Source organism: Streptomyces sp. IBSNAI002, assembly GCF_052244475.1.
GTDB lineage: Bacteria > Actinomycetota > Actinomycetes > Streptomycetales > Streptomycetaceae > Streptomyces.
In genome coordinates this window covers 4,998,504-5,222,685 of sequence record NZ_JBQPXG010000002.1, presented here as the reverse complement: position 1 = coordinate 5,222,685, position 224,182 = coordinate 4,998,504, and the positions used below count along the sequence as shown (strand labels likewise).

225 protein-coding genes, 4 tRNA genes and 4 pseudogenes (2 of these 233 only partly in view) are annotated in these 224,182 nt (G+C 71.0%); 77 read left to right on the top strand and 156 right to left on the bottom strand.

Features of this window, described 5'->3' with window-relative positions; genetic code table 11:
• On the top strand, positions 1–194 hold the final stretch of the coding sequence (locus ACTVZO_RS25385; protein WP_443300550.1) for an SDR family NAD(P)-dependent oxidoreductase. 580 nt of this gene lie to the left of the window's left edge; the window shows 194 of its 774 coding nt (coding positions 581–774); the start codon falls outside the window, past its left edge; the stop codon is at positions 192–194.
• Between the two features lie 101 nt (positions 195–295).
• The gene (locus tag ACTVZO_RS25380) at positions 296–985 is read left to right on the top strand and encodes an ester cyclase (protein WP_443300549.1); all 690 of its coding nucleotides are present in this window, start codon (positions 296–298) and stop codon (positions 983–985) included.
• Positions 986–1,050: 65 nt separating this feature from the next.
• Here ACTVZO_RS25380 and groL read toward each other — a convergent pair whose 3' ends face one another.
• The gene (gene groL / locus ACTVZO_RS25375) at positions 1,051–2,679 is read right to left on the bottom strand and encodes a chaperonin GroEL (RefSeq protein WP_443300548.1); all 1,629 of its coding nucleotides are present in this window, start codon (positions 2,677–2,679) and stop codon (positions 1,051–1,053) included.
• Between the two features lie 133 nt (positions 2,680–2,812).
• Positions 2,813–3,121 carry a co-chaperone GroES gene (gene groES / locus ACTVZO_RS25370; RefSeq protein WP_007265952.1) on the bottom strand — a complete coding sequence of 103 codons (309 nt, stop codon included), beginning with the start codon at positions 3,119–3,121 and terminating at the stop codon, positions 2,813–2,815.
• Positions 3,122–3,377: 256 nt separating this feature from the next.
• On the opposite strand from groES, the gene ACTVZO_RS25365 reads away from it, so the two are divergent.
• The 6 genes from ACTVZO_RS25365 to ACTVZO_RS25340 are packed head-to-tail and all read left to right on the top strand — an operon-like array spanning position 3,378 to position 9,261.
• Positions 3,378–3,977, top strand: coding sequence for a hypothetical protein (locus ACTVZO_RS25365; RefSeq protein WP_443300547.1), 600 nt, complete (start codon positions 3,378–3,380; stop codon positions 3,975–3,977).
• Positions 3,978–4,026: 49 nt separating this feature from the next.
• Entirely contained in the window at positions 4,027–4,464 is a 438-nt protein-coding gene (locus ACTVZO_RS25360; RefSeq protein ID WP_443300546.1) for a hypothetical protein, read from the top strand.
• A gap of 23 nt (positions 4,465–4,487) precedes the next feature.
• Positions 4,488–5,168 (top strand): response regulator transcription factor, encoded by a 681-nt coding sequence (locus ACTVZO_RS25355; protein ID WP_443300545.1) that lies wholly within the window; start codon positions 4,488–4,490, stop codon positions 5,166–5,168.
• The gene (locus ACTVZO_RS25350) at positions 5,161–6,558 is read left to right on the top strand and encodes a sensor histidine kinase (RefSeq protein WP_443300544.1); all 1,398 of its coding nucleotides are present in this window, start codon (positions 5,161–5,163) and stop codon (positions 6,556–6,558) included. The genes ACTVZO_RS25355 and ACTVZO_RS25350 overlap by 8 nt, the downstream gene beginning before the upstream one ends.
• Before the next feature lie 58 nt (positions 6,559–6,616).
• Entirely contained in the window at positions 6,617–7,855 is a 1,239-nt protein-coding gene (locus tag ACTVZO_RS25345; RefSeq protein ID WP_443300543.1) for an LCP family protein, read from the top strand.
• Positions 7,843–9,261, top strand: a complete 1,419-nt coding sequence (locus ACTVZO_RS25340; protein WP_443300542.1) for an FtsW/RodA/SpoVE family cell cycle protein — start codon at positions 7,843–7,845, stop codon at positions 9,259–9,261. Before ACTVZO_RS25345 ends, ACTVZO_RS25340 begins: the two co-directional genes overlap by 13 nt.
• 10 nt (positions 9,262–9,271) lie before the next feature.
• Here ACTVZO_RS25340 and ACTVZO_RS25335 read toward each other — a convergent pair whose 3' ends face one another.
• Entirely contained in the window at positions 9,272–10,030 is a 759-nt protein-coding gene (locus ACTVZO_RS25335) for a GntR family transcriptional regulator (RefSeq protein WP_443300541.1), read from the bottom strand.
• Between the two features lie 46 nt (positions 10,031–10,076).
• On the opposite strand from ACTVZO_RS25335, the gene ACTVZO_RS25330 reads away from it, so the two are divergent.
• Positions 10,077–10,205: a hypothetical protein gene (locus ACTVZO_RS25330; RefSeq protein ID WP_443300540.1), complete on the top strand. Its 129-nt coding sequence runs from the start codon at positions 10,077–10,079 to the stop codon at positions 10,203–10,205.
• On the opposite strand, the gene ACTVZO_RS25325 is transcribed toward ACTVZO_RS25330, so the two are convergent.
• Together ACTVZO_RS25325 and ACTVZO_RS25320 are read right to left on the bottom strand one after the other, a co-directional pair.
• The gene (locus tag ACTVZO_RS25325; protein ID WP_443300539.1) at positions 10,196–11,068 is read right to left on the bottom strand and encodes a polysaccharide deacetylase family protein; all 873 of its coding nucleotides are present in this window, start codon (positions 11,066–11,068) and stop codon (positions 10,196–10,198) included. The two genes, ACTVZO_RS25330 and ACTVZO_RS25325, sit on opposite strands and share 10 nt — an antisense overlap.
• A complete protein-coding gene (locus ACTVZO_RS25320; RefSeq protein WP_443300538.1) occupies positions 11,065–11,937 on the bottom strand; it encodes a polysaccharide deacetylase family protein in 873 nt (290 codons plus the stop codon). Before ACTVZO_RS25320 ends, ACTVZO_RS25325 begins: the two co-directional genes overlap by 4 nt.
• 218 nt (positions 11,938–12,155) lie before the next feature.
• On the opposite strand from ACTVZO_RS25320, the gene ACTVZO_RS25315 reads away from it, so the two are divergent.
• Positions 12,156–13,334 (top strand): class I SAM-dependent methyltransferase, encoded by a 1,179-nt coding sequence (locus ACTVZO_RS25315; RefSeq protein ID WP_443300537.1) that lies wholly within the window; start codon positions 12,156–12,158, stop codon positions 13,332–13,334.
• On the opposite strand, the gene ACTVZO_RS25310 is transcribed toward ACTVZO_RS25315, so the two are convergent.
• The 5 genes from ACTVZO_RS25310 to tsaB form a co-directional block, all read right to left on the bottom strand.
• Positions 13,329–13,949 carry a hypothetical protein gene (locus ACTVZO_RS25310; protein WP_443300536.1) on the bottom strand — a complete coding sequence of 207 codons (621 nt, stop codon included), beginning with the start codon at positions 13,947–13,949 and terminating at the stop codon, positions 13,329–13,331. The two genes, ACTVZO_RS25315 and ACTVZO_RS25310, sit on opposite strands and share 6 nt — an antisense overlap.
• Before the next feature lie 65 nt (positions 13,950–14,014).
• Complete coding sequence (locus ACTVZO_RS25305; protein WP_443300535.1) at positions 14,015–14,281, bottom strand: hypothetical protein; 267 nt, start codon at positions 14,279–14,281, stop codon at positions 14,015–14,017.
• The gene (tsaD, locus tag ACTVZO_RS25300) at positions 14,278–15,414 is read right to left on the bottom strand and encodes a tRNA (adenosine(37)-N6)-threonylcarbamoyltransferase complex transferase subunit TsaD (RefSeq protein ID WP_443300534.1); all 1,137 of its coding nucleotides are present in this window, start codon (positions 15,412–15,414) and stop codon (positions 14,278–14,280) included. Before tsaD ends, ACTVZO_RS25305 begins: the two co-directional genes overlap by 4 nt.
• Positions 15,407–15,886, bottom strand: a complete 480-nt coding sequence (rimI, locus tag ACTVZO_RS25295) for a ribosomal protein S18-alanine N-acetyltransferase (protein WP_443303261.1) — start codon at positions 15,884–15,886, stop codon at positions 15,407–15,409. The genes tsaD and rimI overlap by 8 nt, the downstream gene beginning before the upstream one ends.
• A 29-nt stretch (positions 15,887–15,915) precedes the next feature.
• A complete protein-coding gene (gene tsaB / locus ACTVZO_RS25290) occupies positions 15,916–16,593 on the bottom strand; it encodes a tRNA (adenosine(37)-N6)-threonylcarbamoyltransferase complex dimerization subunit type 1 TsaB (RefSeq protein WP_443300533.1) in 678 nt (225 codons plus the stop codon).
• A gap of 120 nt (positions 16,594–16,713) precedes the next feature.
• Here tsaB and ACTVZO_RS25285 point away from each other — a divergent pair, with 120 nt between their 5' ends.
• Positions 16,714–17,274, top strand: a complete 561-nt coding sequence (locus ACTVZO_RS25285; protein ID WP_443300532.1) for a hypothetical protein — start codon at positions 16,714–16,716, stop codon at positions 17,272–17,274.
• Positions 17,275–17,359: 85 nt separating this feature from the next.
• Here ACTVZO_RS25285 and ACTVZO_RS25280 read toward each other — a convergent pair whose 3' ends face one another.
• From ACTVZO_RS25280 to ACTVZO_RS25245, 8 genes are all read right to left on the bottom strand, one after another.
• On the bottom strand, positions 17,360–17,545 hold the full coding sequence (locus ACTVZO_RS25280) for a hypothetical protein (RefSeq protein ID WP_443300531.1): 186 nt from the start codon (positions 17,543–17,545) through the stop codon (positions 17,360–17,362).
• A 160-nt stretch (positions 17,546–17,705) separates the two neighbouring features.
• Positions 17,706–18,272 carry a tRNA (adenosine(37)-N6)-threonylcarbamoyltransferase complex ATPase subunit type 1 TsaE gene (tsaE, locus tag ACTVZO_RS25275; RefSeq protein ID WP_443300530.1) on the bottom strand — a complete coding sequence of 189 codons (567 nt, stop codon included), beginning with the start codon at positions 18,270–18,272 and terminating at the stop codon, positions 17,706–17,708.
• Positions 18,223–19,413, bottom strand: a complete 1,191-nt coding sequence (locus ACTVZO_RS25270) for an alpha/beta fold hydrolase (protein ID WP_443300529.1) — start codon at positions 19,411–19,413, stop codon at positions 18,223–18,225. Before ACTVZO_RS25270 ends, tsaE begins: the two co-directional genes overlap by 50 nt.
• 26 nt (positions 19,414–19,439) lie before the next feature.
• Positions 19,440–20,576, bottom strand: coding sequence for an alanine racemase (alr, locus tag ACTVZO_RS25265; RefSeq protein WP_443300528.1), 1,137 nt, complete (start codon positions 20,574–20,576; stop codon positions 19,440–19,442).
• Between the two features lie 58 nt (positions 20,577–20,634).
• Positions 20,635–22,026 (bottom strand): NAD(P)H-hydrate dehydratase, encoded by a 1,392-nt coding sequence (locus tag ACTVZO_RS25260; protein WP_443300527.1) that lies wholly within the window; start codon positions 22,024–22,026, stop codon positions 20,635–20,637.
• A 43-nt stretch (positions 22,027–22,069) separates the two neighbouring features.
• Positions 22,070–22,438: a holo-ACP synthase gene (locus tag ACTVZO_RS25255; protein ID WP_443300526.1), complete on the bottom strand. Its 369-nt coding sequence runs from the start codon at positions 22,436–22,438 to the stop codon at positions 22,070–22,072.
• A 22-nt stretch (positions 22,439–22,460) separates the two neighbouring features.
• Positions 22,461–24,308 carry a glutamine--fructose-6-phosphate transaminase (isomerizing) gene (glmS, locus tag ACTVZO_RS25250; RefSeq protein ID WP_443300525.1) on the bottom strand — a complete coding sequence of 616 codons (1,848 nt, stop codon included), beginning with the start codon at positions 24,306–24,308 and terminating at the stop codon, positions 22,461–22,463.
• Between the two features lie 110 nt (positions 24,309–24,418).
• Positions 24,419–25,192 (bottom strand): hypothetical protein, encoded by a 774-nt coding sequence (locus ACTVZO_RS25245; RefSeq protein WP_443300524.1) that lies wholly within the window; start codon positions 25,190–25,192, stop codon positions 24,419–24,421.
• Positions 25,193–25,418: 226 nt separating this feature from the next.
• Between ACTVZO_RS25245 and coaA the strand changes: the two genes are divergently transcribed.
• Together coaA and ACTVZO_RS25235 are read left to right on the top strand one after the other, a co-directional pair.
• On the top strand, positions 25,419–26,468 hold the full coding sequence (coaA, locus tag ACTVZO_RS25240; RefSeq protein WP_443300523.1) for a type I pantothenate kinase: 1,050 nt from the start codon (positions 25,419–25,421) through the stop codon (positions 26,466–26,468).
• Between the two features lie 15 nt (positions 26,469–26,483).
• Entirely contained in the window at positions 26,484–27,455 is a 972-nt protein-coding gene (locus tag ACTVZO_RS25235; protein ID WP_443300522.1) for a DUF389 domain-containing protein, read from the top strand.
• Here ACTVZO_RS25235 and glmM read toward each other — a convergent pair.
• From glmM to rfbB, 45 genes are all read right to left on the bottom strand, one after another.
• Positions 27,452–28,810, bottom strand: a complete 1,359-nt coding sequence (glmM, locus tag ACTVZO_RS25230) for a phosphoglucosamine mutase (protein WP_443300521.1) — start codon at positions 28,808–28,810, stop codon at positions 27,452–27,454. The genes ACTVZO_RS25235 and glmM overlap by 4 nt on opposite strands.
• Positions 28,811–28,946: 136 nt before the next feature.
• Positions 28,947–29,468, bottom strand: a complete 522-nt coding sequence (rpsI, locus tag ACTVZO_RS25225) for a 30S ribosomal protein S9 (protein WP_443300520.1) — start codon at positions 29,466–29,468, stop codon at positions 28,947–28,949.
• 42 nt (positions 29,469–29,510) lie between these two features.
• Complete coding sequence (gene rplM / locus ACTVZO_RS25220) at positions 29,511–29,954, bottom strand: 50S ribosomal protein L13 (RefSeq protein WP_136213237.1); 444 nt, start codon at positions 29,952–29,954, stop codon at positions 29,511–29,513.
• Positions 29,955–30,195: 241 nt separating this feature from the next.
• A complete protein-coding gene (locus tag ACTVZO_RS25215; RefSeq protein WP_443300519.1) occupies positions 30,196–31,452 on the bottom strand; it encodes a glycosyltransferase family 87 protein in 1,257 nt (418 codons plus the stop codon).
• A gap of 67 nt (positions 31,453–31,519) precedes the next feature.
• Positions 31,520–33,148: an ATP-binding cassette domain-containing protein gene (locus tag ACTVZO_RS25210; RefSeq protein WP_443300518.1), complete on the bottom strand. Its 1,629-nt coding sequence runs from the start codon at positions 33,146–33,148 to the stop codon at positions 31,520–31,522.
• Positions 33,149–33,181: 33 nt separating this feature from the next.
• Positions 33,182–34,033, bottom strand: a complete 852-nt coding sequence (truA, locus tag ACTVZO_RS25205; RefSeq protein ID WP_443300517.1) for a tRNA pseudouridine(38-40) synthase TruA — start codon at positions 34,031–34,033, stop codon at positions 33,182–33,184.
• 86 nt (positions 34,034–34,119) lie between these two features.
• The gene (gene rplQ / locus ACTVZO_RS25200) at positions 34,120–34,584 is read right to left on the bottom strand and encodes a 50S ribosomal protein L17 (RefSeq protein WP_215023458.1); all 465 of its coding nucleotides are present in this window, start codon (positions 34,582–34,584) and stop codon (positions 34,120–34,122) included.
• Between the two features lie 103 nt (positions 34,585–34,687).
• Positions 34,688–35,710, bottom strand: coding sequence for a DNA-directed RNA polymerase subunit alpha (locus ACTVZO_RS25195; RefSeq protein WP_008739666.1), 1,023 nt, complete (start codon positions 35,708–35,710; stop codon positions 34,688–34,690).
• Between the two features lie 151 nt (positions 35,711–35,861).
• The gene (gene rpsK, locus ACTVZO_RS25190; protein ID WP_003956432.1) at positions 35,862–36,266 is read right to left on the bottom strand and encodes a 30S ribosomal protein S11; all 405 of its coding nucleotides are present in this window, start codon (positions 36,264–36,266) and stop codon (positions 35,862–35,864) included.
• 54 nt (positions 36,267–36,320) lie between these two features.
• Positions 36,321–36,701 (bottom strand): 30S ribosomal protein S13, encoded by a 381-nt coding sequence (gene rpsM, locus ACTVZO_RS25185; RefSeq protein ID WP_007265919.1) that lies wholly within the window; start codon positions 36,699–36,701, stop codon positions 36,321–36,323.
• A gap of 198 nt (positions 36,702–36,899) precedes the next feature.
• Entirely contained in the window at positions 36,900–37,013 is a 114-nt protein-coding gene (rpmJ, locus tag ACTVZO_RS25180) for a 50S ribosomal protein L36 (RefSeq protein ID WP_003956441.1), read from the bottom strand.
• Positions 37,014–37,086: 73 nt separating this feature from the next.
• Positions 37,087–37,308: a translation initiation factor IF-1 gene (infA, locus tag ACTVZO_RS25175; protein WP_003956442.1), complete on the bottom strand. Its 222-nt coding sequence runs from the start codon at positions 37,306–37,308 to the stop codon at positions 37,087–37,089.
• A gap of 138 nt (positions 37,309–37,446) precedes the next feature.
• On the bottom strand, positions 37,447–38,298 hold the full coding sequence (gene map, locus ACTVZO_RS25170; protein ID WP_443300516.1) for a type I methionyl aminopeptidase: 852 nt from the start codon (positions 38,296–38,298) through the stop codon (positions 37,447–37,449).
• Positions 38,299–38,392: 94 nt separating this feature from the next.
• Positions 38,393–39,040 carry an adenylate kinase gene (locus ACTVZO_RS25165; protein WP_443300515.1) on the bottom strand — a complete coding sequence of 216 codons (648 nt, stop codon included), beginning with the start codon at positions 39,038–39,040 and terminating at the stop codon, positions 38,393–38,395.
• Positions 39,040–40,353: a preprotein translocase subunit SecY gene (gene secY / locus ACTVZO_RS25160; RefSeq protein ID WP_384224725.1), complete on the bottom strand. Its 1,314-nt coding sequence runs from the start codon at positions 40,351–40,353 to the stop codon at positions 39,040–39,042. Before secY ends, ACTVZO_RS25165 begins: the two co-directional genes overlap by 1 nt.
• Before the next feature lie 187 nt (positions 40,354–40,540).
• Entirely contained in the window at positions 40,541–40,996 is a 456-nt protein-coding gene (gene rplO / locus ACTVZO_RS25155) for a 50S ribosomal protein L15 (protein ID WP_069921525.1), read from the bottom strand.
• Positions 40,997–40,998: 2 nt separating this feature from the next.
• Positions 40,999–41,181: a 50S ribosomal protein L30 gene (gene rpmD / locus ACTVZO_RS25150; RefSeq protein WP_005313525.1), complete on the bottom strand. Its 183-nt coding sequence runs from the start codon at positions 41,179–41,181 to the stop codon at positions 40,999–41,001.
• Entirely contained in the window at positions 41,181–41,783 is a 603-nt protein-coding gene (gene rpsE, locus ACTVZO_RS25145; protein ID WP_030864431.1) for a 30S ribosomal protein S5, read from the bottom strand. Before rpsE ends, rpmD begins: the two co-directional genes overlap by 1 nt.
• 45 nt (positions 41,784–41,828) lie before the next feature.
• The gene (gene rplR, locus ACTVZO_RS25140) at positions 41,829–42,212 is read right to left on the bottom strand and encodes a 50S ribosomal protein L18 (protein WP_030008471.1); all 384 of its coding nucleotides are present in this window, start codon (positions 42,210–42,212) and stop codon (positions 41,829–41,831) included.
• Between the two features lie 2 nt (positions 42,213–42,214).
• Positions 42,215–42,754 (bottom strand): 50S ribosomal protein L6, encoded by a 540-nt coding sequence (gene rplF / locus ACTVZO_RS25135; protein WP_443300514.1) that lies wholly within the window; start codon positions 42,752–42,754, stop codon positions 42,215–42,217.
• Between the two features lie 20 nt (positions 42,755–42,774).
• A complete protein-coding gene (gene rpsH / locus ACTVZO_RS25130) occupies positions 42,775–43,173 on the bottom strand; it encodes a 30S ribosomal protein S8 (protein ID WP_007265911.1) in 399 nt (132 codons plus the stop codon).
• A gap of 220 nt (positions 43,174–43,393) precedes the next feature.
• Complete coding sequence (locus tag ACTVZO_RS25125) at positions 43,394–43,579, bottom strand: type Z 30S ribosomal protein S14 (protein ID WP_003956452.1); 186 nt, start codon at positions 43,577–43,579, stop codon at positions 43,394–43,396.
• 5 nt (positions 43,580–43,584) lie between these two features.
• Positions 43,585–44,136: a 50S ribosomal protein L5 gene (rplE, locus tag ACTVZO_RS25120; RefSeq protein ID WP_030154702.1), complete on the bottom strand. Its 552-nt coding sequence runs from the start codon at positions 44,134–44,136 to the stop codon at positions 43,585–43,587.
• Positions 44,136–44,447, bottom strand: a complete 312-nt coding sequence (rplX, locus tag ACTVZO_RS25115; protein ID WP_030008468.1) for a 50S ribosomal protein L24 — start codon at positions 44,445–44,447, stop codon at positions 44,136–44,138. Before rplX ends, rplE begins: the two co-directional genes overlap by 1 nt.
• A 2-nt stretch (positions 44,448–44,449) precedes the next feature.
• Positions 44,450–44,818: a 50S ribosomal protein L14 gene (gene rplN, locus ACTVZO_RS25110; protein ID WP_008739701.1), complete on the bottom strand. Its 369-nt coding sequence runs from the start codon at positions 44,816–44,818 to the stop codon at positions 44,450–44,452.
• A gap of 105 nt (positions 44,819–44,923) precedes the next feature.
• Positions 44,924–45,205, bottom strand: a complete 282-nt coding sequence (gene rpsQ, locus ACTVZO_RS25105) for a 30S ribosomal protein S17 (RefSeq protein WP_030008467.1) — start codon at positions 45,203–45,205, stop codon at positions 44,924–44,926.
• Positions 45,205–45,429 carry a 50S ribosomal protein L29 gene (gene rpmC / locus ACTVZO_RS25100; protein WP_008739703.1) on the bottom strand — a complete coding sequence of 75 codons (225 nt, stop codon included), beginning with the start codon at positions 45,427–45,429 and terminating at the stop codon, positions 45,205–45,207. Before rpmC ends, rpsQ begins: the two co-directional genes overlap by 1 nt.
• Positions 45,429–45,848, bottom strand: a complete 420-nt coding sequence (gene rplP, locus ACTVZO_RS25095) for a 50S ribosomal protein L16 (protein WP_008739704.1) — start codon at positions 45,846–45,848, stop codon at positions 45,429–45,431. The genes rpmC and rplP overlap by 1 nt, the downstream gene beginning before the upstream one ends.
• A gap of 5 nt (positions 45,849–45,853) precedes the next feature.
• The gene (gene rpsC, locus ACTVZO_RS25090; protein WP_030230639.1) at positions 45,854–46,696 is read right to left on the bottom strand and encodes a 30S ribosomal protein S3; all 843 of its coding nucleotides are present in this window, start codon (positions 46,694–46,696) and stop codon (positions 45,854–45,856) included.
• On the bottom strand, positions 46,696–47,043 hold the full coding sequence (rplV, locus tag ACTVZO_RS25085; RefSeq protein ID WP_007265904.1) for a 50S ribosomal protein L22: 348 nt from the start codon (positions 47,041–47,043) through the stop codon (positions 46,696–46,698). Before rplV ends, rpsC begins: the two co-directional genes overlap by 1 nt.
• Before the next feature lie 43 nt (positions 47,044–47,086).
• Positions 47,087–47,368: a 30S ribosomal protein S19 gene (rpsS, locus tag ACTVZO_RS25080; protein ID WP_008739713.1), complete on the bottom strand. Its 282-nt coding sequence runs from the start codon at positions 47,366–47,368 to the stop codon at positions 47,087–47,089.
• 12 nt (positions 47,369–47,380) lie between these two features.
• Positions 47,381–48,217, bottom strand: coding sequence for a 50S ribosomal protein L2 (gene rplB / locus ACTVZO_RS25075; protein WP_008739715.1), 837 nt, complete (start codon positions 48,215–48,217; stop codon positions 47,381–47,383).
• A gap of 39 nt (positions 48,218–48,256) precedes the next feature.
• Positions 48,257–48,580: a 50S ribosomal protein L23 gene (rplW, locus tag ACTVZO_RS25070; protein ID WP_030154694.1), complete on the bottom strand. Its 324-nt coding sequence runs from the start codon at positions 48,578–48,580 to the stop codon at positions 48,257–48,259.
• A complete protein-coding gene (rplD, locus tag ACTVZO_RS25065) occupies positions 48,580–49,230 on the bottom strand; it encodes a 50S ribosomal protein L4 (protein WP_030725940.1) in 651 nt (216 codons plus the stop codon). Before rplD ends, rplW begins: the two co-directional genes overlap by 1 nt.
• A gap of 4 nt (positions 49,231–49,234) precedes the next feature.
• Positions 49,235–49,879 (bottom strand): 50S ribosomal protein L3, encoded by a 645-nt coding sequence (gene rplC, locus ACTVZO_RS25060; protein ID WP_007265899.1) that lies wholly within the window; start codon positions 49,877–49,879, stop codon positions 49,235–49,237.
• A gap of 14 nt (positions 49,880–49,893) precedes the next feature.
• Positions 49,894–50,202, bottom strand: coding sequence for a 30S ribosomal protein S10 (gene rpsJ / locus ACTVZO_RS25055; protein WP_003948644.1), 309 nt, complete (start codon positions 50,200–50,202; stop codon positions 49,894–49,896).
• A 469-nt stretch (positions 50,203–50,671) separates the two neighbouring features.
• The gene (locus tag ACTVZO_RS25050) at positions 50,672–51,799 is read right to left on the bottom strand and encodes a hypothetical protein (protein ID WP_443300513.1); all 1,128 of its coding nucleotides are present in this window, start codon (positions 51,797–51,799) and stop codon (positions 50,672–50,674) included.
• Between the two features lie 95 nt (positions 51,800–51,894).
• Positions 51,895–54,489, bottom strand: a complete 2,595-nt coding sequence (locus tag ACTVZO_RS25045) for an N-acetylmuramoyl-L-alanine amidase (protein ID WP_443300512.1) — start codon at positions 54,487–54,489, stop codon at positions 51,895–51,897.
• A gap of 194 nt (positions 54,490–54,683) precedes the next feature.
• Entirely contained in the window at positions 54,684–56,432 is a 1,749-nt protein-coding gene (locus tag ACTVZO_RS25040) for a hypothetical protein (RefSeq protein ID WP_443300511.1), read from the bottom strand.
• 162 nt (positions 56,433–56,594) lie between these two features.
• Positions 56,595–57,497 (bottom strand): glycosyltransferase family 2 protein, encoded by a 903-nt coding sequence (locus ACTVZO_RS25035; protein WP_443300510.1) that lies wholly within the window; start codon positions 57,495–57,497, stop codon positions 56,595–56,597.
• Positions 57,498–57,503: 6 nt separating this feature from the next.
• Positions 57,504–57,932, bottom strand: a complete 429-nt coding sequence (locus tag ACTVZO_RS25030; protein WP_443300509.1) for a DUF2304 domain-containing protein — start codon at positions 57,930–57,932, stop codon at positions 57,504–57,506.
• Positions 57,929–58,618, bottom strand: a complete 690-nt coding sequence (locus ACTVZO_RS25025; RefSeq protein ID WP_443300508.1) for a glycosyltransferase family 2 protein — start codon at positions 58,616–58,618, stop codon at positions 57,929–57,931. The genes ACTVZO_RS25030 and ACTVZO_RS25025 overlap by 4 nt, the downstream gene beginning before the upstream one ends.
• Before the next feature lie 68 nt (positions 58,619–58,686).
• A complete protein-coding gene (locus ACTVZO_RS25020) occupies positions 58,687–60,018 on the bottom strand; it encodes a lipopolysaccharide biosynthesis protein (protein WP_443300507.1) in 1,332 nt (443 codons plus the stop codon).
• Entirely contained in the window at positions 60,015–60,884 is an 870-nt protein-coding gene (rfbD, locus tag ACTVZO_RS25015; RefSeq protein WP_443303260.1) for a dTDP-4-dehydrorhamnose reductase, read from the bottom strand. The genes ACTVZO_RS25020 and rfbD overlap by 4 nt, the downstream gene beginning before the upstream one ends.
• Before the next feature lie 47 nt (positions 60,885–60,931).
• Positions 60,932–61,909, bottom strand: coding sequence for a dTDP-glucose 4,6-dehydratase (rfbB, locus tag ACTVZO_RS25010; protein WP_443300506.1), 978 nt, complete (start codon positions 61,907–61,909; stop codon positions 60,932–60,934).
• 82 nt (positions 61,910–61,991) lie between these two features.
• Between rfbB and rfbA the strand changes: the two genes are divergently transcribed.
• Both rfbA and rfbC read left to right on the top strand, forming a co-directional pair.
• A complete protein-coding gene (gene rfbA / locus ACTVZO_RS25005; protein ID WP_443300505.1) occupies positions 61,992–62,867 on the top strand; it encodes a glucose-1-phosphate thymidylyltransferase RfbA in 876 nt (291 codons plus the stop codon).
• On the top strand, positions 62,864–63,463 hold the full coding sequence (gene rfbC / locus ACTVZO_RS25000) for a dTDP-4-dehydrorhamnose 3,5-epimerase (RefSeq protein WP_443300504.1): 600 nt from the start codon (positions 62,864–62,866) through the stop codon (positions 63,461–63,463). The genes rfbA and rfbC overlap by 4 nt, the downstream gene beginning before the upstream one ends.
• A 186-nt stretch (positions 63,464–63,649) precedes the next feature.
• On the opposite strand, the gene tuf is transcribed toward rfbC, so the two are convergent.
• The 4 genes from tuf to rpsL form a co-directional block, all read right to left on the bottom strand.
• Positions 63,650–64,843 (bottom strand): elongation factor Tu, encoded by a 1,194-nt coding sequence (tuf, locus tag ACTVZO_RS24995; protein ID WP_384224765.1) that lies wholly within the window; start codon positions 64,841–64,843, stop codon positions 63,650–63,652.
• A 149-nt stretch (positions 64,844–64,992) separates the two neighbouring features.
• Positions 64,993–67,125: an elongation factor G gene (gene fusA / locus ACTVZO_RS24990; RefSeq protein WP_443300503.1), complete on the bottom strand. Its 2,133-nt coding sequence runs from the start codon at positions 67,123–67,125 to the stop codon at positions 64,993–64,995.
• Between the two features lie 39 nt (positions 67,126–67,164).
• A complete protein-coding gene (gene rpsG / locus ACTVZO_RS24985) occupies positions 67,165–67,635 on the bottom strand; it encodes a 30S ribosomal protein S7 (RefSeq protein WP_007265894.1) in 471 nt (156 codons plus the stop codon).
• A 2-nt stretch (positions 67,636–67,637) separates the two neighbouring features.
• Positions 67,638–68,009: a 30S ribosomal protein S12 gene (rpsL, locus tag ACTVZO_RS24980; RefSeq protein WP_007265893.1), complete on the bottom strand. Its 372-nt coding sequence runs from the start codon at positions 68,007–68,009 to the stop codon at positions 67,638–67,640.
• A 477-nt stretch (positions 68,010–68,486) separates the two neighbouring features.
• Here rpsL and ACTVZO_RS24975 point away from each other — a divergent pair, with 477 nt between their 5' ends.
• The 7 genes from ACTVZO_RS24975 to ACTVZO_RS24945 all read left to right on the top strand — a co-directional run bounded on the left by ACTVZO_RS24975 (position 68,487) and on the right by ACTVZO_RS24945 (position 77,434).
• Positions 68,487–70,979 carry a YfhO family protein gene (locus ACTVZO_RS24975; RefSeq protein ID WP_443300502.1) on the top strand — a complete coding sequence of 831 codons (2,493 nt, stop codon included), beginning with the start codon at positions 68,487–68,489 and terminating at the stop codon, positions 70,977–70,979.
• Positions 70,980–71,078: 99 nt separating this feature from the next.
• Positions 71,079–71,801: a Crp/Fnr family transcriptional regulator gene (locus tag ACTVZO_RS24970; protein WP_443300501.1), complete on the top strand. Its 723-nt coding sequence runs from the start codon at positions 71,079–71,081 to the stop codon at positions 71,799–71,801.
• A gap of 113 nt (positions 71,802–71,914) precedes the next feature.
• A complete protein-coding gene (locus ACTVZO_RS24965; RefSeq protein ID WP_443300500.1) occupies positions 71,915–72,682 on the top strand; it encodes a hypothetical protein in 768 nt (255 codons plus the stop codon).
• Positions 72,679–74,814: a hypothetical protein gene (locus tag ACTVZO_RS24960; RefSeq protein WP_443300499.1), complete on the top strand. Its 2,136-nt coding sequence runs from the start codon at positions 72,679–72,681 to the stop codon at positions 74,812–74,814. The genes ACTVZO_RS24965 and ACTVZO_RS24960 overlap by 4 nt, the downstream gene beginning before the upstream one ends.
• A gap of 31 nt (positions 74,815–74,845) precedes the next feature.
• A complete protein-coding gene (locus tag ACTVZO_RS24955) occupies positions 74,846–75,874 on the top strand; it encodes a hypothetical protein (protein WP_443300498.1) in 1,029 nt (342 codons plus the stop codon).
• A complete protein-coding gene (locus tag ACTVZO_RS24950; protein WP_443300497.1) occupies positions 75,871–76,371 on the top strand; it encodes a Pycsar system effector family protein in 501 nt (166 codons plus the stop codon). Before ACTVZO_RS24955 ends, ACTVZO_RS24950 begins: the two co-directional genes overlap by 4 nt.
• A 22-nt stretch (positions 76,372–76,393) precedes the next feature.
• Entirely contained in the window at positions 76,394–77,434 is a 1,041-nt protein-coding gene (locus tag ACTVZO_RS24945) for a M48 family metalloprotease (RefSeq protein WP_443300496.1), read from the top strand.
• Between the two features lie 59 nt (positions 77,435–77,493).
• Here the strand turns inward: ACTVZO_RS24945 and ACTVZO_RS24940 are convergent, their stop codons facing one another.
• The 11 genes from ACTVZO_RS24940 to ACTVZO_RS24890 form a co-directional block, all read right to left on the bottom strand.
• Positions 77,494–81,393 (bottom strand): DNA-directed RNA polymerase subunit beta', encoded by a 3,900-nt coding sequence (locus tag ACTVZO_RS24940; RefSeq protein ID WP_443300495.1) that lies wholly within the window; start codon positions 81,391–81,393, stop codon positions 77,494–77,496.
• Positions 81,394–81,490: 97 nt separating this feature from the next.
• Positions 81,491–84,973, bottom strand: coding sequence for a DNA-directed RNA polymerase subunit beta (gene rpoB / locus ACTVZO_RS24935; protein WP_443300494.1), 3,483 nt, complete (start codon positions 84,971–84,973; stop codon positions 81,491–81,493).
• A gap of 597 nt (positions 84,974–85,570) precedes the next feature.
• Positions 85,571–85,954: a 50S ribosomal protein L7/L12 gene (gene rplL / locus ACTVZO_RS24930; protein ID WP_443300493.1), complete on the bottom strand. Its 384-nt coding sequence runs from the start codon at positions 85,952–85,954 to the stop codon at positions 85,571–85,573.
• 110 nt (positions 85,955–86,064) lie between these two features.
• Positions 86,065–86,595: a 50S ribosomal protein L10 gene (rplJ, locus tag ACTVZO_RS24925; protein ID WP_215144029.1), complete on the bottom strand. Its 531-nt coding sequence runs from the start codon at positions 86,593–86,595 to the stop codon at positions 86,065–86,067.
• Positions 86,596–86,891: 296 nt separating this feature from the next.
• A complete protein-coding gene (locus tag ACTVZO_RS24920) occupies positions 86,892–87,779 on the bottom strand; it encodes a hypothetical protein (protein WP_443300492.1) in 888 nt (295 codons plus the stop codon).
• Positions 87,780–87,828: 49 nt separating this feature from the next.
• Positions 87,829–88,680, bottom strand: coding sequence for an LppX_LprAFG lipoprotein (locus ACTVZO_RS24915; protein WP_443300491.1), 852 nt, complete (start codon positions 88,678–88,680; stop codon positions 87,829–87,831).
• A gap of 164 nt (positions 88,681–88,844) precedes the next feature.
• The gene (gene rplA, locus ACTVZO_RS24910) at positions 88,845–89,573 is read right to left on the bottom strand and encodes a 50S ribosomal protein L1 (RefSeq protein WP_030388881.1); all 729 of its coding nucleotides are present in this window, start codon (positions 89,571–89,573) and stop codon (positions 88,845–88,847) included.
• An 88-nt stretch (positions 89,574–89,661) separates the two neighbouring features.
• Positions 89,662–90,096, bottom strand: coding sequence for a 50S ribosomal protein L11 (gene rplK / locus ACTVZO_RS24905; protein WP_069921505.1), 435 nt, complete (start codon positions 90,094–90,096; stop codon positions 89,662–89,664).
• Positions 90,097–90,261: 165 nt separating this feature from the next.
• Complete coding sequence (gene nusG / locus ACTVZO_RS24900) at positions 90,262–91,173, bottom strand: transcription termination/antitermination protein NusG (protein WP_443300490.1); 912 nt, start codon at positions 91,171–91,173, stop codon at positions 90,262–90,264.
• 84 nt (positions 91,174–91,257) lie between these two features.
• Positions 91,258–91,539, bottom strand: a complete 282-nt coding sequence (gene secE / locus ACTVZO_RS24895) for a preprotein translocase subunit SecE (protein WP_030825982.1) — start codon at positions 91,537–91,539, stop codon at positions 91,258–91,260.
• Positions 91,540–91,645: 106 nt separating this feature from the next.
• Positions 91,646–91,718, bottom strand: a tRNA-Trp gene (locus ACTVZO_RS24890).
• A 216-nt stretch (positions 91,719–91,934) separates the two neighbouring features.
• Between ACTVZO_RS24890 and ACTVZO_RS24885 the strand changes: the two genes are divergently transcribed.
• Both ACTVZO_RS24885 and ACTVZO_RS24880 read left to right on the top strand, forming a co-directional pair.
• A complete protein-coding gene (locus tag ACTVZO_RS24885) occupies positions 91,935–93,161 on the top strand; it encodes a pyridoxal phosphate-dependent aminotransferase (protein WP_443300489.1) in 1,227 nt (408 codons plus the stop codon).
• Positions 93,162–93,327: 166 nt separating this feature from the next.
• Entirely contained in the window at positions 93,328–94,347 is a 1,020-nt protein-coding gene (locus tag ACTVZO_RS24880) for an adenosine deaminase (protein WP_443300488.1), read from the top strand.
• Here ACTVZO_RS24880 and ACTVZO_RS24875 read toward each other — a convergent pair.
• The 10 genes from ACTVZO_RS24875 to ACTVZO_RS24830 all read right to left on the bottom strand — a co-directional run bounded on the left by ACTVZO_RS24875 (position 94,337) and on the right by ACTVZO_RS24830 (position 100,042).
• Positions 94,337–94,753, bottom strand: coding sequence for a hypothetical protein (locus ACTVZO_RS24875; RefSeq protein WP_443300487.1), 417 nt, complete (start codon positions 94,751–94,753; stop codon positions 94,337–94,339). The two genes, ACTVZO_RS24880 and ACTVZO_RS24875, sit on opposite strands and share 11 nt — an antisense overlap.
• Positions 94,754–94,769: 16 nt before the next feature.
• Complete coding sequence (locus ACTVZO_RS24870; protein WP_443303259.1) at positions 94,770–95,885, bottom strand: UDP-N-acetylmuramate dehydrogenase; 1,116 nt, start codon at positions 95,883–95,885, stop codon at positions 94,770–94,772.
• The gene (locus tag ACTVZO_RS24865) at positions 95,882–96,280 is read right to left on the bottom strand and encodes a DUF3291 domain-containing protein (RefSeq protein WP_443300486.1); all 399 of its coding nucleotides are present in this window, start codon (positions 96,278–96,280) and stop codon (positions 95,882–95,884) included. The genes ACTVZO_RS24870 and ACTVZO_RS24865 overlap by 4 nt, the downstream gene beginning before the upstream one ends.
• A 41-nt stretch (positions 96,281–96,321) precedes the next feature.
• Positions 96,322–97,773: an MFS transporter gene (locus ACTVZO_RS24860; RefSeq protein ID WP_443300485.1), complete on the bottom strand. Its 1,452-nt coding sequence runs from the start codon at positions 97,771–97,773 to the stop codon at positions 96,322–96,324.
• Positions 97,774–97,851: 78 nt separating this feature from the next.
• Positions 97,852–98,421, bottom strand: a complete 570-nt coding sequence (locus ACTVZO_RS24855) for a TetR/AcrR family transcriptional regulator (RefSeq protein ID WP_443300484.1) — start codon at positions 98,419–98,421, stop codon at positions 97,852–97,854.
• A 138-nt stretch (positions 98,422–98,559) separates the two neighbouring features.
• Entirely contained in the window at positions 98,560–98,988 is a 429-nt protein-coding gene (locus tag ACTVZO_RS24850) for a MaoC family dehydratase (RefSeq protein WP_443300483.1), read from the bottom strand.
• Between the two features lies 1 nt (position 98,989).
• A complete protein-coding gene (locus ACTVZO_RS24845; RefSeq protein ID WP_385063933.1) occupies positions 98,990–99,442 on the bottom strand; it encodes an FAS1-like dehydratase domain-containing protein in 453 nt (150 codons plus the stop codon).
• Between the two features lie 153 nt (positions 99,443–99,595).
• The gene (gene rpmG / locus ACTVZO_RS24840; RefSeq protein WP_007265873.1) at positions 99,596–99,760 is read right to left on the bottom strand and encodes a 50S ribosomal protein L33; all 165 of its coding nucleotides are present in this window, start codon (positions 99,758–99,760) and stop codon (positions 99,596–99,598) included.
• Between the two features lie 88 nt (positions 99,761–99,848).
• Positions 99,849–99,921: transfer RNA gene (locus ACTVZO_RS24835), tRNA-Met, on the bottom strand.
• A 48-nt stretch (positions 99,922–99,969) separates the two neighbouring features.
• Positions 99,970–100,042, bottom strand: a tRNA-Thr gene (locus ACTVZO_RS24830).
• Positions 100,043–100,401: 359 nt separating this feature from the next.
• Here ACTVZO_RS24830 and ACTVZO_RS24825 point away from each other — a divergent pair.
• Positions 100,402–101,895: an amidohydrolase family protein gene (locus ACTVZO_RS24825; protein WP_443300482.1), complete on the top strand. Its 1,494-nt coding sequence runs from the start codon at positions 100,402–100,404 to the stop codon at positions 101,893–101,895.
• Between the two features lie 53 nt (positions 101,896–101,948).
• The gene (locus ACTVZO_RS24820; protein WP_443300481.1) at positions 101,949–102,605 is read left to right on the top strand and encodes an SDR family oxidoreductase; all 657 of its coding nucleotides are present in this window, start codon (positions 101,949–101,951) and stop codon (positions 102,603–102,605) included.
• A gap of 42 nt (positions 102,606–102,647) precedes the next feature.
• Here the strand turns inward: ACTVZO_RS24820 and ACTVZO_RS24815 are convergent, their stop codons facing one another.
• Both ACTVZO_RS24815 and ACTVZO_RS24810 read right to left on the bottom strand, forming a co-directional pair.
• Entirely contained in the window at positions 102,648–103,070 is a 423-nt protein-coding gene (locus ACTVZO_RS24815) for a DUF3574 domain-containing protein (RefSeq protein WP_443300480.1), read from the bottom strand.
• Between the two features lie 165 nt (positions 103,071–103,235).
• A tRNA-Tyr gene (locus ACTVZO_RS24810) sits at positions 103,236–103,317 on the bottom strand.
• Between the two features lie 198 nt (positions 103,318–103,515).
• On the opposite strand from ACTVZO_RS24810, the gene ACTVZO_RS24805 reads away from it, so the two are divergent.
• The 3 genes from ACTVZO_RS24805 to ACTVZO_RS24795 all read left to right on the top strand — a co-directional run bounded on the left by ACTVZO_RS24805 (position 103,516) and on the right by ACTVZO_RS24795 (position 106,886).
• Positions 103,516–104,004, top strand: coding sequence for a YajQ family cyclic di-GMP-binding protein (locus ACTVZO_RS24805; RefSeq protein ID WP_030009008.1), 489 nt, complete (start codon positions 103,516–103,518; stop codon positions 104,002–104,004).
• 200 nt (positions 104,005–104,204) lie between these two features.
• Positions 104,205–105,632, top strand: a complete 1,428-nt coding sequence (locus ACTVZO_RS24800; protein ID WP_443300479.1) for a SulP family inorganic anion transporter — start codon at positions 104,205–104,207, stop codon at positions 105,630–105,632.
• Between the two features lie 18 nt (positions 105,633–105,650).
• Positions 105,651–106,886: an APC family permease gene (locus tag ACTVZO_RS24795; RefSeq protein WP_443300478.1), complete on the top strand. Its 1,236-nt coding sequence runs from the start codon at positions 105,651–105,653 to the stop codon at positions 106,884–106,886.
• Here ACTVZO_RS24795 and ACTVZO_RS24790 read toward each other — a convergent pair.
• The 13 genes from ACTVZO_RS24790 to ACTVZO_RS24730 all read right to left on the bottom strand — a co-directional run bounded on the left by ACTVZO_RS24790 (position 106,870) and on the right by ACTVZO_RS24730 (position 119,094).
• Positions 106,870–107,394: an SMI1/KNR4 family protein gene (locus ACTVZO_RS24790; RefSeq protein WP_443300477.1), complete on the bottom strand. Its 525-nt coding sequence runs from the start codon at positions 107,392–107,394 to the stop codon at positions 106,870–106,872. The genes ACTVZO_RS24795 and ACTVZO_RS24790 overlap by 17 nt on opposite strands.
• 66 nt (positions 107,395–107,460) lie before the next feature.
• Complete coding sequence (locus ACTVZO_RS24785) at positions 107,461–107,853, bottom strand: YccF domain-containing protein (protein WP_443300476.1); 393 nt, start codon at positions 107,851–107,853, stop codon at positions 107,461–107,463.
• The gene (htpX, locus tag ACTVZO_RS24780) at positions 107,850–108,713 is read right to left on the bottom strand and encodes a zinc metalloprotease HtpX (protein ID WP_361754098.1); all 864 of its coding nucleotides are present in this window, start codon (positions 108,711–108,713) and stop codon (positions 107,850–107,852) included. The genes ACTVZO_RS24785 and htpX overlap by 4 nt, the downstream gene beginning before the upstream one ends.
• Positions 108,714–108,918: 205 nt before the next feature.
• On the bottom strand, positions 108,919–110,475 hold the full coding sequence (locus ACTVZO_RS24775) for an NADH-quinone oxidoreductase subunit N (RefSeq protein WP_443300475.1): 1,557 nt from the start codon (positions 110,473–110,475) through the stop codon (positions 108,919–108,921).
• Positions 110,472–112,025 (bottom strand): complex I subunit 4 family protein, encoded by a 1,554-nt coding sequence (locus ACTVZO_RS24770; RefSeq protein ID WP_443300474.1) that lies wholly within the window; start codon positions 112,023–112,025, stop codon positions 110,472–110,474. The genes ACTVZO_RS24775 and ACTVZO_RS24770 overlap by 4 nt, the downstream gene beginning before the upstream one ends.
• Before the next feature lie 38 nt (positions 112,026–112,063).
• Positions 112,064–114,064 carry an NADH-quinone oxidoreductase subunit 5 family protein gene (locus ACTVZO_RS24765; RefSeq protein WP_443300473.1) on the bottom strand — a complete coding sequence of 667 codons (2,001 nt, stop codon included), beginning with the start codon at positions 114,062–114,064 and terminating at the stop codon, positions 112,064–112,066.
• The gene (gene nuoK / locus ACTVZO_RS24760) at positions 114,061–114,417 is read right to left on the bottom strand and encodes an NADH-quinone oxidoreductase subunit NuoK (RefSeq protein ID WP_443300472.1); all 357 of its coding nucleotides are present in this window, start codon (positions 114,415–114,417) and stop codon (positions 114,061–114,063) included. Before nuoK (ACTVZO_RS24760) ends, ACTVZO_RS24765 begins: the two co-directional genes overlap by 4 nt.
• Positions 114,417–115,007, bottom strand: a complete 591-nt coding sequence (locus ACTVZO_RS24755) for an NADH-quinone oxidoreductase subunit J family protein (protein ID WP_443300471.1) — start codon at positions 115,005–115,007, stop codon at positions 114,417–114,419. The genes nuoK (ACTVZO_RS24760) and ACTVZO_RS24755 overlap by 1 nt, the downstream gene beginning before the upstream one ends.
• Positions 115,004–115,591 (bottom strand): NuoI/complex I 23 kDa subunit family protein, encoded by a 588-nt coding sequence (locus tag ACTVZO_RS24750; RefSeq protein ID WP_443300470.1) that lies wholly within the window; start codon positions 115,589–115,591, stop codon positions 115,004–115,006. The genes ACTVZO_RS24755 and ACTVZO_RS24750 overlap by 4 nt, the downstream gene beginning before the upstream one ends.
• Positions 115,591–116,559, bottom strand: a complete 969-nt coding sequence (locus ACTVZO_RS24745; RefSeq protein ID WP_443300469.1) for a complex I subunit 1/NuoH family protein — start codon at positions 116,557–116,559, stop codon at positions 115,591–115,593. Before ACTVZO_RS24745 ends, ACTVZO_RS24750 begins: the two co-directional genes overlap by 1 nt.
• Positions 116,556–118,112: an NADH-quinone oxidoreductase subunit C gene (locus ACTVZO_RS24740; RefSeq protein ID WP_443300468.1), complete on the bottom strand. Its 1,557-nt coding sequence runs from the start codon at positions 118,110–118,112 to the stop codon at positions 116,556–116,558. The genes ACTVZO_RS24745 and ACTVZO_RS24740 overlap by 4 nt, the downstream gene beginning before the upstream one ends.
• Positions 118,109–118,696: an NADH-quinone oxidoreductase subunit B gene (locus ACTVZO_RS24735; protein WP_443300467.1), complete on the bottom strand. Its 588-nt coding sequence runs from the start codon at positions 118,694–118,696 to the stop codon at positions 118,109–118,111. The genes ACTVZO_RS24740 and ACTVZO_RS24735 overlap by 4 nt, the downstream gene beginning before the upstream one ends.
• On the bottom strand, positions 118,687–119,094 hold the full coding sequence (locus ACTVZO_RS24730) for an NADH-quinone oxidoreductase subunit A (RefSeq protein ID WP_443300466.1): 408 nt from the start codon (positions 119,092–119,094) through the stop codon (positions 118,687–118,689). Before ACTVZO_RS24730 ends, ACTVZO_RS24735 begins: the two co-directional genes overlap by 10 nt.
• A gap of 147 nt (positions 119,095–119,241) precedes the next feature.
• Between ACTVZO_RS24730 and ACTVZO_RS24725 the strand changes: the two genes are divergently transcribed.
• The 7 genes and pseudogenes from ACTVZO_RS24725 to ACTVZO_RS24695 all read left to right on the top strand — a co-directional run bounded on the left by ACTVZO_RS24725 (position 119,242) and on the right by ACTVZO_RS24695 (position 128,889).
• Positions 119,242–120,417, top strand: coding sequence for a sensor histidine kinase (locus ACTVZO_RS24725; protein ID WP_443300465.1), 1,176 nt, complete (start codon positions 119,242–119,244; stop codon positions 120,415–120,417).
• A 354-nt stretch (positions 120,418–120,771) separates the two neighbouring features.
• Positions 120,772–122,109 (top strand): sensor histidine kinase, encoded by a 1,338-nt coding sequence (locus ACTVZO_RS24720; protein ID WP_443300464.1) that lies wholly within the window; start codon positions 120,772–120,774, stop codon positions 122,107–122,109.
• A 282-nt stretch (positions 122,110–122,391) separates the two neighbouring features.
• Positions 122,392–123,050, top strand: a pseudogene (locus tag ACTVZO_RS24715) (response regulator transcription factor).
• A 145-nt stretch (positions 123,051–123,195) separates the two neighbouring features.
• Entirely contained in the window at positions 123,196–125,139 is a 1,944-nt protein-coding gene (locus ACTVZO_RS24710; RefSeq protein ID WP_443300463.1) for a 2-oxoacid:acceptor oxidoreductase subunit alpha, read from the top strand.
• The gene (locus tag ACTVZO_RS24705) at positions 125,132–126,199 is read left to right on the top strand and encodes a 2-oxoacid:ferredoxin oxidoreductase subunit beta (RefSeq protein ID WP_443300462.1); all 1,068 of its coding nucleotides are present in this window, start codon (positions 125,132–125,134) and stop codon (positions 126,197–126,199) included. The genes ACTVZO_RS24710 and ACTVZO_RS24705 overlap by 8 nt, the downstream gene beginning before the upstream one ends.
• A gap of 228 nt (positions 126,200–126,427) precedes the next feature.
• On the top strand, positions 126,428–127,315 hold the full coding sequence (rarD, locus tag ACTVZO_RS24700; protein ID WP_443303258.1) for an EamA family transporter RarD: 888 nt from the start codon (positions 126,428–126,430) through the stop codon (positions 127,313–127,315).
• Between the two features lie 257 nt (positions 127,316–127,572).
• Positions 127,573–128,889, top strand: coding sequence for a M28 family metallopeptidase (locus tag ACTVZO_RS24695; RefSeq protein WP_443300461.1), 1,317 nt, complete (start codon positions 127,573–127,575; stop codon positions 128,887–128,889).
• Here ACTVZO_RS24695 and ACTVZO_RS24690 read toward each other — a convergent pair.
• The 4 genes from ACTVZO_RS24690 to ACTVZO_RS24675 all read right to left on the bottom strand — a co-directional run bounded on the left by ACTVZO_RS24690 (position 128,886) and on the right by ACTVZO_RS24675 (position 132,126).
• On the bottom strand, positions 128,886–129,296 hold the full coding sequence (locus ACTVZO_RS24690; protein WP_384223814.1) for a hypothetical protein: 411 nt from the start codon (positions 129,294–129,296) through the stop codon (positions 128,886–128,888). The two genes, ACTVZO_RS24695 and ACTVZO_RS24690, sit on opposite strands and share 4 nt — an antisense overlap.
• Positions 129,293–129,496: a hypothetical protein gene (locus ACTVZO_RS24685; protein ID WP_326588561.1), complete on the bottom strand. Its 204-nt coding sequence runs from the start codon at positions 129,494–129,496 to the stop codon at positions 129,293–129,295. The genes ACTVZO_RS24690 and ACTVZO_RS24685 overlap by 4 nt, the downstream gene beginning before the upstream one ends.
• Positions 129,497–129,615: 119 nt before the next feature.
• Positions 129,616–130,818 carry a LolA family protein gene (locus ACTVZO_RS24680; RefSeq protein WP_443300460.1) on the bottom strand — a complete coding sequence of 401 codons (1,203 nt, stop codon included), beginning with the start codon at positions 130,816–130,818 and terminating at the stop codon, positions 129,616–129,618.
• Between the two features lie 297 nt (positions 130,819–131,115).
• Positions 131,116–132,126: a polyprenyl synthetase family protein gene (locus ACTVZO_RS24675; RefSeq protein WP_443300459.1), complete on the bottom strand. Its 1,011-nt coding sequence runs from the start codon at positions 132,124–132,126 to the stop codon at positions 131,116–131,118.
• 202 nt (positions 132,127–132,328) lie between these two features.
• On the opposite strand from ACTVZO_RS24675, the gene ACTVZO_RS24670 reads away from it, so the two are divergent.
• Positions 132,329–133,834: a peptide MFS transporter gene (locus ACTVZO_RS24670; RefSeq protein ID WP_443300458.1), complete on the top strand. Its 1,506-nt coding sequence runs from the start codon at positions 132,329–132,331 to the stop codon at positions 133,832–133,834.
• A gap of 12 nt (positions 133,835–133,846) precedes the next feature.
• Complete coding sequence (locus ACTVZO_RS24665; RefSeq protein ID WP_443300457.1) at positions 133,847–135,865, top strand: CocE/NonD family hydrolase; 2,019 nt, start codon at positions 133,847–133,849, stop codon at positions 135,863–135,865.
• A gap of 102 nt (positions 135,866–135,967) precedes the next feature.
• Here the strand turns inward: ACTVZO_RS24665 and ACTVZO_RS24660 are convergent, their stop codons facing one another.
• A complete protein-coding gene (locus tag ACTVZO_RS24660; protein WP_443300456.1) occupies positions 135,968–136,774 on the bottom strand; it encodes a Cof-type HAD-IIB family hydrolase in 807 nt (268 codons plus the stop codon).
• 141 nt (positions 136,775–136,915) lie between these two features.
• Here ACTVZO_RS24660 and fahA point away from each other — a divergent pair, with 141 nt between their 5' ends.
• The 10 genes and pseudogenes from fahA to ACTVZO_RS24610 all read left to right on the top strand — a co-directional run bounded on the left by fahA (position 136,916) and on the right by ACTVZO_RS24610 (position 147,135).
• Positions 136,916–138,139 carry a fumarylacetoacetase gene (gene fahA, locus ACTVZO_RS24655; protein WP_443300455.1) on the top strand — a complete coding sequence of 408 codons (1,224 nt, stop codon included), beginning with the start codon at positions 136,916–136,918 and terminating at the stop codon, positions 138,137–138,139.
• Between the two features lie 139 nt (positions 138,140–138,278).
• Positions 138,279–139,048: pseudogene (locus tag ACTVZO_RS24650) on the top strand (GntR family transcriptional regulator).
• A 41-nt stretch (positions 139,049–139,089) separates the two neighbouring features.
• On the top strand, positions 139,090–139,317 hold the full coding sequence (locus ACTVZO_RS24645) for a 4Fe-4S dicluster domain-containing protein (protein ID WP_030011381.1): 228 nt from the start codon (positions 139,090–139,092) through the stop codon (positions 139,315–139,317).
• A 14-nt stretch (positions 139,318–139,331) separates the two neighbouring features.
• Entirely contained in the window at positions 139,332–140,675 is a 1,344-nt protein-coding gene (locus ACTVZO_RS24640; RefSeq protein ID WP_443300454.1) for an ABC transporter substrate-binding protein, read from the top strand.
• Entirely contained in the window at positions 140,672–141,505 is an 834-nt protein-coding gene (locus tag ACTVZO_RS24635) for an ABC transporter permease (RefSeq protein ID WP_443300453.1), read from the top strand. Before ACTVZO_RS24640 ends, ACTVZO_RS24635 begins: the two co-directional genes overlap by 4 nt.
• Complete coding sequence (locus tag ACTVZO_RS24630; RefSeq protein WP_443300452.1) at positions 141,502–142,308, top strand: ABC transporter ATP-binding protein; 807 nt, start codon at positions 141,502–141,504, stop codon at positions 142,306–142,308. The genes ACTVZO_RS24635 and ACTVZO_RS24630 overlap by 4 nt, the downstream gene beginning before the upstream one ends.
• Positions 142,309–142,334: 26 nt before the next feature.
• Positions 142,335–145,118, top strand: coding sequence for a fumarate reductase/succinate dehydrogenase flavoprotein subunit (locus tag ACTVZO_RS24625; protein ID WP_443303257.1), 2,784 nt, complete (start codon positions 142,335–142,337; stop codon positions 145,116–145,118).
• 87 nt (positions 145,119–145,205) lie between these two features.
• On the top strand, positions 145,206–145,814 hold the full coding sequence (locus ACTVZO_RS24620) for a hypothetical protein (RefSeq protein WP_443300451.1): 609 nt from the start codon (positions 145,206–145,208) through the stop codon (positions 145,812–145,814).
• Positions 145,815–145,897: 83 nt separating this feature from the next.
• Entirely contained in the window at positions 145,898–146,476 is a 579-nt protein-coding gene (locus ACTVZO_RS24615) for a hypothetical protein (protein WP_443300450.1), read from the top strand.
• Between the two features lie 59 nt (positions 146,477–146,535).
• Complete coding sequence (locus ACTVZO_RS24610) at positions 146,536–147,135, top strand: Uma2 family endonuclease (RefSeq protein WP_443300449.1); 600 nt, start codon at positions 146,536–146,538, stop codon at positions 147,133–147,135.
• A 70-nt stretch (positions 147,136–147,205) separates the two neighbouring features.
• On the opposite strand, the gene nuoN is transcribed toward ACTVZO_RS24610, so the two are convergent.
• The 14 genes from nuoN to ACTVZO_RS24540 are packed head-to-tail and all read right to left on the bottom strand — an operon-like array spanning position 147,206 to position 163,038.
• Complete coding sequence (nuoN, locus tag ACTVZO_RS24605) at positions 147,206–148,852, bottom strand: NADH-quinone oxidoreductase subunit NuoN (protein WP_443303256.1); 1,647 nt, start codon at positions 148,850–148,852, stop codon at positions 147,206–147,208.
• Positions 148,853–148,857: 5 nt separating this feature from the next.
• Positions 148,858–150,438 (bottom strand): NADH-quinone oxidoreductase subunit M, encoded by a 1,581-nt coding sequence (locus tag ACTVZO_RS24600; RefSeq protein ID WP_443300448.1) that lies wholly within the window; start codon positions 150,436–150,438, stop codon positions 148,858–148,860.
• Position 150,439: 1 nt separating this feature from the next.
• On the bottom strand, positions 150,440–152,335 hold the full coding sequence (gene nuoL / locus ACTVZO_RS24595; protein WP_443300447.1) for an NADH-quinone oxidoreductase subunit L: 1,896 nt from the start codon (positions 152,333–152,335) through the stop codon (positions 150,440–150,442).
• Positions 152,336–152,347: 12 nt separating this feature from the next.
• Positions 152,348–152,647 carry an NADH-quinone oxidoreductase subunit NuoK gene (gene nuoK, locus ACTVZO_RS24590; RefSeq protein ID WP_030864698.1) on the bottom strand — a complete coding sequence of 100 codons (300 nt, stop codon included), beginning with the start codon at positions 152,645–152,647 and terminating at the stop codon, positions 152,348–152,350.
• The gene (locus ACTVZO_RS24585) at positions 152,644–153,450 is read right to left on the bottom strand and encodes an NADH-quinone oxidoreductase subunit J (protein WP_443300446.1); all 807 of its coding nucleotides are present in this window, start codon (positions 153,448–153,450) and stop codon (positions 152,644–152,646) included. Before ACTVZO_RS24585 ends, nuoK (ACTVZO_RS24590) begins: the two co-directional genes overlap by 4 nt.
• The gene (gene nuoI, locus ACTVZO_RS24580; RefSeq protein ID WP_443300445.1) at positions 153,447–154,046 is read right to left on the bottom strand and encodes an NADH-quinone oxidoreductase subunit NuoI; all 600 of its coding nucleotides are present in this window, start codon (positions 154,044–154,046) and stop codon (positions 153,447–153,449) included. Before nuoI ends, ACTVZO_RS24585 begins: the two co-directional genes overlap by 4 nt.
• Positions 154,039–155,409, bottom strand: a complete 1,371-nt coding sequence (gene nuoH, locus ACTVZO_RS24575; RefSeq protein ID WP_443300444.1) for an NADH-quinone oxidoreductase subunit NuoH — start codon at positions 155,407–155,409, stop codon at positions 154,039–154,041. Before nuoH ends, nuoI begins: the two co-directional genes overlap by 8 nt.
• Entirely contained in the window at positions 155,406–157,925 is a 2,520-nt protein-coding gene (locus tag ACTVZO_RS24570) for an NADH-quinone oxidoreductase subunit G (RefSeq protein ID WP_443300443.1), read from the bottom strand. Before ACTVZO_RS24570 ends, nuoH begins: the two co-directional genes overlap by 4 nt.
• Positions 157,922–159,298 (bottom strand): NADH-quinone oxidoreductase subunit NuoF, encoded by a 1,377-nt coding sequence (gene nuoF / locus ACTVZO_RS24565; protein WP_443300442.1) that lies wholly within the window; start codon positions 159,296–159,298, stop codon positions 157,922–157,924. Before nuoF ends, ACTVZO_RS24570 begins: the two co-directional genes overlap by 4 nt.
• Complete coding sequence (gene nuoE / locus ACTVZO_RS24560) at positions 159,298–160,035, bottom strand: NADH-quinone oxidoreductase subunit NuoE (protein ID WP_443300441.1); 738 nt, start codon at positions 160,033–160,035, stop codon at positions 159,298–159,300. Before nuoE ends, nuoF begins: the two co-directional genes overlap by 1 nt.
• Positions 160,032–161,372: an NADH-quinone oxidoreductase subunit D gene (locus ACTVZO_RS24555; RefSeq protein ID WP_443300440.1), complete on the bottom strand. Its 1,341-nt coding sequence runs from the start codon at positions 161,370–161,372 to the stop codon at positions 160,032–160,034. The genes nuoE and ACTVZO_RS24555 overlap by 4 nt, the downstream gene beginning before the upstream one ends.
• Entirely contained in the window at positions 161,372–162,112 is a 741-nt protein-coding gene (locus ACTVZO_RS24550; protein WP_443300439.1) for an NADH-quinone oxidoreductase subunit C, read from the bottom strand. The genes ACTVZO_RS24555 and ACTVZO_RS24550 overlap by 1 nt, the downstream gene beginning before the upstream one ends.
• Entirely contained in the window at positions 162,109–162,663 is a 555-nt protein-coding gene (locus ACTVZO_RS24545) for a NuoB/complex I 20 kDa subunit family protein (RefSeq protein ID WP_007265818.1), read from the bottom strand. Before ACTVZO_RS24545 ends, ACTVZO_RS24550 begins: the two co-directional genes overlap by 4 nt.
• Positions 162,664–162,678: 15 nt before the next feature.
• Positions 162,679–163,038 carry an NADH-quinone oxidoreductase subunit A gene (locus ACTVZO_RS24540; RefSeq protein WP_008738438.1) on the bottom strand — a complete coding sequence of 120 codons (360 nt, stop codon included), beginning with the start codon at positions 163,036–163,038 and terminating at the stop codon, positions 162,679–162,681.
• An 804-nt stretch (positions 163,039–163,842) separates the two neighbouring features.
• Between ACTVZO_RS24540 and ACTVZO_RS24535 the strand changes: the two genes are divergently transcribed.
• Positions 163,843–164,688, top strand: coding sequence for a C40 family peptidase (locus ACTVZO_RS24535; RefSeq protein ID WP_443300438.1), 846 nt, complete (start codon positions 163,843–163,845; stop codon positions 164,686–164,688).
• 107 nt (positions 164,689–164,795) lie between these two features.
• On the top strand, positions 164,796–165,113 hold the full coding sequence (locus ACTVZO_RS24530; RefSeq protein WP_443300437.1) for a hypothetical protein: 318 nt from the start codon (positions 164,796–164,798) through the stop codon (positions 165,111–165,113).
• Here the strand turns inward: ACTVZO_RS24530 and ACTVZO_RS24525 are convergent.
• Positions 165,079–166,362, bottom strand: coding sequence for a geranylgeranyl reductase family protein (locus ACTVZO_RS24525; RefSeq protein WP_443300436.1), 1,284 nt, complete (start codon positions 166,360–166,362; stop codon positions 165,079–165,081). The genes ACTVZO_RS24530 and ACTVZO_RS24525 overlap by 35 nt on opposite strands.
• Before the next feature lie 98 nt (positions 166,363–166,460).
• Here ACTVZO_RS24525 and ACTVZO_RS24520 point away from each other — a divergent pair, with 98 nt between their 5' ends.
• Positions 166,461–166,991: a GNAT family N-acetyltransferase gene (locus ACTVZO_RS24520; protein ID WP_443300435.1), complete on the top strand. Its 531-nt coding sequence runs from the start codon at positions 166,461–166,463 to the stop codon at positions 166,989–166,991.
• 25 nt (positions 166,992–167,016) lie between these two features.
• Here the strand turns inward: ACTVZO_RS24520 and ACTVZO_RS24515 are convergent, their stop codons facing one another.
• Positions 167,017–167,922, bottom strand: a complete 906-nt coding sequence (locus tag ACTVZO_RS24515; protein WP_443300434.1) for a glutaminase — start codon at positions 167,920–167,922, stop codon at positions 167,017–167,019.
• Between the two features lie 6 nt (positions 167,923–167,928).
• Positions 167,929–168,621, bottom strand: coding sequence for a demethylmenaquinone methyltransferase (locus ACTVZO_RS24510; RefSeq protein ID WP_443300433.1), 693 nt, complete (start codon positions 168,619–168,621; stop codon positions 167,929–167,931).
• A 246-nt stretch (positions 168,622–168,867) separates the two neighbouring features.
• On the opposite strand from ACTVZO_RS24510, the gene ACTVZO_RS24505 reads away from it, so the two are divergent.
• Both ACTVZO_RS24505 and ACTVZO_RS24500 read left to right on the top strand, forming a co-directional pair.
• Complete coding sequence (locus ACTVZO_RS24505) at positions 168,868–169,776, top strand: DUF3152 domain-containing protein (RefSeq protein ID WP_443300432.1); 909 nt, start codon at positions 168,868–168,870, stop codon at positions 169,774–169,776.
• A gap of 49 nt (positions 169,777–169,825) precedes the next feature.
• Complete coding sequence (locus ACTVZO_RS24500) at positions 169,826–170,152, top strand: helix-turn-helix domain-containing protein (protein ID WP_443300431.1); 327 nt, start codon at positions 169,826–169,828, stop codon at positions 170,150–170,152.
• Here ACTVZO_RS24500 and ACTVZO_RS24495 read toward each other — a convergent pair.
• The 3 genes from ACTVZO_RS24495 to ACTVZO_RS24485 all read right to left on the bottom strand — a co-directional run bounded on the left by ACTVZO_RS24495 (position 170,118) and on the right by ACTVZO_RS24485 (position 172,672).
• Positions 170,118–170,762, bottom strand: a complete 645-nt coding sequence (locus ACTVZO_RS24495; RefSeq protein ID WP_443300430.1) for an imidazolonepropionase-like domain-containing protein — start codon at positions 170,760–170,762, stop codon at positions 170,118–170,120. The two genes, ACTVZO_RS24500 and ACTVZO_RS24495, sit on opposite strands and share 35 nt — an antisense overlap.
• A complete protein-coding gene (gene mqnC / locus ACTVZO_RS24490; protein ID WP_443300429.1) occupies positions 170,762–171,961 on the bottom strand; it encodes a cyclic dehypoxanthinyl futalosine synthase in 1,200 nt (399 codons plus the stop codon). The genes ACTVZO_RS24495 and mqnC overlap by 1 nt, the downstream gene beginning before the upstream one ends.
• A gap of 72 nt (positions 171,962–172,033) precedes the next feature.
• Positions 172,034–172,672, bottom strand: a complete 639-nt coding sequence (locus ACTVZO_RS24485) for a hypothetical protein (protein ID WP_443303435.1) — start codon at positions 172,670–172,672, stop codon at positions 172,034–172,036.
• A 192-nt stretch (positions 172,673–172,864) separates the two neighbouring features.
• Here ACTVZO_RS24485 and ACTVZO_RS24480 point away from each other — a divergent pair, with 192 nt between their 5' ends.
• A complete protein-coding gene (locus tag ACTVZO_RS24480) occupies positions 172,865–173,185 on the top strand; it encodes a hypothetical protein (RefSeq protein WP_443303434.1) in 321 nt (106 codons plus the stop codon).
• Here the strand turns inward: ACTVZO_RS24480 and ACTVZO_RS24475 are convergent.
• Positions 173,119–173,802 (bottom strand): annotated as a pseudogene (locus tag ACTVZO_RS24475) (serine/threonine-protein kinase); the annotation flags it as partial. The gene ACTVZO_RS24480 and the pseudogene ACTVZO_RS24475 overlap by 67 nt on opposite strands.
• Before the next feature lie 250 nt (positions 173,803–174,052).
• Positions 174,053–174,916, bottom strand: a complete 864-nt coding sequence (locus tag ACTVZO_RS24470; protein ID WP_384224295.1) for a menaquinone biosynthetic enzyme MqnA/MqnD family protein — start codon at positions 174,914–174,916, stop codon at positions 174,053–174,055.
• A gap of 237 nt (positions 174,917–175,153) precedes the next feature.
• On the opposite strand from ACTVZO_RS24470, the gene ACTVZO_RS24465 reads away from it, so the two are divergent.
• Positions 175,154–175,357, top strand: coding sequence for a cold-shock protein (locus ACTVZO_RS24465; protein ID WP_030012116.1), 204 nt, complete (start codon positions 175,154–175,156; stop codon positions 175,355–175,357).
• A 693-nt stretch (positions 175,358–176,050) separates the two neighbouring features.
• Here ACTVZO_RS24465 and ACTVZO_RS24460 read toward each other — a convergent pair.
• Positions 176,051–177,733 (bottom strand): lytic transglycosylase domain-containing protein, encoded by a 1,683-nt coding sequence (locus tag ACTVZO_RS24460; RefSeq protein WP_443300428.1) that lies wholly within the window; start codon positions 177,731–177,733, stop codon positions 176,051–176,053.
• A 234-nt stretch (positions 177,734–177,967) separates the two neighbouring features.
• Between ACTVZO_RS24460 and ACTVZO_RS24455 the strand changes: the two genes are divergently transcribed.
• Positions 177,968–178,780, top strand: coding sequence for a thioredoxin domain-containing protein (locus ACTVZO_RS24455; protein WP_443300427.1), 813 nt, complete (start codon positions 177,968–177,970; stop codon positions 178,778–178,780).
• 128 nt (positions 178,781–178,908) lie between these two features.
• Positions 178,909–180,135 carry a Kelch repeat-containing protein gene (locus tag ACTVZO_RS24450; RefSeq protein ID WP_443300426.1) on the top strand — a complete coding sequence of 409 codons (1,227 nt, stop codon included), beginning with the start codon at positions 178,909–178,911 and terminating at the stop codon, positions 180,133–180,135.
• Positions 180,136–180,200: 65 nt separating this feature from the next.
• On the opposite strand, the pseudogene ACTVZO_RS24445 reads toward ACTVZO_RS24450, so the two are convergent.
• Positions 180,201–180,578 (bottom strand): annotated as a pseudogene (locus ACTVZO_RS24445) (ATP-binding protein); the annotation flags it as partial.
• Positions 180,579–180,717: 139 nt separating this feature from the next.
• Between ACTVZO_RS24445 and ACTVZO_RS24440 the strand changes: the two are divergent.
• The 3 genes from ACTVZO_RS24440 to ACTVZO_RS24430 are packed head-to-tail and all read left to right on the top strand — an operon-like array spanning position 180,718 to position 183,084.
• Entirely contained in the window at positions 180,718–181,590 is an 873-nt protein-coding gene (locus ACTVZO_RS24440) for a helix-turn-helix domain-containing protein (protein WP_443300425.1), read from the top strand.
• Positions 181,587–181,835, top strand: coding sequence for a DUF397 domain-containing protein (locus tag ACTVZO_RS24435; RefSeq protein WP_443300424.1), 249 nt, complete (start codon positions 181,587–181,589; stop codon positions 181,833–181,835). Before ACTVZO_RS24440 ends, ACTVZO_RS24435 begins: the two co-directional genes overlap by 4 nt.
• Positions 181,836–181,881: 46 nt before the next feature.
• On the top strand, positions 181,882–183,084 hold the full coding sequence (locus ACTVZO_RS24430) for a serine hydrolase domain-containing protein (RefSeq protein WP_443300423.1): 1,203 nt from the start codon (positions 181,882–181,884) through the stop codon (positions 183,082–183,084).
• A gap of 18 nt (positions 183,085–183,102) precedes the next feature.
• On the opposite strand, the gene ACTVZO_RS24425 is transcribed toward ACTVZO_RS24430, so the two are convergent.
• Entirely contained in the window at positions 183,103–184,329 is a 1,227-nt protein-coding gene (locus tag ACTVZO_RS24425) for an amidohydrolase family protein (protein WP_443300422.1), read from the bottom strand.
• A gap of 175 nt (positions 184,330–184,504) precedes the next feature.
• Between ACTVZO_RS24425 and ACTVZO_RS24420 the strand changes: the two genes are divergently transcribed.
• From ACTVZO_RS24420 to ACTVZO_RS24405, 4 genes are all read left to right on the top strand, one after another.
• Positions 184,505–187,582: a BTAD domain-containing putative transcriptional regulator gene (locus ACTVZO_RS24420; protein ID WP_443300421.1), complete on the top strand. Its 3,078-nt coding sequence runs from the start codon at positions 184,505–184,507 to the stop codon at positions 187,580–187,582.
• A gap of 181 nt (positions 187,583–187,763) precedes the next feature.
• Entirely contained in the window at positions 187,764–187,952 is a 189-nt protein-coding gene (locus tag ACTVZO_RS24415; protein WP_215143141.1) for a hypothetical protein, read from the top strand.
• Between the two features lie 175 nt (positions 187,953–188,127).
• A complete protein-coding gene (locus ACTVZO_RS24410; protein ID WP_443300420.1) occupies positions 188,128–188,895 on the top strand; it encodes a class I SAM-dependent methyltransferase in 768 nt (255 codons plus the stop codon).
• Between the two features lie 27 nt (positions 188,896–188,922).
• The gene (locus ACTVZO_RS24405) at positions 188,923–189,495 is read left to right on the top strand and encodes a Uma2 family endonuclease (protein WP_443300419.1); all 573 of its coding nucleotides are present in this window, start codon (positions 188,923–188,925) and stop codon (positions 189,493–189,495) included.
• Between the two features lie 18 nt (positions 189,496–189,513).
• Here ACTVZO_RS24405 and ACTVZO_RS24400 read toward each other — a convergent pair whose 3' ends face one another.
• Positions 189,514–191,196: a FadD3 family acyl-CoA ligase gene (locus tag ACTVZO_RS24400; RefSeq protein WP_443300418.1), complete on the bottom strand. Its 1,683-nt coding sequence runs from the start codon at positions 191,194–191,196 to the stop codon at positions 189,514–189,516.
• Positions 191,197–191,291: 95 nt separating this feature from the next.
• Between ACTVZO_RS24400 and ACTVZO_RS24395 the strand changes: the two genes are divergently transcribed.
• The 3 genes from ACTVZO_RS24395 to ACTVZO_RS24385 are packed head-to-tail and all read left to right on the top strand — an operon-like array spanning position 191,292 to position 193,683.
• Positions 191,292–192,443, top strand: coding sequence for a lipid-transfer protein (locus tag ACTVZO_RS24395; RefSeq protein ID WP_443300417.1), 1,152 nt, complete (start codon positions 191,292–191,294; stop codon positions 192,441–192,443).
• Between the two features lie 20 nt (positions 192,444–192,463).
• Positions 192,464–192,910: a Zn-ribbon domain-containing OB-fold protein gene (locus tag ACTVZO_RS24390; RefSeq protein ID WP_443300416.1), complete on the top strand. Its 447-nt coding sequence runs from the start codon at positions 192,464–192,466 to the stop codon at positions 192,908–192,910.
• On the top strand, positions 192,907–193,683 hold the full coding sequence (locus ACTVZO_RS24385; protein WP_443300415.1) for an enoyl-CoA hydratase/isomerase family protein: 777 nt from the start codon (positions 192,907–192,909) through the stop codon (positions 193,681–193,683). Before ACTVZO_RS24390 ends, ACTVZO_RS24385 begins: the two co-directional genes overlap by 4 nt.
• A 9-nt stretch (positions 193,684–193,692) precedes the next feature.
• Here the strand turns inward: ACTVZO_RS24385 and ACTVZO_RS24380 are convergent, their stop codons facing one another.
• The 4 genes from ACTVZO_RS24380 to ACTVZO_RS24365 all read right to left on the bottom strand — a co-directional run bounded on the left by ACTVZO_RS24380 (position 193,693) and on the right by ACTVZO_RS24365 (position 198,062).
• A complete protein-coding gene (locus ACTVZO_RS24380; protein WP_443300414.1) occupies positions 193,693–193,989 on the bottom strand; it encodes a hypothetical protein in 297 nt (98 codons plus the stop codon).
• Positions 193,990–194,108: 119 nt separating this feature from the next.
• A complete protein-coding gene (locus ACTVZO_RS24375; RefSeq protein ID WP_443300413.1) occupies positions 194,109–194,609 on the bottom strand; it encodes a peptidylprolyl isomerase in 501 nt (166 codons plus the stop codon).
• Between the two features lie 56 nt (positions 194,610–194,665).
• The gene (locus ACTVZO_RS24370) at positions 194,666–197,074 is read right to left on the bottom strand and encodes an outer membrane protein assembly factor BamB family protein (protein WP_443300412.1); all 2,409 of its coding nucleotides are present in this window, start codon (positions 197,072–197,074) and stop codon (positions 194,666–194,668) included.
• A gap of 193 nt (positions 197,075–197,267) precedes the next feature.
• Positions 197,268–198,062, bottom strand: a complete 795-nt coding sequence (locus tag ACTVZO_RS24365; RefSeq protein ID WP_443300411.1) for a VOC family protein — start codon at positions 198,060–198,062, stop codon at positions 197,268–197,270.
• A gap of 293 nt (positions 198,063–198,355) precedes the next feature.
• Here ACTVZO_RS24365 and ACTVZO_RS24360 point away from each other — a divergent pair, with 293 nt between their 5' ends.
• A complete protein-coding gene (locus ACTVZO_RS24360; protein ID WP_384224238.1) occupies positions 198,356–199,003 on the top strand; it encodes a TetR family transcriptional regulator in 648 nt (215 codons plus the stop codon).
• A gap of 84 nt (positions 199,004–199,087) precedes the next feature.
• On the opposite strand, the gene ACTVZO_RS24355 is transcribed toward ACTVZO_RS24360, so the two are convergent.
• A complete protein-coding gene (locus tag ACTVZO_RS24355; protein WP_443300410.1) occupies positions 199,088–199,570 on the bottom strand; it encodes a nitroreductase family deazaflavin-dependent oxidoreductase in 483 nt (160 codons plus the stop codon).
• On the bottom strand, positions 199,570–200,763 hold the full coding sequence (locus ACTVZO_RS24350; protein WP_443300409.1) for an acyl-CoA dehydrogenase family protein: 1,194 nt from the start codon (positions 200,761–200,763) through the stop codon (positions 199,570–199,572). Before ACTVZO_RS24350 ends, ACTVZO_RS24355 begins: the two co-directional genes overlap by 1 nt.
• Positions 200,764–200,882: 119 nt before the next feature.
• Between ACTVZO_RS24350 and ACTVZO_RS24345 the strand changes: the two genes are divergently transcribed.
• Positions 200,883–202,079, top strand: a complete 1,197-nt coding sequence (locus tag ACTVZO_RS24345; protein WP_443300408.1) for an acetyl-CoA acetyltransferase — start codon at positions 200,883–200,885, stop codon at positions 202,077–202,079.
• Positions 202,080–202,123: 44 nt separating this feature from the next.
• Here the strand turns inward: ACTVZO_RS24345 and ACTVZO_RS24340 are convergent, their stop codons facing one another.
• Both ACTVZO_RS24340 and ACTVZO_RS24335 read right to left on the bottom strand, forming a co-directional pair.
• Entirely contained in the window at positions 202,124–202,423 is a 300-nt protein-coding gene (locus tag ACTVZO_RS24340) for a hypothetical protein (RefSeq protein ID WP_443300407.1), read from the bottom strand.
• Positions 202,420–202,668: a hypothetical protein gene (locus tag ACTVZO_RS24335; protein WP_443300406.1), complete on the bottom strand. Its 249-nt coding sequence runs from the start codon at positions 202,666–202,668 to the stop codon at positions 202,420–202,422. The genes ACTVZO_RS24340 and ACTVZO_RS24335 overlap by 4 nt, the downstream gene beginning before the upstream one ends.
• Positions 202,669–202,842: 174 nt before the next feature.
• Between ACTVZO_RS24335 and ACTVZO_RS24330 the strand changes: the two genes are divergently transcribed.
• A complete protein-coding gene (locus ACTVZO_RS24330; RefSeq protein ID WP_443300405.1) occupies positions 202,843–203,529 on the top strand; it encodes a pyridoxine/pyridoxamine 5'-phosphate oxidase in 687 nt (228 codons plus the stop codon).
• A gap of 109 nt (positions 203,530–203,638) precedes the next feature.
• On the opposite strand, the gene ACTVZO_RS24325 is transcribed toward ACTVZO_RS24330, so the two are convergent.
• Entirely contained in the window at positions 203,639–204,058 is a 420-nt protein-coding gene (locus ACTVZO_RS24325) for a Zn-ribbon domain-containing OB-fold protein (protein ID WP_443300404.1), read from the bottom strand.
• On the bottom strand, positions 204,055–204,507 hold the full coding sequence (locus ACTVZO_RS24320) for a DoxX family protein (protein WP_443300403.1): 453 nt from the start codon (positions 204,505–204,507) through the stop codon (positions 204,055–204,057). The genes ACTVZO_RS24325 and ACTVZO_RS24320 overlap by 4 nt, the downstream gene beginning before the upstream one ends.
• 246 nt (positions 204,508–204,753) lie before the next feature.
• Between ACTVZO_RS24320 and ACTVZO_RS24315 the strand changes: the two genes are divergently transcribed.
• The 3 genes from ACTVZO_RS24315 to ACTVZO_RS24305 all read left to right on the top strand — a co-directional run bounded on the left by ACTVZO_RS24315 (position 204,754) and on the right by ACTVZO_RS24305 (position 209,245).
• A complete protein-coding gene (locus tag ACTVZO_RS24315) occupies positions 204,754–205,935 on the top strand; it encodes a flavin-containing monooxygenase (RefSeq protein WP_443300402.1) in 1,182 nt (393 codons plus the stop codon).
• A gap of 183 nt (positions 205,936–206,118) precedes the next feature.
• On the top strand, positions 206,119–208,353 hold the full coding sequence (locus tag ACTVZO_RS24310; protein WP_443300401.1) for an acetate--CoA ligase family protein: 2,235 nt from the start codon (positions 206,119–206,121) through the stop codon (positions 208,351–208,353).
• 85 nt (positions 208,354–208,438) lie between these two features.
• On the top strand, positions 208,439–209,245 hold the full coding sequence (locus tag ACTVZO_RS24305; RefSeq protein ID WP_443300400.1) for an enoyl-CoA hydratase/isomerase family protein: 807 nt from the start codon (positions 208,439–208,441) through the stop codon (positions 209,243–209,245).
• A gap of 24 nt (positions 209,246–209,269) precedes the next feature.
• On the opposite strand, the gene ACTVZO_RS24300 is transcribed toward ACTVZO_RS24305, so the two are convergent.
• From ACTVZO_RS24300 to ACTVZO_RS24290, 3 genes are all read right to left on the bottom strand, one after another.
• On the bottom strand, positions 209,270–210,064 hold the full coding sequence (locus ACTVZO_RS24300; protein ID WP_443300399.1) for a VOC family protein: 795 nt from the start codon (positions 210,062–210,064) through the stop codon (positions 209,270–209,272).
• Positions 210,065–210,224: 160 nt separating this feature from the next.
• The gene (locus ACTVZO_RS24295) at positions 210,225–210,974 is read right to left on the bottom strand and encodes a hypothetical protein (RefSeq protein WP_443300398.1); all 750 of its coding nucleotides are present in this window, start codon (positions 210,972–210,974) and stop codon (positions 210,225–210,227) included.
• Between the two features lie 11 nt (positions 210,975–210,985).
• Entirely contained in the window at positions 210,986–211,807 is an 822-nt protein-coding gene (locus ACTVZO_RS24290; protein WP_443300397.1) for a hypothetical protein, read from the bottom strand.
• 191 nt (positions 211,808–211,998) lie between these two features.
• Between ACTVZO_RS24290 and ACTVZO_RS24285 the strand changes: the two genes are divergently transcribed.
• Entirely contained in the window at positions 211,999–212,616 is a 618-nt protein-coding gene (locus ACTVZO_RS24285) for a flavin reductase family protein (RefSeq protein ID WP_443303255.1), read from the top strand.
• Between the two features lie 95 nt (positions 212,617–212,711).
• Here ACTVZO_RS24285 and ACTVZO_RS24280 read toward each other — a convergent pair whose 3' ends face one another.
• The 3 genes from ACTVZO_RS24280 to ACTVZO_RS24270 are packed head-to-tail and all read right to left on the bottom strand — an operon-like array spanning position 212,712 to position 215,901.
• The gene (locus ACTVZO_RS24280) at positions 212,712–213,779 is read right to left on the bottom strand and encodes a Zn-dependent alcohol dehydrogenase (protein WP_443300396.1); all 1,068 of its coding nucleotides are present in this window, start codon (positions 213,777–213,779) and stop codon (positions 212,712–212,714) included.
• Positions 213,776–214,972 carry an acyl-CoA dehydrogenase family protein gene (locus ACTVZO_RS24275; RefSeq protein WP_443300395.1) on the bottom strand — a complete coding sequence of 399 codons (1,197 nt, stop codon included), beginning with the start codon at positions 214,970–214,972 and terminating at the stop codon, positions 213,776–213,778. The genes ACTVZO_RS24280 and ACTVZO_RS24275 overlap by 4 nt, the downstream gene beginning before the upstream one ends.
• Positions 214,973–214,989: 17 nt before the next feature.
• Entirely contained in the window at positions 214,990–215,901 is a 912-nt protein-coding gene (locus tag ACTVZO_RS24270) for an SDR family NAD(P)-dependent oxidoreductase (RefSeq protein ID WP_443300394.1), read from the bottom strand.
• 108 nt (positions 215,902–216,009) lie between these two features.
• Here ACTVZO_RS24270 and ACTVZO_RS24265 point away from each other — a divergent pair, with 108 nt between their 5' ends.
• Positions 216,010–216,936, top strand: a complete 927-nt coding sequence (locus ACTVZO_RS24265; protein ID WP_443300393.1) for a cyclase family protein — start codon at positions 216,010–216,012, stop codon at positions 216,934–216,936.
• 13 nt (positions 216,937–216,949) lie between these two features.
• Here the strand turns inward: ACTVZO_RS24265 and ACTVZO_RS24260 are convergent, their stop codons facing one another.
• Both ACTVZO_RS24260 and ACTVZO_RS24255 read right to left on the bottom strand, forming a co-directional pair.
• On the bottom strand, positions 216,950–217,933 hold the full coding sequence (locus ACTVZO_RS24260) for a hypothetical protein (protein ID WP_443300392.1): 984 nt from the start codon (positions 217,931–217,933) through the stop codon (positions 216,950–216,952).
• Between the two features lie 47 nt (positions 217,934–217,980).
• Positions 217,981–218,574, bottom strand: a complete 594-nt coding sequence (locus ACTVZO_RS24255) for an MBL fold metallo-hydrolase (protein ID WP_443300391.1) — start codon at positions 218,572–218,574, stop codon at positions 217,981–217,983.
• 323 nt (positions 218,575–218,897) lie between these two features.
• Between ACTVZO_RS24255 and ACTVZO_RS24250 the strand changes: the two genes are divergently transcribed.
• Positions 218,898–219,614, top strand: coding sequence for a hypothetical protein (locus tag ACTVZO_RS24250; protein ID WP_443300390.1), 717 nt, complete (start codon positions 218,898–218,900; stop codon positions 219,612–219,614).
• Positions 219,615–219,792: 178 nt separating this feature from the next.
• Here the strand turns inward: ACTVZO_RS24250 and ACTVZO_RS24245 are convergent, their stop codons facing one another.
• The 4 genes from ACTVZO_RS24245 to ACTVZO_RS24230 form a co-directional block, all read right to left on the bottom strand.
• Positions 219,793–220,257 (bottom strand): ATP-binding protein, encoded by a 465-nt coding sequence (locus ACTVZO_RS24245; RefSeq protein WP_443300389.1) that lies wholly within the window; start codon positions 220,255–220,257, stop codon positions 219,793–219,795.
• 311 nt (positions 220,258–220,568) lie between these two features.
• A complete protein-coding gene (locus ACTVZO_RS24240) occupies positions 220,569–221,486 on the bottom strand; it encodes an acyl-CoA dehydrogenase family protein (protein ID WP_443300388.1) in 918 nt (305 codons plus the stop codon).
• A gap of 5 nt (positions 221,487–221,491) precedes the next feature.
• Positions 221,492–222,649, bottom strand: coding sequence for an acyl-CoA dehydrogenase family protein (locus ACTVZO_RS24235; protein ID WP_443300387.1), 1,158 nt, complete (start codon positions 222,647–222,649; stop codon positions 221,492–221,494).
• A complete protein-coding gene (locus ACTVZO_RS24230) occupies positions 222,649–223,863 on the bottom strand; it encodes an amidohydrolase family protein (protein ID WP_443300386.1) in 1,215 nt (404 codons plus the stop codon). Before ACTVZO_RS24230 ends, ACTVZO_RS24235 begins: the two co-directional genes overlap by 1 nt.
• Before the next feature lie 148 nt (positions 223,864–224,011).
• Between ACTVZO_RS24230 and ACTVZO_RS24225 the strand changes: the two genes are divergently transcribed.
• On the top strand, positions 224,012–224,182 hold the start of the coding sequence (locus ACTVZO_RS24225; protein WP_443300385.1) for a class I adenylate-forming enzyme family protein. It continues 1,419 nt past the right edge of the window; only the first 171 of its 1,590 coding nucleotides appear in the window; its start codon is at positions 224,012–224,014; its stop codon lies beyond the right edge, outside the window.

Sequence of the window (224,182 nt, the reverse complement as noted above, 5' to 3'; positions counted from 1 at the left end):
ACAACATCCCCGGCTGGATGTGGCTCGACGCCGACAAGCTGGTGGCCGCGGCCCTGGCGGACCTGGCGCGCGGCAAGACGGTGTCGATCCCCGACCCGCGGTACAAGGCGCTGATGGGCGTGGTGAAGCTGACGCCGCGCGGGCTGCTGGGCGGGGTGTCGTCCCGGACGGGCCGCAAGTACGGACCCCAGTGAGCGGCGACCCGCGACCCGCAGACCGGTAACTCGCCGGTAAACCCGCCAAATGGGTGAAATCTACTTAAAATGGACGTGTCCCATCCAGCCCGGGAGACGCCATGACATTCATACAGATAATCGATTACAAGACCAGTCGGCAGGACGACCTCAACCAGCTGCTCGACCGGTACGTCTCGCAGAGCCAGGGCAAGCGCACCGTCACCCACAGCATCGTGGGCAAGGACCGCGAGAACGAGAACCACTACGTGGACGTGGTCGAATTCCCCTCGTACGAAGAGGCCATGAGGAACTCTCAGCTCCCGGAGACGGACACGATGTTCCAGGAGATGGTGGCCCTGTGCGAGGGGATGCCGACCTTCACCAACCTCGACGTGGTCCGCGACGAGAGCATCAACAAGCACATGGTGAACCGGATGTTCGACGAGTGCATCACGAAGGGGAACCTCGACGTCCTCGACGAGATGGTCGCGGCCCGGTACATCGACCACGACACCATGAAGGACGTCTCCGTCGCAGGCCGCGACGCCGTGCGCGAGGACATCACGGCCTGGCGCGACGCGTTCGACTTCCGCTTCACCACGGACGCGCAGCTGGCCGAGGGCGACTACGTCACCACGGTGTGGAGCTGGGCCGGGACCCACAAGGGCGAGTTCCGGGGCATCGCACCGACCGGCAAGAAGTGCACCATGACCGGCACCACGACGTTCCGCTGCGAGGACGGGATGATCGCGGAGGGCTGGTGGCACGTGGACGCCATGGGCCTGATGCGCCAGCTGGGCGCCATCTAGCCCGCACACACGGGAAGGCCCCGCCCCGCGGATGCGGGACGGGGCCTTCCGAGCGCGGTGCTCGATCAGTGGCTGTGGCCGTGACCGTGGCCGTGGCCCGCGTCGGCCTCTTCCTCGGCCGGCCTCTCGACGACCAGGGTCTCGGTCGTGAGCAGCAGGGAGGCGATGGAAGCGGCGTTCTCCAGCGCGGAGCGGGTGACCTTCACCGGGTCGATGACGCCGGCCTTGACCAGGTCGCCGTACTCGCCGGTGGCGGCGTTGAAGCCCTGGCCCTTCTCGAGCTCGGCGACCTTCGAGGTGATGACGTAACCCTCGAGGCCGGCGTTCTCGGCGATCCAGCGCAGCGGCTCGACGGCGGCGCGGCGCACGACCGCGACACCGGTGGCCTCGTCGCCGGTCAGGCCGAGGTTGCCCTCGAGGACCTTTACGGCGTGGACGAGCGCGGAGCCACCGCCGGAGACGATGCCCTCCTCGACCGCGGCGCGGGTCGCCGAGATGGCGTCCTCGAGACGGTGCTTCTTCTCCTTGAGCTCCACCTCGGTGGCGGCGCCGACCTTGATGACGCAGACGCCGCCGGCGAGCTTCGCCAGGCGCTCCTGCAGCTTCTCGCGGTCCCAGTCGGAGTCCGTGGACTCGATCTCGGCCTTGATCTGGTTGACACGGCCGACGACTTCCTCGTGGCTGCCGCCACCGTCGACGATGGTCGTGTCGTCCTTGGAGATCGTGACGCGGCGGGCGGAGCCCAGTACGTCCAGACCGGCCTGGTCGAGCTTGAGGCCGACCTCCTCGGCGATGACGGTGGCACCGGTGAGGGTGGCCATGTCCTGCAGCATCGCCTTGCGGCGGTCACCGAAGCCCGGGGCCTTGACGGCCACCGCGTTGAAGGTGCCGCGGATCTTGTTGACGACCAGGGTCGACAGGGCCTCGCCCTCGACGTCCTCGGCGATGATCAGCAGCGGCTTCGAGGCGCCGGCCTGGATGACCTTCTCGAGCAGCGGCAGGAGGTCCTGGATGGAGGAGATCTTGCCCTGGTTGATCAGGATGTACGGGTCGTCGAGGACGGCCTCCATACGCTCCTGGTCGGAGACCATGTACGGCGAGAGGTAGCCCTTGTCGAAGGCCATGCCCTCGGTGAACTCCAGCTCCAGGCCGAAGGCGTTGGACTCCTCGACGGTGATGACACCGTCCTTGCCGACCTTGTCCATCGCCTCGGCGATGAGCTCGCCGACCTGCTGGTCCTGCGCGGAGAGCGCGGCCACGGCGGCGATGTCGGACTTGTCCTCGATCGGGCGGGCGGTCGCGAGGAGGTCCTCGGACACGGCCTTGACCGCGGCGTCGATGCCCTTCTTCAGGGCGGCCGGGGACGCGCCCGCGGCGACGTTGCGCAGACCCTCGCGGACCAGCGCCTGGGCCAGCACGGTGGCGGTGGTGGTGCCGTCGCCCGCGATGTCGTTGGTCTTGGTCGCCACCTCCTTCACGAGCTGCGCGCCCAGGTTCTCGTACGGGTCGTCCAGCTCGACCTCGCGCGCGATGGTGACGCCGTCGTTGGTGATGGTGGGGGCGCCGAACTTCTTGTCGATGACGACGTTGCGGCCCTTGGGGCCGATCGTCACCTTGACCGTGTCGGCAAGCTTGTTGACGCCGCGCTCGAGGGCGCGACGGGCGTCCTCGTCGAACTTCAGAATCTTCGGCATGGGAGCGGTTCAGTCCTCTCGTTGCGATCGGCCGCTCACCGCGACCGCCACCGCCTGGAACGAACTACGCCCCTCGCCGCCCGGCATCAGCAGGGTGACCAGGGGCGCAGCTCAAACAAAAACTTGAAGCGAATTACTTCTCGACGATCGCGAGCACGTCGCGAGCCGAGAGGACGAGGTACTCCTCGCCGCTGTACTTCACTTCGGTGCCGCCGTACTTGCTGTACAGCACGATGTCGCCGACGTTGACGTCCAGCGGGAGACGCTGGCCGTCCTCGAAACGGCCCGGGCCCACGGCGAGGACGACGCCCTCCTGGGGCTTCTCCTTCGCGGTGTCCGGGATGACCAGGCCGGAGGCCGTGGTCTGCTCGGCGTCGAGCGGCTGGACCACAATGCGGTCCTCGAGCGGCTTGATGGCAACCTTGGAGCTGGCGGTCGTCACGATCCGACCTCCCCCTTCGGAGATCCGGGGTTAACTGTCTGAGGTGGCGACCAGGTCGATCCGTCGTCGCGGGTGCCGGACCTGCCTGTCGCTGTGTTGGCACTCACCGGTGGCGAGTGCCAGGTGCGACACTATTCCGGCGATTAGCACTCGGTCAAGCGGAGTGCCAATTCTCGACGGTGCGCGTTGCGCGGCGGGGCCCCCGGAACCGGCGAAAACCCGGCGCACGGGCGTTCGATCTCATTACTCTCCCGCCATGACCAGGACAAACTCCGGCGTGCGTCCGCGCCACCTCGTACCGATCGCCGTCGGCCTGGCGGCCGGGATCTACATGCTGTCGGGCTCCGTACCGCGGCTGGCGGCCCAGGCGGCCGGGGTGGAGGGCACCTTCCTCGCCTCGCGGTGCGTGGCGGAACAGGACTCGGACGGGGACGAACACTGGATGTGCGAGGGGTCGTTCGCGGCCGGCGACGGATCGTTCACGATCCCGCGGGTCGAGGTCGACACCAGTTTCGACTCCCGGCCGGACGGGCCGCGGACCGCCTTCGTCCTCGGGCCGTCCGCCGGCACGGCCGTGCAGCCCGGCGTCCTGGTCTGGCTGGGGCCGGGGGCGGTGGGGGTGCTCTCCCTCGTGTTCCCGGTGTGGGCCGTGGGCGCGGCCTCCCGGGACGCGCTGGCGCGGAGGCGGGAGCGGGCGCCCGGGGCGGAGGGGGCATCGGGGGCGGAGGAGGTGCCCGGGGCGGAGGGGGCATCGGGGGCGGAGGAGGTGCCCGGGGCGGAGGGGGTGCCCGGGGCGGAGGGGGTGCCCGGGGCCGCGGCCGGCGCCTCGGCCGGGCAGGCGCGGAGCGCGCGGTGAGTACCCGTACTCAGGCGCCCGGCCCCGTCCCGGCGCGATACTGCGCGCCATGACGACACAGTCGCGGCGGCCCCTCCACTGGACGGCGGACATCGTGCTGGCCATCTTCACCGGCACACTGGTGGCCTCGGTGCTGGTCGCGGGGGTCCTGTGGGCCTCCCTCGCGGCGTTCGGCCTGATCATGCCCTTCGCGCCCGAGGGCTCCCACTGGCAGGGGATTCCGCTCACCGTCGAGGCGTACGTGTTCCTCGGCGCCATGTGCTTCGTGTGCGCCGGGACCGCCTTCGGTTTCGCCTGGCGGCGCGCGTGGTTCTCGGCTGCCGTGCACAGTGCGATCTTCGCCCTGGTCATCGGGACGCTGCTGATGATGGTGATCACCTCGTACCGGGCGGCGTCCCCGCAGGAGACCGGCCCGGACCCCGCGTCCACGGGCTCGGGCCACGTGTGCCGCAGCGGCGGCGACAGCAGCGAGTGCCCGGGCGGCTGAGCCCGATATGTAACGCTTGGGCCGTGCGCATCCTCGTGGTCGAAGACGAAGAGGGCCTCGCCGAATCCCTGCGGCGCGGCCTGTCCGCCGACGGCCACCTGGTCGAGGTCGCGCACGACGGCCACCGCGGCCTGGACCTCGCCCTCGCGGGCGGCCCGTACGACGTGGTCCTCCTCGACCTGATGCTCCCGGGCATGAGCGGCTACGAGATCTGCACCCGCATGCGCGCCCACGGCGACACCACCCCGGTGCTGATGCTGACCGCCCGGGACGGCGAGTACGACGAGGCCGAGGGCCTGGACTCGGGGGCCGACGACTACCTCACCAAGCCGTTCTCCTTCGTCGTCCTCGCCGCCCGGATCCGGGCACTGGCCCGCCGCGCGGGCGGCCCGGACCGCAGCACCCTCCAGGCCGGCGACCTCTTCCTCGACCCGCAGGGCCGCCGCTGCCGCCGCGGCTCCCACGACATCGAGCTCACCGCCCGCGAACTGGGCGTACTGGCCTGTCTGATGGAGCAGCCCGGGCGGGCCGTCGCCAAGCAGGACATCCTCGACGAGGTCTGGGACACCCCGCACGGCATCGACCCGAACATCGTCGAGGTGTACGTCTCCTCGCTGCGCAGGAAGATCGACGCGCCGTTCGGCCGCCGCTCGATCCTCACCGTGCACGGGACCGGCTACCGGATGGCCCCGGACGGTGGCTAGCACCGTCCGCGCGCGTACGGCGATGGCCGCGGCCCTCGCGATGGCCGCCGTGCTGGCCACCGGCGGGCTGTGGCTGTACGCCCTGCTGCGGGCCAACCTGCTCGACAACACCACCGGGCGGACCGAGCTCGCCGCCCGCAAGGTCGCCGCCCAGGTCGACAGCCGGACCCTGCCGCCCGGCGGGCGGCTGCCCGCGCCCGAACGCGGCGTGGACCTGGTCCTCGTACGGGACGCCCAGGGGCGCACGGTGGCGACCAGCGGCGATCCGGCGGACGTCCCGGACCTCGGCGGGCTGGGGCCCGGGGGCGGTTCGGGCGGGGGTTCGGGCGGCGGGTCGGGGGAGGACTCCCGGTCGGCCGTGCTGCCGCCCGCGCGCCCCGGCGGGGAGCGGCGCGTGGCGGTCGCGGTGGAGGCGGCCGGTCCGCCGGGCGCGCACGACCCGCACACCGTGTACGCCGTGACCGTGCTGGGCGACGTCGACGACGCGACCGGGGCCGTCGCCGTCGGGCTGCTGGCGGGCGCGCCCCCGCTGATCGCCTTCGCCGCGGGCCTGGCCTGGTGGGTGACCGGGCTCGCGCTGCGCCCGGTGACCGCCATCCGCAACGAGCTGGAAGCGGTCACCGCGAGCGAGCTGGACCGGCGGGTGCCGGACCCGGGCGGGGCGGACGAGATCGCGCAGCTGGCCCGGACCGTCAACGGCACCCTGGACCGGCTGGAGCGCGCCGACGCCCGGCAGCGGCAGTTCACCGCGGACGCCTCGCACGAGCTGCGCAATCCACTGGCCGCCGTCCGCTCCCGGCTGGAGGTGGCACTGGCCATGGACCGCCCCGACCGGGAGTCGGTGGCGGCCGCGCTGGCCGACACCGAGCGGCTCCAGCGGATCGCGGCGGACCTGCTGCTGCTGGCCCGCCTCGACGGCGGGCCCGGGCCGCGGAGCGAGCCGGTCGACCTGGCGCTGCTGGCCGCGGAGGACGTGGCGCGCCGGGGCGGCCCCCGGGTGGCGCTGCGGCTGGACGCGCGGGCGCCCGTACCGGCCGCCGGCGACCCGGCGCGGCTGGAGCGGGCGCTGGCCAACCTCGTGGACAACGCCCTGCGGTACGCCCGCGCCGAGGTGGTGGTGCGGGCGGCGGCGGACACGGCGGGCGGACGCACCTGGGCGGTGCTGGAGGTCACGGACGACGGTCCGGGGATCCCGGAGGCGGACCGGGACCGGGTGTTCGAGCGGTTCGTACGCCTGGACGCGGACCGCGGCCGGGCCAGCGGCGGGACGGGGCTCGGCCTGGCCATCGCCCGGGAGATCGCGCGGGCGCACGGGGGCGACGTACGGGCGCTGCCGGCACCCGGGCCCGGCGGGGGCGCGCGGCTGGTGCTGCGCATCCCGTGCCGTTAGCGGCGGCGCCCGCGGCTCTCAGGATTCTTTCAGCGTCCTTCCCCCACCATCGACAGGCATGAGCGCGCACCGGAGGAAGACGACTGCCACAGGCCACCGCCTCTCCCGCCGGCGGCGGCTCGGCCGCACCCTGCTGATCACCGGCTGCGCGCTGGCGGTCATGGCGGGCGGCGGCGCCTGGTACCTCTACCGGGACCTGGCCTCCAGCATCGGCAGCTCCAAGGCCCTGGAGGGCGCGGAGAAGTCGAAGTACGGCGATGTGAACGTCCTGCTCATGGGCCTGGACAGCCGCAAGGACCAGAACGGCGAGGACCTGCCGGACGACGTGCTGGACAAACTGCACGCCGGCAGTTCGGACATCGGCGGCTACAACGCGAACACCCTGATCCTGCTCCACGTACCCGGCGACGGCAGCCCGGCGAAGGCCTTCTCGATACCGCGCGACGACTTCGTCGACATACCCGGCCACGGCAAGGACAAGATCAAGAAGGCCTACGGGTTCGCGAAGGAGAAGCGGCAGGAGCAGCTCGTCGCGCAGGGGGTCGGTGATCGCCGGCAGCTGGAGCGCGAGGGCCGGGAGGCGGGGCGCAAGGCGGAGATCGAGACGGTGCGGAACTTCCTGGGGGTCCCGATCGATCACTTCGCCGAGCTGAATCTGGCCGGTTTCTACCACCTCGCGGACGCGCTGGGCGGGGTACCGGTGTGCCTGAACAAGCCGGTGAAGGACCGGTACTCCGGCGCCGACTTCCCGGCGGGCCCGCAGACCCTGAACGGACAGCAGTCGCTCGCCTTCGTACGCCAGCGGCACGGCCTGGCCAGGGGTGACCTGGACCGGACGAAGAGGCAGCAGGCCTTCCTCGCGGGCGCGACGAAGAAGCTGAACTCGGCCGGGACCTTCACCGACCCGGTCAAGCTGATGAAGCTGATCGACGCCGCGAAGCAGGACGTGGTGACGGACGAGGGGTGGGATCTGCTGTCGTTCGTGAAGCAGGCGAAGAACCTGTCCGGCGGGAAGGTGCAATTCACGACACTCCCCATCGAGGGGTTCGGAAGGAACCATGGGGAGGACATCAACGTCGTAGATGATATGAAGATAAAGCGCCTCATTGCCGAGCAGATCGGGCCGAAGGCCTCGCCGAGCCCGAGCCCGAGCGACGCACCGGGCGCCGCTTCAGCCCCGGCCGCCCCGTCTGCTCCGTCCGGACGCCCCAGCTCGCCCCCGGCCTCATCCGAGTCGCCCGCCCCCACGTCCGCGTCCGGCTCCACGGACGGTGGCGGCATCCCGTGCGTGGACTGAAACCCCTGACGTCGGCGGGCGCGCGCCGCCGTACCGAGGCGCTGCTGCTGGTCTTCGTCGTCGTGATCGCCGTTTTCGGCCATGCCAACGCCGGCCTCGCCATGAACGGCGCGCTGCCGCCGAACCTGACCGGCTTCACGATCAGCATGACGCTGCTGTCGCTGGTCGGGCACCTGGGCATCCGCCGGTTCGCGGCGTACGCGGACCCGCTGATCTTCCCGCTGGCCATGCTGCTGACCGGGTTGGGGCTGGTGCTGATCCACCGCCTCGATCAGGGGTACATCGAGCGCTACAAATCGGCGGCGAACGCCCCGGACCAGCTGATGTGGACGGTGATCGGCGTCGCCGCCTGCATCCTGGTGGTCGCTCTGCTGCGCGACCACCGGCTGCTCCAGCGGTTCATCTACATCACGATGGCCGTCGCGCTGGTGCTGCTGATCGCGCCCGCCTTCTTCGGTGCGGACACGTACGGCGCGAAGCGGTGGATCGTCCTCTTCGGCTTCTCCCTTCAGCCGGGCGAGTTCGTGAAGATCATGATCGCGATCTTCTTCGCGGGCTATCTGGTCATCCACCGGGACTCGCTGGCCCTGACGGGCCGCAAGTTCCTCGGCGTGCGGCTGCCCCCGATGCGGCAGCTGGGACCGATCATCACGGTGTGGATCGTCTCGATGCTGGTGCTGGTCTTCGAACGCGACCTCGGCACCTCGCTGATCTTCTTCGGCGTCTTCGTGGTGATGCTGTACGTGGCCACCGAGCGCACCAGCTGGATCGTGTGCGGCCTGCTCATGGCGGCGGTGGGCGCTTTCGCGGTGGGCTCGACGGAACCGCACGTCAAGGCGCGCGTGGCGGCGTGGCTCAACCCGCTGTCGTACTACTGGGAGCACCCGCCGCCGGGGGTCACCTCGGACCAGTCCGCGCAGGCGCTGTTCAGCTTCGGCACCGGCGGGATCTCCGGGACGGGTCTCGGCATGGGGCACCCGGAGCTGATCAAGTTCGCGGGCCGGAGCGACTTCATCCTCACCACGGTCGGCGAGGAACTCGGGCTGGCCGGGGTGATGGCGGTCCTGATCCTGTACGCGCTCCTCGTGCAGCGCGGGCTGCGGATGGCGCTCGGCGCCCGCGACCCCTTCGGCAAGCTGCTGGCGGTGGGCCTCGCCTCGGCGCTGGCCCTCCAGGTCTTCGTGGTCGCGGGCGGCGTGACGGGCCTGATCCCCCTGACGGGCAAGGCCCTGCCGTTCCTGGCGAAGGGCGGCTCGTCCCTCCTGGCCAACTGGATCATGATCGCCCTGCTCCTGCGCATCAGCGACAGCGCGGAACGCCAACGCGAGGCGGACGCCCGCGGCCCGGCGGAAACGACGATCACCCCGGTGGTGACGGCGGCTTTCACCCGCGCGGGAGCCGACTGACCACGAGGGGTCAGGCGTCGAAGTCGTACTCCAGGACGTAGGACGCGGAGTCGAGGGTCATCTCGTTGACTTCCACGGCCCGCCCGCCTTCGGTGAACGCGGTGCGGATGATCTGGATGACGGGGGTGCCCAGCGCAAGCGAGAGGCGTTCGGCCTCGGCCGCCGACGGCATCCGGGAGCGGATCTCCTCCCGGAAGTGGACCGGCTCGTGGCCCAGTTCGGCCAGGCGGGCGTACGTCCCGCCGGGGCCGGAGTCGAGCTGGGTGATCGCGGACGCGGCGACGACGTCGGAGGGGAGGTGCGAGGTCGCGAACAGCACCGGCTTGCCGTCGAGCACGAAACGGCGGGTGCGCACCCAGACCGGCGCGCCGGGCGGCACTCCGAGGGCGTCGGCGACGCGATCGCCCGCCGTCTCCTCGCGTACCTCGATCTGGTCGACGACGAGTTCGCGGCCTTCGGTATCGGCGGACCAGATGGACCGGCCCGAGCCCCACTGCTCCTGCGCCAGCCGCTGGATGCCACGCCGCCGCAGGGGCCTGAAGGTCCGGACGAAGACGCCGGCACCCTTCCGCGCCTCCGCGAGGCCTTCGTTCTGGAGCACGGCGAGGGCCTGGCGTGCGGTCATCCGTGCGACCTCGTAGGTGGCCATGAGGTCGTTCTCACCGGGCAGACGGTCACCGGGACCGTACTCGCCCGCCTGGATGGCCGACTTCAGCGCGTCCGCGATCCGCTGGTACTTCGGCTGACGGGCGCCGCCCTGGCTGGTCATGAACCGATCACTCCTTCGCCCCTCCGGACACCCTAGGGCCAGGGGCATGCCCCCGCACGCACCGGCTGCGGCCGTCCGCGGTGCCTGCGGGCGGGAGTTCACCACCGCGGTCGGCAACATCGAGGCCGCCGAAGGCCGGGACCCCGGGCCCGCGCGCGGGGGTGGTTACAGGTAGTCCTCCAGGCGGCCTATCCGGTAGCCCTGTTCCTGGATGCGCTGGAGCATGCGCGTGGTCATCTGGGTTTCCGTCGAGCCCTTGAGTTCGGCCGGGCCGCGGAAGTGGGCCAGGATGATGTCGCCCGGTTTGAGGGCGGAGCCCTCGGCGTACTGGAAATTGTTGATCTGCATCGAGACCCGCCACAGCACCAGGGACGAGACCCCGCACTCCGAGGCGGCCCGGAGGGTGTCGTCGTTGTAGTTGCCGAAAGGCGGCCGGAAGAGCGGCGGGCGCTGGCCGAAGCGTTTCTCCAGGCGGTCCTGCTGGCCGCATATCTGCTGCTTCTGCGCCTCGTAGGAGAGGGTCCGCAGGTTCGGGTGCGTCAGGGTGTGGTTGTTCACCGTGCTGCCGGAGCCGTTGTCGCGGAGCTTCTCGAAGTGCCCGTAGTCCGACGAGGCCACGCTGTCCGTCAGGAACATGCTGATCGGCAGCTTCAGGTCGGCCGCCATCTTCAGGAACTCGGGGTCCTTCTCCGCGCCGTCGTCGAAGGTCAGGAAGACGACCTTGTCGTCCGGCGCGACGGGTATTCGGTCTATCACCGGCACCTTGCCGGGCCCCGCCTTCGGGACCTGCGGCTTCTGGGCGGGCTTGGGCGCGTACTCGAGGGGGCCCGTCAGGCCCCACTTGCGGTACGCCTCGTCCGCCGCGGGGGCCGAGGCCGACGCGGACGGCGACGCGGGAGCGTCCGAGGCCCCCTGCGTCGCCTTCGCCCTGGGCCCCAGCCGCTCGGTGGGGGCCGCACCGTCCCCGCACCCCGTGAGGGACAGCGCCAGCGCGCCGGCCGCCAGCGATCCGGCTACCAACCGGCGCGCGTACTTCACAGATAGTCCTCCAGGCGAGCCACGGCGTACCCCTTGTCCGTGACGGTCTTCATGACGTGACGGATCATGTCAGGCATGGTGCCCTTCCAGTCTTCCTTGCCCCGGAAGTGGGTCAGGATGATGTCGCCGGGGTGCAGGTCGCGGTCCCACTCGCGGTACTCCATCCGGTTCGGGAAGGCCTCCGCATTCCATAGTGGCACCGCCTTGATCCCGCAGCTCTTCGCCGCCCGCAGCGTGTCCTGGTTGTAGTTGCCGTACGGCGGGCGGAAGAGGGTGGGGCGCTTGCCGAACTGCTTCTGGATCGTGTCCTGCTGGCCGCAGATCTCCTCGCGCTGCTGCTCGTACGAGAGGCCGGGCATGTACCGGTGGTTGAGCGTGTGGTTGTTCAGGGTGACGCCGGCGCTCTGCATCGCCTTGAAGTACGGGTAGTCGTCCTTGACGATGTAGTCGCTGAGGAAGGCCGTGTACGGGATCTTCAGCTCCTGCATCATCTTCAGGAACTCGGGGTCCTTCTCCGCGCCGTCGTCGACCGTCAGGAAGACGACCTTCTCCTCCGTGTCGACGGTGGTGAAGACCGGCGGGTACTCCTCCTGGTCCTCCACCTCGAAGCCGTCGCGCGTGGTGATCTCGGGCTTCTCCTTCGGCGCCGGCGGGGCGGTGAGCGGGGGCTTGGCCAGCCGCCACTTCTTGGCCGCCACGATGCGCGCCTGCTGGGCCGCCTTGGCCTTCTCGGCGGCGCTGAGCGCGCCCGCCGCGCCCGCCTCCGCACCCTTGGCCGCCTTCGCCTTCTCGGCCCTGTCCGGCGCCTCGGACTCCCCGGAGCCGCACGCCGTGCCGAGGGCGGCTACCAGCAGGGCGGCCACGGCCACCCCGAACCGGCCGTGCGGACCCGCCGCGTACCGGTGACCCTGTTGCGTCTTATCTTCCTTTTGTCCGACTAGCTGCATAGCTGCGCATCCTGGCACCCGACACGCGGGCTCCCGGGAAGACACCGCGAGCGGAGCCCCACCTTCCACCGACTGGCCCACACCCCCGCCCGCCCCAGCCCGCCCCCGTGCGCCGCCCTTCCGTCGCCGACAATGGACACGTGACCCCCGAAGACTTCGCCGCCCTCCTCACCCCCGAGGGGCGCGCCCTCCTCGACTCGCTCCGCGACCACGACCCCGCCCAGGAGCTGGCCCTCGCCACCCGGCTGCGCCGCGAGCACCCCGCCGGACTGGTCTCCGCCGCGCTCGGGCAGGCCCGGCTGCGCCAGCGCGCGGTGGTGAAGTTCGGCGCCGAGGACGCGTTCCGGATGTACTTCACGCCGGGCGGCGGCGAGATGGCGACCCGCGCCTCCGTGGCCTCGTACCGCGCCGAACGGCTGGCCCGCCTCGGCGTGCGCAGCCTCGCCGACCTGTGCTGCGGCATCGGCGGGGACGCCCTCGCCCTGGCGCGGCTCGGCATCCGGGTGCTCGCCGTCGATCACGACCCGCTGACCGTCGCCGTGGCCCGGGCCAACGCCGAGGCGCTGGGGCTGGCGGACCTGATCGAGGTCCGCGAGGCGGACGTGACGGAGGTGGACACGGCCGGCTACGACGCCGTCTTCGTCGACCCGGCCCGGCGCGGCGGGCGCGGCCGGATCTTCGACCCGGAGTCCTACTCGCCGCCGCTGTCCTGGGCCGTGCAGACGGCCCGTGGCGCGAAGTGCGCCGCGATCAAGATCGCCCCCGGGATCCCGCACGAGGCGGTCCCGGCGGAGGCCGAGGCCGAGTGGATCTCCGACCAGGGGGACGTCAAGGAGGCCGTGCTCTGGTTCGGGACCTCGCCGGGGACCGTGCGCGCCACCCTGCTGCCCGGGCCGCGCGCCCTGCACACCGCCGATCCGCTGCCCGACCCGGAGGCGGGCCCGGTCGGCCGCTGGCTCTACGAGCCCGACGGCGCCGTGATCCGCGCGCACCTCGTGGCCGAGGTCGCCGAACAGCTGGGCGGCCGGCTGATCGACCCGACGATCGCGTACATCACCGCCGACGAGCTGCGCGCGACCCCGTACGCGACGGCGTACGAGATCACCGACGTCCTGCCCTTCGGGCTGAAGAAGCTGAAGGCGCTGCTGCGGGAGCGCGGTGTGGGCGTCCTGACCGTGAAGAAGCGCGGCTCGGCCGTCGAGCCAGAGGAGCTCCGCAAGAAGGTGAAGCCGCAGGGCCCGAACTCGGCGACGGTGTTCCTGACCCGCGTCGCGGGCGCCCCGTCCATGCTGATCGGGTCGCCGGTCCGCGAGCTATGACGCGGGTGCGCGCAAGGCCCGGACCGCCCAGCGCTGGTGGGCGGCCGCCTTGGCGAGGCCCAGCAGGCCGGTGACCCACAGGATCTGGCCGATGCCCATGAGGTACGCGGTCTCGCCGTAGGTCGTACGGACCGGGTCGGCCGGGGCCGCGGCGGCGAAGGCCACCCACAGCCCGAACGCGCCCAGGGCGACCGAGGCCACCAGCCAGGTCAGGCTCCGCCCGGGCGCCCGTACGCGGGCGTCGGCCACCGGGTCCCGGCCCGACTCCGCCCAGGCCTGGAGCAGCCGGCGCACCTGCCGCTCGCGCCGGGCGCCCCGGACGCACCAGAACCCGGCCGGGACCAGCACGCCCGCTCCGAGGGCGGCGAGGACGAGGCCGTGGACGTAGCCGAAGGGGTCGTGCTGCTCGAAGGCCATCCAGGCCATGCCGACGAAGCACCAGCCGAGCACGCACACCGCCGCGACGGCCCACAGGCGCAGCAGCCGCCCCACGCCCAGGCTGCGCCGCCCCAGATCGCTCAGGAACCGTGCGCGGTCGGCCCGTACGGCGGCCTCGTCCAGCCAGTCGCGCAGGTGCGCGGGCGGCGGCGGGGGCGGCAGGTCACGGCGAGACATGCGCAAGACCATAACGGCGCCGGCCGGCCCGGACCGGCCGGCCGGAGCGATCCGGCAGACGGGCCCTAGCCGGCCTCGACCGACTCGAAACGCCAGCGGTGCACGGCCCGCGTGATCAAGTCGGCGGCGGGCTCCGGCAGTTCGGGCAGCTCCGCGGAGATCCCCTCGGCCGCCTCCCACCAGGTGATCACCAGCACCCGGTCCTGCGGGGCCCGGAACACCTCGCGGCGCACCGGCTCCCGGGCCAGGACCTGGGCGCGGGCCCACTCCAGCAGTTCGTTGCCCCGGCCGTCGGCGGCCCGGGCCTCCCACATCAGCGCGACGGTGCTCATGAGTAGAGGTTGTCCTTGCTCAGCTCGTGCACGTGGTCGTGATCGTGCGCGTGGCCGTGACCGTGGGTGTGTCCGTGCGCGTGCCCCTGGACCCCGGGCACGTGCGGGTCCGTCACCGGCAGCGAGGAGTCCGCCGACAGGTCCCAGTCCGAGGCGGCCCGGTTCCGCTTGACCATCTCGGCGCCCAGCGCCGCCACCATCGCACCGTTGTCGGTGCACAGCTTCGGCCGCGGCACGCGCAGGACGATCCCCGCCGCGTCGCACCGCTCCTGCGCCAGCGAGCGCAGCCGCGAGTTGGCCGCCACCCCGCCGCCGATCATCAGGTGGTCGACGCCCTCGTCCTTGCACGCCCGGATCGCCTTGCGCGTCAGCACGTCCACCACGGCCTCCTGGAAGGACGCCGCGACATCGCGCACCGGCACCTCCTCGCCCGCGTGCCGCTTCGCCTCGATCCAGCGGGCGACGGCCGTCTTCAGCCCGGAGAAGGAGAAGTCGTACGGGGCGTCGCGCGGCCCGGTCAGCCCGCGCGGGAAGTTGATCGCCTTCGGGTCGCCCTCCCGTGCGAGCCGGTCGATGACCGGACCGCCGGGGAAGCCCAGCTGGAGCACGCGGGCGATCTTGTCGAAGGCCTCGCCGGCCGCGTCGTCGATGGTCGCGCCGAGCGGCCGTACGTCGGAGGTGATGTCGGGGGCCAGCAGCAGCGAGGAGTGCCCGCCCGACACCAGCAGCGCCATGGTCGGCTCCGGCAGCGGGCCGTGCTCCAGCTGGTCCACGCAGATGTGCGAGGCCAGGTGGTTCACGCCGTAGAGCGGCTTGCCCAGGGCGTAGGCGTACGCCTTGGCCGCCGAGGTGCCCACCAGCAGCGCACCCGCGAGGCCCGGTCCGGCGGTGACCGCGACGCCGTCGAGGTCGCGGGCGCTGACCCCGGCCTCCTTCAGGGCGCGTTCGATGGTGGGGACCATCGCCTCCAGGTGGGCGCGCGAGGCCACCTCGGGCACGACGCCGCCGAAGCGCGCGTGCTCGTCGACGCTCGAAGCGATCGCGTCCGCGAGCAGGGTGGTCCCGCGGACGATGCCGACGCCGGTCTCGTCGCAGGAGGTCTCGATGCCGAGGACGAGAGGTTCGTCAGCCATTGCTCTCACTGCTCTCAGTTCGTGCTTGTGCGGGGTCGGTCAGTCGCATGACGAGCGCGTCGACGTTGCCGGGCTGGTAGTAGCCGCGGCGGAATCCGATGGGCTCGAATCCGAAGCGCTCGTAGAGCTTCTGGGCGCGGGCGTTGTCCACACGCACCTCCAGCAGCACCTCGGCGCACTCGAACGCGGTCGCGGCGCGCAGCAGGTCGGTCAGGAGCCGGGCGCCGAGTCCGGTCCCCCACTGGTCGCGGGCGGCCGCGATGGTCTGTACGTCGGCCAGGTCTCCGGCGGCGGCCAGTCCGGCGTAGCCCACCAGCCGGCCCGAACCGTCCTCGGCGACCACGTACCTGCGGGTGGCCTGCGGGCCGCGCGCGTGGGCCAGTTCGGACCAGAACATCGCCGCGGACCAGGCGTCGTCGGGGAACAGCTCGTGCTCGAGCTCCAGCACCGGCTCGATGTCCCACCAGCGCATCTCGCGGAGCACGGCGTCAGGGGCGGCCGTCACTTCGGGGTGACCACCTTGTAGTTCTTGGGCACCTGCGCGTCGGGCCGGCGCAGGTAGAGCGGGGCCGGCGGGGTGCCCTCGGCGTTCTCGAAGGCCGCCCCGGCCGCCAGGCGCTCCGCGGCCAGCGAGACGAGCGCGGCGGCCGACTGGTGCTCGGGCCCGCGGGCGTCGGGGAAGACCTCGGGGTAGAGCAGCGCGCCCTGGCCCACCGCCGGAAGGCCGGCGACCTGCCCGGCGATGTCGGCCGGGCGGTCCACGGCGGGCTCGCCGGCCCGCGTGCGGGGGTCCTCGTAGCGCGCCCAGTAGACCTCCTTGCGCCGTGCGTCGGTGGCGACGACGAAGGGGCCCTCGATCCCGGCGGTCCCGGCGGCGTAGGCGAGCCCGTCGAGGGTGCACAGGCCGTACACGGGCACGCCCAGCACGGAAGCGAAGGTGGAGGCCGTGACGAGGCCGACGCGCAGCCCGGTGTAGGGGCCGGGGCCGACCCCGACGACGATGCCGGTGACGGCGTCGAGCTTCAGCCCGGCCCCGGCGAGCACCTTGTCCACGGAGGGCAGCAGCAGCTCCCCGTGGCGGCGGGCGTCGACCTGGTTCGACTCGGCGAGGACGGACTCGCCGTCGTGCAGGGCGACGGTGACGGCGGGCGTGGCGGTATCTACAGCGAGCAAGAGCACGCGAACAGCCTACGACTCCGAAGCCCCCGGCCTTCGCGGCCGGTTGCGGAGCGGGCCTGCTGCTACCTTTTCGATCAGACATCGGCCAAGGCAACAGGCAGCGCGGAGAGGCGGAGCACAGTGGCACGCAGCAGCTCGGGAATCGTGGCCGGGCTCACCGCCGCGGCACTCGCCGCGATCGGGTTCCTCGGCTACCAGGCGTCCGCGACGGCCCCCGAGCGTCCTGCGCAGGCCGCCGGTCCGCAGGAGCCGGCGCAGGCTCCCAGCCAGGCCACGGGCAAGGTGGACCCGGCGAAGCCGGTCCCGGTGCCCGAGGGCTCGGGCGCCGGGGTGCGGGTCGTGTACTCGGTGGGCCAGAAGCGCGTGTGGCTGGTGGGCGAGGCGGGCCAGGAGCCCAAGTCGTTCGTGGTGATGCCGAGCACGGTGCACCCGAAGGCGGGCAGCTACCTGGTGGGCTCGCGCTCGGGCGCGGTCACCGGCTCGGACGGGGTGCCGGTCGAGCACGTCGTGCGGTTCGCCAACGCGGAGGGCGTCGTGATCGGCTTCAGCGCCCGCGTGGACGGCGCGACGCCGGAGCCCGACCCGAACCGCAAGACCGGCGGCATCCGCATGGCGAAGGCCGACGGCGCCACGATGTGGGCCTTCGCCACGATCAACTCGAAGGTCGTCGTCGTTCCCTGACCCCGGACCGCCGCGGGCACACCACCCATATGTGCGAAGGGTGAGGTGAACGCGGGCCGCCCCCGCACCCCCTGGCCCGCACCCCCTAGGCCGCTTCGGATTCCGGAGCGGCCCGTTCGCGTACGACGTCCTCGGGATCCCCCTCGTCCGTCACCCGCACGAGGGCCGGCGGTGTCGAGACGGCGCTGGCGGCCGCGCCCGCGGCCAGCAGCACCCCCATGGACACCCCGGACGGCCGGGGCTCGCGGTGCGCTCCTGCTGGTGCCGGCATGGCTGCCTCCTGGATCCGGGACACCGAACTTAGGCATACCTAAGAAACTCTCGGTACCATGTCACCACGGCCGCCACCGCGGGCGCAATATCTTGCCGACGAGTTGTCGGTACGTTATGGCGCAGGTTCCCCCGGAACGGTCTCCGCAGGGCTCCCGGCGCTACTCGGAGAGGGCTCCGGCCAGGGCGTCCAGCCCGGCCCCCGCGGCCCAGCGCGCCCCGATCCCGCGCACGGACACCTCCCGTACGTCGTCCAGGACCTCCTCGTGGCCGACCGCCCGGGCGATCACCACGTGCAGCCGGTCGTCGGAGAGCTCCTCCACCTTGCCGTCGCCCCATTCCACGACGACCACGGACTCGGGCAGCGAGACGTCGAGGTCCAGGTCCTCCATCTCGTCCAGCCCGCCGCCCAGCCGGTACGCGTCCACGTGCACCAGCGCGGGCCCGCCGGTCAGCGAGGGGTGTACGCGGGCGATCACGAAGGTCGGCGAGGTCACGGCCCCGCGTACGCCCAGTCCCTCGCCGAGCCCGCGGGTCAGCGTGGTCTTGCCCGCGCCGAGCTCGCCGGTCAGCAGGACGAGGTCGCCCGGGCGCAGCAGGCCGGCGAGCCTGCGGCCCAGCTCCTGCATGGCGTCCGGGGAGCCGACGGTGATCCGGGCCTCGGATCCGGCGCCGGCCTCAGGTGCCGGTGCCTGGCTGCGCTGTGCTTCCAGCGGTACTTCTTCCATGCCCGCCAACGTTAGTCGCTGCGAGGGCGGGCACCGCCCCGGTCCGCGCCAGCAGCTCGGTCAGCAGCAGGTTCACCGTCTCCGGGCGCTCCAGCATCATCAGGTGCCCGGTGGACTCCAGGACCACCAGCTCGGCGCCCGGCAGCGCCTCCTTGACGGCCAGGCTGTGCCCGGCCGGGGTGATCATGTCCTTGTCCCCGGCGACGACGGTCACGGGGATGTCCGCGAAGCGCTGGAGGGCCGCGGTCTTGTCGTGCGTCTGGAAGGCCGGATAGAACTCGGCGACCACGTCGATCGGGGTGGCCTCGATGAGCCGCTCCGCGAACCGCGCGACGCCCGGGTCCACGTCACGGGACCCGAACGAGTACAGCTTGATCATGCCGGCGAAGAGGTCGGCGGTGGCCCTGCGGCCCTTCTCGACCAGTTCCACCTGCGAGCCGAGCGCCTTGAGCACACCCGGCAGGAGCCTGCGTACGGCGCCCAGTCCGACGGCCGGCAGCCCGTAGGTGACCTCGTCGAGGCGGCCGCTGGAGGTGCCCACCAGGGCGACGCCGACGACGCGGTCGCGCACCAGCTCGGGGAACTGCTCCGCGAACGCCATGATGGTCATTCCGCCCATCGAGTGACCCACGAGGATCAGCGGGCCCTCGGGGGCGGCCGCGTCGAGGACGGTCTTCAGGTCCCGGCCGAGCTGCTCGATGGTGACCGGCTCGCCGTCCGCCTGGGCCAGCCCGCGGGCACTGCGGCCGTGGCTGCGCTGGTCCCAGTAGACGGTGCGGACCACGCCGCGCAGGGCGGCGCGCTGGAAGTGCCAGGAGTCCTGGGCGAGGCAGTAGCCGTGGCAGAAGACGACGGTCGCCCCCGGCGCCGGCTTGCGGCGCAGGCGGGACCGCGGCCGCTTGCCCTCCTCGGGGAGCTCGTCGACCTCGTAGTAGAGCTCGGTGGCGTCCTCGGCCCGGCAGGTCCCCTGCGCCCCGCGCAGCGAGCCGTAGTCACCGGCGGCGTCCAGGGCCAGGCGCGCCTTCCGGCGCATGCCGCGCCCCACGGTGATCCGCTCGACCGCGACACCGGCCGCCGCGCCCGCCGCTATCACGCCGATGGCAGCGCCGGCCCAGCCGGCCTTGCGCCAGTTCTCGCTCACGCCGCCGCCCTCACCCTCACTCCGCCTCAGGCGCCCAGGTACACCCGGGGCACGCGCCCTCCGATACGGGTGACGATCTCATACGCGATGGTGTCCGCAGCCGCCGCCCAGTCCTCGGCGGTGGGCTCGCCGCGCTCCGCGTCCCCGAAGATGACGGCCTCGTCGCCGGCCTCCGCGCGGTCGCCGCCGAGGTCGACCACGAACTGGTCCATCGCGACGCGCCCGGCGACGTGCCGGACCTTGCCGCCGACGAGCACCGGGCCGCGCCCGGAGGCGTTCCGCGGGATGCCGTCGGCGTAACCGGCCGGGACCAGCGCGAGGGTGGTCTCCGTCTCGGTGAGGTAGTGGTGCCCGTAGCTCACGCCGTGCCCGGCCGGGACGGTCTTGACCAGCGCGAGGGAGGCCTTGAGGGCCATCGCGGGCCGCAGGCCGAGCTGGGCGGGGGTGCCGAGTTCGGGCGCGGGCGAGACCCCGTAGACGGCCAGGCCGCAGCGCACCAGGTCGAAGTGGGACTCGGGCAGGGTGAGGGTGGCGGGCGAGTTGGCGATGTGCCGGACCTCGGGCTCCACGCCCTCCTTCTCCGCGTACGCGAGCATGTCGCGGAAGGCGGTGAGCTGGAGCTGGATGGACGGGTGCCCGGGCTCGTCGGCGCAGGCGAAGTGCGACCAGAGGCCGGTGACCTCGACGGTTCCCTCGGCCTGGGCGGCGACGGCGGCCCCGACCAGTTCCGCCCAGTCGGCGGGCTGGCAGCCGTTGCGGCCGAGTCCGGTGTCGGCCTTGAGCTGGACGCGCGCGGTGCGGCCGGCGGCGCGGGCGGCCTCGCGCACCGCGTCCAGGGCCCACATCCCGCTGACGGACACGTCGATGCCGGCCTCCACGGCCTGCCGCCAGGGCCCGCCGGGGGTCCAGAGCCAGCACATCATCGGGCCTTCGACCCCGGCGGCGCGCAGCGCGAGCGCCTCCTCGGGGGTGGCGGTCCCGATCCAGGCGGCACCGGCCTCCTGGGCCGCCTTGGCGCAGGCGAGGGCGCCGTGGCCGTAGGCGTCGGCCTTGACGACGGCCATCAGCACGGACCGGGGCGCCCGCTCGCGCAACGCGCGCACGTTGGCCCGTACGGCGTCCAGGTCGATCTCGGCGTACACGCGCGTCGCTGTCTCGTTCATCCCGCACAGTCTCTCAGACCGCACCGGTCGGCCCCTTGCGGCCGGGCGGTGGCTACCGCTACGGGCGGGTGGTCTCGCGCCAGGCCCGGGGCAGGGCCGCCGCCACGTCGTGGGCCAGGAGGGGCCCGCCCGCGAGCCTGGCCGCCAGGCCGTGGAGGTACGCCGCCACCGACCCGGCGTCCGAGCCGGACAGCCCGGCCGCCAGCAGGGACCCGGCCAGTCCCGACAGCACGTCCCCGCTCCCCGCGGTGGCCAGCCACGGCGTCCCCGTCGGGTTCACCCGCACCGGCCCCCCGCCGGAGGCGACCAGCGTGGTCGAGCCCTTCAGCAGGACCGCCGACCCGTACCGCCGCGCGAGCTCCCGTACGGCCCCCAGCCGTCCCGCCTCCACCGACTCCCGCGACACGCCCAGCAGCGCCGCCGCCTCCCCCGCGTGCGGGGTCAGCAGGGCCGGGGCCGTCCGGGCCCGCAGCGCCTCCGGGTCCAGGCCCCGCAGCCCGTCCGCGTCGACCAGCACGGGCACGTCCTGCGCCAGCAGCTCCGCGACCTCGCCGCCGCGCCCCTCCCCCAGCCCCGGCCCGACCACCCACGCCTGCACCCGGCCCCGCCCGATCAGCGTCTCGGGATACCGCGCGAGCACCGCGTCCGCCGCCGGCCCCACGTACCGCACCGCGCCCGCACCGCCCCGCAGTGCCCCCGCCACGGCCAGTACGGCCGCGCCCGGGTACTGCGGGGACCCGGCGGCGATGCCCACCACGCCGCGCCGGTACTTGTCGCTCGACGCCGTCGGCGCCGGCAGCAGCCCCGCCACGTCGGCGTGCTGCAGGGCCTGCGCCGCGGCGGGCTCCGGCAGCTCCAGGCCGATGTCCACCAGGTGCACCACGCCCGCCCGTGAGGCCCCCGGGTCGATGAGCAGCCCCGGCTTGTACGCCCCGAAGGTCACCGTCACCTCGGCCGTCACGGCCGGCCCCGCCACCTCCCCGGTGTCCGCGTCCACCCCGCTCGGCAGGTCCACGGCGACCACCGGGACCCCCGGCGGGATCCGTTCCGCGAGCGCCGCCGCGGCCGGCCGCAGCCCACCGCTGCCGCCGATCCCCAGCAGCCCGTCCACGACGAGGTCGGCCCGCCGCGGAACGGCTCCCCCGACCCGCCCTCCGGCGGCCCGCAGCGCGGCGAGCCCGCCCGCGTGCATCCGCCCGGGGTCCATCGGCACCGCCGTCACCCCGGCCCCGCGCCGGGCGAGCCGCGCGCCGGCGTAGAGCGCGTCGCCCCCGTTGTCGCCGGGCCCGACCAGCAGCACGATCCGCGACCCGTACACCCGTCCCAGCAGCCCCGCGCAGACGGCGGCCAGCCCGGCCGCCGCCCGCTGCATCAGGGCGCCCTCGGGCAGCCTGGCCATCAGCTCCCGCTCGGCGGCCCGTACGGTCTCCACGCTGTAAGCAGTACGCATGGCACCACACTGCCCCACGGGCGGGAGCCGCCGCAGGGCGGCGCTACCCCTCGGCGATCACCACGGCCGAGGCCACTCCGGCGTCGTGGCTCAGCGAGATGTGCCAGGACTTCACGCCCAGCTCCCGCGCCCGGGCCTCGACCGTCCCGGACACCCGCAGGCGGGGCTGCCCGGATTCCTCCACGTACACCTCGGCGTCGGTCCACAGCAGCCCGCCGGGCGCGCCGAGCGCCTTGGCCAGGGCTTCCTTGGCCGCGAACCGGGCGGCGAGCGAGGCGGTGCCGCGCCGCTCCCCGCTCGGCAGCGTCAACTCGGAGTCGAGGAAGAGCCGCCCCGCCATGTTCGGCGTCCGCTCCAGCGCCGCGCCGAACCGCTCGATCTCCGCGACGTCGATCCCCACACCGATGATCACAACAACAGCCCCATTTGCCTGCTCACTCCACCGTCACGGACTTCGCGAGGTTACGCGGCTGGTCCACCTCGTTCCCGCGCGCCGTCGCCAGCTCGCACGCGAACACCTGCAACGGCACGGTGGCCACCAGCGGCTGGAGCAGCGTCGGCGTGGCCGGGATCCGGATCAGGTGGTCGGCGTACGGCACGACCGCCTCGTCCCCCTCCTCCGCGATGACGATGGTCCGCGCCCCGCGCGCCCGGATCTCCTGGATGTTCGACACGATCTTGTCGTGGAGCACCGACCGCCCGCGCGGCGACGGGACGACCACCACCACCGGCAGGTCCTTCTCGATCAGCGCGATCGGCCCGTGCTTGAGCTCGCCCGCCGCGAAGCCCTCGGCGTGCATGTACGCCAGCTCCTTGAGCTTGAGCGCGCCCTCCAGCGCCACCGGGTAGCCCACGTGCCGGCCCAGGAACAGCACGGTGTTCTTCTCGGCGAGAGACCGCGCGAGCTCCCGTACCGGCTCCATCGTCTCCAGTACGGTGTCCACCGCCGCGGCGATGTCCGACAGCTCCCGGATCACCGCCTGGATCTCGTCGCCCCACTTGGTGCCGCGCACCTGCCCGAGGTACAGCGCGACGAGGTAGCAGGCGACGAGCTGCGTCAGGAACGCCTTCGTCGAGGCGACCGCCACCTCCGGGCCCGCGTGCGTGTAGAGGACCGCGTCCGACTCCCGGGGAATGGTCGACCCGTTCGTGTTGCAGACGGCCAGCACCTTGGCCCCCTGTTCGCGCGCGTGCCGCAGCGCCATCAGGGTGTCCATCGTCTCGCCCGACTGCGAGATCGCGATCACCAGCGTCCGCTGGTCCAGGATCGGGTCGCGGTAGCGGAACTCGCTCGCCAGCTCCGTCTCGCACGGGATGCGGGTCCAGTGCTCGATGGCCAGCTTCGCGATCATGCCCGCGTGGTACGCCGTACCGCACGCCACGATCACGACCTTGTCGACCTCCCGGAGCACCGAGGCGGGGATGCGCACCTCGTCCAGGGTCAGCGAACCGCTCGCGTCGATCCTGCCCAGGAGGGTGTCGGCGACGGCCTTCGGCTGCTCCGCGATCTCCTTGAGCATGAAGTAGTCGTAGCCCCCCTTCTCGGCGGCCGAGGCGTCCCAGTCCACGTGGTACGCGCGCACGGTCGCGGCCGAACCGTCGAAGTTGGTCACCGTGACCCCGTCGCGGCGGAGCTCGACGACCTGGTCCTGCCCCAGCTCGATCGCGGACCGGGTGTGGGCGATGAACGCGGCCACGTCCGAGGCGAGGAAGTTCTCGCCCTCTCCGACGCCCACCACCAGGGGCGAGTTCCGGCGCGCGCCGACGACCACGTCCGGCGCGTCGGCGTGCACCGCGACGAGCGTGAAGGCGCCCTCCAGCCGCCGGCACACCTGCCGCATCGCGGCCGCCAGGTCCCCGCCCGCCGCGTACTCCTCGGCGAGCAGGTGCGCCACCACCTCGGTGTCCGTCTCGGACTCCAGCCGGTGCCCGCGCTCGGCGAGTTCGGCGCGCAGCAGGGCGAAGTTCTCGATGATGCCGTTGTGCACGACGGCCACCCGCCCGGAGTTGTCCAGGTGGGGATGGGCGTTGACGTCGGTCGGGCCGCCGTGGGTGGCCCACCGGGTGTGCCCGAGGCCCGTGGACCCGGGCGGCAGCGGGTTGCCGACCAGTTCCTTCTCCAGGTTGACGAGCTTCCCGGCCTTCTTGACGGCGGACAGCTCCCCGTCGGAGAGCACCGCGACCCCCGCCGAGTCGTAGCCGCGGTACTCCAGTCGCTTGAGTCCGGCGATGACCACATCGAGCGCCGACTGCGCTCCCACGTAACCCACAATTCCGCACATAGGCCGCAGCGTACGCCGAAGTTGAGCTCCTGCCCCGTACCTGAACAAGACGAAACCCCGCCCCGGCGAACGTGCCGGAGCGGGGTTGACGCCCGTCGACCGGGCAGAAGTCAGCCGAGCTTCTTGACCTGCGCGTCCACGACGGCCTTCGGCTGCTCGGCGGCGCCGGCCAGGCTCCACGCGGAGAAGGTCGCCACGGTGTTGCCCTTGCGCACGGCCACGAGCTCCATCGTGAACTTCTCGCCGTCCGCCTCGCCCACGACCGTGTAGGCGAGCGCCTCGTCGCCGGCGGTGACGGCGGCACCGGGGGCCACCTTCTCGACCTTGATCCCCTCGCCGCCCTGGCTGCCGCTGTAGCCGCCGGCGCAGGCCGTGCCGGCGCCCTTCAGGGTCGCGACGGCCTCCTCGGCGCCCTTGGCGTCGTACGAGGCCAGGGTGATGAAGGTGGCGGTGCCGCCCAGGGCGTCCATCGCGGCCTTCAGCTTCTCCTCGGCGCTGGCGTTCGCCGCCGGCTCCTTGGGCTTGGCGGCGGCCTTGACGCGGGCGGTGCCCACGGCGCTGCCGACCGGAGCCATGGACTGCGCCTTGACCAGCGGCAGGCACTCGGGCTTGTCGCTGGCGGCACCGGCCGCCGCCGCGGTCTCCTCCGGGGAGGCCGGCTTGACCACGTGCTCGGGCAGGTCGGCCTGGGCCACGAGCAGGCCGGTCAGCTCGGCGTCCGTCTTCGCCTTCGCGGCGGGAGCGGCGGAGCTCGCCGGAGCGCCGGTGGACGGCTTGGCGTCCCCCTTGGTGTCGGACGTGTCCGACCCGCAGGCGGTGGCCAGCAGGGCCAGGGACACCACGGACGCGGTCAGGACGGTACGACGGACGAGTGCGGTACGCACGAAGGATCTCCCCCGGAAAACAAGCAAGAAACAAGAAAACACCAGCAATGTACTGGTAAGTACGATCACCGGACCGCGGTTCCGTGCCCCGCCCGCCGATCGTGACCACCACGAGACCGCAGAACACTCGAATCGGTATCCGGGCCCGGTACAAGAACGGCGAAAGGGACCACCACGTGACCGACCACACCACCCATAACCGAGCCGGAGCCCCGACAATGGCGGTGTGATCACTTCGCCGCCACGAAGCAGCACGCCGGACAGCGCGACGGAGCGCACCGGCCCGGACGGGCACCCCGCGCGTCCCGCCCACCGCCGGGGCCCCGACGCCTCGCCGTACCTCGACCTCACCCGCGCCGAGTGGAGCGCCCTGCGCGAGCGGACCCCGCTGCCGCTCACCGCCGAGGAGGTCGAGCGGCTGCGCGGTCTGGGCGACGTCATCGACCTCGACGAGGTCCGCGACGTCTACCTGCCGCTGTCCCGCCTCCTGAACCTGTACGTGGGCGCCACCAGCAACCTGCGGGGCACCCTCAACACCTTCCTCGGCGACGCGGGCAACGGACACGGCGCCCAGCAGGGCACCCCCTTCGTCATAGGGGTCGCCGGTTCGGTCGCCGTCGGCAAGTCCACCGTGGCCCGTCTGCTCCAGGCCCTGCTCGCGCGCTGGCCCGAGCACCCGCGCGTGGAGCTGGTCACCACCGACGGCTTCCTCTACCCGATGAAGGAGCTCCAGCGGCGCGGGCTCACCTCCCGCAAGGGTTTCCCCGAGTCCTACGACCGCCGCGCGCTCACCCGGTTCGTGGCCGACATCAAGGCAGGCAAGGACGAGGTCCGCGCCCCGGTCTACTCGCACCTGATCTACGACATCGTGCCGGGCGAGGAGCTCGTCGTACGCCGCCCGGACATCCTCATCGTCGAGGGCCTCAACGTGCTCCAGCCGGCCCTCCCCGGCACGGACGGCCGCACCCGGGTCGGACTCGCCGACTACTTCGACTTCAGCGTGTACGTGGACGCGCGCCCCGAGGACATCGAGCGCTGGTACCTCAACCGGTTCCGGAAGCTGCGCGAGACCGCCTTCCAGAACCCCTTCTCCTACTTCCGCAAGTACACCCAGGTCTCCGAGGAGGAGGCCATGGAGTACGCGCAGACCACCTGGCGGACCATCAACAGGCCCAACCTGCTGGAGAACGTGGCCCCCACCCGCGGCCGGGCCACGCTGGTCGTCCGCAAGGGCCCGGACCACAAGGTGCAGAAGCTGAGCCTGCGCAAGCTCTGAAGCTACTCTGCGGGCATGCTGCATCTGCGGATGATCACCCCGCACCACCTCACGGAGCAGGTCGTGGAGCTGATCGACCAAACGGTCGGCACCACGCACCTGGTCGTGCTGGCCGGCGCCGCCCGCGACCCCGAAGGCGATCTCGTGCTCTGCGACGTCGCCCGCGAGGCGGCCGACGAGCTCCTCCAGGAGATGCGCGGTCTCGGCCTCGACCAGAGCGGCTCCATCGCCGTGGAGAACATCGACCTGTCCATCTCCCGGCGCGCCGACGCCGCGGAGGAGGAGGCGCCGGGCGAGGCCGCGGACGCCGTGATCTGGGAGCAGCTGGCCGAGGCGACCCACGAGGAGTCCACCCTCACGATCACCTACGCCGCCTTCATGATCGTCGCGACGATGATCGCGGCGTGCGGTGTGGTGCTGGACAACGCGATCCTGATCGTCGGCGCCATGGCCGTCGGCCCGGAGTTCGGACCGCTCGCCGGCGTCTGTACGGGCCTGGTGCAGCGCCGGCCACGGCTCGCCTGGCGCTCCCTCTCCGCCCTGCTGATCGGCTTCGCGGCGGCTATCGCGGCGACGACCGTCTTCAGTCTGGGGATGGACGCGCTCGGCCTGTTCCACGAGGGAATGCTCGACGCCCCCCGGCCGAACACCAGCTTCATCTGGCAGCCCGACCCGTTCTCCTTCGTCGTCGCGCTCCTCGCCGGAGTGGCCGGGATGCTGTCGCTGACCTCGGCGAAGGCCGGCGCCCTGGTCGGCGTGGCGATCTCCGTCACCACCGTCCCGGCCGCCGCCAACTCGGCGGTGGCCCTCAGCTACGGCGGATTCGCCCAGATGTGGGGCTCGGCGGAGCAGCTGCTGCTGAACCTGCTCGGCATCATCCTGTCCGGCACCCTCACGCTCATCGCCTGGAAACTGCTGTGGCGCACCCAGCAGAACCGGATGATCCGGAAGCCGGGTGCGCCACGACGCGGACGGGGCGGGCTCTAGCCGAGCGCCGACTTCACGACGTCCGCGAGCCGGCCGGCCACCGAGCGGGCCTGCTCGATGTCGGCGGCTTCCACCATCACCCGTACGAGCGGCTCCGTACCCGACGGACGGAGCAGTACCCGTCCGGTGGCGCCCAGCTCGCGCTCGGCGTCGGCCACGGCCGCGGCCAGCTCGCCGGAGGTCGCGACGCGGGACTTGTCCACGTCGGGAACGTTGATCAGCACCTGCGGCAGCCGCTGCATGACACCGGCCAGGTCGGCCAGGGAGGTGCCGGTGGCCGCGATCCGCGCCGCCAGCAGCAGACCGGTCAGCGTGCCGTCGCCGGTCGTCGCGTGGTCGAGGATGATCACGTGGCCGGACTGCTCGCCGCCCAGCGCGTAGCCGTGCTCCTTCATCGACTCCAGGACGTACCGGTCGCCGACGCCGGTCTGCACGACCTGGATGCCCTCGGCCTCCATGGCCAGCTTGAAGCCCAGGTTGGACATGACGGTGCCGACCACGGTGTTCCCGCGCAGCTGACCGGCCTCGCGCATGGCCAGCGCCAGCACCGCGAGGATCTGGTCGCCGTCGACCTCCGCGCCGGTGCCGTCCACGGCCAGGCAGCGGTCGGCGTCACCGTCGTGCGCGATGCCGAAGTCGGCGCCGTGCTCGACGACGGCCGCCTTGAGCAGACCCAGGTGGGTGGAGCCGCAGCCGTCGTTGATGTTCAGGCCGTCGGGCTCGGCGCCGATCGTGACGATCTCCGCGCCGGCCCGGGCGAAGGCCTCGGGCGATACGTACGCGGCCGCGCCGTGCGCCTCGTCCAGGACGATCTTCAGGCCGTCGAGGCGGTTGGGGAGCGCCCCGATGAGGTGGGCGACGTACTTCTCGAAGCCCTCGGTGTAGTCCGAGATCCGGCCGACGCCGGAGCCGGTGGGCCGGTCCCAGGGGGCGCCCGTGCGGTGCTCCTCGTAGACGGACTCGATGCGGTCCTCCAGCTCGTCGGCGAGCTTGTGGCCGCCGCGCGCGAAGAACTTGATGCCGTTGTCCGGCATGGCGTTGTGGCTGGCGGAGAGCATCACGCCGAGGTCGGCACCCAGCGCACCGGTGAGATACGCCACCGCCGGGGTGGGCAGCACACCGACGCGCAGGACGTCCACGCCCGCGCTCGCGAGGCCGGCCACGACGGCCGCCTCGAGGAATTCGCCCGAGGCCCGGGGATCCCGGCCGACCACGGCCGTCGGCCGGTGGCCCGCGAAGGTACCCGCCTCACCCAGTACGTGGGCAGCCGCCACGGAGAGGCCGAGCGCGAGCTCCGCCGTCAGATCCGCGTTGGCAACGCCGCGTACACCGTCCGTCCCGAAGAGTCGTCCCACTGTTGTCCTCCCGAGTTTCTGCATCGCTTTGTGACCGCATGTGCCAGGTATTTGCCGCTTGTGGCGGTAAACGAACCGCCCCGGCAGCACGGAGAGTGCTGCCGGGGCGGTTTCGTTGCAGAACAGCAGGCGCAGATTAACGCTTGCTGTACTGCGGAGCCTTACGGGCCTTCTTGAGACCGGCCTTCTTGCGCTCGACCGCACGGTCGTCGCGGGAGAGGAAGCCGGCCTTCTTCAGAGCCGGGCGGTTGTTGTCCACGTCCGCCTCGTTCAGCGCACGGGCCACGCCGAGGCGCAGGGCGCCGGCCTGGCCGGAGACGCCGCCACCCGCGATGCGGGCGATGATGTCGTAACGGTTGTCCAGCTCGAGGAGCTTGAACGGCTCGTTGACTTCCTGCTGGTGCACCTTGTTGGGGAAGTAGTCCTCAAGGGTGCGACCGTTGATCTTCCACTTGCCGGTGCCCGGAACGATCCGGACGCGGGCGATGGCGTTCTTGCGACGGCCCAGGCCGGCGGCCGGCTGGGGGTCGCCGAAGCGGCCGGCAAGGGACTCGGAGGTGTAGTCGCCCTCGACGGCGTCCACAGACTCGGTGGTGTACTCCTCGACGTTGCCCTCGAACTCGTCGACGGGGGTCGTCTCGGCGGTGGTCTCGGCCACGATGCTCCTCAGAATTTTCTTGCGTCTAGGGGGTGGCCGGAACTACTGCGCGACCTGGGTGATCTCGAACGGCACCGGCTGCTGGGCAGCGTGGGGGTGCTGGTCGCCCGAGTAGACCTTCAGCTTCGAGAGCATCTGACGGCCCAGGGTGTTCTTGGGGAGCATGCCCTTGACGGCCTTCTCGACGGCCTTCTCCGGGTTGTTCGCCAGGAGGTCGTCGTAACGCACCGAACGCAGACCACCCGGGAAGCCGGAGTGGCGGTACGCCATCTTCTGGGACGCCTTGTTGCCGGACAGGTGAACCTTGTCGGCGTTGACGATGATGACGAAGTCGCCCATGTCCATGTGGGGGGCGTAGGTCGGCTTGTGCTTGCCCCGCAGGAGGGCAGCGGCCTGGGTCGCCAGACGGCCGAGGACAACGTCCTGGGCGTCGATGACGAGCCACTGGCGCGAGATGTCGCCGGGCTTGGGGCTGAACGTACGCACGCGTATGCCTTCGCTTCTTCAGTGGTGGTATCCCAAGGGCGCAAAGCCCCCACGGGAAGGTCCTGACAGGGTCACCACGGACGATCACGACAGCCCTCGTCCACAGCGGGAACGCACCCGCGTGAACTGCGTGAACTGCTGGTCATCGGTCCGGTGGACCGGCGCAAGGCCCTTTCACGTGAGAATGAGAAAGCCAATACGCATAACAAACCAGCAGGATACCCAAGCAGACCCGTACGGGTCAAAACGCGGTCCGCGATGCCGATTCTGCTGGCGTCGCGGCGCACTCCGGTTCGGTCCTGGGTGGGGACCCCGCAGTTGTTACAGGCTCTACAGTAACCCGCCCGGAGCGCAGCGCACGACGCGCCAGCAGAATCGCGAGCCCGCACAGGGTGGCGCAGTCCTTGAACGCGCGCCGCTTCTGTGCCAGTTCCGAGGGCCACGGGAGGAGCGCCACCTGGGGCGTCAACGCCAGCCAGAACCAGGGCGAGCGGGGCATCGAGCCCGGCCGCACCGCCGTCGCCAGCAGCAGCGGGAGCACCACCAGCAGGTAGTGGTCGAAGGACGGCCGCGACACCAGGAATGCGGCGAGCATCACCATGCAGGCCGTCTCCACGAGACGCAGCTCACCCCCGTCCGCCTCGTCCGCCGTGCGCCGCCACCGGGTCCAGGCGGCCCACAGCCCCGCACCGGCCCCCGCGAAGGCCACCAGCACCGCCACCGGCTCCGGCACCCCCAGCCGGGGCAGCACCGCGATCGGCGAGGCGTCCCACGGCAGGGCGTACGCGTCCTGCCCCTGGAGCAGGAACGGCAGGGTCTTGGTGAAGAACAGCGACGGGCTCGGCATCAGCAGCGCGCCCGCCAGCGAGAGCCCCAGCGGCACCAGCACGGCCACCGCCAGCCCCCGCCACCGCCGCGCGATCACGAACAGCAGCCCGACCGGCACCAGCATCGGCTTGCAGGCGATCGCCAGCCCGACCACCAGCCCGGCCGCCCCCCAGTGCCGCCGGTGCGCGAGCAGCAGCGCCACCGGCAGCGCGGCCGCCGAGATCGCCGTCCAGTTGCCGATCAGCACGAGGTTCACGTACGGCTTGTAGGCCAGGGCCAGCGCCGGGAAGCCGACCACCGCGAAGCGCGAGCGCAGCGGCACCGAGAACAGCCGCAGCGCGGCCAGCCAGCCGATGCCCAGCAGCCCGGACATCGCGACCGGCAGGCTCCACCGCAGCACCGTCGTCGGCAGCAGCGCCTCCGGAACGGCCATGAGGACCGCGCTCGGCAGGTACAGGAAGCGCTTGTCCTCGTACGGGGACCCGCCGGCCAGCAGCGTCTGCGCCGCCTTGACCACGAAGGCGTTGTCCGAGCCCCAGTTCTCCCGCAGGCTCGTGGAGACGCACACCCCCAGGACCACCGCGAGGGACAGGAGCTGCCAGGGCCGGGAGGCGGGCCGCAGCAGCCAGTCGAGCAGCCGGTTCCCGGAGCTGTGGTTCTCCCACTTCATGAGCCAGATGCTAGGCCGCAGGCCCACAACGCCTCCCCCTCACTCCGACCGAGGGGGCGGTCTCCCCCTAGCGCTTGCGTTCGACTCTACGTTCGTCCCAGACGGGCTCCTGAGTCTCCCGCACCACACCGTCCGAACCGAACACCAGGTACCGGTCGAATGTGCGGGCGAACCAGCGGTCGTGCGTGACGCAGAGCACAGTGCCGTCGTAGGACTCCAGGCCGTCCTGGAGCGCCTCCGCGGACTCCAGGTCCAGGTTGTCCGTGGGCTCGTCCAGCAGCAGCGCCGTGGTGCCCGCCAGCTCCAGCAGCAGGATCTGGAAGCGCGCCTGCTGGCCGCCGGAGAGCTTCTCGAAGGGCTGCTCGCCCTGGCGCTCCAGCTCGTAGCGGCGCAATGCCCCCATCGCCTGGCCCAGCGGCTTGGCCGCCTCCGTCCACAGGATGTCGACGAGGGTGCGGCCGAAGAGCTCCGGGTGCGCGTGCGTCTGCGCGAAGTGGCCGGGAACCACCCGTGCGCCCAGCTTCCAGGCGCCCGTGTGCTTGACGTCCTCGCCCGCCAGCAGCCGCAGGAAGTGCGACTTGCCGGAGCCGTTCGAGCCGAGCACCGCGACCCGCTCCCCGTAGAAGACCTCCAGGGAGAACGGCTTCATCAGCCCCGTGAGCTCCAGGTTCTCCACGGTCAGCGCCCGCACACCGGTCCGGCCGCCCTTGAGCCGCATCTTGATGTCCTGCTCGCGCGGCGGCTCCGGCGGCGGGCCGGCCTCCTCGAACTTCTGGAAGCGGGTCTGCATCGCCCGGTAGCGCGAGGCCATGTCGGGGCTGGAGGCGGCCTGGTTGCGCAGCCGCAGCACCAGGGCCCGCAGCCGGGCGTGCTCCTCGTCCCAGCGCCGCTTGAGCTCCTCGAAGCGCGCGAAGCGCTCCTTGCGGGCCTCGTGGTACGTCGCGAAGCCCGAGCCGTGCACCCACACGTCGCTGCCCGTCGGGCTGGCCTCCAGGCTGATGATCCGCTCCGCGGCCTGGGTGAGCAGCTCCCGGTCGTGGCTGACGAACAGCACGGTCTTGCGGGTGGCCCTCAGCTGCTCCTCCAGCCAGCGCTTGCCCGGGACGTCGAGGTAGTTGTCCGGCTCGTCGAGCAGCAGCACCTCGTCCGGCCCGCGCAGCAGCGCCTCCAGCACCAGCCGCTTCTGCTCACCGCCCGACAGCGTGCGCACCTCGCGGAACTGCGCGGAGTCGTACGGGATGGCCAGCGCGGCCATGGTGCAGACGTCCCACAGGGTCTCCGCCTCGTAGCCCTGGACGTCGGCCCAGTCGCTGAGCGCCTGGGCGTACGCCATCTGCGCCGCCTCGTCGTCGACCGTGAGGATCAGCTGCTCGGCCCGGTCCACGGCCTTCGCGGCCTCCCGGATCCGCGGCTGGGCCACGGAGACCAGCAGGTCCCGCACGGTGGTCTCGTCCCGTACGGAGCCCACGAACTGCGACATCACGCCCAGCCCGCCGCTGATGGTGACCCCGCCGCCGTGCGGCTGGAGCTCTCCGGAGATCAGCTTGAGCAGGGTGGTCTTGCCGGCGCCGTTCGCTCCCACCAGAGCCGCCACCGACCCCTCCCCGACCCGGAAGGAGACGTCGGGGAGCAGGACCCGCCCGTCGGGAAGGTAGTACTCCAGGTGGCTGGCTTCGAGATGTCCCATGCCGCGCATTGTCCCGGTCCGGCCGCGATCCGCCCAAACGGATTAGCAGCAGCCGGCGCCCGGCAGGGTCCGCATGTTCCGGGCTTCCTTGCTGCGGGCGGCCAGCAGTTCGTCGGCCGGGTAGCCGACCTCCTCCAGGGTGAGCCCGTGCGGCTTGACCACGTGCACCGAGGAGTCCCGTACGGCCGCGGCCAGCACCTTGCCCGGCCAGTCGGTGGGCCGGTGCCCGTCGCCGACGTGCAGCAGGGCGCCGACCAGCGAGCGGACCATGTTGTGGCAGAAGGCGTCGGCGCGCACGGTGGCGGTGACGATGCCGTCCTCGCCGCGCTCCCAGCTGAGCCGCTGGAGCGTGCGGATGGTCGTCGCGCCCTCGCGCTTCTTGCAGTACGCGGCGAAGTCGTGCTCGCCGAGCAGCGGGGCGGCGGCTTCGTTCATGGCGTCGACGTCGAGCGGCCACTGGTGCCACAGGACGTGCCCGCGGCGCAGCGGGTCGACGCCGCCCTGGTGGTCGCCCACCCGGTAGGCGTAGCGGCGCCAGATGGCCGAGAAGCGCGCGTTGAAGCCCTCGGGGGCCTCGGCGGCCTTCCACACCCGTACGTCGTGCGGCAGCCGCCCGGCGAGGCGGCGCAGCAGCTTGTCGTGGTGCTCGGCCCACACCTCTTCGGCCAGGTCGAACTGCGCGACCTGCCCCCGGGCGTGCACGCCGGCGTCGGTGCGCCCGGCGACGGTGAGCTCGACGGGCTCCTTCAGCCGCATCACGGTCTGCAGTGCGCTCTCCAGCTCGCCCTGCACGGTCCGCAGCACGCGCTGCTTCGCCCAGCCGGAGAAGTCCTTGCCGTCGTACGACAGGTCCAGCCGCACCCGGACGTGTCCGGGCTCCACCTCGTCACTCACGTGACCGATCCTCTCAGAAAGCAGAACGGGCCCGCCCCGGAGGGGGCGGGCCCGTTCAGAGCCGTTCAGCGTGATCCCGGAGGGGATCAGGCCTCCTTGGTCTCCTCGGCGGCGGGAGCCTCGGCGGCCTCCGCCTCCTTCACCGCGCGCTTGGTGGCGGCCTCGGCCTCACCAGTGGCCTGCTGGGCGACCGTCAGGGCCTCGACCAGCTCGATGACCGCCATCGGGGCGTTGTCGCCACGACGGTTGCCGATCTTGGTGATGCGCGTGTAACCACCGGGGCGGTTCTCGTAGCGCGGGGCGATCTCGGTGAACAGCGTGTGCACGATGCTCTTGTCCGTGATCGTCTGCAGCACCAGGCGACGGTTGTGGATGTCGCCCTTCTTGGCCTTGGTGACCAGACGCTCGGCGTAGGGACGCAGGCGACGGGCCTTGGCCTCGGTGGTGGTGATGCGGCCGTGCTCGAAGAGCGCCTTCGCGAGGTTCGCGAGGAGGTGCTTCTCGTGCGCGGCGGAGCCGCCCAGGCGGGCACCCTTTGCGGGACGCGGCATTGTTACTCCTTCATATCTGCACCGGCCGTGTCAGGTACCGGTGTCAGTTCCCTCAAGCGGTTGCGGGAGGGGGTGCGGGGGGCGTGAGCCCCCCGCAAGCTTTCTAGTACTGCTCGGTCTCGACGAAACCGGCGTCCGCGTCGTCGTCGGCGCCGAAGGCGTCGGCGGCGGCGGTCGGGTCGAATCCGGGCGGGCTGTCCTTGAGGGCCAGGCCCATGCCGGCCAGCTTCGCCTTGACCTCGTCGATCGACTTCGCACCGAAGTTGCGGATGTCGAGCAGGTCGGCCTCGGAGCGGGCGACGAGCTCACCCACGGAGTGGATGCCCTCGCGCTTGAGGCAGTTGTACGACCGGACGGTGAGCTCGAGCTCCTCGATCGGCAGCGCCAGGTCGGCGGCCAGGGCGGCGTCCGTCGGGGACGGGCCCATGTCGATGCCCTCGGCGTCGATGTTGAGCTCGCGCGCCAGACCGAACAGCTCGACCAGGGTCTTGCCGGCGGACGCCATGGCGTCGCGCGGGCGCATGGCCTGCTTGGTCTCGACGTCGACGATCAGCTTGTCGAAGTCGGTGCGCTGCTCGACACGGGTCGCCTCGACCTTGTAGGTGACCTTGAGGACCGGGCTGTAGATGGAGTCGATCGGGATGCGGCCGATCTCCTGGCCCAGCTGCTTGTTCTGGACGGCGGAGACGTAGCCGCGACCGCGCTCGACGGTCAGCTCCATCTCCAGCTTGCCCTTGCCGTTGAGCGTGGCGAGGACGAGGTCCGGGTTGTGCACCTCGACACCGGCCGGGGGCGCGATGTCAGCGGCGGTGACCAGGCCGGGACCCTGCTTGCGCAGGTACATCACGACCGGCTCGTCGTGCTCCGAGGAGACGACCAGCTGCTTGATGTTGAGGATGATGTCGGTGACGTCTTCCTTGACACCCGGCACGGTGGTGAACTCGTGCAGGACGCCGTCCACGCGGATGCTGGTGACAGCGGCACCCGGGATCGAGGACAGGAGCGTACGGCGCAGGGAGTTGCCGAGGGTGTAGCCGAAGCCCGGCTCCAGCGGCTCGATCACGAACCGCGAGCGGTACTCGTCGACGACCTCTTCGGTCAGCGAAGGACGCTGAGCGATAAGCATGTCTGTGTTCCTTCATTCGTGGACGCCCACTATTTGACGCCCGACGGGACGCCGTACCAGGGGTACGGCTACTGCAAGGGTACGGGCGGCACGGCCCCCGAAAGGGTCGTACCGCCCGGACACTCAAGAACGCACAAGTGCGTCCGCTGCGTCAGACGCGGCGGCGCTTCGGCGGGCGGCAGCCGTTGTGCGGGGTGGGGGTGACGTCCTGGATCGAACCGACCTCGAGGCCGGTGGCCTGGAGGGAGCGGATCGCGGTCTCGCGGCCGGAGCCCGGACCCTTGACGAAGACGTCGACCTTGCGCATGCCGTGCTCCTGCGCGCGGCGGGCGGCCGACTCGGCGGCCATCTGCGCGGCGAAGGGGGTGGACTTGCGCGAGCCCTTGAAGCCGACGTGGCCGGCGGAGGCCCAGGAGATCACGTTGCCCGAGGGGTCCGTGATCGAGACGATGGTGTTGTTGAACGTGCTCTTGATGTGGGCGTGCCCGTGAGCGACGTTCTTCTTTTCCTTGCGGCGCACCTTCTTGGCAGCGCCCTGACGACCCTTGGGGGGCATCTAAATCTCCTACGGGAGGTGGTCGGTCCTACAGCGCAAGACCGCTGAACAGGACTACTTCTTGCCCGGCTTCTTCTTACCGGCGATCGCGCGACGCGGGCCCTTGCGGGTACGCGCGTTCGTGCTGGTGCGCTGACCGTGCACCGGCAGGCCACGACGGTGGCGGATGCCCTGGTAGCACTGGATCTCGATCTTGCGGCGAATGTCGCCCTGGATCTCGCGGCGGAGGTCACCCTCGGTGCGGAGGTTGGCGTCCACGTACTCGCGGATCTTGACGAGGTCCTCTTCGGCCAGGTCACGAACGCGGGTGTTCGGGTTCACGCCGGTGGAGGCGAGGATCTCCTTGGACCGGGTGCGCCCGATACCGAAGACGTAGGTGAGTGCGATCTCCACACGCTTTTCGCGCGGGATGTCAACACCGGAAACGCGTGCCACAAATGGCTCCTGTGTGTTCGGGGGTCTTCCGCAGAACCACTCCCGACCGCCGACCACCCGAAATGGGTGATGGTACGTCCGGGTCCCCGGCCCCCGCCGGAGGTACCGCCGGCCCCTCTCAGGGCTGGGCGGGTTCTGCGTATGTACGTTTTCTTACGTCGCGCGAAGAACTGCGGAAGGCAGGTCGGTCGGCGTGCGTCAGCCCTGGCGCTGCTTGTGGCGCAGGTTGTCGCAGATGACCATGACCCGACCGTGACGGCGGATCACCTTGCACTTGTCGCAGATCTTCTTGACGCTCGGCTTGACCTTCATGTTGGTGAGGTTCTCCGGGTCAGTGCCACCACCCGCACCGGGACGGATGCCCAGGCAGGAGTGAGGACAAGATCTACTTGTATCGGTAGACGATCCGGCCACGCGTCAGGTCGTACGGAGACAGCTCCACGACGACCCGGTCATCCGGGAGGATGCGGATGTAGTGCATGCGCATCTTGCCGCTGATGTGCGCGAGGACCTTGTGACCGTTCTGCAGTTCCACCTTGAACATCGCGTTCGGGAGGGACTCGATCACGGTGCCCTCGATTTCGATGGCACCTTGCTTCTTGGCCACGCTTCGCCCTTCGAATCGGCTACCTTGATCGGCTCAGTGCGCCATGCAGGCATGGATATGCACGAGAGCCGACGAGTCAGTCTACGTCAGGGCACCCAGAAAGACGAATCCGGAAAGTTTGCCCCAGAGTGTAGATCATTACGCCAGGGGGTCCGGAGCCGTGGTGACCCCGTACTCCGCCAGCTTGGCCTTGCCGCAGTCCGGGCTGGTCAGGACGATGGGGCCGGCCTCGGTCAGCGCGATGGAGTGCTCCCAGTGGGAGGACCAGGTGCCGTCCGTGGTGATGACCGTCCAGTCGTCCGCCAGGACCTCGGTCTGGGCGGTGCCCAGGGAGACCATGGGCTCGATGGCCAGGCAGACGCCCGGTACGAGCTTGATCCCCTTGCCCCGCTTGCGCGAGACGTAGTTCAGCAGGTGGGGGTCCATGTGCATCTCGGACCCGATGCCGTGGCCGCCGTAGTCCTCGATGATCCCGAACTTGCCGAGGCTGTGCTCACCGGTGGTCGGACGCGGCTGGCGCTTGATGTACGTCTCGATCGCCTTCGAGATGTCCACGAGCCTGTTGCCGAGCTTCATGGCGGCGATGCCGGCCCACATGGACTCCTCGGTCACCCGCGAGAGCTCCACGAGCTCAGGGGCGTGCCCGGTGCCCACGAAGGCGGTGTACGCCGCGTCCCCGTGCCAGCCGTCGACGATCGCGCCGGCGTCGATCGAGATGATGTCCCCGTTCTTGAGGACCGTCTTGTCGTCCGGGATGCCGTGGACCACGACCTCGTTCACCGAGGTGCAGATGGTCGCGGGGAAGCCGCCGTAGCCGAGGAAGTTCGACTTGGCACCGGCGTCCGCGATCACCTTGCGGGCCACCATGTCCAGATCCCGCGTCGTGGCGCCCGGCACGGCCGCCTCACGGGTCGCCGCATGGATCGCGGCGACGACCAGCCCTGCCTCGCGCATCTTCGCGATCTGCTCGGGGGTCTTGATCTGGACCATGAAAAAAGCCTTCCAGCCTCGGTACGAGTCTTCTCAACAGTACGGCCGCGATGCCCAGGGGACACCGCGGCCGTACCCGCACGACAAAGGGTGACTACTTGTTCAGCGCATCCATCGCGCGCTTCGTCACGTCCGCGACCTCACCGAGGGCGGGGATGGTGACGAGCAGGCCCTGGGCCTTGTAGTAGTCGATGATCGGCTCGGTCTGCGTGTGGTAGACCTCCAGCCGGTTGCGGACCGTGGCCTCGGAGTCGTCCCCGCGCTGGTACAGCTCGCCGCCGCACTTGTCGCAGACGCCCTCGGTCTTCGGCTGGGCGTACGCCACGTGGAAGACGTGCGACGAGTCGTTGCGGCAGATCCGGCGGCCGGCGATCCGCTTGACCACCTCGTCCTCCTCGACCTCCAGGTCGAGGACGGCGTCCAGCTTCATCCCCGCGGCCTTGAGCATCGTGTCGAGGGCCTCGGCCTGCGACACGTTGCGCGGGAACCCGTCGAGCAGGAAGCCGCTCACCGCGTCCGGCTGCTCCATGCGGTCCTTGGCCATGGCGATGGTGACCTCGTCGGGAACCAGGTCGCCGGCGTCCATGAACGCCTTCGCCTGCTTGCCCAGCGCGGTGCCCTGGCTGATGTTGGCCCGGAACAGGTCGCCCGTGGAGATGTGCGGGATCGACAGGTTCTTGGCAAGGAACGCGGCCTGCGTTCCCTTGCCCGCACCGGGCGGTCCGACGAGGACGATACGCATCAGCGGAGGAACCCTTCGTAATTACGCTGCTGGAGCTGGCTCTCGATCTGCTTCACGGTTTCCAGACCCACACCCACGATGATCAGGATGCTCGTCCCGCCGAACGGGAAGTTCTGGTTCGCTCCGAAGCCCGCCAACGCCATCGTCGGCACAAGAGCGATGAGTCCCAGGTACAGCGACCCCGGCCAAGTGATCCGGTTGAGCACGTAGCTCAGGTACTCGGCGGTGGGTCGACCGGCACGGATACCCGGGATGAACCCACCATACTTCTTCATGTTGTCTGCAACTTCCTCGGGGTTGAACGAGATCGCCACGTAGAAGAACGCGAAGAAGACGATCAGGAGGAAGTAGACGGCGATGTAGTACGGGTGGTCGCCCTTGACGAAGTGCTTCTGGATCCACGTCGCCCAGCCCGCGGTGGAACCGCTGAACTGAACGACCAGTGCCGGGATGTACAGCAGCGACGAGGCGAAGATGACGGGGATGATGCCCGCCTGGTTCACCTTGAGCGGGATGTAGGTCGAGGTACCGCCGTAGGCACGGCGGCCGATCATGCGCTTCGCGTACTGGACGGGGATCCGGCGCTGCGCCTGCTCGACGAAGACCACCAGACCGACCATCGCGAGACCGACCAGCATGACCACGCCGAACTCGACCCAGCCGTCGGCGATCTTGCCCTGGAGCTTGATCTGCCAGAGGGCGCCGATGAAGCCGGCGGCGATGGAGATGAACATCAGGATCGACATGCCGTTGCCGATGCCGCGGTCCGTGATGAGCTCACCGAGCCACATGACGACACAGGTACCGGCCGTCATGGTGACGACCATGACGACGGTGGTGAAGATCGAACGGTTGGGGACGATCTGGCTGGCGACCTGGCAGCCCTGGAAGAGGGCACCGGTGCGGGCGGTGGCGACGAGGCCCGTGCCCTGCAGGATCGCGAGCGCGACCGTCAGATAGCGCGTGTACTGAGTGATCTTCGCCGTGCCGGACTGGCCCTCTTTTTTGAGGGTCTCCAGCTTCGGGATGACCACGGTCAGCAGCTGCAGAATGATGCTCGCCGTGATGTACGGCATGATGCCGAGCGCAAAGATCGTGATCTGCAGCAGCGCACCGCCGCTGAACATGTTGACGAGACCGAACAGCCCGTTGCTGCTGCCCGCCTGGTCGACACAGATCTGAACGTTCTTGTAGCTCACGCCGGGTACCGGGATGTGGGACCCGAGCCGGAACAGCACGATGATGCCGAGCGTGAAGAGCAGCTTCTTGCGCAGGTCGGGCGTCTTGAACGCCCGGGCGAACGCGGTGAGCACGGTGCCTCCTGCGACCCCCGCGCTACTGCGTCAGAGGTGACGGTCTGAGGGATCGACGTATACGACAAAGCAAAGGTGCACGCCACCTTACCGGCGAGTGCGCCTCCCGTGGAACGACCAACCGGGGATGCCCCATATGTGAGGCATCCCCGGTCGGGTTTCGAGCTATTTAGCCACTGAATTCGTCTTAGACGAGCTCGGTGACAGTGCCACCGGCGGCGGCGATCTTCTCCTTGGCGGAGCCGGAGACGGCGTCAACCGAAACCTGCAGCGCCACGGAGATCTCGCCCTGGCCCAGGACCTTGACGAGGCTGTTCTTGCGAACCGCGCCCTTGGCGACCAGGTCGGCCACCGTGACCTCTCCACCCTCGGGGTAGAGGGCGCCGAGCTTGTCCAGGTTCACGACCTGGTACTCGGTGCGGAACGGGTTCTTGAAGCCCTTGAGCTTCGGGAGACGCATGTGGAGGGGCATCTGCCCACCCTCGAAGCGCTCCGGGATCTGGTAACGGGCCTTCTGGCCCTTCGTACCACGACCGGCCGTCTTACCCTTCGACGCCTCACCACGACCGACACGGGTCTTCGCGGTCTTGGCGCCGGGGGCGGGACGGAGGTTGTGGGCCTTCAGCGGGCTGTTCTCAGCCATGATTAGTCAACCTCCTCAACCGTCACGAGGTGGCGGACGGTGTGAACCATTCCGCGGAACTCGGGGCGGTCCTCCTTGACGACCACGTCGTTCAGGCGCTTGAGCCCGAGCGAACGCAGAGTGTCGCGGTGGTTCTGCTTGCTGCCGATGTACGACTTCGTCTGCGTGATCTTGAGGCGGGCCATTAGACACCCGCCCCAGCACGCGCACGAAGGAGAGCCGCGGGGGCGACGTCCTCGAGGGGCAGACCACGGCGAGCCGCGATCTCCTCGGGACGCTGCAGGCCCTTGAGGGCCGCCACGGTCGCGTGCACGATGTTGATCGCGTTGTCGGAGCCGAGCGACTTCGACAGGATGTCGTGAACGCCGGCGCACTCCAGAACGGCGCGCACCGGGCCACCCGCGATAACACCGGTACCGGGGGAAGCAGGCTTCAGCAGGACGACGCCCGCGGCCTTCTCGCCCTGGATCGGGTGAGGGATGGTGCCCTGGATGCGCGGAACCTTGAAGAAGTTCTTCTTGGCTTCCTCGACACCCTTGGCGATGGCCGCGGGAACTTCCTTGGCCTTGCCGTAACCGACACCTACAGTGCCGTCACCGTCGCCCACCACGACCAGCGCGGTGAAGCTGAAGCGGCGACCACCCTTGACAACCTTGGCGACGCGGTTGATCGCGACAACGCGCTCAACGTAAGCGGTCTTCTCGGCGGCAGGGCCACCGTCGCGACCCTTCCGGTCCCGCCGCTCGCCGCCACCGGCACCGCTTCCGCGGCGCTGGGGTCCAGCCATTGGATTACCTCTCTCTGTTACGTCCGTGAGTCCCGGAACCGGGGCTTAGAACTTCAGCCCGGCTTCGCGGGCGGCGTCAGCCAGAGCGGCAATGCGCCCGGCGTATCGGTTGCCACCGCGGTCGAACACGACGGTCTCGACACCCGCGGCCTTGGCACGCTCGGCGACGAGCGCGCCGACAGCCTGGGCCTGCGAGCTCTTGTCGCCTTCGCCACCGCGGATCGAAGCGTCCAGGGTCGACGCCGACGCCAGGGTGTGACCCTGGAGGTCGTCGATGACCTGAGCAACGATGTTGCGGTTGGAACGCGTCACGACGAGGCGCGGACGCTCCGCCGTACCCGAGACGTTCTTGCGGATGCGGATGTGGCGGCGAGCCTTGGCAGCGCGCTTGTACGCGTCGCCCTTGGCGATCTTCACACCGTATGCCATGGCTACTTACCAGCCTTTCCGACCTTGCGGCGGATGACTTCGCCGGCGTACTTGACACCCTTGGCCTTGTACGGGTCGGGCTTCCGCAGCTTGCGGATGTTGGCGGCGACCTCGCCGACCTTCTGCTTGTCGATGCCCTCGACCGAGAACTTGGTCGGCGACTCGACCTTGAAGGAGATGCCCTCGGGCGCCTCCACCAGGATCGGGTGGCTGTAGCCGAGCTGGAACTCCAGGTTGGAGCCCTTCGCGGCCACGCGGTAACCGACACCGCTGATCTCGAGAGCCTTGACGTACCCCGTGGTCACACCGGTGATCATGTTCGCCACCAGCGTGCGGGACAGGCCGTGCAGGGCCTTGTTCTGACGCTCGTCGTTCGGGCGGGTGACGTTCAGAACGCCTTCCTCACCCTTGACGATCTCGATCGGCGCCTTGACGGTGTGCGTGAGGGAACCCTTGGGGCCCTTCACGGCGACCGTCTGGCCGTCGATGGTGACGTCCACACCGGCGGGAACCTGGATGGGGAGCTTGCCGATTCGCGACATTGCTTTTCCTCCGTTCCCGACTACCAGACGTAGGCGAGGACTTCCCCACCTACGCCCTTCTTGCCTGCCTGCTGGCCGGTCAGGAGACCGTGGGACGTGGAGATGATCGCCACGCCCAGGCCGCCGAGGACCTTCGGCAGGTTGGTGGACTTCGCGTACACGCGCAGACCGGGCTTCGAGATCCGCTTGATGCCCGCGATGGAGCGCTCACGGTTCGGCCCGAACTTCAGCTCGAGGACGAGGTTCTTGCCGACCTCGGCGTCCTCGACCTTCCAGCCGGTGATGAAACCCTCCTGCTTGAGGATCTCTGCGATGTGCGACTTGATCTTGCTGTGCGGCATCACGACGGTGTCGTGGTACGCCGAGTTAGCGTTACGCAGACGCGTGAGCATGTCTGCGATCGGGTCAGTCATGGTCATGAAGTGGCCTTCGGCCTCTCTCGCCGGGGTTTCCTGTATGCGCCATCCCTCTCCCCACTCAGTGGCGGGACGGGTGCGGTGCGGGGACCTACGGCGTAGTAAGTCGATAGGGCGGCGGACGCCCAACCCCACAAGCCTACGGCATGCGGGCAGGGCGGTCCGCCGACCTGATGCTTACCGAGAGCGTCTGGAAAACCTCAACACCCAAAGGGTGGGAGGGTTACCAGGAGCTCTTGGTCACGCCCGGCAGCTCGCCACGGTGAGCCATCTCACGAAGGCACACGCGGCACAGGCCGAACTTGCGGTACACGGAGTGGGGACGACCGCAGCGCTGGCAGCGGGTGTACGCACGCACACCGAACTTGGGCTTGCGGGCAGCCTTCGCGATGAGAGCCTTCTTCGCCATCTCGCTTACGCCTCCTTGAAGGGGAAGCCGAGGTGACGAAGGAGCGCGCGGCCCTCAGCGTCGTTGGTCGCCGTGGTGACCACGGTGATGTCCATACCCCGGGTACGGTCGATCTTGTCCTGGTCGATCTCGTGGAACATGACCTGCTCCGTGAGACCGAAGGTGTAGTTGCCACGGCCGTCGAACTGCTTCGGCGACAGACCACGGAAGTCACGGATACGCGGCAGCGCGAGCGACAGCGTACGGTCCAGGAACTCCCACATGCGGTCACCACGGAGGGTGACGTGGCAGCCGATCGGCTGACCCTCACGCAGCTTGAACTGCGCGATGGACTTGCGAGCCTTCGTGACGGCCGGCTTCTGACCGGTGATCGTCGTCAGGTCGCGGATGGCACCGTCGATCAGCTTCGAGTCACGGGCGGCGTCGCCGACACCCATGTTCACGACGATCTTGACGAGGCCGGGGATCTGCATGACGTTCTCGTAGGAGAACTCCTCACGCAGCTTGCCCGCGATGTCCTCGCGGTACTTCGTCTTCAGACGCGGAGTGGTAGCCATCAGATGTCCTCACCCGTCCGCTTGGCAACGCGGATCTTGTTGCCCTCGTCGTCGAAGCGGTAGCCGACGCGGGTGACGACCTTCTTGCCGTCCTTCTCCACAACCAGCTGAACGTTGCTCACGTGGACCGGGGCCTCGGTGATCACGATGCCACCGGCCTGGTTCTGCGCGGCCTTGGTGTGCTTCTTGACCCGGTTGACACCCTCGACGAGGACACGGTTGTCGGCGGGGAAGGCGACGATGACCTTGCCCTGCTTGCCCTTGTCCTTACCGGTGATGACCTGAACCAGGTCGCCCTTCTTGATCTTCATGCTTACAGCACCTCCGGCGCGAGCGAGATGATCTTCATGAACTTCTTCTCGCGCAGCTCACGGCCCACCGGGCCGAAGATACGGGTGCCGCGAGGGTCGCCGTCGTTCTTCAGAATGACGGCGGCGTTCTCGTCAAAGCGGATGTACGAGCCGTCCTGGCGGCGACGCTCCTTGACGGTGCGAACGATGACAGCCTTGACGACGTCACCCTTCTTCACGTTGCCACCGGGGATCGCGTCCTTGACGGTGGCGACGATGACGTCACCGATGCCCGCGTAGCGGCGACCGGAACCACCGAGAACACGGATGCAAAGGATTTCCTTGGCACCAGTGTTGTCGGCGATACGCAGTCGCGACTCCTGCTGGATCACGTGTATCTCCTGTTTGTCTGCCGGTTCCCGGCGGGGGCTTCACTCCGGAGAGCGTCGCCCCCACCGAGCCTGGCGGAACGAACCTAAGGGAAACCCCTCAGGTGCTTACTTGGCCTTCTCGAGGATCTCGACGATGCGCCAGCGCTTGCTCGCCGACAGCGGACGCGTCTCCATGATGAGGACGCGGTCGCCGACGCCGGCAGCGTTCTGCTCGTCGTGCGCCTTGAGCTTGTTCGTACGGCGGATGACCTTGCCGTACAGGGCGTGCTTGACGCGGTCCTCGACGGCGACGACGACGGTCTTGTCCATCTTGTCGCTGACGACCAGACCCTCACGGGTCTTGCGGAAACCGCGCTCGGTCTTCTCAGTCACGTTGTTCTCGCTCATCAGGCGCTCTCCACCGTCTCGATACCGAGCTCACGCTCGTGCATCAGGGTGTAGATGCGAGCGATGTCCTTACGGACGGACTTGAGCCGGCCGTTGTTCTCCAGCTGACCCGTGGCCGCCTGGAAGCGGAGCTTGAACAGCTCCTCCTTGGCCTCGCGCAGCTTGCCAACGAGCTCCTCGTTGCCGAGCTCACGCAGCTCGGACGCCTTGGTTCCCGTCGCCATCACGACTCACCTGCCTCGCGCCGAACAATCCGGCACTTCATCGGAAGCTTGTGAGCAGCGCGGGTGAGCGCCTCACGAGCAATCTTCTCGTTCGGGTAGGACAGCTCGAACATGACCCGACCCGGGTGCACGTTGGCGATCCACCACTCGGGAGAACCCTTACCGGAACCCATGCGGGTTTCGGCCGGCTTCTTCGTCAGCGGGCGGTCCGGGTAGATGTTGATCCAGACCTTGCCGCCACGCTTGATGTGGCGGGTCATCGCAATACGAGCCGCCTCGATCTGGCGGTTCGTCACGTAAGCCGGGGTCAGCGCCTGGATGCCGTACTCGCCGAACGTGACCTCAGTACCGCCCTTGGCCATACCGCTGCGCTTCGGGTGGTGCTGCTTGCGGTGCTTGACCCTACGAGGGATCAGCATGTCGGTCAGGCCTCCGTTCCGGTGCTCTCGGCCGGAGCGGCGGCGGGAGCGTCGGCCTTGGGGGCCTCGACACCAGCAGCCTGCTGCGGCTTGCGGCCACCACGGCCGCCGCGCTCGCCACCACGGCCACCACGGCCGGCGGGACGGTCGCCAGCGCCCTGCGCGCCACGGGCCGGGCGGTTACCCGCACGGGCCGCAGCGTTCTCGGCGCGAACCTCGGCGATGTTCTTGACGTCGCCCTTGTAGATCCAGACCTTCACACCGATACGGCCGAAGGTGGTCTTGGCCTCGAAGAAGCCGTAGTCCACGTTCGCGCGGAGGGTGTGCAGCGGCACACGGCCTTCGCGGTAGAACTCGGAGCGGGACATCTCGGCGCCGCCGAGACGACCGCCACACTGGATCTTGATGCCCTTGGCGCCGGCCTTCATCGTGCCCTGCATGCTCTTACGCATGGCGCGACGGAAGGAGACGCGGGAGGAGAGCTGCTCGGCAACGGCCTGGGCAACCAGCTGTGCATCCAGCTCGGGGTTCTTGACCTCGAGGATGTTCAGCTGGACCTGCTTGCCCGTGAGCTTCTCGAGGTCACCGCGGATGCGGTCGGCCTCGGCGCCACGGCGACCGATGACGATGCCCGGACGAGCGGTGTGGATGTCCACACGCACGCGGTCACGGGTGCGCTCGATCTCAACCTTCGAGATGCCGGCGCGCTCCATGCCGGACGTCATCATCCTGCGGATGGCGACGTCTTCCTTGACGTAGTCCTTGTACAGCTTGTCGGCGTACCAACGCGACTTGAAGTCGGTGGTGATGCCGAGCCGGAACCCGTGCGGGTTTACCTTCTGGCCCATTACCGGGAACCTTCCTTGCTGCTGACGACCACGGTGATGTGGCTGGTCCGCTTGCGGATCCGGTAGGCACGGCCCTGCGCACGCGGACGGAACCGCTTCAGGGTCGGGCCCTCGTCCACGTACGCCTCGCTGATGACCAGCGTGGAGGCGTCCGGGTGGTTGTAGTTGTGTGCGGCGTTGGCGATGGCGCTGTCAAGCACCTTGCCGACCGGCACGCTCGCGGCCTGCGGGGCGAAACGCAGGACCGCCTGAGCCTCCGTGGCATCCATGCCACGGATAAGGTCCACCACTCGGCGGGCCTTCATGGGCGTGACGCGGATGTACCGCGCCTGGGCCCTGGCTTCCATGGTTGTCCCTTCGGTGTAAGTCATAGTCATAACCACCCCGCCTTTAGCGGCGCTTCGACTTCCGGTCGTCCTTGACGTGGCCGCGGAAGGTGCGAGTCGGCGAGAACTCGCCGAGCTTGTGGCCGACCATCGACTCGGTGACGAACACCGGGACGTGGGTCTTGCCGTTGTGCACCGCGATGGTGTGACCCAGCATGCTGGGGATGATCATCGAGCGACGGGACCAGGTCTTGATGACGTTCTTGGTGCCGGCTTCGTTCTGGACGTCCACCTTCTTTACGAGGTGGTCGTCGACGAAGGGCCCCTTCTTGAGACTGCGCGGCATCTAAACCCGCTCCTAGCGCTTCTTGTTCGTCTTGCGGCGGCGGACGATGTACTTGCTCGAAGCCTTCTTCGGCGAGCGAGTACGACCCTCCTTCTGACCCCACGGGGAGACCGGGTGGCGACCACCACTGGTCTTGCCCTCACCACCACCGTGCGGGTGGTCAACCGGGTTCATCGCGACACCGCGGACGGACGGGCGAACGCCCTTCCAGCGCATGCGGCCGGCCTTGCCCCAGTTGATGTTCGACTGCTCGGCGTTGCCGACCTCGCCGACCGTGGCGCGGCAGCGCGCGTCGACGAGACGGATCTCACCGGACGGCATACGAAGGTGGGCCATCGTGCCCTCCTTCGCCAGCAGCTGCACGGAGGCACCAGCGGAGCGCGCGAACTTGGCGCCGCCACCGGGACGGAGCTCGATCGCGTGGATCGTGGTACCGACCGGGATGTTGCGGAGGGCCAGGTTGTTACCGGGCTTGATGTCGGCCGTGGGGCCGTTCTCAATCCGGTCGCCCTGCTTCAGAGCCTTCGGCGCGATGATGTAGCGCTTCTCGCCGTCCGCGTAGTGCAGGAGCGCGATGCGCGCGGTGCGGTTGGGGTCGTACTCGATGTGCGCGACCTTGGCCGGCACGCCGTCCTTGTCGTGACGACGGAAGTCGATCACGCGGTAGGCGCGCTTGTGTCCACCACCCTGGTGGCGAACGGTGATCCGACCGGTGTTGTTACGGCCGCCCTTGCTGTGCAGGGGGCGAACCAGCGACTTCTCCGGCGTGGACCGCGTGATCTCGACAAAGTCGGCGACGCTGGAGCCACGACGGCCCGGGGTCGTCGGCTTGTACTTGCGGATACCCATTTCTCAGTCCTCGTCCGATTCCGGACGACTAGACCTCCGTTAGGAGGCCTGGCCGCCGAAGATGTCGATTCGGTCGCCCTCAGCGAGGGTCACGATGGCGCGCTTGGTGTCAGCGCGCTTGCCGAAACCGGTCTTGGTGCGCTTGCGCTTACCCTGACGGTTGATCGTGTTGACCCCGGTGACCTTGACCCCGAAGACCGCTTCCACGGCCTGCTTGATCTGGGTCTTGTTGGAGCCGGGCGCGACGATGAACGTGTACTTGTTCTCGTCCAGCAGCGCGTAGCTCTTCTCCGAGACAACCGGCTTGATCAGCAGGTCGCGCGGGTCAGTGAAGGTCTTGCTGGTAACGGTCGCCTCAGACATCAGGCGTCGCTCCCTTCGGTCTCATCGGCCTTGGGGCCAGACACGAAGGACTCGAAAGCGGCCTGAGTGAAGACCACGTCGTCAGAGACGATCACGTCGTACGTGTTCAGCTGGCCCGGCTCCAGGATGTGAACCTGGGGCAGGTTGCGGGCGGACAGCCACGCGGCCTCGTCGGCGCGGTCGACGACCAGGAGCAGGTTCTTGCGCTCCGAGATCTTGCCGAACAGCGTCTTGGCGGCCTTCGTGGAGGCGGCACCCTCGACCACGCCGGTGATGACGTGGATGCGGGAGTGACGCGCACGGTCCGAGAGGGCACCGCGGAGGGCGGCGGCCTTCATCTTCTTCGGGGTCCGCTGGGAGTAGTCACGCGGCTGCGGGCCGTGGACAACGCCACCGCCGACGAACTGCGGCGCACGGGTCGAACCCTGGCGCGCGCGGCCGGTGCCCTTCTGGCGGTACGGCTTGCGGCCACCACCACGGACTTCGCCACGACGCTTGGTCTTGTGCGTGCCCTGACGGGCAGCAGCCAGCTGAGCGACAACGACCTGGTGGATCAGCGGAACGCTGGTCTTCGCGTCGAAGATCTCCGCGGGGAGCTCGACGGTACCGGCCTTGTCGCCTGCCGGCGAAAGGATGTCAATGGTGCTCATTACCTCAAGCCCCCTTGGCCGCGGTACGGACCAGGACGAGGCCGCCGTTCGGACCGGGGACCGCACCCTTGATGAGGAGCAGACCCTTCTCCGCGTCAACCGCGTGGATGGTCAGGTTCTGGGTGGTGACACGCTCGTTACCCATGCGACCGGCCATGCGCATGCCCTTGAAGACACGCCCAGGGGTGGCACAGCCACCGATCGAACCGGGGGAGCGGTGCTTGCGCTGCACACCGTGACCGGCGCCGAGGCCCCGGAAGTTGTGCCGCTTCATGACACCGGCGAAGCCCTTGCCCTTGCTGTTGCCCGTGACGTCAACCTTGACGCCGGACTCGAACACCTCAGCAGTGATCTCCTGGCCGAGCGTGTACTCGCTGGCGTCGGAGGTGCGGAGCTCCACCAGGTGGCGGCGGGGGGTCACGTCGGCCTTGGCGAAGTGGCCCTTGAGGGGCTTGTTCACCTTGCGCGGGTCGATCTCGCCGAAGGCGATCTGGACCGACTCGTAGCCGTCGATGTCGTTCGTACGGACCTGGGTAACGACGCAGGGTCCGGCCTTGACCACGGTCACCGGGACGACACGGTTGTTCTCGTCCCAGACCTGGGTCATGCCGAGCTTCTCGCCCAGGACGCCCTTGATCTGCTTTGCCATCTTCTCGACGCCTCTCAGAGCTTGATCTCGATGTCAACGCCGGCCGGAAGGTCCAGGCGCATCAGCGAGTCAACGGTCTTGGGGGTCGGGTCGAGGATGTCGATCAGGCGCTTGTGCGTGCGCATCTCGAAGTGCTCGCGCGAGTCCTTGTACTTGTGCGGCGACTTGATGACGCAGTACACGTTCTTCTCAGTGGGCAGCGGCACCGGGCCCGCGACCGACGCACCAGTGCGCGTCACCGTCTCGACGATCTTCTTCGCCGAGGAATCGATGACCTCGTGGTCGTAGGCCTTGAGCCGGATGCGGATCTTCTGTCCCGCCATGGCTACTCCGTAGTCCTGTCTCTATGTGGAAACGCTCTGGCCCTCGGTCGGCTGCGGGACGGATCCCGCGGCTTCTCTCCGACCCACGCGGTCGGGCGTGTCGCACTCCCTCTACAGAAAATTTCCATACGGAAATTCCCTCGTCCAAGGGGGTACGGTCCCTGTGACCGCGTTTCGGGGGAGAAACACCCACCGAGCGCCTGGTGTGCACCGTGCTGACACTTCCCAGAAGATTCCCGTACGTCCGTCCCCATTGCTGCCCCGGAAGGCAGATTAAGGACGACGAGTACTGTGGGACTCGCTTCCGGTCCTCCCGGCGGGAGGCGCGCAGCATCGGCACTCAGCCGAGCAACTTGAGTAGTCTGCCATACGAGGCGCGTACCTGGCCAATCGGGCGGAAGAGAATACCCCGCGACGCTGCGTGGTCAAACCGCCGCACCCATCGCCACGCCCGGGGCATCTCCCCCGGTCAGGACCGGGACACGGTGCCGCAGCCTTCCTGGCCGGTCGCGTCGATGCCCTTGCTCCGGTCGTACGGGTCCTGGGGCGTCCCGGAGGGGGTCACTCCGGTCACCGGGTCCGCGTCGAAGGCCGGGTGCACGTAGCCGTCGTACACCTCGCACGCACTGTTCGCGAGGTCGACGCGGTACCTCTCCAGCCAGAGGCGGCCGGGCGTGGACTCCCACTTGCGCCGGTCGGCGATCGAGAAGGTGATCTCGCGGCGCACGATGGTCCGCTCGACCTGGTCCGAGCCGGCCGCGGCCTTCACGAGCGGGTAGACGAAGGTGTAGTCGGCCAGCACCCGGGCCTGGCCGGGCTGCTCGCCGGGCTCGACCCACATCCGGCCGCGCACCTTGACCACCCCGCCCACCAGCGCCAGCTCGGCCGGGTCGTACCGGGTGAACAGGTTCAGCGGGTCCTGGTCCCGGCCGGGCTTCGCGAGGGAGCGGTCCAGGAGCTCCGCCGTCTCGCCGTCCTTGGGGTCCAGCAGGCCCAGCGCGGCCTTGGGCCGCTCCCCCCGCAGGGTCGCCGGGTCGAGGTTGGCCGCGATCAGGAACTGCTTGGCCTTCTCCAGCGCCTCCGCCACCTGCTCCCCGGTCATCCCGCCGACGGCCTCGGCCGCGGGCAGCTCGATGCCGGCGGCGCCGTCCGCCCACGGAAGGGCCGGGGAGCCGCGGAAAGGTTCCTGCAAGGTCGGGCGGTCCGGGTCCACCGACGGCGGCGCGGCCGTCGGGGCCGCGGTCTCCGGAGCCGACGGGGGCGCGTTGCGCGCGTCCTCGCGGGCCTGGGAGGTGCCCGTGAGGCGGTCGATGAGCAGCTCCGGCCGTACGGCGATCAGCGCGACCCCCGCGATGACCAGGACCGCCAGCACGGCCTTGGCCCGCCGCCCCCGCCTGCCCCGGCCCTCCCTCTCCTGCCAGGCCGGGCCGGTCCGCCACCCCGGCGGGTCCTGCTCGTGGCGCAGCCGCTCGGTCACCATCCGCTGCCGCGCCGACGGCTCCTGGGGCGCGTCGCGCGCCTCCTCGGCGGCCCGCTCCACGAACCGGTCCCACTCCGCGTCGGAGACGCCCGGTCCGTCGTCGTCGTTCTTCCCCATGCCCCTGTTTCCCCGTCCCCTGCCCCGGAATGCGGGAGAGGCCCCGCACCCTGTGGTGCGGAGCCTCTCACGTGCAGAAAGAGCAGTTCAGGCCACTAGCTGAAATAGCCCGTGATGTCCGCGATGAGATCCACGGACCCCGCGTTGTTGTAGAAGCTGACCTTCCCGTCCACGACCGGGACGACCACCAGGTTGGGGATCGTGAGACCGGCGGTGAAGTTCAGGTTCGAGGCGCTCGTACGGGCCGTGCCGCTGGGGAACACCGACACGAAGCTCGCCTCGGTCGGGTTCGTGGCCGTCACGTTCAGCACGACGGCCTTGACGCCCTCGGCCGGGATGCCGCGCACGCCCGCCACCGGCAGCGTGACGACGCTGCCGCCGGCCACCGCGCCCTGGCGCACGCCCAGGCCCGTACGGGTGTCCATCAGGCGCTTCGGGCCGAAGTTCGCCTGCATGGCGCCCGCGTCACCGTCCGAGAAGTAGCCGGTGATGTCGGCTATCAGGTCGACGGTGCCCTGGTTGTTGTAGAAGCTGATCTTCCCGTCCACGACCGGCACGACCACCAGGTTGGGGATCGTCTGGCCCGGGGTGAAGTTCAGGTTCGAGGCGCTGGAGCGGGTCGTACCACTCGGGTACACGGACACGAAGCTCGGCTGCGTCGGGTTCGTGGCCGTCACGTTCAGCACCACGGCCTTGACGCCGGTCGCCGGGACGCCGTCGACGCCCGCCACGGGCAGGGTGACCACGCCGCCCGAGCCGACCGGGCCCTTGGCGACGCCGAGGCCCTCACGGGTGTCCATCAGGCGCTTGGGACCGAAGTTGGTCTGCGTCGCGCCCTCACCGCTCGAGGTGAAGTAGCCGGTGATGTCGGCGATCAGGTCGACGTTGCCCTGGTTGTTGTAGAAGCTGACGGTCCCGTTGACGACCGGCACGACGACCAGGTTGGGGATGGTCTTGCCCGGGGTGAAGTTCAGGTTCGACGCGCTGGAGCGGGTCGTACCGCCCGGGTACACCGACACGAAGCTCGGCTCCGTGGGGTTCGTCGCCGTCACGTTCAGCACCACCGCGGTGGGCGTGCCACCGGTCGCGGCGGCCACCGGCAGGGTGACCACGCCGCCCGAGCCGACCGGGCCCTTGCGGACGCCGAGGCCCTCACGGGTGTCCATCAGGCGCTTCGGGGACAGGGGCACGAACGTGGCGCCCTTGACCTCGGCGTCGACGGTGACCGCCAGGCTCGTGGAGACCTTGCCGTTCGCGGCGGTCGCCTTGACCCGGACCTCGTGGCGGCCGTCGGTGACCGCGACCATCGCCTTGCGCTCGGAGGCGCCGACGGTCGCGACGGACTCGCCGTCGACCAGCACGTCGAACGTGCTCAGCTGGCCGCTCGCCGTGCTGGTGGTCCAGTCGACCGTCAGGGCCGCGCCGCTCGGGAAGGTGGCGCCGGGGGTGGCCGCCGCACCGTTCACCGAGGCGATCTTCAGCTGGGCCGCGGGGCCCGACTTCCGGAGCGAATCCAGCTGCGGGTAGAGCTGGTTGCCGGGGCACTGGGTGTTGAAGCCGTCGCGGTGGCCCGAGACGGTCTTGAACGAGTACTGCTGCCCGGTGGTGAACTTGTCGCCGAAGAAGTTGTTCTGGGTGGCGCCGGCGGTCAGCATCGTGGTGCCGGTCATATCGCCGTCGTACTGGCCCAGCTTGTACGCCGCGACCTTGGAGATGCCTTCGAGCGCGGCGGCCGAGGCCCCGCCGTTCGTGTAGTCACCGAGGACGGCGACGCTCGTCGACTCCTGGTTCCAGCCGTAGGTGTGGGCGCCCAGGACGGGCTGGTCCACACCGCCCTGACGGCCCTCGAAGAGGTTGCCGCACTTGTCGACGAGGAAGTTGTAGCCGAGGTCCCGCCAGCCGTTGGACTTCACGTGGTAGACGTGCAGGCTGCGCACGATGGCCGCGGACTCGGAGCACTCGTACGACGCGGTGGACGCGGTGTGGTGGACGAAGAGCGCCTTGACCTTCGCTCCGGGGAGGTAGATCGGGCCCTCGTTGTTCAGGGACTCGTCGGCCCCCCACTGCACGCGCGAGGCCATGTCCGGCCGCGGGGCGGTCGACTCCGGTCCCGGCGTCGTCGGGGCCGGGTCCGCGGCGGGAAGGGCGAGGGAGGCCGTCCCCATGCCCAGGACGCCCTTCTTCTTTGCCTTCGCGGCCTTCGCGACGCCCGCACCCGGGTCGACCATGTTCAGTTCCATGCCGGCGGGCAGCTCGGCGGCGCCGCCGCCCACCCGCACCTCGGCACCGTCCGACGGACCGACCCAGACGGGCTCGGTCGCGCCGCGCAGGCCCGGGCGCTTGCCGTCGAGGCCGGACTCGGCCTGCTCCAGCACCTTCCACTTCGACCACTTGCCGCTGGCCGCGTCCCGGGTGCGGGCCTCGATCTTGCCCTTCACCTCGGCCTCGGGATCGGTCCAGGAGACGCCCAGGAGCCCGAAGGGCGCGGTGTCCCGCTGGGCGAGGACGGCCTCGCCCTTGCCCTTGGGCTGGAGCGCGAGCTTGTGCAGCTCGCCCTCGACCGGGCCCTTCTCGCGGGCGGCCGCGCTGTACGGCGACACCTCGCCCTCGCCGTCGACGCCGTTGGCGACTCCCTGGATGCCGAAGACGGCGACGACACCGAGCGCGGCGGCGAGAGCCGTACCGCGCACACGACCTAGTTTCAAGTTGTCCCCAACCCCTGTTGTGAGTCCGCCAGAAGACATGCCTGACCGGCCGGATGTTACTGGCCGTGGCTGACGGCTCCGACAGCGGGGCGGGCTAAGGGGAACAGACGTGCGCCCTGTGCACGAGGACCCCCGGTCCGCGTGAACTGCGGTCCGGGGGTCCTCGGTCGGGGCGCGGGCTACTGCTTCGCCTTCTGCTCCTGCTCCCGCTTCTGCTCCTGTTCCCGCTTCTGCTTCTGCTCCTGCTCTTCCTTCTGGATCTCCGAGGCCGGCGGCTTGCGCCCGCAGACGGACTTCCAGTTCAGCGGACCGATGCCGCCGCACCACAGCTCGCCGTCGTCGCGGTTCTGCCGCCAGTCGTTCGTGACGATGTCCGCGCAGTTCTTCTTGTCCGGCGCGAAGCGCGGGCAGGTGCCGTCCGCCGTCTTGACGGTGTGCGCCCGCCAGGCGTCGATGCCCATCGACATGTTGTCGGACTGCGGCATGTAGCGGTTGACCGACCAGGACGCGCCCATCGTCCCGAACAGGGCGATCGCGCACACCATGCCGGCCGCGAGCTGCGCGACCACCCGCCGGGGAACGACCCGGGCGGCCGGGTCGGCGCCGCTCGGGCGCAGGGTGCGCTCGGCCCAGCCCGAGCCCCGGTGGATCACGGCCATCATGCCGAGCACGGCCAGGATCATCAGGCAGTACATGATGATCCACGTGGTGCGCGGGTAGAGCTGCACGGCCTTGTCGTGCGCCATGTGCGAGGCGAACCAGAAGCGGGCCAGCCAGGCGCCGGCCAGCGTGGCGGCGGCAGTCAGCACCATGATGTTGCGCAGCGCCAGGCCGACGCCCAGGCCCACGGCGAACAGCAGCAGCAGGGCGAAGCCGCTCTGGCCGGCCATCTCGCCGGCCGCCGGCCAGGTCTGGTACTCCAGCTTCCCGGACCGGTCGGACACCCAGCCCAGCACGTAGGCGGGATCGACGTACACGGCCAGGAAGGCGTAGCGGTCCGGGGTCTGGGAGCCGAGCCGGGCCATCTGGTAGATCAGCGGAGCGCCGACGACACCGGCCGTCAGCAGGGTGACGCCGACGAACGCGCCGGCCCGCTTGACCGCCGTCTTCCCGGCGCGCCAGGGGAAGAGGAACAGTGCGAGGACGAACACCCCGGGCGCGGCCCAGACGTACCAGCCGGAGTACCAGAGGAAGACCACGCCGAAGACCAGGCCGAGGACCGCGCCGCGCAGCAGGGACCCGCGCAGCGGACGGTCGGCGGAGCGGCGCATCTCGCGCAGGCAGTAGCCCAGCAGCGGCAGCAGGACGAGCATGCTGCCGTGGCTGTACGGGCGGATCGGGTCCATGAAGAGGAGGGCCGAGGGCACGGCGATGAGCAGCGCCCAGAACGGCCGGAGCAGCAGCCGCCAGGCCAGGTACGTCATCGGGCCCGCGATCGCGGTGAAGAAGATCTGGAAGTCCTTGAGGGCGAACCCGGTACCGCCGGGCACGTCGTAGCGGATCTTCGCCCAGACGGCCATCAGGCCGGGGAACAGGGGCGGATAGATGCCCGACATGCTCTCGCCGTGCAGGAACGAGTTCGCCATGGCGATCAGGGCGCTCGGGTCGCCCTCCTGGCCGCCGAGGCCCCAGGGCGTGCCGCGCAGCGCGACGACCACGCCGCCGGCCAGCACGCCGGTCGCGAGTCCGGCCAGCGCGGCGCACACCAGGCGCTTGGCCGCCTGGTGGCGCAGGAGCGAGCCCCGGTAAGCCGTGTACAGCAGGACCGCGAGCAGCGGCAGGCCGAGGACGGCCGCGTACTGCTGGAGCTTGGCGAGACCGCTGACCTGGCCGACCCGGATCAGCGGGTTCACGCTGATGTGCGTGCTGAGCAGGGTGAACCCGAGGGCCGCGACGAGGCTGACGAGGACCTCGGCCAGCGGGAGCACCCACCTCCGCGAGAGCCACGCCGGCCCCCGCGAGGAGGACAGACGGTTCGTTCCTTCCGCTGTCGGGGCGGGGCGGGGCGCCGGAGCGCCGGCCTCACCGACCTCCTCGGGGGCCAGGTGTGTCATCTCAGTCCGTTTCAAGGTGTGCGGCGGCGGCCAGGCTCAGCTCTGGCCGGAGGTGAAGGCGTGCTTCGCCAGGGTGCGGGCGCCCTCCCGGTGCCCGCGGCGCAGGGCGCCGGGGAGCATGGTCAGCGCGTGCAGGCGGGAGGCGCTGTGGAAACGCGCGGCGCGGGCCGCCTTGGGCCAGCCGCGGGCGTCCATGCGCGCGGCGACTGCGGCGAAGTAGCGCTCGGCCTCGGCGAAGCGGGTGCCGGAGAAGGCCTGCACCGAGGATTCGCTGACCGCGTGGCGGCGGTACTGGAAGACGGTGGTCGAGTTGTCGATCACCATCTCCTCACCGGCCTCGAGCAGGTCGACGACCAGTGCGAGGTCCTGGATCACGGAGTAGTCGTCGCGGAAGTTCATCTTGCGCAGCGCCTCGCCGCGCCAGGAGATGGAGGGGAAGTACAGCCAGTTCCCGCGCAGCACGCTGGCGGCCAGCTCCTCCCCGGCCATCAGGCGGCGGCCCTTCACCTGCGGCGCGTACAGCCGCTTCTTGGTGTTGTCGGCCAGGCCGCCCTGCATGACGCGGCCCGAGCCGTCGATGACCTCGACGCCTGGCTGGACCATGCCGGCGCCCGGGTGGGCGCCGATGATCCCGCGGACCGTCTCCAGGTAGTGCGGGTGCAGGATGTCGTCGCAGCCCATGATGACGACGTAGTCGGCCTCGGAGAGCTCCACGCACTTCTGGAAGTTCTTGGTGATGCCGAGGTTCTGCTCGTTGCGGGTGTAGTGGACCCGCTCGTCGCCGAGCCGCTCGAACCAGCCGGGTACGTCCGGCTCCTTGCCGTCGTCGATGACGACGAGCCGGAAGTCCCGGTCGGTCTGCGCCAGGACGCTGCGGACGGCGTCCTGCATCAGCTGCACGTCCCCGTAGTAGGGGAGCATGAAGTCGAAGGTCACCATGGAGCGTCAGGCCTTCACGGAGTCGGGGTCGGGACCGGCGGCCGCGGCCCCGGCCGCGCCGGAGTCCGCGGCGGAGTCCTGTGCGAGGCGCTCGTCGTTGTGCCGGACGCCCTCGTTGATGGCCACGGTCCGCGCCAGGTCGGTGATCTTCTTCTCCAGCGACCGGAAGCGCAGGAAGGTGTTGAGCGTGAGGAAGCCCATCGCGAGCACCATCACGTAGAGCACCAGGTCGGTGCCTCGGCCGACGCCGAGCTGCTGGGCCAGCCAGGTGACGTCCGTCGGGCGGAGTACCGCGTAGACGTTGACGACCACGAACACGGAGAACGCTATGCGCTTCCACGCCCGGTTCTTCGCCTGGCCCCAGGTCCGGATGAACATGAGGGCCATGGACACCGAGCCGAGGATCAGCAGCAGCTGGATCCAGAAGTACTTCATCGACGCCCACGCTCCCGCAGCGAAATGTCAAAAAGGATGTTGACGCCGTTGATCAGGGACTGACCCTTGGCGCGTGAGTAATCGGTGTAGAGGATGTCCACCGGAACCTCGGTGACCCGCAGGTCGGAGCCGGCCAGGAAGCCGACGAGCTCGGACGCGTGCGCCATGCCGTTCATGGTGATGTTCAGCTGCTCGGCGGCCTCACGGCCCAGGACGCGCAGACCGTTGTGCGCGTCGGTGAGCTTGAGCTTGCGTGCGGTGGGGCTGACCGCGGCCGCCGTACGCAGCACCACCTGCTTGATCCACGGCACCTGGCCGTTCTGCTCGATGAAGCGGGAGCCGAGGACGACGTCCGCCTCGTCGCGGCGCAGCACCGCGACCATCGTCTCGACGTCCTTGGTCTGGTGCTGACCGTCCGCGTCGAAGGTGGCGAAGTAGCGGGCGCCGGGCTGGGCAAGCGCGTACGTGAGGCCGGTCTGCAGGGCCGCGCCCTGGCCGAGGTTGACCGGGTGGCGCACCAGGTGCGCACCGGTGGTGGCGATGTGCCGGGCCGAGTCGTCCGTGCTGCCGTCGTCGACGACGACGATGTTGGGGAACGTCTTGCGGGCCCCCTCGACCACGTCGGCGATCACCTGGCCCTCGTTATAGGCCGGTACAACCAGCCAGACATCGTCGTAATCGGACACGGTAGCTCCAGCGGAATGGGGCACAAACGAGTGCTCGGTGATCGGTGTGACGTCGTGGGCAGGCAGGGTCATTTTCCGACCGCGCCCACGCCCAGGCGGCCGGTGTCGGCCGTCTGCCCGGGCCCTTCGGTGGCTGCCGCAGCCGCTCCGGGGAAGCTCAGCCTCAGCGCTGCCAGCATAGCGAGCACGGTGGCGAGGGAGCCGAGTGCGTAGGCAACGATCACGCGCACGGCCACGTCCCCCGGAATCAGGGTGATGCCCACCAGGACCGCGGTTCCCAGGGCCCAGCAGAGCAGTTGCAGGTTGTGCCGCTTGAATACCATGAGCGCCTGTCCGAGGACCATCGCGAACATGTACGCCACGGTGCCCGCGGACAACAGGAAGAAGTCGAAGCAGCCCAGCCGGGGCTTGGCGCCGAAGAGCACCTCGATCAGCCACGGGCCGAGCGCGGTGGCGGGCACCCCGCCGAGCAGGCCGAGACCGCCGACGACCAGCGCGATCCGGCGCAGCATCGCCCAGAACGCCGCCCGGTCCCCGGCCGTGAAGGCGGCGGTGAGGCCGCTCAGCAGCGAGGCCTGGAGCGAGCCGAAGACGAAGAGCGGTACCCGCGCCAGGACCAGCGCGCTCAGCAGCGCCGCGATCAGCACGCTGTCGGTCGGGGCCAGCAGTTTGGTGCTCACGACCGCCGCGTTGACGACGGCCTGCGACAGCAGGGTCGCGCAGATCAATAGGCCCAGGCCGTTGCACAGCTCGCGCCAGGCGATCGGTTCGCCGGGGCCGACCGCGCGCAGCAGCGCCGGCAAGGTGACCAGCGTCGCGATGACCGGGGCGACGGCCAGGACCAGGCTGAAGGCGAGTGCGGAGTGCAGTCCGAACAGTGCGCAGCCGAAGGCGAGCACGATCCGCAGGCCGCCGTCGACGGCGAGCTGCGTGCCGTACGCGGCGAAGCGCCCGAGGCCGGCCAGGACGCCGCGGGTCAGGTAGCAGACCGCCATGCCCGCGAAGGCACCGCCGAGCGCCGCCACCAGGGAGCGGTCGCCCTGGAAGAGCAGGTCGGCGATCGGGCCCGCGCCCAGGCCCAGGACGAGCAGGGTCGTGCCGAGCATCGCCGCGGTCAGCAGGGTGGCCCGGCGCAGCACCGGGGTGGTGCCCTGCCCGAGGACCACGCGGGCGGAGACGATCCGGGTGAGCTCCTGCTCGATGGGGAAGAACACGCCGATGCCGATGGACATCACGATCGTCCACAGCACCGAGACGTTCGCCATGTCCTGTTCGGACAGGCTGTGACCGGCCACGCCCAGGTGGACGTAGGAGGCCGCGCCGAGCACGACGGTGCCGCCGGCCACCGCGACGGTGCCCGGCGGCAGCGCCGCGGTCAGCTTGTTCAGCAGGGTTCTCATCCCGCCCGGCCGTCCCGGGCCTGCGTGGCCAGTGCGGCGAAGACCGGGGTGCCGAGCGCTTCGGCGAGCTGCTCCCGCCAGTCGGCCAGGGGCGCCAGGCCGGCTTCGGCCCAGCGGTCGTGCCCGAGCACGCTGAAGGAGGGGCGGACGGCGGGGCGTACGAACGCGGCCGAGGTGGTCGGACGGATCCGCTCCGGGTCCAGGCCGCCCAGCCGGTAGGCCTCGCGGGCCAGCCCGAGCCAGGTCGTGCGGCCGCTCGCGGTGCCGTGGTACACGCCGCCGGGGGCGCGGCCCTCGAGCGCGGCCTGCCCCAGCTCGGCCAGCCGGCGGGCCAGCGCGTAGGACCAGGTGGGCTGGCCGTGCTGGTCGTCGACGACGTCCAGGGTGTCCCGCTGGGCGGCCAGCTTCAGCATGGTGGCGACGAAGTTCGGCCCGTGCTCGCCGTACAGCCAGGCGGTGCGGACGACGTAGCCGTCCTGCGGCAGCAGCTCGGCGACGGCCTGCTCGCCGACCAGCTTGGTCCGCCCGTAGGCGTTGACCGGGCCGGTCTCGGCGTCCTCGGCGTACGGCTGCGAGGCGTCGCCGGGCAGCACGTAGTCGGTGGAGACGTGCAGCAGCCGGGCCCCGGCCGCGGCGCAGGCCTCGGCGAGGACCCGTACGCCGGTGCCGTTGACGGCGGTCGCGGCCTCCTCGGCCGTCTCCGCTCCGTCCACGTCGGTCCAGGCGGCACAGTTGACGACCACGGCGACGCCCTCGACGGCGGCCCGGACGGCTGCCGGGTCGGTGATGTCGAGGTCGGCGCGGCCGAGGCCGACGGCCTCGATGCCGGAGTCCTTCAGGACGGCCAGGAGGTCCTGGCCGAGCATCCCGGCGGCGCCGGTGACGAGCCAGTGCGTGGCCGTGGTTCGGGAGGTCACTTCTGCAGCGCTGCCTTCACCTTGAGGGGCTCCCACCAGGCACGGTTCTCGCGGTACCACTCGATCGTGGCCTTGATGCCGTCCTCGAAGGTGACCTGCGGGGCGTAGCCCAGCTCGGCGCCGATCTTGCTGATGTCGATGGAGTAGCGGAGGTCGTGGCCCTTGCGGTCCTCGACCTGCTCGACCATCTCCCAGCCGAGACCCGCGGCTTCGAGCAGGACGCCGGTGAGCTCCTTGTTGGTGAGCTCGGTGCCGCCGCCGATGTTGTAGACCTCGCCGGCCCGGCCCTTGCGCATGGCCAGGTCGATGCCGCGGCAGTGGTCGGAGACGTGCAGCCAGTCGCGGACGTTGCCGCCGTTGCCGTACAGCGGGACCTTCTTGCCGTCCATCAGGTTGGAGACGAACAGCGGGATGACCTTCTCCGGGAACTGGTAGTGCCCGTAGTTGTTGGAGCAGCGGGTGACCACCACGTCCATGCCATGCGTGCGGTGGTAGGCCAGCGCCAGCAGGTCGGAGGAGGCCTTGGAGGCGGAGTACGGGGAGTTCGGCACCAGCGGCCACTCCTCGGTCCAGGAGCCCTCGCTGATCGAGCCGTAGACCTCGTCCGTGGAGATGTGGACGAAGCGGCCGACGCCGTGCTTGCGGGCCGAGTCCAGCAGGACCTGGGTGCCCACCACGTTGGTCATCACGAAGGGGCCCGCGCCCGCGATGGAGCGGTCCACGTGGGACTCGGCCGCGAAGTGCACGACGACGTCGTGACCGGGCATGACCTGGTCGACGGCTTCGGCGTCGCAGATGTCGCCCTTGACGAAGGAGTATCCGGGGTGGTCCGCGACCGGCGCCAGATTCGCTTCGACTCCGGAGTAGGTCAGCTTGTCGAAGACCGTGATCCGGGCCGAGGCATCTGCACCGAGCTGCTGGCGGACGAATTCTGAACCGATGAAGCCGGCGCCGCCGGTCACGAGGATGCGCATAATAAGAAGAGTCTAGCCGCCCGCCGAACGTCACACGCCCTGGGCGCGGCTCCCCCACGCCCTCTCGCATAGGGTTCTCTCCATGCGTGGAATCCTCTTGGCCGGTGGTACCGGATCCCGACTCTGGCCGCTGACACGGGCAGTCTCGAAGCAGTTGCTGCCCGTCTTCGACAAGCCGATGATCTACTACCCCCTCTCCACCCTGGTGATGGCGGGGATCAGCGAGATCCTGATCATCACCACTCCGGAAGACCGCGACCAGTTCGAGCGGCTGCTCGGCGACGGTTCGCAGTTCGGCCTGCGGCTGGAGTACGCCGTCCAGGAGCGTCCGGAGGGCATCGCCCAGGCCTTCGTCCTCGGCGCCGACTTCATCGGCGACGAGTCCGTCGCGCTCATCCTCGGCGACAACATCTTCCACGGCAGCGGCCTCGGCACGCGCCTGGCCCAGCACACCGGCGCCAAGGGCGGCCGGGTGTTCGCGTACCCGGTGGCGGACCCGACCGCGTACGGCGTGGTGGAGTTCGACGAGAAGGGCCAGGCCATCTCCATCGAGGAGAAGCCGGTCAAGCCCAAGTCCCGCTACGCGGTGCCGGGCCTGTACTTCTACGACAACCAGGTCGTCGAGATCGCCCGCGGCCTGAAGCCCAGCGCCCGCGGCGAGCTGGAGATCACCGCCGTCAACGACGCCTACCTCCAGGCCGGTGAGCTGAACGTCACCATCCTCGACCGCGGCACCGCCTGGCTGGACACCGGCACCTTCGTCTCGATGGTCCAGGCCTCCGAGTTCGTCCGGGTCATCGAGGAGCGCCAGGGCTTCAAGATCGGCTGCATCGAGGAGGCGGCCTGGCGGGCCGGCCTGATCGATTCCGCGCAGCTGCGCGCGCTCGCCGAGCCCCTCACCAAGAGCGGATACGGCACCTACCTGCTGGCCCTGCTCGACGAGGAGGCCGCGCGATGAAGTTCCGCGAGCTGTCCATCGAGGGCGCCTTCGAGGTCACCCCGCAGCTGCACGGCGACCCGCGCGGCCTGTTCACCGAGTGGTACCGCTTCGACCGGCTCGCCGAGGTCGTCGGCCACCCGCTGAACCTGGCGCAGGCGAACCTCTCGGTCTCCTCCGCCGGCGTGGTCCGCGGCATCCACTTCGCCGACGTGCCGCGCGGCCAGGCCAAGTACGTGACCTGCGTGCGCGGCGCCGTGCTCGACATCATCGTCGACCTCCGGGTGGGCTCCCCCACCTTCGGCCGGTGGGAGGGCGTCCGCCTCGACGACGTGGACCGCCGCGCGGTCTACATCCCCGAGGGCCTGGGCCACGGCTTCTGCGCGCTCAGCGACGACGCGACGCTGTCGTACCTCTGCTCGGAGACGTACAACCCGACCGGCGAGCACTCGGTTCACCCGCTCGACGCCGACCTCGGCATCGAGTGGCCGGCCGACGTCCCGCAGCTGTCAGCCCGCGACGAGGCCGCCCCGTCGCTGGCCGAGGCCATCGCCTCCGGGCTGCTGCCCGACTACGCGGCCTGCAAGGAGTTCACCGAGTCGCTCCGCGTGAGCTGACCGGCCTCCGCCGTACGAGAGGGAGGGCCGCACCCCGATCAGGGGGTGCGGCCCTCTCCCGTATCCGGGTCGCCCCGTCGGCCACCCGGAACGCCGAAGGGCCCCGTCCCTCCGCCGGAGCGGTGGGACGGGGCCCTTCAGTGCAACTTGGTGCCCGGAGACCGGGCTACCAGGTCAGAGCACGAATTACTTCGTGATCTTGGTGACCTGGCCGGCGCCCACGGTACGACCACCCTCACGGATGGCGAACTTCAGGCCCTCCTCCATGGCGACCGGCTGGATCAGCGCGACCGTCATCTCGGTGTTGTCGCCCGGCATGACCATCTCCGTGCCCTGCGGCAGGGTGACGACACCCGTGACGTCGGTGGTACGGAAGTAGAACTGCGGACGGTAGTTGTTGAAGAAGGGGGTGTGACGGCCACCCTCGTCCTTCGACAGGATGTAGGCCTGGGCCTCGAACTCGGTGTGCGGGGTGACCGAACCGGGCTTGATGATGACCTGGCCGCGCTCGACGTCCTCGCGCTTGATGCCACGGAGGAGCAGACCGACGTTCTCGCCCGCCTGGCCCTCGTCGAGGAGCTTGCGGAACATCTCGATACCGGTGACCGTGGTGGTGGTCTTCTCTTCCTTGATACCGATGATGTCGACGGTCTCGTTGACCTTCAGGACACCACGCTCGATACGGCCGGTGACGACCGTACCGCGACCGGTGATCGTGAAGACGTCCTCGACGGGCATGAGGAACGGCATCTCGGTGTCACGCGGCGGGGTCGGGATGGCCTCGTCGACGGCGTCCATGAGGCCGATGAGCTTCTCGCCCCACTCGGCGTCGCCCTCGAGGGCCTTCAGCGCGGAGACGCGGACGACCGGCAGGTCGTCGCCCGGGAAGTCGTACTCGGAGAGCAGCTCACGGACCTCGAGCTCGACGAGCTCCAGGATCTCCTCGTCGTCCACCATGTCGGCCTTGTTCAGGGCGACGACGATGTACGGAACGCCGACCTGGCGGGCCAGGAGCACGTGCTCCTTGGTCTGCGGCATCGGGCCGTCGGTGGCGGCGACCACGAGGATCGCGCCGTCCATCTGCGCGGCACCGGTGATCATGTTCTTGATGTAGTCAGCGTGACCCGGGCAGTCGACGTGGGCGTAGTGACGCGCCTCGGTCTGGTACTCGACGTGCGCGATCGAGATGGTGATACCGCGCTGGCGCTCCTCAGGAGCCTTGTCGATCTGGTCGAACGCCGAGGCCGCGTTCAGGTCCGGGTACTTGTCGTGCAGCACCTTGGTAATGGCGGCCGTGAGGGTCGTCTTACCGTGGTCAATGTGACCGATGGTGCCGATGTTGACGTGCGGCTTAGTCCGCTCGAACTTCGCCTTCGCCACGGGGTCCTCCTGAGAGTGGTTCTGTACGCCTTAACTCATCGGCGCCAGGTGATCTTTGCTGGATAGCCGGTTCCCCCGGGGCAACGGGAGGGATGCTCCTGTTGCCCCAGAGGCTCCGGTGGCAAGCCTAAAACGTGAACTCGGAAGAGTTACTCGCCCTTGGCCTTCGCGATGATCTCCTCGGCGACGTTCCGGGGAACCTCGGCGTAGGAGTCGAACTGCATCGAGTAGCTGGCGCGACCCGAGGTCTTGCTGCGGAGGTCTCCGACGTAGCCGAACATCTCCGAAAGCGGCACGAGGCCCTTCACGAGACGCGCGCCGTGACGCTCCTCCATGGCCTGGATCTGGCCACGGCGGGAGTTGATGTCGCCGATCACGTCGCCCATGGACTCCTCGGGCGTGGTGACCTCAACGGACATCATCGGCTCGAGCAGTACGGGAGAAGCCTTGCGCGCGGCCTCCTTGAAGGCCTGCGAACCGGCGATCTTGAAGGCGAGCTCGGAGGAGTCGACCTCGTGGTAGCCACCGTCGAGAAGAATGACGCGGACGCCGGTCATCTCGTAGCCGGCCAGGATGCCGAACTGCATGGCTTCCTGCGCACCGGCGTCGACCGAGGGGATGTACTCCCTCGGGATGCGGCCACCGGTGACCTTGTTCACGAACTCGTACGCCGGACCATCGGCGTCCGTGATCGGCTCGATCGCGATCTGCACCTTGGCGAACTGACCGGTACCACCGGTCTGCTTCTTGTGGGTGTAGTCGTGACGCTCGACGGTCTTGCGGATCGTCTCGCGGTAGGCCACCTGCGGCTTGCCGACGTTGGCCTCGACCTTGAACTCGCGCTTCATACGGTCGACCAGCACCTCGAGGTGCAGCTCGCCCATACCGCCGAGGATGGTCTGGCCGGTCTCCTCGTCCGAGTGAACGTGGAAGGAGGGGTCCTCCTCCGCGAGAGACTGGATGGCGACACCCAGCTTCTCCTGGTCACCCTTGGACTTGGGCTCGATGGCGACCTGGATGACCGGAGCCGGGAAGTCCATGGACTCCAGGATCACGGGGGCCTTGTCGTCACAGAGCGTCTCACCGGTGGTGGTCTGCTTCAGACCCATGACGGCGACGATGTCACCGGCGCCCACCGCGGCGATCTCCTCACGCTTGTTCGCGTGCATGCGGTAGATCTTGCCGATGCGCTCCTTCTTGCCCTTGACGGAGTTCAGCACCGCAGTGCCGGCCTCCAGGCGGCCCGAGTAAACCCGGACGAAGGTGAGCTTGCCGAGGTGCGGGTCACGCATGATCTTGAACGCGAGCGCGGCGAGGGGCTCCTCGTCGGACGGCTTGCGCTTCACGACCGTCTCGGCGTCGCGGACGTCGTGGCCCTCGATGGCCTCGATGTCCAGCGGCGACGGCAGGTAGCGGATGACGGCGTCGAGCAGGGGCTGAACACCCTTGTTCTTGAACGCCGTGCCACAGAACACCGCGGTGATCGTGGGCTCGCCCTTGCCCTTGCCGGAGCCGAGGATGATGCGACGCACGGCGGCGTGCAGCTGCTCGACGGAGGGCTCGGTGCCCTCGAGGAACAGCTCCATGATCTCGTCGTCGTTCTCGGCGACGGTCTCGACCAGCTTGCCGCGCCACTCTTCAGCGGCCTCGGTGTGCGTGGCCGGGATGTCGACGATGTCGTACATCTCGCCCTTGGTCGCCTCGGCGGACCAGACGAACGCCTTCATGGTGACCAGGTCGACGACGCCCTGGAAGTCGGCCTCGGCACCGATCGGGAGCTGCATGACGATCGGAACCGCGCCAAGGCGGTCCTTGATCATGTCGACGCAGCGGTGGAACTCGGCGCCGGTGCGGTCCAGCTTGTTGACGAAGCAGATGCGCGGGACGCCGTAGCGGTCCGCCTGACGCCAAACGGTCTCGGACTGCGGCTCCACACCGGCGACACCGTCGAACACGGTGACGGCACCGTCGAGGACGCGGAGCGAACGCTCCACCTCGACCGTGAAGTCAACGTGACCCGGGGTGTCGATGATGTTGATGGTGTGGTCGACGTCCTCGAGCGGCCAGTGGCAGGTCGTCGCGGCGGACGTGATCGTGATGCCGCGCTCCTGCTCCTGCTCCATCCAGTCCATCGTGGCAGCGCCGTCGTGGACTTCACCGATCTTGTAAGACACACCGGTGTAGAACAGGATGCGCTCGGTGGTGGTCGTCTTGCCCGCGTCGATGTGAGCCATGATGCCGATGTTGCGCACCTTGGCCAGGTCAAGCGAAGTGGTAGCCATATCGGCTCAGTCTTCTCTCGGTCTCGATGTGGGTTGGGACTACCAGCGGTAGTGCGCGAAGGCCTTGTTGGACTCGGCCATCTTGTGCGTGTCCTCGCGCTTCTTGACGGCAGCGCCAAGACCGTTGGAGGCGTCGAGCAGCTCGTTCATGAGGCGCTCGGTCATGGTCTTCTCACGACGGGCGCGGGAGTAACCCACGAGCCAGCGGAGGGCCAGGGTCGACTGGCGACCCGGCTTGACCTCGACGGGGACCTGGTAGGTCGCGCCACCGACACGGCGGGACTTGACCTCGAGGGACGGCTTGACGTTCTCCAGCGCGCGCTTCAGCGTGATGACCGGGTCGTTGCCGGTCTTCTCGCGGAGGCCTTCCATGGCACCGTAGACGATGCGCTCGGCGGTGGAGCGCTTGCCGTTCAGGAGGATCTTGTTGATGAGCGACGTCACCAGAGGAGATGCGTAGACCGGGTCGATGATGACCGGGCGCTTCGGGGCGGGGCCCTTACGAGGCATTCTTACTTCTCCTTCTTGGCGCCGTAGCGGCTGCGGGCCTGCTTGCGGTTCTTGACAGCCTGGGTGTCAAGCGCACCGCGGATGATCTTGTAACGAACACCCGGCAGGTCCTTCACACGGCCACCACGCACGAGCACGATCGAGTGCTCCTGCAGGTTGTGTCCCTCACCCGGAATGTAAGCGGTGACCTCGATGCCGGAGGTCAGACGCACACGCGCGACCTTACGGAGCGCCGAGTTCGGCTTCTTCGGGGTGGTCGTGAACACACGCGTGCAGACGCCGCGACGCTGGGGCGAAGCCTCGAGCGCGGGAGTCTTTGTCTTCTCGACCTTGTCCTGCCGGCCCTTACGGACCAGCTGCTGGATCGTAGGCACTACTTCTCCGGTTTCTGTGTGCCGTGTAGTGAAGCTAACCTGGAACTTTGCCGACCCACGCGGTCGGGTGTGTCGGATCCGGCGGACCTCCGCGCAAGCACGGAAACGCATGGATCGCGGTGACCGATTCGGGCTCTCCTGCGGTTGATGGACACGCACGGGAGCCCAGGCACACCCCAGGCACAAGGTCTGAGCGTACCTACCGCATCCACTCCGGTCAAAACAAAAGCCCGGGCGTGCGGGCCGGCGGACCCCCACGACCCGTGCGCCGCACGGGCGACACCCCCGCGCGGCCCCACCGACTCGCGCACGTGGTGGAGGCGTGCTAAGGACCGCCAGGTCAGCACCCGTACGAACGGATGCGCGGACCGCGGCGCCGGACCCGGCGCGGACCCCGGCAGAGATCGTTCCCCGGCCCGGCGAACTAAACTGCCGAGCAATTCAGCCCAAACGGCACGACCACCAGGGAGCGGGACATTGGGGACGGTCACCTCGGAGCCGGCGACGGCGGACAGTCCGCCCCCCGACGGCGGCCGGGACCCCTCCTCGCCGGTCCGCCGCAGACACCCGCGCCTCGCACGCCTGTACGGCCCGCTGCTCGCCTTCCTCATGACCTCGGGAGCCTTCTGCGCCGCCTGGGCGGCCCGCGGCACCTTCCCCTTCGGCAACACCGGCCGCGCCCTGAACGACCAGGCCAACCAGTACGTGCCCTTCCACCGCGCACTGTGGGACCTGGCCCACGGGCAGGCCGCCGGCGACCTGCTGTTCACCTGGCGCGGCGGCTTCGGACAGCAGTTCCTGTCCGACTACCACACCTACCTCGGCAACCCCTTCTCGTGGCTGGCCGTCCTGGTCCCGCGCGCCCACGTCGACCTCGCCGTCTTCGCGATCACCCCGATCACGATGGGCACGGCCGCCGCCCTGATGACGGTGTACCTCGGCAAGCTGCAGCCCGGCCCCTGGTGGCAGCGCGGCGTCCTCGGCGCCTGCTACGGCCTGTGCGGCTGGGCCCTCAGCGACGCCTCGTACATCCCCATGTGGCTGTGGGGCCTGGTCGCCCTCCCGATGCTCGGCATCGCCGTGGAGTGGTGCCTGGAGGGGCGCCGCTGGCCGGGCGCGGCCCTGCTGGTCGCGCTCGCCTGGTACGGGAACTTCTACACGGCGATGATGGCGACGATGGCCGCCTGCGTGCTGCTCGGCATCCGTCTGATCACGCGCGAGATGACGGGCGCCGAGAGGCTGCGTGCGCTCTGGCGGGCCGCGACGGCCGCCGCGACCGGAATCCTGCTCACGCTCCCCCTGCTCCTGCCGTCCTTCCTGTCCAGCGGCTCGGCGCAGCCCACCCGGGCGGCCGCCTTCGACCCGGTCCGCATCGAGATCTTCCTGGCCGGCATGCTCCCGGCCACCCACCTGTGGGGCGGCCGGCCCCGCCTCTACGTGGCCTCGCTCGGCCTGATCCTCGCCGCCACCTTCCTGTTCAACACCGCCATCGCGAAGAAGACCCGCCTGGTGTGGGCGGCCGCGACCCTGCTCGTCGTCGTCTCGTTCCAGTTCCCGCCCACGCAGTACGTGTGGCACGGACTCGCGGTGCCGAACGGCAACCCGTACCGCGAGGCCTTCGTCTTCAGCGGGATGGTGGTCGTCCTGGCCTGGCTGGCGCTGGCCCACCGGCCCCGCCCGCTGCACCTGGCCCTGGCCGCCGCGCTGCTGGCCCTGGCCACCTTCGTGCTCCGGCACACCAACGACTTCGGCGGCTGGACCTGGCCGGCCGTGCTCGGCGGCGGGGCCGTCTCGCTGCTGGCCCTGGTCCTGCTCGCGCTGAGCGGGAAGCGCCGCGTCCTGCTCCCGGTGGCGGCCGTGCTGATGGTCGGCGTCGTCTTCGCCGAGTCCACGGTGGCCGCGGCCAACGCGGACGCCCGCCGGGCCCGCGAACGCTGGGCGAAGCCGACCGCGACCTCCAGCAAGTCGATCAACGAGCACTTCGAAGCCGTCCGGGGCGTGGACGGCTGGCCCGCCTACCGGACCGACTCCGGCGCGCCGCAGACCTCGTACAACGACGCCCTCGCGCTCCGCTCGGAGGGCCCGCAGTACTACAGCAGCTACCTGCCCGAGGCCACGTACCGGGCACTGGAACCCCTCGGCTACGGCTACAAGAACGACGGCCGGACCTTCTTCGGCGCCGACAACCCCGTGCTCGACGCGATCTTCTCGATCGGCGCGCGGGTCCGCCCGGGCACGTCCCCGGGCACCTGGACCGGCTCGACGTTCCCGGCGCCGCCCCTCGTCACGGTGCGCAGCACCCCGTACACCTCGCCCAACCCGGCGGACAGCGTCTACGCCCGCCAGGAGAACGTCCTGGGCGCCACCGTCTACCAGGTCCCGCCGGTCACCCGCGGGGGCAGCGCCACCGAGCAGACGTACGCGGCCGCCTGCACGCCCGGCTCCGACGCCTACTGGTTCTCCCCCGCCCTCTACGGCTCCCTCTCCTCCGGCGGCACGCAGAAGCCCCTCGAGGACCTGATGACGGGTGTCGTCCCGCTCGGCAAGGTGCCCGCCTCCGGCCGGGTCGAGGTCACCGTCGACACCCGCACCCAGGGCGCGACGGCCGGCGAACACCCCCTCGGCTGCCTGGACCGCGCGGCCCTGGACCGGCAGGTCGCCCACCTGAAGGCCACCGGAGCCACCGAGGTGACCACGGGCGGTCACACCATCGAGGCCACCCTCCCCCCGGGCTCCACCGGCACCGCGGTCCTCGCGATGACGGCCGTCCCCGGCTGGCAGTGCTCGGCCCCGGTCCGCAACTTCCACGGCCTGGTGTCCCTGCCCCTCAGCCCCGGCAAGAACAAGCTCTCCTGCACCTTCACCCCCAAGGGCCTCACCCCGGGCCTCGCAGGCGGCGCCCTGGCCCTGATGCTCCTCACAGCCACCACGGCCGCCTCCCTACGCCGCCGACGCGCAGCGGGCTCGTAGCGGCGCTGTCCGTTTCCGTCGGGCATCAATCCCGTGGTTCTGGATCTACGTGCGGCCCTCGATCAGTACATTGACCGGCCTGACGGATCGGGGGGCCGCATGGCAGGGCAAGACCTCCCGGGCGACGGAGGACTGGACGACCGCGTCCCCTTCCTGGCCCGGCTGGAGAGCGAGGACGGCACGGCGTTACGAGCGCTCGGCCGCGAACTGACCTTCGCACCGCGCGACCGGCTCATTCACCAGCACGAGCCCTCCTCGCACGTCCTGCTGGTCCTGAACGGCTGGACCAAGGTGACCGCCCTTGCCCCCAACGGCTACCAGGCCCTGCTGGCCCTGCGCGGACCGGGCGACATCCTCGGAGAGTCCGCCGCCCTGACACGGCGGGTGCGCTCAGCCACCGTGACCGCGCTGGAGCCCGTCCGGGCCGTGGCCGTGGACAACGAGTCCTTCCACGACTTCCTCGCCGGCTGCCCAGGGGCCGCCCTCCAGCTGCTCGCCCTCACCTCCGACCGCACTCGCGCCGCCGACCGGCGGCGGCTGGAGTTCGCGTCGTTGAGCGTGCGCGAGCGCCTCGCCGTTCTGCTCCTGGACCTCTCCAGGACCCACGGCCGTCCCGGTCCCACCGGTGTGGAGCTGTCTGTTCCGCTCACCAAGGAAGAACTCGCCGGAGCCGTCGGAGCCTCCCGCGAGATGGTCCAGCGAGAACTCAAGGACCTGCGCGAACGCGGGGTAGTAGTCACCGGCCGCCGTGCCCTGGTGATCGTCCGGCCAGACGTTCTGCGACGGATCGCACAGTCGCAGCCGCCGCCCAGCGGGTCCTGAGCCCGCTCTCCTCAGTGCACACGGTCACAGTCCGGGTGCGTCATCCGCCCTCACGGCGGTGCCTCGGCCTGCCGCACTCTTTCTCCAGCGATGACTCCCGTCGAGAGGTGATCATGACTGACCCCCTTGCCCGCACCGTTCTCCTGGTCGACACGGAGCGGTTCAGCGACCGCGACGACGTCCAGCAGGCCTACCTGCGGCGCATGCTCTACGGCATCGTCGACCGCACGCTGATGGCCGCGGGAATCGACCAGACGTTACGGCTCCGGGCGGACCGCGGAGACGCGATCATGGAGCTGATCGACCCGAGTGCGCCGCTCACCACCCTCCTGCGGGCTCTTCTCGACGAGGTACCCGCAGAGCTCCGCTCGGTGAACCGCCTGGCTGCGAGCAGCGCGCAGATCAGGCTGCGCGTCGTACTCGCCACCGCATACGTCGTGATCGACGAGTACCACGGCTGGGTCGGCACCGAACTCAACCATGCCTGCCGGCTCCTGGACGGTGACGTGCTGCGGGCGGCCCTGCGCGAGCGGGCAGACGACTACGCCCTGTGCGTATCCGAATCCGTGTACACCGGAATCGTGCGACACGACCACAAGGGCATCCCGGCAGAGCGGTTCACCAGTATCACCGTGGTCGGCAAGAACGGCCCGCTGAGCGCCTGGCTCTACGGGCCCGCCCCTTCGGAGCCCGGCTCTCCGAAGGCAGCCGAGCCGGAGCCGGACCCCGGCCTCCGCTCGGAAACCACGGCGCCGGTGCCCCCTGTGGATCCGACGAGCATCCGGTTCCGGGGGGTCAACAACGGTGTGGTCGCAGGAGGAGTCCACGGGAACATCACCATCGGCGGCACCCTGCCCCGGCAGTCCGGGGAGCCGAAGTGAGCGCCACGCCTCCCGAGACCGAAGCTCAGGCAGGGGAGCCGGTGGCGAAGGCGGCCCCGGAGGAGGCCGCTCCCGCCGGTAAGGAGGAGCGGGCCCAAGAGGCCTGGGCCACCCGGCGCGAGCTGGAGTCCCACGCTCCGCAGTCGATGCGGTTGGACGGCACCAACAACGGCGTTCTGGCCGGTCTGATCGTCGGTGACGTCATCACCGGCGGCAAGACGGAAATCAACTACCTGCTCGGCGACCCCGGGGCCGCCCACACCTCCGGGGAGATCCCGGAAGCCACCCTGGACCTGGTCTCCCGCACTTTCGTCACCGAGGGAACGCCCTTCGACGCACTCCTGGACCGGCTACGTCAGGAACACGTCCTCGTCCTGACCGGTGACCCGTTCACCGGTCGGCGCGCCGCGGCCCTCATGCTGCTGCACCGACTGGGCGCCGCACCCGTGCATGTCCTGGACCGCGAGACCTCGCTGAGCGAACTCAGCCGCCGGTTCATCGCCCCCGGCAAAGCGCGCGGCCATGTGCTCAGCGACCTGGCCGTCAGCCGCGACCAGCCGTTGCACGAGGCGCACCTGCTGGCTCTGCGCAGCCGCATGAAGGAACAGCAGGGCTATCTGGTGATCACCACCGGCCACAGCCCGTACATCGAGGCCACCGTTCGTCCCGGCCCCTGGTTGCCTCCCAAAGCCCGGGCCGTGCTGGAAATGCAGCTGCGGCGCAATGCGGGCGAGGAGGTCGCCCATCACCTGCTGACGCTGCCGGCCGTGGGGGCATTCCTCGCCCGGGAAGACCATCAGGTGCGAGAGGTCGCCGAGTATGCGGCTCTCCTGATCCGACACGTCGTGGGCGATGCCGACATGGCCCAGGTCGAGCAGTATTCGCTGAATCGGCTGGAGCAACAGATCCAGGAGTGGTTCGAGGACTCCACGGACATAGTTCGCCTGCGGGAGAAGGCCTTCCTGATCGCTCTGTCCGTCTTCGACGGCGGACCGTACGCCCTGACGGCCGAGCTGAGCGACACGCTGTACTCCGAGCTCCAGCGCACGGGGGACCCGGAGTACAACCAGCGGATCCCTGTTTTCGGCACCAACATCGGCAAGCGCCTCCAGGATGCCCGCGCACGCACCGACTGGGCCAGCGAAGACACCGAGTGGGGACCCGTCAAGCAGTTCGTCGCGTCCTTCAGGGACAGCCGGACCTCCCCCGTCCTCCTTCGGGAGGTGTGGACCGGCCACCCGTCCGCCCGCCCCGCCCTGGTCAAATGGCTCGGCAGGCTCGCGAACGACCGGCGGCCCCTGGTCCGAACCCGGGCCGCCGCCACCGTCGCCGTCATGGCAGTCGCGGACCTGCCGTCGGCGATGGCCCTGATCATCGAGCCCTGGGCCGTCTCCGACCACGCCCGGCAACGCACCACGGCGGTCACCGCGCTGACCCTCAGCCACCGCATCGGCGCCCCGAACATCCCCCGGATCGTCGACGGCTGGAGCACCAATGCCGACGAGCCCAGGCGCTGCTGGGTCGCGGTACGGGCCCAGGGGCTGATCGGGCCCGAACGCCCTCGAGAGGCACTCGCCGCACTGCGCACCCAGGCACGCGTCCAGAGCGGCAAGTCCACCGCCGACCCGCTCCTGAGCGAAGAGCTGCCCGAGTCCACGGCACTGCTGCTGCTCTCCCCGCAAGGCGACCGGATCCTCGCCGACCTGGTGAGCACCCTCCGCGACCACCGGTCGGCAACCGACCTCGCCATCGGCGGATTCCTGGCGGCCTGCCGCCATACCTGCGAGGGCACCGAGCAGAACCGTCCGCCGGTCCTCGACTGGTACGCACGCGTCCGGATCGACGGGACCGCTGCCGCAGACAACATCGTCATGATCCTGCGGACCGCGCTCGACGACCCTGCCTTCACCGAGCCGGCGACGGCTGCCTTCCGGAAATGGATCACGGCGGCCGAGGCGGACCAGGCGACCGAGTGGGCGCTCGCCTCCCTGCTGAGCGCCCTCGCCGCCACCCCCCGCGAGTACGCCCGGCTGGACTACTTGCTGCGCAATCCCCGGAGTGAGGAAGGCGGGCCGTACCCGGCGGTCGCCGCGCGCCTGCGTACCGCCCTCCGGCCCGCCGTATCCGTCTGAGGCTTCGTCTTCCGTGAAGGAGACCCGAACGATGGCCGACTTCTTCCAGCGTCCCGACTGGGATCAGCAAGCGCACCGTGACAGCGATCTGATCGACGCCGTTGTGACCGTCCGCCAGCTGGGCCGATGGAGCGTCCTGCCGCCCAGGGCGCACAGCCGGATCGACTACGCACTCGTCTGTGTGACGGCCAAGGGCACGTACGACGCGTACCTGCCTCCCCGCCGGCCGGTCACGGCCAGGCGCTACACGGGCATGTACGAGGTCGACACCGGTGTCCACCCCCTGCGCGCGGAACTGCGTTTGCCCAGCAGCGATGACGCCCACGAGTTCGAGGTGACCGTCCTCCTCGACTGGCAGGTCACCGACCCGACCCAGTACGTCCGCAGCGGCTGCCGGGACGTACCGCGCCTGCTCATCGGCGAGCTGGAGCACGCGGCACGCCCTGTGGCCCGCAGGTTCTCGATCGCTGACAGCGCGGCTGCGGAGTCGGCGCTGCTCACCTGGTGGGAGGGTGCCGAGGTGCTGGGGGAGAGTGCCGGTCTGCACGTCACGTGGACCGTCCAGGTCCGTCGGGACGCCGACAACATCGAGCACGCGCGCCGCCTCCAGGCGATACGTCACGCCACGGCAGAGGACGTCCTCATTCAGGAACAGGCCATGGCGCGCGCACGGCATGCGCTGGAGCTCCAGCGGTTCGACGCGCAGAGGCTCGACTTCTACCAGCGTCACCTGGCTCAGGGGGGTGTCCAGGCCTGGGCTCTGCATCTGGCCGGGCACCCCGAGGACACCAGGCCCGTTCTCGACGGGATGCAGGACCACGAGCTCAAGCTGATCCAGGCCCAGATCAACCTGATCAAGGAGCTGCTCGGCGGTAGTGGCGAAGCCCATGAGCTGGAGGGCCCCAAGCGGATCGTCCTCCAGATGATCAGCGACTTCTTCACCCAGCGCTTGTCCGGGTTCCCCGCCGGTCCGCCTCCTGACGCACTGCCCGGATGGGAGCGGCCGTCCGGATACGGACACGCCCCCACTCCGCCGGACGCCAAGGGGGAACAGGGGTGAGCGAGCACCGCGAGGGCGAGGCCGCCCAGCGGCTCCTCGCCGACCTGCGGACAGAAATCACCCGGGCGGACAGCAAGGCCTCGGTCCTGGTGGGCACCTTCGGCATCACCGCCGGTCTGGTCGGCTCCCCACTCATCGTCAAGGGGTGGCATCCGGGCTCGCTACCCGTCACCGGACGGGTTCTGTGGAGCTGCGGCGCACTCGCGCTGGCTCTCTCCTTGACCTCACTGCTGCTGGCCGTACTGCCCCGCTACGGCAACGGCGTATGGCGGTCCGGAACACCCCTCTCGTACTTCGGGGACATTCGCTCGGCCGTCCGCCAGGGACGCCTCTCCGAGGCGCTGGCCGAGACCGACCGGGATCCAGCCGCCTCCCTGCGAGCCGCCCTCGCGGAGAACAGCCGCATCGCGGCACGCAAGCACCAGTGGATCCGCGTCGGCCTCCTGTCGTACGCCGTGGGCGCGGTCCTGCTGCCCCTCGCTCTCCTCATCGGCTGACACCCCGACCGGAAGGACCCCCGTGGACAGCACCAGGCATCCGGAGTACCCCCCGCACGCACCGCTGCCCGCGCAGACGGACCCCGGGCTCGACGACCTGGAGTACCACCACGCACCCGGCACCCGCGTCTTCCACCGAGCCCGCCAGCGCGGCGCCGACGTCACCGCCTGGGGACGGCTTGCCCTGCAGATGCCCGGCTTCCTGCTGAGCCTGGGCGTGGTGGTCCTCGTCGCGCTTCTCGTGGATGCCTGGGTCGGCCTGCCCTACTGGCTGCCCACCGCTCTGTGGCTCGCCTCCGGGACCCTCGCCTTCCACCGGCCGAGCGAGCGCTTCCTGGCCCGGCACCTGCTGGGGCTCCAGCGGCCCCTCCCCCACGAACTCGCCCACCTCACACCCGTATGGCGTGAGGTGAGCGCCCGTGCCGGCATCGATGGCAGCCGCTACGAACTGTGGATCGAGGACAGCCCGCAGCTCAACGCCTACGCGGCTGCGGGACACATAGTCGGCGTCACCCGCCATGCCGTGGAGAAGCTGCCCAAGTCCCAGCTGGCCGCCGTACTCGCCCACGAGCTCGGCCACCACACCGGGGGCCACGCCTGGGCAGGACTGCTCGGGTGGTGGTACGGATTACCGGGCCGGATCACCTGGCGGACACTTGCTCACGCCGTCGTCCGGACGATCCGCCTCACCATGCGCCATTCGCTACCGGGCGCCGCCCTCCTGGTGCTCGCCCTGGGCCTTCTCGCCTGCCTGACCGTCAAGGCGACCTACGGTCTGCCTTTGCTGCTGCTCCTGGTCCCCTGCCTGATGGCCGCGCTGGCCCGCCGCGCGGAGCTCAGGGCTGATGCACACGCGGCCGTCCTCGGTTTCGCTCCCGTACTGGCCGCGATGCTGCTCGACGTGATGGCCCGGGACGAGCGGCGGGCAGAGCTGACGGCGCCGCCCCGGTACGCGTTCGCCCGCTCCGGGCCGCTGGTCCGGCTGCTGGCCACTCACCCCGACCACCGCACTCGCCTGCACCACCTGGAGCCCTACCTGAGGTCCCGCGGCCAGACCCCGTGAACGCCGCAGGGCGGCCACCCTCTCGGGTGACCGCCCTGCGGTTACTGCTCTGGTCCGACTCAGCCGTTGTACGGGCCGTAGTCGTAGTCCTCCAGCGGGACGGCCTGGCCGGAGCCGGTGCCGAAGGGCGAGTAGTCGATGTCGTCGTAGCCGACGGCCGAGTACATCGCCGCCTTGGCCTCTTCGGTGGGCTCGACCCGGATGTTGCGGTAGCGGGCGAGGCCCGTACCGGCCGGGATGAGCTTACCGATGATGACGTTCTCCTTGAGGCCGATGAGGCTGTCGGACTTGGCGTTGATCGCCGCATCCGTCAGGACTCGGGTCGTCTCCTGGAAGGAGGCGGCCGACAGCCAGGATTCCGTCGCCAGCGAGGCCTTGGTGATACCCATCAGCTGCGGACGGCCGGAGGCGGGGTGACCGCCCTCGGTGACCACACGACGGTTCTCGGTCTCGAACTTCGACCGCTCGACCAGCTCGCCCGGCAGGAGCTCCGCGTCGCCGGACTCGATGATCGTCACGCGGCGCAGCATCTGCCGGATGATGATCTCGATGTGCTTGTCGTGGATCGACACGCCCTGCGAGTTGTAGACCTTCTGGACTTCGCCGACCAGGTGGACCTGGACGGCACGCTGGCCGAGGATGCGCAGCACGTCGTGCGGGTTGGTGGCACCCATGGTGAGCTTCTGGCCCACCTCGACGTGCTCGCCCTCGGTCACGATGACCTTGGCGCGCTTCGAGATCGGGAACGCCGTCTCGTCGCTGCCGTCGTCCGGCGTGATGACGATCTTCTTCGTCTTCTCGGTCTCCTCGATCCGCACGCGGCCGGCGGCCTCGGAGATCGGGGCGACACCCTTCGGGGTACGGGCCTCGAAGAGCTCGACGACACGCGGCAGACCCTGCGTGATGTCGTCACCGGCCACACCACCGGTGTGGAAGGTACGCATCGTCAGCTGGGTACCGGGCTCACCGATGGACTGGGCGGCGATGATGCCGACCGCCTCACCGATGTCGACCAGCTTGCCGGTGGCGAGCGAGCGTCCGTAGCAGAAGGCACAGGTGCCGACCGCGGACTCACAGGTCAGGACCGAGCGGGTCTTGACCTCCTCGACGCCGTTGGCGACCAGGGCGTCGATGAGCACGTCACCGAGGTCGACGTTGGCCGGCGCGATGACCTTGCCGTCGATGACGACGTCCTCGGCCAGCATGCGGGCGTAGATCGAGGTCTCGACGTCGTCGGCCTTGCGCAGCACGCCGTCCTCGCCGCGGACGGCGATCTTCAGCTTCAGGCCGCGCTCGGTGCCGCAGTCCTCCTCGCGGATGATCACGTCCTGCGAGACGTCCACCAGACGACGGGTCAGGTAACCCGAGTCGGCGGTACGCAGGGCGGTGTCCGCCAGACCCTTACGGGCACCGTGCGTGGAGATGAAGTACTCCAGAACGGTGAGGCCCTCACGGAAGGACGCCTTGATCGGACGCGGGATGGTCTCGTTCTTCGCGTTCGACACCAGACCACGCATACCGGCGATCTGTCGCATCTGCATCATGTTTCCTCGGGCACCCGAGTCAACCATCATGAAGATGGGGTTCGTCTTGGGGAAGTTCGCGTTCATCGCCTCGGCAACCTCGTTGGTCGCCTTGGTCCAGATCGCGATGAGCTCCTGCGTGCGCTCGTCCTTGGTGATCAGACCGCGCTCGTACTGCTTCTGGACCTTCTCGTCCATCGCCTCGTAGCCCGCGACGATGGCCTTCTTGGCCTCGGGCACGACGACGTCGGAGATGGCCACGGTGACGCCCGAACGGGTCGCCCAGTGGAAGCCGGCCGCCTTCAGGTTGTCGAGCGTCGCCGCCACGATGACCTTGGGGTAGCGCTCCGCCAGGTCGTTGACGATCTCGGAGAGCTGCTTCTTGCCCACCGAGTAGTCGACGAACGGGTAGTCCTCGGGCAGCAGCTCGTTGAAGAGCGCGCGGCCCAGCGAGGTCTTCAGACGGAAGCTGTCGCCCGGCTGGAACTCCTGCTCGCCCTCTTCGGCGACCGGCGCGACCCAGCCGCGCGGCGGGATGGTGCCCACCGGGAAGCGGATGTCGACGGACGACTGCAGCGCGAGCTCGCCGGCGTCGAACGCCATGATCGCCTCGGCCGTGGAGCCGAACGCGCGGCCCTCGCCCTTGGTGTCACGGAGCTCGCCGTCGGTGGTCAGGAAGAACAGACCGAGGACCATGTCCTGGGTCGGCATCGTGACCGGACGGCCGTCGGCCGGCTTGAGGATGTTGTTCGAGGACAGCATCAGGATGCGGGCCTCGGCCTGCGCCTCCGCGGAGAGCGGCAGGTGCACGGCCATCTGGTCACCGTCGAAGTCCGCGTTGAACGCGGTGCAGACGAGCGGGTGGATCTGGATGGCCTTGCCTTCGACCAGCTGGGGCTCGAAGGCCTGGATGCCGAGGCGGTGCAGCGTGGGCGCACGGTTCAGCAGGACCGGGTGCTCGGCGATGACCTCTTCGAGCACGTCGTAGACGACGGTGCGGCCGCGCTCGACCATCCGCTTCGCCGACTTGATGTTCTGCGCGTGGTTCAGGTCGACCAGGCGCTTCATCACGAACGGCTTGAAGAGCTCCAGCGCCATGGCCTTGGGCAGACCGCACTGGTGCAGCTTCAGCTGCGGACCGACGACGATCACGGAACGCGCGGAGTAGTCCACGCGCTTGCCGAGGAGGTTCTGACGGAATCGACCCTGCTTGCCCTTGAGCATGTCGCTCAGGGACTTCAGCGGGCGGTTACCGGGACCGGTGACCGGACGGCCACGACGACCGTTGTCGAACAGCGCGTCGACGGCCTCCTGGAGCATGCGCTTCTCGTTGTTCACGATGATCTCGGGGGCACCGAGGTCGAGAAGGCGCTTCAGACGGTTGTTGCGGTTGATCACGCGGCGGTACAGGTCGTTCAGGTCGGAGGTCGCGAAGCGGCCACCGTCCAGCTGCACCATCGGACGGAGGTCCGGCGGGATCACCGGCACGCAGTCCAGAACCATGCCCTTGGGGCTGTTGCTGGTCTGCAGGAACGCGGAGACGACCTTGAGGCGCTTGAGCGCACGGGTCTTCTTCTGGCCCTTGCCGGTACGGATGATCTCGCGGAGGCGCTCGGCCTCCTCCTCGAGGTCGAAGGACTCCAGGCGCTTCTGCAGCGCCGCGGCACCCATCGAACCGTCGAAGTACGTACCGAAGCGGTCGCGCAGCTCGCGGTAGAGCAGCTCGTCGCCCTCGAGGTCCTGGACCTTGAGGTTCTTGAAGCGGGTCCACACCTCGTCGAGGCGGTCGATCTCGCGCTGGGCGCGGTCACGGAGCTGCTTCATCTCGCGCTCGGCGCCTTCGCGCACCTTGCGGCGCACGTCGGCCTTGGCGCCCTCGGCCTCGAGCTCGGCCAGGTCGGTCTCGAGCTTCTTGGCACGGCCTTCGAGGTCCGCGTCACGGCGGTTCTCGATCTGCTGGCGCTCGACGGAGACGTGGGCCTCCAGCGACGGGAGGTCGCGGGTGCGGCGCTCGTCGTCCACGAACGTGATCATGTACGCGGCGAAGTAGATGACCTTCTCGAGGTCCTTCGGCGCGAGGTCCAGCAGGTAGCCCAGGCGCGACGGGACGCCCTTGAAGTACCAGATGTGGGTAACGGGAGCGGCAAGCTCGATGTGGCCCATCCGCTCACGGCGCACCTTGGCGCGCGTGACCTCGACGCCACAGCGCTCACAGATGATGCCCTTGAAGCGGACACGCTTGTACTTGCCGCAGTAGCACTCCCAGTCCCGGGTCGGACCGAAGATCTTCTCGCAGAAGAGTCCGTCCTTCTCGGGCTTGAGGGTGCGGTAGTTGATGGTCTCCGGCTTCTTGACCTCGCCGTGCGACCAGGTTCGGATGTCGTCCGCGGTGGCAAGGCCGATCCGCAGCTCGTCGAAGAAGTTGACGTCGAGCACTGTGCGTCAATCCCTCTTTCGGGGTCGAGTCTCAATCATGGTCTGAACGGTCCCGGGGATGACGGGGGGCTCTTGAGCGAGCCCCCCGTCAGGCCCGTCAGACCTCTTCGACGCTGCTCGGCTCGCGCCGGGACAGGTCGATACCGAGCTCCTCCGCCGCGCGGAAGACGTCCTCGTCGGTGTCGCGCATCTCGATGGACATGCCGTCCGAGGACAGCACCTCCACGTTGAGGCAGAGCGACTGCATTTCCTTGATGAGCACCTTGAAGGACTCGGGAATGCCCGGCTCGGGGATGTTCTCGCCCTTGACGATGGCCTCGTAGACCTTCACGCGGCCGGTGACGTCGTCGGACTTGATGGTCAGCAGCTCCTGGAGGGCGTAAGCGGCGCCATAAGCCTCGAGCGCCCACACCTCCATCTCACCGAAGCGCTGGCCACCGAACTGCGCCTTACCACCCAGCGGCTGCTGCGTGATCATCGAGTACGGACCGGTCGACCGGGCGTGGAGCTTGTCGTCGACCAGGTGGTGGAGCTTGAGGATGTACATGTACCCGACCGAGATCGGGTCCGGGAACGGCTCGCCGGAGCGGCCGTCGAACAGACGCGCCTTACCGGTCGGGAGCACCATGCGCTCGCCGTCGCGGTTCGGGATGGTGTGCTGCAGCAGACCGGCCAGCTCGTCCTCGCGGGCACCGTCGAACACCGGGGTGGCGACGTTGGTACCGGGAGCGACCTGGTCGGCGCCGATCACCTGGAGGCGCTGCGCCCACTCGTCCGCCAGACCGGAGACGTCCCAGCCGCGGCTGGCGAGCCAGCCGAGGTGGATCTCCAGGACCTGTCCCGGGTTCATTCGGGACGGGACACCCAGCGGGTTCAGGATGATGTCGACCGGCGTGCCGTCTTCAAGGAAGGGCATGTCCTCGATCGGAAGGATCTTGGAGATGACACCCTTGTTGCCGTGGCGGCCGGCGAGCTTGTCACCGTCGGTGATCTTGCGCTTCTGGGCGACGTAGACGCGGACCAGCTGGTTCACGCCCGGAGGAAGCTCGTCGCCCTCCTCGCGGTCGAAGACGCGGACACCGATGACCTTGCCGATCTCACCGTGAGGGACCTTGAGCGAGGTGTCGCGCACCTCGCGGGCCTTCTCACCGAAGATCGCGCGGAGCAGGCGCTCCTCCGGGGTCAGCTCGGTCTCACCCTTGGGCGTGACCTTGCCGACCAGGATGTCGCCGGCGACGACGTCCGCACCGATGCGGATGATGCCGCGCTCGTCGAGGTCCGCGAGGACCTCTTCGGAGACGTTCGGGATGTCCCGGGTGATCTCCTCGGGGCCCAGCTTGGTGTCACGGGCGTCGACCTCGTGCTCCTCGATGTGGATCGAGGAGAGGACGTCGTCCTGCACGAGGCGCTGCGACAGGATGATCGCGTCCTCGTAGTTGTGACCTTCCCAGGGCATGAACGCGACGAGCAGGTTCTTGCCGAGGGCCATCTCGCCCTCTTCGGTGGCCGGGCCGTCGGCGAGGACCTGGGCCTCGACGATCCGGTCGCCCTCGTTGACGATCACCTTCTGGTTGACAGAGGTGCCCTGGTTCGAGCGGGAGAACTTCGACACGCGGTACGTGGTGTACGTGCCGTCGTCGTTGGCGACGGTGATGTAGTCGGCCGAGACCTCCTGGACGACACCGTCCTTCTCCGCCTTGATCGAGTCACCGGCGTCGACCGCACAGCGGTACTCCATGCCGGTACCGACGAGCGGCGCCTCCGCCTTGATGAGCGGAACGGCCTGACGCATCATGTTCGCGCCCATGAGGGCACGGTTGGCGTCGTCGTGCTCGAGGAAGGGGATCATCGCGGTCGCGACGGACACCATCTGGCGCGGCGAGACGTCCATGTAGTCGACGTCGTCACCGGCGATGTAGTCGATCTCGCCGCCACGACGGCGGACCAGTACGCGGTTCTCGGTGAAGCGCATCTCGTCGTTCAGGCGGGCGTTCGCCTGGGCGATGACGAAGCGGTCTTCCTCGTCGGCCGTGAGGTAGTCGACCTCGTCGGTGACGACACCCTCGACGACCTTGCGGTACGGGGTCTCGATGAAACCGAACGGGTTGATCCGGCCGTAGGAGGCGAGCGAGCCGATCAGACCGATGTTCGGGCCTTCGGGGGTCTCGATCGGGCACATGCGGCCGTAGTGCGACGGGTGAACGTCACGGACCTCGAAGCCGGCCCGCTCACGGGACAGACCACCCGGGCCGAGGGCGTTCAGACGACGCTTGTGCGTCAGCCCCGACAGCGGGTTGTTCTGGTCCATGAACTGCGACAGCTGGCTGGTGCCGAAGAACTCCTTGATGGAGGCGACGACCGGCCGGATGTTGATCAGGGTCTGCGGCGTGATCGCCTCGACGTCCTGGGTCGTCATGCGCTCGCGCACGACGCGCTCCATACGGGCGAGACCCGTACGGACCTGGTTCTGGATGAGCTCACCGACGTTGCGGATACGACGGTTGCCGAAGTGGTCGATGTCGTCGGTCTCGACGACGATCTCCCGGCCCGACTCGCCGACCGTCTCGGTCTCCCCGGCGTGCAGCTTCACCAGGTACTTGATCGTCGCGATGATGTCGTCGGTGGTGAGCACACCGGCGTCGAGCGGCTCGTCGGCGCCGAGCTTCTTGTTCACCTTGTAGCGGCCGACCTTGGCGAGGTCGTAGCGCTTCGGGTTGAAGTAGAGGTTCTCGAGCAGCGTCTGAGCGGCCTCGCGGGTCGGCGGTTCGCCCGGGCGCAGCTTGCGGTAGATGTCGAGCAGCGCGTCGTCCTGACCCTGGGTGTGGTCCTTCTCCAGGGTGGCGCGCATGGACTCGTACTCGCCGAACTCCTCGAGGATCTGCTCGGTGGTCCAGCCGAGAGCCTTCAGGAGGACGGTGACGGACTGCTTGCGCTTGCGGTCGATGCGGACACCGACCATGTCGCGCTTGTCGACCTCCATCTCCAGCCAGGCACCCCGAGACGGGATGATCTTGGCGGAGAAGATGTCCTTGTCGGACGTCTTGTCGATGGAGGAGTCGAAGTAGACACCGGGGGAGCGGACAAGCTGCGACACGACGACACGCTCGGTGCCGTTGATGACGAAGGTGCCCTTGTTGGTCATGAGCGGGAAGTCGCCCATGAAGACCGTCTGAGACTTGATCTCTCCGGTCTCGTTGTTCGTGAACTCGGCAGTGACGAACAGCGGAGCCGCGTACGTGAAGTCGCGCTCCTTGCACTCGTCGACAGAGTTCTTCGCCGGCTCGAAACGGTGGTCGCGGAAGGTCAGCGACATCGACCCGGAGAAGTCCTCGATCGGCGAGATCTCCTCGAAGATCTCTTCCAGACCGGACTTGGTGGGGACGTCCTGTCCACTCTCAAGCGCCGACTCGACGCGAGCCTTCCAGGCAGCGTTGCCGAGCAGCCAGTCAAAGCTCTCGGTCTGCAGCGCCAGGAGGTTCGGAACCTCGAGGGGCTCCTTGATCTTTGCAAAGGAGATGCGCAGCGGGGCGGTGCTGGCACCGTTGTTCGTATTGGTCGAGGCGTTGCGCGAGGCGGCCAAGAGGGGGTCCTTCCGAGGGCTCGGACTCACTACGCGCGTACCGGTCCCAGCCGACACAGAAGACAGACCCCTCCTGAACTGGCCGAAAGACCAGGTCAGGGCGTATCAATCAAGTGTGCTCGAGCGTGGGCATGCCCCTGGCGACGGGCAGGGGACAGCTAACAGGCAGCGCAAAGGGTCAGTGTAGCCACTTGGCTCACTGATGTCCAGACCAGGTTTCCGGAAACCGGCAACAGGCCTTCCCCACGTCTCTTCACATCAACAACACTGCGTCCAACTCAACGGCTCCCGCACACAGAGCGCGTATGAGTACTGCCCTCTTCGTAGCCGATCCATACCTCGGATCTCGGATCGGGTCGGATCGCATGGGATCGAGCCGATTCGAGCTGGCGACGGGACTGAGAATTGCGCGCCGCGTCCCGTTCGTCAAGGCCCCCTGCTCCGAGCGGATCATCTCCGGACCCTGCTTCGAGGCAACGATGATCACCCTACTCCCCAACGAGACCAGGGCAAGTCAGGCACTGCCGGTACGCCAAAGGGCGACCACCCTTACGGGTGATCGCCCTTGGTTGAGGCCTCAGGAGGGCCTCAGAGGTGTTACTTGACCTCGACGGCCGCACCGGCGCCCTTGAGGGCCTCGGCGGCCTTCTCGGCGGCGTCCTTGGCGACCTTCTCGAGGACCGGCTTCGGAGCGCCGTCCACGAGGTCCTTGGCCTCCTTCAGACCCAGGGAGGTCAGCTCGCGCACGACCTTGATGACCTGGATCTTCTTGTCGCCGGCACCGGTGAGGATGACGTCGAACTCGTCCTTCTCGTCCTCGGCCTCGGCAACGGCGCCCGGGCCGGCCGGACCGGCAACGGCGACGGCCGCGGCGGCGGTGACGTCGAACTTCTCCTCGAAGGCCTTCACGAACTCGGAGAGCTCGATGAGGGTCATCTCCTCGAACTGGGCGAGGAGGTCGTCCTGAGAGAGCTTCGCCATGATGGGCGATCCTTCCACTAATTCGGCAGGTGCCGGATGTATAGAGAGGCGGGCGTAACGGCCCGCTACGACCCGCGCGCTAGGCGGCGCGGATCAGTGCGCGAGCCGAATTACTCGGCACCGCCCTGCTCGGCGAGCTTGACGCGAAGCGCTTCCGCGGTGCGGACGAACTTCGACGGCAGCGCCTGGAAGAGCGAGGCAGCCTGAGACTGCTTGCCCTTGAACGCGCCGGCCAGCTTGCTGAGCAGAACCTCGCGGGACTCGAGGTCCGCAAGCTTCTTGATCTCATCGGCGGTGAGCGCCTTGCCATCAAGGACACCCGCCTTGATGATGAGATTCGGGTTTTCCTTGGCGAAGTCACGCAGGCTCTTCGCCGACTCCACCGGGTCACCGGTGATGAAGGCGACCGCGGTCGGACCAGCGAAGTGCTCGTCCAGCGCGGTGATCCCGGCCTGGTTGGCCGCAATCTTGGTCAGCGTGTTCTTCACCACGGCGTACTGGGCGTTCTCACCGAGCGAACGACGCAGCGTCTTGAGCTGCGCAACGGTGAGACCCCGGTACTCGGTCAGCACGGCGGCGTTCGAGCTCTGGAACTGGTCCGTGAGCTCGGCTACCGCGGCAGCCTTGTCGGGCCTTGCCATAGAGCGTCGGCCTCCTTCCGGGTGATGAGGACCGCTCAGAAGGGGCTGAACAAAACGAAACGCCCCGGCGCAAGCGCACGGGGCGTAAGCTCGACCGAATCACTCCGGGAGCTTCTCCACGAACACCTGCGCAGGACGTCCGCGTCAGCGGATCCTTCGGCCACCGCCCCCTTGCGGGCACGGCAACGACCAGCGGTCTTTGGCTTCTGGGGAAGCGTACGTGAAGCGGTCGACCCAAGGCAAATCGCCCCTGAGGGGCACCCCGGGAGGGCTCGGAATCGCTTCGGGCCAGCGGGTCAGGAACGCTTCAGGCCGCCCAGTCCGGCGTCCTTGAGCGTCTGGTCGGCCTCGTCCAGCTTCCGCTGGCTGTCCTTGAGGCTCTCGTCGATGCCCTTCATGACCTCGTCGAAGTCGGCCACCTGGTCCGCGGGCGGTGCGACGACCGGCTGGGCCGTGCCGTAGCCGGAGAACTTCGCCGACACCTTCGTGGTGCCGTTGTCGATCGTCCGCACGGTGTCGACGCGGACGGGGTAGCCGTCGTTGCCGATCCACAAGTCCACTTCGAGGCTCGTGACGTCCTTCACCGCCTCGCGGAGGTACTGCCGGTTCGCCTCCTCCATCACCTTGGTGGTCTCGTCCGCCTTGAGGAGGTCCGCCTGGGTGAAGCTGCCCTTGAAGTGCCGGGCCTCGACGCCGTCGGGCTGCTCCGTGCCGACGAGCGTGAGCTTGTCCTGGCCCAGGAGCAGCGCGAGGTACTCGGCCGGGTCGTCGTTGAGGCGGTAGCGGGGCTTGCCGTCCTTGTTGAGGTTCATCTTCATCCAGGACTTGCCCTGCACGGGCTTGTCGCTGTGGGTGTAGATGTCGTCGCCGATCAGGATCTGATCGCCCGCGCCCCCGGTCTGGTCCTTGATGCCGGTGGCGGCCGGGTACCAGCCCTTCGTCCCCGTGATCTGCTCCGTCTTGCCGTCGCTGCCGGTGACGGACATGTCCATCGTGGCGAACTTGGCCGGCACGGTCTTCAGGTACGAGTCCTTCACCACCTCCACGGGCGTCGGCGCCTTGGCCCCCGTGGCCTTGCCGTCACCCGCACCGGCCGTGTCGCCCCCGCAGGCCGTGAGACCGCCCGCGAGCAGTGCGGCCCCCGCCGCTGCGACACCGGCCCGGGTCAGGACAGCCTTGTTCATTCGTTCTCCCCCATGTGCGTGTTTCCGTACTGCTGTGCCGCGGCGCCGGTCAGGCGGTGCCCTCGCCCGATTCCTTCAGCATCTCGGCCAGGTCGATGACCTGGTCGGCCGGCGGGGCGGCGATCTCGACCGGCTTGTTGACGTCCAGGAACTTGATGGTGATGTCCATCGGGCCGGAGGTGCCGGCGCCCCGGGTGCGGATCTGCTTGGCCTGGCCGGCCTCGTCGATCCAGATGTCCATGGTCAGGCTCTTGATGCCCTCGGACTCGAGCGCCTTGACGTTCTTCTCCTGGCGCTCCTTGGACTCGGGCGCGGAGGCGGCGCTGGCGGCCCGGAGCTCGTCGAGCGTCACGGTGCCGGCGAGGTGCGTCGTCTTCTGGCCGTCGAGGGTCTCCTCGCCGACCGTCTTGAGGTCCTTCGAGGTGCTCAGGCTCTCGGCCGCGTCGCCCGGGTTCTGGCCCTGCTGGGCCGTGCCGAGCGAGTCCAGCTGCTTGGCCTGGTCCGGGGCCAGGGTCTTGAGGTCGAACTTCAGGTATTTGCCCTCGGAGCCCATGTACATGGCACCGTCGATCAGGCGGATCTCGGCCTTCTCCCCCGGCTTCTCGGGCGAGTCCAGGGTCATCGCCATGGCCACGGTCGGCTTGAGCCGCATGGAGACCTCGCCGTTGACCTTCTCCCCCGCGGCGTCGCCGGTCATGGCGTACCGGAGCGAGGTGATCTCCTGCGACTTCTGCTTCGTCTTCTGCAGGAAGGCGGCCGGCTGGACCTCCGCCGGCTTCTCCGCGGCCTTGGAGGGGCTGGATGCGGCTCCGGTGTCCTTCTTGCCTTCCTCGCACGCCGTGGCGCCGCCGGCGAGCAGGACGGCGGCCAGGACGGCCCCCACGGTTCTCTTGCGGTACACGTTCATTCGTTCCCCCTGGTGATGACGTTCTCGTCAGGAGCGACAGTACGTCGGACGACTGACAGTAATCGCACAGGGTTCGCACAGCACACGAAAAACGGGCCCCCCGCCCACCCGTGAAGGGAGGCGAGGGGCCCGTTCAGCCACTCGGTGAGCCGTCAGGCTCAGACAGCAGCCGGGTCTTCCTCGACGAGGAGGTTCCGGGTGCGGTTCGGGTCCAGCTGGATGCCGGGGCCCATGGTGGTGCTCAGGGCGGCCTTCTTGATGTAGCGGCCCTTCGCGGCGGACGGCTTCAGACGCAGGATCTCGTCCAGAGCGGCGCCGTAGTTCTCGACCAGCTTGTCATCGGAGAAGGAGACCTTGCCGATGATGAAGTGCAGGTTCGAGTGCTTGTCGACGCGGAACTCGATCTTGCCACCCTTGATCTCGGTGACAGCCTTGGCGACGTCCATGGTGACGGTGCCGGTCTTCGGGTTCGGCATCAGGCCACGGGGACCGAGCACGCGGCCGAGGCGGCCGACCTTGCCCATGAGGTCCGGAGTGGCGACAACCGCGTCGAACTCGTTCAGGCGGTTGCCCTTGGCGATCTCGTTGATCAGCTCGTCGTCGCCGACGATGTCGGCGCCGGCGGCTTCCGCGGCCGCAGCACGGTCACCGGTCGCGAAGACCAGGACCCGGGCGGTCTTACCGGTGCCGTGCGGGAGGTTCACGGTGCCGCGGACCATCTGGTCGGCCTTGCGCGGGTCAACGCCCAGGCGGAAGGCGACCTCGACGGTACCGTCGAACTTGGTCGTGGAGGTCTCCTTGGCGAGACGGACGGCCTCGAGCGGGGCGTACAGCTTCTCCCGGTCGACCTTGGCGTCCGCAGCGCGGAGAGTCTTGCTGCGCTTCACTTCTGCTCCTGTGTTGTGTCTTCAGGCGTGGAGTCGTGGTGCGGACCAGCGCTTGGTCCTACCACTGGTGGTGCTGGAGGGGGCTGGATCAGCCTTCGACGGTGATGCCCATCGAACGCGCGGTGCCGGAAATGATCTTCACGGCGGCGTCGATGTCGTTGGCGTTCAGGTCGGGCATCTTCAGCTCGGCGATCTCCTTGACCTGGGCAGCCGTGAGCTTGGCGACCTTGGTCTTGTGGGGCTCGCCGGAGCCCTTCTCCACGCCCGCGTGCTTCAGGATGAGGCGCGCGGCCGGCGGAGTCTTGGTGATGAAGGTGAAGGAGCGGTCCTCGTAGACCGTGATCTCCACCGGCACGACCATGCCACGCTGCGACTCGGTCGCGGCGTTGTAGGCCTTGCAGAACTCCATGATGTTGACGCCGTGCTGACCGAGCGCGGGGCCGACCGGCGGAGCCGGGTTGGCCGCACCGGCCTTGATCTGGAGCTTGATAAGCCCCGTGACCTTCTTCTTCTTGGGAGGCATTGCTCTCTCCGGGTCCTAGTGAGAGTTTTCAGCCGCCGATCCGGTCATCCGGATGGAGGCATACCGCACCACGATAACGGGTATCGGTGCGGGGCTAAAAACCGAGCAGGTCAGACCGCCCTTTGCGGGGCGATCTGACCTGTCCGGAAGCTTTCGCGCAGAAGATCAGTTCTTCTGGATCTGGTCGAAGCTGAGCTCGACCGGGGTCTCGCGGCCGAAGATCTCGACGAGGCCCTTGACCTTCTTCGAGTCCGGGTTGATCTCGTTGATCGTCGCCTGGAGCGTGGCGAACGGACCGTCGGTGACGGTGACCGAGTCGCCGACCTCGAAGTCCAGGACCTCGATGGTGCGCTTGACGGCGGGCGCGGGCAGGCCGGCCTCTTCCGCGGCGGCCTTGGCGGCCTTCTCCTGCGCCTCCGGGGCGAGCATCTTGACGATCTCGTCCAGGGTCAGCGGGTACGGGTCGTACGCGTTGCCGACGAAGCCGGTGACACCAGGCGTGTTGCGGACGACGCCCCAGGACTCGTTCGTCAGATCCATGCGGACGAGAACGTAACCGGGCAGCTTGTTCTGCCGGACGTTCTTGCGCTCGCCGTTCTTGATCTGGACGATCTCTTCCTCGGGCACCTCGGCCTGGTAGATGAACTCCTCGACGTTCAGCGAGACGGCGCGCTGCTCCAGGTTGGCCTTCACGCGCTTCTCGTAGCCGGCGTAGGTGTGGATCACGTACCACTCGCCGGGCAGGAGGCGCAGCTCGTCGCGCAGGGCCTGGATGGGGTCGACGGGCTCGGCTTCCTCGGCGGCCTCTTCGGCCTCCTCGCCGGCCTCGGCCTCGACCTCGGCCTCTTCCCCGGCGTCGTCGGCAGCCGCCTCGACCTCGGCGTCGTCCTCGATCTCGGCGTCGACCTCGTCCTCATCCTGGACGTGCAGCGCGGCCTCTTCGGCGGCGCCACCCGCGTCAACGTCGGCGAGCTCGGCCTCGTCGGGGTCCACAGCGTCTGCCGCCTCGACGATGTCGAGCTCGTCCTCGACGGACTCGACGGAGTCGTGGCTCGCGTTCAGGTTCGGGTCAGACACGGTGGCTGCTTCTTCCTGGATACAAAAGGTGGTGGAACATGCGAAAACGGGCGGCACCCATCAAGGCGCCGCCCTCCGCGGGGATCAGCCGAAGACGAACTTGATGGCTTCCTGGAACCCATAGTCAATCACGGTCACCAGACCGATCATGATGACCACGAAGACAATCACCACGGTGGTGTACGTCGTGAGCTGGTTGCGAGTGGGCCAAACGACCTTGCGGAGTTCCGCGACAATCTGGCGGTAGAACAGCGCGAGCCGGCCCAGAGGACCCTTCTTGCCGCGCTTGCCGCCCTTGCGGGCCTTCTTCTCGCGGGTCTCGTCCTCGGCGTCAGGCATGTCGATGGAGCCCAGGGCGTCCGTCACGTCTCTCACCTGAATCCGGGTCGTGGCCGTACCGCGCCCGGTTGCGCCGCACGGCGTTGCATCAAAGTACGTACCTGCGCACACACATCCGAGAAGGAGTGTGGAGCAGGGCCGGAGGGACTCGAACCCCCAACCGCTGGTTTTGGAGACCAGTGCTCTACCAATTGAGCTACGACCCTTTGCGTCCCCCAACCTACCGCATCCGAGCGAGTGCACGGAGTGCTCACGCTTTGGGCCGGTCGGCGAGGGCCAACGACAGGTGAGTGTACGTGAACCGCGCCCTGACGTCGAACAGGACCCCGCCCGCACACCGTCGAGGCGACCCGGTGCCGTCCCGCGGTCCGGTGACTGAAACGTTGTGCGGCACCTGTTTGCCGTCTGGGACGATTGCTCGCATGACCTCTGCAACGCCTTCTTCCGAGCGCCGGGTGTCCGCCCGTATCGGCGCCATTTCCGAGTCCGCCACCCTCGCCGTGGACGCCAAGGCCAAGGCCCTCAAGGCCGCCGGGCGCCCGGTGATCGGCTTCGGCGCGGGCGAGCCCGACTTCCCGACCCCGGACTACATCGTCGAGGCGGCGGTCGAGGCCTGCCGCACCCCCAAGTACCACCGCTACACGCCGGCCGGCGGTCTGCCCGAGCTCAAGGCCGCGATCGCCGCCAAGACCCTGCGCGACTCCGGCTACGAGGTCGACGCGTCGCAGGTGCTGGTGACCAACGGCGGCAAGCAGGCGATCTACGAGGCCTTCGCGGCGATCCTGGACCCGGGCGACGAGGTCATCGTCCCGGCTCCGTACTGGACCACCTACCCGGAGTCCATCCGTCTCGCCGGCGGTGTCCCGGTCGAGGTCGTCGCCGACGAGACCACCGGCTACCGGGTCTCCGTCGAGCAGCTGGAGGCCGCGCGCACCGAGCGCACCAAGGTCGTCCTGTTCGTCTCCCCGTCGAACCCGACCGGCGCCGTCTACAGCGAGGCCGACGCCGAGGCGATCGGCCGCTGGGCCGCCGAGAAGGGCCTGTGGGTCCTGACCGACGAGATCTACGAGCACCTCGTGTACGGCGACGCGAAGTTCGTCTCGCTCCCGGCGATCGTCCCCGAGCTGGCCGACCGCTGCATCGTCGTCAACGGCGTCGCGAAGACGTACGCGATGACCGGCTGGCGGGTGGGCTGGATCATCGGCCCCAAGGACGTGGTCAAGGCCGCGACCAACCTCCAGTCGCACGCCACCTCCAACGTCTCCAACGTGGCCCAGGTCGCGGCGCTGGCCGCCGTCTCCGGCAACCTGGACGCGGTCCACGAGATGCGCACCGCCTTCGACCGGCGGCGCCAGACGATCGTGCGGATGCTGAACGAGATCGAGGGCGTCGTCTGCCCGACCCCCGAAGGCGCGTTCTACGCGTACCCGTCGGTCAAGCAGCTCCTCGGCAAGGAGATCCGCGGCAAGCGCCCGCAGACCTCCGTCGAGCTCGCCGCCCTGATCCTGGACGAGGTCGAGGTCGCGGTCGTCCCCGGCGAGGCCTTCGGCACCCCGGGCTACCTGCGCCTGTCCTACGCCCTGGGCGACGAGGACCTGGTCGAGGGCATCTCCCGAGTCCAGAAGCTCCTGGCAGAGGCCAAGGCCTAGGCCTGACGACGCCGGCGGGGCCGGGATCGCCGAGGGCGGTCCCGGCCCCGCCGCTACGCGTGAGCGGGGCCCGGTGGTGAAGCCGCACCCCGCTCACGCGTACGGGCAAGCCCCCGAAAGGTAAAACCCCCTCCCGCCGAGCGCGGCGGTACGGCAGGATCACCAGATGGAGCAAGCACGCGATCTCACGCTTCTGCCGAAGGCACACCTGCACCTGCACTTCACCGGCTCGATGCGCCCATCGACCCTCCTGGAGCTCGCCGACAAGTACGGCGTCCGGCTCCCGGACGCCCTGACCGCCGGCGAGCCGCCCAAACTCCGTGCCACCGACGAGCGCGGCTGGTTCCGCTTCCAGCGGCTCTACGACGCAGCCCGGTCCTGTCTGCGCGAGCCCGACGACATCCGCCGCCTGGTCCGCGAGGCGGCGGAGGAGGACGTACGGGACGGCAGCGGCTGGCTGGAGATCCAGGTGGATCCCACCTCCTACGCCCCGCTCCTCGGCGGGATGATCCCGGCCGTCGAGATCATCCTCGACGCCGTCGACACCGCGTCCCGCGAGACGGGGCTCGGGATGCGCGTCCTCATCGCCGCGAACCGCATGAAGCACCCGCTCGACGCACGGACCCTCGCCCGGCTCGCCGTCCGCTACGCCGACCGCGGAATCGTCGGCTTCGGCCTGTCCAATGACGAGCGCCGCGGCATGGCCCGCGACTTCGACCGGGCCTTCGCCATCGCCCGGGAGGGCGGCCTGCTGGCCGCCCCGCACGGCGGCGAGCTGACCGGCCCGTCCTCCGTGCGCGACTGCCTCGACGATCTGCACGCCTCCCGCATCGGGCACGGCGTCCGGGCGGCGGAGGATCCGCGCCTGCTCAAGCGGCTCGCCGACCGGCAGATCACCTGCGAGGTGTGCCCGGCCTCCAACGTGGCCCTGGGGGTCTACGAGCGGCCCGAGGACGTCCCGCTGCGCACCCTCTTCGAGGCCGGGGTGCCGATGGCGCTGGGCGCCGACGACCCGCTGCTGTTCGGATCCCGGCTGGCCGCGCAGTACGAGATCGCCCGCCGCCACCACGCGTTCACGGACCCGGAGCTGGCCGAGCTGGCCCGGCAGTCGGTGCGCGGTTCGGCCGCGCCCGCCGACGTACAGGAGAAGCTGCTCGCCGGGATCGACCACTGGCTCACCGGGTGAGCCGCAGGTCCCCCTCGTAACAGTCGGCCCGCACCCGGTGCCCGCCCTGGAAGCCGATCTCCAGGTGGGTGCGGCCCTGCTCGGGCAGCGCGAACTCGGCGACCGAGGCGACGGTCTCGCCGAGGTGCCGCAGGAAGGGGTGGTCGCCGAGGTCCTCGCCGACCTCGATGCGGCCCCATTCCCCCATGTCGTACGGCTCGTGCGGCGCCGCGGACTCGACGATGAGGCACTGGTCGGACCCCGTGGTGATGCGGATGCAGTCGCCGAGGCTGTCGATCAGCCAGACGTCGAGGGGCGCCTCGGAGCGTTCGCCGTCGCTGATGTGCCAGGACGCGACGACTCTGCTGAGCGTGCGGCCCACGAGGCGGGTGGGGTCCGTACCGGCCCCGTGCAGCGGACAGAGCATGGGCGGCCGGGACTCCTCAGATGCTGACGCCGACCGTCACCGGCTCGTTGACCAGGGTGACGCCGAAGGCCGCGTGGACGCCCGCGACGACCTCGCGGGCCAGGGCGAGGAGGTCCTCGGTGGTGGCCTCGCCGCGGTTGGTGAGCGCGAGGGTGTGCTTGGTGGAGATCCGCGCGGGGCCGGCGCCGTAGCCCTTGGTGAAGCCGGCCTTGTCGATCAGCCAGGCCGCGCTGGTCTTCGTACGGCCCTCGCCGGCGGGGTAGGCGGGCGGGGCGGTGTCGGGGCCGAGGCGGTCCTGGGCGCGGGCGAGGAAGGCGGCGTAGGCCTCGTCGGTCAGGATCGGGTTGTGGAAGAAGGAGCCTGCCGACCAGGTGTCGTGGTCGGCCGGGTCGAGGACCATGCCCTTGCCGGCGCGCAGCCGCAGCACGGTCTCGCGGACGGTGGCGGCGGGGACCCGGTCGCCGGCCCCGACGCCGAGGGCGCGGGCGGTCTCGGGGTACTTGACCGGCGCGGAGAGACCGCCGGCGTCCTCCAGGGCGAAGCGCACGCGCAGGACGACGTACCGCTCGGGCTGGTGCTTGAAGAGGCTGTCGCGGTACGAGAACGCGCACTCGGCGGCGGTCAGCGTGACCGTCTCGCGGCGGGTGCGGTCGTAGGCGACGACCTCGGTGATGGTGTCGCAGACCTCCTGGCCGTACGCCCCGACGTTCTGGATCGGGGTCGCGCCGGCCGAGCCGGGGATTCCGGCGAGGCACTCGATGCCCGCGAGACCGGCCTCGACGGCGCGGGCGACGGCCTCGCTCCAGTTCTCGCCGGCGGCGAGCTCCAGGGTGGTGCCCGTCAGGGTGAAGCCGGTGGTCGCGATGCGCAGGGCGGTGCCGTCGAACCCCTGGTCGCCGATGACCAGATTGCTGCCGCCGCCGATGATCAGGAGCGGGGTTCCGCTCTCGTCCGCGGCTCGGACGACGGCGACCACCTCGTCGTCGGTGGTCGCGGTGACCAGACGGGCGGCGGGGCCACCGAGGCGGAAGGTGGTCAGCGGGGCGAGGGGGGCGTCGTGGAGTTCCTGCACGTGGACAAGAGTACGGTCCGTGCCCCTCGCGTCCCGGCGGGGCCACGGACCGTGACTCAGTAGGCGGTGCGCTGCTCGGCCAGACGGCGCTCCGCCTCGGCCCAGCCGATGGGGAGCTCGCGGGCCCGTACGGTCCAGAAGGTGAAGGCGGATTCCTTCATGAAGGCGGCGGCCGCCCGGGAGCTGGAGCGGTGCGGCTCGCTGCGGGCGAACCGGTGGAGCGCCTCGCGGTCCTCCCAGGCGGAGAGGGTGAGGAAGGTGCGGCCGAAGACGCGGGCCCGGAGGGCGACGCCGTGCGCGCCGGGGGCCTTGCGGATCTGGCCGATGATGCCGGGGGCCTTGAGGAGGAAGCGGAGGGCTCCGGCGAGGGTGGCGGTCTCGAAGCGGGAGGCCATCACGTAGACCTCGGCGTCGGGGGCCGCCCGGGTGGGGGTCGACCAGGGGATGTCGGGCATGGCGGTCACTCCTTCTGGCTCTGGGGCGGGTGTGGGACGGGTCAGCGGGCTGCGGGGACCTTGGCGTGCTCCGGCGTCGCGGGGGCGTCGGCGGCAGCGCCGGAGTGCTTTTGCCGGCCGGGGAGCAGCAGGGCGAACGCGGCGGCCAGGGCGACCGCGACGGCGCCGATCCACAGGGCGGGGACGGTGCCGTCGGTGAAGGCCTGCGGGGACTCGTAGCCGCCCTGGGCGGCGAAGACCGAGGCGAGGACGGCCACGCCGAGGGCTCCGCCAACCTCGCGCAGGGCGGTGTTGGTGCCCGACGCCTTGCCCTGGTCGGCGGTGGTGACGGTGGACATCAGGACGTTGGAGGCGGGGGCGAAGTACATCCCCATGCCGATGCCGCTGATGATCAGCGCCGGAAGCTGGGCGGCGTACGAGACGTCCGCGCTCAGGATCGTCGCGAACCAGCCGAGTCCGAGGGCCTGGAGCGCGAGCCCGGTGGCGATGACGGGGCGGCCGCCGATCCGGTCGGAGAGGATCCCCGAGATCGGCGCGACGATCATCGGCATGCCGGTCCAGGGGAGCATGCGCAGGCCCGCCTCGGTGGGCGAGTAGCCGGCGACGCCCTGGAGGAACTGGCTGAGCAGGAAGATCGAGCCGAACATGCCGAGGAACATCAGCAGGCTGGCCGCGTTGATCCCCAGGAAGCCCCGGCTCCGGAAGAGCCGCATGGGGAGCATCGGGTTCGTGCTGCGGATGCCGTGGTGGACGAAGCCGCCGACGAGCGCGGTTCCGGCGATCAGGCCGATGAGCACGGGGGCGCTGGTCCAGCCCTCGGCATTGGCGTTGACCAGGGCGTAGACGATGCCGAAGAGGCCGCCGCTGATGAGCAGGGTGCCGGGGAGGTCGAGGCGCGAGCCGGGGGCGGTGGACTCGGCGAGGCGCAGGCGGGCGAGCGGGATCAGGGCCAGGCCTATGGGCACGTTCAGCCAGAAGATCCACTGCCAGGAGATGTGCTCGGTGAGGCTGCCGCCGATGAGGGGGCCGCTGGCGACGGCGAGGCCGGTGACGGCTCCGTAGATGCCGAGGGCCATGCCGCGGCGGGCGGCGGGGACCGCGGCGGTGAGGAGGGTCAGGGTGAGCGGCATCATGATCGCGGCGCCGACGCCCTGGACGGCGCGGGCGGCGATGAGCGCGTCGATGCCGGGCGAGAGGGCGGCCGCACCGGAGGCGCCGGTGAATATCGCGAGGCCGATGACGAACAGCCGGCGGCGCCCGAACCGGTCGCCGAGGGCGGCGCCGAACATGAGGAGGACGGCGAAGGTGAGCGTGTAGGCGTTCACCGTCCACTCCAGGTCCTCGAGCCGGCCGCCGAGGTCCTCGCGGATGGCGGGGAGGGCGGTGGTGACGACGAGGTTGTCGAGGGCGGCCATGAAGCTGGCGACGCCGGTCAGTACGAGGGCCCAGACGGCGGGCCCGCGGAGCTTGGTGTCCTTGTCTTGCGTGTTCACGATTCCCCCTGAGGGTTGTTAGTTATCGCTGACTAACTTTCGTGGGCATGAGTGATCCGCCGGACAGGCGGCGGGTCCTCACTCTTCCGGGCGGCCCTTGGCTCGGGCCGTCGGGTACAGCCCCTCCCAGACCCGGTGTTCGGGCGGAAATCCCATGGCGGCGAGGGTGTTGATCAGCATTCCGTACGCCATGAAGGTCGTCGTCTCGTTCGCGTCCCCGCCGAACGGCACGCGGACCGTGTCCCAGAGCTCCATCCAGCCCTTGCGGACGAGCTCGCCGAGTTCGCGGTCCCCGGCCGCCTCGGCCGCGGCGACGGTGACGTACATCTGGAGCTGCATCTGCAGCTTGTCGGGGTCCTCGGAGATGAGGCGGGTGTAGGCGTTCGCCATGGCCCGCGTGGCCTCTTCACCGTGCAGGCCCTCGCCGGCGGCTGCCATCACCTCGCGGGTCTCGCGCAGGCAGCGCTCGGCGGCGGCGAGGAAGATGGCCGGCTTGTTCGGGAAGAGCCGGAAGAGGTACGGCTGGGACACGCCCACCCGCTTGGCGATCGCCTCGGTGGAGGTCCCGTGGTATCCTCCGCGGGCGAACTCGTGCACTGCCGCCCTGACGACGCTCTCGCGCCGCTCCTCCGCGCTCATCCTTGCCATGACAGTTAAGTTAGTGCGTAATCACTAACTACGCAAGGGGGGGTGGGGGCGCCATCCACGGGCGGAGGCGCGGGACGGGGGCTCCCTCACTCCCGGAGCCCCCGTCGCCGTCTTTGCCGCCCTCCTGCCGCGTCGCGGTCAGGCGAGTTCGACCACCGCGCGGGACATGCCCAGCACCTTCTGGCCGGCGCTCATCGCCGTCAGGTCGACGCGGACGCGGTTGTCCTCCAGCTTGGCCGCGACCTTGGCCGTGACCTCGATCAGGCCGCCCCGGTCGTCGTTCGGCACCACGACCGGCTTGGTGAAGCGCACGCCGTACTCGACCACCGCGCCCGGGTCGCCGGCCCAGTCGGTGACCACCCGGATCGCCTCGGCCATCGTGAACATGCCGTGCGCGATCACGTCCGGCAGCCCGACCTCCTTGGCGAACTCCTCGTTCCAGTGGATCGGGTTGAAGTCACCCGAGGCGCCGGCGTAGCGGACCAGCGTGGCGCGTGTCACGGGGAAGGACGCCGCGGGCAGCTCGGTGCCGACCTCCACGTCCGCGTACTGGATCTGCGCTGCCATGTCAGGCCTCCTCGGGGGCGCGGGAGACGAGCTTCGTCCACGCCGTCACCACGTGCTCGCCGGTCTCGTCGTGGACCTCGCCGCGGATGTCGATGATGTCGTTGCCCGCGAGGGACTTCACGGCCTCGATGGTGGAGGTCACGGTCAGCCGGTCACCGGCCCGTACGGGGCGCGAGTACGCGAACTTCTGGTCGCCGTGCACGACGCGGCTGTAGTCCAGCCCCAGCTGCGGGTCCTGGACGACCTGGCCGGCCGCCGCGAATGTGATCGCGAACACGAAAGTCGGGGGCGCGATCACATCGGGGTAGCCGTACCCCTTGGCGGCTTCGGGGTCGGTGTACACGGGATTGGCGTCACCCACGGCGACCGCGAATTCGCGGATCTTCTCCCGGCCGACCTCGTACGGATCGGTGGGGGGGTAACTCCGCCCCACGAAGGACTGGTCGAGAGCCATGACTCACTACCTCCTGATGAAGGGACACGAAATACACAAAGACGGTGCGGCCACGAGCACCCGCCCGCCGATACCTGCGGAAACGACACGAGGCCGCCCCCCAAAGAAGGGGACGACCTCATGACGGTGCCTGTTATTGAGACTTCGCCAGGATCAGCGGGTCTCGCGGTGCGCGGTGTGCGAGTTGCAGCGCGGGCAGTGCTTCTTCATCTCCATGCGGTCCGGGTTGTTACGCCGGTTCTTCTTGGTGATGTAGTTCCGCTCCTTGCACTCCACGCAGGCCAGCGTGATCTTCGGGCGGACGTCGGTGGCAGCCACGTGAGTGCTCCTTGACGGACTATGGGACGGATGAACGCATAAAAGAGTAGCCGATCGGGAGACCGACCCCGCAATCGGCTACTGTGTGTAGCGGCGACCGGACTTGAACCGGTGACACAGCGATTATGAGCCGCTTGCTCTACCGACTGAGCTACGCCGCTTTGATGTGATCGGAACCCCACCCGAGGGTGGGGAACCTCTCTCACCAGAGCCCCAATGCGGAATCGAACCGCAGACCTTCTCCTTACCATGGAGACGCTCTACCGACTGAGCTATTGGGGCGAGCGATGAAGACATTACACGGTTGCCCGCCGATCGCCCAAATCCTTTGCGGGAGCAGGCCTCCGAGGTGGTCCGGACCCCTTTCTCGATCACCCCGCAGAGGGCCCACACGTCACTTCGGGCACGGATTGTGTGCGGGCTCACACGTCATCACACGCGTACGGGGCCCGCGCGCGCCCGGCCGGCCTCGCCGGAGCGCGCGCCGGTGCGCTGCGGCGCACGGGCACCACACCGGTACGACTATTGCGCTCTTCCGTGAAGCGGGGTGCGCCGCGCCCTAGGCTCTGAGCACGCTGCGTGATCTTGGGCCGCGGGCCGCGGCCACGGCCCAGGACCGCCCGAGCCACCGCAGGAGCGCGATGTCCGACAGCCAGCCGCAGCAGCCGTTCCAGTCCCCGCGCAGCGGCCGCGGCGAGGCCGCAGGACAAGGACCCGCACACGGCCCCGCCCAGAGCCCCTCGCAGGGCCCTTCACCGAGCCCCTCCCGCAGCCGGAGCCACCTCCCCGATCACGACCGCGGCCCCTCCCTCGGCCACTCCCCGGGCCCCTCCCCGGACCACGGCCACGCCAACGCCCACGGCGCCGGCCACTCCCCGGACCACGGCCACGCCCACGGCGCCGGCCACTCCCCCGGCCCCGGCCACGCCGCCGCCGAGGCCACCACCCTGCTGCTCGCCGGGGCACGCCTCACCGACGGCCGGACCGTGGACGTCCGCCTCAGCGGCGGCCGGATCCAGGCCGTCGGCACCGCGGGCAGCCTGCCCGCCCCCGCCCTGTCCCGGGTGGACCTCGGCGGGTACCTGCTGCTGCCCGCCCCCGCCGAGCCCCACGCCCACGGGGACACCGCCCTGACCGCCGACGGCGAGGGGCCCGTCTCGTACACGCCCGACGAGGTCCAGCGCCGGGCCACCGAAGCCGCCCTGCTCCAGCTCGGCCACGGGGCCACCGCCGTGCGCTCCCACGTCCGGATCGGCGACGTGCACGGCCTCGGGCCGATGGAAGCCGTGCTCCAGGCCCGCCGCTCGCTGCGCGGGCTCACCGACCTGACCACCGTGGCCGTGCCCCGGCTGCTGACCGGGGTGGCCGGCTCCGACGGGCTGGCCATGCTGCGGGACGCGGTCAAGATGGGTGCGTCCGTGATCGGCGGCTGCCCGGACCTGGACCCGGACCCGACCGGCTTCCTCGAAGCCGTCCTGGGACTCGCCGACGAGCACGGCTGCCCGGTGGACCTGCACACGGACGGTGACGACCCCGGCCGCCTGGCCCGGCTCGCGGCGATGGCCGGCGGGCTGCGCCCCGGCGTCAGCATCGGCCCCTGCGGCGGCCTGTCCCGGCTCCCGCTGGACGTGGCGGCCCGGGCCGCCGACCAGCTGGCCGCGGCCGGGGTACGGGTGACCTGCCTGCCCCAGGGCGACTGCGCGGCCCTGGAACGCCGAGGCCTGCGCACCGCCCCCGTACGCCTGCTGCGGGCCGCCGGGGTGCGCGTCACGGCCGGCAGCGGGGCCCTGCGGGACGCGGGGAACCCGGTCGGCCGCGGCGACCCCCTGGAGGCCGCGTACCTGCTGGCCTCCCAGGGCGGGCTGCGGCCGGGCGAGGCCTACCAGTCGGTCAGCACCGCCGCCCGGGAGGCCATGGGGCTGCCGGAGGTCCGGGTGGAGGCCGGCTTCCCGGCGGAGCTGCTCGCCGTACGCGGAGACCGGATCGCGGGCGTGCTCTCCCTCGCCTACAGCCGGATCGTGATCCACCGGGGGCGGGTGGTAGCCCGTACGAGTGCCGTACGGGAGTACTGCGACTCGGCCGTCGCCGTGGCCCTGGACCTGCCCCGGCAGGGCCGTACGGAGCCCGGTCCCTGAACTTCGCCGGGCGTTCGCGGGCGCGGCGGCCCGGCTCGTCGTACGGTCGGGACATGCGCATCGTCATCGCGGGTGGACACGGTCAGATCGCGCTGCGGCTGGAGCGACTGCTCGCCGCGCGCGGGTACGAGGTCGCGGGGATCATCCGCGACCCGGCCCAGGGCGACGACCTCCGGGAGGCGGGCGCCGAACCCGTGCTGTGCGACCTGGAGTCGGCCTCGGTGGAGCACGTGGCGGGCATCCTGCACGGCGCCGGGGTGGCGGTGTTCGCCGCCGGCGCGGGTCCGGGCAGCGGCATCGGGCGCAAGGACACCGTGGACCGGGGCGCGGCGGTGCTGTTCGCCGACGCGGCCGAACGCGCCGGTGTGCCGCGCTTCCTGATGGTCTCTTCGATGGGCGCGGACGCACGGCACGAGGGCGACGAGGTCTTCGACGCCTACCTCCGGGCGAAGGGCGAGGCCGACGAACACCTCCGCACCCGGCTGGGCCTGGAGTGGACGGTGCTGCGCCCCGGCTCGCTGCTCGACGACGCGGGGACGGGCTCGGTCCGCCTGGAGGTGCGGACGGGCCGCGGGTCCGTCCCGCGCGACGACGTGGCGGCGGTGCTCGCGGAACTGGTCGAGACCCCGGCGACGGCCGGCCTGACCCTGGAGCTGGTCTCCGGTTCGACGCCGGTCGCGGTGGCGGTCAAGGACGTTGCGGGCAACTGACGCTGATGCGCGGTCGGCCGGCCCGCACGCCCTCCCGCACGCTCAGAATTCGGCGGTCAGCTTGTCGTCGGACCGTCCGACCGAGTCCTGCTGGTACTGGTCCTCGTACGCCTGACGGATCCGCTCGATGCGCCCGCTGCGCTCGCCGGCCTCCTTCTCGGGGTACAGCAGCACCACCTCGTACGAGCCCTCCCGGACGGCCTTGCCGTCCTGCCCGCGCCACTGCCCGTACCCGTCCTGGAGGGTCAGCCCCTCGGGGAAGGCAGGGCTGATCTCGCGGTCCAGGAACCGCATGAATTCCTTCTCGTCGACCGGCCCGCGGCCGTCGGGCCGGTCGGTGCCGAAGTACAGCCGGGTCTCCCGGTAGGGCTCCCCCACGTCCGTGTGGAGCGCCGCCCCGACCAGGGCCGGAATCCCGGCGCCGAGCAGGGCGATGAGTACCCCGCCGCCCACTTTCCCCCGCATGTCAGATGTCCATTTCACTCAAGGTGAACGAACAGGGGACCCCGACGATGCGGTCGGAGCGGCAGCGGCCCGCACCGGCGCAGCCCGCACGGCGGACCGCCAGAGCGAGTACGAGAAGACCCCCGCCCACTGCGCTTCCGCAGTAAACGGGGGTCTCACATCGCGTGGCGGCGCCAGGGTTCGAACCTGGGTAGGCTGAGCCGGCAGATTTACAGTCTGCTCCCTTTGGCCACTCGGGCACACCGCCATGATCGCTGCCATTTTTCCGCCTCTCGGCGGCGCTCCCTGGCAACGACGTAAACGATACCTGATGACCGGGGGTGCTTCGCCACCGGATTGATCAGCACCGAGGGTGGGTGCGGTGGCTAGGCTTTGCCGCGCGGGCCGGGGATGTACGGCCGTGCCCTCCGGGGCGATCACCACCGACTTCAAGGAGCCACTGCACATGGCCGACTCCAGTTTCGACATCGTCTCGAAGGTCGAGCGGCAGGAGGTCGACAACGCCCTCAACCAGGCCGCCAAGGAGCTCTCGCAGCGCTACGACTTCAAGGGCACCGGCGCCACCATCGCCTGGTCCGGCGAGAAGATCCTGATGGAGGCGAACTCCGAGGAGCGCGTCAAGGCCGTCCTCGATGTGTTCGAGACCAAGCTGGTCAAGCGTGGAATCTCGCTCAAGGCGCTGGACGCCGGCGAGCCGCAGCTGTCCGGCAAGGAGTACAAGATCTTCGCCACGATCGAGGAGGGCATCTCCCAGGAGAACGCCAAGAAGGTCGCGAAGATCATCCGGGACGAGGGTCCCAAGGGCGTCAAGGCCCAGGTCCAGGGCGAGGAGCTGCGCGTCAGTTCCAAGAGCCGTGACGACCTCCAGGAGGTCCAGGCGCTGCTCAAGGGCAAGGACCTGGACTTCGCGATCCAGTTCGTGAACTACCGCTGACCCAGGTCCCCGACCTGCCCGCACGCCGGCCCGGCGGTCCTCACGGACCGCCGGGCCGCGGTGGTTCCAGGGCGGTGGTGCGGAGTGTGTGCGGGGCGTGAGCGGCGCGTGCGCCACCCCGGGCTTCTGTGGGCACTTGGGCAGGATGGGTGCGCCCTCCAGGCTGGTGGCATCCATCACCGCTGCAGGGGGGATCTCGCATGCCTGGGGCCGGCACGTTTCGCGAAGACTTCGGGGCGTCCGTGGTCGTCGCGCTGGTCGCGCTGCCGCTGTGCGTGGGGGTGGCCGTCGCTTCGGGGGTGCCGGCCGAGCTGGGGATCGTCACCGGGGTGGTCGGCGGGCTGGTCACCGGCTGGTTCAGGGGCAGCTCGCTCCAGGTGAGCGGGCCGGCGGCCGGGCTCACCGTGCTCGTCTACGAGGCGGTGCAGGCGTACGGTCCGGCCGCGCTCGGCGTCCTGGTGCTGGCGGCCGGGCTGCTGCAACTGGGCATGGGGGTGCTGCGGCTCGGGCGGTGGTTCCGGGCGATCTCCGTCGCCGTCGTGCACGGGATGCTGGCCGGGATCGGGCTGGTCCTGATCTCGGGGCAGCTCTACGCCCTGGGCGGGGTGGAGGCTCCGGGGCAGACCCTGGCGAAACTGGGCGGGGTGCACGGACTCGCGGCGCAGGCTGACTGGGCCGCCGTGGCACTCGGCGCCGGGACCATCGCCGTCATGACGCTCTGGCGCCGTGTGCCGGCGCGGCTGCGCCTGGTGCCCGGAGCACTGGTGGGAGTGGCGGCCGCCACCGCCGCGGCCGTCCTGCTCCGGCTGCCCGTGGACAAGGTCAGGGTGACGGGCGTGCTGGAGGCCGTGTCCCCGCCCGGCTGGGGCGACTTCGGCGTGCTGGCGTCGGTCGGGGCGGCCGGGACGGTGATCGCGCTGGCGCTGATCGCCTCCGCCGAGACCCTCTTCAGCGCCGCCGCCGTGGACCGGATGCACGACGGCCCCCGGACCGACTACGACCGCGAACTCGTCGCCCAGGGCATGGGCAACACCGTCTGCGGGCTGCTCGGGGCACTGCCGATGACCGCCGTCATCGTCCGCAGCTCCGCCAATGTGGAGGCCGGGGCCCGCACCCGCGCCTCCCGGATCATGCACGGCGGATGGCTGCTGCTCTTCGCCGTGGCCTTCCCCCAGGTGCTGGAGACCGTGCCGCTCGCCGCGCTCGCCGGGGTGCTCCTGCACGCCGGGTGGAAGCTCCTGCCGGCCCGGGCCGTGGCCGCGCTGTGGCGGACGCACCGGGGCGAGGCGGTGGTCCTGCTGGCCACGGCCACCGCGATCGTGGCCACCAACCTCTTCGAAGGCGTGCTGATCGGCCTGGGGCTCGCCATCGCCAAGGCGGCCTGGGAGACCTCCCACGTGCACATCGAGGAGGTCTGGGAGGACGGCGAGCTGTCCGTCCGGGTCGTGGGCAACGCCAGCTTCCTGCGGCTGCCCAAACTGCTCGACGCCCTGGAGGCGCTGCCCCACGGGAAGCCCGTACGGCTCGACCTGAGCGGACTGCGCCATCTCGACCACGCCTGCCTGACCGCACTGGAGGGCTGGGAGCACCGGCGGGTACCGGCGCCCGGCAGGGAAGGCGTCATCTAGCGCCGGTACCCTCCGCGCGTGGACAACCAGTTGAAGCGCACGCTCGGGGTGTCCGACGCCGTGGTCGTCGGACTCGGCGCGATGGTCGGCGCCGGAATCTTCGCCGCCCTCGCCCCGGCGGCCCGCGCGGCGGGCGGGGCGCTCCTCGGCGCTCTCGCACTGGCGGCCCTGGTGGCCTATTGCAACGCGCACTCCTCGGCGCGGCTCGCCGCCCGGTATCCGGCCTCCGGCGGCACGTACGTCTACGGGCGCGAGCGGCTCGGGCCCTTCTGGGGGTATCTGGCCGGATGGGGGTTCGTCGTCGGCAAGACGGCCTCCTGCGCGGCGATGGCCCTGACGGTCGGCGCGTACGTCTGGCCGGGGCGGCAGCACGCGGTGGCCGTCGCGGCGGTGGTGGCGCTGACCGCCGCGAACTACGGGGGTGTGCAGAAGTCCGCCCGGACCGCCCGGCTGATCGTGGCGGCGGTACTGGCGGTCCTGGCCGGGGTGGTCGTGGCGTGTCTGTCCTCGGATGCCGCCGACGCCGGGCGGCTCGGCGGCGCGGACTGGGGCGCCTTCGGGCTGTTGCAGGGGGCGGGCCTGCTGTTCTTCGCGTTCGCGGGCTACGCACGCATCACCACTCTGGGCGAGGAGGTGCGCGACCCGGAGCGGACGATCCCGCGGGCGGTGCCGCTGGCGCTCGGGATCGCGCTGCTGGTGTACGCCTTGGTGACGGTGGCTGCTCTGTCGGTGCTCGGCGCCGACGGGCTGGCGGGGGCCGCGGCCCCGCTCGCCGACGCGGTACGGGCGGCCGGGTGGCCCGGACTGACCCCGGTCGTCCGGGTGGGTGCGGCTCTGGCCGCACTGGGCTCGCTGCTCGCCCTCGTCCTCGGGGTCTCGCGGACGACGCTGGCGATGGCCCGGGACGGCCATCTCCCCCGCGCGCTGGCCGCCGTACATCCCCGGCGTCAGGTTCCGCACCATGCGGAGCTCGCCGTGGGCGTGGTGGTGGCGGTGCTGGCGGCCACCGCGGACCTGCGGGGCGCGATCGGCTTCTCCTCCTTCGGAGTGCTGGCCTACTACGCAATCGCGAACGCCTCCGCGTGGACTCTCGGTTCAGGTGTCAAGGGGCGGGCCGTGGCAGCGGTCGGGCTGTCCGGCTGTGTGGTGCTGGCCTGCTCGCTGCCCCTCGCGTCGGCGGTCGCGGGGGCAGGGGTGCTGGCGCTCGGAGCACTGGCCTACAGGGTGCGCCGGCGGATCAGATCCGGAATCTGAACGCCGTCCAGGGAGCCAGCTCCAGGTCCGTCTCCTCGCCCAGCCGCGACTCCTCGCAGAACCAGGCGGTGCCGTCCAGCCAGCCGCGGAGCCAGCCGGCCAGGCTGGGCGTATCGATGGACCAGGCGAGGTCCGGTTCCCCGGGATTCGGGTCGAACAGCAGGACCTGGGCGGTCTCGGAGCGGCAGTCCACGCAGACGAACATGCCGCAGCCGAAGTCGGCTATCGGCAGCACGCCCTCCGGCCACCGCCACCCGGACTCGCGCTGCGCCCCGTACGTCCGGACGGCCTGGCGCAGCGGCAGCAGTCCTTGCTCGGGGCCGAATCCTCCGTCGCCGACGCGGAGGTAGAGACCGGCGAGCAGCGGCGGCAGGGCGAAGCCGAGTATGCCCTCGGCCCGGGCGGTCTCCTCGCTGCCCAGCGGGGCTGGCAGGGCCATTCCGTGCTCGCGCACGGAGGTGCGTACGCGGTCTGCGACTTGCTCCAGCAACTGCTCGGTCTCGTTCATGCGTTCATGGTGACGCACCCCACCGACAGCCCGCTCAGCCTGTGGAAAACTCCGCCGCCGCCGCGGTCACCGGGAGGCGAACGGGGCGTCCGTCGGGACGATTTCGCGGCCCAGCGGGAGCAGCGAGAGCGGGACCATCTTGAAGTTGGCGATGCCGAACGGGATGCCGATGATCGTGATGCACAGCGCGATGCCGGTGAAGATGTGGCCGAGGGCCAGCCACCAGCCCGCCAGGACCAGCCACAGCACGTTGCCGATGGCGGATCCCGCACCCGAGTCACGGCGCTCGACCGTGGTGTAGCCGAACGGCCAGAGGGCGTACACCGCGATGCGGAAGGCCGCGATGCCGAAGGGGATGCCGATGATGGTGATGCAGAGCAGCACGCCCGCGAGGCAGTAGCCGAGGAACAGCCAGATGCCGCTGAGGATGAGCCATATGACGTTCAGGATTGTCTTCACTGCCTACGGCCTGCCATCTGTTCGAGCCGGGCGATGCGCTCGGCCATCGGAGGGTGTGTGGAGAACATCTTAGAAAGCCCCTGGCCCGGACGGAACGGGTTCGCGATCATCATGTGGCTGGCGGTCTCCAGCCGGGGCTCGGGGGGCAGCGGGAGCTGTTTGGTGCCCGCGTCCAGCTTGCGCAGGGCGCTGGCCAGGGCGAGCGGGTCGCCGGTGAGCTGGGCTCCCGAGGCGTCGGCCTCGTACTCGCGCGAGCGGCTGATGGCCAGCTGGATCACGGAGGCGGCCAGTGGGCCCAGGATCATGATGAGCAGCATCCCGAAGAGCCCGGGGCCCTCGTCGTCGCTCGATCGACCGACCGGTATCAGCCAGGCGAAGTTCACGAGGAACATGATCACCGAGGCGAGCGCGCCGGCGACCGACGAGATCAGGATGTCGCGGTTGTAGACGTGGCTGAGCTCGTGGCCGATGACCCCGCGCAGTTCGCGCTCGTCGAGGATGCGCAGGATGCCCTCGGTGCAGCAGACCGCGGCGTTGCGCGGGTTGCGGCCGGTGGCGAAGGCGTTGGGGGCCTCGGTGGGCGAGATGTAGAGGCGGGGCATGGGCTGGCGCGCGGACGTGGAGAGCTCGCGCACCATGCGGTAGAGCTCGGGTGCCTCGAACTCGCTGACGGGGCGGGCGCGCATCGCGCGTAGAGCCAGCTTGTCGCTGTTCCAGTACGCGTACGCGTTCGTCCCGAGGGCGATGACGACGGCGACGATCAGGCCGCCCCGGCCGAAGAAGCTCCCGATGAGGATGATGAGTGCCGACAGGCCGCCGAGGAGTACGGCGGTCTTCAGCCCGTTGTGCCGGCGGTGCACGGTACGCCCTCCTAGTGGTGCGGCAGGGGGACCCGATGCGAGGGTCTACGGTCCAGTGGACCCTCCCTTCCTGGTCAACGCGAGGTGGGCGCGTCTGGTTCCCAGGGCACACGGGGGCCGCCGCCCCGGAGGCGGGGGCGGCGGAGCGGCGGAGGGCGTTGCTCCGTACGGGTTACGGGTGCCGGCGGGGGCCGTGCGTACCGGACTACTGCGGGAAGAGGGTGCCCGACGCGAAGCGCAGGACCAGCTGCGGGGCGCCCGAGAGGACGACCGCCGTGACGGCGGTGACGGCGATGGCCGCCGTGACCGGCCAGGGGGTCTTCGTACAGGTCTGCGCACCCTCGGCCGCCTCGCCGCCCTCGGCTCCCTCCGGGGCGCGGAAGAGGAGCGCGGTCCACCGCAGGTAGTAGTAGAGGGCGATGACGACGTTGACGGCCATGACCACGGCCAGCCAGCCCAGGCCCGCGTCGACCGCGGACCGGAAGACGGTGACCTTGGCGAAGAGGCCGATGATGCCCGGCGGCAGTCCGGCCAGGCACAGCAGGAAGAAGGCCAGCGAGAGCGCGGCCGCCGGACGCTCCGCGTACAGGCCCCGGTAGTCGCTGATCCGGTGCAGCGGCTTCGTACGGGCGACCAGGGCGGCCACGGCGAAGGCGCCGAGGTTCACGGCGGCGTACATGAGGGCGTAGGCGACCGTGGAGCCGATCTGGTCGCGATCGGAGTACGCGGCGGCGGCGATCGGGACCAGCAGGTAGCCGGCCTGGCCGACCGAGGACCAGGCGAGCAGCCGTACGGCGCTGTTCGGGCGGTCGGCGGACTGGCGCAGGGCGGCGGCGTTGCCGAAGGTCATGGTGAGCGCGGCCAGGACGGCCAGCGCCGGACCCCAGATGTCGGAGTACGCCGGGAAGGCGATCACCGTGACGAGGATGAGGCCGGTGAATCCGACGGCCTTGCCGATCACCGAGAGGTAGCCGGCGATGGGCAGGGGGGCGCCGACGTAGGTGTCGGGGACCCAGAAGTGGAAGGGGACGGCCGCGGTCTTGAAGGCGAAGCCGACGAGGGTGAGCGCGACACCGGCCATGGCCAGGGTGCCGAGCCCGCCCGGTACCTCATCGAGGCGGTCGGCCACCTGGGCGAGGTGCAGGGAGCCGGTGGTGGCGTAGACGAAGCTGACGCCCAGCAGCGATACGGCGGTGGCGGTGACGGAGGAGAGGAAGAACTTGAGCGCCGCCTCAGAGGAGAGGCGGTCGCCGCGGCGCATGCCGACGAGGGCGAAGGCGGGCAGCGAGGCCACCTCGAGGGCGACGATCAGGGTGGCGAGGTCGCGGGAGGCGGGCAGCAGGGCCGCGCCGGCGGCGGAGGAGAGCAGCAGGAACCAGTACTCGCCCGCGGGCATGCGCGTGTCGCGGACGGCGGTGACCGACAGCAGGGCGGTGACCAGCGCGCCGGCCAGCACCAGGAACTGCACGACGAGCGTGAAGTGGTCGGCGGTGTAGCTGCAGGCGGCCGGGTCCTGGTCGCCGACGAGGCAGAAGGTGCTGCGGTCGCCGGCGCGCAGCGGCAGCAGGGTGGCGGTCGCGGCGGCGAGGCCGGCGACGGAGATCCAGCCGAGGGCGGGCTTCGCGCGCTCGGGTACGAAGAGGTCGGCGACCAGGACCGCCAGGCCGACGGCGGCGGTGATCACGACGGGCGCGATGGCGAGCCAGTCGACGGACTGGACCAGGCTGGGGGTGTCGGCGGCCAGGACCGCGAGGGCCGTCATGCGTTGCCTCCTGCGAGGAGCTTCTGGACGGCCGGGTCGGTGAGGCCGAGGAGGACCGCGGGCCACAGGCCGGCGAGGACGGTGAGGGCGACGAGCGGGGTCCAGGCGGCGAACTCGTAGTGCTGGATGTCCGCGACGGCGTGCTCCGGGCCGGCTTTCGGGTCGCCCATGCAGACGCGCCGTACGACGATCAGCAGGTAGGCGGCGGTGAGCAGGGTGCCGAACGCGCCGATGGCCGTGTAGGTGAGGAACGCGGGTCGGGACAGGCCCTCGGCGGGGTCGAACGCGCCGAAGAGGGCCAGCATCTCGCCCCAGAACCCGGCCAGGCCCGGGAGGCCGAGCGAGGCGACGGCGGCGAAGGCGAGGAACGCGCCGAAGCGGGGGGCGCGGCCGTAGAGGGCGGCGCCGGTGGCGCCGGCGAGGGTGTCGAGGTCGGCGGTGCCGTAGCGGTCCTTGAGGGCGCCGACCAGGAAGAAGAGGAGGCCGGTGATCAGGCCGTGGGCGATGTTGGCGAACAGCGCGCCGTTGACGCCGGTGGGGGTCATGGACGCGATGCCGAGGAGCACGAAGCCCATGTGGCCGACGGAGGAGTACGCGATGAGGCGCTTGAGGTCGCCCTTGTTCCCCTTGCGGGCCAGTGCGAGGCAGGCGAGGGATCCGTAGACGATGCCGATGGCGGCGAGCGCGCCCAGGTAGGGGGCGAAGGTGGCCATGCCGTCGGGGGTGACGGGGAGCAGGATGCGGACGAACCCGTACGTGCCCATCTTGAGCAGGACGCCGGCCAGCAGGACGGAGCCGACGGTGGGGGCGGCGGTGTGGGCGTCGGGCAGCCAGCTGTGCAGCGGCCACATCGGGGTCTTCACGGCGAGGCCGATTCCGATGGCGAGGACGGCCAGGAGCTGGGTGGTGTGGGTCAGTTCGCGGCCGTTGTCAGAGGCGAGTGCCACCATGTCGAATGTGCCGCTCTTCAGTCCGATGAGCAGCAGACCGAGCAGCATGACGACGGAGCCGAGGAGCGTGTAGAGGATGAACCTCCAGGCGGCGGCCTGCCGCTGAGCACCGCCCCAGCGGGCGATGAGGAAGTACATCGGGATGAGGACCATCTCGAAGGCGAGGAAGAAGAGCAGCAGGTCGAGGACGGCGAAGGTCGCGAGGGTGCCGGACTCGAGGACGAGGAGCAGGGCGACGAAGGCCTTCGGGGAGGGGCCTGCGGGGAGCTTGAAGTAGCTGTAGAGCGCGCAGAGGAAGAACAGCAGCGCGGTCATCAGGAGGAGGGGGAGCGAGATGCCGTCGATGCCGAGGTGGATCCGGACGTTCAGCGCCTGGATCCAGCTGATGTCCGTCGTCGCCTGGAAGCGGGACGGGGCGTCGTGGTCGAAGCCCAGGGTGAGGGCGATCGCCGCGGCGAGGATCACGCCGGTCACGGTCACGCCGTGGCGGAGCACGGCCTGTTCGGGGCTGCGGCCCTTGAGCCCGGGCGGGGGCGGCAGGAGGGCCGCGGCCGCGCCGAGGAGCGGTGCGGCCACGATGAACGCCAGAAGGAACTGCATCACGGACGGGCTGATATCAATCACGGCTGACTCACGGCTCACGATCCGGCGTTGACGTTGGCGAGGACGGCGGTGGCGATCGCCAGGACCACGGCGCCGGCGAGCAGGGCGCTCAGGTAGCTCTGCACGTTGCCGGTCTGGGCGCGGCGTACGAGGCTGCCGAGCAGCCGGGTGCTGCCGCCCGCGCCGCGGACGTACGTCTCCACGACCTCGCGGTCGAGGAAGCGGACCAGGCCGGCGGCCGCGCGGACGGGGCGGACGAAGAGCCGGTCGTAGACGGCGTCGAGGTGGAAGCCGTCCGCCGCGTGGCGGTGCAGCGGGCCGAGGAACGCCTTGCCGGGGTCGGGGGCGGAGCCGGCCGGGACGGCGGGGTGGTCGTGGGTGACCTCGGCGACCTCGGGGGTCTCCGCGGCGGACTCCGCGGCGGCGGTGGAGGCGGACAGGCCGGCTCCGTAGCCGGCTGCGGCGGCCTTGGCGGTGGCCCGCTGCCACAGGGCGTAGGTGAGCAGCGCTCCGATGACGGCGGCGCCGGTGCCGAGGACCGAGGTGGTCAGGGTCGGGGTGAGCTCTCCGGCGTCGAACCAGTCGGCGAGGGGGCCCGCCGCGAGGCCGAAGGCGGTGGACGGGATCGCCAGCAGCCACAGCACGCCGGTCATGGCGACGGGCTCCTTGCCGTGGTCGGGGGCGGCGGCGCCCCGGCCGCGGAAGGCCATCAGCCACAGCCGGGTGGCGTAGGCGGCGGTGAGCAGGGCGGTCAGCAGGCCGGCGACGAGGACCAGCCAGCCTGCGGCGCCGGGGGCGAACTCGGAGTGGCCGGTGGCGGTGTGCTCGGCGGCCACGAGGACGGCTTCCTTGGAGAAGAAGCCGGCGAACGGCGGGATCGCGGCGAGCGCGAGCAGCGCGATCGTCATCGTCCAGAAGGCGTCGGGGACGCGCTTGGCCAGGCCGTCCATACGGGACATGGCGGCCAGGGAGTTCGTACCGGCGGCGTGGATGATCACGCCCGCGCCGAGGAACAGGAGCGCCTTGAAGGCGCCGTGGGACAGGAGGTGGAAGACGGCGGCGCCGCGGTCGCCGACGGCCAGGGCCCCGGTCATGTAGCCGAGCTGGCCGACCGTGGAGTAGGCGAGTACCCGCTTGATGTCGTCCTGGGCCAGGGCGGCGAGGGCGGAGCCGACCATCGTGACGGCCGCCATGACGGCCATGACCACCAGTGCGGCGCGGGAGGCCGCGAAGACGGGGAGGAGGCGGGCGATGAAGTAGACACCGGCGGCGACCATCGTCGCGGCGTGGATCAGCGCGGAGACCGGGGTGGGGCCCGCCATGGCGTCCGGAAGCCAGGTGTGCAGCGGGAACTGCGCGGACTTGCCCGCGACTCCGGCGAGGAGCAGCAGCGCGATCAGCGTCGGGTGGTCGAGCCCGCCCGCGGCGACGGTGCCCAGGATCTTGGTGATCCGGAAGGAGCCGGCGTCGGTGGCGAGCGCGAACAGGCCGATCAGGAAGGGGACGTCGCCGAGCTTGGTGACGAGGAAGGCCTTCAGGGAGGCGGAGCGGGCCGCCTCGGTCTCCCAGTAGTGGCCGACGAGGAAGTACGAGCAGATGCCCATGACCTCCCAGCCGACCAGCAGCACCATCAGGTCGCCGGAGTAGACGACGAGCAGCATCGCGGAGGTGAACAGTGAGACCAGAGCTGCGTACGACGGGTAGCGCGGGTCGTCGCGGAGGTACGCCGTCGAGTAGAGCTGTACGCAGGTGGCGACGACCCCGACCAGGACGGCGACCAGCACGGCGAAGCCGTCCAGGTGGAGCGAGAGCTCGATCGGGACCGAGCCGGTCGGGGTCAGTTCGGTCGCGGTGTCGATCGCCTTGCCGCCGCCGTGGCGGACGGCGACGAGCACGGCCAGTACGGCGGCGCCGAGCGTCGGCAGGATCGCCAGCGGACGGACGAAGCCGGGGGCGGTGCGGCCGAAGAGCAGTCCCGCGACCGCGCCCAGGAAGGGCAGGAGGGGGACCAGGACGGCGAGGGTCGTGGTGCTCACGCGGTGACCTCGCTCGGGTTGTTCGGGGCGTTCGGGGCGGGCTCGTGGCCCTCGGCGGTGTCGCGCAGCCGGTCGACGTCCGAGGTGCCGCGGTTGCGGTACACCATCAGCACGATCGCGAGGCCGATGCCGATCTCGGCGGCGGCGATGGCGATGGTGAAGAGGGTGAGGGCCTGGCCGGCGTGCAGGGTGTCGCGCAGCCAGACGTCGAAGGCCACCAGGTTGAGGTTGACGGCGTTGAGCATCAGCTCGACGGACATCAGGACCAGGATGGCGTTGCGGCGGGCGAGCACTCCGTACAGGCCCGTGCAGAAGAGCAGCGCCGCGAGCACGGCGGGGTAGGCGAGGTGCATCAGTGCTGCCCCTTGTCACTGGCGGCGCCGTCTTCGGCGGGGGTGTTCCTGCGTGACAGCACGATGGCGCCGATCAGGGCGGCGAGGAGGAGGACGGAGAGCGCCTCGAAGGGCAGCACCCAGTGCTGGAAGAGGATCTCGCCGGAGACCTTCGTGGAGCCCTGCACCGGGCCGTCGAGGTCGATCCAGGTCGTGCGGAAGGCGTCGACGACGACCCAGACGAGTGAGACGGCGGCGACGACGGCGACGGAGAGCGCGATCCAGCGGTTGTCCGAGTCGGCGTCCGGGGAGCGGCCGATGGGGGCCTTGGTGAGCATCAGCCCGAAGAGGAGGAGGACGACCACGGAACCGAGGTAGATCAGGACTTGGACCCAGGCGATGAACTCGGCGGTCAGCAGCAGGTACTCGACGGCGATGCCGCCGAGCGCGACGACCAGCCAGAGGGCGGCGTGCACGAGCTGCTTGGTGGTGACCGTGACGAGGGCCGCGCCGAGGGTGGCGAGGCCGACGAGGACGAAGGCGATCTCGACGCCGGTCGGGGAGAGGAACCCCTGGCCCGCGGCTGCGGCGAGAGTGACGGCGGGGGTCACGCGTCTCCCTCCGGGGTGGTCGGCGGCTGGGTGGCGGCGGCTTCGGCGGCTGCTGCCGCGGCGGCGGCGGTCTCGGCCTTCTCCACGGCCTTGCGGGCGGCGGCGATCTCCTTGGGCTCCTCGGCGGCCGGGTCCAGGGCGGGCGGAGCCGGGACGGTCCACATCCACTCGCGGAGCTTGTCGCGCTCATGGGTCAGTTCGTGGATGTCGGTCTCCGCGTACTCGAACTCCGGCGACCAGAAGAGGGCGTCGAAGGGGCACACCTCGATGCAGATGCCGCAGTACATACAGAGGGAGAAGTCGATGGCGAAACGGTCGAGGACGTTGCGGCTGCGCTCGCGGCCGCCGGGGGTGGAGGCCGGGACCGTCTCCTTGTGGGAGTCGATGTAGATGCACCAGTCGGGGCACTCACGGGCGCACAGCATGCAGACCGTGCAGTTCTCCTCGAACAGTCCGATGACCCCGCGGCTGCGCGGCGGGAGCTGGGGCTGGACTTCGGGGTACTGGGCGGTGTGCGAGCGCTTCGTCATGGTCCGCAGCGTGACCGCGAGGCCCTTGGCGAGGCCGGATCCGGGGATGGGCATTACTGGATCGCCACCTTCACGATGCCGGTGAGCGCGATCTGGGCGAGCGCGAGCGGGATGAGCGTGGTCCAGGCGAGCTTCTGGAGCTGGTCCTCGCGCAGTCGGGGGTAGGTCACGCGGAGCCAGATCACGACGAAGGCGAGGACCGCGGTCTTGAGCAGGGTCCAGACCCAGCCGAAGCCGTCGGCGCCGAAGGGGCCCTGCCAGCCGCCGAGGAAGAGGACGGTGGTGAGGGCGCAGAGGACGACGATGCCGGCGTACTCGGCGAGGAGGAACAGTGCGAAGCGCAGGCCGGTGTACTCGGTGTACGCGCCGAAGATGATCTCGGAGTCGGCGACGGGCATGTCGAAGGGGGGACGCTGGAGTTCGGCGAGGCCGGCGGTGAAGAAGACGAGCGCGCCGACGATCTGCCAGGGCAGCCACCACCACTCGAAGCCCTCGACGATGCCGGGGAGGGAGACGGTCCCGGCGGCCATGGCCACGGACGCGGCGGCCAGCAGCATCGGGAGCTCGTAGGCGAGCAGCTGGGCGGCCGTGCGGAGGCCGCCGAGGAGGGAGAACTTGTTCGCGGACGCCCAGCCGGCCATGAGGGAGCCGAGGACTCCGACGCCCATGACGGCGAGCACGAAGAACACGCCTGCGTCGATGACCTGGCCGACGGCGCCCTCGCCCGGGCCGATCGGGACCGCGAGGAGGACGAGGAGGTACGGGAGCAGGGCGACGGCGGGGGCGAGCTGGAAGATCCGGCGGTCGGCGTTGGCCGGGACGATGTCTTCCTTCTGCGCGAACTTCACGCCGTCGGCGACGAGCTGGGCCCAGCCGTGGAAGCCGCCGGCGTACATCGGGCCGAGGCGGCCCTGCATGTGCGCCATCACCTTGTGCTCGGTCTGCCCGACGACGAGCGGGAGCACGAGGAAGACGGCGAAGACGATGATCAGCCGCAGGGCGACGTCGAGGACCTCGTTCACGAGTCTCCCTCCGGGGTGGTCGGCCGGGGCGCCTGCGGCGCGGGCTGGGCGTCGGGCGTGGGCTCGGGCTTCCCGTCGGGCGTGGGGTCGGGCTCGGCGTCGGGCTTGGCCTGGGGTGCGGCGTCGGGCTCGGCGTCGGGCTTGGCCTGGGGTGCGGCGTCGGGCTCGGCGTCGGGCTTTACCTGCGGGGCGGGCTCCGGTGCGGGGTCGGCCTGCGGCTCCGGCTTGGCCAGCGGGGCGGGGGCTGCGTCGGCATCCGGCTTCGGCTGCGGGGCCCGCGTGGGCTCCGGCGGTGCGAAGGCCGGCTTGGGGTCGTGCCAGGGGGCGTCGGGGCTGCTGGGGGTTGGACGGGTGGGGGCCTGGTGCTCCCGTGCCGGGTTGGTCTGGCTGGCCGAGCCTTCCGACGCCGAGCGGGTGCGGCGCGCAGGGCGGGGCGGTGTTCCGGTGCCCGGGGTCGCCTGCCCTGCCTGCCCTGATTGCGCTGCCTGGGCAGCAGGCGCCGCTGGGGCAGCTGATGCCTCCGGGGTCGTGGGGGTTGCCCGGGGCGCCTGGGACTCCGGGGTTCCCGGGACAGCAGATGTGGCTGGGGCGTCCGGGGTCGCCGGGACAGCCGGGGTTGCCTCCGTTGCCGAAGCCCCCGGGACAGCCGGGGTCGCCGACGTCCCCCGAGGCGCCTGGGACTCCGGGGTCGCCGGGGTCGCCGGGGTCGCCGGCGTCGCCGGGACAGCTTCGGTTGCCGCGGTCGCCGGGGTGGCCGGGGTTGCCGGGACAGCTTCAGTTGCCGGGGTTGCCGGGACAGCTTCAGTTGCCGGGGTCGCCGGGACAGCTTCGGTTGCCGGGGTCGCCGGGGGTGCCTGGGTGGTCGAGCCCTCTGTTACCGAGCGGGTGCGGCGGGGTGGGGCGCCCTCGCGCGGGGTGCGGGCGGCGGTGCCCGCGGCGCGCGGGGTGCGGGCCGGGCGGGTGGGGGCCGGCGGGAGCTGGCCCTTCATCGGGCCCCAGTCGTTGGGGTCCGGGACGCCCGGCGGGAGCATCTGACGGCGCTTGGGCGCGTCCGGGTCATGGGCCTCGCCCGGCTCCTTGGCACCGGGCCAGGCCTTGGCGACGCGCGCGGCCAGCACGAAGTCCTTGCGCAGCGGGTGGCCTTCGAAGTTCTCCGGGAGGAGCAGGCGGACGAGGTGCGGGTGGTCGGTGAAGACGATCCCGAACATCTCGAACGTCTCGCGCTCGTGCCATTCCGCTCCGGCGTAGACGGCTACCGCCGAGGGGAGGGAAGGGGCGGAGTGCGGGACCGTCGTGCGCAGCAGGAGGCGGCGTACGCGGTGGTTCTCCAGCGAGACCACGTGCGCGCAGATCCGGAAGCCGGTGCCGGGCTCGTCGACCGCGCTCAGCCAGTCGAAGTACGTGCAGCCCAGCTTGTCCCGGGCGATCTCCAGGGCGGAGATCCAGGAGCCGACCGGCACGTCGACGGTCAGGACGTCGTACGCGTACGAGCCCACGGCCTCCTCGCCGAAGACCGTCGCAGCCGCGTCGGGAAGGGAGTCGTAGAGGTTCACGCGCCGCTCCCGGGAGCCGGCGGGGGCGTGACCAGGCCGCTGGTGAGCTGTCCGACGGAGGGGCCGGACGCATAGCGGTCCGCGAGCGACTCCCGAGCGATCTTCTCCTGGAGCTTGAGAATTCCCTGGAGCAGCGCCTCCGGGCGCGGCGGGCAGCCGGGTACGTAGACGTCGACCGGGATGATCTGGTCGACGCCCTTGGTCACCGAGTACGAGTCCCAGTACGGGCCGCCGCAGTTGGAGCAGGCGCCGAAGGAGATGACGTACTTCGGCTCCGGCATCTGCTCGTAGAGCCGCTTCACGGCGGGCGCCATCTTGTCCGTGACCGTGCCCGAGACGATCATCAGGTCGGCCTGCCGGGGCCCCGGCGCGAACGGGATCACGCCCAGCCGGATGAAGTCGTGACGGGCCATCGACGCGGCGATGAACTCGATCGCGCAGCAGGCCAGGCCGAAGTTGAAGACCCACAGGCTGTACCGGCGGCCCCAGTTCAGGACCACCTTCATCGGTTCCGGGGCGAGCCGGGAGAGCACTCCCAGGCGCTTGGGTTCCGGGAGCAGCTCCGGCTGAGGTGTCACGTCCATTCGAGGACGCCCTTCTTGTACGCATAGAGCAGGCCGACGGCCAGGAATCCCAGGAAGATGAACATCTCGACCAGGGTCGTGGCGCCGTAGCCGGCGGCGGCGAAGACCGTCGCCCACGGGAACAGGAAGATCGAGTCGACGGCGAAGATGACGTAGAGGAACGCGTAGACGTAGTAGCGGACCTGGGTGTGCGCCCAGCCCTCGCCGACGGGGTCGACACCGCATTCGTACGTCAGCAGCTTCTCGGGGGTCGGGACCACGGGCCGCAGCAGGCGGCCGGCGGTGAACGCCACGACCACGAAGAGCACACCGAGGAGGGCGAGCAGACCGACGACCGAATAACTCCGGAAGTAGTCCGCCGCGAGCACGGTTACGGTCGATACCGTCGGTTCGGGCACGTCCGTTCCTCGCTCCTCGGTCACTGTCGTCGATCTGGTACAGGCGGGAGTCTAGGGCCTGCCTCACACAGGGTGGGGTTATCCCCCGTTCACAGCCACCCGGCCACCCCATGGCGTCCGCGGACGGCGCTTGGCAGGCTGGGCCGCATGACCACGAGCCATGACACCCCCGACAACGACCGGCCGCCCCCCGTCCGCGCCGTCTTCAGCGCCGTGACGTGGAAGGAGATCGCCCATCTGGTGAGCAACCTGCCGTTGGCGGTGGTCGGATTCGTTTACGCGGTTGTCATGGTCGCCGGAACGGGCGGTCTGTCCGTGACCGCGATCGGACTTCCGCTGCTCGCATGTGGTCTCTGGTTGTCCCGGCAGTTGGGACGGCTGGACCGGGCACGGGCCCGGGCGCTCCTGGGCGTACGGGTGGACGAGCCGACGCCGATTCCCGGCCCGCGGCGTGCGGGCGGGTTCTTCCCCTGGCTGTGGACGAGCATCAAGGACCCGGTCGGCTGGCGGACGGTGCTGTACCAGCTGGTCCGGCTCCCGTGGGGAGTGCTCACCTTCACGGTAGCCCTGACCGGGCTGTTCGTGCTGTGGCCGGTGCTGCCGTACGTGGTGCGGCTGCTCGCGAACGCGGACCGGGCGATGGTGCGGGGGCTGTTGTCGCCCTCCGACGACCTGGAACGGCGGATCGCGGAGCTGGAGTCGGACCGGGGCGTGGTGGTCGATACGGCGGCGGCCGACCTGCGGCGCATCGAGCGGGACCTGCACGACGGGGCGCAGGCGCGGCTGGTGGCGCTGGCCATGGGTCTGGGCCTGGCGAAGGAGAAGCTGCTGGAGGACCCGGAGGGTGCGGCGGCGATGGTCGACGAGGCCCACGGGGAGGTCAAGCTGGCGCTCCAGGAGCTACGGGACCTCGCGCGCGGGATCCATCCGGCGGTGCTGACCGACCGGGGGCTGGACGCGGCGCTGTCTTCGGTGGCGGCGCGGTGCGTGGTGCCGGTGAAGGTGGCGGTGGATCTGCCGGCGCGGCCGGCGGAGGCGATCGAGGGGATCGCGTACTTCGTGGTGTCGGAGCTGCTGCAGAACGTGAGCAAGCACGCGGGGGCCGCTGCGCGGGGCGCGACGGTGGAGGTGTGGCGGGCCGGGGAGCGGCTGCTGATCCGGGTGACGGATGACGGGCGCGGCGGTGCGGATGCCTCCCGGGGGTCGGGGATGGCGGGGCTCGCGGAGCGGTTGGGGGCGGTGGACGGGGTGTTCGTCGTGGACTCGCCGGAGGGGGAGGGGACGGTGGTCACGGCGGAGCTGCCGTGGCGGGGGCGGGGGTAGTCGGCGGGGCCGCTGGGGCGCTGGGGCGCTGGGCCGCTGGGTCGTCCGTGGTGTGTAGCGGGGCTTCCGTCCGGGTGGGCGGGGGTCCCGTTTTCGTCTTCCGTGGGGGTGGCCCGGGCCTGAGCGCTGGGCTCGGGTGCGGCGCCGTTGCCGGGGCTCCGCCCCGGACCCCGCGCCTCAAACGCCGGCGGGGCTGGATTTGCCCCGGCTTCGATCCACACGCCGGCGGGGCTGGATTCGGCTGGGGGTGGGGTTAACCCCCCGGTGGGGAGGCCTACGGGCCGGATGGTTTGGCGGGGGTGGGGGCGGGAGGGTGGAGGGGTAGTGCCGAGACGGGAAAGGGTGGGTCCGGAGATGGATGACGGTATGGGTTCGGGTGCGGGGTTCCGGGCTGTGGTGCGGGCGCCGGTGGCGGGGCGGACCTGGCGGGAGTTCGGGTACCTGTTGATCGGGCTGCCGCTGAGCATCCTGTACTTCTCGCTCGCCGTCACCGGCCTGAGCCTCGGCGCCGGGCTGCTCGTCACCTTCCTCGGGGTTCCGGTGCTCGCCGGGGTGCTCGCGATGTGCCGCGGGTTCGGCCGGCTGGAGCGGGCCCGGGTGCGGACCCTGCTCCGGGCCGACATCGCCGAGCCCGCGCCGATCCGGGCCCGCAAGGGCGGGGCCCTGTCCGCGATGGGGGCGCTGCTCAAGAGCGGGAGTGCCTGGCGGCACGTGCTGTACTCCGTGATCCACTTCCCGTGGGCGATCTTCGCCTTCTGCACGGCGCTGGTGTTCTGGACGACCGGCTGGTCCCTGCTGCTGTACCCGCTCTGGTTCTGGGTCTTCCCGGCCTACACCAACCAGCCCGGGCTCCAGCTCTTCCAGAACGGCGACTACTCCTTCTACCTCGACTCCCCCGGCGCGATCGCCCTCACCTTCCTGGTCGGGGCGGCCTTCACCCTCGCGACGCCGTGGGTGCTGCGGGCGCTGACCGCCGTCGACCGGGTGGTGGTGGGCGGGCTGCTGGGGCCGTCGCGGCTGGCCAGCCGGGTGACCGAGCTGGAGTCCGACCGCGGGGTGGTCGTGGACACCGCGGCCGCCGACCTGCGGCGCATCGAGCGCGATCTGCACGACGGGGCGCAGGCCCGGCTGGCGGCCCTCGCGATGGACCTGGGGCTGGCGAAGGAGAAGGTGACCGAGGACCCGGTGGCCGCCGCCCGGATGGTGGACGAGGCACACGGGGAGGTGAAGATCGCCTTGCAGGAGCTGCGCGACCTGGCCCGCGGGATCCACCCGGCGGTGCTGACCGACCGGGGGCTGGACGCGGCGCTGTCCTCGGTGGCGGCACGGTGTGCCGTTCCGGTACGGGTCACCGTGGACCTCCCGGCCCGGCCGACGGCGGCCATCGAGGGGATCGCGTACTTCACGGTCTCGGAGCTGCTGCAGAACGTCAGCAAGCACGCGCGGGCCAGGGTCGCCAGCGTGGAAGTGTGGAAGTCCGGGGAGCGGCTGCTGGTGCAGGTCTCCGACGACGGCCGGGGCGGGGCGGGCACGGGCACGGATGCGGGGACCGGCGACGGTGCGGGGACCGGCGACGGGAGCGGGCTGGCGGGGCTGGCCGAGCGGCTGGACGCCGTGGACGGGATCCTCGTCGTCGACTCCCCCGAGGGGGTGGGGACCACGGTGACCGCAGAGCTCCCCTGGCGGGCCTGAGCAGTCAGGAGAACGCAGGAAAACAGGGACGCGGCTGAAGTCGTGACCGAGGTCCGGGCCGATCGGCCCGGACCCCCTTGTTTTCCCGGCCCCGCGCGCCCCCGGACCCCTCCCGTACGCCCGCCGGCGCCCCGCCTGCGCCCCGCAGGCGGCTGAAACTCCCCCGTGTGCCCACTCGTTGTCCCGGCTCCGCCTGGATCCGGCCTCGAGGCTGGGATGCTTGGCTGAGTCAGGGAGTGCGGGATGAGTGGACGCGGGAGCTGCTGAATCGTGGACGACAGGGTGCGGGTGGTCATCGCCGAGGACTCGGTACTGCTGCGTGAGGGCCTGACCCGGCTGCTGACCGACCGGGGGCACGAGGTCGTGGCGGGCGTCGGGGACGCGGAAGCCCTGATCAAGACGGTGTCGGACCTCGCGGGGCAGGACGTGCGCCGGACGTGGTGGTCGCCGACGTGCGGATGCCGCCGACGCACACCGACGAGGGCGTACGGGCCGCCGTACGGCTGCGCCGCGACTACCCCGGGGTCGGGGTGCTCGTGTTGTCGCAGTACGTGGAGGAGCAGTACGCCACCGAACTGCTGGCCGGTTCCAGCACCGGGGTGGGGTACCTGCTCAAGGACCGGGTGGCCGATGTGCGCGAGTTCCTGGACGCGGTGGTGCGGGTGGCCCGGGGCGGTACCGCCCTGGACCCCGAGGTCGTCGCCCAGCTGCTCGGGCGCAGCCGGAAGCAGGACGTGCTGGCGGGTCTGACGCCGCGCGAGCGCGAGGTACTGGGCCTGATGGCCGAAGGACGCACGAATTCCGCCGTGGCGAAGCAGTTGGTCGTGAGCGACGGAGCGGTGGAGAAGCACGTCAGCAACATCTTCATGAAGTTGGGCCTGTCGCCGAGTGACGGGGATCACCGGCGTGTACTGGCCGTTCTCACCTATCTGAAATCTTGATCGACTGACACTCTGTCAGATATGGCATACCGGTCGGGCCGTCTCGAGGGGCGGTCCAACGGTCCAGAATGTGGCCGCCCCGGAAGAGCCGACCGTCGTAGGGTTGGTTCTGGGGGTGCCCACGCCTCGAAGGAGGTCCAGTTCAGTGACCAGCCAGGTCAGTAGCCCAGCCGAGCAGGCCGACGGGGCTGGGGGTGCGGTTGTCGCAGGGCAGCGCACCCCGGCGAGTCCGGGCGGCAAGGAAGTCCGCCGTCTCGATCGCGTGATCATCCGGTTCGCGGGTGACTCGGGTGACGGTATGCAACTCACCGGTGACCGGTTCACCTCGGAGACGGCGTCGTTCGGGAACGACCTCTCGACCCTCCCGAACTTCCCCGCCGAGATCCGCGCCCCCGCCGGAACCCTGCCGGGCGTGTCCTCCTTCCAGCTGCACTTCGCCGACCACGACATCCTCACGCCCGGGGACGCCCCGAACGTGCTGGTCGCGATGAACCCGGCCGCCCTGAAGGCGAACATCGGCGACGTGCCGCGCGGCGCGGAGATCATCATCAACACGGATGAGTTCACCAAGCGCCCGATGGCCAAGGTCGGCTACGAGACCTCCCCCCTCGAGGACGGCTCGCTGGCCGCCTACAACCTGCACCCCGTCCCGCTGACCACCCTCACCATCGAGGCGCTGAAGGACTTCGGGCTCTCCCGCAAGGAGGCCGAGCGCAGCAAGAACATGTTCGCGCTGGGCCTGCTGTCCTGGATGTACCACCGGCCGACAGAGGGCACGGAGAGCTTCCTGCGGCAGAAGTTCGCGAAGAAGCCGCAGATCGCCGAGGCGAACGTGGCCGCGTTCCGCGCGGGCTGGAACTTCGGGGAGACGACGGAGGACTTCGCGGTCTCCTACGAGGTCGCCCCGGCCACCCGGGCCTTCCCGACCGGCACCTACCGCAACATCTCGGGGAACCTGGCCCTGTCCTACGGCCTGATCGCGGCGAGCCGGCAGGCGGACCTGCCGCTCTACCTGGGCTCCTACCCGATCACCCCGGCCTCGGACATCCTGCACGAGCTGAGCAAGCACAAGAACTTCGGCGTACGCACCTTCCAGGCCGAGGACGAGATCGCGGGCATCGGCGCCGCCCTGGGTGCCGCGTTCGGCGGGGCCCTGGGCGTGACCACGACCTCCGGGCCCGGCGTGGCCCTGAAGTCCGAGACGATCGGCCTCGCGGTCTCCCTGGAGCTGCCGCTGCTGATCGTGGACATCCAGCGCGGCGGCCCCTCCACCGGCCTGCCGACCAAGACGGAGCAGGCCGACCTGCTCCAGGCGATGTACGGGCGCAACGGCGAGGCCCCGGTGCCGATCGTCGCCCCGCGCACCCCGGCGGACTGCTTCGACGCCGCCCTGGACGCGGCCCGGATCGCGCTGACCTACCGGACGCCGGTCTTCCTGCTCTCGGACGGCTACCTCGCCAACGGGTCCGAGCCCTGGCGGATCCCCGACATCGCCGACCTGCCCGACCTCACGACCCAGTTCGCCGCCGGCCCCAACCACGAGCTGGCGGACGGCACCGAGGTGTTCTGGCCGTACAAGCGCGACCCGCAGACGCTGGCCCGCCCGTGGGCGGTCCCCGGCACGCCCGGTCTCGAGCACCGCATCGGCGGCATCGAGAAGCAGGACGGCACCGGCAACATCTCGTACGACCCCGCCAACCACGACCTGATGGTCCGCACCCGCCAGGCCAAGATCGACGGCATCCTCGTCCCCGACCTGGAGGTCGACGACCCCGACCAGGCCCGCACCCTCGTGCTGGGCTGGGGCTCCACCTACGGCCCGGTCACGGCCGCGGTCCGCCGCCTGCGGGCGGCCGGTCTGCCCATCGCACAGGCCCACCTGCGCCACCTCAACCCCTTCCCGAGGAATCTCGGAGAGGTCCTGAAGCGTTACCAGAAGGTAGTGGTGCCGGAGATGAACCTCGGGCAGCTCGCCACCCTGATCCGGGCGAAATACCTGGTGGACGCCCAGTCGTACAACCAGGTCAACGGAATGCCGTTCAAGGCGGAGCAGCTCGCGAAGGTTCTCGAGGAGGCCATCAATGACTGAGGTGACCGACGCCCCGTCCCTGCTCTCGCTGGTGCCGAAGGCCGAAGCCGCGCAGTCGGCCAAGGACTTCAAGTCGGACCAGGAGGTCCGCTGGTGCCCCGGCTGCGGTGACTACGCCGTTCTCGCGGCCGTGCAGGGCTTCATGCCCGAGCTCGGCCTCGCGAAGGAGAACATCGTCTTCGTCTCGGGCATCGGCTGCTCCTCCCGCTTCCCGTACTACATGAACACGTACGGGATGCACTCGATCCACGGCCGCGCCCCGGCCATCGCCACGGGCCTTGCCACCTCCCGCCGCGACCTGTCGGTGTGGGTGGTCACGGGCGACGGCGACGCGCTCTCCATCGGCGGGAACCACCTCATCCACGCCCTGCGGCGCAACGTCAACCTCAAGATCCTGCTGTTCAACAACCGGATCTACGGTCTGACGAAGGGGCAGTACTCCCCCACCTCCGAGGTCGGCAAGATCACCAAGTCGACCCCGATGGGCTCGCTGGACGCGCCGTTCAACCCGGTGTCCCTGGCCATCGGCGCGGAGGCCTCCTTCGTGGCGCGCACGGTGGACTCCGACCGCAAGCACCTCACCGAGGTGCTGCGCGCGGCCGCCGAGCACCAGGGCACGGCGCTGGTGGAGATCTACCAGAACTGCAACATCTTCAACGACGGCGCGTTCGAGGTCCTGAAGGACCGGGAGCAGGCGCAGGAGGCCGTGATCCGGCTGGAGCACGGGCAGCCGGTCCGGTTCGGCACCGACGGCCACAAGGGCGTCGTCCGGGACCCGGCCACCGGTGACCTCCAGGTCGTCACGGTCACCGCGGAGAACGAGTCGCGGATCGTGGTCCACGACGCGTACGGCGCCAGCCCGACCACCGCCTTCGCGCTGTCGCGCCTGGCCGATCCCGACACCCTCCACCACACCCCCATCGGGGTGTTCCGGAGCGTCGAGCGGCCCGTCTACGACACGCTGATGGCCGAGCAGCTCGACACGGCCGTCGACCGCAAGGGCAAGGGCGACCTGGCCTCCCTGCTGACCGGCACGGACACCTGGACGGTCGTGGGCTGACCCACCCCGTACGTCGCGCGCGAAGCGGAGCCCGGCCCCCTGGGGGCCGGGCTCCGGCGCGTCGCGGCGGGTTTCGCCAGATGTCATGAGTATCTCGTGCGAACGGGCATGACATCCGGGTCGTACGGCGTTACCGTCGTGAGGTTGGCTGAAAGTCGTACAGGAGGACCCGTGAAGGCAGAGACCGATCAGCGCGCGGGTTTGCTCTACGGATTCGGCGCGTACGGAATGTGGGGACTCGTCCCTCTCTTCTGGCCGCTGCTCCAGCCTTCGGGAGCCATCGAGATCCTGGCCCACCGCATGGTGTGGTCGCTGGCCGTGGTCGGTCTGGCGCTGCTCGTGGTGCGCCGCTGGGGCTGGATACGGGAGCTGCTGCGCGAGCCCCGCAAGCTCGCGCTGACCACGCTCGCCGCCTCGGTGATCACCGTGAACTGGGGCCTGTACATCTGGTCCGTCAACAACGGCCACGTCGTCGAGTCGAGCCTCGGCTACTTCATCAATCCGCTGGTCAGCATCGCGATGGGGGTGCTGGTGCTCGGCGAGCGGCTGCGCCGCACGCAGTGGGTGGCGGTCGGCATCAGCTTCGTCGCGGTGCTGGTGCTCGCCATCGGCTACGGGCGGCCTCCGTGGATCTCGCTGGTCCTGGCGTGCTCCTTCGCGACGTACGGGCTGATCAAGAAGAAGCTCAACATGGGCGGCCTGGAGTCGCTGACCGCCGAGACGGCCGTGCTCTTCCTGCCCGCCCTCGGCTACCTGCTGTGGCTCGGCGCGCAGGGCCAGTCCACCTTCACCTCGCAGGGCGCCGGACACACGCTCCTGCTGGCCTCGACCGGGCTCGTCACCGCGATCCCGCTGGTGTGCTTCGGGGCGGCGGCGATCCGGGTCCCGCTGTCCACCCTCGGGCTGCTCCAGTACCTCGCGCCGGTGTTCCAGTTCGGGCTCGGCGTCCTCTACTTCCACGAGGCGATGCCGCCCGAGCGGTGGGCCGGATTCTCCCTGGTGTGGGCCGCGCTCGCGCTGCTGACCTGGGACGCCCTGGGCAGGGCCCGCCGTTCCCGGGCCGCGCTCGCCGCCGCGATGCCGCCCGTCTCCGCACCGGCCCGCGAGCCCGCGTAACGCGCTCGCGCAGGGCTCCGGAACGGCTCCGGCAGGGCCTGCGCGGAGCCCGCACCAGCCGGCACCCGGCCACCACGATCCCCGTTACTGAACCCCAGTAGCGGGGATCGTCCGTTTTCCGAACCCCCCTGACCGAATTGTGGTCTTGACGGATTGTCATGCTCTCGCTGACCATCGGGCTCGCACAGACGCACTATCGCTCACCTGCTCTATCCCCATAGTTCCGTCACATCCCCGCGGAATCCCGGAGCCCCCACATGAGCCTGTCCGTCTCCCGGCGCCTCGCCGCCGTGACCGCGTTCGCGGTCGCCGGCCTGTTCGCCGCCACCACTCCCGCCGCTCTGGCCGCCCCGACGGCGGTCGCCGCGGCGCCCACGCCGCCCGACATCCCGCTGGCCAACGTCAAGGCCCACCTCACGCAGCTGTCGACGATCGCCGCCAACAACGGCGGCAACCGCGCCCACGGCCGGACCGGCTACAAGGCCTCGATCGACTACGTGAAGGCCAAGCTCGACGCGGCCGGCTTCACGACCACCCTGCAGACCTTCACCTCCAGCGGCGCCACCGGCTACAACCTGATAGCCGACTGGCCGGGCGGTGACCCGAACTCGGTCCTGATGGCGGGCGCGCACCTGGACTCGGTGTCCTCGGGCGCGGGCATCAACGACAACGGCTCCGGCAGCGCGGCCGTGCTGGAGACGGCCCTGGCCGTCTCCCGGGCCGGTCTCCAGCCGACGAAGCACCTGCGGTTCGGCTGGTGGGGAGCGGAGGAGCTGGGCCTCGTCGGTTCGAAGTACTACGTCAACAACCTGCCGGCCGCCGAGCGCGCGAAGTTCTCCGGGTACCTGAACTTCGACATGATCGGCTCGCCGAACCCGGGCTACTTCGTCTACGACGACGACCCGACCATCGAGCAGACGTTCAAGAACTACTACGCGGGCCTCGGCGTCCCGACCGAGATCGAGACCGAGGGCGACGGCCGTTCGGACCACGCCTCGTTCAAGAACGTCGGCATCCCGGTCGGCGGCCTGTTCACCGGCGCCAGCAACTCGAAGTCCTCGGCGCAGGCGCAGAAGTGGGGCGGCACGGCCGGGCAGGCCTTCGACCGCTGCTACCACTCGTCCTGCGACAACACGGCGAACATCAACGACACCGCCCTGGACCGCAACTCCGACGCCGTCGCCTACGCGATCTGGACCCTCGGCGCGGCCACCCCGGTCCCGCCGGGCCCGTCCTTCGAGAACACCGCGGACGTGAACATCCCGGACTCCCCCGCCGCCGCGGTGAACTCGCCGGTCACCGTGTCCGGTGTCGCGGGCAACGCCCCGGCCACCACCAAGGTGGACGTCAACATCGTCCACACCTACCGCGGTGACCTGGTGGTGGACCTGGTCGCGCCCGACGGCACGGTCTACAACCTGCACAACCGCAGCGGCGGCAGCGCCGACAACCTCGTCCAGTCCTACACCGTGAACGCCTCCGCAGAGGTCGCCAACGGGACCTGGAACCTCCGGGTGAGGGACGCGGCCGCGCAGGACGTCGGCTACGTCAACAGCTGGAAGATCACCTTCTAGCGCCGGTCGGAACCGCGCGAGGCGGGCTGCGGGTCCTGTATGCGGGCCCGCAGCTCCTCGGCGACCGCCCCGATGTCGGCGAGGCCCAGCTTCGCCGCCTCGACCAGATCGCCCAGCACCTCGGGCGAGGGCAGCTGGCCGGCCCCGGCCACGCGCAGGTACGAGCGGGTCGCGGCGGCGGCGTAGAACTCGTTCATCGGGGATTCCAGCGCCGGGCACACCGCGAGGGTGTGCAGAAACGCGGCGGCCCGCCACGCGGTGTCCGGGGCGGGCTGTTCGGGCACCAGGACGAGGTCGTTCTGGTGCCGGGCGACCGCGGCGGCCACCCCGGAGGGGTCCCATACGGCCGGGTCGGACGGGAGATGGTGGGCGAGAGCGGTCCAGGCCCACTCCATGGTGATCTTCAATTGCCGAAACGCTCCTGGAAGTAGCCCCAGTGGTCGGCGAACTCCTCGATGCCGGACAGGAAGTTCTTCCGGTCCTCGTCGAGTTCGCGTTCCGTGACCTCGGTGATCAGCGCGGTGACCGTCGTGCCCAGCGCCGCCGCGCGCGCCTTCAGGCGTTCGTGGAAGTCCTCGTCCAGGCGGATGGTGACGTGTCTCGACATGCCCAACACCGTACAGCGGCCCTGCTGTACGGGGTACGGGAATGCCGGAAGGGCGGGCAGGGACACAGTCCCCGCCCACCCTTCCGGCATGGTGGCATGGCAGCCCGGAGGCCCGGAGGCTACTTGGCGGAGTCCGCCGTCTTCACCAGCTGGTCCTTGGTGACCGCGCCGACGTAGACCTTGCCGTCGTCCGTGATCAGGGCGTTGACCAGGCGGGTGGAGAAGATGCGGCCCTCGCCGAACTTCCCGGAGACCTTGTCACCGAGGGAGTCGAGGAACTGCTTCGCCTCCTTCGGCGCGTTCTTGTCGTTCGCGGACTTCTCGAGGTCCGTAAGGCCCTTGCCGGCTCCCGTGTTGATCTGCGCCACCGTGGCCCAGCCCTCGCCGAGGACCTTCACCTCGCCCTTGCCGTTCGCACCGCCGGTGAGGGCGTCCAGGCCCGGGAAGGACTCCAGGGCCTTGAACTCCTTCCCGTGCTCGCCCCTGCCCCGCTCGTCCGAGCCCTCGGTCACCTTGGCGCCCTTGGGCGGGGTGAAGGCGAAGGTGTCGGCGGACGGCTTGGCGAAGTCCACCTTGGTGAAGCCCGCGTCCACGATCGGCTTGCCGCCCTGCGAGGACAGCAGCTGCACGCGCAGCGGCACGCCGTTCTTGGCGTCGACGGCGATCTGGATCGAGCCGACCGTGGAGCCGGCCTGCTTGGGCTTGAGCACCAGCTGGTAGGCGTCCCGCCCGGCGACCTGGGCGGTGTCGCCCACGCCGACGTCCGTGGTCGTGCCGGCGGCCTTCAGGACCTCCTCGGCCAGCTGCTGGGGCGAGGCGGCGAGACGGTCGGCCGCCTTCTTGTCCTCCGGGGCGCCGGCGGCGTTCTTCTCGTGGAAGACCTCGTTCGACTTGGAGGCGTAGCCCCAGACGTCGGCGCCGTTGTGGATCAGGCTGTACTCGTCCTTGCCGTCCAGGAAGGTCAGCTTCTGGCGGTCCGGGCCGTCGGCCGCGACCCGGAAGGTGTGCGTGCCGCTGGCCAGCTGTGCGACCTTGTCCTCCGGAGCGGCGGAGCCCGTGGCGACACCGCTGCCGCCGAGCAGACCGCCGGCGATCGTCGGCAGGCCCAGGTCGGTGCTGATCTTGGCGGTGCCGGACAGCTCCTGGACGTCCGAGGCCGCGATCTTCTCGATGAGCTGCTGCGCCGTCACCTTCGGCAGGTCGGGGCCGCCGGCGTTGGCGAAGGCCGGGACCATCGCGACGGTCGCCGCGGCCACACCTGCCACCGCGACCGGTACGGCGTACCGGGCGACCTTGCGAGAAGTCTTCGTGTTCGCTGACATGTCAGTGCCCTGCCCTCTGTGTCGACGGCGGCGACCCCCGTGTCGCCGCGCTCACCCGATCTGGTGGGGTTTGATGACTCCATCTGACCAAAACGGCGGCCCGGAAGCGTCAGCCCCCGGACGCAACTGCGCGTACGACCGTGGGATGACACAAAACAGGCCCCTCTGTCCCGACCCGTAGGGGTCGCGGGACGGAGGGGCCCGTTCCGGTCGAGCGGCCGCCCGTGCGGGCGAAGACGGGGCGCTACGGGGTGTCTGACGGGCGTCGCGACGCCGCGGACATCCGTCAGACACCCCCTAGCCCGCGCGGTGCACCACCGCGTCGCAGAGCTCTTCCAGCGCCGACTTGGCGAAGCACTCCGGCAGCGGCGCGAGCGTGGCCCGCGCGTCCTCCGCGTACCGGATGGTGTCGCGGCGGGCCCGCTCCAGCGCGGGGTGCGCCCGCAGCCGGGTCAGCACCTCGGCGTGGCGGGCGTCGTCCGTCAGGTCCCCGTCCAGGAGCCGTACGAGTTCCAGGTCCTCGGGGGCTCCGTCGCGGGCGGCCATCTCGCGCAGCCGCAGGACGGGCAGGGTCGGGATGCCCTCGCGCAGGTCGGTGCCGGGGGTCTTGCCGGACTCGTGCGCGTCGGAGGCGATGTCCAGGACGTCGTCGGCGAGCTGGAAGGCGGTGCCGAGCCGCTCGCCGTACTGGGTCAGGATGTCGACGACCGACTCGTCGGCGCCGGACATCAGCGCGCCGAAGCGGCCGGAGACGGCGATCAGCGAGCCGGTCTTGCCGGCGATGACGTCGAGGTAGTGCGCGACCGGGTCGCGGCCGTCGCGCGGACCGGCCGTCTCCAGGATCTGACCGGTCACGAGCCGCTCGAAGGCCTCGGCCTGGATGCGTACGGCCTCGGGGCCGAGGTCGGCCAGGATGTGCGAGGCGCGGGCGAACAGGAAGTCACCCGTCAGGACGGCCACCGAGTTGCCCCAGCGGGCGTTCGCGCTCTCCACCCCGCGGCGTACGTCCGCCTCGTCCATGACGTCGTCGTGGTAGAGGGTCGCCAGGTGCGTCAGCTCCACGACCACCGCGGACGGCACGATCCCGGGCGCGTAGGGGTCGCCGAAGCGGGACGCGAGCATCACCAGCAGCGGGCGGAAACGCTTGCCACCGGCCCGCACCAGGTGCTGTGCGGCCTCGGTGATGAAGGGGACTTCGCTCTTGGTGGCTTCCAGCAGACCCGCCTCGACGGCGGCCAGTCCGGCCTGGACATCGGTCTCAAGAGCCTGGTCCCGCACGCTCAGTCCGAACGGCCCGACGACGGTCACGAGGGGTACTCCTGTCTGCTGACGATCACGTAGACGATCACCTGGATTGTCGATGTGTCGCTGCCATCACTCAACCCAGCGTATCGGGTCTGTTTTCGATCACCGAGAGCGCCTGTCCGGTCGCCACCCGCGCACCGCCCGAAGCGCACCGGTATGTTCTTGAGGAGCCGAATCAACCGGAGAATACGTTTTGTCCAGAACTGTGACCGATATAGAGGAACCCCCGGATCCGGAGGCCGACCAGCCACCACCCAGCGACGACCACGCGTTCCTCGGCCACCCCCGAGGCCTCGCGACCCTGTCCGGGCTGGAGGTCTGGGAGCGGTTCTCGTTCCTGGGCATGCAGGCCATCCTCGTCCTCTACTTCGCGGACGCGGTCGCGAACGGCGGCCTGGGGATGAACCCGGGCACCGCGGCCTCCGTCTCGGCGGCCTACGGGACCATGGTCTACCTCGTCTCCGTCGCCGGCGGGTGGCTCGCCGACCGGATCCTCGGTTCCTACCGCGCCGTGCTCTGGGGCGGCATCCTCATCGCCTGCGGCCACTACGCGATGGCCGTGCCGACCGCCGCGATGACCTGGGTGGGCCTCGGCCTGATCAGCGCGGGCACCGGCCTGCTCAAGCCGAACGTGGCCAACATGGTCGGCAAGCTCTACCGGACCGACGACGACCGGCGCGACGCGGGCTTCGCCCTCTACTACATGGCGATCAACATCGGCGCCTTCGCCGGACCGCTGATCACCGGCTGGCTCGGAGAGCACCAGGGCTGGCACTGGGGGTTCTCCGCCGCCGCCATCGGCATGACCGCCGGCCTGGTCCAGTACGTGCTCGGCCGCCGCCACCTGGCCGGCCGCAAGCACTCCGCCGAGTACGCGCTGGCGCCCGCGGCGATGCGCTCCGCCGTGACGAAGATCATCGGCGGCTGCCTCGCCTTCGCCGTGCTCGCCACCCTGCTGGCCCTCACCGGATGGCTGACGATGGGCCGGTTCGTCGACCTGCTCACCCTGGTCTCGGTGATCGCCCCGGTCGTCTACTTCGCCGTCATGTTCCGCAGCCCGCGGGTGACGGCCGAGGAGCGCGGGCGGCTGCGCCCGTACGTGGTCCTCTTCCTGGCCTCGGTCGCCTTCAACTTCATCCTCTTCCAGGCCTACTCGACGATGATGCTGCTGGCCTCCACCAACGCCCGCACCACCATCCTGGGCTTCGGCTTCCCCGCGAGCTGGTACGCCTCCGCGCTCGGCGCCTTCGAGGTGCTGCTGGCCCCGGTCGTCGCCGCGCTGTGGGTCCGCATGGGCCACCGCCAGCCGCACGCCTCGAACAAGATCGCGATCGGTGTGATCCTCGGCGGCCTGTCCTTCCTGCTGATGGTCATCCCGACCTCGGGGCACGGCGGGGACTCCTACCGGATGGCCGCCTGGTGGATCGTCGGCTCCTACCTGCTGCTCGGGCTCGGCGACGTCCTGCTGGAGACCTCGGGCATGTCGGCCACCACCAAACTCGCCCCCAAGGCCTTCGGCAGCCAGACGATGGCCCTGTGGTTCCTCTCCCTGGCCCTCGCGAACGGCATCCAGGCACAGGTGGTCAAGCTCTACGGCGAGGTGTCCAACCCCGTGTACTTCGGCGTCAACGGCGGGATCGCGGTGGCCGCGGGCCTGGCCGTGATCGCGCTCGCGCCCTGGCTGCGGCGCACGATGCACCCCGTCCACTGAGGTGGTTGTCGAATGATCATCCGCACCGATTTCCCGTACGAGACCACCCGCGAGGACGTCCGGATCCCGATGGCCGACGGGGTGGAGCTCTACGCCCGGATCTGGCGCCCGGTGACCCGGGAGCCCGTGCCCGCCCTGCTGGAGTACCTCCCGTACCGGCTCACCGACTGGACCGCGCCGCGCGACTGGCAGCGCCACCCCTGGTACGCCGGGCACGGCTACGCCTCGGTGCGCGTGGACGTACGCGGCCACGGGTGCAGCGGGGGCCGTCCGGGCGACGAGTACGACGCCCGCGAGCTCGCCGACGGGGTCGCGGTGATCGAGTGGCTGGCGGAGCAGCCGTGGTGCACGGGCTCGGTGGGGATGTTCGGGATCTCCTGGGGCGGCTTCAACTCCCTCCAGATCGCCGCCCTGGCCCCCGAGCCGCTCAAGGCGATCGTCACGGTGTGCTCCACGGACGACCGGTACGACAACGACGTCCACTACATGGGCGGCTCCGTGCTGGCCGTGGACATGCACGCGTGGGCGGCCACCATGCTCGCCTTCGCCTCCCGCCCGCCGGACCCGGAGTACGCCGGCGACGGCTGGCGCCGGCAGTGGCTGGAGCGGCTGGAATCGGTCGAACCGCTGATCCACACCTGGCTCTCGCACCAGACCCGCGACGCGTACTGGCGCCACGGCAGCGTCTGCGAGGACTACCCGGCGATCGGCGCGGCGGTCCTCGCGGTCGGCGGCTGGCACGACCCCTACCGGGACACCGTGCTGCGGCTGGTCTCCGCGCTGCCGCCCTCCCGGGTGCGCGGCCTGATCGGCCCCTGGTCCCACCAGTACCCGGACCGCGGGCTGCCGCCCGGTCCGTCCATCGGCTTCCTCCAGGAGACCCTGCGCTGGTGGGACCACTGGCTGCGCGGCGAGGACAACGGCGTGCTGGACGAGCCGCTGCTCCGCGCCTGGATCAGCGACTCGCACCCGCCGGCGACCACGTACGCGGAACTCCCCGGCCGCTGGGCCGGGGAGAAGACGTGGCCCTCGCCGTCGGTGATCCCGGTCTCGTACGGGTTCCAGGGCGACCCGGTGGCCGTCGCCTCCCCGCAGCACACCGGGCTGGACGCGGGCCGCTTCTTCCCGTTCGGCAACGACGCCGACCTGCCGCCGGACCAGCGCGAGGAGGACGCGAAGTCGGCGTGCTTCGAGTTCCCCGTGGCCGACGGGGAGCCGGTGGAGATCCTGGGGCGGCCTTCGGTGACGCTGCGGCTCCGGCTGGACGTGCCGTACGGCCAGGCGGTGGCCCGGCTGTGCGACGTCGCCCCCGACGGCTCCTCGACGCTGGTCACCCGGGGCGCGCTGAACCTGTCCGCCCGTCAGGGCCGGGACCGGGCCGTGCCGTGGCCGGCGGGCTCGTACGAGGACGTCACCTTCGAGTTGAACGGAATCGGCCACGCCTTCGCGCCGGGGCACCGGATCCGGCTCGCCGTCTCCTCCGCGTACTGGCCGTGGATCTGGCCGCGGGCCGGTTCCGAGGCGGGCTGGACCCTGGACCCGGCGGGCAGCACGCTGACGCTGCCGGTGCGGGCGGGGACCGGGGCCGGCGCGGGCGGGGCGGACGAGGGGATCCTGTTCGAGGCGCCGGAGCAGGCGGAGCCGCTGGGGGTCGTCTTCCCGGCCACGCTGGACGAACCGCGGCCCGAGCGGCTGGTCGTACGGGACGTGGCGCGCGGGGCGTGGCGGCTGGAGGTGGACCCCCGGTACGGGGGCACCCGGGTCTATCCGGACGGCCTGGAGTTCAGCGAGGACGCGCTGGAGGTGTACGAGATCCAGGACGGGGACCCGCTGTCGGCCCGTACCCGCTCGGACTGGTCGATCCGGCTGCACCGGCCGGAGCGGGGGTGGGACGCACGGGTCGAGACGCGGTCGGAGATCTCGTGTGACGAGGGCGGGTTCATGACGTCGAACGAGGTGGTGTGCCGGGAGGGGGACGAGGTGGTCTTCCACCGGACGTGGGAACGGCGGCTGCCGCGCACGGCGGGCTAGGCGGTGCCGGTGCCCCCGGGCCGGGCCGCGGTCGACGGCCCTGGCGGGCCGCCCCGGGGCGCCGGTTTCGGGAAGGGGCGGGGCCGGATGGGGCGGGGCCGGTCAGGCGTAGAGGCGTTCCAGGATCACCGCGATGCCGTCGGACTCGTTCGACAGGGTGACCTCGTCCGCGACCTCGACCAGTTCGCGGTGGGCGTTGGCCATGGCCACCCCGTACGCGGACCAGGCGAACATCGGGACGTCGTTCGGCATGTCGCCGAAGGCGATCGTCGCCGAGGCGGCCAGGCCCAGGGCTTCCGCCGCCCGCGCGAGCCCGCTGGCCTTGTCGATGCCCGGCGGCTGGAGCTCCACCGTGTGCTCCCCCGCCATCGTGACGTTCACCAGGTCGCCGACCACCCCCCGCGCCACCCGCGTCAGCTCGTCGTCGTCCAGCCGGGGGTGCTGGAGCAGCACCTTGTTGATCGGGGCCGACCACAGGTCCGACCGCCGCGGCACCCGGACCGTCGGCAGGTGCGGATGCCACATCCGGTAGCCCGGCCCTATCAGCATCTCCGCGTCGACGCCCTCCTGGTTGACCGCCGCGTAGACCTCGCCGATCTCCGCCTCGATCTTGCCGAGGGCCACCTCGGCCAGCCCCCGGTCCATGGACACGGAGTGCACCAGGCGCCCGCGCGCCGCGTCGTACACCTGCGCGCCCTGCCCGCACACCGCGAGCCCCTCGTAACCCAGGCCGTCCAGCACGTGCCGGACCTGCGGGACCGGTCGGCCGGTGACGATGATGTGCTGCGCGCCCGCGGCGCGCGCCGTGGCGAGCGCCGCGTACGAGCGGGCGGAGACGGTGTCCCCGGCGCGCAGCAGAGTCCCGTCCAGGTCAGTGGCGATCAAGGCATAGGGGAGGGCGGAAGTCACGGCGCCAAGGATACGGACCCCGTTGGACAAGTCCTATAAATAGCGCCCGAATCCGGCCTCCCGCAGGCCCCACCAGCCACGTAACGTGTCAACCAGCCCCCGGGACACCCCCGGACCGCGTCGAAAGCGAGGCAGCACCCCATGCCCCAGCAGAGCCCCCTCGATGTTCCCGAGGGCGACCCGTTCGGGCCGCACAACCTCCCCTACGGCGTCTTCTCGACCGCCGGGGAGGACCGTCGCCGGATCGGTGTGCGGATCGGCGGACACGTGCTCGACGCGGGGGCGGCCGCGGCCGCGCTCGGTTCCCCGTACGCCGGGCTGCTCGGGCAGTCCTCGCTCAACCCGCTGCTGGCCGCCGGGCGCACCGCCTGGCGCGACGTGCGCCGCGCGCTGACCGCCTGGGTCACCGACCCCGGCCACCGCCCCACCGTGGAGCCGCACCTGCTGCCGCTCGACCAGGTCGCGCTGCACCTGCCGTACGAGGTCGCCGACTACGTCGACTTCTACGCCAGCGAGCACCACGCCACCAACGTCGGGCGGATCTTCCGGCCCGACGGGGACGCGCTGACCCCCAACTGGAAGCACCTGCCGATCGGTTACCACGGCCGCTCGGGCACGATCGTCGTGTCCGGGACGGACGTCGTACGGCCCTCCGGGCAGCGCAAGGCGCCCGCCGACCCGGCGCCCGTCTTCGGCCCGTCCGTCAAGCTCGACATCGAGGCGGAGGTCGGCTTCGTCGTCGGCACCCCCTCCGAGCTGGGCCGCCCGGTGGCGCTGGGCGATTTCGAGGACCACGTCTTCGGGCTGTTCCTGCTCAACGACTGGTCGGCGCGCGACATCCAGGCCTGGGAGTACGTGCCGCTCGGCCCCTTCCTCGGCAAGTCCTTCGCGACCTCCGTCTCCGCCTGGGTGACCCCGCTGGAGGCCCTGGACGCGGCCCGCGTCGCCCCGCCCGCCCGGGACTTCCCGCTGCTGCCCTACCTGGACGACGCCTCCGCCGACCGCCCCGGCGGCTTCGACCTGCGCATCACCGTCTCCATCAACGGGACGGAGGTGGCGCAGCCGCCGTTCGCGTCGATGTACTGGACCGCCGCCCAGCAGCTCGCGCACATGACCGTCAACGGCGCCTCCCTGCGCACCGGCGACGTGTACGGCTCCGGCACCGTCAGCGGCCCGGAGACCGGCCAGCGCGGCTCGCTGCTGGAGCTGACCTGGAACGGGCGCGACGCGCTCGAACTCGCCGACGGCAAGCGCACCTTCCTGGAGGACGGGGACACCGTCACCCTCACCGCCTGGGCGCCGGGCGCCGGGGGCACCCGGGTGGGCCTGGGCGAGGTCACCGGCCGCATCGTGGGATCCCGCTAGTCCACGATGCGGCCGGCGGGGTGGCGGATCCGTCCGCCACCCCGCCGAACCCGCAGGTCAAAGCCGTGCGGCCGCCCTGCCTGGTGGCGCAATACTGCGGCAACACCACGACCGGCGGACCGCCGGTAGGTTCCCTGCCATGCCAGCCGAACGCACCGCCACGCACACCGTCCCGGTCGCCGCCGCGCGCCGTCGGCGACTGCGCGCGGACCAGGCGCGCCAGCTCGCCGACCTGTTGCGCCACCAGATCCTCGCGGGCGGCTATCCCGGCGGGGTCCTCCCCCTCGAGGACACCCTCGCCGCCGACTACGGCGCCGGCCGCAACACCGTCCGCCAGGCCCTCGACCTGCTGCGCGGCGAGCAGCTCGTGGAGCGCCGCCCCGGTGTGGGCACCGTCGTCGTGTGCGGGAGGTACCGCACGGCCTGGACCGCCTCCAGGGCCTGGCCGAAACCCTGCACGAGCACGGCCGGGTGACCAACGAGGTCCGCACGGCCGGCGCCGTGCGCGCCCCCGCCCCCGTCGCGGGCCGCCTCGGCCTGCCCGAGCACGCCGAGGTGCTCTACATCGAACGGCTGCGCCGCCTGAACGGGCTGCCGCTCTCCCTCGACCTCACCTACGTGCCGATGGACATCGGCGCCGGGCTGCTGGGCTGCGACCTGGAGAACACGGACGTGTTCCGGCTCCTGGAGCAGCTCACCGGACAGCCGCTCGGGCACGCCGAGATCACCCTCGAGGCCGTCAACGCCGACGCGCACTCCGCCGCCGTCCTCCAGGCCCCGCGCGGGGCCGCCGTCCTGATGCTGGAGCGGCTCACCCACCTGGGCGACGGCCGGCCCGTGGACCTGGAGTTCATCCGCTTCCGCGGCGACCGGATCACCATGAGCGGCCTGCTGCGCCGCTCGCTCTGACCCCCCAACGACCTCCCCGCACCCCTTTCCTGGAGACAGCCATGCCCGTGGTACCCCAGCGCGGCGACGTGCCCGTGACCATCGACGAGTCCCTGTGCATCGACGGCTGCACGCTCTGCGTCGACATGTGCCCGCTCGACTCCCTCGCGATCCGCGAGGACAACGGCAAGGCCTACATGCACGTGGACGAGTGCTGGTACTGCGGCCCGTGCGCCGCCCGCTGTCCCACCGGCGCGGTCACCGTCAACATGCCCTACCTGCTCCGGTGAAAGGTTCCGTCCCCATGCGCACCCAGGCACTCCTGCCCGCCCTCGTCCTGCTCGTGGCCCCGGCGGCCGCGGGCTGCGCGGAGGCTTCCGGGGCGGGCGGCTCCAAGACGGTCACCGTGACCGTCGGCTACCAGTCCAAGACCATCAACACCGTCACCGCGGGCACCCTGCTGCGCTCCCTGGGCTACTTCGAGGAGGAGCTCGCAGCCCGCGGCGAGAAGGACGGCGTCACCTACAAGGTGGACTGGCAGGACTACGCCACCGGCGCCCCGATCACCGCCCAGATGACCGCCGGGAAGATCGACATCGGTTCGATGGGCGACTTCCCGCTCCTGATCAACGCGGCGCGCGGCCGCGAGCTGAAACAGCCCACCCGCCTGGTGGCCGTGACCGGCTACAACCTGCGCGGCGGCCTCAACACCGTGGTCACGGCCCCGGATTCGAAGCTGGAGTCGCTCGCCGACCTGCGCGGCAAGAAGGTGTCGACCAGCGTGGGCTCCGCGGCCGACGGAACCCTCGTACGGGCCCTGCGGCACGCCGGGATCGACCCGGACAAGGGCATCGAGAAGCTCAACCAGCAGCCCAGCGTGGGCGCTTCGGCGCTCCAGGCGGGCAGCGTGGACGCGCTGTCGCAGTTCGTGGCGTGGCCGGGCCAGCTGGCCCACGAGGGGCGGGCGAAGGCCCTGTACGACGGCGCGGAGCTGGACCTGCCGACCTTCCACGGAGTCACCGTGCGCGAGAAGTTCGCACGCGAGCGGGCCGGCGTACTGGAGGACTTCCTGCGGGCCCAGCGCAAGGCCACCGACCACCTGCGCACACAGCCGGTCGCGGCCGCCGAGTCGGTGGCCGAGGCGACCGGGCTGCCCGCGGAGGTGGTGTACCTCTACAACGGCGCGAACGGCATCGCGACCTTCGACCCGGCCCTGCGCCCGCGGCTGATCGACGCGCTGAAGCAGGACGTACCGCTGCTGAAGGAGGCCAAGCTCGTCGCCGACGTGGACGTGGACGGGTTCGTCGACCCCGGGCCCCTGGAGCGGGCGACGGCCGGCGCGCCGGAGTACCCGGAGGCCGCGCCCGCCCGCCCGGAGCTCTGGCTCAAGGGGCAGCAGGCCACCCAGAGCTTCGCGACGCCGCGCGAGCTGCTGCGGGCCCTGCGCGGCGCGGACGTCCGGGCGGCGTACGTACCGGACGCGGTGACCGGCACGCCGTGGTTCGCGGACAAGGCCGTGTGGGTGGCGGAGGGGACCGAGCTGCGCGCGTTCGTCACCGCCGCGGGCGCGAAGTCGTACGTCGACCGGCACCGGGGATCCGGGGCGCGGATCGTGAGCTTCGCCGAAGCCGGAGCCCTGGCGTCATGACGGCCAGGCGCCGGCTGCTGCGGGTGGCTTCGCTCGGGGCGGCCCTGCTCCTGTGGCAGGGGCTGACCTCCCTCGACGTGAACCTGTGGCTGCGCTTCGAGCAGTTCCCGACCGTGGGCGAGGTGGCCGCGACCTTCGCGGAGCGGGCCCGGGCCGCGGCCTACTGGCAGGACCTGGGCTTCAGCCTGCGCCGGATCGTGACGGGCTTCGCGCTCGCCGCGGTCCTGGGCGTGGCCGCGGGCACGGCCCTGGCCCGGTCCCGGACCGCGGCCGACCTGCTGGGCCCGGTGCTGGAGGTGCTGCGCCCGGTCCCGGCCATCGCCCTCGTGCCGGTCGCGATCCTGCTGTTCCCCTCCAACGAGCAGGGGATCGTCTTCATCACCTGCGCGGCCGCCTTCTTCCCGGTGCTGGTCTCGACGCGGCACGCGGTGCGGGCGCTGACGCCGGTGTGGGAGGAGGCGGTGCTGACCATGGGCGGCGGCCGGGCCCGGATCCTGTTCTCCGTGGTGCTGCCCGGCGCCCTGCCCGGCATCTTCGGAGGGCTGTCGGTGGGCATCGGGGTGTCGTGGATCTGCGTCATCTCGGCCGAGATGATCTCCGGCGAGTACGGGGTCGGCTACCGCACCTGGCAGGACTACACGGTGGTGGACTACCCGGGCGTCTTCGTCGGCATGGCCACCATCGGGGCGCTGGGCTGGCTGACGTCCACGGCGGTGGAGCGCGCGGGCCGCCGCCTGACCCACTGGCTCCCGTCCCGCGCCGAGGCGTTGCCGCCCGGGGCGGGCAAGGGCGCGTCCACGTCCCCGATCCGAGAGGTGATCCCGTCATGAGCATGAGTGCGACCGATGTCGCGACCGGCCCCGCCTCCCCCGCCGTCCGCGGGGCCCGGCTCGCGCTGCACGGGGCGCGGCTCGGCCACCGGGGCGCCGTGGTGCTCGACGGGTTCGACCTCGCGGTCGAAGCCGGCGAGGTGCTGACGGTCGTGGGCCCGTCCGGCTGCGGGAAGTCCACGCTTCTGCGGACACTGGCCGGGCTGCTGCCCCCGCTGGGCGGGACGGTCGAACAGGACGGGCGGCCGCTGGCCGGCCCGCACGCCGACCGGGCCCTGGTCTTCCAGGACGACGCCCTGCTCCCCTGGCGCACCGTCCGCGCCAACGTCGAACTCCCCCTGGCCATCCAACGCTCCCGCGCCACCCGCGCCACCCGCACCACCCGCACCACCCGCACCGACTGGGCCGGCCGGGCCGAGCGGCGGCGGATCGCCGGCGAGTGGCTGGAGCGCGTGGGCCTCGCCGCCCACGCAGACCGGCTGCCGCACCAGCTCTCCGGCGGCCAGCGCCAGCGCGTGCAGCTGGCCCGCGCCCTCGTCGCGCGCCCCCGCGCCGTCCTCATGGACGAACCCTTCGGCGCGCTCGACGCACAGACCCGCGCGGGCATGCAGGACCTCCTCGTCGAGGTCCTCGCCGGCACCGGGGCGACCGTCGTCTTCGTCACCCACGACGTGGACGAGGCGCTGTTCCTCGGCGACCGCGTCGCCCTGCCGGCGAGCGGCGAGGTGCTCGCCGTCCCGCGGCCGCGCCGCCGCGACGCCGACCGCTCCGCACTCCGGCAGCAGATCCTCAACTCACTCTGAAGGGCCGCACCATGGGCATCCCCGTGATGGACATCCCCGCGATCGGCGACGCCGAGGAACTCTCCTGCGACGTCCTCGTCATCGGCGGCGGCACGGCCGGCACGATGGCGGCGCTGACCGCCGCCGAACGCGGCGCGCGGGTGCTGCTCCTGGAGAAGGCGCACGTCCGCCACTCCGGCGCCCTGGCCATGGGCATGGACGGGGTCAACAACGCCGTCGTCCCCGGCCGCGCCGAGCCCGACGACTACGTCGCCGAGATCACCCGCGCCAACGACGGCATCGTCGACCAGTCGACGGTCCGGCAGACCGCCACCCGGGGCTTCGCGATGGTGCAGCGCCTGGAGTCGTACGGGGTGAAGTTCGAGAAGGACGAACACGGCGAGTACGCGGTGCGCCAGGTCCACCGGTCGGGCTCGTACGTGCTGCCCATGCCCGAGGGCAAGGACGTCAAGAAGGTCCTGTACCGGCAGCTGCGGCGGCGCGAGATGCGCGAGCGGATCCGGATCGAGAACCGGGTGATGCCGGTACGGGTGCTCACCTCGCCCGAGGACGGCCGGGCCATCGGCGCCGCGGCGTTCAACACCCGTACCGGCGCCTTCGTGACGGTACGGGCCGGGGCCGTGATCCTGGCGACGGGGCCCTGCGGGCGCCTCGGACTGCCGGCCTCCGGCTACCTCTACGGCACGTACGAGAACCCGACCAACGCGGGCGACGGCTACGCCATGGCCTACCACGCGGGCGCCGCGCTGACCGGGATCGAGTGCTTCCAGATCAACCCGCTGATCAAGGACTACAACGGGCCGGCCTGCGCCTACGTCGCGAACCCCTTCGGCGGCTACCAGGTCAACCGGCACGGCGAGCGGTTCGTCGACTCCGACTACTGGTCGGGGCAGATGATGGCGGAGTTCGCCGCCGAACTCGCCTCGGACCGCGGGCCGGTGTACCTCAAGCTCAGCCACCTCCCGGAGGAGTCGGTGGCCTCGCTCGAATCGATCCTGCACACCACCGAAAGGCCGACGCGCGGCACCTTCCACGCGGGGCGCGGGCACGACTACCGCACGCACGACATCGAGATGCACATCTCGGAGATCGGCCTGTGCGGGGGCCACTCCGCGTCGGGCGTGCGCGTCGACGACCACGCCCGCACCACGGTCCCCCGCCTGTACGCGGCCGGTGACCTGGCCTCGGTACCGCACAACTACATGATCGGCGCGTTCGTCTTCGGCGACCTGGCGGGTGCGGACGCCTCCCGCCACACCGCGTACGAGGGACCCCTGCCGGCCGATCAGCTCGCGGCGGCGCACGAGCTGGTCTACCGGCCGCTGCGCCACCCGGACGGGCCGCCGCAGCCGCAGGTGGAGTACAAGCTGCGGCGGTTCGTGAACGACTACGTCGCGCCGCCGAAGACGGGCGCGAGGCTGTCGCTGGCCGTGGCGGCCTTCGACCGGATGACCGGCGAGATCGCGGAGATGGGCGCGACGACGGCGCACGAGCTGATGCGGTGCGCGGAGGTGTCCTTCATCCGCGACTGCGCGGAGATGGCGGCCCGCGCCTCGCTCGCCCGTACGGAGTCCCGCTGGGGCCTCTACCACGAACGCCTCGACCACCCGGCGAAGGACGACGAGGACTGGCTGTACCACCTGGACCTGCGCAAGTCGCCCTCGGGAGCGATGGAGTTCACGGCCCGGCCGGTGGAGCCGTACCTGGTCCCGGTGGCCGAGTTCACCCCGCCCGGCGGCCCCTCCCGTCACCTGGGCGAGGTCGCCCTGGTCCCGGTGGCCACGGCGGGGCCAGCGCCTGCGGCGGGGCATGCGGATCCCCTGAGCCCGGCTCCGGCGCCCGATCCGGCCCGCGCGGGGGACGCGGGCGCGGGAGACGCGGGCGCGGGAGACGTGCCGCCGGAGGGGGCCGTCGGCCCGGTGGGTCCGGCCGGGGGCGGTTCGCCCCGGATTCTGGAGCTGCTCGCCCTGGCGGAGGAGTCGCCGGGCCTGGAAGTGCTGCGGCCCTATCTCGGCGACCCCGATCCCGCCGTCCGGGCGGCGGCCGTCGCCGCGCTCGGCGAGACCGTGCCCGCGGGGGCCGGGCCGGCGCTGGCCGAGCGGCTCGCCGACGCGGACGGGGCCGTACGGGCGGCCGCCGCGGCCGCGTTGCGCGAGCTGCTGGAGGTGCTGCCGGGCGGGCCCGAACTGGGCGCCGGGCTGCGCGCCGCCCTGGCCGTGCCCGACCCTGCGGTGCGTTCGGCCGCACTCGAAGCCCTGCGCGCGCTGCGCCTGGGCGACGCCGGGCTGTACGCCGCCGCGCTGGCCGACTCCGACACGGAGGTCCGCATCCACGCCGTGCGGGCCCTGGTCTCGGTGGACGCGGCCGGGGCGCTGGCCTCGGCCGCGGCGGACCCGGCCCGCGAGGTCAGGGTCGCCGTCGCCAAGGGCCTCGCCGCGGTGCACGCCCCGGCCCCGGACCCCCTGGACCCGCTGCTGGCCGACCCCGATCCGCTGGTGCGCGGAGCCGCCCTGGGGGCGCTGGCCGCCACCGGCTGCCCCGGGCGGTACGCCGACACGGCGGTGGCGGCCCTGGCCGATCCGGCCTGGCAGGTCAGGGCGGGTGCGGCGGCCGCGCTGTCGGCCGCCGCCGCGGGGGCGGCCGTACCGGCCCTCGCCGGGGCCCTGGCCGACGCCAACGCCGACGTCCGCAAGGCCGCGGTCCTCGCGCTGTTGGCCCACCGGGAGGCCGGCGCGGCCCGGGCGGCCCTGGCCACGGCGGTCACCGACCCGGACGCGGACGTGCGGGCGTACGCCGCCCGGGCGGCCTGACCGGACCGACCGGCCTGCCGCCGGGGCGGACCGCGGGCCGTGGGTGATGCTCCTGGTGCTTCGACCCGACGACCCAGGAGTCCCCGCATGGCCTCTCGCGCCGCTCGTACCGGCATGCTCGTCCTGGCCCTCGCCGCGGCGGCGGCCCTGACCGCCCCGGCGGGCCCCGCCGCGGCCACCCCGGGCCCGCACGCCGCCCCGGGCCCGCACGCCGCCGCCGGCACCGCCCCCCGTACCGGCCCGGCGGCCCTGGCCGGCCTCGCCCGGGCGGCGCTGTCGAGCTCCCGGTACCTGCGGGAACCGGCGGCGACCGCCGCCGGGTACGTGCCCGACCGGTACTGCGTGGCCGACCCGGCGGGCGGCGGAGCCGTCGGCTACCCGCACTTCAACCACGCCTACGACGACTCCCTCGACCCGGCCAAGCCCGCGGCCCTGCTCTACGAGGACGACGCGGAGGGGCGGCGCAGGCTCGTCGCGCTCGAATGGGTCGTCATGGACCGGGACGGCAAGGTCGAGACGGACGAGGACCGGCCGAGCCTCTTCGGGCAGCCCTTCAAGGGGCCGATCCCGGGCCGTTTCAAGGGCCAGAAGGTCCACTACGCCCTGCACGTCTGGCTCTGGAAGCCCAACCCGGCCGGCCTGTTCGCGACGTTCAACCCCGACCTGCGCTGCCGCCCGGGCACGACCAGGCCCTGACCCCCCGTTCGGAGGCGCGCCGCGTGCACCGGCCGGGGGCCGCCGGGAAGGTGGACGAAAGCCCCCGAACGGCAGGAGCCCCCATGTCCGCCCGTACTCGCAAGGCTGCCCTGACCTGCGCGGTCGCCGCGTCGCTCGGCCTGGCCGCCATGGCCCCGGCCCACGGAGTCGAAGGCCCCGCACCCGACCCGCGCGACCGCAAGGCGATGGCGGACATGGCGACGGCGATCAAGGTGACGGCCAAATACGTGGACGAGCGGGCGGCGCTCAGGGACGGCTACGTCCCGCACGGCAAGGAGTGCATGGCCAACCCGTTCGGGGTGGGCGCCATGGGCTACCACTACGTCAAGGCGGCCTACTGGGGCTCGAAGGACCCGAGCAAGCCGACCGCGCTGCTCTACAGCGCGGAGAAGGACCGCGACGGCCGCCGCAAGCTCCAGGCCGTGGAGTGGATGTCCACCGACCGCGACCAGGACCTGAAGACCACCGACGACCGCCCGAGCATGTTCGGGCTCCCCTTCGACGGACCCATGCCCGGCCACTGGACGGGCATGCCCAAGCACTACGACCTCCACATGTGGGCGTACGAGAAGAACCCGGCCGGCCGCTTCCACAACTGGAACCCGACCATCAAGTGCTCCGGGCATATGACTCACTCTTAAGGGCCAGTTCTCGCGGGAACCCCGGCGATACGCTGAACCCACTCGCGAGACTGCGGCTCATGGGAGCACTGATGAACCCGGAACACAGCTGGCCGATCCCGCCCGCGGGCGGCTGGACTGCCGACGACCTGGACACGCTTCCGAATCTGCCTCCGCACACGGAGCTGATCGACGGGAGCCTGATCTTCGTGAGCCCGCAGACCCTCTTCCACGCACGGGCCGTCAGCTTCTTCGAGCGGGAACTCGGATCCCTCGTCCCGGAAAACCTGGAGGTCCTGCGGGAATTCACCATCGACATCGACCGGCGCAACCGCCCCGAGCCCGATGTCATCGTCTGCCGTGAGGACGCCGTCGCCGACTTCGCCCAGACCCGCCTGCCCGCCGAGTCGGTCCTCCTCGCCATCGAAGTGGTCTCGCCCGAGTCCATCGACCGTGATCGTGAGACCAAGCCGGTGAAGTACGCGCGGGCCGGCATCCAGCACTACTGGCGCGTGGAGAACAAGGACGGCGTTGCCGTCGTCTACGTCTTCGAGCGTGAGCCTGTCAGCCGTACCTTCGCGCCGGCCGGGATCTTCCACGATCGTCTCAAGGTGTCCGTCCCGTTCCCCATCGATCTCCACCTCACCGGGATCACGGCCAAGCGGCCACGGACCGAGTAGCCCGGAACAGGCCGAGGGCCCGGCTCCCCCCAACGGGATCCGGGCCCTCGGCCGTGCCGTGCACGACAGGTCAGCGGACGAACGTGCTCGCCTGGCCCGCCAGGTCCAGGAAGTACTGGGGGGCCACGCCCAGGACCACCGTCACCGCGACGCCCACCGCGATCGTCGTCATCGTCAGCGGCGAGGGGACGGCCACCGTCGGGCCGTCGGTCTTCGGCTCGCTGAAGAACATCAGGACGATCACCCGGATGTAGAAGAACGCGGCGATCGCGGACGAGATCACACCGACCACGACCAGCGCCCCGGCGCCGCCCTCCGCCGCCGCCTTGAACACGGCGAACTTGCCCGCGAAGCCGGAGGTGAGCGGAATGCCGGCGAAGGCCAGCAGGAACACCGCGAACACCGCCGCGGTCAGCGGCGAACGGCGGCCCAGACCCGCCCACTTCGACAGGTGCGTCGCCTCCCCGCCCGCGTCGCGCACCAGCGTGACCACCGCGAAGGCGCCGATCGTCACGAAGGAGTAGGCGCCGAGGTAGAAGAGGACGGACGAGACGCCCTCCGCCGAGGTCGCGATCACACCGGCCAGGATGAAGCCCGCGTGCGCGATCGAGGAGTAGGCGAGGAGCCGCTTGACGTCGGTCTGCGTCACGGCGATCACCGCACCCGCCAGCATCGTGACGATCGCGACGCCCCACATCACCGGCCGCCAGTCCCACCGCAGGCCGGGCAGGACCACGTAGAGCAGCCGCAGGAGGGCGCCGAACGCGGCCACCTTCGTCGCCGCCGCCATGAAACCGGTGACCGGGGTCGGGGCACCCTGGTAGACGTCCGGGGTCCACATGTGGAAGGGGACCGCGCCGACCTTGAAGAGCAAGCCCATCAGGATCAGTGCCGAGCCGATCAGCAGCAGCACGTCGTTGCCCATGGTGTCGGCCAGGGCCGGGTCGATCTTCGTGACCGTGCCGTCCACCACGTCGGCGATCGCCGCGTACGAGACCGAGCCCGCGTACCCGTAGAGCAGCGCGATGCCGAAGAGGAGGAAGGCGGAGGAGAAGGCGCCCAGCAGGAAGTACTTGACCGCGGCCTCCTGCGACATCAGCCGCTGGCGGCGGGCGAGGGCACAGAGCAGGTACAGCGGGAGGGAGAAGACCTCCAGCGCGATGAACAGGGTCAGCAGGTCGTTGGCCGCCGGGAAGATCAGCATTCCGGCGATCGCGAACAGGGCCAGCGGAAAGACCTCGGTGGTGGTGAACCCGGCCTTGACGGCGGCCTTCTCGCTGTCGCTGCCCGGTACGGACGCCGCCTGGGCGGCGAAGGAGTCCACCCGGTTGCCGTGGGCGGCCGGGTCGAGGCGCCGCTCGGCGAAGGTGAAGACGGCGACGATCGAGGCCAGCAGGATGGTCCCCTGCAGGAACAGCGCCGGACCGTCCACCGCGATCGCGCCCATCGCCGCGATGTGCGCCTTGGTGGACCCGTACCCCCCGGCCGCGAGGCCGACGACCGCCGCGAAGGCCGAGGCCAGCGCGGCGACGGTGAGGAACACCTGAACGTAGTAGCGGGACTTGCGCGGTACGAAGGCCTCGACGAGGATCCCGAGGATCGCCGCGCCCACCACGATCAGCGTGGGCGCGAGCTGCGCGTACTCGATGACGGGCGCCGGGATCCGGTCGACCGGTGCCTCGGCCGCCAGCGGCCACAGGCTGTGGGCGGAAGTCAGTGTGCTCACTTCGCCGCCTCCACTTCAGGTGCGGGGTCGGTCTGCTTCACGTCCGACATGGTGTGCTTCACCGCCGGGTTGACGATGTCGGTCAGCACCTTCGGGTACACGCCCAGTCCGATCAGCAGCGCGATCAGCGGGGCGACCACCAGCACCTCCCGCAGGCGCAGGTCCGGCATGGTGCGGACCTCCTCCTTCACGGGGCCGGTCATCGTGCGCTGGTAGAGCACCAGCGTGTAGAGCGCGGCCAGCACGATGCCGATGGTGGCGATGATGCCGACGACCGGGTACCGGGCGAAGGTGCCGACCAGGACCAGGAACTCGCTGACGAAGGGCGCGAGCCCTGGCAGCGAGAGGGTGGCGAGGCCGCCGATCAGGAAGGTGCCGGCGAGGACCGGGGCCACCTTCTGCACGCCGCCGTAGTCGGCGATGAGCCGCGAGCCGCGCCGCGAGATCAGGAAGCCGGCCACCAGCATCAGTGCCGCCGTCGAGATGCCGTGGTTGACCATGTAGAGCGTCGCACCGGACTGCCCCTGGGAGGTCATCGCGAAGATGCCCAGGATGATGAACCCGAAGTGCGAGATGGAGGCGTAGGCGACCAGCCGCTTGATGTCCCGCTGGCCGACCGCGACCAGCGCGCCGTAGACGATGCTGATCAGCGCCAGGACCAGGATCACCGGCGTGGCCCACTTGCTGGCCTCGGGGAAGAGCCCGAGGCAGAAGCGGAGCATCGCGAAGGTGCCGACCTTGTCGACGATCGCGGTGATCAGCACGGCGACCGGGGCGGTGGCCTCGCCCATCGCGTTCGGCAGCCAGGTGTGCAGCGGCCACAGCGGCGCCTTCACCGCGAAGGCGAAGAAGAAGCCGAGGAACAGCAGCCGCTCGGTGTTGGTCGCCATGTCGAGCGTGCCCGCGGCGCGGGCGGCGGCGATCTCCTGGAGCGAGAAGTTCCCGGCGACCACGTACAGCCCGATGACGGCGGCCAGCATGATCAGGCCGCCGGCCAGGTTGTAGAGGAGGAACTTGACCGCCGCGTACGAGCGCTGCGTGGCCGCGTTCTCGTCCGAGCCGGAGTGGGCCCGGTCCCCGAAGCCGCCGATGAGGAAGTACATCGGGATGAGCATGGCTTCGAAGAAGATGTAGAAGAGGAAGACGTCGGTGGCCTCGAAGGAGATGATCACCATCGCCTCGACCAGCAGGATCAGGGCGAAGAAGCCCTGCGTGGGACGCCACCGCGAGTTCGCCGGGGATTCGGTCTCCAGCGGGTCGGCGTCGTGCCAGCCCGCCGCGATCACGAAGGGGATCAGGAGCGCGGTGAGCCCGATGAGCACCACCCCGATCCCGTCCACGCCCAGTTCGTAGCGGACCCCGAAGTCGGCGATCCAGGAGCGGGATTCGGTGAGCTGGTAGCGGTCGCCGCCGGGCTCGAAGCGGATCGCGACGAGCACGGCCAGGGCCAGGGTCGCCAGCGAGAAGAGCAGGGCGAGCCATTTGGCGGCGGTCCGCCGGGCGGCCGGGACGGCCGCCGTCAGGATCGCTCCGACCGCGGGGACCGCGGCCGTCAGCGTCAGAAGCGGGAAACTCATCTCACACCGCCCTCATCAGCAGGGTCGCGGCGATGAGGATCGCCGTGCCCCCGAACATCGAGACCGCGTAGCTGCGGGCGTAGCCGTTCTGCAGCTTGCGCAGCCGGCCGGACAGGCCGCCGACCGAGGCGGCCGTGCCGTTGACCACCCCGTCGACCAGGCTGTGGTCGACGTACACGAGGGAGCGGGTCAGGTGCTCCCCGCCGCGCACCAGCACGACGTGGTTGAAGTCGTCCTGGAGGAGGTCCCGCCGGGCCGCCCGGGTGAGCAGCGAGCCGCGCGGGGCGATGACCGGGACGGGCCTGCGGCCGTACATCGCCCAGGCGATGCCGACGCCGATGACGAGGACGACCATGGTCGAGGCGGTCACCGTCATGGCGCTGACCGGCGGGTGGCCGTGCTCGTAACCGGTGACGGGCTCGAGCCAGTTCAGGAAGCGCTCGCCGATCTCGAAGAAGCCGCCGGCGAAGACCGAGCCGAAGGCCAGGATGATCATCGGGATGGTCATGGACTTGGGGGACTCGTGCGGGTGGGGCTGGTGCCCGTCCGCGTCGGGCTGCCAGCGCTTCTCGCCGAAGAAGGTGAGGAGCATGACCCGGGTCATGTAGAAGGCGGTGATGCCGGCGCCCAGCAGGGTGACCCCGCCGAGGATCCAGCCCTCGGTGCCGCCCTTGGCGAAGGCCGCCTCGATGATCATGTCCTTGGAGAAGAAGCCGGACAGGCCCGGGAAGCCGATGATCGCGAGGTAGCCGAGGCCGAAGGTCACGAACGTGACCGGCATGTACTTCCGCAGGCCCCCGTACTTGCGCATGTCGACCTCGTCGTTCATCCCGTGCATCACGGAACCCGCGCCGAGGAACAGGCCGGCCTTGAAGAAGCCGTGCGTGACCAGGTGCATGATCGCGAAGACGTAGCCGATCGGACCGAGGCCCGCCGCGAGGATCATGTAGCCGATCTGGGACATCGTCGAGCCGGCGAGGGCCTTCTTGATGTCGTCCTTCGCGCAACCGACGATCGCACCGAAGAGCAGCGTGACCGCGCCGACGATGGTGACCACCAGCTGGGCGTCCGGAGCCGCGTTGAAGACGGCGCCGGAGCGGACGATCAGGTACACGCCCGCGGTCACCATGGTCGCCGCGTGGATCAGGGCCGAGACCGGGGTCGGGCCCTCCATCGCGTCACCGAGCCAGGACTGCAGCGGCACCTGGGCCGACTTGCCGCAGGCGGCCAGCAGCAGCATCAGGCCGATCGCCGTCAGCGTGCCTTCCGAGGTCTCCCCCACCGCGCCGAGCACCGGCCCGAAGGCGAAGGTCCCGAAGGTGGTGAACATCAGCATGATCGCGATCGACAGACCCATGTCGCCGACCCGGTTGACCAGGAAGGCCTTCTTCGCGGCCGTGGCCGCGCTGGGCTTGTGCTGCCAGAAGCCGATCAGGAGGTACGAGGCGAGGCCGACGCCCTCCCAGCCGAAGTACAGCAGCAGGTAGTTGTCGGCGAGGACCAGCAGCAGCATGGCCGCGACGAACAGGTTGAGGTAGCCGAAGAAGCGGCGGCGGCGCTCGTCGTGCTCCATGTACCCGATCGAGTACACGTGGATGAGCGTGCCCACCCCGGAGATCAGCAGGACGAAGGTCATCGACAGCTGGTCCAGCTGGAAGGCCAGGTCCGCCTGGAAGCCCTCGACGGGGATCCAGGTGAACAGCCGCTGGTGCAGGGTCCGGTCGTCGGCGCCGCGCCCCAGCATGTCGGCGAAGAGCACGGCGCCGATGCCGAAGGAGACGGCCGCGAGCAGGGTGCCGATCCAGTGGCCGGTCTTGTCGAGGCGCCGGCCGCCGCACAGCAGCACCACCGCTCCGAGCAGGGGCGCTGCCACCAGCAGCGCAATCAGATTCTCCACTGTGAACGCCCCTTACAGCTTCATCAGGCTGGCGTCGTCGACCGAGGCCGAGTGGCGGGTACGGAACAGCGACACGATGATCGCCAGGCCGACCACGACCTCCGCGGCGGCGACGACCATCGTGAAGAAGGCGATGATCTGGCCGTCGAGGTTGCCGTGCATCCGCGAGAAGGCGACGAAGGCGAGGTTGCAGGCGTTGAGCATGAGCTCCACGCACATGAACAGCACGATCGCGTTCTTGCGGATCAGCACGCCGGCCGCGCCGATCGTGAACAGCAGGGCCGCCAGGTACAGGTAGTTGACCGGATTCACTTCGAGGCCTCCTCACGGCCGAGGCGCTCCGAGGAGGCCTGCTCCAGTGCCTTGAGGTCGGACAGCGCCTCGGCGGAGACGTCGCGGATCTGGCCGCGGGCGCGCAGCGTCTTGCTGACCGTCAGCTCGGACGGGGTGCCGTCCGGCAGCAGACCGGCGATGTCCACCGCGTTGTGCCGGGCGTAGACGCCGGGGGCGGGCAGCGGCGGGAGCTGGACGCCCTCGCGGACGCGGCGCTCGGCCAGCTCGCGCTGGGTGGCCGCCCGCTCGGTGCGCTCGCGGTGGGTGAGCACCATCGCGCCGACGGCCGCGGTGATCAGCAGCGCGCCGGTGATCTCGAAGGCGAAGACGTACTTGGTGAAGATCAGCTGGGCCAGGCCCTCGACGTGCCCGGCGGAGTTGATCCGGCCGAGTCCGTTGAAGTGGGTGAGCCCCGCGTTGCCGAGGCCGGCGATCAGCAGGATGCCGAAGCCGAGGCCGCACAGGACGGCCAGCCAGCGCTGGCCCTTGATGGTCTCCTTCAGCGAGTCGGCGGCGGTGACACCGACGAGCATGACCACGAAGAGGAAGAGCATCATGATCGCGCCGGTGTAGACGATGACCTGGACGACGCCCAGGAAGTACGCCCCGTTGGCGAGGTAGAAGACCGCCAGGATGATCATCGTCCCGGCCAGGCTGAGGGCGCTGTGCACGGCCCGCTTCATCAGGATCGTGGCCAGCGCGCCGATGACGGCGACCGTGCCGAGGACCCAGAACTGGACCGCTTCGCCCGTCGAGGTCACGGTGGCGGCGAGGGCGCTCATGCCTGAACCCCCTCGGTGTCTTCCACGGCCTCGCCCTTGGAGACGGCCGCCTGCCGGGCGGTGCCGGGGGCGGCCCCCGTCACCAGGCCGCGGTAGTAGTCCGTGTCCTCGGCGCCGGGGAACATCTCGTGCGGCGCCTCGACCATGCCCTCGGTGAGCCCGGCGAGCAGCTGCTCCTTGGTGTAGATGAGCGACTCGCGGCTGGCGTCGGCCAGTTCGAACTCGTTCGTCATGGTCAGCGCCCTGGTCGGGCACGCCTCGACGCACAGCCCGCACAGGATGCAGCGGGCGTAGTTGATCTGGTAGACCCGGCCGTACCGCTCGCCCGGCGAGTAGCGCTCCTCCTCGGTGTTGTCCGCGCCCTCCACGTAGATGGCGTCGGCGGGACAGGCCCAGGCGCACAGCTCGCACCCGATGCACTTCTCCAGACCGTCGGGGTGCCGGTTGAGCTGGTGCCGCCCGTGGAAGCGCGGGGCGGTGGTCTTCTGCTGCTCCGGGTACTGCTCGGTGAGGCGCTTCTTGAACATGGCCTTGAAGGTCACGCCGAAGCCGGCAACCGGGTTCTGCCACTTCTCGTTCGGGTCGGTGTCAGCCATTCTCAGCACCCTCCTCTCGGTCACTCTCAGTATTCGCGCCACCACTGACAATCAGCTCCCGCTCGCTGCGCGGCCTGCGCCGCGGTACGGGTGCCAGGTGCTGGCCGGGCTTGGGCGGTACGGGGAATCCGCCCGCGAGCGGGTCGAAGGGCTCGGCCGCGGCGGTCTTGCCGGCCGCCTCCGCGGCGGCCTTCTCCCGTTTGTCGCGGAACAGGTCCGCGACGAAGGAGAGGAGCAGGATCGCCACGACGGCGCCGCCGACGTAGAGGACGATCTGGCTGAAGTCGTAACTCTCGTTGCGCAGCGCCCGCACGGTCGCGACCAGCATCAGCCAGACGACGGAGACCGGGATCAGGACCTTCCAGCCGAGCTTCATCAGCTGGTCGTAGCGCACGCGCGGCAGCGTGCCGCGCAGCCAGATGAAGAAGAAGAGGAGCAGCTGCACCTTGAGGACGAACCAGAGCATCGGCCACCAGCCGTGGTTCGCGCCCTCCCAGTACGTGGAGATCGGCGCCGGGGCCCGCCAGCCGCCCAGGAACAGGGTGACCGACACCGCCGAGACGGTGACCATGTTGACGTACTCGGCGAGCATGAACAGCGCGAACTTGATGGACGAGTACTCGGTGTTGAAGCCGCCGACCAGGTCGCCCTCGGACTCCGGCATGTCGAAGGGGGCGCGGTTCGTCTCGCCCACCATCGTGACGATGTAGATGATGAAGGACACCGGCAGCAGCACGATGTACCAGCGGTCCGCCTGTGCCTCCACGATCGCCGAGGTCGACATCGACCCGGAGTAGAGGAAGACCGAGGCGAAGGCCGCACCCATCGCGATCTCGTAGGAGATCATCTGCGCGCAGGAGCGCAGGCCGCCGAGGAGCGGGTAGGTCGAACCGGAGGACCAGCCGGCCAGCACAATGCCGTAGATGCCGACCGAGGCCACCGCGAGGACGTAGAGCATCGCGATGGGCAGGTCGGTCAGCTGCATCGTGGTGCGCTGGCCGAAGATGGAGACCTCGTTGCCGGCGGGGCCGAAGGGGATCACCGCGATGGCCATGAAGGCCGGGATCGCCGCGATGATCGGGGCAAGGACGTAGACGACCTTGTCGGCCCGCTTGACGATGAGGTCTTCCTTCAGCATGAGCTTCACGCCGTCGGCGAGGGACTGGAGCATGCCCCAGGGGCCGTGCCGGTTGGGGCCGATGCGCAGCTGCATCCAGGCGACGACCTTGCGCTCCCACACGATGGAGAAGAGCACGGTCACCATCAGGAAGGCGAAGCAGAACACCGCCTTGATGACGACCAGCCACCAGACGTCCCTGCCGAACAGGGTCAGGTCCTCGGCGGCAAGCTGTACCGCGTTCACGCGCCCACCTCCGCAGTGGTGTCGCCGGCGCCGGCCGGGGTCGCGGGGCCGATCCGGACGAGGGTGCCCGGGCGGGCTCCGGTGTCGGCGAGGACCCCGGACCCGGTGGAGTTCAGCGGGAGCCAGACCACGCGGTCGGGCATCTCGGTGATCCGCAGGGGCAGTTCCACGGAGCCGGCCGGGCCGGTGACCGCGAGGACGTCCCCGTTCTTGACGCCGGTCTCGGCCGCCGTGGCCGCCGAGAGCCGGGCGCTCGCCTCGTGCCGGGTGCCGGCCAGGGCTTCGTCGCCCTCCTGGAGCCTGCCCTGGTCGAGGAGGAGCCGGTGGCCCGCGAGGACCGCCTCGCCGGCGCCCGGGCGGGGCAGCGGCGCGGTGTCGGCGGACTGCCCGGCGGCGCGCTCCCCGGCCCAGCCGCCGAGCCCGTCGAGCTCGCGGCGTACGGCGTGCACGTCGGGCAGCGCGATCGGCCGGTCGGCGGCGTCGGCCAGCATGTGCAGCACCCGGGCGTCGGCCGGGGCCAGCCGGCGCGTCATCTGGTCGGGCTTGAGCGCGGCCTCGAACGGCCGGACCCTGCCCTCCCAGTTGATGAAGGCGCCGGCCTTCTCGGCCACGGCGGCGACCGGGAAGACCACGTCCGCGTGCTCGGTGACCTCGCTCGGCCGCAGTTCCAGGGAGATCACGAAGGCCTCCTGGAGGGCGGTCCGGGCGCGGGCCGGGTCCGGCAGGTCCGTGACCTCGACGCCCGCCACCACCAGCGCGGACAGCTCGCGGGTGGCGGCGGCCTCGACGATCTGGCCGGTGTCGCGGCCGTAGCGGTGCGGGAGTTCGTCCAGGCCCCAGGCGGTGGCGACCTCGTCGCGCGCCCGCGGGTCGGTGGCCGGCCGGCCGCCGGGCAGCAGGGACGGCAGCGCGCCCGCCTCGACGGCGGCCCGCTCACCGGCCCGGCGCGGGATCCACACCAGCACCGCCCCGGTCGCGGTGGCGGCCCGTACGGCGGCGGTCAGCGCGCCCGGCACGCCGGCGAGGCGCTCCCCGACGACGATGACCGCGCCGCTCTGGCGCAGCGCGTCGGCGGCGTCCGCGCCGCCCGCCTCCAGACCGGTCCGGGAGGCGAGTGCGTCCAGCCACTCGGGCTCGGTGCCGGGGGCGGCGGCCAGCAGGGTACCGCCCGCCTTCTCCAGGCCCCGGGTCGCGAAGGGGGCCAGGGCGAAGGTCCGCTGCTTGTGCTTGCGGCGGGCCTTGCGCAGCCGCAGGAAGACCCCGGGGGCCTCCTCCTCGGACTCGATGCCGGCGAGCAGGACGGCGGGCGCCGCCTCCAGCGAGGTGTACGTGACCCCCGTGCCCCCGAGGTCCTTACCGGTCCCGGCGACGGTGGCGGCCAGGAAGTCGGCCTCCTCCGCGCTGTGCACGCGGGCCCGGAAGTCGATGTCGTTGGTGTCCAGGACCACCCGCGCGAACTTGGCGTACGCGTAGGCGTCCTCGACGGTGAGCCGTCCGCCGGTCAGCACACCGGCCCGGCCGCGCGCTCCGGCGAGACCGTTCGCCGCGGCCTCCAGGGCCTCGGGCCAGCTCGCCGGCTCCAGGACACCGGCGGCGCTGCGCACCAGCGGGGTCGTGAGCCGGTCGCGCTGCTGCGCGTAGCGGAACCCGAAGCGGCCCTTGTCGCAGATCCACTCCTCGTTGACCTCGGGGTCCTCCGCGGCCAGCCGGCGCAGCACCTTGCCGCGGCGGTGGTCGGTCCGGGTCGCGCAGCCGCCCGCGCAGTGCTCGCACACGCTCGGGGAGGAGACGAGGTCGAAGGGGCGGGAGCGGAACCGGTAGGCGGCGGAGGTGAGGGCGCCGACAGGGCAGATCTGGATGGTGTTGCCGGAGAAGTACGACTCGAAGGGGTCGTCCTCGCCGGTGCCGACCTGCTGGAGCGCGCCGCGCTCCAGCAGCTCGATCATCGGGTCGCCGGCGATCTCGTTGGAGAAGCGGGTGCAGCGCGCGCACAGCACGCACCGCTCGCGGTCCAGCAGCACCTGGGTGGAGATCGGGACCGGCTTCTCGTAGGTGCGCTTCCTGCCCTCGAACCGGGATTCGGCGTTGCCGTGCGACATCGCCTGGTTCTGCAGCGGGCACTCGCCGCCCTTGTCGCAGACCGGGCAGTCCAGCGGGTGGTTGATGAGCAGCAGCTCCATCACACCGCGCTGGGACTTGTCGGCGACCTCGGAGGTCAGCTGGGTCTTGACGACCATGCCGTCGGTGCAGGTGATGGTGCAGGAGGCCATCGGCTTGCGCTGGCCCTCGACCTCGACGATGCACTGGCGGCAGGCGCCGGCCGGGGAGAGCAGGGGGTGGTCGCAGAACCGGGGGATCTCGATGCCCAGCTGCTCGGCGGCCCGGATGACGAGCGTGCCCTTGGGGACCGACAGCTCGACGCCGTCGATGGTGAGGGACACCGTGTTCCCGGCGTCCTTCGGCGGCCCGGCAGCGGCCCCTCCGCCACCGGCGGGAGCGTTACTGGTGACGGTCATGCGTTCACCTCCGTGTCAGCCCAGAGGGTCGACTTCCTGGGGTCGAAGGGGCAGCCCTTGCCCGTGATGTGCTGCTCGTACTCCGCGCGGAAGTACTTGAGCGAGGAGAAGATGGGGCTGGCGGCGCCGTCGCCGAGCGCGCAGAAGGACTTGCCGTTGATGTTGTCGGCGATGTCGTTCAGCTTGTCGAGGTCCGACATGACGCCCTTGCCGGCTTCGATGGCGCGCAGCAACTGGACCAGCCAGTAGGTGCCTTCGCGGCAGGGTGTGCACTTGCCGCAGGACTCGTGGGCGTAGAACTCGGTCCACCGGGTCACGGCCCGCACCACGCAGGTCGTCTCGTCGAAGCACTGGAGCGCCTTGGTGCCCAGCATCGAGCCGGCCGCGCCCACGCCCTCGTAGTCCAGCGGGACGTCGAGGTGCTCGTCGGTGAACATGGGGGTGGAGGAGCCGCCGGGGGTCCAGAACTTCAGCCGGTGCCCGGGCCGCATCCCGCCGCTCATGTCGAGCAGCTGGCGCAGGGTGATGCCGAGCGGGGCCTCGTACTGGCCGGGGCCCACGACGTGCCCGGAGAGCGAATACAGGGTGAAGCCGGGGGACTTCTCGGTCCCCATCGACTTGAACCAGTCCTTGCCCTTGTTCAGGATCGCGGGAACCGAGGCGATGGACTCCACGTTGTTGACGACAGTGGGGCACGCGTAGAGCCCCTCCACGGCAGGGAAGGGAGGACGCAGCCGGGGCTGACCGCGCCGGCCTTCGAGGGAGTCGAGCAGAGCCGTCTCCTCGCCGCAGATGTACGCGCCCGCTCCCGCGTGCACCGTGATGTCGAGGTTGCGGCCGGTGCCGTCGATGTCCTTGCCGAGGTATCCGGCCGCGTACGCCTCGCGCACCGCCTCGTGCAGGCGCCGCAGGACGGGCACCGTCTCGCCGCGCAGGTAGATGAAGGCGTGCTGCGAACGGATCGCGTAGCAGGCGATGATCATTCCCTCGATGAGGCAGTGCGGGTTGGCGAAGAGGAGGGGGATGTCCTTGCAGGTTCCCGGCTCCGACTCGTCCGCGTTCACGACGAGGTAGTGCGGCTTTCCGTCGCCCTGCGGGATGAACTGCCACTTCATTCCGGTGGGGAAGCCCGCGCCGCCGCGCCCGCGCAGCCCCGAGTCCTTCACGTAGGCGATGAGGTCGTCGGGGGTCATCGCGAGGGCCTTGCGCAGGCCTTCGTAGCCCTCGTGCCGCCGGTAGGTCTCCAGCGTCCACGACTCGGGTTCGTCCCAGAAGGCCGAGAGGACGGGCGCAAGGAGCTTCTCCGGGCTGGTGCCTCCCCCGGCCTCCGGCCGGGAGGTGCCCCCGTTGCTCAGTTCGGATGACACCGACATCACTCCCCTCCCTCGGTGGTGCTCTCGCCGCGCGGATGCACGATCGGGGTGCGCAGGGGCTCGCCGCGGGCGATGCGCAGGCCGATCAGGGAGGCGGGGCCGGCGCCGCCGGTCGCCTCGACCGCGCCCTCGCGCTCGTCGGGGAAGCCGGCGAGGATCCGGGCGGTCTCCTTGTACGTGCACAGCGGCGCGCCCCGGGTCGGCTCGACGGGCCGGCCGGCCAGCAGGTCGTCCACCATGGCCTTGGCGGACTCGGGGGTCTGGTTGTCGAAGAACTCCCAGTTGACCATCACCACGGGGGCGTAGTCGCAGGCCGCGTTGCACTCGATGTGCTCGAGGGTGACCTTGCCGTCGGGGGTGGTCTCGTTGTTGCCGACCCCGAGGTGCTGCTTGAGCTCGTCGAAGATGGCGTCGCCGCCCATGACCGCGCACAGGGTGTTCGTACAGACGCCGACCTGGTAGTCGCCCGAGGGCTTGCGCCGGTACATCGTGTAGAAGGTGGCCACCGCCGTGACCTCGGCGGTGGTCAGGCCCAGCACGTCGGCGCAGAAGCGGATGCCGGTGCGCGAGACGTGGCCCTCCTCCGACTGGCACAGGTGCAGCAGCGGCAGCAGCGCGCTGCGGCTGTCGGGGTAGCGGGCGATGACCTGCTTCGCGTCGGCTTCGAGGCGTTCGCGTACGTCGGCCGGGAAGTCGGGGGCGGGAAGCTGCGGCATGCCCAATGAGATGTCGGTCATCGGTCGACGCCTCCCATCACGGGGTCGATGGAGGCGACGGCGACGATGACGTCGGCGACCTGGCCGCCCTCGCACATCGCCGCCATGGCCTGGAGGTTGGTGAAGGACGGGTCGCGGAAGTGGACCCGGTACGGGCGGGTGCCGCCGTCGGAGACCACGTGCACCCCGAGCTCGCCCTTGGGGGATTCGACGGCCGCGTACGCCTGCCCGGCCGGCACCCGGAAGCCCTCGGTCACCAGCTTGAAGTGGTGGATGAGGGCCTCCATGGAGGTGCCCATGATGTTCTTGATGTGGTCGAGCGAGTTGCCGAGCCCGTCGGGGCCCATCGCCAGCTGCGCCGGCCAGGCGATCTTCTTGTCGGCGACCATCACCGGGCCCGGCTCCAGCCGGTCCAGGCACTGCTCGACGATGCGCAGCGACTGGCGCATCTCCTCCAGGCGGATCAGGAAGCGTCCGTAGGAGTCGCAGGTCTCGGTGGTCGGCACGTCGAACTCGTAGGTCTCGTAGCCGCAGTACGGGTCCGACTTGCGCAGGTCGTGCGGCAGTCCCGCGGAGCGCAGGATCGGGCCGGTGGCGCCCAGCGCCATGGCTCCGGTGAGGTCGAGGTAGCCGACGTCCTGCATGCGGGCCTTGAAGATGGGGTTGCCGGTGGCGAGCTTGTCGTATTCCGGCAGGTTCTTCTTCATGGTCTTCACGAACTCGCGCAGCTGGTCGACGGCGCCGGGCGGCAGGTCCTGCGCCAGGCCGCCGGGGCGGACGAACGCGTGGTTCATGCGCAGTCCGGTGATCAGCTCGAAGACGTCGAGGATCAGCTCGCGGTCGCGGAAGCCGTAGATCATGATCGTGGTCGCGCCGAGCTCCATGCCGCCGGTGGCGATGCACACCAGGTGGGAGGAGAGCCGGTTGAGCTCCATCAGCAGGACGCGGATGACGGTGGCGCGGTCCGGGATCTGGTCGGTGATGCCGAGCAGCTTCTCGACGCCCAGGCAGTACGCCGTCTCGTTGAAGAACGGCGTCAGGTAGTCCATGCGCGTCACGAAGGTGGTGCCCTGCGTCCAGTTCCGGAATTCGAGGTTCTTCTCGATGCCGGTGTGCAGGTAGCCGATGCCGCAGCGGGCCTCGGTGACCGTCTCGCCGTCGATCTCCAGGATCAGGCGGAGCACTCCGTGGGTGGACGGGTGCTGCGGGCCCATGTTGACGACGATCCGCTCGTCGTCGGCCTTGGCCGCGGACTGGACGATCTCGTCCCAGTCGCCGCCGGTGACGGTGTAGACGGTGCCTTCGGTCGTCTCGCGAGCGGAGGCGTGGTTTTCTGCGTCGTTCGAGATGGGGGACATCAGCTGTACGACCTCCGCTGGTCGGGAGCCGGGATCTGGGCGCCCTTGTACTCGACGGCGATGCCTCCGAGCGGGTAGTCCTTGCGCTGCGGGAAGCCCTGCCAGTCGTCCGGCATCATGATCCGGGTGAGGGCCGGGTGCCCGTCGAAGACCAGGCCGAAGAAGTCGTACGTCTCGCGCTCGTGCCAGTCGTTGGTCGGGTAGACGGAGACGAGCGAGGGGACGTGCGGGTCGCTGTCCGGGGCGGACACCTCCAGCCGCAGGATCCGGCCGTGGGTGAGCGAGCGCAGGTGGTAGACGGCGTGCAGCTCGCGGCCCTTGTCCCCGGGGAAGTGCACCCCGGAGACGCCGGTGCAGAGCTCGAAGCGCAGGGCGGGGTCGTCGCGCAGGGTGCGCGCGACCCGGACGAGGTGCTCGCGGGCGATGTGGAAGGTGAGCTCGCCCCGGTCGACCACGGTCTTCTCGATGGCGTTCTCGGGGACCAGGTCCTGTTCCTCCAGGGCGCCTTCGAGTTCGTCGGCCACCTCGTCGAACCAGGAGCCGTACGGGCGGCTCGCCGCGCCGGGCAGGGCCACGGTCCGGACGAGGCCGCCGTAGCCGCTGGTGTCGCCGCCGTTCGCGGCACCGAACATGCCCTTGCGTACGCCGATGACCTCGGGTCCGCTCGCGCGCGGGGCGGGGAGGCCGTTACCCCCGCCGCCGTCGTTGTCGCCGTTGTCCGGCTCTCGGGTCTCGCTCACCGGAGCAGCCCCTTCATCTCGATGGTGGGGAGGGCCTTGAGGGCCGCCTCCTCCGCCTCACGTGCCGCCTCTTCCCGGTTCACGCCGAGCTTCGAGCCCTGGATCTTCTGGTGGAGCTTGAGGATCGCGTCCATCAGCATCTCGGGGCGCGGCGGGCAGCCTGGCAGGTAGATGTCCACCGGGACGATGTGGTCGACGCCCTGGACGATCGCGTAGTTATTGAACATTCCGCCCGAAGATGCACAAACCCCCATGGAGATGACCCATTTGGGAGCCGGCATCTGGTCGTACACCTGCCGCAGCACCGGCGCCATCTTCTGGCTGACCCGGCCGGCCACGATCATCAGGTCGGCCTGACGGGGCGAGCCCCGGAAGACCTCCATGCCGAAGCGGGCCAGGTCGTACCGTCCCGCTCCGGTGGTCATCATCTCGATGGCGCAGCAGGCCAGGCCGAAGGTCGCGGGAAAGACGGATGACTTGCGCACCCAGCCCGCCGCCTGTTCGACGGTGGTCAGCAGAAAGCCGCTCGGCAGCTTCTCTTCCAGTCCCATGGGAAATTCAGCCCCTCAGTCCCATTCCAGGCCGCCGCGGCGCCATACGTAGGCGTAGGCGACGAAGACGGTGAGCACGAAGAGGAGCATCTCGACGAGCCCGAAGATCCCCAGGGAGTCGAAGGTGACGGCCCAGGGGTAGAGGAAGACAACCTCGATGTCGAAGACGATGAAGAGCATCGCCGTCAGGTAGTACTTGATGGGGAAGCGGCCGCCGCCGGCCGGCACGGGAGTCGGCTCGATGCCGCACTCGTATGCCTCAAGCTTTGCCCGGTTGTACCGTTTTGGGCCGATCAGCGTGGCCATGACCACGGAGAAGATCGCAAACCCTGCGCCGAGGGCGCCGAGCACGAGGATGGGCGCGTACGCATTCACGCTCCTCGCTCCTTCCAGTCGTCCTTGACCGTTGGACCGCTGCGCCGGCTGGGGCACTTCCCAGCGGCAGCCGGGGCGTGTCCCGCCTCGCGAAGATCACTCCTTGATCGGACGCATCCATGTGAGGCAGTTCACAAGCCGGACTCGTGCGCATCTTATGCCTGCTCCTCTGTGATCTGCGACACGGGTAACAACACCGAGTTTGTGATCTCCACCACCTGACGAACGATCATCAAGTCCGATGAGTGGTGATCTTCGTACGCGAAGCATCCACATGATCACCAAAGGTGACATCAGGACCTGTTACCGCAGGTGGAAGAGGTGTCGCCCTATCAAATGATGTCCACTGCAAGCAAATTGGCATTGCGTCCGCCACAGTGATAAAGGAAGCGGCGTCGCCCGGTCGGGGGAGGGCGTGTGTACGGAGGTGGACACCGGGCATACGCGGGTCCAGGGACACCCCCGCCGCGTGCATCCGTTCACGAAGTCGGACGGGGAGTTCACGGCGAGGTCACGGAAGGCCCACAGTGTCCGCACAGTGTGACGCCCCTGTGACCTGCGCCACTCCCGTTTCGTGACGCGGAAAGAGGGCTTGGCCATCTGTGCGGAGGGATGGTAGGCCAAGGATCAATTCGGACTTATTACGGAAACCCCATGATCACAGCCTTGTGAAAGGGTGTCCGTTCTGCCCGTTACGGCGTCAATAAGAAGCGCGGCGCGCCCGGTTAGCGGCGTTCGCGCGCAACTGTGGCGCAAGCCACGTTTCTTGAAGGGACCCCTTGTGCCCTGATAGCGGTTGTCCTCATGTCCCACACCGCTCACATACCCAGCCACCGGAAGCCCCGCCGCAGCGCCTCGAAGCTCGCGGTCCGCGCCGGAGTTGCCGGTGGCGTCCTCAGCACCCTCGCCATGGCCGGCACCGCGAGCGCGTCCCCGACCGAGCCCGTGGCCGAGACGACGCTCGAAATGCCGGTCCTGAACCTGGACCTGGCCGCCGAGGTGTCCTCCGCCGTCACCACCGCCGCCGAGAACACCCGCGCGGCCGCCGTCGAGGGCGAACTGACGGCCCAGGAGGAAAGCGCCCGCACCGGCGCCGCCGCCGAGGCCAGGCAGGCGAAGGAGGCGGCCCAGAAGAAGGCCGACGACGACGCCGCGGCCAAGAAGGCCAAGGAAGAGGCCGACCGCAAGGCCGAGGCCGAGCGCGCCAGCCGCAACAGCACCCGCTCCACGCTCCAGACCAAGTCCACCGCGACGCCCAGCGACGGCTCCGGCGCCTCCGTGGCCGCCCCGGCGACCGGCTCCGCCGCCGCCATCGTGAACTTCGCCCGCGCACAGGTCGGCAAGGCGTACGTGATGGGCGGCACCGGGCCGTCCTCGTTCGACTGCTCCGGCCTCGTCCAGGCCGCCTACCGCCAGGCCGGCATCAGCCTGCCGCGCATGTCCCAGGCCCAGTCCTCGGCCGGCACCTCGGTGTCGCTGAGCGCCCTTCAGCCGGGCGACATCCTGTACTGGGGCTCCAAGGGCAACGCGTACCACGTCGCCCTGTACGTCGGCGGCGGCAAGTTCGTCGGCGCGCAGAACCCCAGCACGGGCATCGTCGAGCGCAGCATGAGCTACGACAAGCCGACGGGTGCCGTGCGCGTCCTCTGAGTCGCCCGCACCGTCCGGAACGGCGCAAGGGCCGGTACTCCCCCGCTCGGGGGTGGAGTACCGGCCCTTCGTCCTGCCCGCGATCCGGGCCCTGCGAAGATGGCGGCGTGAACCTGAAGCCGAACGGGAAGCAGGGCCCCGGCGACCCCACCGCCGCCCGGGCCGCGCTCGGGCTCGGCCTCCTCGCCGTCGGCGGCTGGCTCCTGACCACCGCGCGCCCCTGGGACAAGCCCGGGCACCCGCTCACCCTCGCGCTCGGCTGGACCGCCTCGGGCGCGATGCTGGTGTGCGGGCTGCTCCTGCTGGCCCGGTGCGTGCGCACCGTGCACGCCGAAGCGGACCGGGACGGAGAACCCCCGCCCGGCCCGCCCGGCCCGTCCGACAGCCGCCTCAGGCCTTCGGGGCCACCTTCGAGAGGCCGTTGATGATGCGGTCCATCGCGTCGCCGCCCGTCGGGTCGGTGAGGTTGGCCAGCATCTTCAGCGTGAACTTCATCAGCACCGGGTGCGTCAGGCCGCGCTGCGTGGCCACCTTCATGACCTTCGGGTTGCCGATCAGCTTCACGAAGGCGCGGCCCAGCGTGTAGTAGCCGCCGTACGTCTCCTTCAGCACCTTCGGGTAGCTGTGCAGCGCCAGTTCGCGCTGGGCCGGGGTGGCCCGGGCGTGAGCCTGCACGATGACGTCGGCCGCGATCTGGCCCGACTCCATGGCGTAGGCGATGCCCTCCCCGTTGAACGGGTTGACCAGACCGCCCGCGTCACCGACCAGCAGCAGGCCCTTGGTGTAGTGCGGCTGCCGGTTGAACGCCATCGGCAGGGCCGCGCCGCGGATCGGCTGGGTCATGTTCTCCGGGGTGTAGCCCCAGTCCTCCGGCATGGACGCGCACCAGGCCTTGAGGACCTCGCGCCAGTCCAGCTCCTTGAAGGCGGAGGAGGAGTTGAGGATGCCGAGGCCGACGTTGGACGTGCCGTCGCCCATGCCGAAGATCCAGCCGTAGCCGGGCAGCAGCCGGTCCTGCGCGCCGCGCCGGTCCCACAGTTCCAGCCAGGACTCCAGGTAGTCGTCGTCGTGCCGGGGCGAGGTGAAGTACGTGCGCACGGCCACGCCCATGGGCCGGTCCTCGCGCCGGTGCAGCCCCATGGCGAGGGACAGCCGCGAGGAGTTGCCGTCGGCGGCGACGACCAGCGGGGCGTGGAAGGTGACCGGGGTCTTCTCCTCGCCCAGCTTGGCCTGAACGCCGGTGATGTGGCCGGTGCGGGGGTCGCGGACGGGGTCGCCGACGTTGCAGCGCTCGTAGAGGCGGGCGCCGGCCTTCTGCGCCTGGCGGGCCAGGGTCTCGTCGAAGTCGTCGCGCTTGCGGACGAGTCCGTAGTCCGGGTAGGAGGCGAGTTCCGGCCAGTCCAGCTGGAGCCGCTGCCCGCCGCCGATGATGCGCAGGCCCTTGTTGCGGAGCCAGCCGGCCTCTTCGGAGATGTCGATGCCCATCGCGACCAGCTGCTTGGTGGCGCGCGGGGTCAGACCGTCGCCGCAGACCTTCTCGCGCGGGAACGCGGTCTTCTCCAGCAGCAGGACGTCCAGTCCGGCCTTGGCGAGGTAGTACGCGGTGGTGGAGCCGGCGGGCCCGGCCCCGACGACGATCACGTCCGCGGAGTGTTCGGAGAGGGGCTCGGTCACTGCGGGGTCTCCCGAAGGCTCGATAAAGGGTGCCCAACGGCACCGGACATGTGCAGTCTATGCAGCGAGAGAGATCGCGAACCGAAGGGCTGCCTCCTGTGACCACCTCGCCGACCCGGCCGCTCCCCGCCGTAACGCTGCGCGTGCCCACCCATGAGGACGCGCACGCCTGGCACGGGGTGTTCGACGACCCGGACGTCATGGAGTTCCTCGGCGGACCGGCGGAGCTCTCCTCGTACGTGGAGATCACCGCGCGCCAGCGCATGCACGACGCGCAGCTCGGCTACTGCCTGTGGACGCTGCTGGACGAGGAGGGCGCGGTGCTCGGCTTCACGGGGGCGCAGCCGTGGCCGCGGGAGAAGGCGTGGGGCCCGGTCGGGGAGATCGAGATCGGCTGGCGGCTGGGACGCTCCGCGTGGGGGCGGGGCTACGCGTACGCCGCCGCGCTGGCCACCCTGGAGCGGGTGCGGGAGGCGGGAGTGCCGCGGGTGGTGGCGATGGTCGACGACACGAACACCCGGTCCATCGCGGTGGCGGAGCGGCTGGGCATGACCCTGGCGGAACGCTTCCCGCTGCCGGGCGGCTCCCGCCGGGGCCGCCGCTACGAACTGGTCCTCGCCGAGTCCTGATCCCCGAGAACCCGGTCGGAGCGCGTCAGAAGACGGACAGGCCCGTCAGCGTCGTGAAGCGGTCCAGGGCGGCCACGGCCGCCACCGAGTTGCCGTGCGGGTCCAGTCCGGGGCTCCAGGCGGCCAGGACGCACTGGCCCGGCACGACGGCCACGATCCCGCCCCCGACCCCGCTCTTGCCCGGCAGCCCGACGCGGTACGCGAACTCACCCGCCGCGTCGTACGTCCCGCAGGTCAGCATCACCGCGTTGATCTGCTTGGCCTCGCTGCGCGTGAGGAGCCGCGAACCGTCCGCGCGCAGCCCGTGCCGGGCCAGGAAGAGCCCGGCACGGGCCAGGTCCGCGCAGCTCATCTCGATCGAGCACTGCCAGAAGTAGTGGTCCAGCAGGGCCGGTACGGGGTTGTCGATGTTGCCGTACGAGGCCATGAAGTGGGCCACGGCCGCGTTCCGGTCGCCGTGCTCGTGCTCGGAGGCGGCCACCTCCGCGTCGAAGGCCAGCGACGGGTTCCCGCTCTCGGCCCGCAGGAACTCCAGCAGGTCGCTGCTCGCGTCGCCCGTCAGGGTCTGCAGCCGGTCGGTGACCACCAGAGCGCCCGCGTTGATGAACGGATTGCGCGGAATGCCGTTCTCGTACTCCAGCTGCACCAGCGAGTTGAACGGATTGCCGGACGGCTCCCGCCCGACCCGCTCCCACAGCCCGTCGCCGCCCTCCGCCAGGGCCAGTGCCAGCGCGAACACCTTGGTGATGGACTGCGCGGAGAAGGGGACCTGCCAGTCCCCGAAGACGTTGCCCTCGAGGTCGGCGACGGCCATGCCGAACTGGGCCGGGTCCACGGCCGCGAGCGCCGGGATGTACTCGGCGGGGGTGCCGCTGCCCACCAGCGGGGCGACGTCGGCCTCGATCCGCTCCAGCAGTGCCTGGTAGTCCACTGCTTCCTACGCCTTGAAGCCCCGGTGCAGCGCCACGATGCCGCCGCTCAGGTTGCGCCAGGCGACCTCGGACCAGCCGGCCTTCTGCAGCAGGGCGGCCAGCGCGGGCTGGTCCGGCCAGTCGCGGATGGACTCGGCGAGGTACACGTACGCGTCGGGGTTCGAGGAGACGGCCCGGGCCACCGGGGGCAGGGCCCGCATCAGGTACTCGGTGTAGACGGTGCGGAAGGGGGCCCAGGTGGGCTGCGAGAACTCGCAGATGACGACCTGGCCGCCCGGCTTGGTCACCCGGTACAGCTCGCGCAGCGCCCCGTCGGTGTTCTGGACGTTGCGCAGGCCGAAGCTGATCGTCACGGTGTCGAAGGCGTCGTCCCTGAAGGGGAGCCGCGTCGCGTCGCCCGCCGTCAGGGGCAGCCAGGGGTGCTTCTTCTTGCCCTCGCGGAGCATGCCCAGCGAGAAGTCGCAGGGCACGACGTAGGCGCCGGTCGCGGCGAAGGGCAGCGAGGAGGTCGCGGTGCCGGCGGCCAGGTCGAGGACGAGGTGCCCGGGGCGGGCGCCGACGGCCTTGGCGACCTCCTTGCGCCACAGCCGCGCCTGGCCGAGGGAGAGCACGTCGTTCGTGAGGTCGTAGTTCGCCGCCACGCCGTCGAACATCGAGGCGACTTCGTGCGGCTGCTTGTCCAGGGAAGCCCTTGTCACTGGTGTTCGCCCCTCGGTGTGCGCTGCGGATCGGCGGGTACCGTCCCATCCTCTCAGGCCGGGACGCGGCGGAAGGACGGGGCCCGGGCAGGGTGAACCGGACAACTGGCCCGAAGGACAGTTCCGCCCCGGGCCCGGGAGGCGTTGACTGGGGGCCGGTGCGGCCCGGTGACGGTCACCCAATGGATCATGGGCCTTGACCAGCGGCCGGATCCGTGGCGGCCGCCACGAGCAAAGGGCTTCACGATGCCGGCAGGCCATTCCACCGGTCGCTCCCGTCTCAGCCCGCGCGCCAGGCGCCGGGTGGAGCGGCGCAAGCGGCTGCGGCGTACGATCATCCTCGGCTCGGCCGCCCTCGTCGTGGTCACGGCGACCGCGTACGCGGTGGTGCCGGACGGGGACGGCAGTACGGCCGACGGACGGCCCGCCGCGGCCCGGTCCGGCCAGCAGGACGGCGAGAGCGCCGAGGGGTCGGACGCGGCCGCGCAGGGCGGCAGACGCGACCCCGCCCCCTCGCCCTCCGCGAGCACGGCGGCCCGGCCCTCCGCCTCGCCCTCGCCCGCCAAGGCCGACCCGTCGCCCACCGTCCCGGCCTCCGGCTCGGGCACGTTCAAGGCCTCCGCGGCCGCCGGTTCGGCCCAGGGCAAGGGGAACGTGCGCCGCTGGCGGCTGGAGGTCGAGGAGGGCAGCGGGGTCGACCCGGACGCGGCCGCCCGCTCCGTCGAGGCGATCCTCGGGGACCCGCGCGGCTGGATCAAGAACCCGGCCCACGCCTTCCAGCTCGCCGGCCCCGGCCAGCCGGTGGACTTCACCGTCAAGATCGCGACGCCCAAGACCACCGACCTGCTGTGCGAGGTGGTCACCCCCGAGCTGATCGGCGAGACCAACTGCCGTGCCGGGCACACCGTCGTGGTGAACCTCAAACGCTGGCAGGAGGGATCACCGCAGTTCAGCGGCTCGGCGGAGGAGTACCGGGCGCTGATCGTCAACCACGAGGTCGGGCACGAGCTCGGCTACTCGCACGAGGGCTGCCCCGGCCCCGGCCAGCCCGCTCCCGCGATGATGCAGCAGATCAAGGGACTCAACGGCTGCAAGTCCAATGCCTGGCCGTACGACGCGAACGGAACCTACCTGTCCGGTCCACCCGTCCTATAGGGCGAGAGCCGGCCCCGGACGGGCCGGCCGGGGGCGAGGAGTGGAAACCGTGCGCGTCGTCAGCTTCAGCGTCCCCGCGTGGTTTCCCGCGTACGACTCCCCCGCGGCCTCCTCCGCGACCTCCTCCGGGCAGGCGCCGTTGCCCGCCCAGCTGACCGACCAGGAGTCCGCGGTGTTCCTGTGCCTGGCCACCGGAGCCTCCAACGCGGAGCTCGCCGCCGAACTGCAACTGTCCGTCAGCACCGTCAAGTTCCACGTGGGCAACATACGGACGAAGCTGGGCGGGATCAGCCGCCTCCAGGCCTGCCTGCTCGCCGCGCTCGCCCGGGAGGACCCGCGGCTCAGCGACGGCGGTGCAGCAGCCGGCCCCCGATGACCGTGGCCACGCAGGTGGTCGCGCCCCGCTCCGGCAGCTCCTGCGGTCCGGCGACCGCGAAGACCGCGAAGCGGGCCGGGGCGCCCGGCTCCAGGACCCCGTGGAAGGCCTCCTCGGCCGTGTCCCGGCCCGCGAACGGGTCGAGGGAGGGCGCACCTTCACAGGGGACGGGCGGCAGGATCGTGAGCCCCGAGCGGGCCACCGCCGTGCGCACCGCGGGGATCGCGAAGCGGCCGGCGACCGCCACCACCCCGCGCGCCAGCAGCTTCTGGGTGCCGCGCCGGGCGCTGTTGCCCCACCGCGCCTCGGTCAGCTTCAGCGCCTCGAGCGCGTCCCGCCCGCCGATCGGCTCGGAGCCGAGCTCGGCGGTCTCGTACGGGTCGTCCGGGTAGTACGTCCGCTCCAGGAGCGTGTCCGCCCCGCGCACCAGCAGCCCCGGGGTGAGCACCCCGGGCCAGCGCCGGGCCCGTGCGTGCGGGTAGGCCGCGGCGAGGTCCCCGTACGGTCCCACGCTCGCGATCCGGTCGCCCTCGACCAGGACCGCGCCGCCGGACAGCGGCGCGGATCCCTTGGCGGGGACGAGGAGTTCGGCGGTGTGGAGCGTCAGCATCAGTTCGTGGAGATGAGCTTCAGCTCGGGGTGGGCGGTGCCGCCCTCGATGGCGGTGGAGGAGATGTGCGAGACGACGCGGTCGTCGGCCGGGTCGTTCGCCGGGTCGTCGTGCACGAGGAGGTGCTCGTACGTCGTCGCGCGCTGCGCCGGGGTGCGGCCCGCCTTGCGGATCAGGTCGATGATCTCCTGGCGGTTGGAGCGGTGCTTGGCACCGGCCGAGGAGACCACGTTCTCCTCGAGCATGATCGAGCCGAGGTCGTCCGCGCCGTAGTGCAGCGAGAGCTGGCCCGCCTCCTTGCCGACGGTGAGCCAGGAGCCCTGGATGTGGGCGATGTTGTCGAGGAACAGACGGGCGATCGCGATCATGCGCAGGTACTCGAAGATCGTCGCCTGGGTGCGGCCCTTGAGGTGGTTGTTCTCGGGCTGGTAGGTGTACGGGATGAAGGCGCGGAAGCCGCCCGTACGGTCCTGCGTGTCCCGGATCATGGCGATGTGCTCGATGCGCTCGGCGTTGGTCTCGCCGGTGCCCATCAGCATGGTCGAGGTGGACTCCACGCCCAGCCCGTGGGCGATCTCCATGATCTCCAGCCAGCGCTCGCCGGACTCCTTGAGCGGGGCGATCGCCTTGCGCGGGCGCTCCGGCAGCAGTTCGGCGCCGGCGCCCGCGAAGGAGTCGAGGCCGGCCGCGTGGATGCGGCGGATGGCCTCCTCGGCCGAGACGCCGGAGATGCGGGCCATGTGCTCGACCTCGGACGCGCCGAGGGAGTGGATGACCAGCTGCGGGAACGCCTTCTTGATCGCGGAGAAGTGCTCCTCGTAGTACTCCACGCCGTAGTCCGGGTGGTGCCCGCCCTGGAACATGATCTGCGTGCCGCCGAGCTCCACGGTCTCCGCGCAGCGGCGCAGGATGTCGTCGAGGTCGCGGGACCAGCCCTTCTTCGCGTCCTTGGGGGCCGCGTAGAAGGCGCAGAACTTGCACGCCGTGACGCACACGTTCGTGTAGTTGATGTTCCGCTCGATGATGTACGTGGCGATGTGCTCGGTGCCCTCGTAGCGGCGGCGGCGCACCGCGTCGGCGGCCTGGCCGAGCGCGTGCAGCGGCGCGTACCGGTAGAGGTCGAGCGCCTCTTCCCTGGTGATCCGGCCCCCTGCGGCGGCGCGGTCGAGGACAGACTGGAGAGCGGCCTGGTCGGTCACCGGTGCGTCACCTTTCGGCGGTGTGTCAAGGTCCGGACCGATCCAGCCTACGCCAGGGCCCGCGGCGCCCCGTCACGGGCTTCGGGTGAGGTCTCCCTCCGGGTTTCCGGCCGGGACGTCGCCCGACTTGTAGTGCAGGGTGCCGTTGTCGTTGAGGGTGAACCTCTCGTCGGCGGAGCCGTTGGAGCAGATCCCCGGAGCCGGGTTGGGGCCGCCGGAGGTGTCCAGGACGAGCGAGCGGTCGGTGGCGGAGGCGAGCTTCCAGTCGCCGCTGCAGTCGGTGCCGAGGATGGCCAGGACCGACTTGTCGCGGCCGACGACCTCGCCGACCCGGCCGGCCTTGATGGTGATCTCGAACTCGGCGGCGACGCCCATGCGGGCGGTGGTGACGGTGCCCTTCCAGGTGCCGACGAGTTCCCCGGGCACGTCCTGGCGGGTCCCCTCGGGGGCCTGCGTCCCGGTGGACGGGCTGGCCTCCGCGGCCGGGGGTGTGGCCCGGGGCGAGGCCGGCGCCGAGGTCCGCGGGCCGTCGCCCGCCGCCGTGTCCCGGCTCTTCTCCCCCTGGCCGGGCAGCAGGCCCATCCCGTACAGCCCGCCGGACAGGCCGGCCAGCACGGCCGCCGTGGCCAGCACGAGCGTGCAGCTGAAGCGGCGTCCGGCCGCGCGGAGGGTGACCTGCCGGCCGTCGGGGGCGGTCCGGGGCCCGGGCACGGCGCCGCCGCCCGCGTCGGCCGGCGATCCGTAGGGGCCGTACGGGCCCGCGGCCGGGGGGCCGCGGCGCCCGGCGCCGAGGACCCGGAGCCGCCGCCCGCCGTCTCGGTCGGGCTGCCGTACACGCCGCCGGCCGCGCCGGACGAGCCGTACGGGCCCGCCTGGCCCTGGCCGCCGTACGAGGGGTCGGGCGTGCCGAAGCCGACCCCGGCCGGGGCCCCGAAGGAGCCGGCGGTGAAGGGGACCGGCCCCGACGGGCCGTCCGGGACCACCGCGCCGGCCCCGGAGGGTTCCGCGTCCAGGTCGAGCAGGGCGACGGCGGCCCGGCTGGCCTCCTCGACCAGCGGTGCGGGCAGCCAGCCCGGGGTGAGCAGGGCCCCGTCCAGGGCCTCCGCGACCGCCTGCGGCGTGGGCCGGTCGGCGGCCGTCTTGGCCAGGCAGGCCTCGATCAGCTCGCGCAGCCGGCCGGCCGGGACCGCGCCGAGCTCGGGCGGCTCGTGCACGACCTTGTAGAGGAGGGTCGCCGGGTTGTCCCCGGTGAAGGGCGGCCGGCCGGTCGCCGCGAAGACAAGCACCGCGCCCAGGGAGAACACGTCGGAGGCGCCGGTGACGCCCTTGCCGAGGATCTGCTCGGGCGACATGTAGCCCGGCGAGCCGACGGACACCCCGGTGGACGTCAGCGAGGCCGCGCCTCCCCCAGACTCCGTCCGGGGGGACCCCCAGGCGGCCCGGGCGATCCCGAAGTCGATCAGCCGCGGCCCGTCGAGGGTCAGCATCACGTTGGACGGCTTCACGTCCCGGTGTACGAGGCCCAGCCCGTGCACGGCCACCAGGGCGCGGGCCAGCCCGGCGCCGACCGCCCGTACGGAGGTCTCGGGCAGGGGGCCGTGCGCGGCCAGCGCCCGGTCCAGGGAGGGGCCGGCCACGTAGCCGGTGGCCACCCACGGCACCGGGGCGTCGGGATCGGCGTCGAGCACCGGCGCGGTCCACTCGCCGCCCACCCGCCGGGCGGCCTCGACCTCGCGGCGGAACCGGGCCCGGAACTCCTCGTCGGCGGCGAAGTGCGGGTGCACGATCTTGACGGCCACGGTCCGGCCGCCCGCGCTGCGTCCCAGGTAGACCCGGCCCATTCCACCCGCGCCGAGCCGGCCCAGCAGCCGGTACGCGCCGATGGTCCGCGGCTCACCGGCTTCCAGCGGCTGCATCGTGTCCCCCCATCCCCCGTGCGCCGGGGCCCTCGTGTCGCCCGGCCAGGCAGCACATTAGGGGGTGCGGGCCCGGGGCGGGTCGGCTTTCCATTCCCGGCGGGTGACGGGAATGGAAAGGGGAACCGAATTCACCGGAAACGGCATATCCGTCGTTCCCGGACCTCAAACCCGATCAGTGTTCGGCGACGGCCGCCGTCAGGAGCTCCATGGTCACTTCCGCGGGATAGCCCGTCGTCGGTCCCGTACGCCGGGCGAATTCCCTTACCCCGGCGATCTGTTCCGGGCCGAAGCGGAAGTCGAGCGTGGTGAAGTACCGCTCCAGCAGCTCCGCGTCGAAGGCCTCCCAGCGGGCCGCCTGCTCGGCGACCTTGGCGACCTCCTCCAGGGAGACGTCGCGGGAGGCGAGGAAGGCCTCGTGGACCTTCCGCACGACGACGGGCTCGCGGGCGAGGTAGTCCTTGCGGGCGGCCCAGACGGCGAAGACGAACGGCAGCCCGGTCCACTCCTTCCACATCTGCCCCAGGTCGTACACGGTGAGGCCGAGCCGGGGGGCGTCGTGGAGGGAGGCGCGCAGCGCGGCGTCGCCGATCAGCACGGCCGCGTCGGCCTCCTGCATCATCACCCCCAGGTCGGGCGGGCAGGTGTAGTAGTCGGGCCGGACCCCGTACTGCTCGGAAAGCAGCAGCTGGGCGAGGCGTACGGACGTACGGGAGGTCGAGCCGAGGGCGACGCGGGCTCCGTCGAGCCGCTCCAGCGGGACCTGCGAAACGATCACGCAGGACATGACGGGGCCGTCGCAGCCGACCGCGAGGTCGGGGAAGGCGACGAGCTGGTCGGCGTTGCGGAGGAACTCCACGAGGGTGATCGGGGCGATGTCGAGCTCACCCGCCACGAGGCGCTCGCTGAGCTTTTCGGGGGTGTCCTTGGTCAGCTCCAGGTCCAGCAGCGTGCCGGTTCTGGCCAGGCCCCAGTAAAGGGGCAGGCAGTTCAGGAACTGGATGTGGCCGACGCGGGGCCGGCTGCGGTAGACGTCCACATCGCGAGACTAGCCCCCGGTGTCACGTCAGCCTCGCCGCGGGTCTCAAACGTCCGGGTGACGTGATCTTTCCCTCTGGTCTCCGCCGCGGGGTGCGTGCTAGGCTCGACGCAAGTTGCAGTTTGGTTTCCCTTGCAGTACGAGGCCTGCGGAGAATGTGACCCGCAGGCTTTTGTAGTTTTCAGACTTCTTAGCAGGTTCTGGAGCAGGGCGACCCTTTGGCCCATAGGAGGGCTCATGGCTACCGGAACCGTGAAGTGGTTCAACGCTGAAAAGGGCTTCGGCTTCATCGCCCAGGACGGCGGCGGCCCGGATGTCTTCGTCCACTACTCCGCGATCAACGCCTCTGGCTTCCGCTCCCTCGAGGAGAACCAGACGGTGAACTTCGACGTCACGCAGGGTCCGAAGGGCCCGCAGGCGGAGAACGTCACCCCGGCCTAATCGCCTGGGCCAACCTTAATCGCGGTTGGAAAAGCAGTACCCAAGGAGCCCCGTCCCCTTCTGCGCAGGCAGAACGGCGGGGCTCCTGCCTTTTCCCTCCCGGGGTGGGTGGCGGTTGTGTGGGGCCCGCGCCGTGTGCACGGCGCGGGCCCCACCCGGTCCGCGACCGGGGGCGGGGGCCTTGTCGTGGGTGCGCCCTGTCGGGGCGGGGCCCCCGGAGGGTCCCCTCGGCTCGCGCCTCCCGGGCCGGGGCTGCGCCAGCGGAGACTCGGGTTACCGCTCGCCCTGTCGGGGCGTGGGGCGGGGTCCCTCCGGAGGGTCTCCTCGGCTCGCGCACCAAGCCCCGGCTGCGAAGCGCCGGACCAGGGTTGCGCGCTCGTCCTGCGGGGACCCTCCTGCGCGCCCCCACCCCACCCCAGGCTCCGCAAGCCGACGGCCGCATGCCCGCGCAGGACGCGAGGGGTATGGGGCCCCGCTGTCGACTGCCCCGCCGCCGGGGTTCGGGAGGCGAGGGGGGTGGGGCCGTGCAGGGGTGTCCCCGCAGGACGAGCGCGCAACCGTGGCTGCGACCTTCGCAGCCACGGCTTCGTGCGCGAGCCGAGGAGACACCCCGGAGGGGCCCCGCACCCCTCGCCTCCCGAACCCCGGCACCCCACCAGCCCCGCCGGCGATTGAGGCGCGGGGGCCCGGGGGCTACGGCTTCGGGGCCGGGGCCGGGGTCGGGGCGGTGATCTTGAGGTCCAGGAGGAGGGTGACCTTCTGGGGGGTGGTGAGGCGGAGGGTGTACGTGCCCGGGGCGAGCTCCGCGTCCGTGAAGAGCTCCGGCAGGACGATCTTGCCGTCGGCGCCCGACTTCAGCAGCGGGAGCCTGAAGATCTTCTTCCCGGTCTCGTCCTTGAAGTACGGGCCCTGCCCGGTCGCCGGGTCCACCGGCACCCACGCACCGTCCGCGTCCTTCACCACCAGCTCGGCGAAGACCTCGGTTCCCTCCACCGCCTTGCCCGCGGCCGTGGCCAGGACGGTGATGTCCTTGATGCCGGTACCGGCGACGGCCTCCAGCGGCTTCGAGCCCTCCGGGCGGGCCAGCAGGTCGGCGACCGGCTTCGGCTTCGCCGTGACCGTGCCGGTGAAGGCGGTCTGGAGCCGGCCCGTGGTGTCGGTGGCCGACACCCGCAGGGTGAACGTGCCGCCCTGGGGGCCCGCCGTGAGACCGGGCGCGGCCGCGATGCCCTCGGCGTCGGCCACGACCACCAGCGAGTCGGTCGGGGCCTTCGGGAACGCGGTGCCCCCGGTGGTGTCGGCCTCGACCGCGAAGACGACCTGCTGTCCGGCGGCGGGCTTGCCGTCGCTGAGGACCACCTTGACCCGCGGGGCTTCGGCGAACGCCGCACCCGCCTCGGCCGTGAGACCGGCACTGCCGACGACCGACAGCCCGGTCAGGTGCGGGGCCGACGGCTTCGGCTTCTCCGGAGTCGGCGTCGGGGTGGGGGTCGGAGTCGGCGTGGGCGTGGGCGTGGGGGTCGGCGTCGGCGTCGGGGTGGTCTTGGCCGGCGGGTTCGGCGTCGGCAGGGTGCTGCCCGGCGTCTCGATCGGGAAGTCCCCGGCCGGCGGGTTCGGGACCTCGCCCACGCCGCCGTTCTGGTACTCCCGCATGAAGCCGAGCACGGTGTTCACGTACTCGCGGGAGTTGTTGTAGCTGAGGACCGCCGAGTCGAGCTTGGCCGCCACCGAGAGGTCGCGGTCGCCCGCGCACAGGTAGAGGCCCGCGCCCAGCGCCGCGTCGTAGATGTTGTTCGGGTCGCGCTTGGCGTCGCCGTTGCCGTCCGCGCCCCAGGTGGCCCAGGTGGACGGGATGAACTGCATCGGGCCGACGGCCCGGTCGTACTCGCCGTCCGCGTCCCACTCGCCCTTGTCGGTGTCGCGGATCTCCGCGAAGCCGTTGCCGTCGAGGCGGGGACCGCGGATCGGCTTCTCGGTGTAGCCGTCGGCCTTGAGCCCGTAGCCCGAGGCGTGCACGGACTCGACCCGGCCGATGCCGGCGAGCAGCTGCCAGGGCAGGTTGCAGCCGGGGAGCGCCGCGGAGACGGCCACCTCGGCCCGCCGGTAGGCGTCGAGGGCGGTCGCGGGTATGCCGCTGGCCCCCTCGGGCACGGTCCCGCCGGCGGCAGGCTGCGGGTTGGCGACGATGTCGGGCAGGTCCAGCCGGGCGTCACCGCGGTCGGTGGCCTGCGGACTGTCGGGAGTCGGCTCGGACTCCCCCGCGTCGGCGGTCGACGGGCTGGTCACGACCGCGGCGGTGGTCAGACTGGCCGCGAGTGCAGCGGTGCACAGGACCTTGCGCGAGGTGTTGACGAGGTGACGGTGAAGCGGCTTCACAGTGCGGCGATCCCCCCAGGAGCCGTCATGGGCGTACGGCCGGTCGGGGCCGTGAATATCCACTGTCTATCAGGTATTCGCAGGAGACTCGCCGTCGCCCCGGCAGATGTGACGGACCATTCGTCTCGCCTTCACCGCCGCCTCATGGCCGATCGCACACAGGACCTAAGACCGTGCCCGGATTGGCCATATGGCCCATGATTTGGCCCATTTAAGCTCCTTATCCTGACCTTTATGGCCACCAGCACCAAGAAGGAACAGCGCCGCGACGCCCGCGAGCGGCTCCACGCGGAACGTCAGGCGCAGGCGCGCCGCGCGAAGGTGCGGAGCCGGCTGCTCGTCGGCGGCTCCGTGGCCGCCGCGCTCGCCCTCGCGACCGGCGTCGGCGTCTTCGCGTCGAACTCCTCCGGCTCGGACGGTGACAGCGAGGCGGCGGGCAAGCCGTTCGTCCAGCCCTCCAACACCACCGGCAAGGGCGGGATCGTGATCCCGTACGGCAAGGCGGACGCGCAGCACGTCCTGACCGTCTGGCTCGACCCCCGCTGCCCCTTCTGCGCCGGAGTCGAAACGGGCCTGGGCGCCACCATCAAGGAACAGGCCGACGCGGGCGCCTACCGGGTCGAGTACCGCATGGCCTCCTTCCTGGACAAGGCCCTCGGCGGCGGCAAGGGGTCCAAGCGCGCGGTCAACGCCTTGGGTGCGGCGGTGAACGAGAGCCCCGAGAAGTTCATGGAGTACCTCCAGGTCCTCTTCAAGAACCACCCGGAGAAGGAGTCGGACGACAAGTTCGGCTCCACCGCCACCCTCCTGGAGCTCGCGGACCAGGTCCCCGGCCTGCGGACGCCCGCCTTCAACCAGGCGGTCAAGGAGCTCACCTACATGCCGTGGGTGGAGAAGAGCGGCCAGGCCTTCTACGACGAGAACATCAACGGCACCCCGTCGGTGTTCATCGACGGCACCCTGATCAAGCTGAACTCGGGCAAGGGCATCGAGTCGATCACCCCGGACGCCTTCAAGCAGCTGGTCGCGGACAACCAGAAGAAGTGACCGTCGCCCGCGGGTGCCGGTGCCGATGCCGTTAGGGCATTCGGCCGTCACAGCGAGCGACGACGATCTGACCATATGTAACTTCACAGTGCCGGAATCCCACGCGAGATAGGTAAGCGATGAGGCACGTGAGGCACACCCGACCCCGGGGCTGGCGGCGGCTCGCCGTCCTGGCCATGGCCCCGCTCCTGGCCCTGTCGGCCACCGCCGCTACCGCGCAAGGGGTGTGGGTGACGGCTCCGCCGATGCCGACGGCCCGGGCCGGCGTGACCGGGGCGGCCGCGGACTGCCCGGAGGGGCTCCGCGGCACCTGCGTGTACGCCGTCGCCGGAGGCACCGGCAGCGAGTTCACGGCGTACAGCCCCTCGGTGGGCACCTGGGTCACGCTGCCCTCGGTGAAGACCCCCCGCTTCGGTCAGACGACCACGACGGCCCCCTGCCCGGAGGGCGTGCGGGGCGACTGCGTGTACACCGTCGGAGGGGTGTTCAACAGCTCGTACCTGACCTCCGTCGAGGCGTACAGCGTGGAGACCAACGCCTGGCTGACCGTCCGCTCCCTGACGAGCGCCCGTTCGAACGCGGCATCGGCCACGGCACCGTGCCCGGACGACCTGGGGTTGCACGGTACGTGCGTGTACGTCTTCGGCGGCACCGCCGGGGCCGGCCCTCTCACCACCGTGGAGGCGTACAGCCCGGCCACCAACACCTGGGCGACGCTCGCCCCGCTCCAGACCGCCCGCCTCAACCACGCCGGCGCGGCCGCCCCCTGCCCCGGCGACCTGGGCCTCAAGGGCACCTGCGTGTACGCCATCGGCGGCGCGACCACCGGCATCCCGGACCTGGCCACCGTCGAGGTCTACAGCCCCCTCCTCAACGCCTGGCAGTACGTCCCCGACCTGCCGACCGCCCGCAGTGACACGCCCGGAGCGGCCACCGCCCCCTGCCCCGACGGGATGACCGACGGCTGCGTCTACGTCCTGGGCGGGCTCAACGGCACCACCGGCCTGACCACGGTCGAGGCCTACAGCCCGTGGACCAACGTCTGGGTGACCCTGCCCTCGATGCCCACCCCGCACCGGCAGTTCGGTGCGGCCGCGGCGCCGTGCCCCAAGAACACGAAGCAGCACTGCGTGTACGCGCTCGGCGGCCTCGACGCCGCCGCTGCCAACACGGCGACGACCGAGGCCTTCACGATCGAACGCGGGAAGGCCGGGTCCAAGCCCAAGCCCAAGCCGACGGCGCCCCCGACGAACGCACCGTCGGCTCAGCCCAGCCCCCCCGTCGAGGACCCCTTCGGCGACTCCCCGCTCGCCACCTCGCCGGAGACGGACACCGACACCGACACCACCTCCTGAGGCACCCGCGACACCCCGTTCGGGCCGGCGCCTCCCCGGCGCCGGCCCGACGGCACGTCCCCGACCTCCGCCCACACCGTCTTGCCGGGGCCCCGCGCCGCCACCCCCCACTCCCGGGCCACGGCGGCCACCACCAGCAGCCCGCGCCCGTCCTCCGCCGACCACGGATCGACGGGCGCGGGCGCGTTCGGCGGCCCGGTGTCGCTCCGGGTGTCGCTGACCATCACCCGCACGTTTCCGCCTTCGTACGCGAGCCTCAGCTCGAAGTCCCGCCCGGGCAGCCGCCCGTGCAGCACGGCGTTCGCGGCGAGCTCCCCGACGACGAGCCCGACATCGTCGGAAAGCGCGCATCCATAGGGAATACCCCAGATGTCCAACTGCGCCTGCGCGAGCCGCCGGGCGAGGCGGGCGCCTCGCCTCGTGGAGCTGAACCGCTGTGCCATGTCACTCTTTTCAGTCGTCACCTCACCGAGCGTGTCGACCGCGCTCTACGCTTTCCAGTAGTCGCGGCGTGACGCAGATCCGCTGTAGGGACGCCGACGTCTGTGTGTACGGCTTGTACGGACGAAGGCGGTTCAGCCGATGAACGACATGTCAGACCGCGAAGAACGGCCCGAGCGCCCTGTGGAGGCGGACGGCACGGCCCACCTGTTCCGGGCCCTGGGCAAACAGATCAAGGCACTGCGGGAGGCGGCCGGCCTCCACCAGAAGGAACTCGCGGCGCGGCTCAACGTCAGCGAGGACCTGATCGGCGCCATCGAACGGGGCGTACGGACCCCACAGCCGGACCTGCTGGAACGGGCCGACGCGGTGCTCAAGGCCCGAGGGGTCCTGCGGGTGGCGATCCCCGAGGTCAAAGAGGCGCTGAAGAAGGCACGGACGCGGCACCCGGACTGGTTCCGGAGCTACGCGGAGGCGGAGGCCGCAACCCAGGCCCTCCACGAGTACGCACACCAAGGTGTGCCAGGGCTTCTACAGACGGAGCGCCACGCACGCCATGTCTTCACCGAGCGACGCCCCCTGCTGGACGACGCAACGATCGAAAAGCGCGTGCAAGACCGGTTGGACCGACAGCAGATCTTCGAGCGCTGGCCGTCTCCCACCTTCAGCTTCGTCCTCGACGAGAACCTGCTGGAGCGGCAAGTGGGCGGGCCGGAGGTTCACCGAGAGCAACTTCAACGCTTCCTGCACATCGGCCGGTTGCGCACCGTGGAACTTCAGGTGATGCCGTATGGGCGCGGCGCGCACGCCGCGATGGACGGCTCGTTCACCCTGCTCCACCCCAAGGGCCGCCAGCAGATCGCCTATCACGAGGCCTACAGCCGTCCCCACTTGATCACCGACCCTGATCAGGTACGCATCATGGCGGAGCGCTATGGAATTATCCGGGCACAGGCGCTCTCGCCCGACGAGTCCCTCGACCTGATCGAGAAGATGCTGGGAGAACAAAGATGACCACCACCGACCGGGACTGGTTCAAGAGCAGCTACAGCGATGGCGAGGGCGGCCAGTGCCTTGAGGTCGCGCTCGCCTGGCAGAAGTCGAGCTACAGCAGCGGCGAAGGCGGCAACTGCGTCGAGGTCGCCGCCTGCACCACCACCGTCCACGTCCGGGACTCCAAGGTGACCGCCGGGCCCGAGCTGGCCGTGGCGCCCGCGAGCTGGGCCGCGTTCCTCGGCGGGATCACCGAGGCCCGCTGATCCCGCCCAGCGCGCGCCGTCACCCGTACGGCTCCATGATGGGCTCGTGAGGCGTACGCGTACGGTGCTGCTCTGCATCGCCGGGCTGGTGGCGGCCACGCTCCCCGCAGGGGCAGCGGCGGCCGCCGCACCGGCGGGCTGCGTGAGCACGCCCGGCCCCGCCCAGGGCCGGGCCGAGGACGTGCTCCGGCTCGCCGAGCGGGCCAAGCGGGAGCTGGACCTGAATTCCTTGATCCTCCGGGTTTCCACGGACGGCGAGGAACTGGTCACCACGGCGCTCGGCGAGTCCGTGACGGGCGTCCCCGCCGACCCGGCGATGCACTTCCGCTCGGGCTCGGTGGCGATCGCGTACATGACGACCGTGCTGCTCCAGCTGGTCGACGAGGGCAAGGCGAGGCTCGACGACACCATCGACCGCTGGCTCCCGGACGCCCCGCACGCCAAGAAGATCACCCTGCGGCAGCTCGGCAGCTCCACCTCGGGGCTGCACGACTACGTGACGGACCCGAAGTTCCTCGCCGAGCTCGACGCGGCGCCCTTCCGGCACTGGACCTCCGCGGAGGTCATCGGCATCGCCGCCGCCCATCCGCTCTGGTACGAGCCGGGCAGCAACTTCAGCTATTCGCACGCCAACTTCCAGCTGCTCGGCGCCGCGCTGGAGAAGATCAGCGGGGTGTCGCTGGAGCGGCTGCTCCAGGAGCGGGTGATGGGGCCGCTGGGCCTGAGCGAGACCGCCAACGGGGCCACCCCCGAGATCCCGGTGCCCGCGCTGCACTCCTTCACCTCGGACCGCGGGATCTACGAGGAGTCCAGCTACTGGAACCCGTCCTGGACCACCGCCCCGGGCGCGGTCCTCACCACCGACATCTGCGACCTGGAACGCTCCGCCCGCGCCATCGGCACCGGCGAGCTGGTGTCCGCGGAGGCGTTCAAGACCCAGCTGAACCCGGGCACGGTGGGCCTGGGCACCGCGACCGGCGGGTGTCCGGCCACGGTGTGCCTGAAGAACACGGCGGCCGCGCACTTCGGCTTCGGGGTGCTCGTCGTGAACGGCTGGATCGAGCAGAACCCCTCGTTCTCCGGTTACGCGGCCGTCCAGGCGTACCTCCCGGCGGAGAAGCTGGCCATCGCGGTCAGCGCGACCAAGGGGCCGAAGACCCCCGAGGGCAATCAGGCCGAGGTCGTGGCGGAGCGCATCGCCGCGCTCCTCGCCCCGGACCACCCCCTGAAGGGGAAGCGGCCTGCCTGAACTCCCGGGCTCCGGGCCCTAGGCTCCCGGGCCCGCCCACAGGCCGTCCTCGGTCAGCCCCAGCAGGCCGATGGCGTTGCCGCGGACGATGCGGTCGACGACGTCCGGTGCGAGGTGGCCCATCTGGGCCTCGCCGACCTCGCGGGACTTGGGCCAGGTGGAGTCCGAGTGCGGGTAGTCCGTCTCGTAGAGGACGTTGGCCGCGCCGATCGAGTCCAGGTTCTTCAGGCCGAAGGCGTCGTCGAAGAAGCAGCCGAAGACGTGCTCGGCGAACAGCTCGGACGGCGGTCGGTGGACCTTGTCGGCTACGCCGCCCCAGCCGCGGTTCTCCTCCCAGACCACGTTCGCGCGCTCCAGGATGTACGGGATCCAGCCGATCTGGCCCTCCGCGTACATGATCCGCAGGTTGGGGAAGCGTTCGAACTTGCCGCTCATCAGCCAGTCGACCATCGAGAAGCAGCAGTTGGCGAAGGTGATGGTGGAGCCGACCGCCGGCGGGGCGTCCGCCGAGGTGGACGGCATCCGGCTCGACGAGCCGATGTGCATGGCGATGACCGTGCCGGTCTCGTCGCAGGCCCGGAGGAAGGGGTCCCAGTAGTCCGTGTGGATGGAGGGGAGGCCGAGGTGCGGGGGTATCTCCGAGAAGGCGACCGCGCGCACGCCGCGGGCGGCGTTGCGGCGGACCTCGGCGGCCGCGAGCTCGGCGTCCCAGAGCGGGATGAGGGTGAGCGGGATGAGCCGGCCGCGGGCGTCGGGGCCGCACCACTCCTCCACCATCCAGTCGTTGTACGCCCGTACGCCGAGCAGCCCGAGCTCGCGGTCGGAGGCCTCCGTGAAGGTCTGGCCGCAGAAGCGGGGGAAGGTGGGGAAGCAGAGGGCCGACTGGACGTGGTTGACGTCCATGTCCGCGAGGCGTTCGGGAACCGAGAAGGACCCCGGGCGCATCTGCTCGTAGGTGATGACTTCCAGTTTGATCTCGTCGCGGTCGTACCCGACGGCGGTGTCGAGTCGGGTGAGCGGCCGGTGCAGGTCCTCGTACACCCACCAGTCGCCGATCGGGCCGTCGTCGCCCTTGGCCCCCATCACGGGGGCGAACTTGCCGCCGAGGAAGGTCATTTCCTTCAAGGGGGCGCGGACGACGCGGGGGCCGGTGTCCTTGTACTTGGACGGGAGGCGGTCCCGCCAGACATGGGGGGGCTCCACCGTGTGGTCGTCCACCGAGATGATCTTCGGGAAGGTCTCCATACCCGATACGGTAGCGCCGATCTGACGAACCGTCAGCTAGTTGCGCTCCGATCGGGCCGGGATCAGCACCGGATCAGGACCGGATCAGGAACGACTCGGTCCGGGACGGGCTGACGTGTACGCGCAAGACAGGGCAGACTGACCCTTACACCGACGGAAGGCAGGGGGACGACAGATGGACGGCGAACCGGCCATCCCGCAGCCGCGGAAGCACCCCGAGTCCCTTGCGGCCACCACCGCACCCCAACCCATCACCCGCCTCGGCTCCGGCTCCGGCTCCGCTCCCGCGAACGGCGCCGCGGCCCAGGGCGTCGCGCACGCGTCGGCCGCGGCCGACGCGGTCGGCGGCGAGTCGCGGTTCGCCGTGCTCGGCCCCATCCGGGCCTGGCGCGGAGGCGACGCACTGCCCTCCGGGACGCCCCAGCAGCGCGCCCTGCTCGCCACGCTGCTGCTGCGCGACGGGCGCACCGCCACCGCGCCCGAGCTGATCGACGCCATCTGGGGCGAGGACCCGCCGCAGCAGGCCCTCGCCACCATCCGGACGTACGCCTCCCGGCTGCGCAAGGTCCTCGACCCCGGCCTGCTCGTCTCCGACGCCGGCGGGTACGCCATCCGGCTGCGCTCCACCGCCACCCTCGACCTCGGCGTCGCCCGCAGCCTGGCCGTCGACGCCGAGACCGCCCGCGAAGCCGGTGACCGGACCCTCGCCCGTACGCTGCTGGCCCGCGCCCTCGACCTGTGGGACGGCGAACCCCTCGCCGGAGTCCCCGGCCCCGCCGCCGAGACCGAGCGCACCCGGCTCGCCGAATGGCGCCTCCAGCTGGTGGAGACCCGGCTCGACCTCGACCTGGAGGTCGGCCACCACGCCGAGGCCGTCTCCGAGCTGACGGCCCTCACCGCGGCCCACCCGCTGCGCGAACGCCTGCGCGAGCTGCTCATGCTCGCCCTCTACCGAAGCGGCCGGCAGGCCGAGGCCCTCGCCGTCTACGCCGACACCCGCCGGCTCCTCGCCGACGAACTCGGCGTCGACCCGCGCCCCGAACTCGCCGCCCTCCAGCAGCGCATCCTGAACGCCGACGCCGACCTCGCCCGCGCCGAGGACCCGGCCCCGGCCGCCGCGGCCGTCCACGTAAGGCCCGCCCAATTGCCCGCGACCGTCCCCGACTTCACGGGCCGCACCAGCTTCGTCGACGAGCTCGGCGCCATCCTCTCGGGCGGCACCGAGGGCCAGGTCATGGCCGTGTCCGCAGTGGCCGGGATCGGCGGCGTCGGCAAGACCACCCTCGCCGTGCACGTCGCGCACACCGCCCGCCGGCACTTCCCGGACGGCCAGCTCTACGTGGACCTCCAGGGCACCGAACCCCGCCCCGCCGAACCCGAGGCGGTCCTCGGCTCGTTCCTGCGGGCGCTGGGCACCCCCGACACCCTCATCCCCGACTCCCCCGCCGACCGGGCCGCGCTCTACCGCTCCACCCTCGACGGCCGCCGCGTCCTGGTCCTGCTGGACAACGCCCGCGACGCCGCCCAGGTCAGGCCGCTGCTGCCGGGCACCGCGGGCTGCGCCGCACTGGTCACCAGCCGGGTCCGCATGGCGGGCCTCGCCGGGGCCCATCTCGTCGACCTCGACGTGATGAGCCCCGAGGAGGCCCTCCAGCTCTTCACCCGGATCGTCGGCGAGGAGCGGGTGCGCGCCGAACGCCAGGCCGCCCTCGACGTGGTCGGCGCCTGCGGCTTCCTGCCGCTCGCCATCCGCATCGCCGCCTCCCGGCTCGCCGCCCGCCGCACCTGGACCGTATCCGTCCTCGCCGCCAAGCTGGCCGACGAGCGCCGCCGCCTCGACGAGCTCCAGGCCGGCGACCTCGCCGTCAAGGCCACCTTCGAGCTGGGCTACGGCCAGCTGGAGCGGGCCCAGCAGCGGGCGTTTCGCCTCCTCGGGCTCGCCGACGGCCCCGACATCTCCCTGTCGGCGGCAGCCGCCGTACTGGACCTGCCCGAGCACGACACCGAGGACCTCCTCGAAGCGTTAGTGGACTGCTCGCTCCTCGAATCCGCGGCCCCCGGCCGCTACCGCTTCCACGACCTCGTACGCCTCTACGCGCGTGCCTGCGCCGAGCGCGACGAGCAGCCGCCGAGCGGCCGCGACGCCGCCCTGGACCGGCTCCTGGACTTCTACCTGGCCACCGCGTCCGGGGTCTACGCCCTGGAACGCCCCGGCGACCGGCTCCCGGCCCACCTGTCCGACACCCACTACCCCGGGCTGGTCTTCGGCGAGCCGCGCGCCGCCCTGGACTGGCTGTACGCCGAGGCCGGCCCGCTGCTGGCGTGCGTACGGCAGGCGTCCGTACGGGGCGGCGAGACGCTCGTCCTGCGGCGGGCCGTGGACCTGCTGTGGGCGGCGAAGGACCTCGCCGAGTCTGGGGCCAACTCCAAGCAGTACGAGTCGGCCGCGGTGGCGCTGCGCGACGCCGCGCAGGCCGCGAAGGACCCGTACGCGGAGGGCCGGGCCCGGACCACGCTCACCAACGTGCACCTGGTCGCGGGCCGGTTCGCCGAGGCCGACGACGAGGCCCGGCAGGCCACGGCGCTGGCCCGCGAGGCCGGCGACCCGCTGCCCAGCTGCTGGGCACCCAACGACCGCGGGATCATCGCCCTCTACCAGGGCCGGCACGCGGACGGCGAGCGCTACCTGCTGGAGGCCATCGAGGGCTTCCGGGCCGACGCCAACAACGTGGGCGAGGCGAGCGCGCTGTGCAACCTCTCGCGCATCCACGTGGAACTGGGCCGTCTCACCAGTGCCATAGACCTCGCCCAGCAGGGCATCGCCATCTACGACCGGATGGGGCTGACCCTGCGCCTGGCCAACGGCCGCTACGCGCTGGGCATCGCGCTCACCCAGGCGGGACGGCTCGGCGAGGCGCTGAGCCAGCTCACGGAGGCGCTGTCGCTGTTCCACGACAACCGCCAGCCGCTGTGGGAGGGCGTGACCCACTTCCGGCTCGCCGAGGCCCATCTGGCGGCGCGCCGGCCGACGTTGGCGGCCTCGCACGCCGAGCAGGCGATCGCGCTGCGCGGGATCGGTGGCGAGTGGCGGCGGGCGACCGTGCTGACGGTGCTGGGCAAGGCGCTGCGGCGGCTGGGGCAGACCGACCGGGCGCGGGCGTGCTGGCGGGACGCGGAGGCCGTGTTCGCACAGCTGGGTTCGGCCGAACTGGCCGAGGTGCGGGCGCTGCTGGCGTCCGAGATCGCGGCCTGACGGCGGTGACCTGCAGTGACGTCCGATGAACGAGGCGTTCATCGTTCGTTTATCGCCTCGCGCCACTATTAGTGCATCGACCCGGCGCGTCGGGGGGCAACCGGGTCGGTTGGAGGACCACCCGTTCGGCGGTCCGCGGGGGAATCGCCGAGCGGGCCCCACCCATCCATCAGGAGATCCGATGACGACGAACGAGAACATCCTGCCGAACGACGGCGACATCAAGCCGCTCGACAACCACGCCTCGGGCGTCGAAATCGAGACTCTCGACAACCACGCCTCGGGGATCGAGATCAAGCCCCTCGACAACCACGCGTCGGGCGAGGAGATCCAGACGCTGGACAACCACGCGTCCGGTCCGCGCCCGTAGCAGGCACGACCGCACCAAGCACCACGAACGTACGGGGGAAACGTACGGGGGACGTACGGGGGACGTACGGGGGAGCACGGGGGGACGGCGGTCGCGGTGGCCCGGAGGGGGAGCCACCGCGACCGCCGTCGCATGCCCGCGTACGGATGCGGGCGCCCGCGCCTACGCTGGGGGTGTGTTCACCAGCCACGGGCCGAGCGTCCGCGAACTCGCCGTGCAGGCCCTCTCCTCGGTCGAGCGCGGCTACGACCTGCTCGCCCCGAAGTTCGACCACACGCCCTTCCGCACCCCGGACCGGATGCTCGACGCCGTCGAGGAGACCCTGGCCGAGCGGGAGGGCTCCTTCGGTTCCGGGCTGGACGTCTGCTGCGGCACGGGGGCCGGGACCGGCATGCTGCGGCGGCTGTGCCGGGAGCGCGTGACGGGGGTGGACCTGAGCGCGGGCATGCTGGCCGGGGCCCGGCGGGCGCATCCGGACGCGCGCGTGGACTTCGTACGGGCCGACGCGCGGGCCCTGCCGCCCGCGCTCGCGGACTCCTACGACCTGGCCGTCAGCTTCGGTGCCTTCGGCCACTTCCTGCCCTCGGAACGCCCCGCCCTTTTCGCCGGGGTCCACGCGGCGCTGCGCGAGGGAGGGCTCTTCGCCTTCCCGATCGGCGCGCCGATCCCGCCGGCCCACCCGCTGTGGTGGGCGGTCGCGGGCTTCGACGCGGCGATGCGGGTGCGCAACGCGGTGTGGCGCCCGCCCTTCGTCATGTACTACCGGACCTTCCCGCTGGGCCCGGTCCGCGCCGACCTCCGCACGGCCGGCTTCACGGTGGAGACGGTCCCCCTGGCCCACTTCGGCCACCGGCCCTCGGGCGCCCCGAACTGGCGCCTGGTCCTGGCCCGCAAGACGGGACCGACTCGCCAAGGGCCCATACGGAAGGGCTCAGCCGAGTAGGCTGGCGCAGGACCCCCTGGAGGAACCATGGCAGCCGAGCTCCCAGAGTGGATGCTCCCGCCCCGCCCGAGCGGCTGGGAGGCGGACGACCTCGACCACTGGCCGCAGGCCCCCCGGCACACCGAGCTCATCGACGGAGCGCTGATCTTCATGATGTCCCCGCAGCGATCCTGGCACGCCAGGCTTGTGGAGAACCTGACCTTCAGCCTCCGGCAGGCCGCGCCCGACGGCATCGAGGTCGAACGGGAGATGACCGTCAAGCTCGACAAGAGGAGCCGCCCCGAGCCGGACATCCTGGCCGCAGCGGTCGCCTACGACCCCGACCGCACCCGATACCTCCCGGAAGAGGTCTCCCTGGTGATCGAGGTGGTCTCCGAGGAGTCGGCGGACCGGGACCGCTCCATGAAGCCGTTCAAGTACGCCCAGGCGGGCATCCCCCACTTCTGGCGGGTAGAAGACGAGGCGGGTGCACCCGTCGTCCACGTGTACGAGCTGGACACGGTCACCCGGTCGTACGTCGCGACCGGGATCCACCGCGGGTGGCTGAAGGTGTCCGTACCGTTCCCCGCGGTCATCGACCTGGACAAGCTCGTCCCCTGAGCCGGCCCGTCCCCCGGCTCAGCGGGCCCGGAGCTCGCGCTTGAGGATCTTGCCGCTCGCGTTGCGGGGGAGTTCGGTGACGAACTCGACGGATCTCGGGACCTTGTAGTTGGCCATCTCGCGGCGGGACCAGGCGATCAGGTCGTCGGCGGTGAGGGTGGAGCCGGGGCGGCGGACCGCGTACGCCTTGCCGACCTCGCCGAGCCGCGGGTCCGGGACGCCGACCACCGCGACGTCGGCGACGTCCGGGTGGAGGCCGAGGAGCTGCTCGATCTCGGCGGGGTAGGCGTTGAAGCCGCCGACGATGAACATGTCCTTGATCCGGTCGGTGATGCGCAGGTTGCCGTGATCGTCCGTGAAGCCGACGTCGCCGGTGAGCAGCCAGCCGTCCGGGGTGATGGCCTTGGCGGTCTCGTGCGGGTCCTCGAAGTACCCGCGCATGACGTGGTGGCCGCGCACCGCGATCTCACCGACCTGGCCGGCGGGCAGGGCCTGCCCCTCCGCGTCCCTGATCATCACCTCGGTGTCCGGGACGGCCCGGCCGGACGTCTCGGCGATGGTCTGCGCCGGGTCGCCGCGGCGGCACATGGTGACGATGCCGCTGGCCTCGGAGAGCCCGTAGGCGGTGAGGACGGTGCCGATGCCGAGTTCGCCGCGCAGCCGCTCGACCAGTCGGAGCGGGACGACGGCCGCGCCGGTGACGACCAGGCGCAGGGCGGACAGGTCGTGGTGGGCGCGCTGGGGGTGGTCGAGCAGGGACTGGTGGAGGGTGGGCGGGCCGGGGAGTACGGAGATCCGTTCGGCGGCGATGTTGGCGAGGACGGTGTCCACGTTGAAGACGGGCTGCGGGACCATCGTGGCCCCGCGCATCAGGCAGGCGATGATCCCGGCCTTGTATCCGAAGGTGTGGAAGAAGGGGTTCACGATCAGGTAGCGGTCACCCTCGCGCAGTCCGGCGAGCTCGCTCCACACGGCGTAGCAGCGCAGGGACTGGGCGTGGGTGATGACGGCGCCCTTGGGGCTGCCGGTGGTGCCGGAGGTGTAGATGATGTCGGAGTGGGCGTCCGCGGGGATGGCTTCAGCACGTTCGCGGACGGCGCCGGCCGGTACGGAGTCCCCGCCCACCAGGAAGTCCTTCCAGGTGCGGAAGGACTCGGGGGCGTCCTCGGCGAGCACGACGACCTGCTCCAGGTGCGGCAGCCCGGGCAGCGGGCCCGCGCCGGGGCCGTCGGCGGCGGCGCGGCGCAGGGAGGCGACGTACGAGGTGCCGAGGAAGGTGCCGGTGACGAAGAGCAGCCGGGCCCGGCTGCGCCGCAGCACGTAGGCGGCTTCGTTGCCCTTGAAGCGGGTGTTGAGGGGGACGAGCACCGCGCCCGCGGAGACGGCGCCGAGTGCGGAGACGATCCACTCCAGGGTGTTGGGGGCCCAGACGGCGACCCGGTCGCCCGGTTCGACCCCGGCGGCGATGCAGGCGGCCGCGGCCCGCTCGACGCGCTCGCCGAGCTGGGCGTAGCCGACGCGGACCCGGCCGTCGACGACGGCCTCCCGGTCGGCGTACCGCTCGGCGGCGTCGCGCACGAGGCCGGCGATGCTGCCCCACCGCAGGTCTCCGCGCGGGTCGGTGTCCCGCTCCCGCGCCGCCTTCCCGTGGCCGTTCGCCGATCCGCTCGCGGCCACGCCCTCGTCCACGCCCTCGTACATCGCACGCCCCTCCCTGCGATCCCAGTAGCTGACTATCCGTCAGATTAGCTGTAGCCTTCGCGGCTGTCAGTACTGATACACCCCCGGAGGTGGCGATGGCGGCAACGCTCAAGGACGCGACAGCGATAGTCGGCATCGGCCAGACCGCCTTTGCCAGACAACTGCCGCAGACCGAGAAGGAATTGGCATGCCGGGCCATTCTGGCAGCCCTCGCCGACGCGGGCATAGGGCCCGCCGAGGTGGACGCCTTCGCCTCGTACACCATGGAGGAGACCGACGAGGTCGAGGTCGCCAAGGCCATCGGCGCCGGTGACGTCACCTTCTTCTCCAAGATCGGCTACGGCGGCGGCGGTTCCTGCGCCACCGTCGGACACCTGGCCTCCGCCGTGGCCACCGGCCAGGCCACCGTCGGCGTCGCCTGGCGCTCGCGCAAGCGCGGCTCGGGCCCGCGGCCCTGGAAGAACACCGCGGTCCAGCTGCCCACCCCCGGCCAGTGGACCCGCCCCTTCGGGCTGCTGCGCCCGGCCGACGAGATCGGCATGCTGGCCCGCCGCTACATGCACGAGTACGGCGCCACCCGCGACCACCTCTTCAACGTCGCGATGGCCTGCCGCAACCGGGCCAACGAGAACCCGGCCGCGATGATGTACGAGCGCCCGCTGACCCGCGAGATGTACATGACCTCCCGCATGATCAGCGACCCGCTGTGCCTCTTCGACAACTGCCTGGAGACCGACGGCGCGCTGGCCTGCGTGATCGTCTCCGCCGAACGGGCCCGGGACTGCCGCCAGAAGCCCGTCTACGTCCACTCCGTCGCCCAGGGCCTGCCCGCCCAGCACCACGGCATGGTCAACTACTGGAACGACGACCCGCTGTCCGGACCGGCCTGGACCGCCGCCCGGCACCTGTGGAAGCAGGCCGACTTCGGGCCCCAGGACGTGGACGTCGCCCAGATCTACGACGCCTTCACCCCGCTGATCCCGCTCTCGCTGGAGGGCTACGGCTTCTGCGGACGCGGCGAGGGCGCCGCCTTCACCGAGGGCGGGGCCCTGGAGATGGGCGGCCGGCTCCCCATCAACACCGGGGGCGGCGGGCTCAGCGAGGCCTACGTGCACGGCTTCAACCTGATCAACGAGGGCGTCAAGCAGCTGCGCGGCATCTCCACCGCCCAAGTGCCCGACGCCGCGACCTGCCTGGTGACGGCGGGCGAGGGCGTCCCGACGTCCGCGATCCTGCTGCGCGCCTGAGCACCGAGGAGGGCCACGCCATGACCACCACCGAGGAATCGCTTCTGCTCCCCGTCCCCGACGAGGACGGCGCCCCCTTCTGGGAGTACGCCGCCCGCGGCGAACTGCGCGTCCAGGCCTGCACGGCCTGCGGCCGGCTCCGCTTCCCGCCCCGCCCCTGCTGCCCGCACTGCCAGTCCTTCGCATCCGAGTGGCGCCTGATGAGCGGCCGCGGCCGCGTCTGGTCCTACGTCCAGCCGCATCCGCCGCTGCTGCCCGCCTACGCGGAGCAGGCCCCGTACAACGTGATCCTCGTGGAGCTCGCCGACGCCCCGCACATCCGGCTGGCCGGGAACCTGGTGACCGCCGCCGACGCCCCGCTGAACTCGATGGACCCGGCCCGGCTGCGGATCGGTGCGCGGGTGCAGGTCGTCTTCACCGAGACGGGCGGGGTGGCGGTGCCGCGCTGGATCCTGGAGAAGTCGTGACGCTGCGGGTGGAGCGGAACAAGACGACCGGGGTCGCGGTCGTCACCCTGGACCGGGAGCGCCGGCACAACGCCGTCGACCTGGAGACGGCCGCCGCGCTGGCCGAGGTGTGGCGGCAGTTCCGGTTCGAGGACGAGGTGCGGGCCGTCGTGCTGACGGGCGCCGGGACGGCCGCCTTCTGCACGGGCATCGACCGGGGGGCGCTGGTGCCGCAGCCGGGGTCCCCGTACTCGGTCGACGATCCGCTGCTCTCCATCGGACCCAAGGCGAACGACCTGTGGAAGCCGGTGATCGCCGCGGTCAACGGGATGGCGTGCGGCGGGGCGTTCTACCTGCTGGGCGAGGCGGAGTTCATCGTCTCCTCCACCACGGCCTCCTACTTCGACCCGCACACCTCCTACGGCATGGTCAGCGCCTACGAGGCCGTGTACATGGCGCAGCGGATGCCCTTCGGGGAGGCCGCCCGGATGTCCCTGATGGGCACGGCGGAACGGCTCTCGGCGCGCCGGGCGTACGAGATCGGCCTGGTCTCCGAGCTGGCCGAGCCCGACGGGCTGCTTCCGGCGGCCCTGCGCGCGGCCGGGACCCTGGCCGGCTTCCCGACGGAGGCCGTGCAGGGCACCGTACGGGCCTTGTGGTCGGCGAAGCAGGCGGCCCTCCAGCAGGCCCTGGCACAGGCCCCGGCACTGATCGCCCTGGGGAACCTGCCCCCGCAGCGGCAGGCGGACCTGTTCGCGGCCCGCCCGCCGGGAACGGAGTTCAGGCTGCGCTGACGCGCCCCGTCAGCGGGGCTTGCGGGACTTGCTCGACTTGGGCGCGGGCGTGCTCTTCGACCCGCCGGAAGTCGCGCCGGATGTCGGGCCGGAGGTGGCCTTCGGTGTCGCGCTCGCGGTGGAACCGCTGGTACGGGGCTTGCCGAGGCGGCAGTTCCTGACCTCGGCGGCGCGTGAGGGGTCGTCGAGGACGACGTCGACCGAGCTCCTCCCGCCGCTGCTGCCGCCGTTCGACGAGAAACCCGTCAGCGCGAACACCACGGCCACCAGGACCGCGGTCAACCTGATGTGACGCCCAGCCACCATGGCCCGCACCCTCCCCCTTGGACAGACGGCCGGTCACGCTACCAGGCGGCCCCCGGAACGGCGGCGGCCCCGGCCCCCGGGAGGGGGCGGGGCCGACCGGCCGTACAGGCGGGTGGGGATCAGGCGGCGGCGACGGTGCCCGAGGCCGCGATCTCGACCTTGCCCTTGGGGGCGCCGGACTGGGAGCCCAGGGCCTCGATCTGGTCGACGAGCTCCTGGCCCGAGACGACCTCGCCGAAGACGACGTGCTTGCCGTCGAGCCACGGGGTCAGGACGGTGGTGATGAAGAACTGCGAGCCGTTGGTGTTGCGGCCGGCGTTCGCCATCGACAGCAGGTACTTGCGGTCGTGCTTCAGGTTGAAGTTCTCGTCCGCGAACTTCTCGCCGTAGATGCTCTTGCCGCCGGTGCCGTTGTGGTTGGTGAAGTCACCGCCCTGCAGCATGAACTGCGGGATGACGCGGTGGAAGCCCGAGCCCGCGTAGCCGAAGCCGTTCTGGCCCGTGCACAGCTCGCGGAAGTTCCGCGCGGTCTGCGGGACGACCTCGTCGAAGAGGTTGAAGACGATGCGGCCCTTGGGCTCGCCGTTGATGGTGATGTCGAAGTAGACGTTGTCGCTCATGGGGTCCATCCTGTCACTCCCGGTGCGTTCCGCTACCGGGAGGGGGGCCGAGTCGCTCAGCCGCTCGTCCGGGTGCCGGTGCCCTTGGCCGCGTCCAGGGCGTACACGCAGCGGTCCTTGCTGCACGCGTAGACCACGCCCGCCTCCGCCACCGGGGCGCCCGTGATCTCGCCTCCCGTGGCCAGCTTCCAGCGCAGCTGCCCGCCCGCTGCGTCCAGCGTGTACAGGCAGTGGTCGGCCGAACCGAAGTGCACCCGGCCGTCCGCGACCGCCGGCAGGCCGGTGATCTCGCCGCCCGCCGCGAACCGCCACTTCGGGGTGCCGGTGACCGCGTCGAGCGTGTACAGCGCGCTGCCCGCGCCCAGGTGGACGTTGCCGTGCGCGACGACCACCGGGTCCGGGGAGGTGCGCGACTCGGTCGCGATGCGCCAGCGGTCCTGGCCGGTGGCCGCGTCCAGGGCGTAGACGGTGCCCAGGTAGTCGGCGAGGTAGACCCCGCCGCCGGTGACCGCGGCGCCCGGCGCGAAGGCCGGGGGCGCCAGGAAGACCGCGGGGGCCTCGAAGTGCCAGCGGACCCGGCCCGAGGCCCGGTCCACGGACAGCACGCGGGTGCCGGCGGCGACGTAGACGTTGCCGTCCGGGGCCGGGGTGACCCGTACGGGGACGTTCCCGCAGGAGCCCGCGTCGCCGACCGGGTAGGACCAGGACTCGCGGCCGCTGCGGGCGTCGAGCGCGCGCAGCCGGGCGTCCCGCCACACGTACACCGTGCCGTCGTGGAGGACGGGGGCCGCCTCCGGGGTCTCGAAGTCGGTCTGCGCGCCGGTCAGCTCCCACAGCTTCTGGCCGCTGGACGCCTCCCAGCCCTGTACGCCGCCGCCGCGGGTGGCGGTGACCACCGTGCCGCGCTCGGCGCGCAGGGCGTACACCCAGGCGTCGGCGGACGTCCGCCACCGCTCGGAGCCGTCGGAGGCGTCGAGCGCGAAGAGGGAGGGGCCGTCGGAGGCGTGGATGCGTCCGTCGGCGACGGCCATGGACCAGGCGACGTCGCGGGTCTTGAACTGGCGGCGGCCGCTCGCCACGTCCAGGGCGTGCACCTCGAAGGAGGTGACGTAGAGCAGGTCGCCGGCGACGGTGGGGGTGCCCCAGACGTCGTTGGACATGCGGAAGCGCCACGGGCGCCAGCGGCCGCTGTCCGGGGCCGGGCCGGGGGCCGGTACGGCGGCCACCGCGGCCGGAGCGGCCGCCGAGCCGCCCGGCGGGCGGATCCAGCCGGTCGCCGAGTCGGCGGCGGCGTGCGCCGCGGGCGCCGAGGCCGTCGCTCGCGGTCCGGGCCCGATCGGCACCGGCGAGCCGGCCAGCAGGACGGGCTCGCCCGAGGGCGCCGGGGACATCGGCGGGTGGTGCGGGCGCTGCGGGACGGCTTGTCCGGTGCGCGGGTCCACCCACGCCTCCGCGCCGCGCTGGCGGCGGTGCGTGGCGGGGCCCGAGATCGGCCCGCGGGGGGCCGGTGCGGATCCGGCTCCGCCGTCGCGGCCGGGTCCGGGGACGGGCAGGGCGGCGACCGGCGTGCGGTTGCCCGCGCGGCGGGCCTCGATCATCGCGACGGCCCGCTCGGGCAGCCACGCCGAGGCGGTGCCGCTGTCGTCGCCGCCGTCGAAGAGGTGCGGGGCGAGCTGTGCCTGGAGGTCGGCCGGGGTCGGCCGCAGGGTGGCGTCCATCTGCATGCAGGACTCGATGAGCGGCCGCAGCTCGGCGGGCAGGCCCTCCAGGTTGGGGCCCTCGCGCAGCAGCATGAAGACCGTCTCCACCGGGTTGGCCCCGTGGTACGGCGGGTGCCCGGTCGCGGCGAAGACGAGGGTGGAGCCGAGCGAGAAGACGTCGCTGGCGCCCTTGACGCTGCGCGAGTCCTTCGCCTGCTCCGGCGACATGTAGGCGGGGGTGCCGACGGCGACGTTCGTCATGGTCAGGCGGGTGTTGGAGACCCCGCTCGCGATGCCGAAGTCGATCACGCGCGGGCCGTCCTCGACGACGAGGACGTTGGACGGCTTCAGGTCGCGGTGGACCAGGCCGGCGCCGTGGATGGACTGCAGGGCCTCGGCGATGCCGGCGGCGAGCCACCGTACGGCCTGGGCGGGCATGGGCCCGCACTCGTTGACGATCTCCTCGAGGGAGGGCGCCGGCACGTAGGCGGTGGCCAGCCACGGCACGGCGGCGCGCGGGTCGGCGTCTACCACGGCCGCGGTGTAGAAGCCGGACACGGCGCGGGCCGCCTCCACCTCGCGGGTGAAACGGACCCGGAACAGCTGGTCCTCGGCGAGCTCCGTGCGCACCGTCTTGATCGCGACCCGCCGTCCGGACGCGGACCGCGCGAGATAGACCAGCCCCATGCCGCCGGCGCCGAGCCGTCCCAGCACCTCGAAGGGGCCGATCCGTCTCGGGTCGTGCTGCGTCAGCTGCTCCACCACTCGCCTCCACACCTCCCCGTACGGGCCCTCGTCGGGCCCGCTCCACCAGCACGCGCCGTCTGCGGGGCCCCTGCCCCGTGCAGCGTCTCACCCCGGGCGCGGCCCGGGTCGTGCAACCCCGATTCTGTCAGGCCCGCGCCCGGTCCGGCCCCGGCACGGCGGAGGGCCGCGGCGGGGTCTCTGATCCTGGGGCTCAGGCGTCCGGCTCGGTCCCCGGTTCCGACAGCAGTCCGAAGACGGCCCCCTGATTGTCGGCGACGACCGCGATCCGCCCGTACGGGGTGTCGAAGGGATCGGCGGTGACCCGGCCGCCGAGCCGCTGCACCACGGCGACGGACTGGTCGCAGTCGGGTACGGCGAAGTAGGCGAGGAAGTGCGCCGGCATGATCTCCGGGAAGGCGTCGGTGATCATGCTGCGGCCCATGACGGCGGTGCCGGTGCCGGGGGCCGCTCCGGGCGGGGACCAGACGCGGTACTCGACGCCCGCGTCGTCCTGGTCCTCCGGGACGTAGCCGAAGACCTTGGCGTAGAAGGCGTCCACGGCGTCGCGGGCGCGGGTGTAGACCTCGCTCCAGCAGTACGTGTAAGGCTCCATCTGGGCCTCGAAGCCGTGGTGGGTGCCGGGCTGCCAGAGGCCGAAGACGGCGCCGCCGGGGTCGGCGGCCATCGCGGCGGTCCCGTACGGGCCGACGGGCTGCGGGTCCATCACCATCTGGCCGCCGGCGGCGCGGATGCGCTGGGCGCAGGCGTGGGCATCGGTGGTGTAGAGGTAGATCCCCCATACGGTGGGCATCCGGCCGTCGGGCTTGGGGGCGAGGGCGGCGACGTTGCGGCCCCGGCTGTAGGCCTGGGTGTAGTGGCCGTACGCGGCACCGGCGCTGTCCCCGAAGGTCCACCCGAAGAGCTCACCGTAGAAGCGCTTGCCCGCCTCGACGTCCGGAAGTGAGGCGTCCACCCAGCAGGGTGCGCCTTCCGCGAATGCGGCCATGAGCCCGGTTCCTTCCGTTGTGCGGGGGTTTGTGCCGTTCCACCTCTCCCACGCATCCCACCTCTCCCAGCCATGGTCCGCCCGAGAACTTGTCCACAGCCTGTTGATAAGACTATTCGGGGGAAACGCAGAGGAAGCGGGCGACCCACCGGGAAGGGGCGCGCGGCCGGATTCCGCCGCCGAGGCCCTGCGAAGGCCCTGCCGGGACCGGCTTCCGCCCAGGCCAGGTACCCCGTAACCCCATTTGCAGGCGGCCGAATAGCGCGCCGATCACCCCTCGGTAAGCTGACGGCATGACAGGACAAGTACGCACCGTCGACGGGCGTGTCGCCGGCCGGCGCGGCCAGGCGACGCGGCAGAAGCTGCTCGACTGCCTCAGCGAGATGCTCAGCTCCTCGCCGTACCGCGACGTCAAGGTGATCGACGTCGCGCGCAAGGCCGGTACCTCCCCCGCGACCTTCTACCAGTACTTCCCGGACGTCGAGGGCGCCGTCCTGGAGATCGCCGAGGAAATGGCCACCGAGGGCGCGCAGTTGACGCAGCTCGTCGAGGGCCGCACCTGGGTCGGCAAGTCCGGCTGGACCGCCGCCGAGGAACTCGTCGAGGGCTTCCTGGACTTCTGGCGGCGCAACGACGCGATCCTGCGGGTCGTCGACCTCGGCGCGGCCGAGGGGGACAAGCGGTTCTACAAGATCCGCATGAAGATCCTGAACTCGGTCACCAACTCCCTCACGGAGTCGATGAAGGAGCTCCAGGCCAAGGGCAAGGTCGACAAGGACGTCAGCCCCGCGGCGATGGCCGGTTCGCTGGTCGCGATGCTGGCCGCGGTCGCCTCGCACCAGAAGGGGTTCCAGACCTGGGGCGTCAAGCAGGCCGAGCTGAAGCCGAACCTGGCGCTGCTCGTCCACCTCGGCATCACGGGCAAGAAGCCGACCAAGTGACGGCGGGCCCTGGAGAGGGTCCGCCGCCCCGGCAACGGTCCGGGTTGCGGTAGCGCTACCGCTTGCGCGCCCGCACGCCCGCGATCAGCGACGCTCCAGGCGGAACAGGCGGATCTCGCGTTCGATGCGCGCCTGGTACGCCGCGTACGGCGGCCAGAACCCCAGCACCGCCTGCCACGCCGCCGCACGTTCCTCACCGGTCAGCAGCCGGGCCCGTACGGCGATGTCCTGGCCTTTCCAACTCACGGACGCGTCAGGGTGCTTGAGCAGGTTCCCGGTCCATGCCGGGTGCCCGGGCCGGCCGAAGTTCGAGCCGATCAGCAGCCAGCTCACCCCGCCCTCCTCCGGCATGCAGGCGAGCGGGGTGGTGCGCGGCTCGCCGGTCTTGGCGCCCTTGGCGGTGAGGATCACGCCCGGCAGCATCTGGGCGCTGAGCATCACCTTGCCGCGGGTCAGCTTGTGCACCGCCTTGTCCATCGCGGGGATGAAGTGCGGTGCGATCTTGGCGAAGAGCATGGTCGAGGAGACCTTCTGCATGAGCTTGACGCCGGGTGCCACGCGAGCCATCAGACGGCCACCTTCTCTGGTGTGGCGGACGGGGTGAACAGGCCCGCGCGGTCCGCGGCGTACGCCCGCAGCCGGTGGACCGGACCGAACAGCAGCTCGTCGGCCGCCGCCCGCTTGAAGTAGAGGTGTGCGTCGTGCTCCCAGGTGAAGCCGATGCCGCCGTGCAGCTGGATCGCCTCGCTCGCGGTCATCCGCAGGGCCTCCAGGCCCTGGGCGAGGGCGAGGGGGCCCTGCCGTTGGTCCCAGGCGGCGTAGTAGGCCGCGGAGCGGGCCGCCTCCACCTGCACGTACAGGTCGGCGAGGCGGTGTTTGACCGCCTGGAAGGAGCCGATCGCCCGGCCGAACTGCTCGCGCTGGCGTACGTACTCCACGGTGCGGGCGAGGGCCTGGCCCGCCGCGCCGACCGCCTCGGCGGCGAGCACGGCGGCGGCGGTGCGGCCGGTGGCGGCGAGGGCCTCGAGGACGTCGGCGTCCTCCCCGCCCAGCAATTCGGCCGGTACGTCCCGTAGTTGGATCCGGGCCTGGGGGCGGGTCTCGTCCAGGGCGGTCTGCCGTGACCGCACGAGGCCGGGCGCGTCCTCCCGTACGAGGAAGAGGAGCGTGCGGCTGCGGGCGAAGCCGCCGGTGTGCGCGGCGACCAGCAGCAGCGAGGCGCTGTGCCCGTCGAGCACCTGGGCGGCCTCCCCGTACAGCCGCCAGCCGCCCTCCGCCCCGGCGGCGCGGGCCTGCACCCCGCCCGCGCGGCCGCCGCCGGACCACGGGCCGGCGGCGTTGTCGCCGGTCAGCGCGAGGGCGGTGGCCAGGGCCTGGCCGGGGACGGCGAGGGCCGCGGTGAGCCCGCCGGCGGCCAGCGGAGGGAGCAGTGCGGAGCGCTGGCCGGCGGTGCCGAGGGCGGTGATCAGCGGTACGCAGAGCGCGGCCGTGGCGAGCAGCGGCGAGGGCAGCAGCGCCCGCCCGGTCTCCTCGCAGGCCAGCGCGAGGTCGCCGGGGGTGCAGCCGACGCCCCCGTACTCCTCGGAGACGGCGAGGCCGGGCAGCCCCAGCCGTTCGGCGAGCTGCTGCCACAGCTCGCGATCGTGTCCGGCGGCGGTGCGGACGGCGGCCTTGACCTCGTCGGGGCCGCAGCGTTTGCCCAGGATCTCGCGCAGGGTACGGCGTATCTCGTCCTGCTCCGCGGTGAAGGCGGCATCCATCGTCGGGCTCCTCCCCGTATCTGACGGGGCGTCATGCTAGGGCGGGAGGGCGCAGATGCCCAGGGGGCGGGACGCACGGGGGCTAGAAACTGACGCACCGTCAGTTGTACGGTCGTCCCATGCCTGGACTCACACCCGGACCCGTCCCCGCACACCCCCGCCGCAGGGTCGCGGTGGTCGGCGTCGCGCTCTCCGACTGCGGCCGGGTCGACGGCCCCACCCCGTACCAGCTGCACGCGCAGGCCGCCCGGCGCGCGCTGGCCGACTCCGGTCTCGACCGCTCCGTCATCGACGGCTTCGCCTCGGCCGGTCTCGGCACGCTCGCGCCGGTCGAGGTGGCCGAGTACCTGGGCCTGCGCCCCACCTGGGTCGACTCCACCTCGGTGGGCGGCTCGACCTGGGAGGTCATGGCGGCCCACGCGGCGGACGCGATCGCGGCCGGGCACGCCAACGCCGTCCTGCTGGTCTACGGATCCACGGCCCGCGCCGACATCAAGGCGCGGCGGCGCACCTCGAACCTCTCCTTCGGGTCGCGGGGGCCGCTGCAGTTCGAGGTCCCGTACGGCCACACGCTGATCTCCAAGTACGCGATGGCCGCCCGCCGCCACATGCACGAGTACGGGACGACGCTGGAGCAGCTCGCCTCGGTGGCCGTGCAGGCGCGGGCGAACGCGGCGACGAACCCGGACGCGATGTTCCGCGACCCGATCACGGTGGACGAGGTCCTGTCGGGCGAGATGATCGCGGACCCCTTCACGAAGCTGCACTGCTGCATCCGCTCGGACGGCGGCTGCGCGGTGCTGCTGGCGGCGGAGGACTACGTACCGGACACGGCCAAGGCCCCGGTGTGGGTGCTGGGCTCCGGTACGTCCGTGTCCCACACCACGATGTCGGAGTGGGAGGACTTCACGGTCTCGCCGGCGGCGGCCTCGGGCCGCATCGCGTTCGAACGGGCGGGCCTGACCCCGGCGGACGTGGACCTCGCCGAGATCTACGACGCCTTCACGTACATGACCCTGGTGACCCTGGAAGACCTCGGCTTCTGCGCGAAGGGCGAGGGCGGGGCCTTCGTCGAGAAGGGCCGGCTGCTGCGCGACGGCGAACTCCCGGTCAACACGGACGGCGGCGGCCTCTCGGCCTGCCACCCGGGCATGCGCGGCCTCTTCCTCCTGGTCGAGGCGGTCCGCCAGCTCCGCGGCGAGGCCGGCGCGGGCCAGGTCACCAAACCCGGCGGCCACCCGCCCCGGATCGCCCTGGCCTCGGGCACGGGCGGCTGGTTCTGCTCGTCGGGCACGGTGATCCTCGGCCGCGACTGAGCCCCGCCGGGTGTCCCTCATGCGTCTGCGTCATGCGGCGGACGTCAGTCGTCGCCGCTGTCGTCCGGAACAACCGCGACGATGGCAGCGGCCGGTGGCCGCGGCTCGGGCACGAACACGTACCTCACGGACAGCGCAGGCATCATGCCGCGCCGCTCGATCCGCGTCGTCCATACCTGGACGCCCCCGGGCCGGACCTGCACCGGGCGGCCCAGGCGGGGTGTCGCCGAAAGCTCCGCCTTCAACTCGTCGACCGCGGTCGAGACGTCGGCCCCCAGCTCGGCGACGCACTTGGCAGCAGCGCGTGTGGTCTCCACGACCACCGGCTCCCCCTGACCGCTCAACGGCTCGACTCCTCCTTCAGGGACCGCACCAGCGCGATCCCCTCGACCACCGCGTCCTCGAACCCCGGGTCGCAGCGCGTCAGGACGTGACCCCGGTAGGCGGCGATGATCTCGGACACTTCGCTCAGGTCGGTGCAGTCGACGCGCTCCAGGGTCGCGGCGAGCTCGGCCTCCATCCCCGCCAGATCTCCGGGGAAGCCGAGACCTGCCGCGAGGGCTGCGCGGACCTCTCCGAGCGTACGCATGGGCGGTGGGGCCGGCGGCGCCGTGCGGGAAACAGGGTGAGTCGTCATGACCAGTGCAACCAATCGGTCCGAGGCAAGGACAAGGCCCTCACCGAGTGGGAAAACGACGCTACTCCTCGGACCCGGGTAGTGGTGGGGCTCATTCCCGTTTCGGCGACGGGCCCGTGGTGTTCCATGGGCGGTATGAGCCGTGAGATCAGCAGTGACGAGTTCCGTGAGGCCCTGCACTCCCTGCGGGTGTGGGACGTCCCGCTCCCCGGGTTCGAGGCGGGGGACGTGCCGGAGGAGCCCGTGGGGCTGTTCCGGGAGTGGTTCGTGGGGGCCGTCGGGGCGGGGCAGGCGGAGCCGCACACCATGAGCCTGGCGACCGTGGACGCCGAGGGGCGGCCCGACGTGCGGACGCTGATGCTGCACGACGCCGACGAGCGCGGCTGGCACTTCGCCTCGCACGCCACCAGCGCCAAGGGGGTGCAGCTGGCCGGGCAGCCGGCGGCCGCGCTCGGGTTCTACTGGCCCGCGGTGGGGCGGCAGGTGCGCGTACGGGGCCGGGTCGGGGCGTGCGGGCCGCAGGAGAGCCGCGCCGACCTGGCGGTCCGCTCGCGCGGGGCGCTCGCCGCCGCGCTCACGGGCCGCCAGAGCGAGGTGCTCGGCTCGCGGGAGGAGCTCGTGCGGGCGTCGGCGGCGGCCTGGGAACGGGCCGGGGCCGAACCGGACGCCCCGGCGCCGACCTGGACGCGGTACGTACTGGAGGCGGACGAGGTCGAGTTCTTCCAGGGCGACGCCGAGCGCAGGCACGTACGCCTGCGGTACCGACGCACCCCGTCGACCGGAGGCTGGACCCGCGAACTCCTCTGGCCGTGAGCCGTGAAACGTGACCGGGCGGACCGGCGGACCGGCGGACCGGCGGAGCGGCGGGGCCTCGAGGCCCGTACAGTCCGGGCCCGGGCCCGCCAGGCCCGCCCGGCGCGGGTCAGGCCCCGGTCGGTTTGAAGACCGGGATGGCCAGGCCTTCCGTGGCTTCGCGGAAGGCGGCCTGCAGGGGCATGCCGATGCGAAGGTCCTCGGGGGCGCAGGCGATGACCTCGGTCATCATCCGCGGGCCCTCCTCCAGGTCGACCACCGCCGCCGTGTACGGGACGCGCGTGCCGAACGGCGGGAGGTCGTTGCGGTGGATCACCGACCAGGTGTAGAGCGTGGCGCGGCCGCTCGCCGCCTCCCACGTCACCCGGTCCTCGCCCGCCCAGCAGAACGGGCAGAACTCCCGCGGGTAGTGGTGCGCGCGCCCGCACTCCGCGCAGCGGCGCAGCAGGAGCCGGCCCTCGGCCGCCGCGTCCCAGTAGGGCCGGGTGAACTCGTCCGCCTCGGGGAGGTCGTACCGTACGTCGTTCAAAGGAACAGTCCGATCGCCGCGTCGAGGGACCAGGTCTGCCAGGACATGGCCAGCAGGGCGACCAGCGAGATGAGCGCCATCATCGCGTTCTGGCCCTGCTCGGCCCAGTCGTGGATCATCAGCACCAGGTAGAGCAGGTTCAGCAGCAGCCCGCCGACCAGCGCGACCGGGGTGAGGAAGCCGAGTACGAGGCCCAGCCCGAGGGCGAGTTCCGCGTAGACGACGATGTACGCCATCAGCTTGGGGCGCGGCTTCACCACCAGCTCGAAGCCGCCCTTGACGAAGGTCCAGCGGTGCTTGCCCGCGACGTCGGCGGCCCAGGCGATGCCGGTGCCTCGTTCGAACCAGCCCTTCTTGTCCTTGTGCCGCCAGCTCTCCAGCCACCACAGGCCGAGGCCTATCCGGAGCACGGCGAGCCATTCGGCCCCACTGAGCCAGACGGTCTGCATCGGCGGCCCCCACCCCTCTCGCGATCGACACGCACTATCTGACGGAACGTCAGTTCAGCGGATGCGGGGCGATCCCGCAAGGCCTCCGGCGGCAACGGACCCGCGACGGATCCCGCGTCCGACCCGCGGCACACTCCGCCGGGCACCCCTCCCGCGCCAGGGCCCCGCCCGCCCGTGATCGATCCGCAATCGATTCCCCGCTTGACCGAGACCCATCAACTCAGCGTGGCGATACGATCACACCTCATGCCAGGAGTCCCCGCAGCACCCGACATGACCACCCAGCCCCGCCCCGTGTACGTCATCGGCGGCGGCCCCGGCGGCCTCGCCGCCGCCGCGGCACTGCGCGCCCGCGGAGTCCGGGCCGTGGTCGTCGAGAAGTCCGACGAGGTCGGCGCGTCCTGGCGACGGCACTACGACCGGCTCCGCCTGCACACCACGCGCCGGCTCTCGGCGCTCCCCGGCCTGCCCATGCCGCGCCGCTTCGGCCGGTGGGTCGCGCGCGCGGACGTGGTGCGGTACCTGGAGAAGTACGCCGAGTTCCACGAGCTGGAAATCGTCACCGGGGTCGAGGTCACGCGCCTCGAGAGCGACGGGAACGGCGGCTGGACGCTGCACGCCACCGGCGGGCGGGTGCTCACCGCCGCGGCCGTGATCGTCGCCACCGGGTACAACCACACCCCCCGGCTCCCCGACTGGCCCGGCCGCGAGGCGTACACCGGGCGGCTGCTGCACGCCGCCGACTACCGCGACCCCGCGCCGTACGCGGGCCTCGACGTCCTGGTCGTCGGCGTCGGCAACACCGGCGCCGAGATAGCCGTCGACCTCGCCGAGGGCGGCGCCGCCCGGGTGCGGCTCGCCGTGCGCACGCCCCCGCACATCGTGCGCCGCTCCACGGCCGGCTGGCCGGCCCAGCGCACGGGGATCCTCGTACGCCGGCTCCCCGTGGGGCTCGTGGACCGGCTGGGCGCGCTCGTCGCCAGGGCATCGGTGCCCGATCTGTCGGCGTACGGGCTCCCTCGGCCCTCGACGGGGCTGTACAGCAGGGTCGGGGAAGGGGCGATCCCGGTCCAGGACATCGGCCTGATCGACGCGGTCCGCACCGGGCGGGTGGAGCCGGTGGCCGCCGTCGAGGGCTTCGAGGGCCCGGAGGTGCTGCTCGCGGACGGCTCGCGGATCACCCCGGACGCGGTGGTCGCGGCGACCGGATACCGCCGCGCCCTGGAGGGCCTGACGGACGGGCTGGACGGCGTGCTCGACGAGCGCGGGCGGCCCCGTACGCACGGCGCCCGGACTCCGGCACAGGCCCCCGGCCTGTACTTCACCGGCTTCTCCAACCCCATCAGCGGGATGTTCCGGGAGATGGCCCGGGACGCCGAGAAGATCGCCCGGGCGGTGCAGCGGCAGCTGCGCGCGCCCCGGGGCTGAGGCCCGGTTCCGGCCGGAATGGCCCTCTGGACCGCCGCCGGGGGGATCTGACACCGTTCCACACACCACCTCCACCACCTTTCCTGCGCAGCCCTGTTCCTGACGGCACGTCAGTTCAGTAATCTGACTACACGTCAGTTATCGAGTTCCATCGAGGTTCATCGAGCAGGAGCGGGCGGAACGATGCTTGGATCTACTCACGGCACCCTCACCACCGACTTCCGCGCACGTGTCGAGGCCTGCGGCGAGTCCCCCAGAACGGCCGTCCACTCCTCGGCGCCGCCGTCCCCCGAGGACACGGCCGCCCTGGACGTCAGCGGACGGCCCCTGCACGCCGACGTCCCCGACCTGGACCGGTTCTTCCGGCCCGAGTCGGTCGCCGTCGTCGGCGCCTCCGACGCCGACGGCAGGCCGAACACCGGTATCACCCGCCAGCTGATCGCCTGGGCGCAGCGCGTCGGCGCACGCATCCACCCGGTGCACCCGACCCGCGAGAGCGTCTTCGGGCTGCCGTGCGTGCCCTCGGTCGCGGACCTGCCGGAACAGGTGGACCTCGCCGTCCTCCTCGTCGGCGACCCGCTGCCCGTCATCGAGGAACTCGCCGGGACCAAGGTGAAGTTCGCCGTCGCCTTCGCGTCCGGCTTCGCCGAGACCGGGGACGCGGGGGCCGCCGCCCAGGCCCGGCTCACGGCCGCCGTCGGCCGCTCGGGCCTGCGCCTGCTGGGCCCGAACACGAACCTCAACGCCTTCGAGGAGTTCCGCGAGGACCTGACCGGGCCGGCCATCGCGCTGATCACCCAGTCCGGCCACCAGGGGCGGCCCGTCTACACCCTCCAGGAGCTGGGCATCCGCCTCTCCCACTGGGCGCCGACCGGCAACGAGGCCGACCTGGAGACCTCCGACTTCATCTCCTACTTCGCCGAGCAGCCCGAGGTCGGGGCCATCGCCTGCTACGTGGAAGGCCTCAAGGACGGCCGGTCCTTCCTGCTCGCCGCCGACCGGGCGGCGCGGAGCGGGGTCCCGGTCGTCGCCGTCAAGGTCGGCCGCACCGAGACCGGCGCCCGGATGGCGGCCTCCCACACCGGGAAGCTGACCGGCGCGGACACCGTCGTGGACGCCGCCATGCGCCAGTTCGGCGTGATACGGGTGGACGGGCTGGACGAGCTCCAGGACACGGCCGCCCTGCTCGCCCGGGCCCGCAGGCCGCAGGCCGAGGGCGTCGTCGTGTACTCCATCTCCGGCGGCACCGGCGCCCACTTCTCCGACCTCGCGACGGAAGCCGGGCTCAGCCTCCCGACCCTCGACCAGGCCAAACAGGACGAGCTGCACCAGTGGATCCCGCAGTACCTGAACGTCGCCAACCCCGTCGACAACGGCGGCCACCCGGTCGGCGACTGGCGCGGCCGGAAAATCATCGACGCGATCCTCGCCGACCCGTCCGTGGGCGTGCTGATCTGCCCGATCACCGGGCCGTTCCCGCCCATGAGCGACAAGCTCGCCCAGGACCTGGTGGACGCGGCCGAGCAGAGCGACAAGCTGATCTGCGTGATCTGGGGCTCCCCGGTCGGCACGGAGGACGCCTACCGCACCACGCTGCTCGGCTCCTCCCGCGTGGCCACCTTCCGTACGTTCGGCAACTGCATCACCGCCGTCCGCGCCTACCTCGGCCACCACCGCTTCACCTCCGGCTACCGCTCCCCCTTCGACGAGGCCCCCCGCACCCCCTCGCCCTCCTACCGCAAGGCGCAGGCCCTGATGCGGCCCGGGCAGCAGCTCAGCGAGCACGCGGCGAAGCAGCTGCTGCGCGCGTACGGGATCCGGGTGCCGCGCGAGCAGCTCGTGACGAGCGCGGCGGCCGCCGTGCGCGCGGCGGGCCTGGTCGGCTACCCGGTGGTCATGAAGGCCTCGGGCCCCCAGCTGGGCCACAAGACGGAGCTGGGCCTGGTCAAGATCGGGCTCACCTCCGCGAGCCAGATCCGCGACGCGTACCGCGAGCTCACCGACATAGCGCGCTACGAGAACGTCCCGCTGGACGGCATCCTCGTGTGCCAGATGGTCGAACGCGGGGTGGAGATGGTCGTCGGCGTCACCCAGGACGACCTGTTCGGGCCGACCGTCACGGTGGGGCTGGGCGGCGTCCTGGTGGAGGTCCTCAACGACGCGGCGGTCCGCGTGCCGCCCTTCGGGGAGGACCAGGCCCGCGCGATGCTGACCGAACTGCGGGGGCACGCGCTGCTGGAGGGCGTACGGGGGGCTCCGCCGGCCGATGTCGACGCCCTGGTGGAGGTCATCCTGCGGATCCAGCGGATGGCGCTGGAACTGGGCGACGAGCTCTCCGAGCTGGACATCAACCCGCTGATGGTCCTGCCGAGGGGCCAAGGGGCCGTGGCCCTGGACGCGTTGGCCATCTGCCGCTGACGCCGCGCCGGCCCGGCTGTCAGGGGCCGCCCCCGACCATCCGCCCCCGACCACCCCCACCCACCCCGAACGGGAGTTCCGACCCATGACCGAGGCTCCGGATACGGTTCTGCACCGCACGGCCGGCAACGTCTCCTGGATCACGCTCAACCGGCCGGAGGCCATGAACGCCGTCACCTGGGACCAACGCGAACGCGTCATCGCCCTGCTCTCCGACGCCTCCGCCGACCCCGAGGTGCGGGCCGTCGTCGTCACCGCCACCGGCAAGGGCTTCTGTGCGGGCGCCGACCTGCGCGGCGGAGCCGGCGCGGCGCAGCCGGCCGAGCGCGTCGCCGGGGACGTGGCCCGCATGATCCGGCTCGGCGCGCAGCGCCTGATCACCGCGGTCCTCGACTGCGAGAAGCCGGTCATCGCCGCCGTGAACGGCACCGCCGCCGGTATCGGCGCCCATCTCGCCCTCGCCTGCGACCTGGTCATCGCCGCCGAAGAGGCCCGTTTCATCGAGGTGTTCGTCCGCCGCGGCCTGGTCCCCGACGGCGGGGGCGCGTACCTGCTGCCCCGCCTGATCGGCCCGCAGAAGGCCAAGGAGCTGATCTTCTTCGGCGACGCCGTGCCCGCCGCCGAGGCCGAGCGGCTCGGCCTGGTCAACAAGGTGGTCCCCGCCGCGGAGCTGGAAGCCGCCGCCCGGGAGTGGGCGGAGCGCCTCGCGCAGGGCCCCACCCGGGCGCTCGCCCTGGCGAAGCAGCTGGTCAACGCCTCGCTGGACGGCGACCGGGCGGCCGCGCTGGCCGCCGAGGCCACCGCCCAGGAGATCAACATGGGTACGGCCGACGCGAACGAGGGCGTGGCGAGTTTCGTGGAGCGCCGCACGCCCAAGTACACCGGCCGCTGACCACCGGCTACCTGCGTTCGCCCGCTACATCTGCGGGTCGGGCTTCAGCAGTGCGAACACGGCGCCCGCCGGGTCGGTGGCCCAGGCGATCCGGCCGACGCCCGGCACGTTCGCCGCCGGCATCATCACCGCGCCGCCGCTCTCCTCGATCCTCGAGACGGTGGCGTCGACGTCGGCCACGTTGAAGTACGGCACCCAGCGCGGCACCGTCGCCGGTCCGCCGTCCTCGCCCACGCCCTGTTCCGCGACCCCGCCGAAGGAGGTGTCCTGCTGGTCGCCCTCGGCGGTGCTCAGCACCCGGTACGTCATTCCGGGCGCCGTCATCTCCGCGTGCCGCCACCCGTACACCTCGCGGTAGAAGGCGATGGCCGCGAGCGGGTCGGGGGCGTGGAGCTCCACCCACACCAGGGTGTTCTCGGCGGAGGCCAGCCCCAGCCCCGGGGTCCGGCCCGGCTGCCAGCTCGCGAACTGCGCACCCTGCGGGTCGGTGAACTGCGCCAGCCAGCCCTCCCCCATGACGTCCATGGGCTCCATCCGCACCTGCCCGCCGCCGGCCCGGACGGCCTCGGCGGTGGCCTGGATGTCACGGGTGTCGAAGTGGACCATCCAGGCGGAGGAGGCCCCCTCCTCGGTGAGCGGGCCCAGTGCGGCGACGGTCTTCCCGTCCACCTGCCAGAAGCCGTACCCGCCCGCCTCGGGCCCGGCGGAGACGAAGGTCCAGCCGAGGACGGCGCCGTAGAACGCGGCGGCCGCGTCGGTGTCGGGGCTTCCGAGGTCGATCCAGTTCGGTGATCCGGTACGGAAGTCGGTGCCGAGCATCAAGTGCCTCCTACGGGTCCGGCCGTACGGTCCGGCGGTACGGGTCCGGCGGCCACGATGCCGAGCCCCCGCGCCCCCGGGGGCGTACGGCCCCCTGCCGGGTCCGGGATTCACCCGTCCGGGTGCGGACGGCCGTACGGCCGGTTCCGGGGGCCCCGATTCAGCCGCCGGTCCGCGTCCCCACGCGCTCCAGCGCCGGCAGGAACTGGTCGTAGAAGCCCACCTTGATCCCGAGGGAGCGCTCCTCCGTCTCCCGGAAGGCGTCGGCCGCCCGCTCGCCCCCGGTGCCGAGGTAGGCCCGCACCCGGGTGGCCAGCCGGTCGGCGTGCGTCGTGGCCAGGAGGTCCGCGGTGGCGAGCGATTCGCTCTTGGCGTCGTGCTGGTGGTGCGGGTAGTAGAACCGCGAGACGTTCTCCCCGTCCCGGACGAGCAGGGGTTCCATGCGCTCCCACAGCCGCCCGTACTCGACGGAGACCAGGATCTCGCCCCAGAAGCGCAGGATGGTCAGCACCCGCAGGTCGGCGTCCTCGCTGGCGCCGGCGTCGGCGATCAGGTCGAAGGTGGCGTCGATGGCCCGCTTGGTCGCCGGGGTCGGCCGCGTGTGGACGAGGGCCTCGCGGGAGACGCCGAGCCGGTACATGTCCGCCGTCATGTCCTCGCGGTGGGACCGCATCCCGCGGCTGTCCGGGTACTCCTCGCGCAGGATGACCCGGGCGATCCTTAGCCCCTCCTCGTCGCGCAGGAGATCGATCGCCAGGTCGTAGGCCGGGGTGAACGCGAGCGAGAGGAAGCGCCGCTGGAGGAGGACCGCGGCGAAGTCCTCGTCCCGGAGCCCCGCGATGTCCGCCAGTACCGGGTGCTGCGCGTACCGCCCGATCAGTTCGTCCTCGAACCGGTCCAGTTCTTCCACGGCCGTTACCTCTAATTCATGGTGTCGATTGATCTCTGCCAGTCGCGGAGGTCGACGTCGCGGCCGATGCCCCACAACTTGTCCAGCTCCCCTTGGACTTCCCGGCCCATCGCCGTCTCGCACCCGTCGATCTCGAGCTGGGTGGACTGGATGGCGAGCCGTCCGTGCAGGAACGAGCTGACCAGGTAGCGCTCGTCGGCCTTGTACACGGCGATCGACGGGAGGGAGTTGTACACCCGTACCTGGAGCCTGTGCCGCAGCTGCGGCGGGACCTCGTCGTGGACGGACTTGAGGAGCTCCAGGCTCCCGCGCACGTCCACCCGGCCGGCCTCTCCGGTCTGCAGCGCCCGGTCGCGCAGGTCCGCCACCAGGGAGGAGGGGTGCAGCAGCAGGATGCGCACCTCGGTCCGGCGTTCGGTGACGGCCTTGGTGAGCTCGGTCCTCAGCTGCTCGAGGTTGGGTATCCAGGTCTGCAGGATGGACACCTCCCACCGGGCGTTCTTCAGCAGCTCGATGAAGGCCGCCTCGGGAAACCTCGGGTGCACCCTGGTCACGCCGTCGTAGCGCTCGCGCCGCAGCTGGCCCTCGATGCCGTCGATGTCGAGCCGGGAGACCTGCGCGTTCATGGTGTCGAGCACCTTCAGGCGGTCGAACTCCATGAGGAGGAAGAGGGTGACCGTGCTCAGGATCAGCAGCGTGATCTTGGGGAGGGTTCCTCCGGGAGCCATCTTGTCGAGCCAGCCGAGGAGGTCGGCGAGCAGGACCCCGACACCCGCGGTCGCCATCGCACCCAGTGCGATCCGCTCGGCCCGGTTGCGAAAGCCGTTCGCCATGCCCACCCCAGCCTCCGACGCCCCTGTCGTTGGCGACGACTGTACACACGCCCTCCGATGCGCATGACGAGAAGTCATGTCTGGTCCATCACAAGGGAGTTCGACATGCCCTTGACCTCCGGCCTTCCGGTCCCCCCTTCCAATCTGACGAACCGTCAGGTTCAATTGCCGGTGTGATGGGACACGCAGGGATGGCGGCCACCGTCGTCCGATACCTCAGGTCAGTCGGCTCCCCCACCTCCGCCTCGCCGGAGCAGGGGCCCGAGCCCGTCGACGCCCTGCCGCGTCCCGATCTGCGCGCCGTGGGCGAGGACGAACGCGCACCGGTCTCCCCCGCCGAGTTCCGGGCCGTGCTCGGGAACTTCGCCAGCGGGGTCACCGTCATCACCGCGCCGCCGGGCGAGGACGGGGCGGGCCCGGCCGGCTTCGCCTGCCAGTCCTTCGCCTCGCTGTCCCTGGACCCGCCGCTGGTCACCTTCATGGTGGCCCGTACGTCGACCACCTGGCCGCGGATCGCCCGCGCCGGGGTGTTCTGCGTGAACATCCTCGGGGCCGAGCAGGGCGAGCTGTGCCGGTCCTTCGCCGTCAGCGGCGCGGACAAGTTCGCCGGGGTGGCCCACAGCCCCTCCCCCGTCACCGGGTCCCCGCAGCTCGACGCGGTCCCCGCCTGGATCGACTGCCGCATCCACGCCGTCCACACCGGCGGCGACCACCTCATCGTGGTCGGCCGCGTCGTGGCCATGGGCGCGGCGGGCGAGGCCGGCCCCCTGCTCTTCCACAAGGGCCGCTTCGGCCGCCTGGCGGACTGAGCGACACACGGGTGGGCGGGCAGGCGGACCAGAACCCGGCTCGCCCGCCCGCCCACTTGCCTGCCCGCCCGCCCGTCGGCCCGGTTCCGTGGGTGTCAGAACGTGAGGACCCCGCGTGCCACCCGGCCGTGGTGGGCGTCGTCCGCGGCCTTGGCGAAGTCCTCCACCGGGTAGACCTCCGTCACCAGCTCGTCCAGCAGCAGCCGGCCCTGCCGGTAGAGCTCCGCGTACAGCGCGATGTCCCGCTGCGGCCGTGAGGACCCGTACCGGCAGCCCATGATCGTCTTGTCCAGGTACATGGACGACACGAGGAACGAGGCCTCTTCCTTGAAGCCGGGCACGCCCAGCAGGATCGCCTGCCCGTGCCGGTCGAGGAGGTCGATGGCCTGGCGGATCAGCTTCACGCTGCCCACGCACTCGAAGGCGTGGTCCGCGCCGGTGGGCAGGATCTCCTTCACCGCCGCCGAGGAGTCCGCGACCGCCGAGGCGTCGATGAAGTGGGTGGCCCCGAACTGCCGGGCCACCGCCTCCTTCGCCGGGTTCGCGTCGACCGCCACGATCGTCGTGGCCCCCGCGATCCGGGCCCCCTGGAGCACGTTCAGCCCGATCCCCCCGGTGCCGATCACCACCACCGACTCGCCGCGGTCCACCTTCGCCCGGTTCAGCACCGCACCCACACCCGTCAGCACCCCGCAGCCGATCAGCGCCGCCGAGGTCAGCGGTATGTCCGCCGGGATCTTCACCGCCTGCACCGCCTTGACGATCGTCCGCTCCGCGAAGGCCGAGTTGGAGGCGAACTGGAAGAGCGGCTTCCCGCCCCGCGAGAACGGCTGCCCGGGCATCCCGATCGCCTTGCGGCACATCGTCGGCCGGCCCCGGTCGCAGTCCGCGCACGCACCGCAGTTGGCCAGGGTGGACAGCGCCACGTGGTCGCCGGGCGACACGTGCGCGACCCCCGCGCCGACCGCCTCGACCACCCCCGCGCCCTCGTGCCCGAGCACCACCGGCGGCGGGAACGGAATCGTCCCGTCGATCACCGACAGATCGCTGTGACACAGCCCGGCCGCCCCGATCGCGACCAGCACCTCGCCCGGTCCCGGATCGCGGATCTCCAGGTCGTCGACCACCTGGGCCTGCTTGCCGTCGAATACGACGCCTCTCACCTGGACTCCTTAGGCAGGCCGAGCACGCGCTCGGCGATGATGTTGCGCTGGATCTCGTCCGAACCGCCGTAGATCGTGTCGGCACGGGTGAACAGGAACAGCCGCTGCGCCTCGTCGAGCCCGAGCTCGTACGGGAGCCCCGGCGCCCAGGGCTCCGGACCGGCCGCGGCCACCGCGCCGCGGACCTCCACCGCCAGCTCGCCGAGCCTCCGGTGCCACCCGCCCCACAGCAGCTTGGCCACGCTCGGCGCGCCCGCGTCGCCGGCGGCGCCGCCCAGCGTGCGCAGCGCGTTCCACCGCATGGTGCGCAGTTCGGCCCACTGCCGTACGAGGCGCTCCCGCAGGACGGGGTCCGGGGCGCCCGAGTCCGCGTACGCCGCCAGCACCCGCTCCAGTTCCGCCGCGAAGCCGATCTGCTGGACCAGGGTCGAGACCCCCCGTTCCAGGGCGAGCAGTCCCATGGCCACGCCCCAGCCGCCGCCCTCGGCGCCGACGACCTCGGCGGCCACCGCCCCGTCGAAGAACACCTCGTTGAACTCCGAGGTCCCCGACATCTGCCGGATCGGCCGCACGTCGATCCGCCCGGGCTGGTCCATCCGTACGAGCAGGAACGACAGCCCCCGGTGCCGCCGTGACCCCGGCTCGGTGCGGGCCAGTACGAAGCACCAGTCGGCGTCCTGGGCGAGGGAGGTCCAGATCTTCTGCCCGGTGACCCGGAAGAGCCCGTCGGCCCCGTCCCGTACCGCCGCCGTACGGATCCCCGCGAGGTCGGACCCGGCGCCCGGCTCGCTGTACCCCTGGCACCACAGCTCCTCGCCGCGCGCGATGGCGGGCAGGAAGCGCTCGCGCTGCTCCCGCGTGCCGTACGCGATGAGCGTGGGCGCGAGGAGGTTCTCCCCGATGTGGCCGACCCGGCCGGGCGCGCGCAGCGCCGCGTACTCCTCGGCCCACACCACCTGCCCGGTCAGCGAGAGCCGCCGGTTGCCGTACCCCTCGGCCTCCCAGCCCTGCCCGATCCAGCCGCCCCGGCCCAGCTCGCGCTCCCACGCCCGCCGCGCCCCGACCCCCTCGTGCTCGCTGCCCGGGCCGCCGAGGCCCCGTGCCTGCGCGTACGGGCCCACGAGGTGCTCCGTCAGCCAGGCGCGGGCACGCCCGCGCAGCTCCTCGTCCTCGGCCCCGAAGCCGAAATCCACGCCGCTCTCCCCCGGTCCTACGCGTTGGGGCGGTCCTTGGCGGCCGCCGCCTTGGCCATGGCCTCCAGCTGCGCGAGCAGCGGCATCGGGTCCTTGCCCACCGTCCCGGGCAGGAAGTCGGCGATCTTCTCGGGCGTCCAGGTGCCCTCGGCGTACCCGGCGCGCAGTTCGCGCGGCTGCGCCCAGACGGCGATCTTCGGGCCGGCGATCGTGTAGACCTGCCCGGTGATGTCCTCGGCCCTGGCCCGGTCGCTGAGCAGGTAGGTGACGAGGGCCGCGACGTCCTCGGGCTCGCCGATCTCCTTGAGCTCCATGGGGACGTTCGCGGACATGCGGGTGCGGGCCACGGGTGCGACGGCGTTGGCCGTGACCCCGTACTTGGCCAGGCCCAGCGCGGCGGAGCGGACCAGCGAGATGATCCCGCCCTTGGCCGCGCTGTAGTTGGCCTGGGCGACGGAGCCCTGGTGGTTGCCGCTGGTGAAGCCGATGAGGGTGCCCGAGCCCTGCCGGCGCATGACGGCGGAAGCGGCGCGGAAGACCGTGAAGGTGCCCTTGAGGTGGGTGGCGACGACCGGGTCCCATTCCTCCTCGGACATGTTGAAGAGCATCCGCTCGCGCAGGATGCCCGCCACGCAGACGACGCCGTCGATGCGCCCGTACCGGGCGAGCGCGGTGTCGACGATGCGCTGGCCGCCCGCCATGGTGGAGATGTCGTCGGCGACGGCGACGGCGTCGCCGCCCGCGGCGAGGATCTCCTTCACCACGGACTCGGCGACCTCGCTGGTGGGCTCCCCGCCCCCGATGCCCACTCCGTAGTCGTTGACGACGACCTTGGCGCCCTCGGCGGCCGCGGCGAGTGCCACGGCCCGCCCGATGCCCCGGCCGGCGCCGGTGACGGCGACGACCTTGCCTGTCAAGAAGTTCCCCACGTCCGGCCCCTTCCCGCGTTTTCTGACGGACCGTTAGATTCTATGGGGAGTCGGATACACCTGCACAAGACCTCGTTGCCGTTTCCACACAAGGAGCTGTTGAGGCCCATGTCACTGCCCGCCGAGTTCCACGACATCGCCAAGCGCGTCAACAACTGGGGGCGCTGGGGCGCCGAGGACGAGATCGGCACCCTGAACCTGGTGACCGACGAGGTCGTCCGGGAGGCCGCGGCGGCGATCCGTACGGGCCGCCGCGTCCCGCTGGCCCTGCCCCTCAAGGAGGACGGGGTGCAGGCCGGGATGATCCCCGGCCGGATCAACCCGCTGCACACGATGGTGCAGATCAACCAGGAGCTTTTCGGCCCCGGCACGGTGGCGTGCAGCGACGACGCGGTGACCATGGGCCTCCAGGCGGGCACCCACTGGGACGCCCTGACGCACGTCTCGCACTCGGGGAAGATCTACAACGGCCGCCCGGCCTCCTCGATCACCGCGCACGCCCGGTCCGAGTTCAGCGGCATCGACAAGGCCGGGCACATCGTCTCGCGCGGCGTCCTGCTGGACGTGGCGCGCGCCAAGGGCCTGGACCGGCTGCCCGGCGGGCACGCGGTGACGCCCGAAGACCTCGCCGAGGCCGAGGATTTCGGCGGGGTCACGGTCCGTGCCGGGGACATCGTCCTGGTCCGCACCGGACAGGTCCAGGTCTATCTGGCGGGTGACAAGCACGGCTACGGCTTCCCGTCCCCGGGGCTGTCCGTCCGCGCCCCCGAGTGGTTCCACGCGCGGGACGTGGCGGCCGTCGCGAACGACACCCTCACGTTCGAGATCTTCCCGCCGGAGATCGAGAACCTGTGGCTGCCGGTGCACGCCCTCGACCTGGTCGAGATGGGCATGCTCCAGGGCCAGAACTGGAATCTCGAAAAGTTGTCCACAGCCTGTGCGGAAGAGAACCGCTACGCCTTCCTCCTGTCGGCCATGCCCGAACCGTTCGTCGGCGGCACGGGCACCCCGGTGGCCCCGGTGGCGGTCCTCTGAGGCTCCTCCGCGGTCAGGGCGCCGCCGCGGCGGCGCGGCGGCGGGCTCGTACGGCGGTCCGTACGGTGACCACGACGGCCGGCAGCAGCACCCCTGCCGCGGCGGCGAGGGTCGCGGCGTCCGGGTGGACCAGCGACTGGCCCCGGCCGGCCTGCCAGGTGACGACCGCGACCAGGCCCGAGTAGCCGAGCGCCGCGCCGCCCACCAGGCGGGCCCGGGTCCGCTCGTCGCGCAGCCAGGCGTACCGGGCGGCGAGGGCGGTCAGCGCGAGGGTGAGCAGGAGCAGGACCTGGATGCCGTGCAGGGCGAAGAAGTGCGGGACCCGGAAGTCGCCGCCGGTCACGCTCCAGTGGGTGAGGGGCATGCCGTGGCCGTCGGGGTCGCCGATGCCGTGCCCCTGGTACATCGGGATGCCGGCGCCGTTGGCGTCGGTGACGGTACGGGGCTGCGTGCCGGTCACCATCCAGTAGACGGGGATCAGCATGCCGGCGGTGGCGAGGGCGAGCCCGGCGCGGATCGCCCGGTTCAGGTCGGGGCCGCCGGTGCGCTGGATCAACACGACGGCGCCGAGGATGAGTTGGGCGACGGTGATGACCAGGACGCCGAAGGTCAGGACCGGTACGAGGGCCAGGGTGACCGGATCGCTCCGGTCGGCGTTGAAGTGGCTGAAGGTGCCGCGGGCCGCCTGGAGCGTGATCGCGCCGACTTCGGCGGCGGCGGCCACCGCGAAGACGGTACCGACCCACCAGGCGAGCCGCTTCCCCCTGGCGGTCTTGGTCAGCAGCCAGGCGAGCGTGCCGGTGTAGAGGGCGAAGGCGAAGCCGAACTTCAGCGGCTTGACCCAGACCGACTCCCCCAGCAGCGTCCGCCCGTCCACGGCGGTCCCGACGGCGCTGACGGCCACGAGTCCCGTCATGAGGGCCGCGCAGACCAGCAGCGGCCGGTGCCAGGTACGCCAGGCGGTGCTCCGGTACTCGGCGGTTCGGGACGACGGCACAGCAGATCCCCCTCGGCTCAAGACGTGATGACGGAGCGGACATCCGGCTACAGCGGGGCCTCGTCGCCCGCCGGGAACGGCCGCCCGTGCCCCGGGACGATCACGTCGGCCGCCCCCAGGACCCGCAGGCGCGAGCTGCGCAGGAGGTCGCGGTCCGGGGCCACCGGGTCCTCGGCGGGACCGTCCGGACGCCACCAGAGGTCGCCGACGAAGGCGACCACGCCGTCGGCGGTGCCGGCGAGCAGGGTGATGTCCTCGGGGCTGTGACCGGGGGTGCGGATCAGCCGCAGGGAGCCGGTGAGCTCGTAGCCCTCGGCGTCCCGGTCGGTCCACTGGTCGTCCTGGTACTCCGCCTTGTGGTCGTGGACCCGGGCGCGGGCGAAGAGCCCCACGTTCATGGTGTTGTCGGGGTGGTGGTGGCTGAGCACGACGTCGGTGATGTCGTCGGGCCCCAGGCCCAGTTCGGCGAGCGGGCCGAGGATCCGGTCGCGGTGGGCCACCATGCCCGGGTCGACGATCACGTGCCGGTCGCCGTCGGCGACGTACGAGACGGTGGCGGCGACCCCCGGTCCGGTGGAGGTGGTGTAGCCGGTGGTCAGGACGGTGAACTCGGCGCTGCGGCCGGAGGGCTGGTCTGTCATGCCCCTACCTTCGCGCCCGGCCCGCACCCCCCACGAGTGGCTCTTCTGCCCATGATCGCGGGTTTCGTGCCACAGCCGGCGGGTCCTCGCGGCCGGCGCAGGTGTCACTGGCGGGGACGCGGCGGAGCCGGGGTCCGCGGGCTGGGGCACGGACACCTCCTCCTCGTCCTCGGAGACCCCCTCTACTCGATGGAAGGCACCGCGTCCGGGCCCCGCCCCGGGGTCGGACGGGCCTCCGCAGCGTGGAACCATGAGGTGTCCATGACGCGTCGCCCTTCGCGCGTCAGTCTCCGGACCCGCCCACCCTCACTGCAGGAGCACCCGTGTCCAACCCCTACGCGGCAGCGCCACCGCCCCAGCCCCCCAGACGCCGCTCGAACGGCGGCCTCGCCGGAGTCCTGGCCGTCGCCCTGGTCATCGCCGGCATCTACGGCGCCTCCCAGTGGCTCGGCAACGACGACGGCACGTCCGGCACGTCGGCGGGGGCGGCCTCCGCCACGGCGTCCCCGTCCGCCAAGACCTCCTCGAAGCCCTCGGACCCCGGCAACCCCGAGTCCTCCTCGGACACGTCCAGCTCGTGGAAGGTCGGCGACTGCGGCGGCCCCGACCCGGACAACAAGCCCGACGGATACCGCCCCCAGAAGTGCTCGGCCTCCGGCGCCACCTTCAAGGCGATCGACATCAAAGACGCGAGCATCCTCCCGGGCGCGATCCAGTGCCCGGCCGGCACCGACCTGATGATCGAGGTGAGCATCTCCTACGGCAGCAGCAAGAAGGGCGGGATCCCGACCAACACCGTCTGCGGCCGCAACCTCACCGACGACCACCCCGGCGACGCGGGCGCGGGCGGCGGCCAGCTGGTCCAGGGCGACTGCGTCACCGACCAGGCCCAGGAAGTCCCCTGCGCGACGGCGGGTTCGCTCAAGGTCCTCGGCCTGGTCAAGACGAAGGCCGAATGCCCCTCGGGCACGAGCGAACCGATGGAACTGACCATGGCGATCGGCCGCCCGTACGACGTGATCTGCGCCGACGGCAAGTAGGTCCGGGCACGTCGAGGCGAGGTCCTGCGGGTGGCGGCGGTGCGCATGCACGCCCCGAGCGCGGCACGGCAGCCGCCACCCCGCGACCCGCACTCGTCAAGGCGTGTCCTTGGCGTCCCCTCGCGTCGAATCGCTCCACACCAGGGTGATCAAGATGTGACGGAACGTCAACACCTCGTTAGAGGTACACGCGTGGTTCCCTCATCGAGGGGTGAATTTCCGACGGGCATTCCGCGGCCGCGTCCGAGGCCGATTTCTCGGCGCGGTCGATCTCGCACCAGATCCGCTTGCCCGCGCCCTCCCGCTGCCAGCCCCATCGGTCCGCGAGGCCGTCGACCAGCTCGAGGCCGCGGCCGTTGGTGTCCTCGCCGCCCGCCTGGCGGCGGGCCGGTCCGCGGTCGCTGGCGTCCGCGACCTCGACCCGCACCCCCGGCCCCCCGAACAGCATGCGCAGCACCGCCGGACAGCCCGTGTGCACGACCGCGTTCGTGACCAGCTCGGAGATCAGCAGGATCAGCGTCTCCGCGAGCGGTTCGTCATCCCCTATGCCCGAGCCCGCCAGCCGCGACCGGGCCCACCGGCGGGCCCGGCCGACCTCGGCGGGATCCGGTCCTACCTCCAGCTGAACCTGAAGCACCTGCACCGCTCACACCATCCGAACCGGCGGACACTTCGCCTCGCGACAGGATGGGATCACCCACCGTGATCCCCTTGCGGAGCAGCATGGTTGACATACAGTCACCACAACAAGCGCTTCGGGCATATTCCCGCGCGAAGGAGTGGGCGTGGTGCATACTGTGCGACGCCTGCGCCGCTCAACCGCTCGCATTCGTGGGAGCGTACCGGAGCGACCCCCCGACTCCGGTCCGCAAGGAGGGGGGCGAAGGACACAAACCGATATCAACTCTCTGTAATCGGACATGCGTCCCGCGCCTTCGCTCCCGTAACAGTCGGCTACGGCGCCGAACCCAGCAGTTCCGCCGCCAGCAGCTCCTCCGCCTCCGCCGCGGTCCGCCACTGCTCCGCCCGCACCCACGCCCGTTTCAGGTGCAGATGGACGTCCGCCTCCCACGTGAAGCCCATCCCTCCGTGCACCTGGAGGCAGTCCCGGGCGTTGGCCACCGCGGCCTCGTCCGCGAGGAGCTTGGCCGCCGCGATCTCCGCGCCGTCGCCCGTCACCGCCGCCGCGTAGACCGCCGTACGGGCCACCTCCGCCCGCACCAGCATCCCCGCGCACAGGTGCTTGACCGCCTGGAACGCCCCGATCGGCTGCCCGAACTGCTCGCGCTCCCCCGCGTACCGCACCGCCAGCTCCACGGTCCGCAGCGCACTGCCGACCTGGAGCGCCGCCGTCAGCACCGCCCCCGCCGCCGCGTACGAGGCATCCGGCGAGGCAGGCAACGAGGCGGCCGCGGGCGCCGGCACCCGGTGCAGCGGCGTCAGCGGGTCCGCCGAGCGGACCGGGGAGCCGTCGGGCAGTGCGGGGGCGCCCAGCACCGCGTCCGCCTCCCCCAGGTGCGAGACCAGGCCCCCGCCCAGGTCGAAGGCGGTGACCACCGTGGTCCCGGAGGCCGCCCCCGGGACCACCCCGGCCGCCAGGTGCGTGGCCACCAGCGGACCCGGCAGCAGCGCCCGCCCGGCCTCCTCGAAGACGATCACCGCCTCCGGCAGTCCGAGCCCGACCCCGCCCTCGGACTCCGGCAGCCGCAGCGCGAAGAACCCCGCCTCGCCCAGCTCCCGCCACAGCCCCCGGTCCACGCAGACGCCCGAGTCCACCGACGCCCGCAGGGCCTCGCGCCCGTAGCGGCCGGCCAGCAGGTCCCGTACGCCCGCCCGCAGGTCCCGCTGCTCCTCGGTCGGCTGGAAGTCCATGCCCCTCACCGGCCCTTCGGGAGGCCGAGGATCCGCTCGGCGACGATGTTGTGCTGGATCTGCGAGGTGCCCGCCGCGATCGTGTACGAGAGCGAGGAGAGCCGGTCCAGGGTCCACTCCTCCTCCAGCGACAGCGACAGCGGCCCCAGCACCTGCGCCGCCACCTCGTACAGCTCCTGCCGCGCGTGCGAGTAGGCGAGCTTGAAGACGGAGCCGCCGATCCCCGGGACCCCGCCGCCCGACCGCTCCGACTCGCTCACGTTCCACTGGGTGAGCCGCCACAGCGCCCCGAACTCCCCGTACAGCCGCCCCAGCCTGCGCCGCAGCACCGGGTCGTCCCAGCGTCCGTTCGCCTTCGCCGTGCGGGCCAGCTCGCCCAGGGTCCGGCGGCAGGCGACGACCTCCCCGACGAAGGCCGTGCCCCGCTCGAAGGACAGGGTGACCATCGTGACCCGCCACCCGTCGTTCTCCGCGCCGACCCGGTTGGCGACCGGCACCCGCACCTCGTCCAGGAACACCTCCGCGAACTCCGTGGACCCCGCCAGCGTGCGCAGCGGCCGGACCGTGACCCCCGGCGCGTCCATGGGCATGGCCAGCCAGGAGATCCCGCGGTGCTTCGGGGCCTGCGCGTCCGTCCGCACGAGCAGTTCGCACCAGTCGGCGACCTCCGCGTGCGAGGTCCAGATCTTCGACCCGGTGATCACGTACTCGTCGCCGTCGCGGACCGCGCGCGTGCGCAGCGAGGCCAGGTCGGAGCCGGCGTCCGGCTCGCTGAACCCCTGGCACCACACCTCGTCGCCGCGCAGTACGGGCGGCAGCCAGCGCGCCCGCTGCTCCGCCGTCCCCTCGGCGGCGATGGTCGGGCCGGCGTGCAGCAGCCCGACGAAGTTGGCGCCTACGTACGGGGCGCCCGCGCGCTCGGTCTCCTCCAGGAAGATCAGGTGCTGGGTCGGGGTGGCCCCGCGGCCGCCCGCGTCCGCCGGCCAGTGCAGGCCCGCGTACCCGGCCTCGTGCAGCCGGCGCTGCCAGCCCAGGTCGTACGCCCGCCGCCCGGGCCAGTCGTCCGGCGAGGGCTTGGCGGGCAGCTCGGGCAGCACCTTGCCGAGCCAGACCCGCAGCCGGGCCCGGAACTCCTGCTCCTCGTCCGTGTAGGTCAGGTCCATCAGCGGCCCTTGACCCGGTCCCGGTCGAAGTCCAGGCCGAGCATGCGGATGGCGTTGCCGCGCATCAGCTTGTAGACGGTCTCCTCGTCGAGGCCCTGCACGTGGTCGAGGGCGACCTCCTTGGTGTGCGGGAAGGTCGAGTCCACGTGCGGGTAGTCGGTCTCGAAGGTCGCGTTGTCGCGGCCCACCACGTCGAGCGAGGCGATGCCGTGCTTGTCGCGGAAGAAGCAGCAGAACATCTGCCGGTAGTAGTACGTGGACGGCGGCTCGGGGATCAGGTCACGGACCCCGCCCCAGGCGCGGTGCTCCTGCCAGACGTCGTCGGCGCGCTCCAGGGCGTACGGGATCCAGCCCATCTGCCCTTCGCTGTAGGCGAGCTTGAGCGTCGGGAACTTCACCAGGACGCCGCTGAAGAGGAAGTCCATCATCGAGGCCATCGCGTTGTTGAAGCTGAGCGAGGCCTGCACGGCGGGCGGCGCGTCGGGGGAGGCGGCGGGCATCTGGGAGCTGGACCCGATGTGCATGTTGACCACCGTGCCGGTCTCCTGGCAGACGGCGAAGAAGGGGTCCCAGTAGCCGGAGTGGATCGAGGGCAGCCCGAGGTACGTCGGGATCTCGGAGAAGGTCACCGCGCGCACTCCGCGGGCCGCGTTGCGCCGGATCTCCGCGACCGCCAGGTCGATGTCCCACAGCGGGATGATGCAGAGCGGGATCAGCCGGCCGCCGCTGTCGCCGCACCACTCCTCGACCATCCAGTCGTTGTAGGCCCGCACGCAGGCCAGCGCCACCTCCTTGTCGTGCGCCTCCGCGAAGGTCTGGCCGCAGAACCGGGGGAAGGTGGGGAAGCACAGCGAGGCCTCGACGTGGTTGAGGTCCATGTCGGCGAGGCGGGCCTTGGGGTCCCAGCAGCCCCGGCGCATCTCCTCGCGGGTGATCCCCTCCAGCGTCATGTCGTCGCGGTCGAAGCCGACGGCGGCGATGTTGCGCTTGTACGGGAACTTCAGGTCTTCGTAGATCCACCAGTCGGTCGGCGGGCCGTCGGGGTCCATGGTGATCACGTACTTGCCGCCGGTGTACTCCAGCTCGCCGATGCCCGCGGTGAGCGCCTTGGGGCCGCGGTCCCGGTACTTGGCCGGGAGCCAGACGTCGAAGAGGTGCGCGGGCTCGATCACGTGGTCGTCGACGCTGATGATCCGTGGCAGTTCCAGTCCCATGCCGTCTCCCCAATCTGATGGATCGTCAGAAACAAGCTAGCCCCGCCACCCCTGGACCGACAAGCGTCGGCGCTCTACGCTCTCCGCTTGACCTGACTATCCGTCAGTTAACGAGGTCGGTTGTGGGAGCGGTTATGGGAGGTCTGGGATGACGGACACGACGGCGGCCGGCACCGCGGCGGAACTGAGCCGCTCCGCGACCCTGTGGGAACTGATCGCCCGACGCGCCGCCCTGACCCCGGACACCACCGTCCTCATCGAGGCCGCCGAAACGCCTCCCCCGGACCCGTCCGCCGACCGCCGGCTGACCTTCGGAGAA

Bases quoted from the DNA above. Each gene is read 5' to 3' on its own strand.
- ACTVZO_RS25380 (WP_443300549.1), top strand. From the start codon at position 296: ATGACATTCATACAGATAATCGATTACAAGACCAGTCGGCAGGACGAC.
- groL (WP_443300548.1), bottom strand. From the start codon at position 2,679: ATGCCGAAGATTCTGAAGTTCGACGAGGACGCCCGTCGCGCCCTCGAG.
- ACTVZO_RS25365 (WP_443300547.1), top strand. From the start codon at position 3,378: ATGACCAGGACAAACTCCGGCGTGCGTCCGCGCCACCTCGTACCGATC.
- ACTVZO_RS25360 (WP_443300546.1), top strand. From the start codon at position 4,027: ATGACGACACAGTCGCGGCGGCCCCTCCACTGGACGGCGGACATCGTG.
- ACTVZO_RS25345 (WP_443300543.1), top strand. From the start codon at position 6,617: ATGAGCGCGCACCGGAGGAAGACGACTGCCACAGGCCACCGCCTCTCC.
- ACTVZO_RS25335 (WP_443300541.1), bottom strand. From the start codon at position 10,030: ATGACCAGCCAGGGCGGCGCCCGTCAGCCGAAGTACCAGCGGATCGCG.
- ACTVZO_RS25330 (WP_443300540.1), top strand. From the start codon at position 10,077: ATGCCCCCGCACGCACCGGCTGCGGCCGTCCGCGGTGCCTGCGGGCGG.
- ACTVZO_RS25310 (WP_443300536.1), bottom strand. From the start codon at position 13,949: ATGTCTCGCCGTGACCTGCCGCCCCCGCCGCCGCCCGCGCACCTGCGC.
- ACTVZO_RS25305 (WP_443300535.1), bottom strand. From the start codon at position 14,281: ATGAGCACCGTCGCGCTGATGTGGGAGGCCCGGGCCGCCGACGGCCGG.
- tsaD (WP_443300534.1), bottom strand. From the start codon at position 15,414: ATGGCTGACGAACCTCTCGTCCTCGGCATCGAGACCTCCTGCGACGAG.
- rimI (WP_443303261.1), bottom strand. From the start codon at position 15,886: ATGCGCTGGTGGGACATCGAGCCGGTGCTGGAGCTCGAGCACGAGCTG.
- ACTVZO_RS25280 (WP_443300531.1), bottom strand. From the start codon at position 17,545: ATGCCGGCACCAGCAGGAGCGCACCGCGAGCCCCGGCCGTCCGGGGTG.
- tsaE (WP_443300530.1), bottom strand. From the start codon at position 18,272: ATGGAAGAAGTACCGCTGGAAGCACAGCGCAGCCAGGCACCGGCACCT.
- alr (WP_443300528.1), bottom strand. From the start codon at position 20,576: ATGAACGAGACAGCGACGCGCGTGTACGCCGAGATCGACCTGGACGCC.
- ACTVZO_RS25260 (WP_443300527.1), bottom strand. From the start codon at position 22,026: ATGCGTACTGCTTACAGCGTGGAGACCGTACGGGCCGCCGAGCGGGAG.
- glmS (WP_443300525.1), bottom strand. From the start codon at position 24,308: ATGTGCGGAATTGTGGGTTACGTGGGAGCGCAGTCGGCGCTCGATGTG.
- ACTVZO_RS25235 (WP_443300522.1), top strand. From the start codon at position 26,484: ATGCTGCATCTGCGGATGATCACCCCGCACCACCTCACGGAGCAGGTC.
- ACTVZO_RS25215 (WP_443300519.1), bottom strand. From the start codon at position 31,452: ATGAAGTGGGAGAACCACAGCTCCGGGAACCGGCTGCTCGACTGGCTG.
- ACTVZO_RS25210 (WP_443300518.1), bottom strand. From the start codon at position 33,148: ATGCGCGGCATGGGACATCTCGAAGCCAGCCACCTGGAGTACTACCTT.
- rplQ (WP_215023458.1), bottom strand. From the start codon at position 34,584: ATGCCGCGTCCCGCAAAGGGTGCCCGCCTGGGCGGCTCCGCCGCGCAC.
- ACTVZO_RS25195 (WP_008739666.1), bottom strand. From the start codon at position 35,710: ATGCTTATCGCTCAGCGTCCTTCGCTGACCGAAGAGGTCGTCGACGAG.
- rpsK (WP_003956432.1), bottom strand. From the start codon at position 36,266: ATGCCCCCCAAGGGTCGTCAGGGCGCTGCCAAGAAGGTGCGCCGCAAG.
- rpmJ (WP_003956441.1), bottom strand. From the start codon at position 37,013: ATGAAGGTCAAGCCGAGCGTCAAGAAGATCTGCGACAAGTGCAAGGTG.
- map (WP_443300516.1), bottom strand. From the start codon at position 38,298: ATGGTCCAGATCAAGACCCCCGAGCAGATCGCGAAGATGCGCGAGGCA.
- ACTVZO_RS25165 (WP_443300515.1), bottom strand. From the start codon at position 39,040: ATGCGTATCGTCCTCGTCGGACCGCCCGGTGCGGGCAAGGGAACGCAG.
- rplO (WP_069921525.1), bottom strand. From the start codon at position 40,996: ATGGCTGAGAACAGCCCGCTGAAGGCCCACAACCTCCGTCCCGCCCCC.
- rpmD (WP_005313525.1), bottom strand. From the start codon at position 41,181: ATGGCCCGCCTCAAGATCACGCAGACGAAGTCGTACATCGGCAGCAAG.
- rpsE (WP_030864431.1), bottom strand. From the start codon at position 41,783: ATGGCTGGACCCCAGCGCCGCGGAAGCGGTGCCGGTGGCGGCGAGCGG.
- rplR (WP_030008471.1), bottom strand. From the start codon at position 42,212: ATGGCATACGGTGTGAAGATCGCCAAGGGCGACGCGTACAAGCGCGCT.
- rplF (WP_443300514.1), bottom strand. From the start codon at position 42,754: ATGTCGCGAATCGGCAAGCTCCCCATCCAGGTTCCCGCCGGTGTGGAC.
- rpsH (WP_007265911.1), bottom strand. From the start codon at position 43,173: ATGACCATGACTGACCCGATCGCAGACATGCTCACGCGTCTGCGTAAC.
- ACTVZO_RS25125 (WP_003956452.1), bottom strand. From the start codon at position 43,579: ATGGCGAAGAAGGCTCTCATCGCGAAGGCTGCCCGCAAGCCCAAGTTC.
- rplE (WP_030154702.1), bottom strand. From the start codon at position 44,136: ATGGCTACCACTCCGCGTCTGAAGACGAAGTACCGCGAGGACATCGCG.
- rplX (WP_030008468.1), bottom strand. From the start codon at position 44,447: ATGAAGATCAAGAAGGGCGACCTGGTTCAGGTCATCACCGGTAAGGAC.
- rpsQ (WP_030008467.1), bottom strand. From the start codon at position 45,205: ATGAGCGAGAACAACGTGACTGAGAAGACCGAGCGCGGTTTCCGCAAG.
- rpmC (WP_008739703.1), bottom strand. From the start codon at position 45,429: ATGGCGACGGGAACCAAGGCGTCCGAGCTGCGTGAGCTCGGCAACGAG.
- rplP (WP_008739704.1), bottom strand. From the start codon at position 45,848: ATGCTGATCCCTCGTAGGGTCAAGCACCGCAAGCAGCACCACCCGAAG.
- rpsC (WP_030230639.1), bottom strand. From the start codon at position 46,696: ATGGGCCAGAAGGTAAACCCGCACGGGTTCCGGCTCGGCATCACCACC.
- rplV (WP_007265904.1), bottom strand. From the start codon at position 47,043: ATGGAAGCCAGGGCCCAGGCGCGGTACATCCGCGTCACGCCCATGAAG.
- rpsS (WP_008739713.1), bottom strand. From the start codon at position 47,368: ATGCCGCGCAGTCTCAAGAAGGGGCCCTTCGTCGACGACCACCTCGTA.
- rplB (WP_008739715.1), bottom strand. From the start codon at position 48,217: ATGGGTATCCGCAAGTACAAGCCGACGACCCCGGGCCGTCGTGGCTCC.
- rplW (WP_030154694.1), bottom strand. From the start codon at position 48,580: ATGTCTGAGGCGACCGTTACCAGCAAGACCTTCACTGACCCGCGCGAC.
- rplD (WP_030725940.1), bottom strand. From the start codon at position 49,230: ATGAGCACCATTGACATCCTTTCGCCGGCAGGCGACAAGGCCGGTACC.
- rplC (WP_007265899.1), bottom strand. From the start codon at position 49,879: ATGGCAAAGCAGATCAAGGGCGTCCTGGGCGAGAAGCTCGGCATGACC.
- rpsJ (WP_003948644.1), bottom strand. From the start codon at position 50,202: ATGGCGGGACAGAAGATCCGCATCCGGCTCAAGGCCTACGACCACGAG.
- ACTVZO_RS25050 (WP_443300513.1), bottom strand. From the start codon at position 51,799: ATGGGGAAGAACGACGACGACGGACCGGGCGTCTCCGACGCGGAGTGG.
- ACTVZO_RS25035 (WP_443300510.1), bottom strand. From the start codon at position 57,497: ATGGTGACCTTCGACTTCATGCTCCCCTACTACGGGGACGTGCAGCTG.
- ACTVZO_RS25030 (WP_443300509.1), bottom strand. From the start codon at position 57,932: ATGAAGTACTTCTGGATCCAGCTGCTGCTGATCCTCGGCTCGGTGTCC.
- ACTVZO_RS25020 (WP_443300507.1), bottom strand. From the start codon at position 60,018: ATGAGAACCCTGCTGAACAAGCTGACCGCGGCGCTGCCGCCGGGCACC.
- rfbD (WP_443303260.1), bottom strand. From the start codon at position 60,884: ATGCTCGGCCAGGACCTCCTGGCCGTCCTGAAGGACTCCGGCATCGAG.
- rfbB (WP_443300506.1), bottom strand. From the start codon at position 61,909: ATGCGCATCCTCGTGACCGGCGGCGCCGGCTTCATCGGTTCAGAATTC.
- rfbA (WP_443300505.1), top strand. From the start codon at position 61,992: ATGCGTGGAATCCTCTTGGCCGGTGGTACCGGATCCCGACTCTGGCCG.
- rfbC (WP_443300504.1), top strand. From the start codon at position 62,864: ATGAAGTTCCGCGAGCTGTCCATCGAGGGCGCCTTCGAGGTCACCCCG.
- fusA (WP_443300503.1), bottom strand. From the start codon at position 67,125: ATGGCTACCACTTCGCTTGACCTGGCCAAGGTGCGCAACATCGGCATC.
- rpsG (WP_007265894.1), bottom strand. From the start codon at position 67,635: ATGCCTCGTAAGGGCCCCGCCCCGAAGCGCCCGGTCATCATCGACCCG.
- ACTVZO_RS24970 (WP_443300501.1), top strand. From the start codon at position 71,079: ATGGCAGGGCAAGACCTCCCGGGCGACGGAGGACTGGACGACCGCGTC.
- ACTVZO_RS24965 (WP_443300500.1), top strand. From the start codon at position 71,915: ATGACTGACCCCCTTGCCCGCACCGTTCTCCTGGTCGACACGGAGCGG.
- ACTVZO_RS24955 (WP_443300498.1), top strand. From the start codon at position 74,846: ATGGCCGACTTCTTCCAGCGTCCCGACTGGGATCAGCAAGCGCACCGT.
- rplL (WP_443300493.1), bottom strand. From the start codon at position 85,954: ATGGCGAAGCTCTCTCAGGACGACCTCCTCGCCCAGTTCGAGGAGATG.
- rplJ (WP_215144029.1), bottom strand. From the start codon at position 86,595: ATGGCAAGGCCCGACAAGGCTGCCGCGGTAGCCGAGCTCACGGACCAG.
- ACTVZO_RS24920 (WP_443300492.1), bottom strand. From the start codon at position 87,779: ATGAACAAGGCTGTCCTGACCCGGGCCGGTGTCGCAGCGGCGGGGGCC.
- rplK (WP_069921505.1), bottom strand. From the start codon at position 90,096: ATGCCTCCCAAGAAGAAGAAGGTCACGGGGCTTATCAAGCTCCAGATC.
- ACTVZO_RS24885 (WP_443300489.1), top strand. From the start codon at position 91,935: ATGACCTCTGCAACGCCTTCTTCCGAGCGCCGGGTGTCCGCCCGTATC.
- ACTVZO_RS24880 (WP_443300488.1), top strand. From the start codon at position 93,328: ATGGAGCAAGCACGCGATCTCACGCTTCTGCCGAAGGCACACCTGCAC.
- ACTVZO_RS24875 (WP_443300487.1), bottom strand. From the start codon at position 94,753: ATGCTCTGTCCGCTGCACGGGGCCGGTACGGACCCCACCCGCCTCGTG.
- ACTVZO_RS24865 (WP_443300486.1), bottom strand. From the start codon at position 96,280: ATGCCCGACATCCCCTGGTCGACCCCCACCCGGGCGGCCCCCGACGCC.
- ACTVZO_RS24855 (WP_443300484.1), bottom strand. From the start codon at position 98,421: ATGGCAAGGATGAGCGCGGAGGAGCGGCGCGAGAGCGTCGTCAGGGCG.
- ACTVZO_RS24850 (WP_443300483.1), bottom strand. From the start codon at position 98,988: ATGGCAGCGCAGATCCAGTACGCGGACGTGGAGGTCGGCACCGAGCTG.
- ACTVZO_RS24845 (WP_385063933.1), bottom strand. From the start codon at position 99,442: ATGGCTCTCGACCAGTCCTTCGTGGGGCGGAGTTACCCCCCCACCGAT.
- ACTVZO_RS24825 (WP_443300482.1), top strand. From the start codon at position 100,402: ATGTCCGACAGCCAGCCGCAGCAGCCGTTCCAGTCCCCGCGCAGCGGC.
- ACTVZO_RS24820 (WP_443300481.1), top strand. From the start codon at position 101,949: ATGCGCATCGTCATCGCGGGTGGACACGGTCAGATCGCGCTGCGGCTG.
- ACTVZO_RS24815 (WP_443300480.1), bottom strand. From the start codon at position 103,070: ATGCGGGGGAAAGTGGGCGGCGGGGTACTCATCGCCCTGCTCGGCGCC.
- ACTVZO_RS24805 (WP_030009008.1), top strand. From the start codon at position 103,516: ATGGCCGACTCCAGTTTCGACATCGTCTCGAAGGTCGAGCGGCAGGAG.
- ACTVZO_RS24800 (WP_443300479.1), top strand. From the start codon at position 104,205: ATGCCTGGGGCCGGCACGTTTCGCGAAGACTTCGGGGCGTCCGTGGTC.
- ACTVZO_RS24790 (WP_443300477.1), bottom strand. From the start codon at position 107,394: ATGAACGAGACCGAGCAGTTGCTGGAGCAAGTCGCAGACCGCGTACGC.
- ACTVZO_RS24775 (WP_443300475.1), bottom strand. From the start codon at position 110,475: ATGACGGCCCTCGCGGTCCTGGCCGCCGACACCCCCAGCCTGGTCCAG.
- ACTVZO_RS24770 (WP_443300474.1), bottom strand. From the start codon at position 112,025: ATGCAGTTCCTTCTGGCGTTCATCGTGGCCGCACCGCTCCTCGGCGCG.
- nuoK (WP_443300472.1), bottom strand. From the start codon at position 114,417: ATGCACCTCGCCTACCCCGCCGTGCTCGCGGCGCTGCTCTTCTGCACG.
- ACTVZO_RS24750 (WP_443300470.1), bottom strand. From the start codon at position 115,591: ATGCCCATCCCCGGATCCGGCCTCGCCAAGGGCCTCGCGGTCACGCTG.
- ACTVZO_RS24735 (WP_443300467.1), bottom strand. From the start codon at position 118,696: ATGGACGTGACACCTCAGCCGGAGCTGCTCCCGGAACCCAAGCGCCTG.
- ACTVZO_RS24725 (WP_443300465.1), top strand. From the start codon at position 119,242: ATGACCACGAGCCATGACACCCCCGACAACGACCGGCCGCCCCCCGTC.
- ACTVZO_RS24720 (WP_443300464.1), top strand. From the start codon at position 120,772: ATGGATGACGGTATGGGTTCGGGTGCGGGGTTCCGGGCTGTGGTGCGG.
- ACTVZO_RS24705 (WP_443300462.1), top strand. From the start codon at position 125,132: ATGACTGAGGTGACCGACGCCCCGTCCCTGCTCTCGCTGGTGCCGAAG.
- rarD (WP_443303258.1), top strand. From the start codon at position 126,428: ATGTGGGGACTCGTCCCTCTCTTCTGGCCGCTGCTCCAGCCTTCGGGA.
- ACTVZO_RS24695 (WP_443300461.1), top strand. From the start codon at position 127,573: ATGAGCCTGTCCGTCTCCCGGCGCCTCGCCGCCGTGACCGCGTTCGCG.
- ACTVZO_RS24685 (WP_326588561.1), bottom strand. From the start codon at position 129,496: ATGTCGAGACACGTCACCATCCGCCTGGACGAGGACTTCCACGAACGC.
- ACTVZO_RS24680 (WP_443300460.1), bottom strand. From the start codon at position 130,818: ATGTCAGCGAACACGAAGACTTCTCGCAAGGTCGCCCGGTACGCCGTA.
- ACTVZO_RS24665 (WP_443300457.1), top strand. From the start codon at position 133,847: ATGATCATCCGCACCGATTTCCCGTACGAGACCACCCGCGAGGACGTC.
- fahA (WP_443300455.1), top strand. From the start codon at position 136,916: ATGCCCCAGCAGAGCCCCCTCGATGTTCCCGAGGGCGACCCGTTCGGG.
- ACTVZO_RS24645 (WP_030011381.1), top strand. From the start codon at position 139,090: ATGCCCGTGGTACCCCAGCGCGGCGACGTGCCCGTGACCATCGACGAG.
- ACTVZO_RS24640 (WP_443300454.1), top strand. From the start codon at position 139,332: ATGCGCACCCAGGCACTCCTGCCCGCCCTCGTCCTGCTCGTGGCCCCG.
- ACTVZO_RS24635 (WP_443300453.1), top strand. From the start codon at position 140,672: ATGACGGCCAGGCGCCGGCTGCTGCGGGTGGCTTCGCTCGGGGCGGCC.
- ACTVZO_RS24630 (WP_443300452.1), top strand. From the start codon at position 141,502: ATGAGCATGAGTGCGACCGATGTCGCGACCGGCCCCGCCTCCCCCGCC.
- ACTVZO_RS24625 (WP_443303257.1), top strand. From the start codon at position 142,335: ATGGACATCCCCGCGATCGGCGACGCCGAGGAACTCTCCTGCGACGTC.
- ACTVZO_RS24620 (WP_443300451.1), top strand. From the start codon at position 145,206: ATGGCCTCTCGCGCCGCTCGTACCGGCATGCTCGTCCTGGCCCTCGCC.
- ACTVZO_RS24615 (WP_443300450.1), top strand. From the start codon at position 145,898: ATGTCCGCCCGTACTCGCAAGGCTGCCCTGACCTGCGCGGTCGCCGCG.
- ACTVZO_RS24610 (WP_443300449.1), top strand. From the start codon at position 146,536: ATGGGAGCACTGATGAACCCGGAACACAGCTGGCCGATCCCGCCCGCG.
- ACTVZO_RS24600 (WP_443300448.1), bottom strand. From the start codon at position 150,438: ATGAGTTTCCCGCTTCTGACGCTGACGGCCGCGGTCCCCGCGGTCGGA.
- ACTVZO_RS24585 (WP_443300446.1), bottom strand. From the start codon at position 153,450: ATGAGCGCCCTCGCCGCCACCGTGACCTCGACGGGCGAAGCGGTCCAG.
- nuoI (WP_443300445.1), bottom strand. From the start codon at position 154,046: ATGGCTGACACCGACCCGAACGAGAAGTGGCAGAACCCGGTTGCCGGC.
- ACTVZO_RS24570 (WP_443300443.1), bottom strand. From the start codon at position 157,925: ATGACCGTCACCAGTAACGCTCCCGCCGGTGGCGGAGGGGCCGCTGCC.
- nuoF (WP_443300442.1), bottom strand. From the start codon at position 159,298: ATGTCGGTGTCATCCGAACTGAGCAACGGGGGCACCTCCCGGCCGGAG.
- nuoE (WP_443300441.1), bottom strand. From the start codon at position 160,035: ATGACCGACATCTCATTGGGCATGCCGCAGCTTCCCGCCCCCGACTTC.
- ACTVZO_RS24555 (WP_443300440.1), bottom strand. From the start codon at position 161,372: ATGTCCCCCATCTCGAACGACGCAGAAAACCACGCCTCCGCTCGCGAG.
- ACTVZO_RS24545 (WP_007265818.1), bottom strand. From the start codon at position 162,663: ATGGGACTGGAAGAGAAGCTGCCGAGCGGCTTTCTGCTGACCACCGTC.
- ACTVZO_RS24535 (WP_443300438.1), top strand. From the start codon at position 163,843: ATGTCCCACACCGCTCACATACCCAGCCACCGGAAGCCCCGCCGCAGC.
- ACTVZO_RS24505 (WP_443300432.1), top strand. From the start codon at position 168,868: ATGCCGGCAGGCCATTCCACCGGTCGCTCCCGTCTCAGCCCGCGCGCC.
- ACTVZO_RS24495 (WP_443300430.1), bottom strand. From the start codon at position 170,762: ATGCTGACGCTCCACACCGCCGAACTCCTCGTCCCCGCCAAGGGATCC.
- ACTVZO_RS24465 (WP_030012116.1), top strand. From the start codon at position 175,154: ATGGCTACCGGAACCGTGAAGTGGTTCAACGCTGAAAAGGGCTTCGGC.
- ACTVZO_RS24455 (WP_443300427.1), top strand. From the start codon at position 177,968: ATGGCCACCAGCACCAAGAAGGAACAGCGCCGCGACGCCCGCGAGCGG.
- ACTVZO_RS24440 (WP_443300425.1), top strand. From the start codon at position 180,718: ATGAACGACATGTCAGACCGCGAAGAACGGCCCGAGCGCCCTGTGGAG.
- ACTVZO_RS24435 (WP_443300424.1), top strand. From the start codon at position 181,587: ATGACCACCACCGACCGGGACTGGTTCAAGAGCAGCTACAGCGATGGC.
- ACTVZO_RS24425 (WP_443300422.1), bottom strand. From the start codon at position 184,329: ATGGAGACCTTCCCGAAGATCATCTCGGTGGACGACCACACGGTGGAG.
- ACTVZO_RS24420 (WP_443300421.1), top strand. From the start codon at position 184,505: ATGGACGGCGAACCGGCCATCCCGCAGCCGCGGAAGCACCCCGAGTCC.
- ACTVZO_RS24415 (WP_215143141.1), top strand. From the start codon at position 187,764: ATGACGACGAACGAGAACATCCTGCCGAACGACGGCGACATCAAGCCG.
- ACTVZO_RS24405 (WP_443300419.1), top strand. From the start codon at position 188,923: ATGGCAGCCGAGCTCCCAGAGTGGATGCTCCCGCCCCGCCCGAGCGGC.
- ACTVZO_RS24400 (WP_443300418.1), bottom strand. From the start codon at position 191,196: ATGTACGAGGGCGTGGACGAGGGCGTGGCCGCGAGCGGATCGGCGAAC.
- ACTVZO_RS24395 (WP_443300417.1), top strand. From the start codon at position 191,292: ATGGCGGCAACGCTCAAGGACGCGACAGCGATAGTCGGCATCGGCCAG.
- ACTVZO_RS24390 (WP_443300416.1), top strand. From the start codon at position 192,464: ATGACCACCACCGAGGAATCGCTTCTGCTCCCCGTCCCCGACGAGGAC.
- ACTVZO_RS24380 (WP_443300414.1), bottom strand. From the start codon at position 193,989: ATGGTGGCTGGGCGTCACATCAGGTTGACCGCGGTCCTGGTGGCCGTG.
- ACTVZO_RS24375 (WP_443300413.1), bottom strand. From the start codon at position 194,609: ATGAGCGACAACGTCTACTTCGACATCACCATCAACGGCGAGCCCAAG.
- ACTVZO_RS24365 (WP_443300411.1), bottom strand. From the start codon at position 198,062: ATGGCCGCATTCGCGGAAGGCGCACCCTGCTGGGTGGACGCCTCACTT.
- ACTVZO_RS24360 (WP_384224238.1), top strand. From the start codon at position 198,356: ATGACAGGACAAGTACGCACCGTCGACGGGCGTGTCGCCGGCCGGCGC.
- ACTVZO_RS24355 (WP_443300410.1), bottom strand. From the start codon at position 199,570: ATGGCTCGCGTGGCACCCGGCGTCAAGCTCATGCAGAAGGTCTCCTCG.
- ACTVZO_RS24350 (WP_443300409.1), bottom strand. From the start codon at position 200,763: ATGGATGCCGCCTTCACCGCGGAGCAGGACGAGATACGCCGTACCCTG.
- ACTVZO_RS24345 (WP_443300408.1), top strand. From the start codon at position 200,883: ATGCCTGGACTCACACCCGGACCCGTCCCCGCACACCCCCGCCGCAGG.
- ACTVZO_RS24335 (WP_443300406.1), bottom strand. From the start codon at position 202,668: ATGCGTACGCTCGGAGAGGTCCGCGCAGCCCTCGCGGCAGGTCTCGGC.
- ACTVZO_RS24330 (WP_443300405.1), top strand. From the start codon at position 202,843: ATGGGCGGTATGAGCCGTGAGATCAGCAGTGACGAGTTCCGTGAGGCC.
- ACTVZO_RS24320 (WP_443300403.1), bottom strand. From the start codon at position 204,507: ATGCAGACCGTCTGGCTCAGTGGGGCCGAATGGCTCGCCGTGCTCCGG.
- ACTVZO_RS24315 (WP_443300402.1), top strand. From the start codon at position 204,754: ATGCCAGGAGTCCCCGCAGCACCCGACATGACCACCCAGCCCCGCCCC.
- ACTVZO_RS24310 (WP_443300401.1), top strand. From the start codon at position 206,119: ATGCTTGGATCTACTCACGGCACCCTCACCACCGACTTCCGCGCACGT.
- ACTVZO_RS24305 (WP_443300400.1), top strand. From the start codon at position 208,439: ATGACCGAGGCTCCGGATACGGTTCTGCACCGCACGGCCGGCAACGTC.
- ACTVZO_RS24300 (WP_443300399.1), bottom strand. From the start codon at position 210,064: ATGCTCGGCACCGACTTCCGTACCGGATCACCGAACTGGATCGACCTC.
- ACTVZO_RS24290 (WP_443300397.1), bottom strand. From the start codon at position 211,807: ATGGCGAACGGCTTTCGCAACCGGGCCGAGCGGATCGCACTGGGTGCG.
- ACTVZO_RS24285 (WP_443303255.1), top strand. From the start codon at position 211,999: ATGGCGGCCACCGTCGTCCGATACCTCAGGTCAGTCGGCTCCCCCACC.
- ACTVZO_RS24265 (WP_443300393.1), top strand. From the start codon at position 216,010: ATGTCACTGCCCGCCGAGTTCCACGACATCGCCAAGCGCGTCAACAAC.
- ACTVZO_RS24255 (WP_443300391.1), bottom strand. From the start codon at position 218,574: ATGACAGACCAGCCCTCCGGCCGCAGCGCCGAGTTCACCGTCCTGACC.
- ACTVZO_RS24240 (WP_443300388.1), bottom strand. From the start codon at position 221,486: ATGGACTTCCAGCCGACCGAGGAGCAGCGGGACCTGCGGGCGGGCGTA.
- ACTVZO_RS24235 (WP_443300387.1), bottom strand. From the start codon at position 222,649: ATGGACCTGACCTACACGGACGAGGAGCAGGAGTTCCGGGCCCGGCTG.
- ACTVZO_RS24230 (WP_443300386.1), bottom strand. From the start codon at position 223,863: ATGGGACTGGAACTGCCACGGATCATCAGCGTCGACGACCACGTGATC.